The sequence below is a fragment of the Nocardia sp. NPDC020380 genome, assembly GCF_044386975.1.
In the GTDB taxonomy this organism is placed as follows: Bacteria; Actinomycetota; Actinomycetes; order Mycobacteriales; family Mycobacteriaceae; genus Nocardia.
In genome coordinates this window covers 1-230,686 of sequence record NZ_JBIRVQ010000014.1, presented here as the reverse complement: position 1 = coordinate 230,686, position 230,686 = coordinate 1, and the positions used below count along the sequence as shown (strand labels likewise).

The following is a 230,686-nucleotide window of genomic DNA, read 5'->3' as shown; positions in this document are numbered from 1 at the left end:
CGAGGACTACCCGAAATGCCCGACCGATCCACCGGCACGGACCCGAGCTCCGACAACCTGTTCGACCAGTTGCCGGTGCTCCCACCCGACGAGATGACCACCAGCCAGGTGACATTCGTCGACGACTACCCGGGCTCGAGCCACCCGGGGATCGTCTACGGCTTCGCCGCGATCGCGCTGGTGGTGTTCGCGCTCGGCATCGTCTCAGCGCTGTATCTGCGCTGACGCCCTTGTCAATGAACCGGATTGATACAGCTCGACGGCAGATCCTGCAGGGAACAGAGCGCCGGTGCGCGGGTCGGCGCGTAGTTCGCGGGAACGCCACCGCCGGCGATGATGTCGTGATATGCGCCCACCGCGTCGGTCGGACGGCGAGTAAGGCTGGGGTCCGTGGTGACGTCCACCGTGTAGAGCCCGAAACGCGGTGAGTAACTGCCCCATTCGTAGTTGTCGGTGATGCTCCAGTAGTTGTAGCCGATGACATTGATCCCGTCGGCCTTCGCGCGCTGCACCCAGTAGACCGTGTCACGCAGATCGTCCGCGCGGGTGATGCCGTCGGTGGTGGGGGAGCCGTTGTAGGTGGGCATCCCGTTCTCGACGACATAGAGCGGCCGGTTCGGGAACTTCTGCGCGTATCGCCGCAGCACGTAGTAGATCCCGTCCGGTTCCACGATGAGCGGCGACGGCGTGTTGGTCAGCTGCGCGATCAGGTTCGGCGGCTTGGTCAGCGATCCGCCGTAGTAGTAATCGATTCCGATGTAGTCCAGCTTGTCGGCCACCCGGTCCACGAAGGAGGCATCGGCCTGCGCCGCGCCGATGGCGGAGTAGGCGATATTGCTGGTGACCATCGCGCCGGGCTGCTGATTGTGGATGTAGTCGTAGATCGCGCGGTGCGCGGTGACCATCCGGTCGAGCATGGCGGGCCCGTCGACCGTGCCGAGGTCGCCGATCAGCTGTTCTTGTCCCACATAGGCGGTGGGCTCGTTGAAGGTGACCCACATCGGGTTGAAGTGCGCGTAGCGATCGACCACCGCGCGGGCGTCGGTCAGCCAGTCGTCGACCATGCCCGGATTGCGCCAGCCGCCGCGATCGACCTCCCAGCCCGGGAACACCCAGTGATCCAGGGTGATCATCGGGGTGAGTCCGGCGGCGCGGATCCGGCCGATCATGGCGTCATAGAAGGAGAAGTCCCAATTGCCCGGACTCGGCTGCACCCGCGCCCATTCGACGCTGACCCGGTAGACGCCGACGCCGAGGTCGGCGGCGTGCTGGATGTCCTCGCCGTAGCGATGGAGGAAGTCGACCGAATTGCGGTAGTCCTCGGCGCGGCCGGAGCCGGCGTAGCGGCTCCAATTGCTGTCGGGCGCAGAGCCTTCGCTCTGGAACCCGGAGCTGGAGACACCCCACAGGAAATTACCAGCCATCGGCGGTAGGCCCGGGTCCGCACCGGCGCGGCCGGGCGTGATGACCGCGCACCATGCGGCCAGAGCGATACATGCCAGCGTCAACAGTGCGCGTTGCCCCATTGTAACGAGATTACCGGCCGCAGAGCCGGTTCCGGGCCGTACTGATCAGATCGCCCGGCCGTCGTTTTCCTCCTTGATAGCGAGGACGACTGACATGCGGTTGAAACGGTGCTGACATGATCTCGAAATCCACTGTGCTACATGGGATTATGGTGATCATCGGGATGGATTGCCGGTTTCTTCGCTGTAGCGTGAGCTGTCGATTATCGCTGTTGTCGTGCCCTCGGTTACAGGGGCGCTTTAACGATTGACAGGCGAAGTTTGTCCAAACTACTGTTCAGTACGATGAATCCTGCTGTTCGAAAGACCCTCGCGCACATGCCTCGATCTGCTGGCAACGCTACGTAGCGTCGCAATCCTCAGCACTGGTTGCTGATCAATTGCTTTTACCGACCCTGTGGTACAGCAGGGTTCGGTGTGGCCTGGCCTGAACCATCTCCTCGGGCCCGGGGCCGGCTACGAATGACGCCTCCTACACCACCAGTTCATCGCTGAGCCTCGGCGGCGCGTCGAAATCCATTGTGCCGAAGCAAGAATTGTCTGAGTCAGTTATCCGGGGGCGGGTGAGGGCACGACATTCGTGCCAGGTGGAGGGCTTTTCAGAGGTGACCGGATCGGCTTTCTCCGTCGCCATTGTCGGCATGTCCTGCAGAATGCCGGGCGCGGACGATCTCGACGGTTTCTGGCAGTTACTCAGGACGGGACGCGCCGAGATCGGTGACGCTCCCGCCGGACGGACCGGCATCACCGAGCGCGCCGGATTCGTCGGCACCGCAGGGCAGTTCGATGCGGACTTCTTCGGGGTCTCACCCAACGAGGCCCGGGCCATCGATCCGCAGCAGCTGCTCGCGCTGGAACTGAGCTGGGAGGCGCTCGAGGACGCGGGCCTGGCCGCCACCGCGCGCGAGGCCCGGCGCTGCGGGGTGTTCCTCGGTTGCACGGGAAGCGATTTCGCCGAGATCCTGGCCTCCCGGGGCGGCCCGGGCGTCAGCCGGCACTCGCTGTGGGGTGTCGGACGCGGCATCATCGCCAACCGCGTCTCCAACTACTTCGGCTTCAGCGGCCCCAGCATCCTGGTCGACAGCGCCCAGGCCTCCTCACTGGTCGCGGTGCACCTGGCCTGCGAGAGCCTGCGCAGCGGCGAGAGCGATGTGGCCCTCGCGGGCGGCCTGAACCTGATCCTGTCGCCGACGAGCAGCGAGCGGATCGAACAGTTCGGCGCGCGTTCGGCGCTCGGCGGTTGCTACACCTTCGATGCCCGCGCGGACGGCTTCGTGCGCGGCGAGGGCGGCGGCATCGTGGTGCTGAAACCCCTCGACCAGGCCGTTGCCGACGGTGACCGGATCCACGCCGTGATCCGCGGCAGCGCCGTCAACACCGGCAACGAGCGCCGCGTACTCAGCGCCCCCAGCCCAGCCGCACAGGCCGCGGCGATCCGCACCGCACTGACCGCGGCGGGCGTCGAAGCGAACTCCGTCCAATACGTCGAACTACACGGCACCGGAACCCCCGCCGGCGATCCGGTGGAAGCCGCCGCCCTCGGCGAAACCTACGGCCCGCAACGAGATACACCCCTCGCCGTCGGCTCCGTCAAAACCAACATCGGCCACCTGGAAGGCGCCTCCGGCATCGCCGGCCTCATCAAAACCGTCCTCGGCCTCACCCGCCGGGAACTGTTCGCCAGCCTCAACTTCGAAACCCCCAACCCCCGAATCCCACTCGCGGACTTGGGCTTACGGGTAGTAATCGGCACCGAGAACTGGCCCGAGGCCGATGTACGCCGGGCAGGCGTCTCATCCTTCGGCATGGGCGGAACCAACGCCCACGTGATTCTGGAACAGGCGCCAGTCCCGGTGCCCGCCGTGGCCACCGGCGCGCATGGCGTTTTGCCGTGGGTGGTGTCGGCGCGCACTGAGAGTGGCGTGCGGGCGCAGGCGGCTCGGCTGCTGGAGTGGCTGCTCAGTCGCACGGAGCAAGATGCGGCCGATGTGGCGTACTCGCTGCTGGCGACGCGGGCCCAGATGGAGTGGCGCGGCGCGGTTGTGGGGCGGGATCTGGAGGGGTTGCTGGCGGGGCTGGCGGCGCTGGCCGATCCGGCCGGGCCCGCGGTGGCGATCGAGCCGGCGCTGGCGCGGGCCGAGGAGCGGCGGGTCGCGTTCGTTTTCCCGGGGCAGGGTGGCCAGTGGGAGGGGATGGCGCTCGGGCTGCTGGATTCGAATGCGGTGTTCGCGGCGTCGATCGCGGAATGTGAAGCGGCGCTGGCGCCGTATCTGGACTGGTCGTTGACGGCGGTATTGCGCGGTGAGGCGGGCGCGCCGCCGCTGGATCGCGTCGATGTGGTGCAGCCGGTGCTGTTCGCCGTCATGGTGTCGATGGCTCGGCTGTGGCGGGCGCAGGGGGTGGAACCGAGCGTTGTGGTCGGCCATTCGCAGGGCGAGGTGGCCGCCGCCGTGACCATCGGGGCGCTGTCCGTGGCGGATGGCGCCCGCATCATCGCGCTGCGTTCCCGGGCCGGGGCCGAGGTGCTCGCCGACAAGGGCGGTATGGCCGCGGTCGGGTTGTCCGCCGAGGCCGTGCGGGAACGGTTGGCGGCCTTCGGGGATCGATTGTCGCTGGCCGCGATCAACAGTCCGGCACAGACCGTGGTGTCCGGTGAGACGGCCGCCCTGACGGAGTTCGTGGCCGCCTGTGCCGCGGACGGGGTGTGGGCGCGCTCGGTGCCCGCCACCTGGCCGGGGCACTCGAAGGTGACCGAGCTGGTGCGTGATCGGCTGCTGACCGAGCTGGCCCCGGTGCGGCCGCGCTCGGCGCCGATTCCGTTCTTCTCCACCGTCACCGCCGACTTCGTCGACACCGCGACCCTGGACGCTCACTACTGGTACCGCTCCCTGCGCGAGCCCGTCCGCTTCGCCGATGCCGTCGCGGGCCTGATCGAGGACGGCATCACCGGATTCGTCGAGATGGGCCCGCATCCGGTGCTCGCCATGGGCATCGGCGCCACCGCCGAGGCAGCCGGGGCCGCCGAGCATATCGCCGTGGTCGGGTCATTGCGCCGCGGTGATGGCGGCCCGGACCGATTCCTGGCCTCGCTCGCACAAGCGCATTGCGCCGGCATCGAGGTGAATCCGCAAGCACTGGTCCCCGGCGGAGCGCGGATCGATCTGCCGCCCTACGCTTTCCAGCGCCAGAACTTCTGGACCGGTGTCACCTCCGCCGACTTCACCCGTACGGCCGACATCGTCACGGTCACCGAGGAACCGACCCCCGACACTCAGGTCTCGGGCACATGGGACGACAGCCCCCTGGCGCGCAAACTGCAGACCACCCCCGAGTATCAGCGCGACACAGTGGTTCTCGACCTCGTCCGCGAGCACGCCGCCGCGATCCTTGGCCACGACTCGGCCCGCTCGATCCAGCCCGACCTGCCCTTCACCGAGTTCGGCTTCGACTCCGTCAGCGGCGTCGAACTGCAGAACCGGCTGATGCGGGCCACCGGTGTGCCGCTGCCGAAGACGCTCATCTTCGATCATCCGACCGCCGCCGCGATCGCCGCGGTGCTGCGCGCGCAGGTCACCGGGACCGACCGCGGGCAACGCCGGGCCTCGCGCCGTACGTCCTCGGACGAACCGATCGCGATCGTCGGCATGAGCGCCCGATTCCCGGGCGGAGTGCGTTCCGCCGAGGACCTCTGGGACCTGGTGGCCGCCGGCCGCGACGCGATCAGCGAATTCCCCACTGACCGCGGCTGGGATCTGGACAAGCTGTTCGACCCGGACCCCGACAAGCCGGGCAAGGTCTACACCCGCCACGGCGGATTCCTCAGCACCGCGGGCGATTTCGACCCGGGTTTCTTCGGCATCAGCCCGCGCGAAGCCTCGGCCATGGATCCGCAGCAGCGCCTGCTGCTCGAAACCGCCTGGGAAGCACTCGAAGACGCGGGCATCGACCCGATGTCCCTGCGGGGCAGCGATACCGGCGTCTTCGCCGGCGCCTGCACCTCGGGATACTCCGGGCGGGTGACCGGGGAGCTGGAGGGTTTCCGGCTGACCGGCACCTCGCACAGCGTCATCTCGGGCCGCGTCGCGTACGTGTTCGGGCTGGAAGGCCCGGCGGTGACGGTGGATACGGCGTGCTCGTCCTCGCTGGTGGCCTTGCATCTCGCGTGTCAGGCGCTGCGTCAGGGTGACAGCTCGCTGGTCCTGGCCGGCGGTGTGTCCGTCGCGGCGAGTCCGGCACTGTACGTGGACTTCTCCCGCCAGCGCGGCCTGTCCCCGGACGGCCGCAGCAAGGCGTTCTCGGCGGACGCCGACGGTGTGGCGTGGTCGGAGGGCTCGGGTGTCCTGGTGCTCGAGCGACTTTCGGATGCGCAACGCCTCGGCCACAATATCCTGGCCGTGGTGCGCGGCAGCGCGGTCAACCAGGACGGCGCGAGCAACGGCCTGACCGCGCCGAACGGCCCATCGCAGGAACGCGTGATCACGCAGGCACTCGCCAATGCGGGGATCACGGCCGGTGACGTGGATGCCGTCGAAGCGCACGGAACCGGCACCGCCCTCGGCGATCCGATCGAGGCCCAAGCCTTGATCGCCGCTTACGGACAGGGTCGCGGTGAGCGGGAGCCATTGCGGATCGGGTCCCTGAAATCGAATATCGGCCACGCGGTGGCCGCCGCCGGTGTCGCCGGTGTGATCAAGATGGTGCAGGCGCTGCGGCACGAGCGGTTGCCGCGCACACTGCACGCCGAAGTGCTGACGCCGCACGTCGATTGGTCGGCGGGTGCGGTACGCCTGCTGACCGAGCCCGAAGAATGGACCGCGGGCGATCGAGTCCGCCGCGCCGGTGTGTCGTCATTCGGGATCAGCGGCACCAACGCGCACGTGATCCTCGAGGAAGCACCGGCCGCACAGGCCGTGACCACCGAACCGCGCACGGATGCCACCCCGATCACTCCATTGTTGGTGTCGGGCAAAGGCGAAACAGGCCTGCGCGCACAGGCCGCCCGACTGCATGCCTGGCTCTCGGAACGGCCCGAGCTCGACATCGCTGACGCGGCCGCCGCGCTGGCGACCACACGAGCGCAGCTGGATACGCGCGGCGTGATCCTCGGCCGCGATCGAGACGAACTGCTCGAGCGGCTGGCGACCCTCGCCGAATCGGGCACCGGCACAGGCGTCATCACCGGCTCCACCGGAACAGGGACGACGGCCTTCCTCTTCACCGGCCAAGGCGCACAGCGGATCGGCATGGGCGTCGGCCTGTACGAGTCGTTCCCGATATTCGCAGACGCACTGGATGCGGTGTGCGCCCAGCTCGACCCACTGCTGGCATGCTCGCTGAAGCAACTCATGTTCACCGGCGGGGAACCCGATGCCTCGGTGCTGGATCGGACCGAGTTCACCCAACCGGCCTTGTTCGCCTTCGAAGTGGCCCTGTACCGCCTGCTCGAATCGTTCGGCGTCACCCCGGACGTGCTGATCGGCCATTCGATCGGCGAACTCGCCGCCGCCCACCTCGCAGGCCTGTGGTCACTCGAGGACGCCTGCCGTTTGGTGGCGGCACGCGGCCGCCTCATGGGCGCCCTGCCCGCAGGCGGCGCAATGCTCGCCATCGGCGCCTCCGAATCCGACGTGCACGAGGTAGTGACCGGCTATCCCGGCCGGGTCTCGATCGCCGCGGTGAACGCCCCTGAAGCCCTGGTGATTTCGGGCGACGAGGACGCCATCGCCGAGATCGAAGCACTCTTCACCGAGCGCGGCCGGAAGACCTCGCGACTGCGGGTGAGCCACGCCTTCCACTCGCATCGTATGGAGCCGATGCTCGCCGAATTCGAGTCCGTCGCACAGGACTTGACGTACAACCGGCTCGAAATCCCGGTGGTATCGAACGTCTCCGGTGAACTCGCCACCGACGAAATGCTCGAACCCGCCTACTGGGTCCGCCAGGTGCGCTCCGCCGTGCGATTCGCCCCGGGTATCGAATCCCTCACCGCCTCGGGCGTGCGCCGCTTCCTGGAAATCGGCCCGGATGCCGTGCTGGCGGCCATGACTCGCCAGACCCTGCCCGATGACCTCGAATACCCGACCCTCGTAGCCGCAGCCGCCCGCCGCGATCACGATGAACCTCAGCAGTTCCTCACGCTCCTGGCCCAGGCTCATACGGCCGGCGTTCATGTCGACTGGGCGCCACTGCTCCCGCACCCGCCGGCGCGGCGAGTTCCCCTGCCCACGTACGCCTTCCAGCACCAGCGCTTCTGGCTGCCGCCGCGCCCGCAAGCCACCGGCGACGCCCACCCCCTGCTCACCGGCGTGGTCCCGGTCGCCGGTAAGGACGAGTTCGTCTTCACCGGCCGCTTCTCGCTGCCGACCGACCCGTGGGTCGCCGACCACATGACCTACGGCACCGTGGTGCTGCCGAGCGCGACCCTCATCGAATTCCTGCTCGTCGCCGGCGGCCGAATCGGCTGCGGCACAGTCGAGGAACTGACCCTCGAAGCCCCGATCCTGCCGTCCGCCGACGACGAGGTCGAACTCCAGGTATCGGTCCAGGAACCCGACCAGACCGGCCGCCGCCCGTTCAGCTTCTACTTCCGCGAGCAGGCCGGCGCGGGCGCCTGGGTGCGCAATGCCAGCGGCGTCCTGGCCCCCGCCTGGGACGGCAGCGACACCCTGCTGGACCGGCTGCGAGACGAGGAATGGCCCCCGGCCGACGCCGAAACCCTGGACCCCGCCTGGATTCCCGAGCGGATCGCCAAGGGCTCCGGCCTGGAATACGGACCCGCCTTCCTCGGCGTCGACGCCGCCTGGCAGCGCGGCGACACCGTCTTCTCCGAGATCACCTTGGACACGACGGCCGCACCCGCCCCCGAACGCTTCGATCTACACCCCGCCCTGCTCGACCTGGTGATGCACGCCGGACTGGCGGGCCTCGTCTGGCACGAGCAGGACAGTGATACCGGCACCGGCCGACTACTGTTCCGCTGGGGCGGAGCGCGACTACATCAGCCGCTGGTCAAGGCAACCACCCTCCGGGTCATTGCCGTGGCGAGCGGCTCGGAGACGGTCTCCGTTGCGGCCGTGGATGCTTCGGGACGACCCGTGATCTCCGTCGACGCGGTGGTCATGCGGCCCTACGACGTGAAACAGATGCGCGCCACCCTGGCGGGAGACGACGCCGGCCTCTACGAGGTCCAGTGGACGCCGCAGACGATGACACCGGCCCCCGTTCTGGGTCGGATGGCCATCCTCGGTTCGGCGCCGGTCACCGGAATCGACACCTTCGCTCCGACTCCCTCGGAACTCGCGGCAGCAGAAGCGGTCCCGGACGTCGTGATCTGGCGTCAGGACCTCGATGCCGAAACCGATGACCCGGCCGTCGTTCGCACCGGTCTGGAAACCTTCCTGGCGACCATCCAGGCCTGGCTCGCGGAAGACCGGCTGGCCGACACCCGCCTGGTCGTACACACCGCCGACGGCGCCGGATTGCCCGGCGAGGCACCGGATCTCGCCGCAGCAGCTGTGTGGGGCCTGGTGCGCAGCGCCCAATCCGAATACCCGGGCCGCTTCGTTCTCCTCGACGCCCCCCTGACCATCGATCACCCGGCGCTGGTGGGCGCGGCGATCACGGCAGGCGAATCCCAGGTAGCGCTGCGCGACGAGGCCTTGCTCGTACCGAGGCTGGTCAAAGCGCGAATCGAGGATGATGCCGCGCCGGACAAGCCATTCGGCACCGGCACCGTCCTGATCACCGGCGGCACCGGCGGCCTGGGCGCTCTCATGGCCCGCCATCTGGTCGCCGAGCACGGTGTCCGCAGCCTGCTGCTGGCATCCCGGCGCGGCGAAAACGCCGAAGACGCCACAGAACTGGCGTCCGAGCTCTCGCAAGCCGGCGCCGCCGTCCGCGTGGCCGCCTGCGACGTGAGCGATCGAGCCGCCCTGCGCTCCCTGCTGGATTCGATCGACGCCGACCATCCGCTGACCGCCGTGATCCACGCGGCAGGCGTACTCGACGACGGCACCCTCGCCGCGCTGACCCCCGCACAACTGCAACGAGTATTCGACTCCAAGGCCACCGCCGCATGGCACCTGCACGAGCTCACACGCGATCAGGACCTGTCGGCCTTCGTCCTGTTCTCCTCCGTCGCCGCAACACTCGGCACCGCGGGACAAGCCAACTACGCGGCCGCCAACGCCTTCCTCGACGCGCTGGCACACCGCCGCCGCGCCGCCGGGCTGTCCGCGGTATCGCTGGCCTGGGGCCCCTGGAATGCCGCCGCAGGCATGACCGGCGGCTTGGACCGCAGTGCCGTGGCCCGCTGGGAAAGGCTCGGCCTGCACCCACTTGCCGATGACGAGGGCCTCCGCCTCTTCGATACCGCCACCGCCGAGACCGCCCCGCACGTGCTGGCCATGGGATTCGACCCAGCGAACCTGCGCCGCGAAGCACGCGACGGCGCCGTGCCCACTGTGCTCCGCGGCTTCCTGCCCCGCATCACGGAACGCCCAGCGGCCGCATCGAGTTCACTCGGCACCCGGCTGAGCCGAGTACCGGAGGCCGCCCGCGCCGAGCTGGTCCTCGACCTGGTCCGCGAACACGCGGCAGCAGTACTGGGACACGGCTCCGCCGACGACATCGCCCCCGAAGTGCGCTTCGACGCACTGGGTTTCGACTCGCTCGGCGGCGTCGAATTCCGTAACCGCTTGGCGAAGGCCACCGGCGTCCAACTGCCGTCCACCCTGGTCTTCGATCACCCCACCGCCACCGCGGTCGCCACCCTGCTGCGCGCCAAGATCGAAGGCACGAATACCGGCGCCAAACCGGCCCGCCCGTCGCGCCGCGTCCGCGCGGACGAGCCCATCGCGATCGTCGGCATGAGTTGCCGATTCCCCGGCGGTGTCCGCACTCCGGAACAGCTCTGGAATCTGGTCCGCGCGGGCACCGATGCCACCACCGCTTTCCCCGACGATCGCGGCTGGGACCTGGAACGCCTGATCGACCAGGACCCGGACAAGCCCGGGACCGTCTACAGCCGCGGTGGCGGATTCCTCGACGACGCCGCCGATTTCGACGCCGCCTTCTTCGGCATCAGCCCGCGCGAAGCCCTGGCCATGGATCCGCAACAGCGCCTGCTGCTGGAAGCCTCGTGGGAGGCGCTGGAGGAATCCGGCATCGATCCGATCACCTTGCGCGGCAGCGATACCGGCGTATTCGCGGGCGCGTGCGCCTCGGGCTACGTCGATCGTGTCACCGGCGATCTGGAGGGTTTCCGGCTCACCGGCACCACCCACAGCGTCGTCTCCGGCCGCGTCGCCTACGTCTTCGGCCTGGAGGGACCGGCGGTCACGATCGATACCGCCTGCTCGTCCTCACTGGTGGCCATGCACCTCGCATGCCAGGCACTGCGCCAGGGCGAAACCTCGCTGGCCTTGGCCGGTGGCGTCACCGTGGCCGCAACCCCGTATCTCTCCGTCGATTTCGCGCGCCAGCGCGGTCTCTCGCCGGACGGCCGCTGTAAGTCGTTCTCCGCCGAGGCCGATGGTGTCGCCTTCGCCGAGGGCGTGGGCGTCCTGATCCTGGAACGGCTGTCGGATGCGCAGCGACTGGGCCACGACATCCTGGCCGTGGTCCGCGGCAGTGCGGTGAACCAGGACGGTGCGAGCAATGGCCTGACCGCGCCGAACGGACCCTCGCAGGAGCGCGTCATCGCGCAGGCCCTCGCGAGTGCAGGTCTCACACCCGCCGACGTGGATGCGGTGGAAGCGCACGGCACCGGCACGCCGCTCGGCGATCCCATCGAGGCCAATGCGCTGATCGCCGCCTACGGGCAGGATCGCGGGGACCGGGAACCCCTGCGCATCGGATCGATCAAATCGAATATCGGCCACACGGTCGCGGCCGCCGGTGTCGGTGGCGTGATCAAAATGGTGCAGGCCCTGCGGCACGAGACCCTGCCGCCGACCCTGCACGCGGAATCGCCTTCCCCGCACGTGGATTGGTCCGCGGGCGCGGTGCGCCTGCTGACCGAGCCCGAGCCCTGGCAGCCGGGTCGCACGGTGCGCCGGGCCGGTGTGTCCTCGTTCGGCGTCAGCGGCACCAACGCCCATCTGATCCTCGAGGAAGCACCCGCCGCGCAGCCGGTCGTCTCACAGCCGGTCAACGGTCAGCCCCATCCCCTTGCGCCCTGGCTGGTCTCGGCCAAGAGCGAGACCGGTCTCCGCGCCCAGGCGGCCAAGTTGCACGAGTGGCTGGCCGACAATCCCGCAGCCGATCCGATGGACGTGGCGTACTCACTGGCCACGACGCGTACGCAGCACGAGTGGCGGGCAGCGGTACTCGGCACCGATCGCGGCGAACTGCTCGCCCAACTGACCAAGCTGGCCACCGGATCCGCCTCGGCCGGAGTCATTTCCGGCACGACGGGCTCCGGGAAGTCCGCCTTCCTGTTCACCGGCCAAGGCGCGCAGCGCGCGGGCATGGGCGCCGACCTCGCCGCGGCGTTCCCGGTCTTCGCCGCGGCCCTGGACGAGGTGTGCGCAGGATTCGATCCCTTGCTCGAATGTTCCCTGCAACAAGCCATGTTCACGGGGCAGCTCCTGGATCGAACCCGACTGACCCAGCCCGCCTTGTTCGCCTTCGAAGTGGCGCTGTATCGCCTGCTCGAATCGTTCGGACTCACCCCGGACCTGGTCATCGGGCATTCGGTCGGTGAACTGGCGGCGGCGTACGTCGCCGGTGTCTGGTCGCTGGAGGACGCCTGCCGGTTGGTCGCCGCGCGCGGCTTGCTGATGGATGCGCTCCCGGCGGGCGGCGCGATGCTCGCTGTCACCGCATCCGAAGACGAAATCGGTGCTGCGATAGCCGGATTCGGTGATCGGGTATCGCTGGCCGCAGTGAACGCGCCGGCAGCCGTGGTGATCTCCGGTGACGAGGACGTCATCGACGAGATCGATCGGCAGTTCACCGCACAGGGCCGCAAGGCGAATCGCCTGCGCGTCTCGCACGCCTTCCACTCGGCTCGCATGGAACCGATGCTGGCCGAGTTCGAGACCCACGCGGCAACGGTGACCTACAACGTCCCGCGAATTCCCTTGGTATCGAACATCTCCGGCAGAATCGCCGGAGACGAGATCCTGCACCCGGACTACTGGGCAGCGCAGGTACGTGCCGCGGTGCGCTTCGCACCGGGCATCGAAACCCTGGTTGCCTCGGGCGTGCGCAGGTTCCTCGAGGTCGGTCCCGACGCCGTGCTGGCCGCGCTGACTCGGCTCACCTTGCCCGCGGAGATCGAGGCCCGATCGCTGGTCGCCGCGGCGGCCCGCCGGGACCACGACGAGGTCGAGCAGTTCCTCACGCTGCTGGCCCAGGCGCACACCGCTGGGCTGTCGGTCGACTGGAATCCGCTCTTCACTACCCGCCCGCCGGCCCGAATCGCCCTGCCCACCTACGCCTTCGAGCACCGTCGCTACTGGCTGGAACCCAGCATCGAAGAGTCCCGCCACGCGGCCTCGGAGCATCCGATCCTCACCGATGTGGTCCGGGTGGCCGACCGCGACGAGTGGCTGTTCACCGGCCGCCTCTCGCTGCGCACCCACCCCTGGATCGCCGACCACGCCACCTACGGCGTCGTCCTCGTCCCGAGCGCCGCGCTCATGGACATGCTGCTGGTCGCGGGCCGCTGGATCGGTTGCAGCGCAGTGGAAGAACTCATCCTCGAAACACCGATCCTCCCGCCCGTGGACGGCGAGATCGAACTCCAGGTGCTGGTGCACGAACCCGATGCCACGGGCCGCCGCTCGTTCACCTTCCACTACCGCCTGGCAGGTGAGGCCGACGGCGGCTGGACCCGCAATGCCAGTGGCATGCTGAGCGGCCGCCAGCTGATCGACATCGGCCTGGTGGATATGCTCCGCACCGCGCCATGGCCGCCCGTCGATGCCGAACCCGTTGACACCGACTGGATTCCGGCCCAGATCGCCCGCGCCGCCGGGCTGGAATACGGCCCGTCCTTCCTGGGCATCACTGCCGCCTGGCGCAGCGGTGACACGGTCTTCTCCGAGGTCACCTTGAACCCCGACGTCCCGGCCGGACGGTTCCAGTTGCATCCGGGCCTGTTCGACCTGGTGATGCACGCCGGTATCGCCTGCCTGATCTGGCCGGAGCATCAGGGTGATCCCGCCGAGGGCAAGCTCATGTTCCGCTGGGGCGGCACGCAATTCCACACCACCGCCGCGGTCACGACCCTGCGGGTGATGGCCATCCAGCGCAGCCCCGAGTCGATCACCGTCGTGGCCGTCGATCCGGCCGGAACCCCGGTGGTGACCATCGACGAAGCGGTCATGCGCTCCTACGACGTCCAGCAGTTCCGTGCCACTTTGCCCGGTGGCCGGGCCGCACGATACGGAATGCGCTGGGCGACAGTCGAGACACCGGATCGCACGTCCGTCTCGACGGTCCAGGATTTCGAGATCTGGTCCGAAACAGCCGGACTGCCCGACAGTTCGCCGCAGACGGCAATCGATCGAGTACACGCCGCCCTGCAATCGGTGCGAGACCGGTTGGCCGACGAGCGATTCGCGCGCTCGCAGCTGGTCGTGCGGACCAACCGCGCGATCGCTCTGCCCGATGAGACACCCGACCCCGCAGCGGCCGCGATCTGGGGGCTGATCCGCAGCGCTCAGACCGAATACCCCGGCCGGATCATGCTGCTCGACGCAGACGAATCGGCTGGAGCACAGCCGATTGCGCCCGACATGATCCGCGCCGCGATCGCCACCGGAGAGCCACAGGTGGCATTGCGCGGCGACCGCATCCTGGTACCGCGACTGGAGGCGCTGACCTCGGCCGCGGCCGAGCCGGTCTCGTTCGGGACCGGAACCGTGCTCATCACCGGCGGCACCGGGGGACTGGGCGCATTGCTGGCCCGGCACTTGGTCACCCACCACGAGGTGCGGCGACTGCTGCTGGTGTCCCGCCGCGGCGAACAGGCCGCCGGCGCCACCGAACTCGCCGCGGAACTGACCGGAGTCGGCGCCGAGGTCCGCATCGCCGCCTGCGATGTCACCGACCGCGCCGCACTGCGCGAACTGCTGGACACCCTGCCCGCCGAATACCCGCTCACCGGTCTGGTCCACGCCGCGGGCGTGCTCGACGACGCCACCTTCCACGCACTCACCGCCGACCAGGTCGATCGCGTGTTCGCGCCCAAAGCCGAAGCGGCCCGGCACCTGCACGAGCTCACCCTGGACATGAACCTGTCGGCCTTCGTGCTGTTCTCGTCGATCGCCGGCATGATCGGCTCGGCCGGACAGGCGAATTACGCTGCCGCGAACAGCTTCCTGGACGCCCTCGCGCTGCAACGCCGAGCCGAGGGACTGCCCGCGCTGTCCCTGGCCTGGGGCCCGTGGCAGCAGGACATCGGCATGACCGGGGCACTGGATCGCACCGCCCTGGCCCGATTGGACCGGCTGGGTCTCGCCCCGCTGGACCGCGCCGACGGCCTGCGCCTGTTCGACGAAGCGCTGACCACGGCCGAACCGGTGACCGCACTCTTGCAGCTCGACACCGACAAACTGCGCCTCGAAGCCCACACCGGCCCGATCCCCGCGGTCCTGCACGGCTTCGTCCGCACCCGCGGCCGCTCGGCCCCCGCGCCGAGAGAGCAACAGTCCCTCGCGGTCCGGCTGGCGGGAGTGGCCGAGCCGAAACGCCGCGGGGTCGTCCTGGACCTGGTCCGGGAGACCGTGGCGGCGGTGCTGGGCTATGGGTCGACCGACGATATCGGGCCCGATCGCGGTTTCAGCCAGCTCGGTCTCGATTCCCTCGGCGGCGTCGAACTGCGCAACCGGCTGTCCAAGGCGGCCGGGCTGTCACTGCCCTCGACCCTGGTATTCGACTACCCCACCGCGGGCGACGTCGCCGACTACCTGCTGGACCACATCGTGGTGGCCGCACCCGCAACACCGGCGCCCGCCCCGGCGCCGGGTGACATCGCACAGCTCGAGGCCCTGCTCGAGCGCATCATCGCCACTGGCGGAGACAACGACGAGACCGTGGCCGGATTGCGGGGCGTCAATGAGCGCTTGCGCGCCCACCTGGCCGGCAAGTGGCCGGACGGTGCGTACGACGATCTCGAATTCCGTTCCGACAGCGAGCTTTTGGATTTGATCGACGAGGAGTTCGGCCCAGCATGACGAATCCCGGCACCAGCAATGAGGAACGACTGAGCCGGTACCTGCGGAAGCTCACCGGAGACCTGCGCGCCGCCAAGAAGCACATCCAGGACCTGGAAGACCGTGCGGGCGAACCGATCGCGATCGTCGGCATGAGCTGCCGCTTTCCCGGCGGCGTCGAAACCCCGGCACAGCTCTGGGAACTGGTCGCGGCCGACGGCGACGCCGTCGGCCCGCTGCCGGCCGACCGCGGCTGGGACCTCGCGCGTCTGTACGACGCCGACCCGGATACCCCGGGAACCATCTACACCCGCGAGGGCGGATTCCTCGATGCGGCAGGCGACTTCGACGCCGGATTCTTCGGAATCGGCCCGCGCGCGGCACTGGCCATGGATCCACAACAGCGCCTGTTCCTGGAAGCGGCCTGGGAGGCCCTGGAGGACGCGGGCATCGATCCGGTGACGTTGCGCGGCAGCGATACCGGCGTCTACGCCGGCGTGATTCACCAGGAGTACGGCCCCCGACTGGGTTCGCCGGGCCTGACCGCCGAAGCGGAAGGCAATGCCTACCTCGGTGTTTCGGCCAGCATCGTCTCCGGCCGGGTCGCCTACACCTTCGGTTTCAAGGGTCCGACGCTCTCGGTGGACACCGCGTGCTCGTCGTCGCTGGTCGCCCTGCACCTGGCCTGCCAGGCGCTGCGCCGCGGCGAGACATCGCTGGCCCTGGTCGGCGGCGTCACCGTCATGTCCGACCCCACACAGCTGCTGGCCTTCGCCCGCCAGCGCGGGCTGTCTCCGGATGCCCGCTGCAAAGCCTTCGCCGCGGCGGCGAACGGGACAGGTTTCTCCGACGGCCTCGGCATGCTCGCGGTCGAGCGGCTCTCGGATGCACGCCGCCACGGCCACGAGGTGCTCGCGGTCGTCCGCGGCAGCGCGATCAATCAGGACGGCGCCAGCAACCGGCTGACCGCCCCGAACGGTCCCTCGCAGGAGAAGGTGATCGCGCAGGCCCTGACCGATGCCGGTCTGACGCCCGCCGATGTCGACGCGGTCGAGGCGCACGGCACCGGCACCACCCTCGGCGACCCGATCGAGGCGCAGGCCCTGATCGCCGCCTACGGCCGTGAACGCACCGGAGATCCGCTGCGCATCGGTTCGCTGAAATCGAATATCGGCCACACCTCCGCCGCGGCGGGTGTCGGCGGCGTGATCAAGATGGTGCAGGCCATGCGCCACGAAATGCTGCCCGCCACACTGCATATCGATGCACCGACCCCGCACGTGGACTGGTCGGCGGGCACCGTGCGACTGCTCACCGCGGCGGAGCCGTGGCCGGCGGGGGAGCGGGTGCGCCGCGCGGGCGTGTCCTCGTTCGGCGCCAGCGGCACCAATGCCCATGTGATTCTGGAAGAAGCCCCCACACCGGGGGAGGAATCCGCCGAAACGACGGACGAGCCAACGGATCACGTCGCGCAGGCGGTGGCGTCCGGCGTCGCCGCCCCGTGGTTGATCTCGGCGAAAACCGAGGACGGCCTGCGGGCACAAGCGGCCAAACTGCGGCAGTGGGTGATCGAACGCCCGGACCTGAGCGTCGACGACATCGGCTACTCGCTGCTGACCACCCGCGCCCGGTTCGACTGGCGTGGTGCGGTGGTCGCTCCCGATCGCGACGCGCTGATCGCCGGACTTGCAGAACTCGCGGAACCCGGCCCGGCCAGCATCACCGGCGGTGTCCTTGCCGCCCAGGCGATGTCGCGCAAGACCGCCTTCCTGTGCACCGGGCAGGGCGCCCAGCAGGCCGGGATGGGACGTGAACTCTACGAAGCGTTCCCGGTCTTCGCCGCCGCACTGGACGAGGTGTGCCTGCAGTTCGACCCGCTCTTGGACACGCCGCTGAAGCAGGTGATGTTCACCGGCGCCGGTGTGCTGGATCGAACGGAGTTCACCCAGCCCGCCCTGTTCGCCTTCGAGGTCGCGCTGTACCGCCTCCTCGAATCGTTCGGCGTGACACCGGATTTCCTGCTCGGACACTCGATCGGTGAGCTGGCCGCCGCCTACCTCGCCGGGATCTGGTCGCTGCCGGACGCCTGCCGACTGGTCGCCGCACGCGGCCGCCTCATGGGACAGCTCCCCGAAGGCGGCGCCATGCTGGCCATCGCGGCGAGCGAACACGAGGTTCTCGAAGCACTCGCCGACCATGCGCACCGGGCATCCATTGCTGCGGTGAATTCCCCGGCCGCCGTGGTGATTTCCGGTGACGAGGAGGCCGTGGACGCGGTCGGCCGCTGGTTCACCGACCGCGGCCGGAAGACCTCACGCCTGCGCGTATCGCATGCGTTCCATTCCCACCGGATGGAACCCATGCTGGACGAGTTCGCAGCCGTCGCACGGGATATCACCTACCACCGCCCGCAGCTTCCCCTCGTATCGAATCTCAACGGCCGCATCGCCGGTGACGAAATCCTGGAACCCGGCTACTGGGTGCGCCAGGTGCGAGCGGGCGTGCAGTTCGCGCTAGGCGTGGACACCTTGCTGGCCTCGGGCGTGCGCCGATTCCTGGAAATCGGCCCGGATGCGGTGCTGACGGCCATGACCCGCCAATGCCTGTCCGAAAGCCTGGAATCGCAGTCCGCGGTGATCGCCGCCGCCCGGCGCGGGCACGCCGGAGTCGAGCAGTTCGTGCACGGCTTGGCGCACGCGCACACGGTCGGCATCGACGTCGACTGGCAGGTGTACTTCGCCGGTCGCCCGATTACGCGAGTCCCGCTGCCTACCTACGCCTTCCAGCGCCGCCGCTACTGGCTGACCACCTCGGCCGCCGCCGGCGTCGAATCCGTGGGGCTGGGCGCGGTGGACCATCCGCTGCTCGGCGCGGTGGTGTCGGTGCCCGAGTCCGGCGACATGTTGCTGACCGGCCGCCTGTCGCTGGCGACTCATCCCTGGCTGGCCGACCACGCGGTGGCGGGGTCGGTGCTGTTGCCGGGCACCGGGTTCGTGGAACTGGCCCTGCGCGCGGGTGCGGTGGCAGGCTGCCCGGCGATCGAGGAACTGACGCTGCAAGCGCCGCTGCTGCTGCCCGCGTCGGGCGGGGTGCAGATCCAGGTTGTCGTCGGTGGGCCCGGACCCGAGTTCGCATCGCGGCCGATATCGATCTACTCCCGTGACGAAGACGACCGCGACGACGAGTGGGTCCTGAATGCACGTGGCCTGCTGACCGCTCGAATCGCCACCGCCACAGCCGAATCGGAGGCATGGCCACCGGCCGGCACGACCGGGATCGATATCGAGACCGCGTACTCGACCCTGCTCGCGCGGGGTTACGACTACGGCCCGGCCTTCCAGGGCGTGCGGGCGTTGTGGCGCCGAGGCGACGAGGTATTCGCCGAGGTTGCCGCGGGCACGGATACCGGGGTCAGCGGCGAAGGCTTCGGTATTCACCCGGCCCTGCTGGACTCGGCCCTGCAATCGGGACTGCTGGCCACCGTGCTGGGAGACGTTGAAGGACGGCCGGATTCGCCGTTCTCGATGGCGGCCGGACAGGTCGTGTTGCCGTTCTCGTGGGAATCGGTGTCCTTGCACACTGCCGAAGCATCGGTGCTGCGCGTACACCTGACCCCCGCAGGATCGTCGGTGTCGCTCTCGGTGACCGATGAGCAAGGACAGCCCGTCCTGTCGGGGTCGGTGACGAGCCGTCCGATCCCGCAGGCACAACTCGCCGCGATTGCGGGCCGCGCGGCCGATCCCGTCCTCGAATTGGCCTGGTCACCAACGAAATCCGAGCCCGCACCGGCGGACGCGAATACCGCGGTCGTGCTCGAGGCCGGATCCGGCTGGCACGAAACCCCCGGCGACGTGGTGACCACTACCCACGCCGAGGTCGCACGCATTCTCGAAGAGTTGCAGACCTGGCCGTCTCAGGACCGCTTCGCCTCGAGCACTCTGCTGATCGCCACCCGCGGCGCGGTCGCGCTGCCGGGCGAAGACCTCACCGACCTCGCCGGTGCCGCTGTATGGGGCCTGGTGCGCTCCGCGCAGACGGAGGATCCGGGCCGAATCATCCTGGTGGACACCGATACCAGCATCGACGAGCACCTCGCGGCCACCGTGCTTGCCGTGGCCGAACCCCAGGTCATCGTGCGCGACGGTGTAATCCACACCGCTCGACTCACCCGGCCCGCGCCTGCGGCGTCTCCCGGTTCGAGTGACGAGCCCGCCTTCGGCACGGGCACGGTGCTGATCACCGGCGGCACGGGCGGTTTGGGTGCGGTGGTGGCCCGGCATATGGTGACCGCGCACGGCGTGCGATCGCTGCTGCTGGTGAGCCGCCGCGGCCCACAGGCCGACGGCGTCGCGGAACTCCGCGCCGAGCTCGAAGAAGCGGGCGCACACGTCCGGGTGGTGGCCGCCGATGTCGCCGATCCGGAGGCGGTGACCCGGCTACTCACCGAAGTACCTGCGCAATGGCCGTTGTCGGCCGTCATCCACGCCGCGGGCGTGCTGGACGACGGAATCATCGGCTCACTGACCCCGCAACGGATCGACGCGGTCCTGGCGCCGAAGGCCGACGCCGCCTGGTATCTGCACCGCGCGACCAGCGACCTGAATCTGACTGCGTTCGTGACGTTCTCCTCGGTGTCGGGCACCGTCGGCGGCCCCGGACAGGCCAACTACGCGGCCGCGAACACCTTCCTCGACGGGCTCATCGCACACCGGCGAGCCCACGGCCTGGCCGGTCAATCCCTGGCCTGGGGTCCGTGGGCCCGCTCCGGCGGTATGGCCGGACAGCTCGGCGAGGCCGACCTGGCCCGCTTGAGCCGCGGCGGCTTCACCGCCATGCCGGACACGCAGGCCCTCGCCGGCTGGGACGCGGTCCTCGGATCAGGCACGGGCTACGCGGTGATCACCGACGTGGACACCACCGCACTCCGCACCCAAGCCGAAACCGGACTGCTGCCACCGCTGCTCCGCGATTTGGCGCCCACGGTGGCGCGTCGTCCCGCGCCGACCTCGGCCGTGCGGTCGGGCCTTCAGCAACGGCTGGCCGGTCTGGATGCCGACCGGCGACCGCAGGCGGTCCTCGACACCGTGCGCAGCACCATCGCGTCCGTGCTCGGTGACGGCAATGCGGCCGCGATCGATCTCGATCGCACCTTCCAGGACCTGGGCTTCGATTCCCTGAGCGCGGTCGAGCTGCGCAATCGCCTCAAAACCCTGACCGGCCTGTCCCTCTCGGCCGCCGTGGTCTTCGACTACCCGACACCGCAGGCCCTGGCCACCTACCTGGCCGGCGAACTCACCGGCACCGGGCAGGACATCACGGTCACCGCCACCAAAGCCGGTGCGGACGAACCGATTGCGATCGTCGGCATGGCCTGCCGATACCCCGGCGGCGTCGCGTCCCCCGAGGATCTCTGGAATCTGGTCGTGGACGGAACGGACGCGACATCCGAGTTCCCCGTCAATCGCGGATGGGACACCGACCGGCTCTACGACCGCACCGGCGAGAAACCGCACACCACCTACACCCGTGAGGGCGGATTCCTGCACTCGGCAGGCGAATTCGATCCCGCGTTCTTCGGCATCAGCCCCAATGAGGCCGCGTCGATGGACCCGCAGCAGTTCCTGCTGCTGGAAACCTCGTGGGAGGCCCTGGAACGGGCCGGTGTCGATCCGGCGGTGCTGCGCGGCAGCGCGACCGGGGTCTTCACCGGCATGATGTACCACGACTATCCGGTGAACTCGAACGCGGGATCCATTGCCTCCGGCCGTGTTTCGTACGTCTTGGGCCTGGAAGGACCGTCGGTCACCGTGGACACGGCGTGTTCGTCGTCCTTGGTGGCCATGCATCTGGCGGCGCAGTCGCTGCGTTCGGGGGAGTGCGAGCTCGCGCTGGCCGGTGGCGTCGCGGTGATGGCCACCCCGGAGACCTTCGTGGAATTCAGCCGGCAGCGGGGCCTGTCCGCGGACGGCCGCTGTAAGTCCTTCTCCGACACCGCCGATGGCGTCGGCTGGTCCGAAGGCGCCGGAGTCGTCGTGCTGGAGCGGCTGTCCGACGCCCAGCGCAAAGGTCATCGGATTCTCGCGGTGGTGGCCGGTTCGGCGGTGAATCAGGATGGCGCGTCGAACGGTCTGACCGCGCCGAATGGTCCGTCGCAACGGCGGGTGATCCGCCAGGCGCTGGCCAACGCCGGCGTTTCGCCGGTCGAGGTCGACGTGGTCGAAGCCCATGGCACCGGCACAACTCTCGGCGATCCGATCGAGGCGCAAGCCCTGCTCGCCACCTACGGGCAGGACCGCGCCGCGGATCGTCCGCTGTGGCTGGGCTCGTTGAAGTCGAACATCGGCCACTCCCAGGCCGCGGCGGGTGTGGGTGGCGTGATCAAGATGGTCATGGCCATGCGCCACGGTGTGCTGCCGAGGACACTGCACGTGGATCGGCCCAGTACCAAGGTGGATTGGTCCGAGGGCCATGTCCGGTTGCTGACCGAGCCGGTGGCCTGGCCGGAGGCGGATCGTCCGCGGCGCGCGGGTGTGTCCTCGTTCGGTATCAGCGGCACCAACGCCCACCTGATCATCGAGCAGGCCCCCGCAACCGAACCCGCGTCCGAGCCGCTGCCGGTCGAGACCCTCCCCGCCGTGCTGCCGTGGGTGGTCTCGGCGCGGAGTGGCGAGGCTCTGGCGGGTCAGGCTGCTCGTCTGGCATCGCTCGTGAACGAACAGGATCCGATCGATGTCGGCTTCTCGCTGGCATCGACACGCAGTGTGTTCGAGCATCGGGCCGTCCTCGTGGCCGCGGACCGTGAAGCGCTGCTGGCAGGCGTGCACGCGTTGGGTTCGGGCGCATCGAATCCCGCAGTAGTGACCGGTCGTGCGGTTCCGGGTTCGACGGGCGTGGTGTTCTCCGGTCAGGGTGCGCAATGGGCCGGAATGGCCACCGAGCTGCGCGCGACGTATCCGGTGTTCGCCGAGTCCTTCGACGCGATCGTCGCCGAGCTGGAGCCGCTGCTGGGACAACCCGTTTCGCTGAGTGTGGCCCTGGCCGACGACGACCTGATCGATCAGACGGTCTTCGCGCAATCGGGCCTGTTCGCTTTCGAGGTGGCCTTGTACCGGCTGCTCGAATCCAGGGGCGTCCGTGCGGATGTGGTGACCGGTCATTCGATCGGTGAGGTAACCGCCGCGCATGTCGCCGGAGTGCTGTCCCTGCCGGACGCGTGTGTGCTGGTGGCAGCACGCGGCCGGTTGATGCAGGCATTGCCCGCCGGTGGAGCGATGGTGGCCGTCGGCGTCTCCGAAACCGATGTGCTGCCGCTGCTGACCGATGCCGGAGAGGTGTCGATCGCGGCGGTCAACGGCCCATCCTCGGTGGTGCTCTCGGGCATTGAGAGCGATGTGCTGGCCGTAGCCGGCCGTTGTGCCGAACAAGGCTGGCGCACACACCGTTTGCGGGTGTCGCACGCCTTCCACTCGGCACTGATGGAGCCGATGCTGGACGAATTCGCCACGGCCATCAAGAGTGTGACATTCAACCGCCCGAGCATCGCCTTGGTGTCCACCGTGACCGGTACCGAGATCGCCGACGAGATGTCGGATCCGTCGTACTGGGTGGGCCAGGTCCGGGACACGGTGCGATTCGCCGATGCGGTCACCGCCATGGCAGGCCTGGGCGTATCCAGATTCGCCGAGGTCGGACCCGACGCGGTCCTGACGCCGATGGTCGCCCAGACCCTCGACGCCACCACCGCGATCGCCCTGACCAGACGCGACCACACCGATGCCGCGACCGTATCGCGCGCGGTCGCCGCCCTGTTCGTCTCCGGCGCGGAGGTGGACTGGACCGGTCTCTACACCGGCACCGGAGCGCAGCGAATCGACCTGCCCACCTACGCCTTCCAGCACGACCGCTTCTGGCTCGACGCCAGGCAGATGCTCGCGCAGTCATGGCTCGGCGCCGAACTGGGCGGAGTCACCTCCGTCGGCCTCGACGCGGTCGATCACCCGCTACTGGGCGCCGTTGTGCAGCACCCGGATTCGGGCGCTGTGACCTTCACCGGCCGCTGGTCCCTGGATTCCGTCGAATGGCTGGCGGACCACAGCGTGCTCGGCACGGTCCTGCTGCCGGGCACCGGATTCGTCGAGCTCGCCGCCCATGTCGGCGGCCTGCTGGGTTGCGATGTCGTCGATGAACTGGTGCTGCACACCCCGCTGACCTTGTCGGCGGCGGACAGTGTCGCGGTCCAGGTCGTGGTGGCCGCGGCCGACGACGCCGGTCGCCGGCGCGTGAGCGTGCATTCCCGCCAAACAGCCGAGAGCCCATGGGTTCTCCACGCCGAAGGTCTGCTGGCACCGGGCGATACGGTCGCCGACTTCGATCTGACCGCGTGGCCGCCGCCGGATGCGCAGCCCCTGCCCGTCGACGGTGTCTATGACGAGTTGCTCGATATCGGCTACGGGTACGGCCCGTACTTCCAGGGCCTGCAGGCGGCATGGCAGCGCGGCGACGAATTGTTCGCCGAGGTCGCCTTGCCGGATCCTCGAGCAGCCGAGGGTTTCGGAATCCACCCGGCGCTGTTCGACGCCGCACTGCACGCCGGAATAGTCCACGGCCGCAACGGCGATGCCGCTGCCGTGCTGCCCTTCACCTGGAACCGGGTGGTCCTGCACGCGTCCGGTGCGGCCGCGGTGCGGGTGCGCATCGAACGCCGAGACGACCGATTCGCCGTGCAGCTCGCCGATGAACAGGGTCAACCCATGTTGTCGGTGGGGGCCTTGGTTTCTCGGCCGGTCTCGGCCGAGCGCCTCGGCGCCGATCGGGTGCCGGACGCCCTCTTCAGCGTGGAATGGGTTGCGGTCACACCGTCGCCGCAGCCGGACTCGGTCGCTCCGGAGATCGTGGTGTTCGAGTGCCCTCACTCCGACGACGCACCGCCGCAGGCCGCACGGCAGGCCCTGGGCAGCGTCCTCGACGCCGTCAAGGACTGGCTGGCCGGCAGTCGCACCGACGGCTCCCGTCTGGTCGTGGTCACCAGAAACGCAGTGTCCGTTACCGATTCCGAATCGATAGACCTCGGACAGGCTCCGGTATGGGGATTGCTACGCGCCGCACAGGCGGAAAACCCGGGAAGCTTCCAGCTCCTCGATATCGACGAGCACGCTGATCCTTCCACTGTGGCCGCCGTGGCGGCCGCCGCCGGATCGGAGCCGGAAGTCGCGCTGCGCGGCACGAGCGTGCTGGTCCCGCGTCTGACCAGGCACGCACCCGGCACCATCGTCCGACTGTCCGAGCCGGGCACTGTGCTGGTCACCGGCGGCACCGGTGGTCTGGGTGCGGTCTTCGCCCGGCACCTGGTCTCCGAACACGGTGTGCGCCATCTGATTCTGACCTCCCGGCGCGGCCTGGCCGCCCCCGGTGCGGCCGAGCTGCGAGACGAGCTGGTCGAGCTCGGCGCGCAGGTGACCATCGCCGCGTGCGATGTCTCGGATCGATCCGCGCTCGAGGGGCTACTGGCCATCATCCCACCCGAGCAGCCACTGGCCGGTGTGGTGCATGCGGCCGGAACCGCCGATAACGGCCTGACCGAATCGATCACACCGGATCGCATCGATCAGGTGTTGCGGCCCAAAGCCGATGCCGCCTGGCATCTGCACGAGCTCACCCGTGAACTCTCGTTGTCGATGTTCGTGCTGGTCTCATCAGCGGGCGGCCTGGTACTGGCCGCAGGTCAGGCGAACTATGCCGCCGCGAATGTCTTCCTGGATGCGCTCGCGATTCACCGCCGCGGCCTCGGATTGCCCGCGACATCAGTGGATTACGGCCTGTGGCAGCGCTCGAGCGGCCTCGGCACCGAGCTGTCCGAGGACGATTTCGACCGCATGCGCAGACAGGGCTTCCCTCCGCTGTCCGAGCCCGATGGCCTAGCTCTCTTCGACGCCGCCATATCGACCGATACCGCCCAGCTGGTAGCACTGCGAGTCGACAAGGCCGTATTGCGAACTAGGGGAGAGCAACTGCCCGCTCTCGTCCGCGCTCTCGTCCCGGCCCCGATCGCCCGCCGAACCAAGACAGCGGCAGGTCAGGCTTTCCTGCAGACACTGGCCGGCCGCACCGAGGCCGATCGCAAGCAGGCCGTGCTCGACCTCGTCCGATCGACGGCCGCCCAGATCCTCGGACACGCCTCACTGGAAGCCGTCGAACCCCAGCAGGCCTTCCAGCAACTCGGATTCGACTCGCTGAGCGCCGTCGAGTTCCGCAACAAGCTGAACGCCGCGACCGGCCTGCAGCTGCCGGCCACACTCGTCTTCGACTACCCCACCGCGCAGATCGTCGCCGAGTTCATCGACTCCGAACTCACCGGCACCGCCGCCGTCGAAAAGCTGGCGGTCAGCCGGGTCCGAACCGGCGACGAGCCCATCGCGGTGGTGGCCATGAGCTGCCGCTACCCCGGCGGCGTCGCCTCGCCCGAAGACCTGTGGAACCTCGTCACCGCGGGCATCGATACCACCGGCGACATGCCGCTGGATCGTGGCTGGGACATCGAGGGCATCTACGATCCCGAGCCGGGCAAGGCCGGTAAGACCTACACCCGCCAGGGCGGATTCCTCTACTCCGCAGCCGAATTCGACGCCGACTTCTTCGGGATCAGCCCGAACGAGGCCACGGTGATGGATCCGCAGCAGCGCTTGCTGCTGGAGGTGTCGTGGGAGGCCTTGGAACGCGCGGGCGTGCATCCCGCCGTCCTGCGCGGCAGTTCGACCGGCGTCTTCACCGGCGTGATGTATCACGACTACGCGCAGGCGACCGGCACCGGCAATGGCTCGGCGGGCAGCCTGGTCTCCGGCCGCGTGTCCTATGTGTTCGGCCTGGAAGGGCCCGCGGTCACGGTGGATACGGCCTGCTCCTCCTCGCTGGTGGCGCTGCATCTGGCCGCGCAGTCGCTGCGCTCGGGTGAATGCGATCTCGCGCTGGCCGGTGGCGTCGCCGTCATGGCGACCCCGGACATGTTCCTCGAGTTCGGCCGCCAGCGCGGCTTGTCACCGGATGGCCGGTGCCGGTCGTTCGCGGACAGCGCCGATGGTGTCGGCTGGTCCGAAGGCGCGGGCGTGCTTGTGCTGGAACGACTCTCCGACGCTCAGCGCAACGGTCACGAGGTACTTGCGGTGCTTGCCGGTTCGGCGGTGAACCAGGATGGCGCATCGAATGGCCTGACCGCGCCGAATGGTCCGGCGCAGCGGCGAGTGATCCGCCAGGCGCTGGCCAATGCCGGGGTCTCGCCGGTCGAGGTCGATGCCGTGGAGGCTCACGGCACGGGTACCACGCTGGGTGATCCGATCGAAGCCCAAGCGCTGCTTGCCACTTACGGTCAGGACCGGGCTGCGGACCGTCCGTTGTGGCTGGGGTCGTTGAAGTCCAATATCGGTCACGCGCAGGCGGCGGCCGGTGTGGGCGGTGTGATCAAGATGGTGATGGCCATGCGGCACGGCGTCTTGCCGAAGACGCTGCACGTGGATCAGCCCAGCACCAAGGTTGACTGGTCCGAAGGTCACGTGCGGTTGCTGACCGAGCCGGTGGCCTGGCCCGAGGCGGATCGTCCCCGGCGTGCGGGCGTGTCGTCGTTCGGCATCAGCGGCACGAATGCCCACGTCATCGTGGAGCAAGCCCCGGTGACCGCGCCCGTGGCGCAGAAAGCTCCGGCGGATTCGGTGCCGGCCGTCGTGCCGTGGATGCTCTCGGCACGCAGCAGCGAGGCTCTCACCGATCAAGCCGCACGCTTGATATCGCATGTGGGCGAGCAGGATCCGATCGATATCGGCTTTTCGCTGGCATCGACACGGAGCGTGTTCGAGCATCGGGCCGTCGTCGTGGCCGAGGACCGGGATGCGCTGCTTGCAGGCGCGCGGTCCTTGGTCGCCGGTGTGCCAACGCCCGGTGTGGTGACCGGCCGTGTGACGCTGGGTTCGACGGGTGTGGTGTTCTCCGGTCAGGGCGCGCAGTGGGCCGGCATGGCCGCCGAGCTGCGCGGTGCCTATCCGGTGTTCGCGAAGCACTTCGACGGGATCGTCGCCGAGCTGGATACGCTGCTGGAACAACCTGTTTCGCTGGAAGCCGCGCTGGCCTCCGCAGACCTGGTCGACCAGACGGTGTTCGCGCAAGCGGGCCTGTTCGCGTTCGAGGTGGCCTTGTTCCGCTTGCTCGAATCCTGGGGCATGCGTGCGGATGTCGTGGCCGGTCACTCCATCGGCGAGGTCGCTGCCGCGTACATCGCCGGAGTGATGTCACTGTCGGATGCGTGCGTCCTGGTCGCGGCCCGCGGCCGATTGATGCAGGCCCTGCCCGCCGGCGGTGCGATGGTCGCCGTCGGCGTATCGGAAGCCGACGCCCTGCCACTGCTGGCCGATGGGGTCTCGATCGCGGCGGTCAACGGTCCGTCCTCGGTGGTGCTCTCCGGGATCGAAGCCGATGTCGCGGCTGCCGTCGACAGCTGCACCGAACAGGGTTGGCGCACCCGCAGATTGCGGGTATCGCACGCCTTCCACTCGGCATCGATGGATCCGATGCTCGACGAATTCGCCATGGCCATAGCCGATGTGGCCTTCACCCGCCCGAACATCCCACTGGTGTCCACGGTGACCGGCACCCGCATCGGCGACGAGATGTCGGACCCGTCCTATTGGGTGGGTCAGGTCCGTGAGACCGTCCGCTTCGCCGATGCGGTCACCGCCATGGCGGGCCTGGGCGTATCGAGGTTCGCCGAAGTCGGTCCCGATGCGGTGCTGACGCCGATGGTCGCCCAGACCCTCGACGACGCAACGGTTCCGGTGGTGGCGCTGGCCCGTCGAGACCACGCCGATGCGTCGGCCGTGCTGACCGGGGTCGCCGGGTTGTTCGTCTCCGGAGCGGACGTCGACTGGACCGCTACGTACGCCGACACCGGCGCTGACCGAATCGACCTGCCCACCTACGCTTTCCAGCGGCGGCGCTACTGGATGCTCGAAGGATTCGCGGGTGGCGATGCCCGATCGATGGGTCTGGCGACCACCGGACATCCGCTGATCTCGGCAATGGTGTCCCAGCCGGACTCCGGCGCGGTGATCCTGACCGGTCGCCTGTCGGTGCAGACCGACCCGTGGCTGGCCGATCACCGGGTGATGGGCGCCGTGCTCTTCCCCGGTACCGGCCTGGTCGAACTCGCCCTGCATGCCGGGGAACGGGTGGGCTGCTCGAGCCTGGAGGACTTGGTCCTGCAGACTCCGCTGATCCTGCCGGAGTCCGGTGGCAATGCGGTACGTGTGGTGGTCGGGGCCGAAGACGAGGCAGGTCGTCGCGCGGTACGGATCTTCTCCTGCCCGGACGGTGCGGTCGACTCCGCACCGACCTGGACGCTGAATGCCGAAGGCGCACTGACCCCGGACGCGGTGGCGGCCGCTACCAACCTGTTCGCGTGGCCTCCGGCCGGTGCGCAGCCACTGGATATCAACGGTGTCTACGACGAACTGCTCGATGCCGGTTACGGATACGGACCGGTCTTCCAGGGTCTGCAGGCGGCCTGGCAGCGCGGTGCGGAGGTGTTCGCCGAAGTCGCCCTGCCCGATACGCAAGCAGCCGACGGCTTCGGACTGCATCCGGCATTGCTCGATGCCGCACTGCACGCCCTGCGCGTGGCCGGTCACCTGCCCTCGGAGGGAACCGGACTCGCCCTGCCGTTCGAATGGTCCGGCGTCACCGTGCACGCGGCCGGAGCAGGTTCGCTCCGGGTCCGCCTGACCCGCACCGGCGAGCACGCGGTGGCGGTCGACCTCGCCGACTCGACCGGCGCCGCGGTGGCCACCGTGCGCCGTCTGGCATCGCGGCCGATCGATCCCGCACAGCTCACGGCAGCCACCTCCACCGTCGGCAATGCGCTGTTCCAGGTCGATTGGACACCGATCGCGGTATCCGGGCCCGATATCGGCTCGGTCGCCTGGGCGGATCTCGGCCCCGAGGTCCCGCCCGCCGTGGTCCTGGAGTGCCCGGCCGGGAACGTGCCCGCCGCCATCCGCTCCGCGACTCACATTGTGCTGCACGTGCTTCAGACCTGGATCGCCGATCCGCGGTATGCCGAATCGGTGCTCGTGGTCCGGACGAGCGGCGCGGTTTCCATTGCGGGGGAGGACATTACGAATCTGGCCGGTGCCGCGGTGGCGGGACTGGTGCGCTCAGCTCAGGCAGAGAGCCCCGGCCGGATTGTCTTGATTGACACCGATTCCGAGCTCGGCGGCCTGCTCGGCGGCATAGTGGCTTCCGGCGAACCACAAGTGGCCGTGCGCAGTCGGCAAGTGCATGCCGCACGACTGGTCCGCGCGACCCCCACACCGGCTCCGAGTATCGCGTTCGGTCCCGAGGAAACCGTCCTGATCACCGGTGCCAGTGGCTTCCTCGCCGGGCTGTTCGCCCGGCATCTGGCCGACGCCAACGGCGTCCGCCACTTCCTGCTGGCGAGCCGGCGCGGCGAGCAAGCCCCGGGCGCGCCCGAGCTGCGCGCGGAACTGCAGCGGCTCGGGGCCGAAACCGAGTTCGTCGCTTGCGATGTCACCGACCGCGGCGCACTCGCCGAGGTGCTGGCCGCTATCCCGGCGAGCCGCCCACTCACTGGCGTATTCCATACGGCCGGTGTGCTCGACGATGGCGCCATGGCCTCCCTGACCGCGGATCGCATGGACGAGGTACTCCGACCCAAGGTCGATGCCGCCCTGCACCTGCACGAACTGACCGCCGATCTTCCCCTGCGGGCATTCGTGCTGTTCAGCTCGGCGGCAGGCGTTTTCGGCGGTCGCGGTCAGGGCAACTACGCCGCGGCCAATGCCTGCCTGGACGCGCTCGCGGCGCATCGCCGGGCATCCGGGCGCAGTGGGCAGTCGCTGGCGTGGGGGCTGTGGAGCGCCGAGGGCGGCATGGGCGCGGAGCTCAGTGAGGCCGATCGGCAGCGCATGTCGCGTTCGGGCATGCTGCCGCTCTCGGCGGACCAGGGCCTCGCGCTGTTCGCGGCCGCCACTGGAATCGATACGGCGGCTCCCGTTCTCGCCCACCTCGATCTGGTGACCCTCCGCGGCGCGGAGTTCGCCACGGCTCTCGTCTCCGGCCTGGTTCCCGCGCGTCGCGCCACCGCCTCGGGCGCACCCTCGGCGCTGCGTGCCCGGCTGGCGGCCACCCCCGCCGACGACCGCCTCGATGTACTCGTCGACCTGGTCCGCGGCCGGGTCGCGGCCGTGCTCGGCCATCGGAATGCGAATGCGATTGCGGCGCAGAAGGCCTTCAGCGATCTGGGCTTCGATTCGATTACCGCGATCGAATTCCGCAATGCGCTCGGGTCGGCGACGGGTCTGCGTCTGCCCGCGACGCTGGTGTTCGATTACCCGTCACCGCAAGCGCTGGCCGAATACCTGGCCGCCGAATTCGCCGGCGATCACGACCCCGGCCGGTCGACCTCGGACCAGGATATCCGTCTCGCCCTCGAATCGATTCCCGTGGCGCGACTGCGCGATGCGGGCCTGCTCGATGTCCTCCTGAAACTCGCGCACGGGCCGGAAAACCCCGGCGAGCTCGAGCCGGACATACCGCAGGAATCGATCGACGAGCTCGATATCGACGACCTCATCGACCGCGCGTACAACAACTCATCAGAGGACTGACAGCGATAATGACCAAGCCCGACGACAATACCCAGAAACTCGCTCAGGCGCTGCGTGTCTCGCTGAAGGAGACCGACCGGTTGCGTGCGCGCAATCGCAAGCTCGACGCCGCCCTGCGCGAGCCGATTGCGATCGTGGGTATGGCCTGCCGGTATCCGGGCGGCGTCGGTTCTCCCGAAGACCTCTGGCGGCTCGTCTCGGACGGCACCGACGCGACCACCGAATTCCCCGGCAATCGCGGCTGGGATACCGAGCGCCTCTACGACCCCACCGGCGCGGCGCCGAACAGCGTCTACACCCGCGAGGGCGGATTCCTGCACGACGCAGGGGAATTCGATCGCGCGTTCTTCAATATCAGCCCCAAGGAGGCCGCGCTCATGGATCCGCAGCAGTTCTTGCTGCTGGAGACTTCCTGGGAGGCGTTCGAGCGGGCGGGTGTGGACCCGGGTTCGTTGAAGGGCAGCCGGACCGGGGTGTGGGTCGGCATGATGTACCACGACTACCCGCACAACGGGAACGCGGGATCCATTGCCTCCGGGCGGGTTTCGTATGTGCTCGGGCTGGAGGGCCCGTCGATCACCGTGGATACGGCGTGCTCGTCGTCGCTGGTGGCCATGCATTCGGCCGCCGCCTCGCTGCGGTCGGGTGAATGCGATCTGGCGCTGGCCGGTGGTGTCGCGGTGATGGCGAGCCCGGAGACGCTCATCGACTTCAGCCAGCAGCGCGGTCTGGCACCGGACGGGCGGTGTAAGTCGTTCGCCGACAGTGCCGATGGCGTGGGCTGGTCCGAGGGTGTCGGTGTGCTGGTGCTGGAGCGGTTGTCCGATGCCCAGCGCAACGGTCATCGGATTCTCGCGGTGATCACCGGTTCGGCGGTCAATCAGGATGGTGCGTCGAACGGTTTGACCGCGCCGAACGGTCCGTCGCAGCGGCGGGTGATTCGCCAGGCGCTGTCGAATGCCGGGATCACCTCGGCCGATGTCGATGTGGTGGAAGCCCACGGCACCGGCACCACCTTGGGCGATCCTATTGAGGCCCAGGCGATTCTGGCCACCTACGGGCAGGACCGGGCCGCGGATCAGCCCTTGTGGCTGGGATCGCTGAAGTCCAATATCGGGCACTCCCAGGCGGCGGCCGGTGTCGGCGGCGTGATCAAGATGGTCATGGCCATGCAGCACGGGGTCCTGCCACGGACCCTGCATGTCGATCAGCCCAGCACCAAAGTCGATTGGTCCGACGGGCATGTGCGGTTGCTCACCGAGGCGGTGCCGTGGCCGGAGGCCGATCGTCCGCGCCGTGCCGGAGTGTCCTCGTTCGGTATCAGTGGAACGAATGCGCACCTCATCGTGGAACAGGCCCCGGCGAGTGAACCAGTGGCAGAACAGGTTTCGACGCCGGTCGATGGGTTGCTGCCTTGGGTGGTTTCGGCGCGCGGCAGCGAGGCCCTCACAGGTCAGGCGGCCCGGCTGGCCTCCCATGTGGCCCACCATGTTTCGGACCCGGTCGACGTCGGTTTCTCGCTGGCCTCCACCCGTGCTGTCTTCGATCACCGCGCGGTGATCATCGCCGACGAGAAGGACGGGCTCCTCACGGGGGCGCTGGCGTTGGGCCGCGGCGAAACACCCTCGGGCGTCGTGTCCGGTCGTGTGATTCCGGGCTCGACAGGTCTGGTGTTCTCGGGTCAAGGCGCGCAGTGGGCCGGAATGGCCACCGAACTGCGGGCGGCATATCCGGTGTTCGCGGAGGCTTTCGACGCGATCGTCGACGAGCTGGATCCGCGACTGGGGCAGTCAGTTTCGCTGAGTGCGGCGCTGGCTGACGGCCATGTGATCGATCGGACGGTGTTCGCGCAAGCCGGGTTGTTCGCATTCGAGGTGGCGTTGTTCCGTCTGCTCGAGTCCTGGGGTGTGCGAGCGGATATCGTGGCAGGCCATTCGATCGGTGAGGTCGCGGCCGCGCATGTGGCCGGAGTGTTGTCCCTGCCCGATGCGTGCGTTCTGGTCGCCGCGCGTGGCCGTTTGATGCAGGCGCAGCCCGAAGGCGGCGCGATGGTCGCGGTCGGCGCCGCCGAGGCCGATGTGCTGCCGCTGCTGGTCGATGGCGTGTCGATCGCAGCGGTCAACGGCCCGTCCTCGGTGGTGGTCTCCGGTGTCGAAGACGCGGTCGCCGCTGTCGTCGAGAGCTGCGCGGAACGCGGCTGGCGCACTCACAGGTTACGCGTCTCCCACGCTTTCCACTCCGCGCTGATGGAGCCGATGCTGGCCGAGTTCGCCTCGGCAATACAGGGTTTGACCTTCAACCGGCCGCGCATCGCACTGGTGTCCACGGTAACCGGCGCGCGCGTGACCGATGAGATGTCGGGTCCCTCGTACTGGGTGCGCCAGGTCCGCAGCGCAGTGCGCTTCGCCGACGCCGTTGTCACGATGGCGGGTACCGGTGTGTCCCGGTTCGCCGAGGTCGGGCCCGATGCGGCGTTGACTCCCATGGTGGCGCAGACGCTCGATGACGGAGACGTCGCGACCCTCGCGTTGGCGCGTCGAGGCCATGCCAACCCTGCCGCGGTGCTGGGCGGAGTGGCCGGATTGTTCGTCGCGGGCGCCGAAGTGGATTGGACCGGCTTCTACGCCGGCTCCGGTGCGCGCCGAATCGACCTGCCCACCTACGCCTTCCAGCACGAGCGCTTCTGGCTCGATGCCAAGCGGGCGGTGACGGAGTCGTGGCTCGGGGCCGAAATGGGTGTGGTCGGCTCACTCGGCCTGGACGTGGTGGATCATCCGCTGCTGGGCGCCGTTGTGCCGCACCCGGATTCGGGTGGCGTGAGCTTCACCGGCCGCTGGTCGCTGGACTCGGTGGAATGGCTGGCCGACCACAGCGTGCTCGGCACCGTGCTGCTGCCGGGGACCGGCTTCGTCGAACTGGCCGCCTACATCGCCGGACTGCTGGGCTGCGATGTGGTGGACGAACTCGTCCTGCACAGCCCGCTCACGCTGCCCGCCGAAGGCAGCGTCTCGGTACAGGTAGAGGTGGCCGCCGCCGATGACTCGGGCCGCCGGCGCCTGAGCGTCCACTCCCGGCACGCAGGCGAAGGCCCATGGTCGCTGCACGCCGAAGGCGTACTCGCGCCCGGCGACGCGATCGCCGAATTCGACCTCACCGCTTGGCCTCCCGCCGATGCCCAACCGCTGGACCTCGACGGCGTCTACGACGACCTGCTCGATGTCGGCTACGGCTACGGCCCGTTCTTCCAAGGCTTGCAAGCGGCCTGGCACCGCGGCGACGAGCTGTTCGCCGAAGTCGCCCTGCCCGACCCGCAGCAGGCCGAGGGCTTCGGGATCCACCCCGCACTCTTCGATGCGGCCCTGCACGTCGCGATAGTCCACGGCCTGCGCGGCGGCATCGAAGGCTTTCCCGCACTGCCGTTCAGCTGGAACCGGGTGGTGGTGCACGCCGCTGGCGCAGCCGCGGTACGAGTCCGGATCGCACTGCAGAGCGACCGGTTCACCGTGCGGCTGGCCGATGGACTCGGACAACCCGTCCTCTCGGTGGGAGCGCTGGTCTCCCGTCCGATCTCGGCAGAGCGCCTCAATGCGGATCGGGTGTCGGAGGCCCTCTTCGGCGTCGAATGGATCACCGCGCCGCAGGCAGTCACCGCCGAGCCGGGCCAGGTGGCGTGGTTCAGTGAGCTGGCCGCCGACGCAGACGCGACCGTGCCCGAGATCGTCTTGCTGGAATGCCCCCTGCAGGACGGGTCTCCGGCCGAGGCATCACGACAGGTGCTGGCCGGCGTCCTCGACGCCGCCCAGAGCTGGCTCGCCGATCCTCGCTTCGCCGGTTCCCGCTTGGTCGTACTGACCAGAAACGCTGTGGCCGTGGCCGATTCCGAGCAGATTCGCCTGGACCAGGCGCCGGTCTGGGGTCTGCTGCGCGCCGCACAGGCCGAACATCCGGATCGGTTCCAACTGCTCGACCTGGACGAATCTCCTGATGCGAGTACGGCGACCGCCCTCGCGACGGCCGTCGCCGGCGAACCGGAGGCCGCACTGCGCGGGCAGACCGTGCTCGTCCCACGACTTACCCGGCACGCACCCGGCACCATCGCCCGCCTGACCGAACCGGGCACCGTGCTGATCACCGGCGGCACGGGCGGTCTGGGTGCGGTGATCGCCCGGCACCTGGTGACCGAACACGGTGTGCGCCAACTACTTCTGACATCCCGGCGCGGCCTCGACGCTCCCGGCGCAGCCGAATTGCGCGAAGAATTGGCCGGGCTGGGCGCCGAGGCCACCATCGCCGCGTGCGATGTCTCGGACCGCTCCGCGCTGGCAGCATTGCTGGACGGCATCTCCGAAACTCATCCGCTCGTAGGCGTCGTGCATGCCGCGGGCATCGCCGATAACGGTGTGATCGAATCGATGACCCCGGATCGCATCGGGAATGCGTTCGGGCCCAAGGCTGATGCGGCCTGGCACCTGCACGAACTCACCCGTGACCGGTCGCTGTCGCTGTTCGTGCTGCTGTCCTCGGCCGGTGGTCTGGTGCTGGCCGCCGGCCAGGCCAACTACGCCGCCGCGAACGTCTTCCTCGATGCCCTTGCGGCGCACCGGCACAACCTGGGACTGCCCGCGACGTCGGTCGACTACGGCCTGTGGGCCAGATCGACCGGCCTCGGTGCGGACCTGTCCGAGGAAGCCTTCGATTGGATGCGGCGGCAAGGCTTCCCGCCGCTGTCCGAGGCGGACGGCCTGGCACTGTTCGATGCCGCGATCGCCACCGATACCGCACAGCTGGTGGCGCTGCGAATCGACACCGCTGTACTTCGGACCCGAGGCGAGCAGATCCCGGCCCTGCTCCGCGCCATCGCACCGGCCCCCGTGCGCCGCGCCGCCCGATCGGCGGCCGGGCAGGCCTTCCTGCGAAAGCTGGCCGGGCTCTCCGCCTCCGATCGCGCGAGCGCCCTGCTCGGACTCGTGCGGTCCACGGCCGCCGGCCTGCTCGGACACGCCGACGCCGATGCGGTGGAACCCCAGCAGCCCTTCCAGCACCTCGGATTCGATTCGCTGAGCGCCATCGAATTCCGCAACCAGCTCAATGCCGCGACGGGCTTGCATCTGCCCGCCACCCTCGTCTTCGACTACCCGGACCCGAGGGCCGTCGCCGCCTTCATCGATGCCCAGCTCACCGGCGCCACCGCCGATATCGAGGTCACCGCCGCCCGCACCGGCGGCGACGACCAGATCGCCGTGGTGGCCATGAGCTGCCGCTATCCGGGCGGCATCACCTCGCCGCAGGACCTGTGGCAGCTGGTCACCTCCGGCGCGGAAACCATCGGCGAACTGCCGGCCGATCGCGGGTGGGACGTCGAAGCGATCTACGATCCCGAACCTGGCAAGCCGGGCCGGACCTACACCCGACAGGGGTCGTTCCTCTACACGGCAGCCGATTTCGACGCCGACTTCTTCGGGATCAGCCCGAACGAAGCCACGATGATGGATCCGCAGCAGCGCTTGCTGCTGGAGGTGTCGTGGGAGGCCCTCGAACGCGCGGGCGTGGATCCGGCTGCGCTGCGCGGCAGTTCGACCGGTGTCTTCACCGGCGTCATGTACCACGATTACGGCGAGGGCAGCGGCACTGGCAGCAGCACCGCCGGCAGCCTGATCTCCGGCCGCATCGCCTACACCCTCGGTCTGGAAGGCCCGGCGCTGTCGATCGACACGGCGTGCTCGTCGTCCTTGGTGGCTATGCATCTGGCCGCGCAGTCACTGCGGTCGGGGGAGTGCGATCTGGCCTTGGCCGGTGGCGTCGCGGTAATGGCGACACCGGGCATGTTCCTCGAATTCAGCCGCCAACGCGGGCTGTCACCGGACGGCCGATGCAAGTCCTTCGCCGAGTCCGCCGATGGCGTGGGCTGGTCCGAGGGCGTCGGCGTCCTGGTACTGGAACGGTTGTCCGACGCGCGCCGCAACGGCCACGAAGTGCTTGCGGTGCTTGCCGGTTCCGCGGTGAATCAGGATGGCGCATCGAATGGCCTGACCGCGCCGAATGGTCCGGCGCAGCGGCGAGTGATCCGCCAGGCGCTGGCCAATGCCGGGGTTTCTCCGGTCGATGTCGATGTGGTCGAGGCCCACGGCACCGGAACGACGCTGGGCGATCCCATCGAGGCGCAGGCGCTGCTGGCCACCTACGGTCAGGATCGAGCCGCGGATCGGCCCCTGTGGCTGGGATCGCTGAAGTCGAATATCGGGCACTCCCAGGCCGCTGCCGGCGTCGGCGGCGTCATCAAGATGGTCATGGCCATGCGGCACGGCGTGCTGCCACAGACCCTGCATGTGGATCAGCCGTCGACGAAGGTCGATTGGTCCGAGGGCCATATCCGGTTGTTGACCGAGTCGGTGCCGTGGCCGGAGGCAGGTCGCCCGCGGCGCGCGGGTGTGTCCTCGTTCGGTCTGAGTGGCACCAATGCGCACCTCATCGTCGAGCAGGCCCCGATCGCGAATCCGGTTCCCGTTCCGCGGGTCCGGACCGCCCCGGCCGGCGGCGTGCTGCCGTGGGTGCTCTCGGCGCGCACCGGTGACGCTCTCGCCGAACAGGCCAGGCGCCTGGCCGCGTATGCGGACGGCCACGACCCGATGGATATCGGCGTCTCGCTGGTGACGTCGCGAGTGCTGTTCGACCGCAGGGCGGTTGTGGTCGCCGCCGACCGCGACGGCCTGCGGGCCGGTATCCAGGCCTTGGGTCGCGGTGAATCCGTTCCGGGTGTGATCTCCGGTCGCACGATTTCCGGTTCGACCGGTGTGGTGTTCTCAGGGCAGGGTGCGCAGTGGGCGGGTATGGCCACGGAGCTGCGTGCGGCGTATCCGGTCTTCGCCGAGCATTTCGCCGCGATCGTCGCGGAGTTGGATCCGCTGCTGGGACAGCCGGTTTCGCTGGAGACGGCACTGCTCGATGGCGATCTGATCGATCGCACGGTCTACACGCAAGCAGGACTGTTCGCGTTCGAGGTGGCGTTGTTCCGGCTGCTCGAATCCTGGGGTTTCCGTGCGGATGTCGTGGCCGGTCACTCGATCGGTGAGGTCGCGGCCGCGCATGTGGCCGGTGTGCTGTCGCTGTCTGACGCGTGCGTGTTGGTCGCTGCGCGAGGGCGTTTGATGCAGGCACTGCCCGCTGGTGGGGCAATGGTGGCTGTGGGCGCATCCGAGACGGACGTGCTGCCGCTGCTGGTCGACGGTGTGTCGATCGCGGCGGTGAACGGTCCCTCCGCGGTGGTGGTCTCCGGCATCGAAGACGCGGTCACGGCGGTCGTCGATCGGTGCGTCGAACAGGGCTGGCGCACACACAAATTGCGTGTCTCCCACGCCTTCCATTCGGTGCTGATGGAGCCGATGCTGGACGAATTCGCCTCGGTGGTCAAAGGTTTGGCCTTCGCCCGGCCGAATATCCCGCTGGTGTCCACGGTCACCGGCGCCCGGATCGGCGACGAGATGTCCGATGCGTCGTACTGGGTGAATCAGGTCCGCGACACGGTGCGCTTCGCCGAGGCGATCACCGCAATGGCCGAGGCGGGTGTGTCCCGGTTCGCCGAGGTCGGTCCCGATGCGGTGCTGACCCCGATGGTCGCCCAGACCCTCGACGGCAGTTCCGCGGCCTTGGTGGCAATGGCCCGTCGCGACGACCACGCCGATCCGTCGACCCTGCTGACCGCGGTGGCCGGACTGTTCGTCGCCGGCGCCGCGATGCACTGGTCCGATCTCTACACCGACACCGGTGCCCAGCGAATCGACCTGCCCACCTACGCATTCCAGCGCCGCCGCTACTGGATCCCCGAAGGCTCCACCAGCAATGGCGGCGCCCGGGCAATGGGCCTGATGGCCACCGGACACCCCTTGGTCTCGACGGTTGTGTCGCAACCGGATTCGGACGCCATCGCGTTGAGCGGGCGTCTGTCGGTGCAGTCCCATCCGTGGCTGGCCGATCACGCGGTCATGGACACGGTGCTGTTCCCCGGCACCGGCCTGGTCGAACTCGCCCTGCACGCCGGTGAGCGGGTGGGTTGTTCGAGCCTGGACGAGCTGGTGCTGCGGGCTCCGCTGGTGCTGCCGGACTCGGCGGGTATCGCGGTGCGCGTGGTGGTCGGTGCCGCGGACGAGGCGGGTCGTCGCGGGGTGCGGATCTTCTCCCGCCCCGACGAAGACGCCGACTCGGCGCACTCGCCGTGGACCTTGAACGCCGAAGGCGCACTCGTGCCGGAATCCGACAGCGCCCCTGCGGATCTGGTGGCCTGGCCGCCGGCCGGAGCGACCGCGGTCGACCTCGACGGTGTCTACGACGCCCTCGATGACCAGGGCTATCACTACGGCCCGGTGTTCCAGGCGCTGCGCGCGGCCTGGCGCGGATCCGACGGGGTCTACGCCGAAGTCGAACTGCCCGAGCACGCTCGCGCCGACGCGGAGCGCTTCGGTGTGCACCCGGCCCTGCTGGATGCGGCCCTGCACGCCTTGCGTTTCGCCGGCGACAACCCGGCCGAGGCGAACGGGCCGGTGGTCCTGCCGTTCGAATGGTCCGGTGTCACGGTCCATGCGGCCGGGGCAGATGCGTTGCGTGTCCGGCTCACCCGCAGGGGCGAGCACGGTGTCGCGCTGGATATCGCAGACTTCACCGGCGCCCCGGTGGCGACGGTGCAACAGCTGTCCTCCCGGCCCATCGATCCCGCCCAGCTCACCGCCGGTACCCCGATCGCGCGCACTGCCGTGTTCGACATCAACTGGACACCGATCGCGCTGTCCGAGGACGCGGGTACCGCGGTTGCGTGGGCGGACCTCGGTACCGGAAGCGACCCGGTCCCGCCGGTCGTGGTGCTGGACTGCCCTGCGGGTAATGATCCCGCCGCCGTCCGCACCGCGACACACAGTGTGTTGCCGGCACTGCAGGCCTGGATCGCCGATCCGCGATTCGGTGAATCGGTGCTGGTGGTTCGCACCGACGGCGCGGTATCGGTTGCCGGGGAAGACATTACGAACCTCGCCGGTGCAGCAGTGGGTGGCCTCGTGCGTTCCGCGCAGGCAGAGAGCCCCGGGCGAATCGTCTTGCTCGACTACGATTCCCGCACTGCCGGTCCCGAACTCGGCGCGATTGCGGCGACCGGTGAACCGCAGGTCGCCGTGCGTAACGGGCAGACCTACGGTGCCCGGCTCACCCGGGTCGTCTCCACCGCCGAGATCACTCCGGCTGCCCGCGCCTTCGATCCGGACGACACCGTGCTGATCACCGGCGCCAGCGGCTACCTCGGCGGATTGTTCGCGCGGCACCTCGTCGGCGCCCACGGCGTGCGCAGGCTGCTGCTGTTGAGCCGCCGCGGTGAATCCGCTTCCGGCGCCGCCGAATTGCGGGAGGAGTTGCACGCGCTCGGCGCCGAGGTCGAGTTCGCCGCCTGCGATGTGGCCGACCGTGCCGCGCTGGCCGAGGTACTGGCGGGCGTGCCCGCCGCTAACCCGCTCACCGGTGTGTTCCACCTGGCCGGTGTCCTCGACGACGGCGCCATCGCCTCGATGACCCCGGACCGGATCGATTCGGTCCTGGCGCCCAAGGTCGATGCCGCCCTGCACCTGCACGAACTGACCGCCGACCTGCCACTGAAGGCATTCACGCTGTTCAGCTCGATCGCCGGCTCGTTCAACGCTGCGGGACAAGGCAACTACGCCGCGGCCAATGCCTGCCTGGACGCCCTGGCGGCGCACCGGCGGGCAACCGGGCGGAACGGCCAGTCACTGGCCTGGGGACTCTGGAACCCGGACGGCGGTATGGGCGCGGAACTCAACGAGGCCGATCGCCGCCGCATGTCCCGCACGGGCATGCTGCCACTGTCGGAAGAACAGGGCCTCGCGCTCTTCGATGCCGCGACCGGCATGGACACCGCGGCCCTCATCCTGGTCCGCCTGGACCTGGATGCCATGCGCGGCGCGGGATTCGCCGCGCCGCCACTGTTCTCCACCCTGATCCCGCAGCGCCGCAAGGCGGCCTCGGGCGCATCCACCGCGCTGCGCGCGCGGCTGGTGAACACACCCGAGAGCGAACGGCTCGGTGTCCTCGTCGAGATCGTCCGCGGCCAGGTCGCCACCATCCTCGGGCACCAGAACGCGAATGCCGTTGCCGCGGATCGTCCCTTCAGCGAATTGGGCTTCGATTCGCTCACCGCGATCGAGTTCCGCAACACACTCAAAGCCGTGACGGGCCTGCGCCTGCCCGCGACCCTCGTGTTCGACTACCCGTCACCGCAAGCCTTGGCCGAATACCTGGCCGAAGAATTCACCGACCACAATCCCGACCAGGCAACGGATCTGCCGGAGAACGATATTCGCCGGGCCCTCCAAACCATCCCGCTCGCCCGGCTCCGCGACGCGGGCCTGCTGGATGCCCTCATGAAACTCGCGGCCGGGCCGGAAAGCCCCGCCGAGCCCGAGCCGACCATGACGGACGAATCGATCGACGGGCTCGATATCGACGATCTGATCGACCTGGCCTACAACAACTCATCAGAGGACTGACGGCACATTATGACGAAGCCCGACGATAACATCGAGAAACTGGCTCAGGCGCTACGCGTTTCACTCAAGGAGACCGGGCGGCTGCGCGCCCGCAATCGCGAGCTCGACGCGGCTCTTCGCGAACCCATCGCGATCGTGGGCATGGCGTGCCGGTATCCGGGTGGGGTCGGTTCTCCCGAGGACTTGTGGCGGCTGGTTTCCGAGGGGACCGACGCGACCACGGATTTCCCCGCGAATCGGGGCTGGGATACCGAACGCCTCTACGACCCCACCGGTACGGCGCCGGCCTCCACGCTCACCCGCCAGGGCGGATTCCTGCATGACGCAGGCGAATTCGATCCGGCATTCTTCAATATCAGCCCCAATGAGGCAACGGCAATGGATCCGCAGCAGTTTCTGCTGCTGGAGACTTCGTGGGAGGCGTTCGAGCGGGCGGGTGTGGACCCGGGTTCGTTGAAGGGCAGCCGGACCGGTGTCTGGGTCGGCATGATGTACCACGACTATCCGTTCAATACGAATCTGGGATCCTATTCCTCCGGCCGAGTTTCGTATGTATTCGGCCTGGAAGGCCCATCGGTCACGGTCGATACGGCATGCTCGTCGTCCTTGGTGGCAATGCATTCCGCGGCGGCATCCTTGCGCTCGGGCGAATGCGATCTCGCGCTGGCTGGTGGCGTGGCGGTCATGGCCACCCCGGAGACGCTCGTGGAATTCAGCCGCCAGCGCGGACTCTCGCCCGACGGGCGGTGTAAATCGTTCGCCGACAGCGCCGATGGCGTGGGCTGGTCCGAAGGCGTCGGCGTGCTGGTGCTGGAGCGGTTGTCCGATGCACAGCGCAACGGCCATCAGATCCTCGCGGTGATCACCGGTTCGGCGGTCAACCAGGACGGCGCGTCCAACGGTCTGACCGCGCCGAACGGTCCAGCGCAACGGCGAGTGATCCGGCAGGCCTTGACGAATGCCGGGATCTCACCACTCGACGTGGACGTGGTCGAGGCGCACGGCACGGGTACCACGCTGGGCGATCCGATCGAAGCTCAAGCGCTGCTCGCCACCTACGGGCAGGATCGTGCGGACGATCGGCCGTTGTGGCTGGGGTCGTTGAAGTCCAATATCGGGCACGCGCAGGCGGCGGCCGGTGTGGGCGGTGTGATCAAGATGGTCATGGCGATGCAGCAGGGGGTCTTGCCCAAGACGCTGCACGTGGATCAGCCATCCAGGAAGGTGGATTGGTCCGACGGTCATGTGCGCTTGCTGACCGAGGCCGTGCCGTGGCCGGAGACGGATCGTCCGCGGCGTGCCGGTGTGTCCTCGTTCGGTATCAGCGGTACCAATGCGCACATCATCCTGGAACAGGCTCCGGCCACCGAGCCGGTGGCGGAGCAGGCGACGATTCGGTCCGGCGGGTTGCTGCCCTGGGTGGTGTCTGCGCGCAGCGGTGAAGCTCTCGCGGGTCAGGCTGCCCGCCTGGCATCCGCTGTGGCCGAACGTCATTCCGATCCCGCGGACGTCGGCTTCTCGCTGGCCGCCACACGTGCCGTTTTCGAGCACCGCGCGGTCGTCCTCGCCGAGGACGGGGATGGCCTGCTGGCGGGCGTGCGCGCGCTGAGCCGCAGCGAGACAACTCCGGGTGTGGTGACCGGTCGTGTGCTCCCGGGTTCGACAGGTCTGGTGTTCTCCGGACAGGGCGCGCAGTGGGCCGGTATGGCGGCCGAGCTGCGTGCGTCGTGCCCGGTGTTCGCCGAGCATTTCGACGCCATCGTCGCCGAGCTGGATCCGCTGCTGGGGCAATCGGTTTCGCTGACCGTCGCGCTGTCGTCGGACGATCTGATCGATTCGACGGTATTCGCGCAGGCGGGCCTGTTCGCCTTCGAGGTGGCCTTGTTCCGCCGGCTCGAATCCTGGGGCGTCCGTGCCGATGTCGTGGCGGGGCACTCGATCGGTGAGGTGGCCGCCGCCCATGTGGCGGGCGTGCTCTCGCTGACGGATGCGTGCGTACTGGTCGCCGCGCGCGGCCGGTTGATGCAGGCCCTGCCCGAGGGCGGAGCCATGGTCGCCGTCGGCGCCGCCGAGGCCGATGTGCTGCCATTGCTGACCGATGGGGTAGCGATCGCCGCGGTCAACGGCCCGTCGTCGGTGGTGCTCTCCGGTGTCGAAGAGGCCGTGCTGGCCGTGGTCGAAGTGTGCGCCGAGCGCGGCTGGCGCACGCGTCGCTTGCGGGTCTCGCACGCCTTCCATTCGGCGCTCATGGAACCGATGCTGACCGAATTCGCTTCGGCGATACAGGGTCTGACATTCCACCGGCCGAACATGCCGTTGGTATCCACCGTGACCGGTGTGCGGGTGACCGACGAGATGTCGGACCCGTCGTATTGGGTCGGCCAGATTCGGGACACCGTGCGCTTCGCCACCGCGGTCACCGCGATGGTGGATCTGGGTGTGTCCCGGTTCGCCGAGGTCGGACCCGACGCGGCCCTGACCCCGATGATCGCCCAGACACTCGACGACGGGTCCGCCGCGATGGTGGCCCTGGCACGCCGGGACCAGGCCGACCTCTCCACCGCACTGCGCGGGGTGGCCGGGTTGTTCGTCACCGGCGCTGAAGTCGATTGGACCGGTTTCTATGCCGGGCCTGGTGCGCGGCGAATCGACCTGCCCACCTACGCCTTCCAACATCAGCGCTTCTGGCTCGACGCCAAGCAGATGCTGGCCCATTCCTGGCTCGGCGCCGACCTGGGCGGGATCGGCGCTGCCGGACTCGATGTGGTCGATCATCCGCTGCTCGGCGCCCTTGTGCCGCATCCGGATTCGGGCGGGGTCAGCTTCACCGGCCGGTGGTCGCTGGACTCGGTGGAATGGCTGGCCGATCACAGCGTCTTCGGCACCGTACTGCTGCCGGGCACCGGATTCGTCGAACTGGCCGCCTACGTCGGCGGCGTCCTTGGCTGCGATGTCGTGGACGAACTGGTCCTGCACAGCCCGTTGACAATGCCTGCCGCAGGGGGTGTCTCGGTACAGGTCGTCGTGTCGGCCGCCGACGACGCCGGGCGCCGACGCCTGAGCGTGCATTCCCGCCAGACGGTCGAGAGCCCGTGGGTACTGCATGCCGAAGGCGTGCTCACCCCGGGCGAAACCGCGCCCGAATTCGACCTCACCACTTGGCCTCCCGCCGACGCGCAGCCACTGGATATCGAAGGCGCGTACGACGAGCTGCTGAATGTCGGCTATGGCTATGGCCCGTTCTTCCAGGGCTTGCAAGCGGCATGGCACCGCGGCGACGAGCTGTTCGCCGAGGTCGCCCTGCCGGATCCGAAGGAAGCCCACGGTTTCGGCATCCACCCGGCATTGTTCGACGCTGCCATGCATGCCGTGATCCTGCACGGGCTGCGCGGCGGCATCGAAGGTTTCCCGGCGCTGCCGTTCAGCTGGAACCGGGTCGTGGTGCATGCCACCGGTGCGGCGGCCGCGCGGGTCCGGATCATGCTGCAGGACAACCGATTGGCCCTGCACCTCGCCGATGAGCAGGGCCGGCCGGTGCTGTCGGTGGGCGCGCTGGTGTCCCGGCCGGTGTCCGCCGAGCGCCTGAACGCGAATCGCGTGTCGGAGGCCTTCTTCGGCGTGGACTGGGTCGCAGTCACACCGCTGTCGAAGCAGGAATCGGCTCTTCCCGAGATCACGGTGTTCGAGTGCGCCCGCCTCGACGGTCCGCCACCGGAGGCGGCCCGGCAGGTCGTCACCGGTGTCCTCGATACCCTTCACAGTTGGCTGACCGATCCTCAGTCGGACGATTCCCGCCTGGTCGTGCTCACCAGAAACGCTGTGGCCGTCACTGATTCCGAACAGGTGCGCCTGGATCAGGCGCCGGTGTGGGGTCTGCTGCGCGCCGCACAGGCCGAACACCCGGGCCGGATCCAGATCGTCGATCTCGATGAAGACGCTGATCCGTCCACAGTGCCCGCCGCCCTCGCGGCGGTGGCGTCGGAACCCGAACTCGCACTGCGGGGCACGAGCCTCCTGGTACCGCGACTGACCCGGCACGCACCGGGCACCATCACCCCGCTGTCCGAACCGGGCACCGTGCTGGTGACCGGTGGCACCGGTGGCCTGGGTGCGGTGCTCGCCCGCCATCTGGTGACCGAACACGGTGTGCGCCACCTGCTGCTGACCTCCCGGCGCGGACCGGATGCGCCCGGTGCGGCGGAACTGTCCGCGGAGCTGGCCGAACTCGGCGCCGAAATCACCATCGCCGCATGCGATGTCTCGGATCGATCCGCGCTCGAAGCGCTGCTGGCCGCCATCCCAGCCGAGCAACCGCTGATCGGCGTGGTCCATGCGGCCGGAACCGCCGACAACGGCCTGATCGGATCGATGACCGCCGAGCGGATCGACCAGGTCTTCCGGCCCAAGGTCGACGCGGCGTGGCATCTGCACGAACTGACTCGGGACAAGCCACTGTCACTGTTCGTGCTGCTGTCCTCGGCAGGCGGGCTGGTACTGGCCGCGGGCCAGGCCAACTACGCCGCCGCGAACGTCTTCCTCGATGCCCTTGCCGCACACCGGCACCGCGCGGGACTCCCGGCGACCTCCATCGACTACGGTCTGTGGGCGCGTTCGAGCGGACTCGGCGTCGAACTGTCCGAGGAGGCCTTCGACTGGATGCGCCGCCAGGGCTTCCCGCCACTGAACGAAGCCGACGGCCTGGCACTGTTCGATGCGGCCATAGCCACCGGCACCGCCCAGCTGGTCGCCCTGCGCATCGACCCGGCCGTACTGCGCACCCGCGGTGACGACATCCCCGCCCTGATCCGCGCGATCGTGCCGATCCCGGTGCGCCGCAATAATCGAACCCCGGCGAGCCAGGCCTTCGCCAAGAAGCTGGCCGGGCTCTCCGACACCGACCGCCGCACCGCGCTGCTCGACCTCGTCCGATCGGTCGCCGCCGAAATCCTCGGACACGGCTCGATCGATGCCGTCGAACCCCAGCGGGCCTTCCAGGAGCTCGGCTTCGATTCGCTGGGCGCCGTCGAGTTCCGCAACCGGCTCAATGCCGCGACCGGACTGCAATTGCCGGCCACGCTGGTCTTCGATCAACCCAACCCGCAGACCGTGGCGGAGTTCATCGATTCCCAGCTCACCGGCGCCGGGGACGATATAGAGATCACCGCCAGCCGAATCGCCGGCGACGACCCGATCGCCGTGGTGGCCATGAGCTGCCGCTATCCCGGCGGCGTCGCCTCGCCGGAGGATCTGTGGCAGGTCGTCAGCTCGGGCATCGATACCACCGGTGAGCTACCGGGCAATCGAGGCTGGGACGTCGAGGGCATCTACGATCCGGAGCCCGGCAAGGCAGGCCGGACCTACACCCGCCAAGGCTCGTTCCTCTATGCTGCAACGGATTTCGACGCCGACTTCTTCGGGATCAGCCCCAACGAGGCCATCATCATGGATCCCCAGCAGCGGGTGCTGCTGGAAGTATCCTGGGAGGCCCTCGAACGCGCCGGTGTGGATCCGGCTGCGCTGCGCGGTAGTTCGACCGGTGTCTTCACCGGCGTCATGTACCACGATTACGGCGAGGGATCCGGCACCGGCAGCAGCACCGCGGGCAGTCTGATTCCCGGTCGCATCGCCTACACGCTGGGGCTGGAAGGCCCTGCCATGTCGATCGATACGGCGTGCTCATCCTCCTTGGTGGCCATGCACCTCGCCGCGCAGTCGCTGCGGTCGGGGGAGTGCGACCTGGCGCTCGCCGGTGGTGTCGCGGTGATGGCGACACCCGGGATGCTGCTCGAATTCAGCCGGCAGCGCGGGCTCTCGCCCGACGGCCGGTGTAAGTCGTTCGCGGACAGCGCCGATGGTGTCGGCTGGTCCGAGGGTGCCGGAATGCTGGTGCTGGAGAGATTGTCCGATGCCCGGCGCAATGGCCATCAGGTCTTGGCGGTGCTCGCCGGTTCCGCGGTGAATCAGGATGGCGCGTCGAACGGCCTGACCGCGCCCAACGGTCCGTCCCAGCGCCGGGTGATCCGCCAGGCGCTGGCCAATGCCGGAGTGTCTGCGGTCGACGTGGATGCGGTCGAGGCCCACGGCACCGGCACGACGCTCGGCGATCCCATCGAGGCGCAAGCCCTGCTGGCCACCTACGGGCAGGATCGGGAGGCCGATCGCCCGCTGTGGCTGGGGTCCTTGAAGTCCAATATCGGGCACGCGCAGGCCGCGGCCGGTGTGGGCGGCGTGATCAAGATGATCATGGCGCTGCAGCACGGAGTGCTGCCCCGCACGCTGCACATCGATCAGCCGAGCACCAAGGTCGATTGGTCCGAGGGCCATATCCGCCTGCTGACCGAGTCGGTGCCGTGGCCGGAGGTGGACCGGCCCCGACGTGCCGGTGTGTCCTCGTTCGGTCTCAGCGGCACCAATGCCCACGTCATCGTCGAACAGGCTCCCGCAGCGAATGCGGCTCCCGTACCGGCGATCGAGGCCCGCCCGGTCGGTGGCATCCTGCCGTGGGTGCTTTCGGCCCGTACCGATGAGGCTCTCGCCGAGCAGGCCAGGCGCCTCGCCTCGGAGGTGGACGAGCACGAGCCGATCGATATCGGCTTGTCGCTGGTGACTTCGAGGGCGCTGTTCGAGCACCGGGCCGTGGTGTTGTCCGCCGACCGGGATGGCCTGCGGGCCGGAACCCAGGCGGTCGGCCGCGGCGAGGCGGCTGCCGAAGTGGTATCCGGTCGGGCAGTTACGGGTTCGACGGGCCTGGTGTTCTCCGGGCAGGGTGCACAGTGGGCCGGTATGGCAGCCGAGTTGCGGGCGGCGTATCCGGTATTCGCGGAGACATTCGATGCGATCGTCGCCGAGCTGGATCCGCTGCTGGAACAGTCGGTTTCGCTGAGCGCGGCGCTGTCGTCCGAGGAGCTCGTCGATCAAACGGTCTTCGCGCAAGCGGGTCTGTTCGCCTTCGAAGTGGCGCTGTTCCGCGTGCTCGAATCCTTGGGCATGCGTGCGGATGTGGTGGCGGGGCATTCGATCGGTGAGGTCGCTGCCGCACATGTGGCAGGGGTGCTGTCCCTGCCGGACGCGTGCGTACTGGTCGCTGCGCGAGGCCGTTTGATGCAGGCTCTGCCCGCTGGTGGGGCAATGGTTGCCGTCGGTGCGTCCGAGTCCGAGGTGCTGTCCTTGCTGGTCGACGGTGTATCCATCGCGGCGGTGAACGGTCGGTCCTCGGTGGTGGTTTCCGGTGTCGAACAAGCGGTTTCGGCCGTGGTCGATATCTGCGCCGAACGGGGTTGGCGGACACACCGTTTGCGGGTGTCGCATGCCTTCCATTCGGCGTTGATGGAGCCGATGCTGACCGAGTTCGCCTCGGCCATCGAGGGGCTGACGTTCAACCGCCCGAGCATCCGGCTGGTATCCACCGTCACCGGCGCCCGCGTCGACGACGAGATGACCGACCCGTCGTACTGGGTGGGCCAGGTCCGCGACACCGTCCGCTTCGCCGATGCCATTGCCGCAATGGCAAATATGGGCGTGTCACGGTTCGCCGAAGTCGGGCCGGATGCCGCGCTCTTCCCGATGATCGACCAGATCATCGGCGAGCTCGAGGCGGCCACGACTCCGGTGGTGTTCGCGCTCGCGCGTCGCGGCCGGGCGGACGCGTCCGCGCTCGCGGCGGGCGTGGCCGGGTTGTTCGTCTCCGGCGCTCACGTCGATTGGGCCGGCCTGTACGCCGGCACCGGCGCACGGCGAATCGACCTGCCCACCTACGCCTTCCAGCGTCGCCGCTACTGGATGACCGCGCCCACCGGCGGTGACGCCCGCTCCCTGGGCTTCTCGATGACCGGGCACCCCCTGGTCTCGGCGGTGGTGTCGCAACCCGACTCCGACGCCCTCTCGCTGAGCGGTCGCCTCTCGGTGCAGACGCATCCGTGGCTGGCCGACCACGCGGTCATGGACACCGTCTTGTTCCCCGGCACCGGCCTGGTCGAACTCGCCCTGCACGCCGGTGAGCGCGTGGGGTGCTCGACTCTGGACGAGCTGCTCCTGCGGGCTCCGCTGGTGCTGCCGCAGTCGGCGGGCGTCGCGGTGCGCGTGGTGGTCGGTGCCGCGGACGAGACGGGTCGTCGCGGGGTGCGGATCTTCTCCCGCCCCGACGAAGATCTCGATTCCGCGCCATCGTGGACGCTGAACGCCGAAGGCGTGCTCGCGCCCGCAGTCGACAGCGCCGCAGTCGATTCGGCACAGTGGCCACCCGCCGGCGCCACCGCGATCGACCTCGAGGACGCCTACGAATCCCTCGACGCGCAGGGCTATCACTACGGCCCGGTATTCCAGGCGCTGAAGTCGGTCTGGCGCACCGCAGACGGGCTCTACGCCGAGGTCACCCTGCCCGAGTCGGCCCGCGCGGACGCCGAGCGGTTCGGCGTGCACCCGGCGCTGCTGGATGCGGCCCTGCACGCCTTGCGTTTCGCCGCCGATACCACTGCGGACGGAGCCGGACTGCTCTTGCCGTTCGAATGGACTGGCGTCACCGTGCACGCGTCGGGCGCCGACGCGCTGCGCGTCCGGTACACCCCGGTCGGTGAGCGCGGGGTGGCACTGGATCTGATGGACTCGACCGGTGCTCCGGTAATGACCGTGCGGCACTTGGCTTCCCGGCCGATCGATCCCGCCCAGCTGACTGCCGGTACGCCGATCGCTCGCACCGCCATGTTCGAGATCGCCTGGACGCCGATGCCGGTATCCGAGGGCGAACAGGTCCCGGATCCGGTGGTATGGGACAGCCCGAAGGGCAACGATCCCGCCGCCGTTCGCGCCGCGACACACGGGGCGCTGCAAAGGCTGCAGTCCTGGATCGCCGATGAGTCCTCCGGCGAATCGGTGCTCGTGGTCCGAACCACTGGTGCCGCATCCGTTGCCGGGGAGTACATTACGAACCTGGCCGGGGCCGCGGTGGCCGGTCTGGTTCGTTCCGCGCAGGCGGAGAGCCCCGGCCGGATCGTTCTGGTGGATACCGATTCCGAGCTCGAAGCACTGCTCGGCGGCATTCTGGCCGCGAACGAACCACAGGTGGCCGTGCGCGGCGGGCAGGTGTACCGACCACGACTCAACCGGGTCGTCGTTGCTGCCGAAACCGCCCCGGCAACCGGCGTTTTCGATCCCGACGACACGGTGCTGATCACCGGCGCCAGCGGCTACCTCGGCGCGCTGTTCGCCCGGCACCTGGTCGACGCATACGGTGCGCGCCGACTCCTGCTGCTGAGCCGCCGCGGTGAGGGCGCGCCCGGCGCTGCCGAATTCCGTGCGGAATTGCAGGATCTGGGCGCCGAAGCCGAATTCACCGCCTGCGATGTCGCCGATCGTGACGCACTCGCCGCGGTGCTGGCTGGTATCTCTGCCGATCATCCGGTCGCGGGTGTGTACCACCTGGCCGGAGTCCTCGACGACGGCGCCATCGCCTCCCTGACCCCGGACCGTTTGGATACGGTGCTGGGCCCCAAGGTCGATGCCGCCCTCCATCTGCAGGAACTGACCGCAGAACTGCCGCTGAAGGCGTTCGTACTGTTCAGCTCGGTGGCCGGCCCGGTCGGCAACCCCGGTCAGGGCAACTACGCCGCGGCCAACGCCTGCCTGGACGCACTCGCGGTGCACCGCAGGGCATCCGGTCGCCCGGGGCAATCCCTGGCGTGGGGTCTGTGGGACATGGACGGCGGCATGGCCGCGGAACTCAGCGAGGTCGACCGGCAGCGCATGTCCCGTTCGGGCCTGCTGCCACTGTCGGCGGAACAGGGTCTCGCACTGTTCGACGCCGCCGCCGGAATCGAAGCGGCAGCGCCGGTCCTCGCCCGGCTGGATCTGGATGCCATGCGCCGCACGGCATTCGCCGCGCCCGCATTGTTCGCCGGTCTGATTCCCGGTCGCCGCAAGGCGGTCTCGGGTGCGGCCGCCGCGCTGCGCGCACGGCTGCTCGATACGCCGGAGAGCGAGCGATTCGCCGTACTGGTCGAGATCGTCCGCGGTCAGGCCGCCGCGATCCTCGGTCACCAGAACGCCGATTCGATCGCAATGGACAAGGCCTTCAACGAACTCGGCTTCGACTCGATCACCGCCATCGAGTTCCGCAATGCCCTGAAAACCGTCACGGGCCTGCCCTTGTCCGCGACGCTGGTATTCGATTACCCGTCACCGCAAGCGCTGGCGAAGTATCTGGCCGACGAACTCACCGGCACCGGCCGCGAACACGCGGTCACCGCCACCCGGACCGCGGGCAACGAGGCGATCGCTGTCGTCGGCATGGCCTGCCGCTACCCCGGCGGAGTCACCTCTCCCGAAGGACTCTGGGAGCTGGTCCGAACCGGCGCCGACGCGGTATCGACCCTCCCCGTCGACCGCGGCTGGGATCTCAACGGCCTCTACGATCCGGAACCCGGCCGCGTGGGCAAGTCCTACACCCGCGAAGGCGGGTTCCTGCACACCGCCGCCGATTTCGATCCGGACTTCTTCGGCATCAGCCCCATCGAAGCCACCATGATGGATCCCCAGCAGCGGCAACTACTGGAAACCACCTGGGAGGCCCTCGAACGCGCCGGCGTGGATCCGGCCGCACTGCGGGGCAGTTCGACCGGAGTGTTCGCCGGCGTCATGTACCACGACTACGCCCAGGGCACCGGCACCAATGCCGCGGGCAGCCTGGTCTCCGGCCGCGTCGCCTACACGCTCGGGCTGGAAGGCCCGGCCGTATCGGTCGATACCGCGTGCTCGTCGTCGCTGGTGGCCATGCATCTGGCCGCGCAATCGCTGCGGTCGGGCGAATCCGATCTGGCACTGGCCGGTGGCGTGACGGTGATGGCGACACCCGAGACCATGGTGGAATTCAGCCGCCAGCGGGGATTGTCCCCCGACGGGCGCTGTAAATCCTTCGCCGACAGCGCCGATGGCGTCGGCTGGTCCGAAGGCGTCGGCGTGCTGGTGCTGGAGCGGCTGTCCGATGCCCGGCGCAACGGTCATCAGGTGCTGGCCGTGATCGCCGGTTCCGCGGTGAATCAGGATGGCGCGTCCAATGGTTTGACCGCGCCGAATGGCCCGTCGCAGCGGCGGGTGATCCGGCAGGCGCTGGCCAATGCCGGTGTCTCGCCGGTCGATATCGATGTGGTCGAGGCGCACGGCACCGGAACGACACTGGGCGATCCCATCGAGGCCCAGGCACTGCTGGCCACCTACGGGCAGGATCGGGAGGCGGATCGGCCGCTGTGGCTGGGATCGCTGAAGTCCAATATCGGTCACTCCCAGGCCGCCGCGGGCGTGGGCGGCGTGATCAAGATGGTGATGGCCATGCGGCACGGTGAGCTGCCGCGGACCCTGCACGTGGATCAGCCCTCGACCAAGGTCGATTGGTCCGAAGGGCAGGTGCGGCTGCTGACCGAGGCCGTGCCGTGGCCGGAATCGGATCGGCCGCGGCGGGCCGGGGTGTCCTCGTTCGGCATCAGCGGCACCAATGCGCACGTCATCCTCGAGCAGGCGCCGATGGCCGCGACTGTGGATTCGGCGAGCAAGACGGTCCCGGTCGGCGGGGTGTTGCCGTGGGTGATCTCGGCGCGCAATGGCGAAGCCCTAGCTGGTCAGGCCGCGCGCCTGGCCTCCCATGCGGCCGAACATGATTCGGATCCGGTGGATGTCGGCTTCTCGCTGGCTGCCACGCGCGCGGTGTTCGAGCAGCGCGCCGTGGTGCTGGCGGCGGGGCGTGATGATCTGCTCGCGGGCACCCAGGCACTGGGCCGCGGCGAGTCGGTTGCGGGCGTGGTGTCCGGTCGTGTGGTGCCAGGCTCCACGGGCCTGGTGTTCTCCGGTCAGGGTGCGCAGTGGGCCGGGATGGCAGCCGAGTTGCACGCGGCCTATCCGGTGTTCGCTGCGGCGTTCGATGCGATCGTCGCGGAACTGGATCCGCTGCTGGATCAGCCGGTTTCGCTGAGCGCGGCGCTGTCGGGCGGTGACCTGGTCGACCGGACCGTGTTCGCACAGTCGGGGCTGTTCGCATTCGAGGTCGCCTTGTTCCGGCTCCTCGAATCCTGGGGCGTCCGTGCGGATGTCGTGGCAGGCCACTCGATCGGTGAAGTCGCCGCCGCGCATGTGGCCGGGGTGCTCTCCCTGTCCGATGCTTGTGTGCTGGTGGCCGCGCGTGGCCGTCTGATGCAGGCGCTCCCCACCGGTGGTGCGATGGTGGCGGTCGGTGCGTCGGAATCCGATGTGCTGCCGTTGCTGGTCGATGGTGTGTCGATCGCGGCCGTGAACGGTCCGGCGTCGGTGGTTGTTTCCGGTATCGAGAACGATGTCGTGGCCGTCGCCGATCGTTGTGCCGAACAGGGTTGGCGCACACATCGATTGCGGGTATCGCACGCCTTCCACTCGGCACTGATGGACCCGATGCTGGCCGAATTCGCCACGGCGATCGAGGGTTTGACCTTCGCCCGCCCGAGGATCCCGCTGGTGTCGACCGTGACCGGTGCACGCGTCACGGACGAGATGGCATATTCCTCGTATTGGGTGGGCCAGGTTCGGGACACGGTGCGCTTCGCCGATGCCGTGACCGCGATGGCCGGTTCGGGTGTTTCCAGGTTCGCCGAGGTCGGCCCCGACGCCGTGTTGACCCCGATGATCGCCCAAACTCTCGACACCGCAACCGCGATCGCGCTGACCAGACGAGACAACGCCGGCCCCACGACCGTGCTCACCGGCCTCGCCCGACTGCACGTCACGGGCTCGACCGTGGATTGGACTCGCTACTACGCCGGCATCGGCGCCACGCGGGTCGATCTGCCGACCTACGACTTCCAGCACCGGCCCTTCTGGACCATCGGCCCACTGCACACGGGCGAGGCGCACGCGCTCGGCCTGCGGGCCGGGACACACCCCATGCTGGGCGCCGTGGTGGCACAGCCGGAGAGCGGGGGAGTCCGGCTCACCGGCCGCCTGTCCACCGCCACTCATCCCTGGCTGGCCGATCACGACGTGCTCGGCATGGTGCTGCTGCCCGGAACCGGATTCGTCGAACTGGCTCTGCACGCGGGCGATCAGGTCGACTGCCCCGAGCTGACGGAGCTGACATTGTTGGCGCCGCTGGTGTTCCAGGCCAACGGCGGAGTACAGATCCAGGTGATCGTCGGCGACGGCGATGAGAACGAGCGCCGGCGAGTCGACATCTACTCCCGCAAGGACGAGGACGACCCGTCGATCCCATGGACCCACCATGCGACCGGCACCGTGAGCCCCGGCCAGGAGACCGACGACACGGACGACTGGGACGACCTCGTGCAGTGGCCACCCACCGGCGCCACGGAAGTGCCGGTCGACGGCGCCTACGACGTGCTCGCGGGCCACGGCTACAACTACGGGCCCGCTTTCCAAGGCCTGGTGGCCCTCTGGCGGCGCGGCGAAGACCTCTTCGCCGAAGTGGCGCTGCCCGAGCAGACCTCGGCCCAAGGCTATGGCGTGCATCCGGCGTTGCTCGACGCGACCATGCACGCGTTGCCCTTCGGGCTGGCTCAGGACGTCGCCGAACACGGGGAGCGGTCGGCTCTCGTGCCGTTCTCGTGGTCCTCGGTGCGTCTGTACGCCGACGGCGCCCGGCGGGTGCGGGTCCGGTTGCGGCTGGATCAGGGGACGGTCACCATGACGATGGCCGATTCCGTGGGCGCGCCACTGCTTTCCGTGCAGTCCCTCGCGCTGCGCCCGCTGTCGCCGGAGCTGTTCGTGGCCGCCTCGCGGTCGAATGACGCGCGCTACGAGCTCACCTGGCGGTCCGGTCCGCAACTGCGCTCCGCGGCAGGAGTTTCCTGGGCGGAGTGGGGTGCGGCCGAGCCGGAGGCATTCCTGCTCTTCCGGCCTCCGGTCGGCGACGCCGACATGCCGGTCCGGTTGCGCGCGGCCTTGCACGGCACACTCGGCGTCATCCAGCAGTTCCTGAGCGAAGACCGCTACGCCGCAAGCACTCTGGCCGTCGTCACCGACGCCATTACCGATCCGGCCGCGGCCGCGGTGTGGGGTCTGGTGCGTGCGGCGCAGGCGGAGAATCCGGGCCGGATCGTGCTCATCGAGGCAGCCGTGGAGATAACGTCGGATCTGCTGGTGGCCGCGGCGATGTCGGGCGAGCCGGAACTGTCCGTCCACGCGGACGGGACTCGGGTGCCCAGGCTCGTGCGGGCCACGGCGCCCGAAGCGGAGCCGCAGTCGCCGTGGGATCCCGAACGGACCGTGGTGATCACCGGTGGCACCGGCGGAATCGGCAGCCACCTGGCGAAGCATCTGGTGAACGCGCACGGTGTGCGGCACCTGCTGCTGGCAGGACGCCGCGGACCGGCCGCCGCTGCCGACCTCATCGCGGAGCTCGAAGCTCTCGGCGCTGCGGTTCAGGTGGTCGCCTGCGATGTCACGGACCGTGATGCCTTGCGGGACCTGCTCACCGCAGTACCCGCGGAGCATCCGCTGGGTGCGGTCGTCCACGTGGCTGGCGTCGCCCACAACGGCCTGGTCGACACCTTGACCCCGGATCAGATCGACTACTCCCTCGGCGCCAAGGCCGATGCCGCGTGGTGGCTGCACGAACTCACCCGCGACGCCGGACCGGCCGCCTTCGTACTGATCTCCTCGGCGGCGGGTTCGATCCTGCCCGCGGGGCAGGGCGGCTACGCGGCGGCCAATGCATTCCTCGACGCGCTCGCGACCTACCGTCACGCCCAGGGACTTCCGGCGACTTCGCTCGCCTACGGTCTGTGGGATATCGAAACCGGGCTGTCGCAGTGGCTCAGCCAAGCCGACCGGCAGCGCATGCGCCGCCAGGGTCTGCCGCCGCTGACCGCGGACAAAGCGCTCGAATTGTTCGACACCGCAGTCTCTTCGGGCCGTCCGGCACACGTACCGGTAGAGATCGACCTGGCCGCGCTACGGACGCGCGACGCGGTACCCGCGCTGCTTCGCGACCTGGTCAAGCGCGCCGGGCGCCGCCAGAGCGCCGGCGCGCAGGATGCGGGCGCCACGCGCAGGCGCCTGGCCCAACTCTCGGAGTCCGAGCAGGAACAGTGGCTGCGGACGCACATCCTCGAGCACGCCGCCCGGCTGCTCGGGCACGAGAGCGCCGACGCACTCGATCCCGAACGCGATTTCCTCGAATCCGGGTTCGATTCACTGGCCGCTATGGAATTGCGCACCGCGCTGAGCAATTCCACCGGCCTGACGTTGCCGGCCGCCGCGATCTTCGACCACAAGACGCCCGCGGCACTGGCCCGATACCTGCGAAAGGAGCTCAGTACCGGGCCGCGCAGCGCCGAAGAGCCCGGCGCCGTGGACGATTCGCTGTACGGAATGTTCCGCGGCGCGGTGGTGTCCGGCCACGTCGGCAAGGGCTTCACGCTCTTGCGAGCGGTGGCGGAGCTGCGTGAACAGTTCTCGGCGGCAGGCGAATTGGCCGAACTGCCGGCGCCCACGCGACTCGCGGCGGGTCCTGCCCTGCCGCGGATCATCTGCCTGAGCCCGCCGCTGGCCACCGGCGGCGCGCATCTCTACGCCCGGATCACCTCGCACCTGCGCGCCGCCCGCGACGTGCTGGTGTTGCCGCCGATCGGTTTCGCTGCGGGTGAGCCACTGCCGACGACGCCGGCGGCGGCCGCGGAAGCCTTGGCGCGCTGCGTCCTCGAAGCGGCACAGGGAGATCCGTTCGTGCTGCTCGGGCATTCCTCGGGTGGCCTGCTGGCCTACCTGGTCACCGAGTACCTGGAAGCGGCCGCTGGCCCGGCGCCCGCCGGGGTGGTCATGCTCGACACCTACAAGGTGGACGACGATGGCGAGTGGCTGCTGCGCGCCATGGCCGAGCACATGGTGTCGCAGGAAGCGCTGTTCGGTCGCTTCGACCAGGCCCGATTGACCGGCATGGGCCGGTATGTGGAGCTGTTGCAGCAGATCGTGCCCGGCTCGGTGGCCGCGCCGGTGTTGTTCGTGCAGTGCGACCGGTCGTTCCTGCAGGGTGCGGCCGAGCGCGAGAACTGGCAGACCCAGCCGTGGGATGCGACGCACACCCTGGTGCCGGTGCAAGCCGACCACTTCACGATCCTGGAGGACGGCTCGGCGGAGGCCGCCGACGCGATCGAGAACTGGCTCGAGCGCTAGGAACAACGACCGGGCGGGCGATGCGCCCGCCCGGTCGGCACGGCCTAGCGGCTGAACCGCACCACCGAACTCCAAGGCTGCCAAGGCCTTCCGGCCGGCTTGCGGGGATCCGGCTGGGGGAGCAGCATGACCGGCTTCAGGAACCAGGGCAGCCGCCGGTACCGGCGCGCCGCCGTGGTCAGCGGTTCCACCTCGTCGGCCGTCCAGCCCAGATCGGCGAAGAAGGCCAGCGGATCGACCGGCCCGAAGTGCCAGGGGGCGTTGGCCAGGAGTTCGGTGGTGGACTTGTTCATCCGCTTCACCAGCGCCTGGTTATTGACATCCATTGCCCACCAGGCGATCTCGGGACGGGCGAACGCCGCGGCCAGACCGGTGACATCCTCGTCGGTGAGGTAGTAGACCAATCCCTCGGTGAGCACCAGCGCGCGCTGCGATCCCGCGAGGGCGTCGTCCAGGAACTGTTGCCGCGCTTCGGGATCGGCGAGGTCCACCGCCGTGCGGGTGAGCTTGCAGCGCGGCGACTCCCCGGCCAGCAACTGATCCTTCTCCGCGATCAATCCGGGGAGATCGCCCTCCACCCAGGGCAATTCGGCGGGTAGCTCGAGCCGATACGGCCGGGTGTCCATCCCCGCGGCCAGATTGAGCACCAGATCGCAGCCCTGCGCGATGGTCGCCAGGATCAGGTCGTCGATGAGCTTGGTGCGGGTGATCAGGCTCCAGCCATTGTGCATCAGGCGCGGTGTGCGGCCGACAATGCTGCGGCCCCGCTCCCCGGCGACCAGGTCGGCGAGCGGATCGTCGAAAAGGGCGTCGGGGCGGGCGGATTCGATCGCCCGGAAGGCAGCCACCCAGCGGGCGGTGTCGGAAACGTTGGATATGAGTTCAGCGGTCTCGGCCACCGCAACAGTCTCGCACAGCTAGCGCGAGACCGCCTGGCTGCTGTGCTCACGGATCAGTTGCGCAATCGGGCCGCAATTCGCATCGATGAAGAAATGACCCCCCGGAAACGAAGTCGCGAAGAAGCTCCCGGACGTATGTCCGCGCCACCCCTCGATATCCGCGAGACTCGCATCAGGATCACGATCACCGGTCAGCGCGACAACAGGACATTCGATCACCGCACCCGGAGCACACTCATAGGTCTCGATCGCCCGATAATCGTTCCGCACAACCGAAAGAATCGTCGCCCGGAATTCCGGATCCGCAAGCAAAGCCGTTGGCGTACCACCGAATCGCACCAGCTGATCACACAGATCCTGGTCGTTCAGCAGATGCACACCCCCCGCCTGCGGAGCCGAAGGCGCACGCCTACCGGAAGCGAACAACACGCTGGGCATCAGACCCGACTCGCGCTCGAGCCGCCGGCATACCTCGAATGCCACAACAGATCCCATGCTGTGGCCGAACAAGGAAAAGTCCCCAACGGCGCCCAACTCTTCCATCAGTGCCGGCATCAACTCGTCGACCAGCTCCTGAATATTCCCCACCAGCGGTTCGTCCCGCCGATCCTGCCTCCCCGGATACTGCACGGCAAGAATATCGAACCCCGCCCCCACCCGCCGAGCCAACGGCCCGAACGACAGCACAGACCCGCCCGCATGCGGAAAACAGATCAAAGTATGAGAGCCGCTCTCCGGCGCGGAGCTGGACAGGCGACGTAGCCAACTGGAACCCATGGAGCGTCGAGCCTTTCGGAGATCGGCGGAATCAGTCAATTTAGCTCGGCGGCAAGGGGATTCGCAAGGCCCCTCGCTCGGGCGCAAGAGTGCTGGCCCGGGGGTGGGGACTGCGTCAGGGTGGTTCGGATAGCACGCTTCGATGAGGAGGGGCGTAGTGACCCTAGAAGATCGTGTCGATGCAGCGGGAGCGCACCAGTGGCTCGCCCGCGCGGCATCGGTTCCGGTAGAGCATGTTCCTGTCGAGCTGATCTCGCCCGGCTATTCGCCGCGGGCGAGTGCCGGCACCAATGACAATCACGTCCGGCTGCTGGCCGAGGCGCAGGCCCCGCTGCCGGCGATCATCGTGCATCGCCGCACGATGCGGGTCGTCGACGGGGCGCACCGGTTGGCGGCCGCCATGGAACTCGGGCACGAGACCATCGCGGTCAAGTACTTCGACGGCAGCGAGGACGAGGCCTTCGTGCTCGCGGTGCACGCGAATATCGCGCACGGGCTGCCGCTTTCGCTGGCCGAACGCAAGGCGGCGGCGCGGCGGCTGGTGCAGTCGCATCCGCAGTGGTCGGACCGGTTGATCGCCGATATCGCCGGGCTTTCGCACAAGACCGTGGGCGCGGAACGGCGCCGCACGGCCGGCGCGGACACACCGATGGACAGCAGAGTGGGAAAGGACGGCAAGATCCACCGGCGCGAAGTCTCCGAGGGCAGGGGCATCGCCGCGGAGATGATCAAGAACAAACCCGATGCCTCGCTGCGCGAGATCTCGCGGCTGGCCGGCATCTCGGTGGGCACCGCGAAGGATGTGCGCGACCGCCTGCTCCGGGCCGACACCGCCCTGCGATGTCGCCCCGAATTCACTCCCGTCGCGCTGACGAAACCCGGCCCCACCGTGGTGGCCGCGCCGGAGATCCCCGAACGCCCGGCCCGTGCAGGGGCCGCGCACATGGCCTCGGTGCAGGAACTGATCCTGCGCGGCCTGCGCAATGATCCGGCGCTGCGGTTCAACGAGCGGGGCCGGACCCTGCTGCGGCAGTTGGCCGCCTCGATCGTCGACATCCGGGACTGGGCGCGCTTGACCACGGATGTGCCGAATCACTGCTCGGGCACCCTCGCCCGGCTGGCCCGGGCCAATGCCCGCTCCTGGCACGAGCTCGCCGATCAGCTGGAGGGCAATCCCGCGGCCCGCCCGACGGTCGCGGATGCGCGACGGCTGGGCTGATCAAGAAATCGAACAGCGTTTCAGGACAGCGCCTTATCGTTGCTCGGCGGGCGCTGTCCTGGAACGGCCGGAAAGCACCATCAGCTCCAGGAGTTTGGCGCCGGCGGCCAGCACGCGCTTATCGGAGACGTCCTTCTCCAGGCGATTTCGCAACTGCCGGGCGATTTCGCCGGTGTTGGTGCCGAACAAACGATCGTGCTCGAGCAGTACCGGAATCGCGGAGGTAACGAGATAATGGAGGTATGCCTCATTGCGGCTCGCGATATCTTTACTCACCTCGGCTTCGGTATTGTGGAAGCCACCCCCGGTGGGCAATGAAAAGTCTTGTGACCGAGGCGTATCGGCATAATACGAAGTAACCGACCATAATTCGTTGCGCCGCAGCAGCACGTTCTCTTCCAGGCTGCGCGCGTAGGCCACGGAGGTATCGGTATCGCCCTCGCCCAGCAGTACGCCGATGGCGCCGCTGCGATAGGCGAACGCCGAATTCCGTTCGCGCGCACGGGGTGAGATGTCGGCCGGGACGGCTCCGGTGAGCTTCGTCAGCTTGTGCAGCAGGATGCCGTAGCCGACCGTGGTGTGCAGGGAGTTGGAGCCGCCGTCGAGCACGTCGATCAGCTCCAGGCCGCGTTTGACCAGTGGCGTCATATCACTGAGCAGGCCATGGGGTTCGGTCGCGAACAGCGCGTCCAGCGCCAGATCCTGTCGTACGCCCCAGCATCGGGCGAGGTTGGACACCGCGGCGTGCGGGTCGAGTTCCATCATGCTCGAGGCGGTGACGAGGATGGTGGCGACGTGCTGGGCGGTGCGGTCATCGGTCAGCAGCGCGGCCATGCGCTCCTGCGAGATCTCCAGGCCGGCTTCATCGCATTCGCGCAGCGCCTCGGCGAGGCGGGAGCCGTAGCTGCATTTGGTGACATAGTCCGGCAACCCCGGCAGCACCGCGACCAGTCGTTGCAGGGTCGCGCCCGAGACCCGGTCCAGCCATAACTCGTTGCGCCACAGGCGCGACAGCGTGCTCGCCGGCAACTTCGACAGGAAGACCACATCGGCCATGCTGAGCATGGCGGCCTCGGCGAGCGCTCCCAGGGGTAGTGGCGCGAACACCAGCGGCGCGTCGGCCGCGGCCGGAACAGTCATGTCGCATCCCCCCGGTGGGCGGTCAGGGCCGAGGGGCGTGGGTGTTGCTCATCGGCACGAGAAACCTGCCGCCTTGGGTGGTGCGGCAGGCTGTGTCAACGGTATTCAATCAGAAGCAATGCCATTTCCAACCGGAAGTAAAGCAGTGGCCTTTGAAAAAGTCAACGCCACACTTGACGCCGGGAACGTTGAACATGCAGCGGCACTGCACTTGTCGCGGCCGGCGGGGTGGGTCGTGCAGGTGGGGAAAGTACCCACTTGAACACTCCGCGCAGCGGCCTCAATTGCGCATCGAATGCATTCCTTCTTCATTGCGACCGCCGGAAAAGCTCTGCTAGGAATATTGGCGGAGCGGAATTGCCGACTCTGTAAGAGAAGGAAAAAGGAGATCATCATGATCGACGTCACCACCATTGCCGACCTCCACGACATCGACACCACCTCGGATGCCGCGGAGCTGGTCGCCTCCATTTCGTCCAGCGGCTGCTGACGCAGAAATCGGGGCGTCGGTGTTCATGTGTTCCGGCACATGAACACCGGCTTTGCCGCACCGGCAGGCTATGTGTTCTCCGCTCGTAATTCATTTCGATTGATTTGGAAGGCAGGGCTGTCGGCATGCGGCTCATATTGTTTTCGACCGGGACGTTGAACAGCTGCTTTCTGCCGGTCTGGATCAATTGGATGAAGGCCAATCGGGCCGATATCGAACTGCGCGTCGTACTTTCACCGCACGCCACGAATTTCGTCAGCCCGCGCAGTATTCACGCGCTGGCGGGGACGCCGGTGGCGATCGACAGCTGGGACGACCCGGTGCTGTGCGCCGAATCCTTCGCACCGCACACCTGGCTGGCCGGCCACGACGTGGTCCTGGTCTACCCGGCCTCGCTGAACACGTTGTCGCGCATCGCCTCCGTCGACGCGTCGACTCCGATGCTGAACGCATTGCAGTGCACCGCGGCCCGTGTCGTGCTGGCGCCCAACCTGCCGCCCGGCGCCGACCGCACGCCCGCGGTGCTCGCCCTGCTGGACACGCTGCGCGAGCGGCCGGGCACGGTCGTCGTCGACCCGGTGCCGCAGCCCAGCGCGAGCGTCGCGGAGACCGCGCTGGTGGCGCCGCCGATCTGGGACGTGTTCCCCGTCATCGATGCCGCGCCGGCCCGAAGGGCGGCCTGAATCCGCCATGCAGTTCTATCTCGAGACCCTGGCCGACCCGGAATACTTTGCGCCACTGGAACAGTGGCGCCTGGACGCCCGCCGACATCCGCACCTCGCCGCGATCCCGCACGGTGCGATCGACTGCTACGACCTGCCCGCACAGTGGGGCGCCACCGCGCGCGGACCGTGGACGGTCGTCGCGCCCCTCGGCAGCACGCTCGCACCGCAGGGCTGGAAGATCCACCTGGCGCCCGCCCCGGCCGATGTGGCCGAGGTGGTGACGGTGACCGCGGAGCTGTGCTTCGAGCGCGGACTGGCGTTCAAACACCTTGCACGCCACGAATATGCGTGGGCGCTGAACGGAAAGTACGCACCGCGTGCGGCCTCCGGGAAGGTCGTGGTCGTCTACCCCGGCGCGGACACCGATCTGGATGAACTGTTCGGTGAACTCCTGCGGGTCTTCGACGGCCTCCGCGGCCCGCGCGTGCTCGGCGACCACCGGCTCGGCAACTCGATCGTGCACACCCGCTACGGCGCGTTCACCGAACGGTACGGCCGCGACGCCGCGGGCGAACCGGTACTCGCGCTCAACGACGCGGCAGGGGAGCTGGTGCCCGATCGCCGCGGAGTGCGCCCCTATACCCCGCCCTTCGCCGAACTGCCCGCAGCCGTCGGCAATTCGATGAGCACCCCCGAGCAGGAACAGCCGCGCCCGGTGTACACCGTGGACAGCGCCCTGCACTCGTCGAATACCGGCGGCGTCTACCGCGCCCGGAACATCGCGACCGATGAGGCGGTAACGCTCAAGGAAGCACGGCATTTCACCGGCTTCGACGCCGGCATGCGCAGCGCGGTCGACCGGCTGGGCACCCAGCGCGACACCATGCGCGCCCTGTCCGGCGCCGGAGTCACCCCGGAGGTGCTCGACTACTTCACTCAGGGCGACAGCGACTTTCTCGCCTACCGCTTCGTACCGGGCCCGACCCTGCAGGAGTGGTCCGCGGCCCGTAATCCCGCACTGATCCAGGCCCGGCCCGAAGAGCCCGTCCCGATCGAACTCGCGCACGACTTCGCCGCCGCGGTCACCGCGCATATCGCGCAGCTGTCCCGGCTCGCCGCCGCCGCACACGATGCGGGGATCATCCTGGTCGACCTGCACCCGGCGAACGTGATTGTCGAAACCGGCGGCGACCTGCGGCTCATCGATCTCGAAGCCGCCACGCGCAGCGCCGATTCCGGCGCCTTGTTCGTCGGCGCCCAGGGCTTCGGCCGACCCGGGCAGTGCGGCCGCGACGCCGACGAGTTCGCCCTGGCCGCCACCGAGCTCTACCTATATGTGCCGATGGTGCCGATCACCTCGTACATCACCGAGGGAATGGCGACGCTGATCGACTTCGCCGCGCGCACCTTCCACCTCGATGCCGAGTGGCGGACGAATATGCGCCGCAGGCTCGGCGTCACGACCACCGCACCCGCGGCCGCGAGCACACAAGGGCAAGCAGAAGCGTCCGGCGACACCCTCGCCCGCTACCTCGACCGGGTCACCGAAACCCTGCGCGGCTGCTTCGACTTCGGCGATCGATACCCGATTCCCTGCAGCCCGGCCGGATTCGGTGAGTTCACGCGATTCGGCATCGAACACGGTCCGGCGGGTGCGGTGTGGGCCCTCTCGCGCACCGGCGCGGTGCCCGATCACGTGGCGACCGAATACACCACCTGGCTCGAGAAGAACCTCGACCGCTTCGGCGCCCTCGGCAACGGCCTGCTCGATGGCTGGACCGGCAATATCATCGTCAGCGCGGAGCTCGGCGCCGACGAACTCGCCACCCGCCTGCTGGACCGATTCCTCACCACCACCGACCTTTCCGCCTCGCCGTGGCAGATGCGCGGCGGGCTGGCCGGACAGGTCCTGCTCGCTCTGTGGTGGCGGTCGCGCGGTCGCGCCGAAATCGACGACGACTGGCTCGAACACGCCGCCGACGAACTGGAGCGCCGGGTCCGCGCACAGCTCACGGCGAAGAGCCCGGCCACCGGCCTGCTGAACGGCCTCTCGGGCGCCGCACTGACCCTCTTCCGCGCGCATGCGGTGCTGGCCAAGCCGGATTACCTCGCGACCGCACGCGCCGCCATGGACGCCGAACTGGCCACCTACGTACCGCACGGCGCGGACGAACCGCTGCTCTACCACTGGGACGGGCAGATTCGCATGCTCAGCTATCTGGACCGTGGCAATGCGGGACTGCTGATCGCGGCGGCCGAACTCGGTTCCGCCTGGGACGTGGACGCGCCCACCCGCAGCGCATTGCAACGCGCGGCCTGCAGCCGCGTCGGCGTGCAGCCCGGTTTGTACATCGGCCTCGCGGGCGGCCTCGCCGCCAATGCGGTACTGCGCGAACGCACCGACTGGTTCGACGCGGACTACCTCGATCGCTGCAATGCGCAGATCGCGACCAGCATCGTCGCGTTCTCCGGCGCCGGCGCGCACGGATTCCACGTGCCGGGCCGCCAGTCGGCGCGCGCCTCGGCCGATTTCGCGACCGGCGCCGCGGGCGTACTCGCGGCGCTGTCGTACTGGACGGGACGATCCCGATCCTGGCTACCCGCCCTCTACCCGGAGGTGACGCGGTGACCGGCCCCGCGCGGCCCCTCGCGGTGGTGACGGGCGGCTCGCGCGGCATCGGCGCCCGCATCTGTGAACGGCTGGCGACCAGCGGCTTCGACGTGCACTTCTGCTACCGCAACGCGCGCCGCCGGGCCGAGGCCACTGCGGCGCGGGTGCGCATGTCCTGCCCGGACGCCACCGTGCACGGCCACCGCGCCGACATCACCGAACCACGGGCCCTGGCCGATTTCGCGGCATCGGCCGGCGAAACCGGCCGTGCGGTAACCGCACTCGTGCTCAACGCCTCCGGCGGCATGGAACGCGGCGCCCCGGCCGGCTATGCGGACCTGGTGAACGGCGAGGCGCAAGTGGCGGTGCTGGAAGCCTTCGCGCCCCTGCTGCGACCCGGCGCCTCGGTGGTCTACCTGACCAGCCTGCAATCCCACGGCTTCGGCACCATCGAGGAATTCGGCAGCTACTACGCCATCGCGCGCAGCAAATATCGCGGTGAACAGCTGGTCGGCCGATGGTGCCGGGCGAACGGGCGGGTGCTCGCCCTGACCACGGTGGTCAGCGACATGGTCGAGGGAACTCCGGCGGCGCTGCTGATGGATCTGCGCGAGCCGGCCGCCTCCCAGGATCGCCGCCGCGCGGCGCTGCGATCGGGTGCGGCGCTGCCGACCGTGGACGCGGTGGCCCGGCAGGTCGAGCTCGCGGTGACCGCCACCCGCTTCCCGGGCAGCTACGTCGACTATGTGGCCGGCGGCGCGGTGATCGAAACACTCGGTACGACAACCGGATCCGGTAGGTAGGAAGGAGTCCACATGCACGACACCCTCTCTCGTGTCGCGACCCGTGGCATGGTGATCGCGGTGGCCGGCGCCGCACTGGCCGGTTGCGGCGATGTCGGCAAGGTCATCGGCGGAAACACCGATTCATCGGCCGGAGGCCACAATTCGGCGCTCTCGGACCGGGCGCAGGCGGTCGTGCTGCGCGGTCTGGGCGCCGCCTCGTTCGCCGGCGCCTGCGCCGACGTCGACTGGGCCTGCCCGATCGTGGAATTCGATGCCGAATCCGACTACGTGGTCAATGTCCGCTCCACGGTCAGCGATCAGCGCTGGGAACCGGCCGGGCGCGGCGCCCGCAGCGTGCTGCAGTACCTGCGCCAGTCGCCGGACACCTCGACGGTGAGCGCCGTCAAGTACCTCAATGCCAAGGGCGCCGTGCTCGATACGGCCGACCGGCTCACCTACAAGATCGGTGATTGCGCCCTGCCCTGTGGGCGGCCGCGATGACCAGTCTCTCCACACCCCCGCTGCAGACCGCCCGCGACCGGGCCGCCGACCTCGATCGGATCATCGAAAGCGCCTGCGCCACCGCCGCGCTCATCGACTGCCGCCGCGATCGCATCCGCGACGTGCTCACCCCCGTCGCCACCCTGGACAGTATCGACACCGAGATCGCGGACTCGATCGACCTGCTGCGCACCGCTGGACAGGAGTATGCCGCCTACCGCGCCGGGGATCCCGACACTCAGCTGCGGGTCTTCCTGCCCGCGAACAACCTGCTGTACAGCATGTCGCTGTTCGTGGCACTGCCCTCGCTGTTCTACCGAGATGTGCTGGCCCGCCCCGCATCCCGGGTGACCGACGCCTATCTCGAACTCGGTCGGATCCTGTCCGGCGGGCCGCTCGATATCGGCGAGCGGCTGCGCACCTATTCCCAGAGCACCTTCGCCGACATCTCGCAGGGCAGCGTCGTGGTCTTCAACGGCAAGCCCGCCAACGGGCGGCGGGTGGACGAGGAATGCGCCAGCGGGCTGTTCCTCGGTTTCGGCACCGGCATCAATCCGATCGTGATCGGCGGGGATCTGTCGGGGCCCGAGCTCTCGAACGCGGTGGAGGCCACCGTGACCGCGCGGCTCTACAACAACGGGCAGGACTGCCTGTGCCCCGACGCCATTTTCGTCGACGCCGCCGTCGCGGAGGATTTCGTGCCGCAACTGGTGCGGCGGCTCGGTTCGGTGCCGGTCGTCGCGGACGGGGCGGTGCCGGGGCTGATCAGTTCGCCACTGGCGGACATGGCCACTTACGACCGCGCTGTGACGGTCCTGGACGAACTCGGCTCGGCCGTGGTGTGGAGCGGGGAAACCACCGCGGACCAACGCCATTGCCCGATAGCGGTATCGGTCCGGAGGCTGCCGGAGATCGCCGACTCGGTGCCGGAATTGTTCGGCCCCATCTTCAATGTGGTGATCTACGACCGCCTCTACGAGGTGCTGGACTTCCTCGACACCGCCGATACCGAGCCCTACGGCATGTACATCAGCGTCTTCGGCGTCGCCGAGCTGGTCGGCGTCGATCGCGTGGGCAGCGCGCGGAACACGGGGGCCCGCACCGCCTTCGAGTTCGAGAACGGCCACGACCCCTTCGGCGGATTCGGCCGCAATGGCACGGTCTCGGCGGGTGTGGGCCTCGAGCCGGTCAGCCGACCGCTGCTGCTGTCCGCCGAACTCGCCTACTACGCGGCCGGAAGGGGAGGCGCCCGTGCGAACCGATGAGCCGCAGCCCGAACTCGCACGCATCCGCACCGAAACGGTCGGCCCGCTGGATTTCCTGCGCTGGCACACCCAGATCGGCCGGATCCTGGCCGACTATCTCAACGCCCTCGACATGCCGGAGCACGAAAAGTCCTCGGCCAATATCCTTTTCCGCTCCCCGGAGCTCATCGATTGGGCCGCGGCGAAATACGCGGCGGCCGAACGCGAGGAGCGCCCCACACTGCCCACCGAGGTACTCAACGCCGATGGCTGCCGGGTGTTCGGCGCCAGCACCAAACGCGGCTGGCGCGGCGCGGCGCTGGCCGTGTCGTGCGAGCGCCATGTCGCGCTCGATGTGCTCTCGGCCCTGGCCGTGGGGACCGGCGCAACGCTGTGCGTCCTGCTCGAGGCCGAGCTGACCGAGCCGGACAGCTCGGCGGCCGTCACCCTCGGGAGCTTCCGCCATGTCTGACCGTCGCGAACTTCCGGTGATCAACGGGGCGCCGCTGGACGCCCAGGTGCTGGATTCGATACGCCGCGAGCTCGATCCGGTGCTCGTATCCGGCGAGCACGCCCTGCTGGCTCCCGGCCGCATGCGTTCCTATGCCTACGCGTATCTGATCGCCCGCGAATTCGGGGTGCCGTTCGTGCTGGGCGCACCCGAGCAGCAGGCCAAGGCCTTCGACACGTATCGGACCATTGCCGGGCTGACCGTGGTGTCGTGCCCGACGAGCGGGAAAGTGCCCGCCGTCCTCGCCACCACCTCCGGCACCAGCGGAGTCGGCCGCTTCGTCGCCTGGTCGCGCACTGCCCTCGCGTATCAGGCCTGCGCCACCGCCGAACGCCTCGGCACCGGCGAAACCACCAGGTATGCCACGGCTCTCGGCCTGGGCAGCTCCTACGGATTCAGCGTCTTCAATCTCGCCCTGGACTTCGGCGCCGAATTCCGCACCTGCGGGGCGACCGCCTTCAGCGAGCTGCTGGCCATGCTGACCGCACGCCGCTGCGACAGCCTGGACACCCTGCCCGGTGTGTGGCGCTACCTCGCGCAGGCCATGCGCACCGATGCCGAGGTCGCGGCGGCGGTGCGGGCGTTGACCGTGCGCGGCGTCGGCGGCGAGGTGGTCGCGCACGATCTGCTGGACTTCTTCGAGGACGCCGGCGCGCCCCTGCACAACGGCTACGGATTGACCGAGGCCGGACCGAATGTGGCCATCTCCATCGGCGCCTGCTACTCACCGCGGCATGTGGGAATCCCCTTGGCGGGCACCGAGGTACGGATCGTCGACGACGAGATCCAGGTGCACAGCCCGAGCGTCGCCGACCAGGTCTGGGACACCGAGCAGCGGCGCCTGATCCGCAATCCCGATCTCACCGCCGACGGCTGGCTGCACACCAACGACTTCGGCGTGCTCGACCCCGCGGGCCTGCTCGCCGTCCACGGCCGCCTCGACGCGATGCTGATCAGCCAGGGCGTGAAACTGCACTCCAGCGTGCTCGAACAACAGGTGCGCGGCGCCTCGCGCACCGCTCCGGAAGTGGCTGTGCTGCAGGTCGATCCGGCGCGGAACGGGCGCCGGCGGGTGGTGCTGGTCGCCATCACCGACAGCGCGGCCGCGCACGACGCGGAGCTGGCCCGGACCCTCGTGGCCAATGCGCGAGAGTTCCCCGTCCAGTTCAAGGCGCGCGAAATCCTGCTCGTGCGGCAGGCGGACGTACCGCTCACGGCCGCGGGAAAAGTGGATCGGCGCCGGCTCTCGGCCCAGGTATCGGCTCATCTGAACGGATCGACGGAGATGCCATGCACGCAACTGTCGTAGATTACTTCGGCGCGCATCGGGCCCCCGGCTACGGGACCGCCTCTGCCTTCGACCCCGGACCGCACATCGCCGAAACCGGGATCGCACACCGCTCCCGCGCCCAGGTGCTCGCGCACTGCGTGGACATCCTGCTCGCGCGCAATCCCGAAGTGGTGGGCAGCCGGCTGGTCATCGTGGAGGCGGCGCAGACCACCGGCGCGCACTTCCCGTCCAATCTCGAGGAATACCAGCCGACTCCGAGCCGCACCCATCCGCGCCTGGCGTCCTGGCGGCGCGATCGGCTGGTCATCTCGCACGCCTGCGCCTCGGCCGGGCTGGCGCTCGCGGTCGCGGCCGCCCTGATCCAGCGCGGCCGCTGCGATTACGCGCTGGTGCTCGGCGCCACCGCGCCGGGCTTCATCGAACAGGCCGCCTTCGCCAGCGCCGGTGCGCTCACCGGGCTGGAACACTGCCGGCCCTTCGATGCCAGTGCCGACGGGACCGCGCTCGGATTCTTTGTCGGCGCGGTCATTCTGGGCGCGGAGACCGCGGCTCGCGCCGACCGGCCGGTGATCAGCGGTATCGGCGTGCAGACGCTCGGGCTCGGCGCGCAGTCCGATCCGGACAGCCAGCTGGCGTGCATGACGAGCGCGGTCCGGCAGGCCGGGATCACCCCCGGCTTCGTCGCCGCGCACGCCACCGGCACCAAGCACGGCGATCGCGTGGAGCTGGATGCGGTGGCGGCGCTCGGCCGCTCGCTCGACACCGAGCTGTATGTCTCGTCCTGCAAAGGCGAGGTGGGGCATTCGGTGCATTCGGCCGGATTGGCCTCGGCCCTGGTGGCTTTCGAGACGCTGCGGGTCGGCCGGATATTCGGCACCCAGCACTGCCTCGATCCGATCGAGGCGCCGGGCGCCCGGGTGGTGCCGCACGGCCACATCGTCGACCACGCCGCACCGCGCGCGGGAATCGTCAACGCCTTCGGATTCGGCGGGACCTCCTGCTCGATTCTGGTTCAAAAGGGAAGGGAATGACTGTCATGCCTGCCAACGAGAAGGAATTCTTCGACCTCGTCGCCGCCGAGATCGAGCGGATCAACGACCTGGACGAGCTGCCCGAGGTGACGGCCGAATCGTCCATCGCCGACGATCTCGAACTCGATTCGCTCGGCATGCTCGAACTGGTGCTGCGCCTGCAGTCGGAGTTCTCGGTATCGCTGAGCGAGGAGGAAGTCGTCGCCGTCAAGACCGCCGGCGACCTGCTCGACCTGGTGCACGGCAAGGGCGCGGTGCCGCGATGATGAAGTTCGCCGCGCTCGAACCGATCCTGACACAGGAGGATTCGGCGCACGCGGCCCGGTTGATGAGCGCCGATCCAGTCTCGGCGGTCTCCAGCGCCGGACCGCAATGGCTGCGCGATCGCCAGGCCGCGGCCGCCATCGACCGCGCGGCCGTGGCCTTCCTGATCCGCGGGGGAGTGGACGGCATCGGCGTGCTCCGCGCCGAACGCCTGCAGACCCCCGGCGTTTTCGAGATCCTGCTGTACAGCGCCGACGACGCGGCGCTGGAACAGGCCGGCGTGGGCGCCGCGCTCGACGAGTTCGTGCGCTACCTGCTGAGCAGTACCGAGGTGCATCGCCTCGAACTGTGGTTCGGCGTCTACAACCGGCTGCTGCTCGACTACGCCATGGCATCGGAGCACTTCCGCTGCGAGGGGCTGGTGCAGGACCGCTACTTCGCCGAGGGCCGGTACTGGGACGGCCTGGTGTGGTCGATCACCGGATCACGGCTGCGCGGGCTGCAGGCCGCCGATCCCGGCGCGGCCGAGGCCGAACGCGGATATGCCCGCACCGCACGCCGATTGCGCCAGGCCATCCGCGACCACCTCGCCGAAACGGAGTAGCCGCGGTGACCCTGCTGGGTAGGTGGACACGGCTCGAGGAAAGCCACGGCGCCGATCCGTCGCACATGCTGACCCACGTCTTCGAATCCTCGGCACAGCGGCTGTTCGCCGGATCGGCCGTCGCGCCGGTGGATTCGCGGGGCCTGGGCGATATGGCCCAGGCCTCCGATCGCCTGCTCGGCTACATCTATCGCCGCGAGAGCGAACCCGGGCAGCGGCCCATCGGCATCTACGACTGCCGCCTGGCCGATCCCGCCCGGATGCACATCGGCGTGGTGCTGGCCGGGGACGCCGCCTGGGGCAATGGCGTCGGCATGGACGCGATGCTGGCGCTGCTGCGGTACCTGTACCACTTCGACGGCCGCCGCGGCTTCGAAATGACCGCGGCGCTGCACAATCCGAATACCGTCCGGATCTTCGTGCACAATGCGGTGCGGCCGGAAGCGCTGCTGGCCGACTGCATCGCCGACGGTTCGCGGCTCACCGCGCGGGCGGTGGGGACGCTCACCGAACCGGAGTTCGCCGGGGTCGGCTATCAGGTGCCCGGCGCCAGCGAATTCAGCGACGCCCGATGGAAAACGGTGCGGCAGCGAGTGATCGCGGAGATCGGAGCGCAATCGTGAGCACGGTCGATGTCACCTCGGTACTGCTCGATCAGGTCGGCCGCGCGGCGCGGCGATCCCGGTCGATCCAGCTGACCCAGGAACGGGTGACGGCCTTCGGCGCCCTCACCGAGGACATGCAGTGGATCCACACCGATCCGGTACGCGCCGGCGCGGAGCTGGGCGGGACCCTGGTCCACGGAATGCTGATCGCCGCACTGATTCCCGGGCTGGTGCACGAAGTACTCGAGGCCCCCGACTGCGATCGGGTGATCAACCTCGGCTTCGAACGGCTCAGCTTCGCCACACCCGTGCCGGTGGGCGGCGCGATCTGCCTGGACACCAAGGTGCTCGAGGCCACGCCCGGCAAAAGAGGACTGGACGTTCGCTGCGACGTGACGGTGTGGCTCGATATCGAGCGCCCGCGCGTCAGTGCGGCCGGTGTACTGCGCTTGCGATTCATCGCGTGAAAGGGGTTGGGGTGAAAGGGATCTGGGACGATATCGTCCGCATGCTGGAGGCCGCCGGGCCGCGCTTGTATACCGGTGTGCCGGGCGATGATCCGGACATCATCGACGCCGCCCGCGCGGCAGGCGCCCGGTTCGCGGCCGTGCAGGATCAGCGCACGGCGTCCTATGCCGCAGTGGGCTGGTCGCGGCTCAACGACCGGGCCGCCGTGCTCGCGACCGCCACCGGGCCCAGCCTGCTCAATGCGCTGATCGGCATTTCGGAGGCCTACGCCTCGCGCACGCCGTTGCTGGTGCTGACCACGACCAACCGGGATGCGGTGCTCGGCCGCGGCGGCTTCCAGGAGTTTCCGGCGGCGGCACTGGGCGAGGGCCTGTTCACCTGGACCCATCGAGTGGCCGACGGCGCCGAGCTGGCATGGGCTGTTTCCCGCGCCCGCTACCTGGCCGAGCACGGCCGCCGCGGGCCGGTCCACCTGATGATTTCCCCCGAGGTGGCCGATTCGCGCGTGGGTGACCCGGCCGAGGTTTCCGTGCGGGCGCCGATGCCGGCGGGGCAGACCGCCGAGAGTTTGGCGCCGGTGTTCAAGGCGCTGCGCACGGCCCGGCGGCCGGTGCTGTTGTTCGGCGGCGGGACTCGGCAATCGGAGGTGGCCGCGCACGGCGTGCCGCTGGCCGCGGCCGTGAATGCGCTGTGCCTGGTCACCGCGTCCGGGCGGGGTGTGTTCCCGGAGGATCACCCGCGATTCGGTGGCCTGGCCGGGTTGTATCTGCCCAAGGAATCGCGTGCGGCCCTCGCCTCGGCGGATGTGGTTGTGGCGCTCGGCAGTCAGCTCGAGGAGACCGCGCTGATGGGCTGGGACGCCCCGGCGATCGCGGGTCGGGACACCGCGGCGCAGCTGATCCACGTCGATGCCGACCCGTCCGTCCTCGACCGCGCGGTGCCGGCGCATTACCCGGTGACCTGCGATTCCGGCGTATTCCTGCGCCTGGCAGCCGATTCCATGGGGTCGCCGGTCGAAGCGGCGCCCTGGTGGTCGTCGTGGCAGCCGAGGCAGGCCGACGAGGGCGCCGGAATCGGGACCGTCCAGTTCTGGACCACCCTGCGGGAAGCCATGCGCGACCGGCGCATCGAGGTGCTCGCACAGGAGAACGGGCTGGCCGATCTGTGGGGCTACTACGCACCGTGCTTCACCCTCCCGCCCGGCGTGCGGCCGCTGGTGCCGAGCGAGCAGACACCGCTCGGCTTCGGTCTGGGCGCCGCGCTCGGCGCCGCCGCCGACGGCCGCCGGGTCGTCGCCGTGGGCGGGGACGGCGCCTTCCTGACCAACCTGCCGACCCTGCTCGCGGCCGCCCGCGCGAACGCCGATATCTGCTTCATCTGCCTGGACAACGGCGGATTCGGCTGGCCGTCCCTGTCGCGGACCGATACCACCCTCGTCGATTTCGATGCGGGCTCGGCGATTTCCGCGCTGGCCGGCGCGACCGGGTGCAACACCGTCGCGGTCAGGGAAGCACACCTGCTGGCCAAGACCTTGCGCACCGCGCTGGCGGGCAGCGGCCCCCGGCTCGTCGTGGTCCGCCTGACCGATCGACCGCCCTTCCCTCCGGCGGGATGATCCGCCGTGTCCGAATTTGGTCATTAAGGATGACGACTGGCCGGATCGGACAGAGGATCATGGATCGGCGTGGGCTGCGGTCGCGTCCTCGGGGTGGTTTCTGAACGAAAGGGATTGGTGCTGTGAAGATTTCGGAAGATCCTTCGGATTCGGTATTGCGATTGCGCGCGGTCACCAAGACTTTCGGCAAGAAGGACGCCTCGGTGGTCGCGCTGGACGATATCGATCTGGACATCGCGGCCGGGTCGTTCACGGTGGTCATGGGCCCTTCCGGTTCGGGAAAGACCACGCTGGTCTCGTGCCTGAGCGGACTGCTGCCGCCCACCAGCGGCGAGGCGTTCTACGGCGACCGCAATGTGTACGCGCAATCCGATCGCGACCTGTCCCGGATGCGGCTCGAGCACTTCGGCTTCGTCTTCCAGGAGTACGGGCTGCTCGACTCGCTCTCCGCGCGCGGCAATATCCTGCTGCCCGCCCGCGCCGCCGGCAAGAAGGTCGACGACCAGCAGCTGCGCGCACTATGCGCGGATCTGGGGATCGCGCAATACCTGCGCATGCTGCCCGATGAACTCTCCGGCGGCACTCAGCAGCGCGTGGCCTGCGCGCGGGCACTGGTCGCCCAGCCCGATGTCATCTTCGCCGACGAGCCGACCGGCGCGCTGGACTCGCACAATGCCGCGCGCATCCGGGAACTGCTGCGCCGGATCGTCGACGAGCGCGCGATCTCCATCGTCACGGTGACCCACGACCCGCAGTTCGTCGAATTCGCCGACCGGGTACTGCTCATTCGCGACGGGCGCATCGAACACGATCTGGTCGGGGCCACCGTGAAAGAGGTCGTGGCCTACTCGCAGGACCGGGTGGCGGTGTGAATACCCTGCTCGTGCCGCAGAAAATGCTGCCGCAGGCACAGATGATGTTCGGTCTGGCCGTGGGACAGCTGCGCCGATTGCGGCGGCAGACGGTGCTGGTGCTGATCATTTCGATCGCACTGCTGGCGTCGCTGCTGATTCCGGCGGGGTTGTATCTGTCCTACCGGCACAAGATCTCTCAGGCCATTGCGGCGACAGTGCTGCCGGGGGAGTTGATCGTCACCTCGAACAACATGCTGCCGACCGCCGCGGTCGATGAAGCGCTGGCCGCAGCGCCGGGAGCCTGTGCGCTGTCGCAGATTTCCGGCCAGGTGGTTGTGCATACGGGTGCTGTTGCCTCCCAGTCGATTCCGGGATACTTCGTGCGATCCAGCGGTACGTGCGCCGATCCGGGCGCCGCGCTGACGTACGGACCTGCCGACCTCGTGGCCCAGCCTGCGGCAGCCGGACCGGACACCGCCGCGGTCATGGGGATCAGCGGAGCGAGCGGTGCGATCGAAACGAACGCGCCGGTGACCGCGGCCGCCACCTCCGTACGTTTCGGTGACGAAGCGCTCGCACGTGAAATCCTCGGCGCGCCAGAGGGATACAGCCTGGTGGCGCTGAGCGGCCCCGGTGCGCGCACGGCCGCCGACCGGCTCGCCGAGGCGGGCGGCAGCGTACGTTCGCGCGCCGATTACCTCGGTGAGCTGACTTCGCAGCAGATCAGCAATGTCAGCTTCGTCGGCGTCATCGCCATCATCTTCGCCGCGGTCCTGGTCTGCGGATTGACCGCGGCCCTGGTGTTCTCGCTGATCCTGCTGGCCATGAGCCTGCGCCCGCAATTCGACATCCTGCGCCGGATCGGGGTGCCGAACCGGGAGATCCGTACCGTCAAGGCCATCCAGGCCGGTGCGATCCTGCTGGCCGCCACCATCGTCGGCACCGCGCTCGCCTTCGCCGCGGATGCGCTGATACCCGCGAACCAGTTGCTGCTGGGCACCTTCACCGTCGACGGCGTCGCCCTCGACGGGTGGACCTGGGCCGGTGCGGTGCTCGCGATCGCGGTCGCGATCGGCGGCGCCTGGCTGCTCGGCGACTCGATCTCGGGAACCAAGCGCGCGGAAACCGGCGGTGCGGCAGCACGATTCGCGCTCGCGCGCCGAGCGGTCGTGCCCGTCTGCGCGGCGGCGTCGATCGGGCTCGGTATCTGGTCGACGGTCTCCGAACGCTTCGGCTTCACCGGCCTGGTCCTCGGCTACTGCCTGGTGCTGGCCGGGCTGTTCCTGCTCGCCGCGCCCGCGCTGCGGGTGTTCACCCCGTTCACCGAAGTGGGCGGCACGCGCGGGGTACTGCTGCCCTGGTTCGGGCTCGGCAGTGTCGGGCGGGTGCGCACCCAGGCCGCGGTCGCCGTGTCCTGCATCGGTTTCACCGCCACCCTGGTCGCGATCATCTCGGTGTTCGCCACCTCCACCGACACCTCCATCAACCGGCAGATCGATGCGAATGTCGGCGCGCAGATGGTGGTGGAGCCCAAGACCGGCTTCGTCATCTCCAGCGGCGATATCGCCGCCCTGCGCAGCGCGCCGGGCGCGAGCGGCGCGGTGGCCGTCGCCCCGCAGAACGGCGTCGACATCTCCGGCCGGGTGAGCAACGGTGTGGCCGTGGACGGCCCGCTCGACAGCGGTGCGCTGCAGCTCACCATGGTCGGCGGCGCCACCACGGTGAGCCCGGACACCGCCATGGTCTCCGCGTCACAGGCGGCGAAACTCGGTGTCGGCGTGGGAGATTCGATCACGCTGGGCACGGCGTCGATTCGGGTTGCCGGGATCTACCGGGACGCACCGACACTGGGCGATTTCGTGGTGTCCGCGGATCATGCGGCCGGTGCCGGATTCCAGTACGTCTTGATCCGCGACTCGCAGCCGGCGGCCTTCGCGCAGGTCCGCGCGGTGGCGGCCGGGCTGCCGAATCTGGTGCTGCGCTCGATCGATGAATACCGGGTCAAGCAGAAGGCCGATTCGCGCATCATCATCGAGGCGCTGACCCAGCTGTCGGGGGTGGTCGGGGTAGGGCTGCTGCTGGCACTGGGCGTCGTGCTCGGCGTCCTCAGCGGCGGCCGGGTGCGGGAATGGTCGATGTTGCGGCGCATCGGTTTCAGTCGGGGGCTGGTGCTGCGCAGCGTCGGGGTCGAGGCGACGGCGGTGTCCATCGTCGGCGTCGCGGCCGGTCTGGGGGTCGGCTCGGCGTTCGGGTACGCGGTGTGCAAGTACCTGAGCTGGGCCGGCCTCACCGATGTCGTGCTCGACCCGGCCACCTCGGCGGGCGCCGGCGCCGGGCTGGTCGCGATCGGGGTGCTCGTCTATCTGCTCGCGTGCTCGAGCGCGCTGCGACAGGCGCGGTGACGCCATGATGGTGACCATCATCCTGGTGTGCGAGGCCGCGTTCTGGGTGACCGTCGTCTCCGGGCTGCTGCTGCGCTACGTGCTGCGCCTGCGGCAGGTGAGTTCGGTTGTGCTGGCGCTGGTTCCGCTGATCGATGTGGCGCTGGTGGTGGCCGTGGCCATCGATGTGTCCCGGGGCGCGGAGGTCACCGCCGTGCACCGGCTCGCCGGGATCTACCTCGGCTGGACCGTCATGTTCGGCAAGTCGACCATCGCCTGGCTCGACGGCTGGTTCGCCTACCGATTCGCGGACGCGCCACGGCCGCCCAAACCTCCCAAAAAGGGACCCGAGGCCGTACGCCACGAGATGAAATCCTTCATCAAATGGCTGGGCGCCGCCGCCATCGCGCTCGTGGTGTGCTTCGGGCTCTCGGTGACCGTGGCCGATACCCAGCAGGCCACCGCGTTGCGCGATGTCGTACAGCCGCTTTGGATCATCACGATCGTGTGGTTCCTGTTCGGCCCGGCCTGGGCGAAGGGGACCACGGAGGCCAAGCGGTGACGAGCACGCGGCCGCTCGCGATCATTACCGGCGGCGCCCGCGGTATCGGCGCCGCCTGCGCGATACGCCTGGCCACCGACGGCTACGACATCGCGTTCTGCCACCTGAACCCGGGCGCCGCCGCCGAAACCGTTGCCGCCGAATGCATTGCACGCGGCGCGCAGGTGTATCGAGCGGTCTGCGATGTCGGGGACTCCGCGGCCGTGACCGAATTCGTCGCGACCGCACAGGAACGGCTCGGCGACGTCCAAGTGCTGGTTGCCGCGGCGGGAATCACCAGGGACGGGCTGCTTTTCGGGTCCTCGGAGCCGGATTGGGACGAGGTGCTGCGCACCAATCTGTCCGGCGCACGCCACGTCTGCAAGGCCGTCGTCCCGGACATGATGCGCCGGCGATCGGGGTCGATCGTGACGCTCTCGTCGGTGGCGGGGCTCACGGCCGCGCTCGGCCAGACCAACTATGCCGCAACGAAAGCCGGCCTGATCGGCTTCGGCAAGGCGCTCGCGGCCGAGGTCGCGCGCTTCGGCATCCGCGTGAACACCGTCGCGCCCGGCTTCATCGCCACGGATATGACCGGCGCGCTCGAGGCCGGGGCCGCCGCCGCGGCGCGGAAGACCATCCCGCTGCGGCGCTTCGGCGAACCGCGTGAGGTGGCGAACCTGGTCGCCTTCCTCGCCTCGTCCGAGGCCAGCTACATCACCGGCCACACCTTCTGCGTCGACGGTGGTCTCACCGCCTGAGCCGAAGGCTCGGTGTTGCTGAACATTGACCGTTCCGATCGGTCTACCTAGAGTCCAATGACATTGCGGCATATCGCTTTTCGTTGATATGCAAATGTCGAAAGGAATCCGGGTGGCTGTTGTGCGGTCTCGATCCATTGGATACGGCGGGCGTTTGCGTGCGAATGTCGCAGCGATCGGCGACAACGCTCCCCGCATCACCTTGATCCCGTCGGTCGGCGAATACCCGGTTTACGACGACGTCCTCTACTCCGCCATGACCGCGGACGAGATCCGGGTCGACGCCTTCGATCGTGCCGTACGCGCGTGCGCGGGCGGGCGCACCGTGGTGGACATCGGCACCGGCGCCGACGCCAACTGGGCGATCGTGGCGGCGGAGGCCGGCGCGACCCAGGTGTGGGCGATCGAAGCGCTGCCGGAGTCGGCCGAGAAGGCGAGGGCGGCCGTCGCCGAACGCGGCTTCACCGATGTCATCACCGTGCTCACCGGCGACTCCCGGGAGATCGAACTGCCCGAGCGGGCCGATGTGTGCGTCTCCGAAACCGTCGGCGCCATCGCCAGTTCCGAGGGCGTGTGTGAGATATTCGCCGACGCCAAGCGGCGTCTGGTGCATGATTCGGCCATCTTCATCCCGCACCGGGTCGAGACGGTCGCCGTGCCCTTCGATTACTCGGCCGTCCTCGGGGATACGGGCCCGGCCTTTCAGCCGGAGTACGCGACCTATGTCGATCGCGTGTTCCAGGCGGTGGGCCAGCCCTTCGATCTGCGCGTGTGCTGGACCGAGATTCCGCACGAGGGCAGGCTGGCCGCGCCGACCACCGTCGAGACGCTCCAATTCGACAGTGAGGAATACGAATACACGGTGCACAAATCCCGGGTGCGCATAGCGCGGCCCGGCCGGTTCGGCGGCATCGCGCTCGGCATCCGGGTCTGGGCAACACCGGCCGATCGCGAACCCATCGATTCCCTGGAGCAGCAGACCTCCTGGCTGCCGGTGTTCGTGCCCGCCGCGGCGGAACACCCGCGCACCGTCGCGGTCGGCGACGAATTCGAGCTGATCTTCGGGGTCTGCCCGAGCTCGGATCACCGGCATCCCGACTACCGGCTCAAGGCGCGTTTCATCGATCGACGTGAGGCCGAAATGGATTGGGACGGCAGATATATGGGCGGCCCGGCGTTCCGGTCGAGCGCCTTCTACCGCGAGCTCTTCGCGGCCTACCCGGCCTCGTTCCGAGGGGAGTGAACGCCATGACGAAGATGCGGAACGCCTTCCCCATGGTCATGTTCGCCATGGCCACCGCCCTGCTCTGCCTGGCGCCCTCGGTGCGCGCCGAGCAACCCCGCACCGAAATCGGTTACTCGGCAAGCCTTGTCGACGGCGCGGTCGTCTTGCGGACCGACGGCGGCTCACTGACCGCCGACGGCACGAACTTCCGGCTCAATGACGACAATGGCAATGCATTGATCGAATTGCCGCTGTCCTACGTCCGGAACGGATTGCGCTGGCCCATTACCGCGACCATCGACGGCACCACCGCCACCCTGCGCCCGAGCACCGATCCGAGCACCGCGGTACCCGAACCCGGGCCGATCGCGCAGCCACAGGACATCGGGTACGACCCGCAGTCCGAGGATTTCAACAATGCGCTCACCCGCCTCTCCACCCAGGTGAACCTCGGCGTCATGCTCGGCACCATTATCGGAACCGCCATCGGCGCCGGAATCGGCTGCCTCGTGGGCGGTGTCATCGGCGCGGGCGCGGGATTGGTCGCCACGGTCGGCATCCTGGCGATTCCCGGATTCCTCGGCGGTTGCCTGGCAACGGGATTGGTGGGCTCCACGCTCGGCGCCGCCATCGGCACCGTCGTGATCGGCATGCCCACTGCCGTCATCGGCGGCCTGCTGTTCCTCGACGCGCTCAACCGCCCGCCCGCGAAATGAGCGGGAGTGGTTCCGCGGTGCTCGCGGAGGGCCTGCGTAAGCAGTACGGCGCCAAGCGGGCCCTGGACGGCTTCGACCTGATCGTGCCGCAGGGGAGTGTCTGCGGATTGCTCGGCCCGAACGGGGCGGGCAAGTCGACCGCGGTGCGGATTCTCGCGACACTGCTGCGTTTCGACGGCGGCCGCGCCACGGTCGCGGGATACGACGTGGCGCGCCAAGCCGATCAGGTGCGCGGCCGGATCGGGCTGGTCGGCCAGCATCCGGCGCTCGACGAGGTGCTCAGCGGCAGCCAGAACCTGATCATGTTCGGGCGGTTGTTCCATCTGCCGCCGCGGGCCGCCGCGCGACGGTCGGGCGAACTGCTCGAACAGTTCGGGCTCGCCGATACGGGCGATAAACCGGTCACCGCCTTCTCCGGAGGCATGCGCCGGCGGCTCGATCTGGCGGCGAGCATGATCCTGTCACCGGCCGTGTTGTTCCTGGACGAGCCGACCGTGGGCCTCGACCCGCGCAGCCGCAACGAGGTGTGGCAGGCGATCCGCCAGCTCGTGAGCATGGGCACCACCGTGCTGCTGACCACCCAATACCTCGACGAGGCCGACCAATTGGCCGATCGCATCAATGTCATCGACGCGGGGAAGGTCATTGCCGAAGGGACACCCGGCGAGCTCAAATCGCGAATCGGCGGCGACCGTATCGAATTCGTGGTCCACGATCCCGAGCGGATAGCCGCGGCGGCCACAGCGGTGCTGCGGCTCGGCACAGCCGATCCGGTGATCGATCCCGATACCCGGCAGGTGAGCCTGCCGGTCGCGGACAAGGCGAGCGCGCTGTCCGCGGCGGTGCGGGCGCTCGACGATGCGGGCATCCGGTTCGACGATCTCATGCTGCGCCGGCCCACCCTGGACGAAGTCTTCCTCCACCTCACCGGAACCCAGGCCGAATCCATGGTGAAGGCATGAACACGATTGCGCCCGTGGCTATTTCTCCGGTAGGCGCGCGCTGGATCATGCTCGACAGCTGGACGCTCACCCTGCGCGGGCTGGCCCACTGGCGCCGCAATCCCGGCCCGGTCCTATTCGCATTGCTGTTCAACATCCTGGTCGTGCTGATGTTCGTCTACCTGTTCGGCGGCTCCATGCGCGTGACCGGCGGCGGCAACTACCGCGACTACCTGATACCCGGTATGTTCACCATGACAATGCTTTTCGGCATCGGAGCCACGTCGCTGGCGGTCACCACCGACATCGATCGCGGCGTCACCGACCGCTTCCGGTCGATGCCCATCTCGGCCGCCGCCGTCCTGATCGGGCGCGCCGCCGCCGACATGCTGCTGTCCACGCTGACGCTGACCGTGATGATCCTGACCGGACTGGTACTGGGCTGGCGCAATCACGGCTCGGCCGGCAGCCTCGGCACGGCAATCGCGCTGATCCTGTTCCTGCGCTTCGCCCTCACCTGGATAGGCATCTACCTGGGCCTGGCGCTGACCAGCAGTGCGGCGATCATCGGCGTGCAAACCGCCGAATTCCCCATCGGATCCCTGTCGGGAGTCTTCGTGGCGACCACCGCCATGCCCGGCTGGCTGCGCGTGCTGGCGGAATGGAATCCCTTGTCCGCCACCGTGAATGCCACCCGGCGCCTGTTCGGTAACCCAGGCGTCGTCACCGACTCCTGGGTTACCGCGCACTCCACCCTGATGGCCGTCCTGTGGCCGCTGGCGTTGCTGCTGTTGTTCATTCCGTTGTCCATCAACGCATTTCGCAACCTGAGTCGCTGAAGTTACCGTTTCCGGACCGTGTAGGTCAGGTGGGTCGCCCGCGGTGACGACGACTCCGACCGGATCTGCTCGAGGGCCACGCGGCTCGCGTCCACGCCCTCGAACAGGCGGATTCCGGAGCCGAACAACACGGGGGAGAGCGCGATCGAGAACTCGTCGATCAGGCCGGCGTTCAGGTACTCCAGGATCGCCGCGCCACCGCCCGCGATGCGGACATCCCGGTCACCGGCGGCCTGGCGGGCCTGGTCGAGCGCATTCTCGATGCCGTCGTTGATGAAGTGGAAGGTGGTTCCGCCCAACCGCTCCCAGGGATCACGCTTCTCGTGGGTCACGACGAAGACCGGGGTGTGGAACGGTGGATTCTCCGGCCACATCTCCTCACCGGCATCGAACATGCGCTTACCCATGACGCTCGCGCCGGTGCGCTCGAACGTCTCGCGCGCGATGTCATTGTCGCGCCCTTCCTCACCGCCGTCGCCGAGGCCCAGGTTCTCGCGGAAGAATCGCAGTGGGAATACCCACTGCTGCAGCTCCATCCACTGTTTGCCCATCAACTCCGACGCGGATTCGGGTGCGATGAACCCGTCCAATGACATCGACACACTGAAGAAGACTTTCCCTGCCATCAGCCCTGCACTCCTTTTCGTACGATCTCGGTGATGTAGGCGGCCAGTTTGTCCAGCGTCTGCTGACCACCCTCGATGGCGTGATATTTCTCGGCCGCCTCGTCGCGCAATTCCTTGGTGGGGAACACCGTGCGCATCTCGAGCCGGGTGCCCGCGCCCTCGGGCGCGAACGTCAGTACCGACTCGAAAGCCTCCGGGTCATCGCGGAATTCGCCGTGCCGCAGCGCGATCCGCTCCGGCGGTTCGATCTCGGTCCAGGAGATCCACTCCCGGAAGTCCGTTCCGTCGGGCCCGTGCATGACGAATTCCCATGCTCCGCCGACCCGGAACTCGAACGCGCGCGTGGTGGTGGTGAACCCCTCCGGCCCCCACCACCGCGACAGATGCCGGACCTCGGTGAACGCCTCGAACACCAACTCCCTCGGGCCGTTGATGACCCGGGTGATCACGATCTCGCGATCGGCTGCCATCGCTCACTCCTCCTGTCGTTCCCGCTCGAGTTCCTGTACATACGCGTCGAGCCGATCGAAGCTCTCGTTCCAGAACTGCTGGAACCCGCCGGCCCACTCGTGCACCGGCCGCAACCCCCGGGCATCGAGCCCGTAGAGCCGCTGCTTACCGTCCTTGCGGTCCCGCACCAGCCCGACTTCCCGCAGCACCCGCAAATGCTTGGAAGCCCCCGGCTGCGTGATCCCCAACTCCGCGGCCACCTCGGTAACCGCCCGCTCACCGGCCCGCAGCAACACCAGAATCTCGCGCCGCTGCGGCTCGGCGATCGCGTTGAAGACGTCCGACGTCGTCGCTGCCCGTGCCATGCGAGCAATCATATTCCCATATCGGTATGCGTCAAGCCCGGTGAGGTTCTTACCTGTTTTTGCCGTTGGCCTCACGCTGCTTTGCCGATCGTTGCGCAGTATCGGAGGAAATGACCACGGATGAGGAGTCCAGACGATGCGAACTGCCGCCGCGCTCGTGCTTGCGTTGACGCTGCCCCTGGCCGGTACCGCCTGTGCGGCCGGTACCGAACCCGCCGATGCCCCGACGAGTTCGGCAGTGCCGGGACCAGCTGCTCGATTGCCCACTCCCACCGGCAGTTTCGGGGTCGGCCGCAACCTACTGCACCTGGTCGACAACGCACGGCCGGATCCCTGGCTCCCGGCGCAGCCTCGCGAACTGATGGTCAGCATGTACTACCCGGCCCACCACGACAGCGGTCCGCGAACGCCGTACGCGACAGAGGCCGAGATCGGCCTGATGCTCGACGGCACCGGGCTGACCGGAGTTCCCGCGCAGGCACTGAGCCGCGCCGGAACGAACTCCACGGTCGATGCGGACCCGGTCGAGGGCACCTATCCGCTGGTCGTGCTCTCACCCGGTTTCACCGCGCCCCGCTACACGCTGACATCGCTGGCCGAGGAGGTCGCGAGCCGCGGCTACGTGGTGGCCGCCGTCGACCACGCCGGCGAGTCGTTCGGCACCGAATTCCCCGGCGGTCGCATGTCGACCTGCCTCGCCTGCGAGAAGGCCACCACACCGGCCGGATTCGCCCTCGTCGCCGAAACGCGAGCACACGACATCTCCTTCCTCCTCGACCGTCTGACCGGCAAGGAGCCGTCCTGGCCGCATGCCGGTCTGATCGATGCCACCCGAATCGGCATGGCAGGCCACTCGATCGGCGGCGCGAGCGCCGTGGCCGCCATGGCCCTGGACCCGCGGATACACGCCGGAGTGAACATGGACGGCTCCTTCCAGGGCACCGTCCCGGCAACAGGACTGGGGGACAGGCCCTTCCTGCTGCTCGGCGCCGACGACCAGAGCAGCCCGGGCGGCAGCGAACCCTCCTGGGACGAAGCATGGTCTCGCCTCCACGGCTGGAAGCGCTGGCTGACCCTGGCAGGCGCGGACCACGAGTCCTTCATCGACACCGGCGCCCTCGCCGAGCAACTGGGCCTGCCAGGCGAAACCCCGCTGCGCAACAGCCGCGCACTGGACCTCACCCGCACCTACGTGGCCGCCTTCTTCGACCAGCACCTACGCGGAACCGACAGCACCCTGCTGAACAACCCCGACCCCACCTACCCGGAGGTCCGATTCCACAACCCGTGATCGGCTCGCGGGGCAGTCCTCCGGGCGGCTGTTCATTGGTCAGCGTGGGCGGACATGGGTGTATGCCTTGCTCGGGGTCCCGGTCGCGGTGTCGACGGTGTAGGCGTCGAGGGTGACCGCGTCGCGGCGGATCTTCGCGATCATGAAGCCGAGGCTCGAGAAGTCCTGCCAGAACGACTGATTCGTGATGTTCGAGCCGCCGTCGTCGTGTTTGGCGGCGGCGCCACAGACGATCTGCTGGGTACCCCGGGCCGTGCCCGCCGTATCGAGGATCTGCAGGGTGTGGTCGTGCCCGGAGAGGATGTAATCGGCTCTGCCACAGACGACTTCCTCGAAGAGTTCCTTCAGATGTATGCCGCTCATGTAGTCGCCGATGGTCACACCCTCGTAAGCGCCGGCGTTGCCGTGTACGCCATTGTTGCGATAGGGGTGATGGGTCAGCACGATCTTCCAGGTTGCGCCGGACGCGGCCAGCGACCGATCCAGCCACTGCCGTTGGTCGCGCATGTAGGGGCCGTTCCAGGCGTAGCGCGGATCGGTCTGCATCACGGTCGAGGAGACGGGAACAGTGTCCAGCGCGAAGAATTCGACCAGCGGGTTGCCGGCGGCCGGTAACGCGACCTGATAGTAGCGGGACGGCATGTACCAGCGGGCCGAGCGCTGGTGATAGGCGACCTGATGATCGCCCTTGCTCGGGTTCCCGCCGCTACCGGGGAAGATTCCGCTGCAATCGTGATTGCCGAGCACCATCAACCACGGCACGTCGATGCCGGCATTGGGCTGTTCGAACTTGGTGGAGAATTCGTCGTCATCGTCGCTGTCCGCACCGAATTCGTAGATATTGTCGCCGAGCCCGACCGCCAGCCCCACACCTTCGGCCCGACAGATCTGCTTCGCCGCGGCGGCCACCACGCGCTGCCCGGCCTCGCCGGTACCCGCGTCACCGGTGATCAGCACCCTGATGTCGGCGGTGGTAGGCATCGGGAACTTGCCGTCGGCGCGCGCGATACCGGGGAGCAGCAGGCCTCCGGCCAGTACGGCCGCGCCGGCGAGCACTCCGCGCCGAGAAATGATCGGCTGGTTGTCAAGACCGTTCACGTGGCGCTTTTCCCCGTCGTTCACGGGCGGCCCGACGGGTCGAGTACCGCATTGAGCAGTTGTCCCAGCCGCTCCCCGGCCAGGCGCAGCTGACTTTCGGCCACGGGCAGGAATTGCCGGGTGTACTCTTCGCCGATCGTGGTCGAGTCGGGATAGACGCCCGGCGTCTGCACGATCCGGCAGCTGTCCTGCGCCCAGCGAACAGGATCGCTATCCGGTTGTGCCGCAGGAAGATCGGGCACCGGCAGCGCGAGCAGCCGCTGCACCTCCTCGTCGTCACTCACATGGCGCGTGTCGAGCATGCCGCGATCCCACACCGCGTGCATATTGGTGTTCTTACCGAGATACCGCACCTTGACTTCGTTCCCGCCCCGATCGCGGGCGTATCCGGCATGCATCGGCTGATGGATGTCACCGACGAAGTGCATGATGAACTTCAAGGCCTGGCGCCGATCGTCCTCCGACCGAGTTCTGTCGCCCAGCGTCGAACTCTGCGTGCGCAGCGCCTCGATGACATTCTGGCCGTCATTCCCGTTCACCGCCGCGTCGTAGACGCAGTTGTTCTCGGCAATATTTACGTAATGCCAAGGAGCCGAACGCTTCCCGAGGTCGGGATCGTTGGCGCGCACCTCGTCGGCCCAATTGGCCACGCCGGCCAGCGAAGGGTCGGCCTCCCCGGCCAGCAGGCGCCCCACCTCGTTCCGGGCCGCCGCGGTCAACCGCAATTCGGCGATGGCGCCGGTGATGTCGTGTCCCCGCACTCCCCACGCATGGGCGCCGGGCGGAATCGCCAGCACGGTCGCCGCGAATGCGCACGCGCCCACAACCACTGCTCTACGTAGCATCAAGAACAATCCCTTCGAGTGACGTCGCAGCCCGGACGGTGTTGCCGCTGAAGTGAGCTGCGTGCCCGGGGCCGAGTTGTGTTGAATCCCCGGGCGACTCGATTCTCCGCAGGATCTTCCGGATGGAAACAAACAGCAGGCTAAAACCTATCGACGGCAGGTGTCGTATTGCGTGCGCAGCTTCTTCTGCAGGGCGATGGCATCTGCCGTGTAGTACTTCTCGGGTTGTTCGTCCCCGAGCGTCCTGGCACCGTAAGCGCACGCGGCGACATCGACGGAACCCTGAAACCCGCGGGTCGGATCGGGACTGTATCCGCCCCACTGGAGATACAGCGGATGCTGGGCGTTCGGGCCGATCGAGTTGATCACCGTTTCGATATCGCGCTCCGGATCGTTCCCAGCCTTGATCCCCACCGACAGCCGCGAGATGTGCCCGCCCTCGACATCGACCGAACTGACCGACGTCGGCAGTCCGCCCAACAGATTCACCACGCCGGCCTGCTGATCAGCGCTGAACGGAAAGGTAACCGTCCACAACGGGTCCGCAGATCCCGAGCGCCCACTGATCGTCACCTTCACCCCCTGATTGCCCGCCACCCCACGCACCGCGGTCAAGATCTCCTGCGCGTCCCCGCCATCCCGGAACTCCATGGTGTCCGCCGACTTCGACCGAAACCAGCTCATCGTCCCCACACCCGTCCGCAACCCAGCCTTGATCCGCCGCATCCGCCCCGCATCCCCAGCGATCTGCTCCGCATCGAAGTCCGCATTCCGCAGCACCGACACCCCCTCACCCACACCGAATTCCGTCGTCTGCTGATACTTGTCGAAGTCATCCCCCTCGACCTCCTTGATCCGCGAAACCACCGCCGCAATCTCCCCCTCACTAGCCGCCCCCATATCAGCCTCGAGCCGCAATGTCGCCCCATAGGTGATGTCATTGGTAATACTGGCGGAAAACGACCGCACCCCCGCCATCCCCGAAATCGCCCCCTCCAACCGCGCCGCCTCCCCCCGCCGATCCGGCGCCCCCGTACAAGCACAGAGCATGACCGTGACCAGCGCGAACACCACGCCGCCGACCCGCCGTCGCCCTATCATCCGGGCTCCTTCCTGTAACCTGTACCGATGATTGCTAGATATTAGCCCTACTGGAATTCCTCATCGGGAGGACTGCAGTGACCGATACTTCCAAACCGTCTGTGCTCGCCCGTATTTCGCCCAATCAATGGGTGGCGATCATATTGACCGCGCTGGCCATTGTTTTCATTGCCGCGAATCGGCATCGAGTGGATATCGAGTTCCTGCTCATGACGATTCGATCGCCGATGTGGCTGGTGCTGCTGGTGACGTTTGTGATCGGGTGGCTCGCGGGCTTGCTCACGCGGCGCCGGCGGCGGTGATTCGTGCATTTGTGGAGTTACATTCGGGGACGGGAAGAGACGTTGGCCTTCCTGACGTATCAGCATGCGTCCCTGGCGTTTCAGACGGTGCTGGTGGGGACCGTCGTGGCGGTGGTGGTCGCGGTGGGGGTGTACCGGCATCCGCTGGGGGCGGCGTTGACGCTGACTTCCAGCCGGGTGGCGTTGACCATTCCTTCGCTGGCGTTGCTGGCGCTGTTGCTGGTGCCGTTCGGGTTGGGGGTTGTGCCTTCGTTTTTGATGCTGGCCTTCTTCGCGGCGTTGCCGGTGATCGGGAACACGATCGTCGGATTGCGGTCGGTGCCGGCGTCGCTGGTGGAAGCTGCGCAGGGGATCGGGTTTTCGCGGCGGCGGATTCTGCTGACCGTGGAATTGCCGATGGCCTGGCCGGTGATTCTGACCGGGATTCGGGTGTCGACGCAGATGATCGTCGGCGTGGCGGCGATCGTCGCGTATGTGCTGGGGCCGGGGCTGGGATCGCTGATCTTCAATGGGCTTTCGCGGCTCGGGGGCGCGAATGCCCTCGAAATGGCGTTGACCGGGACGCTGCTCATCGTTCTCATCGCGTTGGTGTTCGACGCGTTGCTGGTTCTGCTCGGACGCCTCACCATCTCGAAGGGATTGTCATGACCGCACCACCGGCTGACCGCACCGTCACCGGCGCGTCCATCACACTGGACGCGGTGGTCAAGCGCTACAAAGGGCAGACGCAGCCCGCGGTCGAGCGGCTGGATCTGGAGATCGAGGCCGGGGATATCGTGGCCTTCGTGGGACCGTCGGGGTGTGGGAAGACCACTACCTTGAAGATGATCAACCGGCTGATCGAGCCGACCGAGGGCCGGATCTTCATCGGCGGACGCGATGTGACGCGCGAGGATCCGGACAAGCTGCGGCAGTCGATCGGCTATGTCATCCAGTCCGGCGGCCTGTTCCCGCACTGGACGGTCGCCAAGAACGTCGGCGCCATCCCGCGACTGCTGGGCTGGGACCGCAAACGCATTGCCGAGCGCACCGAATACCTGCTCGACCTGGTGGGATTGGACCCCGCAGTCTTCGCCGACCGACTCCCCAAGGACATGTCGGGCGGCCAGCAGCAGCGAGTCGGCGTGGCCCGCGCGCTCGCCGCGGACCCGCCGGTACTGCTCATGGACGAACCTTTCGGCGCGGTCGACCCAATCACCCGAGTTCGCCTGCAGGACAGCCTGATCGGCATCCAGCACGAGCTCGGCAAGACCATCGTGATCGTCACCCACGACTTCGAGGAAGCCACCAAACTCGGCGACAAGGTGCTGATCCTGTCCGAGGGCGGCCATATCGAGCAGTACGGCAAGCCGGAGGAGATCCTCACCGATCCCGCCACCCCGTTCGTCGAAGAGTTCGTCGGATCCGGCGCAAAGCTGGCGTATCTCACCGTGTCCCGCGTGCGCGATGTCGACTACGACAAGGTCGTGACCGCCCGCGTCGGCGAACCGGCCGGCGCGGTGATCGCCCGCGCCCGCGCCGCCGGGCACAGCTGGATCGTGGTGGTCGACGCCGCGGGCCGCCCGCGCTCGTGGCCCTCCCTGGGGGAAGTGGCGAGCAAGCCCGAGGTATCCGACTTCCTGGATCGCCGACTGCCGGTAGTAGCCCGCTCCTCGACCCTCAACGACGCCCTCGACGCCATGCTCGCCACCAGCCAGGGCGCGACGCTGGTGACCGACGGCCGTGGCGCGGTGGTCGGTTCGCTGAGCATCGGCGCGGTGACCGAGCTGATCCGCGCCAAGCTCGCCGAGGGACACGGCGGCGAGGACGAGCGGCCTTCCTACGAAACCTACGTCGACGGCACCGATCCGGCCCCGACCCCGGTGATCGCCGCCGAGGACGAGCCCGGATCGGCCGAACCGTCATGAGCCGCCTGCGCGGGGTTCCGATCGACGTGTGGTTCGAGCCGATCATCATTCTGGTCATCGGCATCGGCTACGCCCTGTGGTACCGGTCGGCGAAGTTCACCGAGACCGAGCGGGTCGCACTGGAGTGGTCCAACCTGCAGCACACCATTCTCGAACACATCAAGCTGACGGTGGTCGCGACGATCATCGTTGTGGTGGTGGCGATTCCGCTCGGCATCGCGCTGACCCGGCCCGCATTGACGCGATTCGAGCCGATCGCCGTGAACATCGCCAATATCGGGCAGGCCGCGCCTGCGGTCGGCCTGCTGGTGCTCTTCACCTTCTGGCTGGGCACCGGATTCCGCACGGCCGTCGTGGGTCTCGTGGTCTACGCGATCCTGCCGATCCTGCAGAACACGATCATCGGATTGCGGCAGGTCGATCAGCGCACGATCGAAGCCGCCCGCGGCATCGGCTATTCGGCCGCGCGCACGCTGCTGCTGGTCGAGTTGCCGCTGGCAGTGCCGGTGATTCTCAATGGCGTTCGCACCGCCCTGGTCATCCTGGTCGGCACCGCGACGCTGAGCACGTTCATCGGCGCGCCCAGCCTGGGCACGCTGATCACCACCGGTGTCACCTTGTTCCTGCCGAAACTGCTGGTGTCCGGTGCGATTCTGGTCGGTCTGCTGGCGTTGACGATCGACTGGCTGGGAAGGCTCGTCGAATGGGTCGCGACTCCGCGAGGCATCTCATGAGGCGCGCGGGACTGGTCGTCTGGCTCTTGGCGCTAGCGTTGCCGGTGCTGTCCGGCTGCGGCCTGGTGAGCTCGTCCGGCACCTTCCGCCACACCACCCTGCCCGATGGTCAAAAGCCTTTGGCCGGTGCGAAACTCGTCGTCACCTCCAAGAGCTTCACCGAGGGCGTACTGCTCGGCAAGATCACCGCCACCTACCTGGCCGCCGCGGGCGCGAACATCACCGACCTGACCGGCGCCCCCGGATCGGCATCCTCGCGCCAGGCGCAACTCAACGGCGACGCCGACATCCTCTGGGAGTACACCGGCACCGGCTGGGTCAACTACCACAACGAAACCGAGACGATCGCCGACCCACACGAACTCTGGCAGCGCGTCCACGACATCGAGAAAAAGGACTACAACCTCGAATGGCTGCCACCCTCCAACTTCAACGACACCTACGCCTTCGCCGCCTCGACCCCGACCGCCGAACGCCTGAAAGTGAAGTCCCTCTCCGACGTAGCAGCCCTCCCAGTCCGTGACCGCACCTTCTGCGTCGACGACGAATTCTTCAGCCGCGCCGACGGTTTTATCCCCATGCTGGAGAAATACGGCCTCCCCTACAACACCCCGAACGGCGTGCCGTCAGGCAACGTGACCCGCATGGACGCAGGCGTGGTCTACACCGCCACCGCCCGCTCCTCACCCTGCAATTTCGGCATGGTCTACACCACCGACGGCCGCGTACAGAACCTGAAACTGGTTGTGCTGCAAGACGACAAGAACTACTTCCTGCCCTACAGCGGCACTGCCGTCGTACGCGGCGCAATCCTCGACCGCTACCCCCAACTTCGCACCCTCCTCGGCACCATCTCCGAACACCTCACCGACCAACTCATGCGCGAGCTGAACGGCCGCGTCGACATCGATGGCCAAGACCCCGCCGACGTCGCCTACGACTGGCTGAAGTCCGAGAAGTTGGTCGAATAAGGTTGCTGGTATGACGCGGAACCCGTTCTTCGAGCGCAGCACGCTGCCCTACCAGCTCCCGCCCTTCGCCGAGATCGCAGTCGAGCACTATCTGCCGGCATTCGAGCGCGGTATGGCCGAGCAGCTGGCCGAGATCTCCGCCATCACCGCCGGTGAAGCGGAGGCGACCTTCGCCGATACCGTGGTGGCGCTGGAACGTTCGGGGGCGCTGCTGACCCGGGTGTCGAACGTGTTCTTCAATCTCACCAGCTCCGACACCAATGCGGATATCGATGCGATCGAGGCGGAGATCTCGCCACGGCTGGCCGCGCATTGGGACGCAGTTCATCTCGATCGGGAGCTCTTCGCCCGGATCGAATCGTTGTATGAGCGGCGCGCCGAGCTGGATCTGGATGCCGAGGGACTGCGGCTGGTGGAGCAGTACTACACGCGGTTCGTGCGGTCCGGCGCTCGGCTGGATGACGACGGACGGGCTCGGCTACGGGAGCTCAATGGCGAACTTGCCGCTGCCGCAACCGAGTTCAAGCACAATCTGCTCGCCGATACCAATGCTGCGACCGTTGTCGTGGACACGGCCGAGGAGCTGGCCGGGCTCGCGCCCGCGGCAGTGGCCGCCGCAGCCGAGAACGCGCAGTCGCTCGGGCATGCGGGTAAGTGGGCACTCAGCCTCCAAAACGTCTCCAATCAGCCCGTTCTCGCCGAACTGGCGAACCGGGACGTGCGTCAGCGGGTGATGGAAGCCTCGCTGGGGCGCGGACTGGGGGAGAACGGCAACGGCCGCCTCGCCGTGCGGATCGCCGCACTGCGAGCCGAACGAGCAAGGCTCCTCGGATATTCGGACCATGCCGCATACGAGGTGGAGAATCAGACAGCGAAAACCACTGCGGCGGTCGAGGAAATGCTCGGCCGGTTGGTCGCGCCCGCGGTAGCCAATGCGGAGCGGGAAGCGGCCGAACTGACAACGGCCATGCAGTCCGGCACCGGCGGCCGAGACGCCGAACTCCACTCCTGGGACTGGCAGTACTGGTCGGAAAAGGTTCGCGCCGAACAGTTCTCGATAGACCTCGAAGCTCTGCGCCCCTACTTCGAACTCGAGCGAGTCCTGCACGACGGCGTCTTCTTCGCCGCCGAACTGGCCTACGGAATCACCATCCAAGAGCGCACCGACCTGATCGGCTACCACCCCGAAGTCCGAGTCTTCGAGGTCTTCGACGCCGACGGCACCGCCCTCGGTCTCTTCCTCGGCGACTTCTTCGCCCGCCCCTCCAAACGCGGCGGCGCCTGGATGAACGAACTGGTCAGCCAATCCCGGCTACACGGGACCAGCGCAGTCGTAGTCAACAACCTCAATATCGTGAAACCCCCCAAGGGCGAACCCGCCCTCCTCACCTGGGACAACGTCCGAACCCTCTTCCACGAGTTCGGCCACGCCCTGCACGGCCTCTTCTCCGACGTCCAATACCCCTTCTTCTCCGGCACCGACGTCCCCCGCGACTTCGTCGAATTCCCCTCGCAAGTCAACGAAATGTGGATGACCCACCCCGAAGTCCTCTCCCACTACGCCAAACACATCGAAACCGGCGACCCGATGCCCGCCGACCTCCTCGACCGAGTAGCCGCAGCCGACCGATTCGGAACAGGCTTCCGCACCACCGAATACCTCGCCGCAACCCTGCTGGACTGGGCCTGGCACCGCACCCCCGACCCGACCGCCCTGACCGACGTAGATCCCGAAACCTTCGAAGCCGAAGCCCTCCAAAAGGCGGGCATCGCAATACAAGCCATCCCCCCGCGATACCGAACCAGCTACTTCGCCCACATCTTCGCCGGCGGCTACGCCGCAGGCTACTACTCCTACATCTGGAGCGAAGTCCTCGACGCCGACACCGTCGATTGGTTCACCGACAACACCGCACCCCTCCGCGAAAAGGGCGAAACCTTCCGCCGCACCCTCCTCTCCCGAGGCGGCTCGGTAGACCCACTCGAAGCCTTCGCCTCCTTCCGCGGCCGAGCCCCCGAAATCGACCCCCTCCTGATCCGCCGCGGCCTCCACAGCTGATCCCTCGCGCGGCCCGCCCGCAGGATCAGCCCGCCTGCTGGTGGGATTGGCTCTGCGGGTGGTCGATGGTGGTGCGGATGAAGTGGGCGGCTCGGCGGAGGGCTTGTCGCGCTTCGGGAATCAAGGGGGACAGGGCTGGGAAGACGTGTACTTGGCCGGGCCATATCTCGAAGGTGCAGGGGTGGGAGGCGGGGAACGAATTGGCCATTCGCGTTACTTCGTCGCGGAGGGCTTCGGTGCCGCCGACCTGGATGAGGGTGGGTGGCCAGGTGGATTTGTCGGCGGCGAGTACGTCGATTGCCGGGTCGGTCGGGGCGGTGCCGGCCAGGTAGGCGTTGCCGGAGCGTAATGCGTAGGCGGGGGAGAGGAATGGGTCTCGTGAGCGGGCGTCGCGGTCGAACATGCTGCGGCAGGTCCAGTCGATGACCGGGGAGATGAGGTAGGCCGCGGCGGGTTGTGGCAGGCCGGAGTTGGCGAGGGTGGCGAGCAGGGCGGCCGTGAGGTGGCCGCCGGCGGAGTCGCCGGCGATGGCGATATGTGAAGCGGGAGTTGCGGATTCGAGCACTGCGCGGTAGACGGCGAGGGCGTCGTCGAAGGCGGCGGGGTAGGGATGTTCGGGGGCGAGGCGGTATTCCGGTAGGAGGACCGGTAATCCGGTCTGCGCGCCCAGCCGGGCGGCGGCTCCACCGTGTGATCGCGAGGAGCCGAAGACGTATCCGCCGCCGTGGAGGTAGATCAGCATTCCCGCGGACGGGTCGATGCCGCGCGGATCCAGCCGAACCGCGGGAACTCCGCCGATGGTCTGCCGGCGGACGCGAGTGCCCCTGGGGAGCGGGGGAGCCAGGGTGTCGAACGTGCGGCGAACCATCCGGATATCGCGACCGTGCACGTCGGCGCGGTCGGCGACGGGCCGGGCCGTATGCGACAGCAACCACGCCAGCGCGGCACTCGACCGGCTGGGAACGGTGGGGATCATCGTTGAACTCACCTTGCCCATCCGATAACCGTAGCTACCAGTACGTAACCAATCAATAATGCTTGGTTCTGCTGCTCTGAAGGTGGGGCCGATTCGATGCTGTTTGCGGTATCGCCTCCCGGATATCCCACCGTCAGCGACAGTCAAACCAAGCAGATCTGCTTGCTTTCTGCTGTGTCTGGTGTCACAGTGTTGTGCAGCACGCAGGCATACCGGAGGACTTCGAATGACCACAGCGCTCCCAACCTCGGCACACACACTCGGCGACCTGCTCGAGCATTGGGGGCGGGAACGCCCGGACTCCCTCGCGCTCGAGTACGGCGATCTGAAGTGGACGTGGGCGCAGTGGCGTGCTCGGGTACGGCAATTGACCGGAGCCTTGCAGGCGGCCGGGATCGGGCCGGGAGACAGCATCGCCGTGGTCGACAAGAATCATCCGGCCTGCCTCGAAGTCAGTTTCGCCGCCGGGAATCTCGGTGCCGCCAACGCCGTCATCAACTGGCGGCTGGCCGGTGACGAGCTCGACTATGTCCTCAACGACTGCGCGCCAAAGGTATTGGTGGTCGGCACCGAACTGCTGCCCGCAGTCGAGACCATCCGTCATCGTCTCTCCAGCGTCGAACAGATCATCGTAGTCGGCGGCGAATCCGACGGTTACGAGGAATTCCTCAGGGCGGCAAAGGCTCCCGAAGATCTGCCGGAAGTAGACCCCGACACGCTGTGCCTGGTGATGTACAGCTCCGGCACCACGGGACGGCCGAAAGGGGTCATGCTCAGTCATCGAAATGTGCTCGCCCACACCGCGAATGTCGGAACGGTGTTCCCATTCGAAGTCGAGGACGTGAATCTCGTTGCCATGCCGCTGTTCCACGTCGGCGGGACATGTTATGCCCTGTTCGGAATCGCGGCGGGCGTGCGCAGCATCATGACTCGCAACCCGGACGCGGCGTCCTTGGGTGCGGCGCTCGCGGCCGGGGCGACGCACGCCTTCCTGGTCCCCGCGGTGATCGCGGGGATTCTCGAAGCCGGTCAACCCGCGGTCGGGGCGATCGGGCGGCTGAAGTATCTGGGCTACGGCGCGGCGCCGATGCCGCTCCCGCTGCTCCGCCGCGCGGTAGCGGCCTGGCCGGCGATGAACTTCGTGCAGGTCTACGGGCAAACCGAATTGTCCGGCGTGGTAACCACTCTCGGTCCACGTGCGCACCGCGATCTCGAACACCCGGAACGGCTGGGCTCGGCCGGAACGCCGGTTCCCGGTGCGGAACTCCGGGTGGTCGACCCGGTGACCGGTGCGGAGGTCGCACCCGGTGCGGTCGGCGAACTCTGGTTCCGCACCGACCAGCGCATGCTCGGATATCTGCATCGCCCGTCCGAGACCGCCGAGACGATCACCGCCGACGGCTGGTTGCGCACCGGCGATCTCGGGCGCGTCGACGACGGATACCTGTTCATCGAGGATCGGCTGAAGGACATGATCATCACCGGCGGCGAGAACGTCTACTCACCGGAGGTCGAACGAGTCCTGGCCGAACACCCCGCGGTCGCCGAAGTCGTGGTGATCGGCGTCCCGGACGACCGCTGGGGCGAGGCGGTGAAGGCCATCGTGGTGCGCGCACCCGCTAGCCGGGTGTCGGCCGAGGAGCTCACCGCCTATGCCCGGGACCGGCTGGCCGGGTACAAATGCCCGCGCAGCATAGAATTCATCGACGAACTGCCGCGCAATCCGAGTGGCAAGATCCTCAAACGGCAATTGCGCAAACCATATTGGGAGGACCGTGACCGCCAGATCTGACGCCGGCGCGCCCGCGCCCGTCACGCGCCGGCCGCAGCAGGAACGCGGCCGGCTCACCCGGCAGCGGGTGCTGGAGGCCGCGGTCGATTCGCTCGCCGAGCACGGCTGGCGCGGCAGCTCGGTCACCGTCATCGCCAAACGCGCGGGCGTGTCACGCGGTGCGGCCCAGCACTTCTTTCCCACCCGCGAAGCGTTGTTCGCGGCCGCCATCGAGCACGTCACCGACATCCGGCTCGACGAGATCCGCAAGGGCGCGGCCGATCTCCCGCGCGGCCGGGGTCGCACCGCGGCCGTCATCGACATGCTGTCCACCCTGTACACCGGCCCGCTGTTCAAGGCGGCGCTGCAGCTGTGGGCCGCGGGCTCCACCGAACCGGAAATGCGCCCGCACGTGCTGCTGCTCGAGGCCCATCTCGGGCGTCAGGCCCACCGTGCCGCCGTGGATCTGCTCGATATCGACGAGAACATCCCCGGCGCCCGGGAAACCATCCAGGGCCTGCTCGATATGGCCCGCGGCCTCGGCCTGGCCGACGTCATCGCCGACGACACCGCCCGCCGCCGCAGGATCATCCTGCAGTGGGCCGACATCATCGACAACGAACGCGCCCGCCTCAAATCCTGACTCGCGCATCTGTTTACGGCTGGAGACCGGCGGGTACGTGGCCCATTCTCCACCCGGTATCGCCATGGCTGCTTGTAAACTGATTGGGCCACAATGCTTTCCGATCACTCAGCGCCGGTCTTTGACGCGTGTTCGCAGGAGAAGTCATGAGCGTGGACGAAGTCATGTTCTACAAGAGCATCAACTATGCGGGGGATCCGTATCCCTACAAACTCGGTGCGCAGGAGTCGTTGCCGGGTGAGCTCAACGATCGATTCCGGTCGGTTCGGGTGGGGGAGCTGGTGAAGGTGCTCGCCTGGCAGCATTACGGACAGTCGGGCATCTACCGGGAGTGGGAGGTCGATACCCCCGACATCACCGATATCGGTGGGTTGTCCACGTTCCGGGTGGTCGAGAAGACGACGCTGGCCATTGCCGTTCGGCTGCAGGACGATACGGGCGCCGAGGCCGGGCGGTACAGCCTCAAGGTCGTCTCCTATGAAGTCGGCGAAATCACCGCGCGCTCAGGCGATCCCGAGTATTCGCTGGTGGGTTTCATGCCCGCCGGTGGCCCGCCCGTCACCACGGCGATCTACGTCCGCGACGAGCGAACGGGGGAGTACATCGCCATCGGCTCCGTCTACTTCACCTGGAACTCCGGCACCAAGTCCGTGGACATCGCCGACGAAACCAACTTCCCCGAGAACATGACCCATGAACGCGCCGGCAGCAACCGCTTCACCTTCCACCTGACATCCACTCGGTAATTCCTCGGCGGTCCAGGCCGGTTTCGGGTCCATTTCGCGGTATCGCCACCGATGTGGTGCACGGCGATTTCAATGGAAACGAGACCGATGCCTGGCCGAAAGCCGAGGAAGACATGACCGAATGGATGACCGCCGAGCGGGCGCAGGCGCTGCGCGCGATCTGTGACACCATCGTCCCGCCACTGGAACGACCCGAGGACAAGGACGGATTCTGGGGGCGGTCCGCTTCCGAAGTCGGCGCTGATGCGGCGCTCGCCGGGTATCTGGCGGGGATGCCCGAAGATCAGCGCGCCGGGCTGCTCGGGCTCATCGATGCGCTCGGCGCGCAAGGGATCGTCGCGGCCTCGCCGCTTTCGCGTGAGGAGCTGTTGCGGCGCACTGCGCTGCTCGGGCCGCAGACCGCGGCCGGGGTGGGGGTGCTCATCTCGCTGACGTTGTTCCTCACCTACGGGCTGCCGGATCCGGGCACCGGGCGGAATCCGATGTGGCGCACCTTCGGCTTCCCGGGGCCGATCGGCGCGCCGGCGCAGGGCACCAAGACCATCCGGACCACTGTCCCGCAACAGGATTCGACCATCGAGGCCGATGTCGTCGTGATCGGGTCCGGTGCGGGTGGTGGCGTGATCGCCGGCCGGCTGGCTCAGGCCGGATTACGGGTCGTGGTGGTGGAGGCGGGCGGGTACTTCGACGAATCCGACTTCAATCAGCTCGAGCTGTGGGGATTCCAGAATCTGTTCTGGCGCGGCGGGCCCACACCGACCGCCGATTTCAACGTCTCACTCCAAGCCGGGTCGAATCTCGGCGGCGGCACCACCATCAACTGGACCAACTGCCTGCGCACCCGGCCCTGGGTGCGAGAGCAATGGGCGCGCGAATACGGCCTCACCGATGTGGCCGGGCCGGAGTTCGATCGGCATCTGGATGAAGTCTCGCAACGCATCTCGGTCACCGAGGAGTGTTCGGACTTCAACGGACCGACCAAGCGGCTCCAGGAAGGCGCAGAGCGCCTCGGGTGGTCGTTCGCCAGAATCGCGCGCAATACCGATCCGGCGACCTACGAACCCGCCAGCGCGGGCTATCTGGGGTTCGGCGACCAGTCGGGATCCAAACAGGGCACCATGAAGACCTATCTGCGCGATGCCGCCGAGGCGGGCGCACAGATCATCGTGCACAGCCGGGCCGACCGGGTACTGGTCGAAAACGGCCGGGCGGCGGGGGTTTCGGCGACCTACACCGATCCGGCCACCGGCACGGCCGCGCCCTTTACGGTTCGCGCGCCCCGCGTCGTCGTCGCGGGTGGCGCGCTCGAATCACCCGCACTCCTGCTGCGCTCCGGCATCGGCGGCCCCGCGGTCGGCAAGTACCTGCGCCTGCATCCGGTAGCCGCGGTCGCCGGTGTCTACACCGAGGATCAGCAGGCCTGGTGGGGCGCACCGCACACCGGTCTGATCGACGAATTCGCCGACACCGGAGACGGTTACGGCTTCCTCATCGAGACCGCGCAATACACGACCGGTCTCGGCGCCTCCGCCGTGCCCTGGGTATCGGGCACCGCGCACAAGCAGTTCCTGAGCCGCTTCGCCAATGTCTCGACCGGCTTGGCAGTGGTGCGCGACCGCGGAAACGGACAGGTGACAATCGACGACGCCGGCAACTCCGTAGTGTCCTACTCGATCACCGACGAGGTCGACCTGGCCAACCTGCGCCTGGGCGTGGAATCCCTCGCCGCCATGCACGAGGCCGCCGGAGCAGTGCAGATCGTGGCCTTCGCCGAGGGCCTGCCGATCTGGCGTTGGGGCGACGACCTCGCCGAATACATTGCCGGTATCCGCCGAATCCCGTTCCGCGCCGGCGGCTATCGACTCTTCTCCGCCCACCAGATGGGCAGCTGCCGCATGGGCACGGACCCGCAGACCAGCGTCGCGGGCCCGACCGGCGAACTGCACGACACCCCCGGCGTCTGGATCGGCGACGGCAGCGCGTTCCCCACCGCATCGGGCACCAATCCCATGCTGTCGATCATGGCGCTGGCCCACCGCACCGCGGAGGCCATCGCGGCGGACGCGGCCGCCACCAGCCGCACCGGCGCGCCGGTCACCGCGAAGTAGAGACGAGGACGAGATGACAACGACCGAACCCGCCGTCCGACTGCACGACCGCGCCTACATCGGCGGCGAATGGATCACCCTGTCCGGCAGCGAAACCCACGACGTGATCAACCCATCCACCGAACAAGTGATTGCGCGGGTCCGCCTCGGCACACCCGGGGATGTCGACCGCGCGGTGCACGCCGCACAGTCCGGATTCGAAACCTGGTCGCGCAGCACCGTCGCCACCCGCGCCGAAGTACTGGCCGCCATCGCCGCCGGACTCGAAGCACGCGGAGACGAACTGGCAGCGCTGATCTCGCAGGAAGTCGGCACGCCCATCGCGGTCTCCCGGCTGCTGCAGGCGGGCCTGCCCGCCATGTCCTTCTCGGCCGCCGCCCGGTTCGTGAGCGAGCTGCCGTGGGAGGAAGAACTCGGCAATGCGCTCATCGTCCGGGAACCGGTCGGAGTGGTCGGCGCGATCACACCGTGGAACTATCCACTCCACCAGATCGCCGCCAAGGTCGCCGCCTCACTGGCCGCCGGCTGCTCGATCGTGGTGAAACCCAGTGAGGTGGCACCACTCTCGTCATTCGTCCTCGCCGAGATCATCGACGGCATCGGCCTGCCCGCAGGCGTGTTCAACCTGGTCCCCGGCACCGGACCGGTAGTCGGCGAGGCTCTGGCCGCACATCCCGGCGTCGACATGGTCTCGCTGACCGGATCGAAGGGCGCAGGCGCCCGCGTCTCCGAACTCGCCGCACGCACGATCAAGAAGGTCGCACTCGAACTCGGCGGCAAATCCGCCAATGTGATCCTCGACGACGCCGACCTGACCACCGCCGTGGTCGACGGAGTCGGCAAATGCTTCCTCAACTCCGGCCAAACCTGCACCGCCCTGACCCGAATGCTGGTGCCACGCAGCCGATTGGCAGAAGTGGAGGCCATCGCTAAGGCCGCCGTCGAAGCAGCAGTCGTCGGCGATCCCTTCGACCTGGCCACCGCGGTCGGCCCGATGGTCACCGAGGCACACCGCAATCGCGTACTCGGCTACATCCGGCGCGGCATCGACGAGGGCGCCACATTGCTCACCGGCGGCGCCGACCCGGTCGAGGGCCTGGAACACGGCTGGTTCGTCAGACCCACCGTCTTCTCCAACGTCGATCCGGCCATGACGATCGCCCAAGAGGAGATCTTCGGCCCCGTGCTGTCGATCCTGCCCTACGAGGATGAGGACGATGCCATAGCTATCGCCAACGGGACCCAGTACGGCCTCTCCGGTGGCGTGTGGTCCGCCGATCCTGAACGCGCCCAGCGCATCGCCCGCCGCCTGCGCACCGGCCAGGTCGAGATCAACGGCGGCGCCTTCAGCCCCGTCGCCCCCTTCGGCGGATACAAGCAATCCGGAAACGGCCGCGAACTGGGCCCCTACGGCGTACTCGAATTCCTCGAAACGAAAGCCATGTTCCGCTGACCGAAGAATCTGACGATCCGCGGCCGATACGGTGACCGATCTGCGGCCCTAGTGGTGGGAGGTCGGTGGCCGGGTAGGGTTCGGCGCTGTCTTTTTCGGGGGTGGCATCCGATGTTTCGACAAATGGGATGGGTGGGGGAATGCGGGGCGTATTCGGGGTGGCTTCGGTTTGTGCTGCGGCCGTTGTGATGACGGCGGGCGGGGCCGGGGCCGATCCGGGTGATGTGAGCAATGGCGATATGAATCTGGCTGCGCAGCAGCAGGTTCGGCAATTGTCGGTCGGATCGGATATCGCGCCTGATACCTGGACGTTCCAGCCGCCGGGGCAGGGGCTCACCTGCTACTGGGGGTTTGTGCCGTTCCCGGGGCACGATGCGGATGGCAAGGCGTATTCGATGTGGCCCGACACCCTGCACCTGGTTGGCCTGGGTGGGTCGGTCGAGCGGCTGGACTCCGGTGCAGTCATCGAAACCGACTGCTACCTGCACCGAGTCGGGGCCTGAGCAGTCAAGGCCGCGCCACACGCACCGGACGGGTCTCGATCCATTGAATGGTGAGGGTGCGGCGGGCGATCAGCCAGCCGTCGTCGACGTGACGGTAGGTGTCCTGATAACGTAACTGCCACACCAGATCTCGATGCCCTTCGGCGCCCGAGATGAGGTGGTGTGCCGTACCGGCGATGTGTCCGGTGACCATGTCCGGCGTGTCCCCGGCGCGGTACACCTGCCCGCCCAGCACGTGCAGGGTGCGCTCGACGTTGCCGACGGCACTCAGGGCTGTGGCGATGGCGGCGCGGCCTCGGTGTGACTGCGATGGATCCAGGTTGCGTGGTGGATCCGGCAGCAGCAGCTCGGCGTCCATGGTGAACAGCGCGGCCGCGGCGGTGAAGTCGCGGCTGTCCACCGCCAGGGCATAACCGGCGACCAGATCATCCAGAGCACAGCGGATCTCGGTAGTGATCTTCATATGTCGGAATCGTGATGGTCTGGACCGGTTGTTACGATCGGGCATGTTGTTGCTGGGTATCGACGTGGGCACCACTGCGGTCAAGGTCGCCGTATTCACCGTGGACGGGCAGCAGATTGCCGCGCATACGACGCCGTACCCGATCAGCCGTCCACGCCCGGGGTGGGCCGAACAGGATCCGCTGGATTGGTGGCGCGGTTGCGTCGCCGGGATGCAGGCGGTCCTAGCTGACGTCCCGCCGCAATCGGTGCGCGCGATCGGGCTGACCAGCCAGGTCAATACGCACGTCTGCACCGACGAGCAATTGCGCCCGCTCGCACCGGCGATCATCTGGCAAGACCAGCGCTGCGCCGACATCGCGGCCGAGTTCGACGCGCGCTTCAGCGCTGAGGACAAGACCCGCATCTGGGGTCACCCGGTCACCCTCGACGCGTCGTTCGTCGCCGCTCGCGCGGAATGGTTCGCCCGCACGAACCCGTCCGCCTGGGCTGACACGCGATGGGTGATGGGCCCCAAGGACTTCATCGCCGCGAAGCTGACGGGCAGGGTCGCAACGGATCTGCTCTCCGGCGTACGCGTGGCCGGTGCGCAGGGCTACATCCCGGAGGCAGTCGCCCTCGTCGACGGGCTGGCGGCCCGGCTACCCGAGATCGTCGACCCGGCAACGAGTTTGGGCCAATCCGACGGCGCCGAGGTCGTCGTCGGCACCATGGACGCCTACAGCGCTGTGCTCGGCACCCGGACGACCGAGCCCGGTCGCGCGATGATCTCCTGCGGCACATCGCTGGTCGTTGCCGGCGCCTCGCAGCAATCGCATCCGGCCCCCGGAATCGTCACCTTCCCGCCACGCCACGGCCTCTACGTACACGCCGGACCGACCCAAGCCGGCGGCGACGCCGTCCGCTGGTGGAGCCAGGTCTCCGGCCTGAGCATCGAAGACGTCTTCACCTCCGCGGCCACCGGCCGCCCGGGCATCATCTTCACCCCCTACCTCTCGGGTGAGCGCGCCCCACTATGGGACCCCGACGTCCGCGCAACCTTCCTCGGCCTGAGCACGACAACCACTACGGCGGACATGTCCCTCGCCGTCCTCCAGGGCGTCGCCATGTCGGCCCGCCACGTACTCGAAGGCGTCGAAACCGCAAGCGGCAACCTCATTCCCGCCGTGACCTTTTCCGGCGGCGGCGCCCGCAGCCCACTCTGGGCACAACTCCACGCCGACATCCTGAACCGCCCGATCGAAACCCTGCAGGTGCGAGACAGCGCAGTCCTCGGCGCGGCCCTCCTCGCCGCCGTAGGAGCCAAGATCTACCCAGATATCGAATCCGCCGCCACCGCAACAGTCCGCCTCGACCGCAGATTCACCCCGTCGGACGATGCCGCCCGATTTCACCCGCTATACGAGATCTATCGCTCGACCTACACTGCGCTGGCCGGTCTCCACACAGACCTCACCGCCTGGCGCGGGTCCAACAGATAGTGCAATCACCGCATATGTCCCCGTCGATCGGTGGCGGCTAACGGGGAATTCGGTGTGGGCTTGTTAGCCTGACGTTCTGATCTTGGTCTCGTCGGTTCGCTTCCGGGTTTCTTCCGTGCGCGTTGGATTGCGAGGTTCCGTTGAAGGTCGTCCCCGTCGCCCTGACCACGGCATTTGCCGCGGTGACCGCAGTTGTCACCGCCGTGTCCGCGCATGCGACGCCGCTGGTCCCCGCGGATACGCCGTCCGACGCCTCGCAATCGGCCGACCCGGGCTCCGATCAGCCGCTGCTGACCTGCCCGCCGGTGCCCGACGCCGACGACCCGATGGCCGCCATCCCGCCCCGCGACCCCCTGTGCGGTGAGAACGATATGGAGCTCGCGGGCGATATCTACCTGCGCAGCAATGCCTATCGACGGTTGTCCACCATCTACGGGCCCGACGTCGCGGTCAGCATCATCGGCAACAACCACTACCAATTGCGCGACCACAACGGGAACCTCATCCTCGGCGAGGACCGCAGCACCCTGCACCACATCCCGTTCGGCCGCGAGATCCCGCCGCCCCTACCTGGCAACACCGCTGACCTGACACCGCACGAACAGGCCGTCCGCGAGGGCATCTCGCGAGTGACCGTCGGCGTCATGCAAGGCGTCGTCTACACCGGCGACCTCACCGACATGTCCGCCTACCTCACCACGCCCATCGGCTCCCTCATCGTGCAGGCACCCGGCACGGGTCCCGACCCGCTCCAGCCGGGCCCCGGCGGCGAACGACAGCTGCAGCTGCTCAACAACTTCCAGGCGCTCGACGCGCAGGGCCGATACGTCATGGGAAACACCCTGACCCTCGGCTCACCGATGGCCTTGTGGCCCAACGCCGCCGTCCCGTGCCCGCTGGGCACCGTCCCGATCTCGCAACTGCCCTCCCGCACGGAAGCCGACAATCAGCCGCGCACCGCCGCCGATCTCCCGGATCCGGTCTGCAAAGCACCTGCCAGCGTGCCGATCACAGACTTCGTCGACGACCCCGCCCAGCCCGCCCCCGCACCCGGACCCACCCAGCAGACCGATCCGGTCCAGCGGCAGAAGGACATCAACGACGCCTACAGCGCCGTCGGAACCCAATTCGGCCTGGCAGTCGCCCTCGGCGCGGTACTCGGTGGCGCGACCGGCCTCGCCATCGGCTGCCTGGCCGGCGGTATCGGCGCCGGCACCGCAGGCACCTTCTCCGCAGCACTGGCGGGCACGGCCACCGGATTCGCGGGCGGCTGCCTCACCGGCGCAGCCATTCTCGGCAGCATGGGCGGCACCATCGGCAGCCTGGTCCTCGGCGTACCGGTCGGCATCGTCTCAGGCATCAACGCCTACAACACCTTGCGCCTCCAGGGCGACGTGGCACGAAAGCCTCTCACCCCCGGCGATTCCCAGCCCAGGCCGACCACGGACCCGCAGCCCGCAACAACCGAAGCCGCGGCACCGACAGCCACCACACCTCTGCTCCCGCAACTCGACGCCGTCCTGCCGCCTGAACTGGCGGGCGCCGTGCAGCGGCTGGTCGACGCCGCAAGCCCGATGCTGGCGGCCATTCTGCCGCCCCGCTGACCTGAGGGGGCCGGCCACACATCTGGACATGTGATCACCGGGCATCTATCGCGGCATTTACCGAGTAACCACCGCGATGAGCGCCCGGTGATCGCATGTCCAAGTAGTCGCCGCCGGAGGACGGCGTTGTGTAAGCGCGGATACATACCGAGTGTCGCTGCGGTGGCAGAACTTCTCTGCCGGTAGGGCCAATATTGGTGTCATACCGAAGCAAGCCACCAGGCAAGCAACGAAAACACTTGGAGCAGAACATGATTAACGTAATCCGCCGGACTGCCACCGCTGTCGCCGCGCTCGCCCTGATCGGCGGGGCCGGTGTCGGAGTCGCCTCCGCCGCCACTCCGGACGCAGGTCCCGCGCACACCCAGGTCACCAGCGGCGTGCGGGACTGGTTCGACTCCTTCTGCCAGTGGGGCGACGGGTTCGACTGGCACTACTACAGCTACTGCGACAGCAACTACTGGCACGGCAGCCACTTCGGCGACTTTCAGTCGTGGGACCGCAACCACCGCGGCTTCGACTACGGCTGGCACCGCTGAACCTACTTGTAGTGCGGTGGCGCCCCGGCCGATCCGGCTGGGGCTCGGCCGCTGCGAGTGCGACCTTTTGACGGCCGCGCCGACCGGGCACATGTGACGGTTGCCTGTGAACATCTCACAGGGATGCTCCGGTCGGTAGGGTTCAATAGTGTCGAAACTGAGCGTCCTTACCTGGGCGGCGGCGATTTCTCTTCCCGTAGCCGGGCTTTGGCTGCTGTTGTCGCATCCGAAGCTGGACGCTCACTATGAGCATCATCCGCAACACTTCTGGTTGGTTCTGTCTGCGGCGACCCTGGCGATGATGCTGGGGGTCGTCCTTTTTCGTGCCGCGCGTAGTCGCCATGACGTGCGACTCATCTTGGTGTCGTTGATGTTCCAGTTCGCGGCGGGGTTTCTGGGCCTGCACGCGATCGCAACACCGGGTGTGATCATCAAGATGCCCAATGCCGGGTTCGTGTACGCGGTACCGATCGGGTTGACGCTGGGTGGGTTCGCCGCGCTGGCGTCGGCGATCGAATACGGGCCGGTCGCGACGGCCTGGTTGAACAAGCGAATGTGGTTGCTGTCGGCACTGCCGGCGCTGGCGTCGGTGGTGTGGGCGCTGTTCTCGCTCACCGGGTTACCGCCGTTCGGCGGCATGCCCAGTGCCACCGAGACATCGCGGCCCTTGGTGATACTCGCGTATGTAGGGTCGCTGTCCTATCTGGGTGCGGCGGTGGTGTACGCCCGCCAGTTCTATCGCCGTCGCGGGTTGCTGCTGCTCAGCGTGCTGACCGGGTTCGTGCTGCTGATCGAGGCGTTGCTGGCCGTCGGCTACGGGCGCAGCTGGCAGGCGTCGTGGTGGGAATGGCATGTGCTCATGGTGGCGGCCTTCCTGCTGATCGCACTGAGCGCGCACGCCCAATTCCGCAGGGAGGGTTCGGCGCTCGGCCTGTTCGACAGTGTCACGCTGAACCAGACCATGGAGGCGCTGGAGCGCGACTACACGCGCGCGCTGACCGAAATGGTGGCAGTGCTGGGCCAGCGCGCCGCCGCCGGTGTGCCCGTGGATCAGCCGCTCGGCTCGGTCGGGGTCGAGTTGTCGAAACGGTTCAGCCTCACCGAACGTCAGTTCGCTGTGCTCGAGCAGAACGCGCGGCTGTACCGGCAGCTGGATCAGCTGTTCCGCTCGTATATGTCCCCGCAGGTCGCGACCGCATTGCTCGCCAATCCCGCGGAGGCCGATCTGGGCGGCCGCATTGCCGAAGTCAGTGTGCTGATGGCCGATCTGGCCGGGTTCACGCCGTTCTCCGAACGCACCGATCCGGCGCTGGTCGTGCAGATGCTGAACACCTATTACGGTGCGATCGTGCCCGTCATTCTGGCCGAGGGCGGCGTGGTGGTGCAGTTCGTCGGCGACGCGGTCATGGCCGTATTCAACGCTCCCGCACCGCAACCCGACCACGCCTTGCGCGCGGCCCGCGCCGGGCTGCGGCTGCAGCAATCCGTCGCACAGATCGCATCCGACCGACCGGATTGGCCGCGCTTCCGAGTCGGCGTCAATACCGGCCCCGCCCTGGTCGGCAATATCGGTGCGGCCCAAATGCGTAACTACACCGCGATCGGCGACACCACCAACACCGCCGCCCGCCTGCAAGGCGTCGCTCAACCCGGCGATGTGGTGATCGGCCCACTCACCCAGGCTCAGTTGGGTTCCCGCGCCCTGGTCCAACCACTACACGCGATCACCGTGAAGGGCCGCCGCGAACCGGTCACCTGCTTCGTCCTCCGGGGCGTGCAGTGACCACCGAATTCGCCCTCCTGCGCAGCCTGAACCCCGACGAACGCCGCCAGGTCCTCGCCTCCTGCACCCCCCGCCGCTTCAAACGCCGCGAAGTCCTCTGCCACGAAGGCGATCCCGGCGACTGTCTGCACCTGATCAAATCCGGCCTGCTCCTGATCCGAGTAGCAACCCCCCTCGGCTACACCGCCACCCTGAACATGATCGGCCCCGGCGACTCCTTCGGCGAACTGGCCGTCCTCAGCCCCGACGCCCGCCGCACCGCCACGGTAGAAGCAGCCGAAAACGCCGAAACCCTAACCCTCAGCCGCACCCAACTGGACGTCCTCCGCGCCGCCAACCCCGGCATAGACCGCATGCTCACCGCCAGCCTCGTAGCCCAAATCCGCCGCCTCTCCGCCACCGTCCTCGAAGCTCTCTACCTCCCCGTGGAAACCCGAGTAATCCGCCGCCTGGCCAACCTCGCCAACATCTACGCCGGCCCCGCCCCCATAGCCGAAATCCGCCTGACCCAAGACGACCTCGCGTCCATGGCCGGCACCACCCGAGTAACCGCCAACCGAGTCCTCCGAGACCTCGAAGACCGAGGCATCCTCACCCTCCGCCGCGGCCGAATAATCGTCACCGACCGCCCCAAACTCGCCGCCGCAGCCGCCACCCCCTGAGCAGCCGCGGAGTCTCGCATCGTCGAACGGATTGTCGGCGTGGATGTTCGGTGGCTACTTGTCTGCGAGCAGGGTGCGGAGTTGGTCGTGGGGGAGGGCGGGGGAGAAGTGGGTGTCGCGGCCGGTCATGTCGGTGTTGACGAGGAGGGCGTTGAGGACGGATTCTTCTACTGCTTCTACTACTGCGGTGTAGAGGGAATCCATTCGGTTCCAGGGCATTCGGACTGTTTGGACTAGTTCTGCTGTGGTGGGGGCGCCGTGGGGGAAGGCGGTGTCGGAGGGGTGGTCGGGGGCGGTGGAGAAGGTTAGGAAGAGGTCGCCGGAGAAGAGGCTGCCGGTGGTGCCGGTGCGGGCCAGGCCCAAGGGGACTCGGCGGGACACGGCGGTGCATTGGAGGGGGTCCAGGGGGGCGTCGGTGGCGATGATGACGATTACCGAGCCGGAGCCGCCGGGGGCGGCGGGGGTTTGGTTCGGGGAGGTGCCCCAGTCGGTGGTTTCCATGGGGTTGGGGGTCTGGAGTTGTTCGCCGACGCGTCGACCGCGGATGGTGAGTTCGTGGCGGGAACCGAAGTTCGCTTGGAGGAAGACGCCGACTGTGTAGGTGGCTTCGCCGAATTGGATCAGGCGGGAGGCGGTGCCGTTGCCGCCTTTGAAGCCGTAGCAGTTCATGCCGGTGCCGCCGCCGAGGGAGCCCTCTTGGAGCGGGCCGGATTGGGCGGAATAGAGTGCGGTGCAGACGATTTCCGGGGTGACGTGGCCGCCGTTGATGTCGTTGAGGTAGCCGTCCCAGGTTTCGGCGCAGACGGGGAGCAGCCATTCATTGGCGAGGTCGGGGCGGGTGGTGTTGATCCATTGGATGGTTCCGGTGTGGCTGGCGCCGATGGCGTGGGTGTTGGAGATGGTGACGGGGCCGGAGAGCTGGCCGACCTCGTCTATCCATGCGCTGCCGGTCATTTCGCCATTGCCGTTGAGGGAGTAGCGGCCCGCGGTGCAGGGGCGGCCGAGGCCGGCTCGGCCGCGGGGGAGGATGGCGGTCACGCCGGTGCGCACCGGTCCGGTGCCGACGCGCAGTGGCCCGTCGCCTGCGATGAGGGTCTGGTAGCCGACCGCCACGCCGGGGACGTCGGTGATGGCGTTCCACGGTCCCGGTTGTCCTTGCAGGTCGATGCCCAGGGCTCGCGCGCGGGGGCGTCCGTCGGGGGAGAACGATTGGTGCGAGGTCATTGTGCGTCCTTCGGGGGCGTGGTGATGGCGAGGCATCCGGTGGCCGTGCGGGCGTAGGAGCAGATCAGCTCGGCGGCGCGGAGTTTGGTCATGGAGCGGTTGCGGGTGATGATGTGCAACCCGTAAGCATCCTCGAGCGCGACGAGATTCGCGGCGACATCGAGCAGCGGTGCGTCGATCGTGAAGTGTCCCTGGGCGATTCCGACTTCCAGCGCGCTCAGGTACACCGCGACCTGCTTGTCGAACAGGACGGTGATCAGATCGCCGTGCTCGTCCGCGACGCTGCGGTAGGCGGCGAGGTGATACAGCGCGACGACCAGCTCATCGCCGTCGGAATCGGGCAATCCCGCCCAGATGAGTGCGCCGATCTTGTTGCGCGCGTCGGGGATCGAGGCGACCAGTTCGAGCCGGGCGCCGAAGAATCGATCGCTCGCGTCCCGGTGTACTTCGCGCAGCAGGTTTTCGAGGTCTTCGAAGTAGTAGTGCACGGTGCCGGGCGAGACGCCCGCGAACTCGGCCACGTCCCGGATCTTGAGCCGGCCCACGCCGCGATCGGATACCGCGGTGAGCGCCGCGTCCAGGATCGCGCGCCGGGCCCGCTCCTGATCCTTCCGCCGTGCCATCATGACCTCCTGTTTCGTCCCATTGACGACGAGTTAAAGGGTTGTTACGACCAAAATCCAGTATTGCCAGGCTATTCAGTTCATTCTTTGATTGTAGATCAAAGAAAGGATCGGCCATGGCAACGCAGTCGACCACCGGCCAGACCGCTGACGACGACCCCCAATCCCGATACCGGCAACAGCTCTCCCGCGCACTCGGCATGGGGGAGAACATCCTGATCACGCTGTCCGCGGTGACACCGGCCTCCAGCGTGTTCATCATCATTCCTTCGATACTGCTCGCGGTGGGCGGCGCTTCGGTGCTGACACTGGGGATCGCCGCGGTCGTCTCGGTGTTCGTCGGGCTCTGCTACGCCGAGCTGGCGACCAAGTATCCGATCGCCGGCGGCGAATACACCTGGGCGGCACGGCTGCTGGGCCGGCCGATCGGATTCGCGATGTTCGTGCTCACGCTGGTCAACGGGGTGCTGATCATCTCGGTGATCGCGCTGGGGACCGGGGACTATCTCGGCGTCGCTTTCCGTCAGCTCGGCGGCAAGTGGGTCGGCATCGCGGTGATCGTGGTGACCACCGGGGTCGCGGTGCTCAACATCAAGGCCAATGCCTGGGTGACCGGGGTGTTCCTGTGTATCGAGATCGCTGCGATCGCGGTACTTGTGTTCCTCGGATTCCTGCATGTGCAACGCGGTCCGGCGGAGTGGTTCCATCCGCTCACCGCGAGCGGGACCGGCACCGGTACCGCGAGCGTCGCGGTCAGCGCGCTGGTGCCGCTGATCCCCGTCGCCCTGTTCGCCTACAACGGCTATGGCGCCGCGGTCTACTACTCCGAGGAAACCAAGAACGCTTCGCGCACCATCGGCCGCGTGATCATGGTCTGCCTGGCCGCGACGGTGCTGATCGAGATGTTGCCGCTGGCCGCGGTCGTGCTGGGCGCGCCGTCGATGAACGATCTGCTGCACAGCGACGCACCGCTGAACTACTTCCTCACCGCACGCGGCGGCTCGGCAGTGAATACCGTTGTGAGCGTGGGCATTGCGATCGCCATCGTCAACGCGGTGATCGCGATCATCCTGCAGATCTCCCGGCTGCTGTTCGCCTCCGCCCGCGACCGCAGCTGGCCCGAGCCGATCGACCGCGTCCTGGGCAGCGTGCATCCTCGCCTGCACACGCCGATCGCCGCCACGGTTGTGGTCGGCGCCATGGCCGCCATCGCGGCTGCGGCCCTGCCCTTGTCGTGGCTGATCACCGCGACCGGCGCGGGACTCGTGCTGGTCTATCTGTTCGTCGCGCTGGCCGCGCTGCGAGTACGCCGGGAGCCGCAGACCGCGGGCTATCGCATGCCGCTGTGGCCGCTGCCGCCGCTCATCGTCATCGCCGCCATGGGATACGCGGGCTACAGCCTGGTGACGACCACCTGGCAGCAGGTCGTGGTGGCGGTCGTCGCGATGGCCGTCGGGGTCGTCTACTTCCTGATCTACCTGCGGCCGCGCCTCGGTGAGCGCTGGGAGCTGCCCGATCCCATTCATGAGTCGTAAGCCATTCCGGGAACGAAAGGATCGAAGTTGTCCACCTTCACTTCCGAGCGTGTCGATCATCCGCTCGCCATGGCAACCGCCGCCGAGATCGCCGAGGTACGTGCGATAGTCCTTGCCGCTGGGCTGGTTTCGGCGGCGACGCGTTTCGTCTATGTCGGCTTGGACGAGCCGGACAAGTACGCCGTCTACGACCCGAACGTCCCGATCGATCGGTGCTTCCGGGTGCTGCTGCACGATGTCGATAAGCCGAATGCCCGCGATCTGGTGGTCTCGCTCGGGCGGCGGGCCGTGGCGTCGCAGCGGACGCTCGATGCCGTGCTGGACGGCCAGATGCCCGTGCTCGACGAGGAATTCGGGCTGGTCGAGCACATTCTGTCGACCGATCCACACTGGCTCGAAGCGCTGGCCGCACGCGGTCTAGATCCCGCGAATGTGCGGGTCGCGCCGCTGTCGGCGGGCGTTTTCGACTACGACGGGGAGCAGGGCCGCCGGATTCTGCGCGGGCTGGCCTTCCATCAGGAGCACTCGAAGGACCATGCGTGGGCGCATCCCATCGATGGTCTGGTCGCCTTCGTCGACGTCATGACCCGAGAGGTGTTGCGGGTCATCGACACCGGACCGGTCCCGGTGCCCGCCGAATCCGGCAACTTCGACGATCCGGCCTTCACCGGCCCCGCGCGTTCCACCCAGCGGCCCATCGAGATCACCCAGCCGCAGGGGCCGAGTTACATCGTCGACGGTAACCTCGTCGAGTGGGAGAAATGGTCCCTGCGCATCGGTTTCGACGCCCGTGAGGGACTGGTCCTCTACCAGATAGGTTTCCGCGACGGCGAAACGCTGCGCCCGATCATCCACCGCGCCTCGATCGCGGAAATGGTTGTCCCGTACGCGGACCCGTCCCCGATCCGCTCCTGGCAGAACTACTTCGACACCGGCGAATACCTGGTCGGCCGCTGGGCCAACTCCCTCGAACTCGGCTGCGACTGCGTCGGCGACATTACCTACTTCGACGCGGTGCTCGCGAGCGAAGACGGCAATCCGCGCACCATCCGCAATGCGGTGTGCATGCACGAGGAGGACTTCGGCGTGCTGTGGAAGCACACCGACCTCTGGACCGGATCGCGCGAGGTACGCCGCCAACGACGACTGGTGATCTCGTTCTTCACCACCGTCGGCAACTACGACTACGGGTTCTTCTGGTACCTATACCTCGACGGGACAATCGAATTCGAAGCCAAGGCAACCGGAGTGGTGTTCACCTCGGCATATCCGGGACCGGGCCATCCCTACGCCTCCGAGCTCGCGCCGGGCCTGGGCGCGCCGTATCACCAGCATCTGTTCAACGCCCGGCTCGACATGATGATCGACGGCCACCGCAACCGAGTGGAAGAGGTCGAATCCCAGCGCGTGCCGATCGGCCCGGACAACCCACACGGCAACGCCTTCACCCTGCACCGCACCGTGCTGGAACGAGAGTCGCAGGCACAACGCTCCGCGGACAACAGAATCGGCCGCACCTGGCACATCACCAACCCCGACGTCACCAACAGACTCGGCAACCCCGTCGGTTACGCCCTGCACCCGGAAGGCCGCGAAGCCCTGCTCGCCGCCGACGAATCCTCGATCGCCCGCCGCGCCGGCTTCGCCACCAAACACCTATGGGTCACCCGATACGACCCCGCCGAACGCTATGCCGCAGGCGATTTCGTCAACCAGCACCCCGGCGGTGCCGGCCTCCCCGCCTACGTCGCCGCAGACCGGGACTTGGACGGCGCAGACGTGGTGATCTGGCATACCTTCGGATTGACGCACTTCCCCCGACCGGAGGACTGGCCCATCATGCCCGTCGATTACACCGGATTCGTCCTGAAGCCCGTGGGCTTCTTCGACCGCAACCCCACCCTCGACGTGCCACCCACCACCTCCACCCACTGCCCGCCGGCCTGCGGCGGGTAACGCGGTAGCTGATTCTCCGAGAGAGGTCCTCGTTGTCCGCCGAGATCCGCTTCGCCTCTGCCCCTGAGCTTTCCGCTCGGATCAGAAAGCGGGAGCTGTCCGCGCGTGAGGTCGTGCAAGCACACCTCGACCAGATCGCCCGAACCAATCCGCAGGTCAATGCGATCGTCACATTGACCGCCGAGCAAGCACTACGGCAGGCGCAGGCTGCCGACGAGGCCTTGGCATCCGGCGCGGAAGTCGGTCCGCTGCACGGCCTACCCATCGCGCACAAGGACCTGCACGATGTCGCCGGCGTGCGGACCACCTATGGGTCCCGCGCATTGGCAGCCAATGTGCCAGAACGCGATTCGCTCGTCGTCGAGCGCATCCACCGAGCCGGTGGCATCACCGTCGGCATGACCAACGTCCCGGAATTCGGCGCCGGATCCCACACCTTCAACGACCTGTTCGGCGCCACCCGAAACCCCTACGACCCAACCAAATCGGCCGGCGCCAGCAGCGGCGGCGCTGCCGCCGCGTTGGCGTGCGGCATGCACCCGCTCGCCGACGGCAGCGATATGGGCGGATCCCTGCGCAATCCAGCGGCATTCTGCAATGTCGTCGGATTCCGCCCATCCCCCGGCCGCGTCCCATCCTGGCCCGCGGCCGCGGCGTGGCAGACGATGGCAGTCGCCGGACCGATGGCCCGCAGCGTCGCCGACGCCGCTTTGCTGCTTTCGGTCCTAGCGGGTCCCGATGCGCGCGACCCGATCTCGCTCGAAACACCGGGTTCCGCCTTCGCAATCGACCTCGCTCGCGACTTTGCCGGCCTGCGCGTGGCGTGGTCACCCGACCTCGGCGGGTCTGTCCCTATCGACCCCGAGGTGACCGCGGTACTCGAACCAGCCATTGCAGTACTCGCCGATCTCGGCGTAACCATCGTTGAGGACTGCCCCGACCTGTCCGGCGCCGAACAGGTCTTCCGCACCCTCCGATCCTGGCAGTTCGAACTCTCACTGGGCCCACTGCTGGATCAGCACCCAGACCTCTTCAAACCCTCTCTCGCCGCGAATATCACTGCGGGACGGGCACTTCGCGGCATCGACCTCGCCGCCGCAGAGGCGTTGCATACTGCGCTGTTCCATCGCACCCGGGAGTTCTTCGAACGCTACGACGCCCTCCTCCTCCCGGTAACCCAAGTCGTCCCCTTCGATATCGACCTCGAATACCCGACCGAGATCGCCGGCATCCCGATGTCGCACTACCTGGACTGGATGCGCTCGGCCTACTTCATCTCCGCAACCGGCTGCCCCGCCCTCTCGGTCCCAGCCGGCTTCGCCCCCACCGGATTACCGGTCGGCCTCCAAATCGTCGGCCCACACCGAGCCGACCTCTCGGTCCTGCAGCTCGGCCACGCCTTCGAACAGGTCACCGGCCACTCCGCCACCAGACCGCCCCTCGCCATGTGATCCGGTACCGCATCGCTGTGCTGCCGTGCTTGCCAAGCGGGTCGGCAGCGCCGTATCTTTTTGAATTGAAAATAGATTAATGAATCGGTCGGAGGTTCGCGTTCATGGATCTGGGACTGGCCGGGGCGCGGGTGCTCGTGACCGGGGGAGCGTCCAATATCGGGCGGGGGATCGTGCACGGTTTTGCCCGTGAAGGGGCGCGAATCGTGCTCGCCGACATCGACAAAGCACAGACGGAGCGGGTGCGGGCGGAGACGCTGGCGCTCGGAGCGTGCGAGGTCGAGTCCGCGGTCGGTGATCTAACCGTGGAGTCGGTCGCCGAGGCCGCGGTCGCGCGTGCAGTGGACTCATGGGGCGGATTGGACGTGCTGGTCAACAATGCCGGCTGGAGTGTGCCGAACTTCCTTGCCGAGGACACCGATCGGACGCGCTGGCAGCGGCTCGTCGAAGTGAATCTCTACACCGCCATCGCATGCACCCAAGCAGCCATCGGGCCGATGCGCGCGGCCGGGGTCGGGTCGATCGTGTTCATTGCCAGCGATGCCGCGTTCGGGCAGATCCGGCAAGGCGTCTACGGTGCGACCAAGGCCGCGATGCTGGCACTGGCTCGCACCACGGCGCGGGAACACGGCCGGCACGGCATTCGCTCGAATGTGGTGTGCCCCGGCCTCGTCATGCCCGACGGCCCGGAAGCCATTGGCGAGGACAGTCTCTGGGCGGGCGGTCAGGACTCGGTCTTCAACGAGAAACAGATCGAATTCCTGCGCAGGGACATTCCGCTGCGCCGCCTCACCACCGCCGAGGACATCGCCAACGCGGTGCTGTGGCTGTCCTCGGAGTCTGCGGCACGACAGGTGACCGGGCAGGTGTTCTCGGTCAGCGGCGGATACACGATGCCGTGATGGACACCTCGAAACCCGAGCAAGGCAACGGAACTCGCGACCGCATCCTCGCCGCCGCGGCCACCGTGCTTGCGCGCGAGGGGTACGCCGGCACCCGGCTCACCGATATCGCGCAGCACGCGGAATTGCGCGCTCCCGCCGTCTATTACTACTTCTCCTCCCGCGAGGAGCTGATCGGCGAGGTAATGGTGGTCGGCCAGCGCTGGGTGCGCACGCATGTGTCCGAGGCCTTGGCGGCTTTGCCGTCGGAAGCCACCTCGCTCGATCGCATCGAGACCGCGGTGGAAGCGCACCTGCGAGTGGAGCTGGAACTATCGGACTTCGCCCGCGCGGTCACCCGCAACAGCGGTCAGCTACCCCCCGACCTGCGTGCACCCGTCGCCGCGGAAAGCGCCCTCTACCACTCCATATGGCGCGAATTGCTGGAAGCGGGCCACGCCGACGGCTCGATCCGCGCCGACCTCGACCTGCGCACCGCCCGCATGCTGGTGATCGGCGCGCTGAACTGGGCGGCGGAGTGGTGGAACGGCGAACGAGGCACCGTCGGCGAAGTGATCGGCACCGCCCAGGCACTGGTCCGTCACGGCCTCGCCGCGCCACCACGCCCGGCTTGAGCCGGCAAGACCTGCGTTCGCCAGCACGGCAGCCGAGTCAGCGGGACCGCCTTCGTCGGTGCGGCGGCCGAGTCAGCGGGAACCACCTTCGTCGGCACGGCGCCGAGCCAGCACGGCCCGCCCACACCAGTGCGGCAGCTGGCAGCAGTGTTTCGAATCCTGATTAAACGAATAGCTCAATAGTCCTGGAGGTCAAAGATGCCCGAGGCATACATCGTCGACGCGGTCCGCACCCCGGTCGGTCGGCGAAAGGGCGGCTTCACCCACACCCATCCCGCCGATCTCGGCGCTCATCCGATCCGACGGCTCGTCGAACGCGGCGATTTCGATCCCGCCGCCATCGACGACGTGATCTTCGGCTGTCTGGATGCCATCGGCTCACAGGCCGGCGACATCGCGCGCACGGCAGCGCTGTCGGCCGGGTTGCCCGAGACGGTGCCCGGGGTGACGATCGACCGGCAGTGCGGATCCTCCCAGCAGGCAGTGCATTTCGCGGCGCAAGCGATACTGAGCGGCACCTCCGACCTCGTCGTCGCGGGCGGCGTACAGAACATGACGCAGTACCCGATCCTCAGCTCGGTGACCGCGGGCGAACCATACGGCGGCACCGACCCGTGGGGCGGCAAAGGCTGGCGCGCACGCTACGGGGATCAGGAGATCTCGCAGTTCCGCGGCGCCGAAATGATCGCCGAGCGTTGGGGTTTCAGCCGCGAGGACATGGAGGCCTTCGCCCTGGAAAGCCACGCACGCGCAGTGCGAGCACAGCAGGAAGGCCGATTCGACCGCGAGATCCAGCCCCTCGACGGTGTCACTCACGATGAGGGCCCGCGCCCGGACACCAGCATGGAGAAGATGGCCGCGCTCCCGGCCCTCATCCCCGGCGGCCGGCTCACCGCGGCCGTGTCGAGCCAGATCTCCGACGGCGCGGCAGCCCTGCTCATCGCCTCCGAAAAAGCCGTCACCGACCACGGTTTCACCCCACGCGCCCGCATCCGCCACCTCTCGGTCCTGGGCGACGACCCCGTACTCATGCTGACCGCACCCATCCCCGCCACCCTGCGCGCCCTGAAGAAAACCGGCCTGACCATCGACGAGATCGACGCCGTCGAGATCAACGAGGCCTTCGCCAGCGTGGTGCTGGCCTGGCTCCGCGACACCGCCGCCGACCCCGCGAAGGTCAATATCAACGGCGGCGCCATCGCCCTCGGCCACCCACTCGGCGCAACCGGCGCCCGCCTGATGACCACCCTGCTCCACGAACTCGAACGCACCGGCGGCCGCTACGGCCTGCAAACCATGTGCGAGGGCGGCGGCCAGGCCAACGTCACCATCATCGAAAGGCTCTGAGGTACAACCAAACCTCTACACCGAAGACCACGACCACTACCGCGAAACCGTCCGCGAATTCCTTTCCCGCGAGGTAGCACCGCACATACAGCGCTGCGAGGACCAGCGCCTGATCGACCGCGCGACCCTACGCGCGGCAGCGAAGTGCGGCCTCTACGCACTGGCCGTCCCCGAGGAGTTCGGCGGCTCCGGCGAGCCCGACTACCGCTATCGCATGGTCGTGAAGGAGGAATCCGCCAGCATCCACGCCAACTCCTTCACTGTCACCCTCGGCCTCCAAGACGACATCGTCCTGCACTACCTCCTGAACCTCTGCACCGAAGACCAACGCCACCGCTGGCTCCCCGGCTTCGCCACCGGCGACCTCATCGGCGCCATCGCCATGACCGAACCGGACGCGGGATCCGACCTCCAAGGCATCCGCACCACCGCCGTCCGCGATGGCGACAACTGGATCCTCAACGGCCAGAAGACCTTCATCTCCAGCGGCACCAGCGCCGACCTCGCCATAGTCGCAGCCAGAACCGACCCCACCGCCGGCTCCCACGGCTTCACCCTGTTCGTCATAGAACGCGGCACAGAAGGCTTCACCCACGGCCCCCCACTACACAAACTTGGCTTACACGCCCAAGACACCGCCGAACTCTTCTTCGACAATGTCGTTATCCCGCAATCCAACCTACTGGGCACCGAAGGCCAAGGCCTCCAACACCTCTTCACAAACCTGGTCCCCGAACGCCTGGGCGTAATCGCAGAATCCTACGCCCGATCCCGAGTCATCTTCGAAGAAACCCTCCGCTACACCAAGCATCGCAAGGCATTCGGCCACCCCATAGCCGACTTCCAGCACACCCGCTTCGAACTAGCCGAAATGGCAACAGAACTCGACATAGCCGAAGCCTACGTAGACAAATCCATCCTCTCCCACAACACCGGTCACCTAACCCCCGTAGACGCCGCCAAAGGCAAATGGTACCTATCCGAACTCCAAAAACGCCTGATAGACCGCTGCCTCCAACTACACGGCGGCACCGGCTTCATCCTCGACACCCCCATAGCCCGCGCCTACGCCGACACCCGAATCCAAACCATCTACGCCGGCACCACCGAAATCATGAAAGAACTAATAGGCCGAGACCTCACCCAAAACCGATAACCCACCACTATTCCCCGTCGAGGAGTTCCTTGACCGTGGAAACCCCGAACGATCGATCCTGCCAAGCCTGCAGCTGTTCCAGGTCGGTGCATGACGCTATGCGTGAGCGTGATTGATCCGAGACGGGGATGCCGCGCTGCGTCAGGATGAAGAGAATGGTGTTGGCGAGCGTCTTCGCGCTCCCCTCGGCGCGGCCTTCCTCGCGCCCTTCCTCGCGCCCCTCTTCGCGCCCTTCTTCGCGGAGGCGTTGGGCGGTTTCCGAGCGGAAGAATGACAGCTCCACGGTCATCAACTTCCTCCAGTGGTCGGCAGCCGGGGTGCTGCCCAGGCTGAGTTCGGTGTATTCGGCGAAGACCCAGCGTGCGTCTTCTTTTTCAAGGGTTCTCAGGGCGGCGGACAGCGCCTTCAGTATGTCACCGATCTGGGGGTCGGTGGCGTGTGTCGCGGCCGAGAGGGCGGCCAGGGGGATGTCGGCGGCTGCGGTTTCGGGGTCGGTGACGGCTGGGACGTTGTGGGGGCCGAGGACCATGGGGCGGGTTGTGAGGCTGCGCCGGAAAGGGAGGCCTACATCGGGGATCGCTCCTGCCCAGGCTGCTGTTGCGCGGTCGTGGCAGACGATGAGGAGGATTGTCGGGAGGCCGTATTTGGCGTGTAGGTGGGCGAGGTAGTAGGTCCATGCGGATGATTTGTCCGAATCGATCTTGCTTTGTGCCTCGACTATGAGAAGGAAGGTTCCCTGTTCGGTCGCGATCCGTAAGAGGGTGTCGACGCGGCGTTCGAGGGGTTGGATTTCGGTCAGGTCAGTGGGTAGTACTGCGACGTCCACCGGATCCGGGAAAGGCAGATCCAGGGCGCGGAACGCGCGCGCGAACATGGCGGGGTCGTGTTGGAAGATGCGGTGCATCACCTCGTGCCGAGAACTCACCATGGACGAGGACGTTATCGGTGGAGTCGAACTCCCGTTCGAACTTCACGGATGTTGTCCGGATGGCCCGAAAACTATTGGCGGACACGCGAAGTGGCGCCTCAAGGTGCGGCGCGGCGGCGGCGTTTCGGCTTCGGGGTGTCGGCTTCGGCTTCGGAGGCGGCGGGGGAGAGACCGTTGCGGATCATGGATTGGGCTGTGCGGACAACGGTTTCGAGGGAGCCCCGGCGGGGATTCCACCACTCGGCGGCCCAGTTCAGGGCGCCTAGGACGAGCATGCGGGCTACTCGGGGGTCGAGCTCTGGGCGGAGGAGGCCCTCGTTCTGGGCGTCGGTGATGAGTTTGCGCCAGAGGTCGCCGTATTCGTTTTCTTCGGCTACCTGGCGGGCGCGGATGCGTTCGGGGACCTGGCCGGCATTGCGGATGGCGGCGGTGGTGTAGTCGGAGATTTCGAGTTCGTGGCGGAGGTGGGCCTCGGCGGCGGCGTCGATGCGGTCCAGGGGCGGGGTGCCCGGCGGGAGGGAATCCAGGACCGCGGTGAGGTGTTCGCGCATGCTGGCGATGCCGGCCCACATGACCTCTTCGATGAGGTCCTCGCGGGAGGGGAAATGGTAGTAGATCGCCGGCGCCTGCAGCCCCGCCTGTTCGGCCACATCGGAGAGGCGGGTACCGCCGTAGCCCTTGCGGCTCAGCACGAATGCGGCCGCGTCGAGGATGCGGGTCCTGGTGCGGGCGGCCTTCGATTCGGAGCCGGACTGCTGCTGGCCGTCCGGTTCGGCGATTGCGGCGGATTTTCTAACCACGTGTCGACTATACGGCGGTGCGGTCTAGCTGCGGTGCAGGGCGTATTCCGGCTCGGCGTGGCGGCCCGGCGCAGGCCGGTTGCGGTGTCGTGCGGGCTGATCCGAGGCCGCGCGATGGCGTGATACGGCACCGCTTACCGATTGACCTGGGTCACAATCTGAATCTATATTAAATTCAAAACCACGAGGGAGATGGTTGTGCAGGTCTTCAGCAGTCTCGACGAAATCGCCGGTGCCTGATGAGCGGGCTGGTGGCCGGGAAGTCGGCGGTCGTCACCGGGGCGGCGCAGGGGATCGGCCTGGAGATTGCGCGAGTGCTGGCGGCGCACGGTGCGAATGTCATTGTGGCCGATTTGGATTCGCGGCGGGTTCAAGATGCTGTGGGGCAGTTGTCGGAGGTGGGCCGAGTGATCGGAGTGACCGGCAATGTCACCGACGAGCAGGACGTGCAAAGTTTCGTCGATACCGCGGTACGCGAATTCGGCGGGCTGGACGTCTATGTCAACAATGCCGGGATCACCCGGGATGCCTCGCTGCGGAACATGCGGCCGGAGGACTTCGATGCGGTGATCACCGTGCATCTCAAGGGCGCCTGGCTCGGGGTGCGCGCCGCCGCAGCGGTCATGCGGGAGGCGGGGAGCGGCTCGATCGTGAACATGTCTTCGTTGTCGGGGAAGTCGGGCAATCCGGGGCAGACCAACTACAGCGCCGCTAAGGCAGGCATTGTCGGGCTCACGAAGTCGTCGGCGAAGGAACTGGCGCACAAGGGTGTTCGGGTCAATGCCATTCAGCCCGGGCTCATCCGCACACCCATGACCGAAGCCATGAAGCCGGGGGTCTTCGCCGCCCGCGAGGCGGACATCCCGATGAAACGGGCAGGGGAGGCGGTGGAGGTTGCCAATGTGGCGCTGTTTCTGGCCTCGGACCTGTCCAGCTATATGACCGGCGCCGTACTGGAAGTCGGCGGAGGACGATTGATGTGACCGAACCGATCCTGCTGTCTCTCGACGGCAACATCGCCACCATTACCCTCAATCGGCCCGAGCAACTCAATGCCATCACTGTCGAGCTGGGCCGCGCGCTGGAAGGCGCCTTGGTCGACGCCGCCCGCGACGCGCGAGTGATCGTGATTCGCGGTAGCGGCGGAAACTTCTGTGCCGGTGGAGATTTCCATGAGCTGGAACGACTGCGTGCCGAGGGCCGTGCGGCGCTGTCGAAGCTGTTCACGAACTTCGCCGCTGCCTGCGCGGTCATCGAAACCTTGCCCGTCCCGGTGATCTGCGCGGTCGAGGGTTACGCCATGGCCGGCGGCTTCGAACTGGCTCAGGCCGCCGATATCGTGCTGCTGCACGAGAATGCGATTCTCGCCGACACTCACACCAAGTTCGGTCAGATCCCGGGTGGCGGCGGCAGTCAACGCCTGCCCCGCCTGGTCGGCCGGCAGCGAGCGCTGGCCCACATTCTCACCTCCGACCGCCTCACCGCCGCCGAAGCGCTGTCCTGGGGACTGGCCTACCGGGTCTACCCCGCAGATGAATTCGACTCGGCAGTAACCGATTTCGCTCGCCGACTCGCCCAACGCGACAGCGAAGCCCTATCCAAGGCCAAAGCCCTGGTCTACGCGGGCCTGCGATTGCCTTTGGCCGGCGGCCTGGACCTCGAACTGCGAACAGTCCTGGATCACCTCGGCGAAGACGAGGCAGGCCGAGGAATTGCCGCTTTCACAGGAAAGGAGGGCGGCGACCGATGAGTGAACAGACCGCCCATGATCGGACCCCGGTCCTGCTGCAGATCGCCACCGGCGGGGTGGCGCGGATCCGGCTGAACCGTCCAGAAGCCTCCAACGGCATGGACGTGCCCTTCCTCCAAGCTCTGCACGCCACGATCATGGCCTGCCACGGTGATCCATCGGTGCGCGCTGTCCTGATCACTGGTGAGGGCAAACACTTCTGCGCGGGCGGGGACGTACGGACTTTCGCCTCGAAGGGGGAGGCGCTGCCGGACTATCTGCGTGAGGCGACCGCGTGGTTGCAGATCGCGGTGTCCGCGCTGCTCGAACTACAGGCCCCGGTCATCTCCGCAGTACACGGATTCGCCGCGGGTGGAGGCGGTTTCGGCCTGGTCTGCGCCTCGGACTTCGTGATCGCAGCCGAATCAGCCAAGTTCATGTCCGGCGCGGTCCGAGTCGGTATGGCTCCCGACGCGGGAGTATCGGTGACCCTCACCCAGCTGGTAGGACTGCGTAAAGCCTTGGAAATCCTGCTCACGAATCCCACACTGTCGGCGGCCGAGGCGCTCGACATCGGATTGCTCACCCGCGTGGTCCCCGATGAAGCGCTGGAATCGGAAGCGCTGGATTTCGCCCGCCAGCTCGTGACTATGGCCCCGAAAGCCGTTGCGGCCGTGAAGCATCTGGTGTGGGGCGGCGTCGGCGCAGGCGTCCCGGAGCGGCTCGCGGAGGAAGCACGTACGGTCGCCGAATTGTCCGGCACCCAGGATTCCTTGGAAGGCTTGGCCGCGGTGCTGGAACGTCGCGCACCTCGCTTCGTCGGAAAGTGATGCGGCGGAACGCGATGGGGCAGAGCAGGAAACGGCGGACATCAAGATGAGCGAAGTCGTCCTCACCGAGGATCGCGGCCCGACCCGAATCATCACCCTCAACCGGCCCGAACGCCGCAATGCCATCGACATCCCACTGCGCATCGCGCTGGCCGAACGACTCGAAACGGCCATGGCCGATCCCGATGTGCGAGTAATCGTGCTGACCGGAGCAGGAAAGGGCTTCTGCGCCGGCGGCGACATCTCCACAATGGAACGAATGCCCGAGTCGGTCAGCCGCCCCAGAGCCCAAGCGGCACAACGGGTCATCCGCGCGATCTGGTCCGGCCCCAAGCCGGTTCTGGCCGCCGTGGAGGGAGCGGCCTTCGGTGCGGGCGTCGCCTTGGCCATCGCCTGCGACCGCCTGATCACCGCCGAGAACGCGATCTTCTCCACCGCCTTCACCGGCGTCGGACTAGCCGGTGACATGGGCATCTTCGCCTCACTACCCGCCCGCGTAGGCCCGGCCCGCGCCCGCCAGCTCATGCTGCTGCCCCAGCGACTGAACGGCCGCGAAGCCTTCGATCTGGGCCTCGCCGATGTGGTCGTACCACCCGGCACCACACTCGACTCCGCCCTCGACGATGCCGATCGCATCGCCACCGGAGCGCCCCTCGCGCTACGTGAACTGAAGGCATCCCTGGCCCGCTGGCCCAGCGATCCGATGACCATGCTCGATCACGAGGTTGACGCACAGGTCCGTCTCTTCGACACCGAGGACTTCGCCGAAGGTGTCGCGGCGTTCCACGAACGCCGAACCCCGAAATTCCACGGTCGATAGGTACGTGCATGGCCACCGAACCCCAATTGCGCGATATCCGCTCCAGGCGAGATGAACTGCTGAAAGCGTTCCCGCACTGGACAACCCGATCACTCGGCGATTGGCTGGACGACCGTGCGGCCCGATACGGCGAACGGCCGCTCGTCATCACCGATGAGGTCACTCTCAGCTACGCCGAAACCGCGGCGCTGGCGGTTCGTTTCGCGGACGGGCTGGTGACGTTGGGCATCCGCCCCGGCGATCACGTAGCGCTGCTGATGGCCAACTATCCGGAGTTCGTGCCGCTCAAGTTCGCGATTGCGAAGGCCGGGGCGGTCGCGGTGCCGTTGAACTATCTCTACCGCGCCGATGAACTCGCGTATGTGCTCGGGCAATCCGAGTGCCGGGCTTTGATCACGATGACCGGGTTCGCAGGCCTGGACTACCTCGGCATGCTAGACGAGATCGCGCCCGGCTGGGAGCAGCTCGATCGCGATTACGCGCGACTTCCTCAGCTGCACACAGTCATTCAGCTCTCGACCGACGGTAGGGAGCGTGACGGCGTCATCACGGTCGAGGATCTGGGCACTCTCGGCGACCGGTACTCCGGCGCGGCTGCCGGGGTCATCGTCGAGCCGGGTGGGGTCGGCGACATCCTCTACACCTCCGGCACCACCGGATCACCCAAAGGCGTGATGGTCACCCACGATGCGGTGCTGCGCACCGGATTCGGATCCGCGCTCACCCGCGCCTTCGAGGACGCCCGCCGGATCCTGTTCTCCCTACCCTGCTACCACATGTTCGGATATGTGGAAGGCATCATCGCCGCCACTATGGTTGGCGGCGCGGTTATCCCGCAGCCGTCGTTCAGCCCCGAAGGCTACCTATCGGGCATCGAGCAGCATCGGGCCACGGACATCCTCTGCGTACCCACCATGACCATTGCGCTGCTGGAGCATCCGAAACGCCACGACTACAACCTGTCCTCGCTGACGGCGGTGCTCTCCGGCGCCGCACCCGCACCGGTCTGGCTGTGGGAGCGCGTGCGCGACGAACTGGGCGCGAGCGAGATAGTCACCGGCTACGGCATGACCGAGACCGGCGGCGCCATGACCCTGACCCGCCCCGAGGATCCCTACGAACTCACCTCCTCTACGGTCGGCGCTCCGAAATCGGCCGGCCCGGCAGGGCTTCCGGACGGCGCGCTGGTGGAGTACCGCACCGCCGATCCGGCGACCGGGGAGTTCCTGCCCGAGGGCACGGAAGGCGAACTGATCTCCCGCGGCCCGACCGCCATGCTCGGCTTCTGGGCCAAACCCGAGGAGACCGCCCGCGGCCTGCGCGACGGCTGGGTGTACTCCGGCGATCTCGGCCGGGTCCGCCCCGACGGATACCTGGAGGTCACCGGCCGCTCCAAGGAGCTCTACAAGAGCGGCGGAGAACTCGTCATGCCCAAGGAAATCGAGGAATTGCTCACCGCGCGCCCGGAGATCAGCCAGGCCTACCTGATCGGATTGGCCGATCTCCGCTGGGGCGAGGCGGGTTGCGCGTGCATCGTGCGCGCCCCCGATTCGGTCATCACGGCTGATCAGGTCATCGAGATCTGCAAGGCCGAGCTTGCCCGGTTCAAGGTTCCCAAGCACGTCGTATTCCTCGACGCGGACGACCTGCCCACCACCCCGACCGGCAAGGTACAGAAGTTCCGCCTCGTGGAGTACGCGACCGCACGATTGGAGCAGCAGACATGACGGCGACGATCCCGCCGCAGGCGAAACAGACTCCCCGTGGGGACTATTCGCGACTCATCCACCCCGAGCGCGTGCACGGCTCGCTCTATACCGACCCGGCCGTATTCGCCGACGAGCTGGGACGCATCTGGTACGGCGGCTGGGTGTTCGTCGGTCACGAGTCGGAGGTGCCGCAGCCGAACGACTACGTGCGCAAACGGATCGGCCCGCAGGACGTCATCATGGTCCGTGACCGCGGCGGTGAACTGCGCATCGTCACCAACCGCTGCGCGCACCGCGGCAATCTGGTGTGCGACGAACCGAACGGCAATGCCGGCTCCTTCCGCTGCCCCTATCACGGCTGGACCTACCGCAATACCGGTGAGCTGCTCGGCTATCCGTTCAACAAGGGGTACGGCGGCCGGAAACTAGAACTCGGGCTGGGCGTGCTGCCGCGCGTCGAGAGCTACCACGGGTTCGTCTTCGCCAGCTTCAAAGCCGATGTGCCGCCGCTGCTCGAGCACCTCGGCGCGGCGGCCGGTGAGATCGACCGGCTGGCCCGGTTGTCGCCGACCGGCAAGGTGCGCCTCGACACCGGCTGGCTCAAACATCGCACCCGCGCGAACTGGAAACTGCTGGCGGAGAACGAGACAGACGGCTACCACCCGCAGTTCGTGCACAGCTCCATCTTCACGGTGACCGGCTCCACCATCGGCCCGCTCTACAGCGACGCCTCCACCGCCGTCACCCGCGCGCTCGGCAACGGCCACAGCGAGAACGATCTCCGTCCGGAGTTCCGCAAGTTCGCCGAGCCCATGCGCTGGTTCGGCACCACCGAAGATCGGGTGCCGGAGTATGTGGCCGCGATGCGGGCGGTGCACGGCGAGGCGGCCGAGCAGATCCTCATCGAGGGCGCGCCGCACGTCATGATCTTCCCGAACCTGTTCATCGCGGAAATCCAGGTCTTCAATATCCAGCCGCTGTCGGCCCACGAGTGCATCCAGTACTCCACCTCGGTGCAACTGGATGGCGCGAACGAACTGAACCGGCGGATGCTCTCGCAGTCCATCGGCTCGGTCGGCCCGGCGGGCATGCTGCTCGCCGATGACACCGAAATGTATGAGCGCAATCAGGCGGGCGTGGCGCAACTGCTCCCCGAATGGCTGGATATCCGGCGCGGTATTGACCGAGAATCATTGGACGAGAACGGATTCCGCATCGGCGGCGCGACCGATGAGACCGCCATGCGGGCGTTCTGGCAGCACTACAAGAACCTGATGGAGCAGTGATGACCGCCGCGACCGGAATCGACCTGCGCGAGATCGAACAGTTCATCTACCGCGAGGCCCGCTTCGCCGACGAACACGATTACGACGCATGGGAAGCCTTGTGGACCGAGGACGCCCTGTACTGGGTGCCGGTCGACGGCGGCGGCTACGACCCGGAACGCCAGGTGTCGATCATGTACGACAACCGCCGCCGCATCGCCACCCGGCTCCAACAACTACGCACCGGCAAGCGCTACGCGCAATCCCCGCCGTCGAACCTGCGCCGCACCACCTCGAACGTCGAATTGCTCGAGGCAGTAGGTGACGAGGTGACAGTCGGCGCGAATTTCGTGCTGTACGAATCGAAGCCACGCGGCATCGAGACGTGGGCGGGTCGCGTCACCTACGTGCTGCGGCGCGTGGACGGCGAGCTGAAGATGGCGCGCAAGACCGTGCTGCTCGTCAACAGTGCCGAAGCCGTCCCCACCATGGGCTTTCTGATCTGAGGCGGGTCGATGGCATCGGAAAACCCGGATCCCCCCGTCGAGTTCCATGGCCGCGGGCCCGCATCCAGCGCGACTGGTCTCACAGCTGACGAATTCGGCCTGGTGCACAACGAATTCGCGCAGGTCGCCGTGGCCGTCGACGCCACAGCGAACGGGCCGCGCCTGCGCCTGCGGGACTTGAAGACCGGCCGCATACGCTTCCTCGACGCGCTCGAGCTCGAGACCCTCGTATGGCTGCCCGCCGAGCGCATGGAATTGCTGCTCGACCCCTCGGCCGACCGCTGGCGCGACGCATGACACCGCAACACATACCCGTCGAGAACCTCGATCTCGGTCCCTACCTACGGACCGGGGATACCGTCGTCTGGGGTCAGGCCTGCGCCGAACCACTGACCCTGGTCGAGGCGCTCGTGCGGCAGCGAGCCCGGTTCGGCACGCTGCGTTGCTTTCTCGGCATCCAGTTCGCGGGCACCATCGTCCCCGAACATGCCGACCACCTGCGTCTGGTCTCCTACTGCGGTACGGGCGCGAATCGGGCATTGGCGAAAGCGGGCGTACTGGATATCTATCCGGGCCACTACTCGACGCTGCCCTGGCTGGTGTCGTGTGGCCCGCTGCGTGCGGACGTCGTATTCGTGCAATGCGCCGCGCTCGGTGGTGGCCGCTACAGCCTCGGCCTGGCCGACGACTACCTGACCGCCGCCATCGCTGCGGCCCGTGTGGTCATCGCCGAGGTCAGCGATCAGGTGCCGGCCACCCCCGGCGCGCGCTACCTCACGCACGCCGACATCGACGTCATTGTCGAAACCTCGCGGCCCCCGATCGAATCGGCCACTCCCTCCGGGGACGAGGTCACGGCGCGGATCGCGGAGAACGTCGCCGGCCTCATCGACGACGGCGCGACCCTGCAATTCGGGATCGGCGCGCTACCGGAACTGATCCTGCGGCAGTTGAAGGACCGCCGTCACCTCGGCATCCACTCCGGCCTGATGAACGACGCGGCCGTGGACCTGGTCGAATGCGGGGCGGTCACGGGGGAGCGGAAGACCACCGACGTCGGAAAGTCGGTCTGCGCCATGCTGATCGGTACTCGACGACTGTTCCGAGCCGCGCATCGAAGCCAGGCCGTCGAACTGCATCCCGCCACGCACACCCACAACCCCGGTGTACTGGCCGTGCAAAACCGTTTCACCGCAATCAATTCCGCCATCGAGGTGGATCTCACCGGACAGGTCAACGCCGAGATCGCCGGGGGAACCTACGTCGGCGCAGTGGGCGGCGCCGCGGATTTCCTGCGTGCGGCCGCACATTCCCTCGGCGGCCTGCCTATTGTCGCGCTGCCGTCCACAGCGGGCACGCGCAGCCGCATCGTCGCCGAACTCTCGGGCCCGGTCAGCACCGCCCGCGCCGACGCCGGAATCTTCGTTACCGAGCACGGCATCGCCGATCTCCGCGGACTGCCCCTATCCGAGCGCCGACGCCGCATGATCGAGCTCGCGCACCCGGATCACCGGGCGCTCCTGGCAGCAGGAGTGCTGTGACCATCACGGAGGAATCATTATGAGACGGGCCGCGATTGTCAGCCCTCTGCGCACACCGGTCGGCACGTTCGGCGGCGCATTGCGTCCTGTTCCGGCCGAGCAACTGGCGGCGGCAATATTGAAGGCTGTCGTCGAACGCTCGGGCATCGACCCCGTGCGTATCGACGACGTATGTATGGCCCAGTCCTACGCCAATTCCGAGGCCCCCTGCATCGGGCGCTGGGCGGCCTTGGAAGCAGGGCTCCCGGTGGAACTGCCGGGCCTGCAGATCGACCGCCGCTGCGGCGGCGGACTCCAGTCGGTGATCACCGCCGCCATGATGGTGCAGACCGGCGCGGCCGATGTCGTGCTCGCCGGCGGCGTGGAGTCGATGAGCAATATCGAGTACTACACCCAGGACATGCGCTGGGGATCGCGCGCCGGGAACACCACCTTCTACGACCGCCTGGATCGCGGCCGCGAACGCTCGCAACCGGAACGGCGCTTCGGCCGCATCAGCGGCATGATCGAAACCGCCGAGAACCTGGCCGCCGCGTACGGCATAACCCGCGCCTCCGCCGACGAATTCGCCGCCCGCAGCCACCAGCGAGCGCACGCCGCATGGGAATCCGGCCGGTTCGACGTCGAAGTGATTCCCGTCGAGGTCCCCCAGCGAAAAGGGGACCCAGTGCTGTTCATCCGCGACGAGGGCATCCGCCCGGACTCCACCCCCGAATCGCTCGCCACCCTGCGCGTGATCCAGCCCAACGGCACTGTCACCGCGGGCAATTCGAGCCAGCAGAACGATGCCGCCGCGGCCTGCCTGGTCGTCGCCGAAGACGCCCTCGACGAACTCGGCCTCACTCCACTCGGCTTCCTGCACAGCTGGGCCGCCGCCGGCTGCGAACCCTCTCTGATGGGGATCGGACCGGTCCCCGCCGTCGCGAAACTCTTCGCCCGCACCGGCCTGACCTTCGACGACATGGACCTGGTGGAACTCAACGAGGCCTTCGCCGTCCAAGTCCTCGCCGTCCTGAAAGGCTGGGGCTTCGACGATCACGACCGCCTCAATGTCAACGGCTCCGGCATCTCCCTGGGCCACCCCATCGGCGCAACGGGCACCCGCATCCTCACCACGATGCTGCACGAACTAGACCGCTGCGGCGGCCGCTACGCTCTCGAATCCATGTGCATCGGCGGCGGCCAGGGCCTGGCGGCAGTATTCGAGGCAGCATGAACACCGGCATCCTCGCCTACGGCACCTACCTCCCCGCCCACCGCATCCAGCTGTCCGATCTCGGTGCGACGCTGAACATCAAGGCGGGCAAGGGTTCCCGCGTGGTCGCGAGCTACGACGAGGACAGCACAACTCTTGCAGTCGCGGCGGCGCAGGTGGCCCTGAACCAGCTACAGGGCGTCACGGCTGCGCGGACGGAGCACGCCAGGGTCGAAGAAGCGGCGGGTGGTCCGCATTCGGCCACGCGACGGCCGAGCAGTGAGGCAGCTCCAATCACTGCTCTGTATTTCGCAACTACCACACCCGCGTACGCGGACAAGACCAATGCGACGGCCATTCATGCGGCGCTCGGTTTGCCGGCCGGGGTCTTCGCCGCCGACGTGGCCGGGTCGGCACGCAGCGGTGTGGCTGCCTGGCGGGCCGCTGCATCCGGGCACGGACTGGCGGTATCGGCTGATATTCGAGTCGGGCGGCCGGGGTCGGCCGATGAGCGTGGCGGGGGAGATGGGGCGGCTGCCTTTGTTTTCGGAGCGGTAGACGATGCCTTGGCCGAGATCGTGGCCGAGGCGAGTGTGACCGCCGAATTCCTGGATCGCTGGCGCGAACCCGGTGCAGTGGCGGGCAATCAGTGGGAGGAGCGGTTCGGGCTCGAACAGTATGTGCCGCTTATCGAGCATGCTCGGGCCGAGGTGCTCGAACAGTCCGATGTGTTGGAACCGGACCATGTCGTGGTTGTCTCGCCCAACTCCGGGGTGCTGAAGCTGGCGGGAAGACGTTGGCCTGGAAGGAAATCCACCTCCGGATCGCCCATCGGGCACAGTGGCGCGGCCGACCTCGGGCTGGCGCTGGCAGCCGTGCTCGACAATGCCGGGCCCGACGAAACGATCCTGCTGCTGTCCGCCGCGGACGGGTGCGATGCCATCCTGCTGCGCACGACCGATCGACTGGCGGAACGCCGTCAACCCACGTCGGCGGCCGAGCAATTAGCGCGGGGTTCGGATGTCCCGTACGCGACGTATCTCACCTGGCGTGGGCTGCTGGATCGGGAACCGCCACGGCGGCCCGAACCCGACCGCCCGGCCGCACCGCCTGCCGCGCGCGCGGTGGCGTGGAAGTTCGCCCTCACTGGAAGCCGCTGCACCGCCTGCGGTTTCACTCACCTCCCGCCAGCGCGTGTCTGCAAATCCTGCGGCGCGATCGATGCCATGACCAGGGCTCCCAAGGCAGCCGAGGACGGGACGGTCGCCACCTTCACCGTCGACCGGCTCGCGTACTCACCCGCGCCACCCGTGGTAGCAGCCGTGATCGACTTCGACGGTGGCGGACGCTGCACGCTCGAAGTGGCCGACGGTGGCGCCGATCGGCTGGCAGTCGGCAGCCGGGTGCGGCCCGTGTTCCGGCGGCTGTACACGGCAGGCGGGGTGCACAACTACTTCTGGAAGGCCGTAGTGCTATGAGCAGCAAGGGCATTCGCGACAAGGTCGCTGTGGTCGCCATGGGCTGTACCCGGTTCGGGGAACGCTGGGATCGCTCGGCGGAGGTTCTGCTGCTGGACGCCGTGAACGAATGCTTCAACGGCAATCCGCGACTCGAGCGCAATGCCGTGGATGCCTACTGGCTCGGCACGCTGTCCAGCGCGCAGAGCGGACTGATCCTCAGCAAGACACTGGGATTGGACTACACGCCCGTCACCCGGGTCGAGAATTACTGTGCCAGCGGGACCGAATCCCTCCGCAATGCCTGCTATGCCGTGGCCGCCGGCGCCTACGACATGGTGGTCGCCGCCGGCGTCGAGAAACTCAAGGACTCCGGATACTCCGGGCTGCTGCGCGGTGATCCACCCAATGACGGCACCGCCGCCGAACTCACCGTCACCGCGCCCGCGGCGTTCTCCATGCTCGATCCCGCGTACTGCGCGTGCCACGGTGTCGACCCGGCCGCCATGCGCGCCGCCATGACGCACGTGGCATGGAAGAACCACGCCAACGGCGCACGGAATCCCAAGGCACAGTTCCGATCCGAGGTGTCGAAGGACAAGATCGCGGGCGCGCCGCTGGTCGCCGGCCGACTCGGCGTCTTCGACTGCTCCGGCGTGTCCGACGGCGCGGCCTGCGCGGTCATCGTGGCCGCAGACCGGGCCCTCGAATACACCGACAATCCGATATACGTGAAAGGCGTCTCGGCAGTGGGCAGTCCGGGAAGGGGAGCGGTCGATCCCGCCTACGATTTCACCTCCTTCCCCGAAGTGGACCGCAATGCCCGCGACGCCGGGCTTCTTGACCGGCCGCCAATATTTAATCTACATTAAATTCAAGGGGAGCTGAGGAAGGTGACCGTGCAGGGACTCGTCCAAGACACCGAAGACCGCAAGCTGTTGCGCGACAGCGTCGCCAAGATCGCCGAGAAGTACGGCGCGAACTACTTCCTGGAACGGTCGCGGTCGGGCGGGAAGCTCGAGGAGCTGTGGGCGGAACTGGGCGCCTCGGGCATGCTCGGCGTACATCTGCCCGAGGAATACGGCGGCGGGGGAGCGGGGCTCTCCGAGCTGGCGGTGGTGATCGAAGAGCTCGCCGCGCACGGCATTCCGCTGCTGCTGACCGTGATCTCCCCGGCCATCTGCGGATCGATCCTCGCCGCACACGGATCGCCGGAGATGAAGCGAGAATGGCTACCCCGCATCGCGGATGGCACCGCCAAGATGGCGTTCTGCCTCACCGAACCCGAATCCGGTTCCAACAGCCACGCGGTCAAGACCACCGCGCGCTGCGACGGCGAGGACTGGCTCATCTCGGGCGGCAAGTACTTCATCTCCGCCGCCGACGAAGCCGACGCGCTGCTGGTCATCACCCGCACGGCAGACCTCGCGGGCGGCAAGCGCAATCCGCTGTCGATGTTCGTGGTGCCCGTCGACGTGCCCGGTGTGGTGCGACAGCCGCTCGACACCGCGGTCGTCTCACCGGATCACCAGTTCACGGTCTTCTTCGACGAGGTGCGGGTGGGTCCTGCCGCGTTGATCGGTGAGGCCGGCAACGGTCTGCGGCAGGTCTTCGCCGGACTCAACCCCGAGCGGATCCTGGCCGCGGCGATCAGCTCGGGCATCGGCCGCTACGCCATCGACAAGGCCGTGCGCTACGCCAAGGAACGCCAGGTGTGGTCGGTGCCGATCGGTGCACACCAAGGGATTTCGCATCCGCTGGCGGACTGCCACATCGCCGTCGAACTCGCCCGCATGTCCGTCTATCAAGCCGCGCAACTCTTCGACAACGGCGGAAACGCCGCCGCGGCAGCCAATATCGCCAAATACGCGGCCGCCGAGGCCTCGCTGAAGGCCCTCGACCAAGCCATCCAGACCCATGGCGGCAATGGCCTGTCCAAGGAATACGGGCTGGCCGAAATGTGGTTCGTGGCCCGGCTCATGCGCACCGCGCCGGTGAGCCGCGAGATGGTCCTCAACTTCGTCGCGCAGACCGTCCTCGGCCTGCCCGCGTCCTACTGAACTGTTCACCGGAGCAAGGAGAATCATGCCTGGAGTAACCGATCGGGTCGACGCACTGGTGATCGGCGCCGGCGCGGGGGGACTGTGCGCCGCGGCCCGGCTGTCGCACCTCGGCTATCGGACTCTCGTCGTCGAACGACTCGACAAGGTCGGTGGCCGCGCCTCTACGGACGAGGTCGATGGCTTCAAGGTCAACAACGGTGCCATCGTCATCGAACTTGGTGGCATCACCGAGGAGACCTTCGACGAGGTCGGTGCGAAATTCGATGTGCGCAAGGCGGAACCGCCGATCCTGTACCGCATCGGCGGCAAGGATGTGGACGTGACCGGCGGTGGGTGGGGGTTCCTGTTGTCCAAGCTGTCGCGGCAGGGCGCGAAGCTGGTGCAAGGATTGGGCGCCGCCCGCAACGACAGCGGGCTGCCCGAAAATGAACTGTCCCTGGCGGACTGGGTGACCAAGTACACCAAGAACGAATCGGTGCACGGCATCTTCCGCAATATGGCGGGATCGGTGTTCGCGGTCGGTTCCGAGGAGCTGCCCGCGCGGGTGTTCCTGACCTACTTCACCCGCAAGAGCGCGTTCAAGAAGTTCGGCTTCTGCCCCGACGGCACCATCGGTGTGTGGAAGGCGCTCGCCGATGTGGTCGTGCAGAACGGCGGCGAGGTGTGGCTCGACAGCGAGGTCACCGCGCTGCACCTCGCCGACGGCCGGATCACCGGCGCCATCGTGCGGCGCGGTACCGAAACCGTCGATGTGACAGCCCGTTTCACGATCAGCGATATCGGCACCTACGACACCGCCGGGCTCGTGGGCCGCGATAACCTGCCCATCGACTACCTCGCCCAGGTCGATGCCGCCAACCGCCCGTGCGCCATGATCTCGGTCAACTTCGCCAGTCAGCAGCCACTCGTGAACGCCCCCGGCCTGACCAGCTTCGCCAAGACCCGCCGGCTCTGCTACATCGCCAACTTCACCGCGACCTGCCCCGAAATGGCGCCCGACGGCTGGTACCTCTACCAGGGCACCGCCGTCCCCAAACCCTCCGTCGGCGACTTCGACGAGGACGCCGAAACCCAACTCCTGCTCCAGGATCTGCGCGACGAGGTCCCCGGATTCGACGCCGCGCGCATCCTGTCGATCAACATCATGCGTGACGGCTGGCCGCCGCAGCGCGCTGTGGCCGGTTTCGATCTGCCGCAGCAGACTCCGATTCCGAATCTGTGGAATGTAGGGGACTCGGTGAAGGAATACGCCAACGGCGGGACCACCGCCTGCGCGGAGAATGCCAAGCTCGTCGTGGATCGGATTCGCGACGAATTCCCGGTGGCGGCGCAATGAGAGCGGTCGAGCATGTCTCGTGAGATTGCCGAGCGGTGGTATCGCGCACTCGCCGACGGTGACCGGGAGACCCTCGGCAAGGTGCTGCACCCGGATCTGGAAGTGCACGTCACGCCCGGAATGCCGTTGGGGCTGGGCGGCGTACATCGCGGTGCCCGCGCGGCTCTGCGTGACTTCTGGGGCGTCATTGCGCGCCACTATCGCGCCCGGGCCGTACCCGCCACGTTCGATGCCCTCTCCGATGGACGGCTGTTGGTCACGGGCCGCTACACCGGAAAGGCTCTCGGATCCGGCAAGCCGCTCGACGCCGAATTCACCCACCTGCTGACCTTCACTGATGGCCGGATCATCCGCATCGATCAGCTCACCGACAGTCGGCGCTGGCTCGACGCCCTCGCCGAGGACGGTCCTCTCGACACCATCGACTACACGGGCGACAACGGCGTCGCCACCCTCACTCTCAACCGCCCGACAGTACGCAACGCGATCAATCTGCAACTCGCCGAAGAGTTCCTGATCGCCGCCCGCCGCTGCGCCGCAGACGACTCGATACGCGCGCTCCTGATTAAAGGCAACGGCCCCGCCTTCACCGTCGGCGGCGACATCTCCTACTTCAACGACTGGCACGGCCCCTACGGAGACCTGTTCCGCCGCATGACCGGCCCCTTCCACGAAGCCTTCCGCATCCTCAGCCGCATCGACGCCCCAATCATCACCGCCGTACACGGTTCGATCGCCGGCGGCGGCCTCGGCTTCGCCTACATCGCGGACTTCGTACTCGCCGCCGAGGGAACCAAATTCGCCACCGGATTCGCCGCCATCGGACTCTCCGGCGACGGCGGCGGCACCTGGTTCCTGCCACGACTCGTAGGTCCGCGCCGAGCAGCGCAGATGTACCTCCGCAACCGCGTCCTGAACGCACAGGAAGCAGTCGACTGGGGAATCGCCACCGAAGTAGTCCCACCCGAAGAACTGGACACGCGCGCAATATCCCTGGCCCGTGAACTCGCCGCAGGGCCGACCGCAGCCTTCGGGCGGATGCGAGCGCTACTGCGCGATTCCTGGGGCAACAGCCTGTCCGAACAACTGCTCGCCGAGACCGAAGCACTTGCCGAAACCGGTGATTCGGCCGACGCGGCCAAGGCGATCGAGAGTTTCGCGGCCAAGCGCTCCCCGGACTTCGACGGCCGCTGAGCATCCGAATCGCGGGTCGCAATGCGACCCGCGATTCCTGGCATCCTCGCTCAGTACGTCAGCCCGCCACGTGCAATGAGCTGGCTCGCGATCACATTGCGCTGAATCTCGTTGGTGCCCTCACCGACGATCATGAGCGGGGCATCACGGAAATAGCGCTCGACATCGTATTCGGTGGAGTAGCCATTGCCGCCGTGAATGCGAACGGCATTGAGCGCGATCTCCATCGCCGCCTCGGAAGCAAAGAGCTTGGCCATGCCGGCCTCCATATCGCAGCGCTCGCCGGTGTCGAAGCGGTCCGCGGCGTGCAGGACCAGGGCGCGGGCCGCCGAGAGTTTGGTGGCCATATCGGCGAGGTAGTGGCCGATGGCCTGATGTTTCCAGATCGGCTGGCCGAAGCTCTCGCGGTCCCGGGCGTAGCGCAGGGCGTCGTCGAATGCCGCCTGCGCGACACCGAGTGCGCGGGAAGCGACTTGGATGCGGCCGGTCTCGAGGCCCTTCATCATCTGGGCGAACCCACGGCCCTCGACACCGCCGAGTACCGCGTCGAGCGGCGCGCGGTAGTCGTCGAAGGCGAGTTCGCAGCTTTCGACACCTTTGTATCCGAGCTTCGGCAGGTCTCGGGAGGCGGTCAGGCCCTGGCCGTGCTCCACCAACAGGATGCTGATGCCCTGGTGTCGCGGCTGGGACTTCGGATCCGTCTTACACAGCAGCGCAATCAGTTTCGAGTGCCGAGCGTTGCTGATCCACATCTTGGCGCCATTGATCGTGTACCCGTCGCCGGTCCGCTCGGCCACAGTGGTCATGGCCTGCAAGTCCGAGCCCCCACCCGGTTCGGTAAGCGCCATCGTGGCCCGCATCTCCCCGGTAGCCATCCGCGGCAGATACCTCTGCTTCTGCTCCTCGGTCCCAAAGGTGAGGATGAGCTTCGAGACGACGGTATGCCCGCCCATGGCCCCCGCCAAGCTCATCCACCCCCGCGCCAACTCCTCGGTCACCCCCACATAACAAGGCATCGAAACCTCGGTACCGCCATAGGTTTCCGGAATCGCCAACCCGAACACCCCCAGCTTCTTCATCTGATCGATGAGCGTCTCAGGATAGGTATTCGCATGCTCCAACTCCCGAACAACCGGCCGCACCTCCCGATCGACGAAGTCTCGAACAGTCCGGACAACGAACTTCTCTTCCTCCGGCAGCTGGCTCACGGCACTCCCTCGTTCGAGCGGAGGAGCGAACCAATCCGCCCCCACTTCCTTAGTTTAATGTAGATTAAAATCCGTGGTTGCTGAAGACACCGCCGGCCCCTACTTCGAAGACCTGCACCCGAACATGCGCTTCGACACCGCCCCCGCCGTCACCCTGACCGAGGGCCACGCCGCCGTCCACCAATCAATAGTTGGCGACCGCCTCCGCCTCCCCCTGGACACCACCCTCTCCACCCGAGTAACCGGCCGCTCCCCATTGGCCCACCCAGCCCTCGTCTGGAACCTGGCCATCGGCCAATCAACCCTCGCCACCCGCCAGGTAAAGGCCAACCTCTTCTACAGAGGCCTAGCCTTCCACCGCGCCCCCACCATCGGCGACACCCTCCACACCACAACCACAGTCGTTGCCCTACACCAAAATTCCCCCAAACCCAACCGCCCCGCCACCGGCCTAGCCGCCCTCCACATCATCACCGTCGACCAACAATCCCGCCCCATCCTCGACTTCCACCGCTGCGCCATGCTCCCCCTCCGCAATCAGAACGCCGAAACCGGCCACACAGACGACCTCTCAACCATCGGCACCGAAACCAACCTCGCCACCGCGAAGGCATCCTTCGCAGACTGGAACCTCGCCGCGTACCCCGACTCCACTCCAAGCGCCTCGGATCTGCACCCAGGCATGTCCTGGCAGATATCAGGCGGCGATACCGTCTCCAGCGCCCCCGAACTCGCCCGCCTGACCCTCAATATCGCAGCAGTACACCACGATTCAACAGCAGCCGGCGGCCGCCGCCTCGTCTACGGCGGCCACACAATCGCCCTCGCACTCGCCCAAATCACCCGAGACCTCCCCGGCCTCGTGACAGTCCCGGCCTGGCACAGCTGCGACCACACCGCTCCCGTCTACGAGGGCGACACCCTGCGCACCCACATCACGATCGATAGCCTGACGCCGCTCGGCGACCACGCAGCCCTACTCGACCTACACGCGGTCGTCACCGCAGACCGCGATGACGGCCGCGTACCAGTACTGGATTGGCGGTTCCTAGCGCTACATCGATGAAATCGGTTCACCGATGATGGCGAGACGCTGGACTCGATAGCGGCAAGACACGCACAGACGCTGCGGCAGGACGTGCATTCTGCAACTAAAAACACTGGTCAACGGCCTGCATTGGCACTTCGAACGCTATCGTCGTGCTGTGGCTCAGACGACGAGTTCCCCCGGCGATGAAGACGTTGCGCCGGAGCCTCTGATCGACGACGAGGACACCTTCGACATGGGCGGGCCGATCAGCAGGGGCGATATCCGCGCGGCGATGAGTCGTCGGGCCTGTGAGCGCTGAAGGCATCGCATTTCCTGAGCGAGGCTGCTATCGGCGTTTGTCCAGGGCGGTCTTGATGAGGGTTCGGGCTTCCTCACCGGTTACGGACTGGCCTGCCAGGATGTCGAATGTGCGGTGGTAGAGGCCGATCTCCTGGGGTTGGGTGATGTTGAGTTCGGCCGCGATCCCCTCGACGAGCACCATCTTGGTGTCGAACATGAGGAACTGTACGGCAACAGCATGGTGATCAGCCCCTTCGGCAAGGTCGTCGCCCGCGCGGGTAAAACCGACGAAATCCTGATCACCGACATCGACCTCGATCAGATCAAGGCCGCCAACGTAATCAGTGGATTCAAGAAGGATCGTGAAGTTGCCGAAAGCTACGCCGGCAAGATCTGACACGCCGCCCGGGGTGGCCATGGCGGACGCGTCATGGCCGCCTTTACCTTAGTTTCTCGTGTGCACGAACCATCCGAGCGCTTCGATCGAAGGGGATCAGATGTGTAGCGGTAAGCCGAAGGCGTCACCTCGCAGGTTCGAGGCACCGTTGTCGATCGAGGTGCGCGGCGCGCGGGTGCACAATCTGAAGGACATCGACGTCACCGTCCCGTTGGGCAAATTGGTTGCGGTGGCCGGTGTTTCGGGGTCGGGTAAGTCCTCGCTGGCGATGGGAGTGCTGTACTCCGAGGGGTCGCGGCGATACATCGAAGCCCTGTCGACATATACCCGGCGGCGGATGTCGCATGCGCCGCGCGCGGCCGTGGACAGCGTCGAGCATGTGCCGGCCGCGCTGGCGTTGCGGCAGCGGCCCGGGGTGCCTGGTGTGCGCAGTACCTTCGGCACCTCCACCGAGCTGCTCAACTATCTGCGACTGCTGTTCTCGCGCCTGGGCGCGCACCGCTGCCCCAACGGCCACTATCATGAGCCGACGATCGCTGTGGCCCAGGGCCTTTCGCTGACCTGCCCGGTGTGCGGGGTCGTCTTCACCCCGCCGGGAGCCGAATCGCTGGCCTTCAATTCCGACGGCGCGTGCCCGCGCTGCACCGGTACAGGGGTCGTCAACGAGATCGACGAGGCCGCACTGATCCCAGATCCTTCGCGCACGATAGCGGAGGGCGCCGTTGCGCCCTGGTCGATGTTCGGGCTGACGCTCATGCCTCAGATCGTGGCCGAGTTCGGTGTGCGCACCGACGTTCCGTACCGGAAGCTGACGGCCAAGGAGCGCCGCACCGTCCTGCACGGCCCGGCCGAAAAGCGGCACATCGCAGTCGCTTCCAAGAACGGCAAAGTCTTCGAGATGAACTTCACCTACATCAACGCCTACAGCGCGGTGGAGGACGCCGTGGCGAAGGCCACCGACGAGCGGGGCCTGACCCGGGTCAACAAGTTCATCACCCGCCAGGTGTGCCCGGACTGCCGTGGCACCCGCCTGAGCGAGGAGGCGCGGGCGCCGCTGGTCGACGGCATCAACCTCGCGGAGGCGACTGCGAAGACCCTCGATGAGGTGGTGGCATGGGTCCCGACCCTGGAGTCGACGCTGCCTCCGGAGATGGTGCAGATGGCCCGCAACATCATCGACAAGCTGCTCGAAACCGCCCGCCGACTGCTGGAATTGGGCCTCGGCTACCTCGGGCTGGACCGGGCCGGCGCGACGCTGTCGACCGGTGAACGTCAGCGCGTCCAGCTCGCCCGCGCGGTCCGCAATCAGACCACCGGCGTGCTCTACGTCCTCGACGAACCCTCGATCGGCCTGCATCCCTCCAATGTCGACGGCTTGCTCGGCGTCATGCGTGATCTGCTGCGCGACGGCAACTCCGTCGTCCTCGTCGATCATGATGTCCAGGTGCTGCGCGAGGCGGACTGGCTGATCGAGATGGGTCCCAGCTCCGGCACCGAAGGTGGACGGGTACTGGCCACCGGCGATCCCGTCGTGCTCGGCGCGAATCCGGCCTCGCTGCTCGGCGGGTTCCTGACCGGCCGCGAACCGGTGGTGGTGCGCGCTCGCGCCACCGCCGCGGAGATGTTCGACCGTGGACATATCCGCTTGTCCACCAAGCCGATTCATACCGTGCACGCCCTGGAACTGGACCTGCCGCAGGGGCGAGTGACCGCGGTGACCGGCGTCTCCGGATCGGGCAAGACCACCGCGATCCTGGAAAGCCTGGTCCCCGCCCTCGGCGCGGGAGCCACACTGCCGGAACATGTCACGGCCGTCGAGGCCGCCGCGATCACGCGGGTCGAGATGGTCGACGCCACGCCCATCGGCATCAATGTGCGTTCCACCGTCGCCACCTACAGCGGCGTCCTCGACGACCTGCGCCGCGCCTACGCCGCCACACCCGATGCCGAGGAACGCGGTCTCACCGCCGCCGACTTCTCGTACAACACCGGATCCCTGCGCTGCCCGCGCTGCGAAGGCACCGGCCAGATTTCGCTGGATGTCCAATTCCTGCCCGACGTCGACATCGACTGCCCGGAATGCGAAGGCAGCCGCTATTCCCCGGCCGCATACGAAATCCTGCGCGCTACACCGGATTCGGCGATCACCCTGCCGGATCTGCTCTGCCGCACCATCACTCAGGCCATCGACCTCGTCGGCGACATCCGCCGCGTCCGCACCCGGCTGCAAACCCTCAGCGACCTCGGCCTGGGCTATCTCACCCTGCACGAGGCGACGCCCGCCCTCTCCGGCGGCGAAGCGCAGCGCCTCAAACTTGCTACCGAACTGGGCCGCAACCAGACCGATACGCTGTTCGTCCTCGATGAGCCCAGCGTCGGCCTGCACCCCCTCGATATCCGCACCCTGCTGACGGTCATCGAACGCCTCAACGAACACGGCGCCACCGTCATCCTCATCGAACACGACCTCGACATGATCGCCAACGCCGACTACATCATCGATATGGGCCCGGGCGGCGGCACCGCGGGCGGCCGGATAGTCGCCACCGGCACACCCGACGACATCGCCCGCGACCCCCACAGCAGTACGGGCCGATACCTCGCCGAGCACCTGGCAACACACCCGTAGGGCGGCGAAGTGCGCACTACCTGAGTTTGCGTGAAATTAACTAGATGAGGTGATTGGTCGTGTTTATATTGACGCCGGACCCCATCTGGAGAGGATTCGATGATCAAGAAGGCAAAGCTGATTGTCGTAGCTGTCATATTGCCAGCGCTGATCGTGGTCGGCTGCTCCAGCAAGGGCACCAAGGACACGGTCCAACCCTCCACGACGACCGCGACGTCCACCGCCGTCCCTCCGGCCACGACTGCCCCGCCGGCCACCCGCACTCCCTCGCCCGCCAAAACCGTTCCGCCGACCAAGACCGTCGCGCCGACCACGGCCCCTGCCGGATGTATCGACGCGGACGGCCACGGTCCTGACGGCGCCACCACTCCCTGCCCGGCGCCTCCCACCACGCCCCCGGCGCCGGGCGGATGCATCGACGCCGACGGTCACGGTCCTGACGGCGCCACGACCCCTTGTCCCGCGCCCCCGCCGACCCCCTGCGTAGACGCGGACGGTCACGGTCCCGACGGTGCAACGGAGATCTGCCCGACCGCATGGGTTCCCGGCCATGCGGCCGGCCGAGACCTGTTGGCTGCCTAGCTCATTCCCGGCACGGGCGATGACCTATGCGACCCCGCCGAGATGGCGTGCGAAGAAACGGGACTGGGCGTCGGGATCGACGCCCAGCATCCGGTTGTGCCTGCCCGGATAGACGTGCAATGACTTCTCCGGTGAGGCGCAGGCGTCGAACAGTGCGAGTCCTGGTTCGCGGGGGATGCCCTCGTCGTCCCAGGCGATGGTGAACTCGACCGGGATGGTGATCTGTTTCGCGGCATCGATCAGGGCTTCGTAGGTGAAGACCGGACCGTAGGAGGCCGCTCTGATGCGGGGTTCTACCGCGGTCAGCATCAGCCCGATCGCGACGCCCAAGGTCATGCCGCCGTAACCGATCGGGGCATCGGGGCCGATCTCCGGAAGTGCCTGCAGCGCATCGATAGTCGCCTGCCACTCCGGTACGGCACGTTGCGCGAGCGAGGTGTTGTATTCCGTGATGAGCGGGCCCATCGGGTCGCCGTTTTCGTGAGCGCGCGCGAATCCCGCACGCGCGGCCTCGTCCTCGGCATCACGTGGCCGGTCGCCGTGTCCCGGCGCATCGATGGCGGCGACGGTATATCCGTTGCCGGTCACCAGACGATGCGCATTGGCCACGAGGCCCGGCGCCTTCTTGTGGATGCCGCCGGTATGACCACTCAGAATCAGGGGTGCGCCGGCAGAACTGGAGGCGGATGACCAGAGCACGCCGGTGATGTCGCCCAGGGTGAAATTGCGTTCGATGACACCGTTCGACGATGTCTCGGAAATGAAATGCATGATGGTGTCCTTTTCGGGATTGCCTTGTGGCTCAGGCGCTCCCGGCGACACCTACGTCGATCGCCCGGCCGTGACGACGGGGGGAGCACCCACAATGGATACAGCGTTCATGGGTCTCACCTCCTCGCGGTGTTTCACGGTCGATCGGCACAGTATCAGTTCACCTGGGCCTCTGCAGGATTCCGCGCAGTAGGCGCACGTAGCGTCCCCAGCGCGCGGGGTGGGCCACCGTGCCGGTGCAGGCCAGCTCGGCGCGGTCCAGGCTGTCTTCGAGGCATGCGTCGTGGAGCCGGCCGATGGCCAGTGGCCAGGTGAGTCGCGCCGCGCCGTGGGTCTTCATCGCGACGGTGTGCCGGAGCAGAGTGTGGTCCTCGTCGACGTCCAGGACGGCGTATTCGTGGAAGCCGTCGAAGCCGCGCGGCCCGGTGAACGTGAAGCGCACCCAGGTTCCGGGGACGTACGCGGTTATGGTGTAGCGGATCGGGCCGTGCCCGCCGATCGCCCCGACCTCGAGGGGGCGGTCGAACTCCATGGGTGGCCAATCGGTTCGCGGCCACAGCAAGTCGTTGCTGCTCGACAGGGTGTCGATCAGCGCTCCCACCTCGCTCTGCTTGGCGGCCAGTAGTCGTTCGTGCACGTTGTAAACGGCCATTACTCCTCCTGGGATCACGTTGTAGAATGATCACTCTACATCGTTCGAAGGGCAGTGTCTGTGATGAAGCTCCCCAATGCCGCGCACACCGAGCGCCCCTGGCGAATCCACGAAATCGCCGGTGACTTCCGGCTCGCGGACGTGTGGGCCTTGGATACGCCCGGCGGCCCCGACGACTTCCCTCGACTTGTACGCCAGCTGGCTGAGGGCAATGACGCACACAGATCGGCGATCGTCCGCGCGCTCTTCGCAATTCGCTGGAAGCTCGGCGAGTTGTTCGGCTGGGACGGGCCCGACGCCGGCGTCGGCTCCCGGGTGCCCACGCTGCGCGACCGACTGCCAGCCGACCTCCGCGACCTACCTGCCGGTCCGGACCTGCACGGAGTTCCGTTCACCTCGGTGTATTTGACGCATGACGAGTGGGCATTGGAGGCCGCCAACGGGACGGTGCACGCAGTGCTGCACGTCGGCTGGGTACCCGACGAGGCGACCGGTCGCTACCGCGGTCAGATGGCTGTGCTGGTGAAGCCCAACGGCCTGTTCGGAACCGCGTACATGGCGGCGATCGAACCCTTCCGGCGCCTGATCGTGTGGCCGTCCATGATCCGCACGATCGGACGCGATTGGCAGAAGTGAGCTGACAGCGGGCTTCACCCCGTTCCGAATGGACTGTCCTTGCACGGAATTGGCCAGGTCCAATTGTTGTCGCGGTGGAGCCCGAGGAGTTGGCGACGAGCATTGCATGAGGCGGGCGAGGGAATGGGGGAGTCGCCTTCGATGCAATTGCGGTGGCGCCACAGCAGGTGTTTCACCATGATCGGGCTGAGTTGGACTGTGGCAGGAATTCGGTAGTGGGACAACGCGGAGTACATGCCGTCACCGGGCTCGATGTCGTCCATGGCGGCGGTGAGTGTTGTGGGCGGGGATACGGAAGAGGGGGCGGTCGCCCGCGACGAGGAGTGGGGCGGCCGGCGCGGGCGGTACTTCGGAGCGGTCGGCAGTGAGCCCCCAAACTGCCGCGACGGCGGCGAGGGAGACGGCGGCTACGGCGGCGAGCAATTGAAGTGCGGCGAACAGCATGGGAATCCCCCTGAGCCGTAAGGAATTTCGGATCACTGAGTGCCGTGGCGACGGCTCGGCCGATGTCGACGCCTGTGCTGGTTCAAGTAGACACCCGAAGCGATGTTCGTAATACGTCCGCAGGCGACAGTCCTCGAAAATACAATGGATGTCCGTGGCGGACGTGGTTCGCCACGGACACCTCATTCGCGGACACCGTTGGATGGCGAGGTTGACGATATGGCCGGATTGGCTTCCTCCCGAAGGCTTTTCGGAGGCTATCTTCGCGATCTGCGCAAAGCGGGCGGCAAGACACATCTTTCGGCGAGTCTGTGCCTAGAGGTATCTCGGCAGGTGATCATGCGGCTCGAGGGTGGGCAGCCGACGGCGTATCTGTCCGAAGCGGTTCTGTGACATGAAGCGGGAGATCGTTCCGTCATGGCAGATCAGCTGCGCTGGCTACTGGAATTGGGCGAACGTGACAACGTCACCATCCGGGTGATTCCGTTCAGCGTCGGCCCACACCGAGGACTGACCATCCAGAGCTTCACGCTGCTTGGCTTTCCCGGTGCCGCTGATGGTTCGAGTGAGCCACCCCTGATCTACCTCGAGGGCGCGATGGGTGCGCTGTACCTGAATCGTGGGGACGTACTCGACCAATATCGAGCGGCGATCTCTGTCCTGGAAGCAGTAGCGTTGAGCGAAGGCGACACGCGAGTTCTGCTGTCGCACAGCGCGAAGGAGTACACGGCGTGACCACGAAACCGCCTGCACACACGTGGTACAAGTCCACTCGAAGCGAAACCTCGAAGCAGTGCGTCGAGGTCTACCACGATGGTGATCGGGTTGGGGTTCGCGATTCCAAGGACCATGCGCCCGAGTTGTGGTTCCGCGGTGAGCAGTGGGATGTCTTCCTCGCCAGCGGCATCTGGGATGGCGACGGATCGTAATTCCCGGCGGCAAAGGCTGGCCGTCATCTGAGAGCAGCTGCGCATTCCCGCCCGGCGGGAATGCGCAGCATCGAAGTAGGACTATGCGGTGGTCACGGACTTTCCGGTCTTTCGAATCGCGTCGAGAACGACGTGTTCGGGCAGTTCGGTTGTCACCGTCGCCTGTATCGGCGAAACGTCGACGGTGGGGTGTCGGGTGGGGTTGTCGCGGACGCGGGTTCGAGGACGAAGACGGGGATCACGCGGTCGGTTTTCTGCTGGTATTCGGCGTAAGGCGGATACGCGGCGACCGCGCGCTCCCACCACTGTGTCTTCTCGTGCCCGGTGATTTCGCGGGCTGTCATGTCCTGGCGTGTGGATCCGTCCTGGAGCTGCACGTGCGGGTCGGACTTGATGTTGAAGTACCAGAGTGGGTGGCGCGGGAAGCCGGCCTTCGAGGCTACGGCCGCGTACCGCCCGTCGTGCTCGACGCGCATGAGCGGGATCTTGCGGAGCTTGCCGCTCAGCGCGCCGCGCGTCGTGAGAATGACGACGGGCAGGCCAGTGTCCCAGAGCGTCGTCCCTTGTCTGCCACTCGAACTCTCGTACAGCTCGACCTGGTCGCGCACCCACTGCGCCGGGCTCGGCTCGTACTCACCTTCGAGAGGCATCGTGGTCACCCTGTCGGATCAGCGCGGGCACCGCACGTGGCAGTGAGTGAGGCCCTGCTGGCCTTGCCCGATGTGCGGGTTCACTCCCCAGGAGCGGTTCGGATCGCCGGGGCCCTCGTCGGGTGCTTGCGGGTCGGATCCACCTATGCAGTTGTCGGTGTCGCACCAAGTGGTGGGAGCTATCTTGATCGCGGGCGTGGCCGCGGTGGCTGTGCCGACCATGCCGGTCAGCAGCATTCCTGACAACATCAGCGTCATGGCGGCGTTTCTCAGGATTCGGTTTGCAGGTACGCGCTTCGGGATCGCACAGTGAACGGTCATTTCTCTGCCTCTCTCAACGAGTGGGGAGTCTCCCCGGGCACCAACCTGATCGACTGTGCGCGTGCCACCTTTCAAACGGATTTCAACAACCGCGCCGCCCGAAAGGCTCGAATTCCTTTCTGGTTCGTTCGACCAGTTCGGCGACGGTGAGCACGTCGTGGACGCCGCCGGTGGAATGGCCTGCGCTGTAGAGGTCGCGCCAGGCATTGGTGATGTGGGCTTGTGAGAGGAGGTTTCCGATGGCAGGGTCGTTGTCCTGCAGTGCTTTCGGGTCTATTCCGAGGGCCTGGATCGATGGGGTGAGCATGCTGGTCGGCAGGCCGGTGAAGGCGGGGGTGAGGGTGATGTCGTCGAGGGTTGCGGCGGTGACCATTTGTTTGTGGCCGTCGGGGGCGAGGCTTTCGGTGGTCGCGAGGAATTTGGTGCCCATGTAGGCCAGGTCGGCGCCGAGGGTGAGGGCGGCGCGGAGGGCGATGCCGTCGCTGATGCCGCCGGCCAGAACCACTGGCCCGTCATAGAATTCGCGCACCGAGCGGACGAACGCAAATGGGTTGGCCCAGCCCGTCTGCCCGCCTGCGCCGGCGCTCAGCAGGATCAGGCCGTCCACTCCGGCGTCGATCGCGCGGTGGGCGTGGCGCACCGAGGCGATATCGGCGAAGACCAGCGATCCGGCTCGATGCAGCGGCTCGACGACCTGGGCGGGCGAACCGACCGACGTAATCACCATCTCGGTGGGCTGCTCGAGCAACACCGCGAGATCCTCGCCTAGACGCGCATTGCCCGGATGCACGATCAGATTGGGTGCCACTGCGCCGGAGTCGGCGGGGCGCTCGGCGTGGATGCGGGTCAGCCAGGTCGCAAGTTCGGCGCTGGTGCGGGCGTTGGCAGTGGGGAACGCGCCGATCACACCGGCCCGGCAGGACGCCAGTACGAGGTCCGGTCCCGAGACCAGGAACATCGGGGCGGCGATCAGTGGCAGGGTGAGCCGCTGCCGGATTTCTTCGAAAGGTGCCATCGTCATGTCGGACTGTCCTCCACGATTGTTGTGCTATCCGGCATTCTGTCGGGTGCGCGCCTCGATCGCATCGACAAAGACTTCGACGCGGTCGAGTGCGGCGCGGGCCTCGGGCAGTGTGTGGTACCCGAGTTGGAAGACGTGGAACATGCCCGGCCAGATCTGGACTTCGCAGCTGCCGCCCGCGGCGCGCAGTGCTCGGCCGTAGTACGCGGAGTCGGCGCTGAGCAGCTCATTCGCTCCGGCCTGCAACAGGATCGGCGGCAGGTCGGGGCCGACGGCGGTCGCGACCGCGAAGCGGGGGTCGGTGGGGTCGGCGGTGCCCATGTAGAGGCCGACCAGTTTTCGCAGCGTCTCCAGGGTCACGACCGGGTCGCTGGCGACCGGATGCTGTTCGATCGCTTGCCATGTGGGATCCACCAGCGCGGAGAATCCGATGATCGCGCGGGGCTGGGCGATACCGAGTTCTCGTAGCTGGGCGCATAGCCCGAGTGCCAGGTGTCCGCCCGCGGAATCACCGGCGACGATGATGTTGCTGGACAGGTGGCCTTGGTTCAGTAGCCACAGGAATGCGTTGAGTGCGTCGTCCTGCGCGGCCGGGAATCGGTACTCGGGTGCGCGGCGGTAGGTCATCGAGAACGCCGGACGTTCCAAGCGCCGCGACAATTCCGACACCAGAGCGCGATGTGTGCCCGGGCTGCATCCGACGTAGCCACTGCCGTGGATGTAGAGCAGCAGCGGCTCGCCCGGCACCGGCGTGTGACCCAGCCACTCGCCGTGAACTCGCCGGCGCGGTCCTTGTTCATCGATGACCTTGCGAGGCAGCCTTTTCGCCCCCACTTGCCCGAGTCGACATACCGCTCCCATCGCCGCCCGTGCCAGCAGGGCACCGCTGCGGTTCGCGGGCGCGATCGTTCCGCCCGCGCGCAGTGTGCAGGTCAACAATGTGCTGTACAGACGTCCCGCTCGGGACGGCGCCGAAGGCCACAGGTCGGCGCTGACCGTGTCACCCATCAAGGCTGGACTCCGAATCTCTCGCTGGGGCTGGATGTTTCGACTCTCAGGAATTCACGAGCCGCTGATCCGGCGTGGTCGGAATTCCTTCGTAGAGCTCGTCGATATGGCGTGCGTATTTGGCGGCGATCGGTTTGCGTTTGAGCTTCATGGTCGGCGTCAGCTCGTCTCCGCCGGGCAGCCACTCCTCGCCGAGGATCGTGAACCGCTTGATCTGCTCGACGCGGGCGAGCCGGGTATTGGCGGCCTCGACCCCGGTGGCGATGGCGGCGCGAATCAGCTCGTTGTCCGCCAGTGCCGACAGCGCTGAGTCGGCGATGCCGTGCGTGCTCGCGAAGGCCGCCGCGGCAACGGGGTCGAGCACGATCAGCGCCACGTTGTACGGTCGTGCGTCGCCGATCGCGACGGCCTGCCCGATGAGCGGATGTGCGCTGGTCAGGGCCGCTTCGATATTGGCGGGCGACATGTTCTTGCCTGCCGCGTTGATGATCAGTTCCTTCTTGCGGTCGACAATGCGGACGTAGCCGTCGGCGTCGATCTCGGCGATATCGCCGGTGTGCAGCCAACCCTCGGCATCGATGGCTTCTGCGGTCTTGTCCGGTTCGTTGCGATATCCGCGCATTAGTAACGGGCCGCTGACGAGCAGTTCACCGTCGTCGGCGCAGCGCAGTTCCACGCCGGGCAAAGCGGTCCCGACCGTGCCGATCTTGGCTCGCCCGCGCGGATTGAGGGTGGTGAGACCCGAAGTCTCGGTCATGCCCAGCGCCTCGACGAGGCCGATTCCCAGAGCGGTGAAGAATTCGAGGACCGCCACCGGTGTCGGCGCCGCGCCGATGAGGATGTATTGGCAGCGGTCCAAGCCCAACGTCGCCCGCAACTTCGCGAACAACATTCGATCTGCCAACTGCTGCAACAGAATCAGCGCCGGGTTGAGGTCTTCACCGCGCTGCTGGGCGCGGACACGGTCGATCGACAATGCGAGCGCGCGTTCGAACAGCACCCGCCGCACTGGGGAGGCGGTGGCGGCCTTCGCCTCGATGGCGGCCTTCGCCTTCTCCCAGACTCGCGGAACACCACCCCAGTAAGTGGGCCGGACCTGCGGCAGCACGCTCATGACCGTGCTCATATCGGCCACGCTCGTGATCGTGGCGCCGGCCAGCATCGGCCAGTAGTGGAAGCCGAAACGCTCGGCCAGGTGCGCGGCCGGCAAGAACGAGATCGAACTCTCTTCCGAACCCGGATAGTCCGCGGCGAACTCCTCCAGTCCACACAGCATTGCCAGCTGCGAATCATGGGTGATCTCAACACCTTTCGGAGCACCCGTGGTGCCCGAGGTGTAGACGAGAGTGAGCAGGTCGGCGCCGGTCACCGCCTGCCACGTGGCCTCGAAATCGAACCCCGGATCGGCGGCGGCCGAAACCTCCGCCACCGTGATGGCATCCTCGGCCGAGCCCTCGACGAGCACGATCCGCTCGATCGCCGTACCCGCCCGAGCGGCCCGCAACTGTGCCAGGAACCGCGGCTCGGTCACCACGATTCGCGCTCCCGCGTTCGCACAGACACCGCTGATCTGCTCCGCGGTGAAACTGTTGTAGATCGAGAACGGCACGGCGCCCAGATGCATTGCGGCAGTGTCGAACAAGTGGAACTCGGGCCGATTGGTGAGCATCAACGCCACGGTGTCGCCGCGCCCGACGCCCAGCGCGGCCAAACCCGCCGCCAGCGTGCGGACCTGTTCGGCATAGCCGCCCCAGGTGAGTTCGGTCGAACCGTCCACCGTGCGCAGCGCGATGCGGTCACGATGCGTGACGACGGTGCGTTGGAAGGCTTCACACAGGGTCGTCACGTGCGTCAGCGGCGTTGCCGGCCTCACTTGTTTCCTCCCGCAGAACAGAGATGTTGTCGATGTGTCCAAGCGGATCCGCCGGCCACAGTGCCGATACCCAAGGATCGTCGAGTAAAAGCGGTACCGCTATGGAGCGGCCATCGAAGTTTCCACGTCGGACTTTGTCTCTGAGTCCAAAGAGTGGTTACGCTTCGAAGCTATGAGCAGCGATTCGTCCGGCCGCAGCAAGCTGGTCGCCGCGGTGTGGGGAGACCCCGAGGCGCTCTTGGCCCGGGCCTTCGATCGCATGCGCGCCGAACTCCCCAGCTATGCCCGCCTGGAGCTGACCGAACTGGTGCCCTACGGGCAGCGCACCCTCGCTCCGCTGATGGAAGCCATCACCGAGGCCCGCGCGTTCACCGACGCCGAAGTCGCCATCCTCGTCGCACACGGACACGCCCGTGGCCGGCAAGGCATTCCGGTGACCGACATGTTCCAGGGCTGGCGCCTGACCATCCGGGGAATCGCGGAAGACACAGTGACGCGGGGACGTTCGGCCGGATTCAGCGACAGCGAACTGCTCGAGCTCAACAACGATCTGGTCGAGATCACCGACGCGGCCATCCTCGCCATGGCCCGCGGCCATCACGCCGCCGAACTCGAACTGACCCGCCACGACCAGCAACACCGCGCGGACGTGGTGCGCGGCGTACTCTTCGGCACCCTCACCCCGGCCGAAACCCGTATCGAGGTAGAACGTTTCGGCCTCGACGCCGACCGCGAGTACCGCGCCCTGCGTGCCCGCCCCAATGCGGAGTTCCCCGCCGACCGCCTCATCCTGCGGCTCGAACAAGCACCCGACGGCACCCGCCCCCGCAGCCTCCTCGCCATCATCGACGGCGATATCGCGGGCTTCGCCGACACCGCACCCCCCGGCGACATCGCCGCCGCCATCGGCATCGGCCCCGCAGCCCGCCCGGACCGCATGGAACCCTCCTTCCGCTCGGCCACCCGCGCCATGACCACCGCGGACGCCTTCGGCCGCACCGGCGTCCACGACATGTCCAGCCTCGGCCTACTCCCCGCCGTACTCGCCGACAGCGAAGTCGGCACCGAAATCCTCCGCCGCTACGTCACCCCCCTCGGCGACAACGACAGCGCCGCCGCCATGCTCGACACCCTCCGCCACTACATGCGCAACGGCCTCCGCATCGACCACACCGCCGAAGCCATGCACCTGCACACCAACACCATCCGCTACCGCCTCCGCCGCTACCAGGACCTCCTCGGCATCGACCTCACCGACCCACCCCAACTCCTGGAAGCCTGGTGGGCAGTACAACGACTGACCGTGCAGCACCCCGAATGAGCGCTCGATTGCCGCGTCGCTGGCTGGGTTCGGAGTTCGCGCAGGGGACCGTGTTGCTGACCGCGACGGTGGCGGCGCTGGTGTGGATGAACTGCGCCGGGCACTCGTATGCGGCGGTGTGGGGAACCGAGTTCGGTTGGGAGCGGGCCGGTCTGCGGTTGAGCGCGCGCGGATGGGTCACCGACGGGTTGATGACGGTGTTCTTCTTCGCTATCGGCTTGGAACTCAAACATGAGCTGACGCACGGGCGGCTGGCGCATCCACGGCAGGCGCTGGTCCCGGTGCTGGCGGCGATCGGTGGCGCGGTGGTGCCCGCGCTGGTGTTCGTGGCGATGACGCGGGGGACCGATGCGGTGGCGGGGTGGGGTGTGCCGATGGCGACCGATCCGGCCTTCGCAGTCGGGGTGCTGGCACTGCTGGCGCGTTCGTGCTCCCGCTGGGCTGCGCGCATTACTGCTGGCGATCGCGACCGTCGACGATGTCCTCGCCGTGGTGGTGATCGCGGTCGGGTATGCGGGGAAACTCCGATGGGGGTGGCTGGCTCTGGCTGTGGCCGGATGCGGGCTCGTAGTGGTGCTACGCCGCCTAGGGGTACTCGCGTTCTGGCCTTACCTGCTGGTCGGCGCACTGGTGTGGTGGGCGACGCTGCACAGCGGCGTGCACGCCACCATCGCCGGCGTCGCCCTGGCACTACTGACCCCCGCCGCACCGATGGCTGGCCGCCCGGTCCTGCCCGACCTGCTGTGTGTCGTGGCACCGTTGAGTGCGTTCGTCGCAGTCCCGCTATTCGTACTAGCCAATGCTGCTGTCCCACTTGGACTCTCGGCACTGAGCGACGCGGCGCACGCCCGAGTGACCTGGGCCGTCGTGATCGCCCTGGTGCTGGGCAAGTTCATCGGTGTCGTGGCCACGATCGGCCTGACGGTCGCCGCCGGGGCGGGACGTCTCCCGCCCGGCATAGGCCCACGTCAGGTAACCGGTCTCGGCTGGATCGCCGGCCTCGGCTTCACCGTCGCCTTGTTCGTCACCGAACTCGCCTACACACGACCGCAATTGGTTGAGCACGCCAAGATCGGTGTTCTGGTTGCTTCCGTCCTGGCCGCTACTGCCGCAGCAATCACCCTGGCAGCCACGGACCGCCCTACTGACGTGGTGGTATCCCGTCGCGGAGCATGTCTTCGACCGTGGCGAAGGTGTGGGCGGTGAGCCAGAGTCGGAGCAAGTGGCGGCGCTGAGCGGGGTCGTCGTGATCGGCGTATGCCTCGCGGCAGTGCAGGATTTTGGCGTTGTTGAGGATTTGCACGTCGCCGGGGGCGAATTCCATCGGCAGGTAGAAGCGCGGGTCGTTGGCGGTGTCCTCGAGGGTTTGCATGGCTTCGAGTTGCTGGTCGGTCAGGGGTGGGACGTCGGGGTGGCGTTGGGCGTCGCGGATGTACCAGCCGATGTAGAAGATGCGTGGTGTGCCGTTGATGTCGTGGATCGTGGGCAGTGTGAAATACGGTGTCTCGCCCGGTGATTGCTCGTCGTTGCGGTCCCAGTGGAACGGCCGGCGGAGGACCTCGATGAGGTCGGGTCGGTGCGCGAGGATGTGGTTGTAGACGGCCAGGGAGCTGGCGATGCGGCTCTGGCCACCGGTTTTCGCGGTCTGTAGGCAGAGCAGTCCGACCAGGTCGGAGCCGTCGGTGTGGAAATCCTGGCGTTGATTGGTGGTGTAGAGACGTACGGCGGGGCTGGCGCGCGGGATGTGCTCGTCGCGAACATGTCCGAGCAGGTCGCCGGCCGCGTTCTGGCTCACCGGCGTGCCCAGGTGCAGACCGAGGCCAACATAGGCGAGTTCGGTTTCCGCGGGTGTCAGCAGGTCGTGGGGGAACCGGCGGATCAGCACGAAAGCGCGGCCGTGAGCGAGAGTCATGGTCCATTCGTGCAGCAGCGCGGCAAGTCCGGGAAGCGGGAAGCCGCCACGATGCAGAGTCGTGGTGGTCGAACCTGCGGCCGCCGCGGCCGGGCGGCCGCGGCGATCTCCTCGCGATGGGCTTCCGTGAGTACGGTCGTCCACTGGGCTGGGTCGGTGACCAGGTCACGGCCGAGCCACACGGCCGGCGACTGCACTGGCTGGTACGGGGTAGCGGCAGTCATCGGGAACTCCTGGTCGAGATGTGCTGTGGGGGCGGCTGGCTGGTTCAGGACGATACGGATGTGTGCGCGTCGCCGGTGGTGAGCAGTTCGCTGATGAGTTGTTCTACCCGCTTTCGGATTTCGTCGCGGATGGGCCGGACAGCAGCGACGCCTTTGCCTGCGGGGTCGTCGAGTTTCCAGTCGCGGTAATCGACACCGGGGAAGTACGGGCAGGTGTCCCCGCAGCCCATGGTGATGACGACGGTGGAGGTCTGCACTGTATCGGGCGTGAGGATCTTCGGGGTCTGCGTGGTGATGTCGATACCGAGTTCGGCCATGGCTTCGACCGCTGCCGGGTTGATGGCCTCGGCGGGTTCGGTTCCGGCGGAGCGGACTTCGATGGCGTCGCCGGCGAGGTGGGTGAGGAGGCCTTGCGCCATTTGGGAGCGTCCGGCGTTGTGGACGCAGACGAACAGCACGCTCGGGGTGGAGGTCATTGTAGGGGTGCGCCTTTCAGCGGGGCAGGGATGTCGAGCTCGGCGAGCAGGGTGCGGACGCGAGTTTCGATCTGATCGCGGATCTCACGCACGACCGGCAGCGCTTGCCCGTCGGGGTCGGGCAGGTCCCAGTTCTCGTAGCGCCGCCCGGGATAGATGGGGCAGGCATCCCCGCAGCCCATGGTGACGATGACGTCGGCGGCGCGCAGGATTTCCTCGGTCCAGGGTTTGGGGAATTCGCGGGCGATGTCGATGCCGATCTCGGACATGGCTTCGATCGCAACAGGATTGATCTGCTCGCCCGGCTCGGAGCCGCCCGACCAGGCGAGTGCCGCGTCCCCGGCAAGGCGGGTGAAGTGGCCCAGTGCCATCTGGGAGCGTCCGGCGTTGTGGGTGCACAGGAACAGCACGGTGGGTTTGCCGGTGAGTGCTTTGCCTTCGACCTTGGCCAGGGCTTGCAGGCGTTGGCGGGCGAAGCGCTCGGCCAGCAGCGGAAGGAAGTTGAGAACCGTTGCGCGGGCGGCGAACTGGTCGGAGGAGGAGTGCAGGAACTTCTCGATGGTTTCCACGCCGAATATGTCGGCGAACTCGTCCTGCAGTCGCGCGGCAGCGGTTTTGAGGGCGAGTTGCTGATCGACGGTGAGGTTGGCGTTGACCTGGCCGGGCAGGGCGGCGGGGTGGTCGGTCATGGGGTGCTCCGGGGATCGGTGAGCGGGTTTTCGGGTTGCAGGTGGGGTGCGACGATGTTCTGCGCGGGGACCGGGTCGGGGTAGATGAGCCCGATCACGATGAGTCCTATTGCTGCGCCGACGATTTGGGCGGCGATGAACGCGGGCACGGAGGCGGGTGCGATGCCGGCGAAGGTGTCGGAGAAGATCCGCCCGATCGTGACGGCCGGGTTGGCGAAGCTGGTGGAGCTGGTGAACCAATAGGCCGCACCGATGTAGGCGGCGACGGCTGCGGCCGAGAGGGCAGCGCGGCCGGTGCGGGCGAGGGCGAAGATGACCGCGATCAGCCCGGCCGTGGCGACGACCTCGCCGACGAGGTGTCCGGTGGTGACGCGGTGGTGGGTGGAGATCTGGGCGGCGCGCTGGTCGAACATGATGTTGGCCAGCACGGCCCCGGCGATGCCACCGAGGATCTGTGCGCCGATATAGGAGCCCAGGTCGGCGAGGGAGAGGCCGGTGCCGCGGCGGCGGCCGGCCAGCCAATCCGCGGCCGAGACCACGGGGTTGAAGTGCGCGCCGGAGACCGGGCCGAACATCAGGATCAGAATGCCGAGCCCGAACACGGTCGCGGTCGAGTTCTCCAGCAACTGCACCCCGACATCGCCGGGAGATAGTTGCTGGGCCGCGATACCGGAGCCGACCACGACACACACCAGCAAGCCGGTACCCAGGAACTCCGCGAGCAGACGCCGCGTCAACGCCGTCATCGCAACACCCCGTCAGGGGAGGTGATGTCGAGCAGTGTCGAGAGTTGTTGCAGCGCTGCGGGTTCGACGCGGTAATACACCCAGGACCCGCGGCGTTGACTCGACAGCAGTCCGGCTTCACGCAGCACCTTGAGGTGATGGGAGATGGTGGGCTGGCCGACGTCGAATCCGTCGGAGATGTCGCAGACGCAGGCTTCCTGGCCGGTGTGGCTGGCCACCAGTGACAGCAGGCGCAGCCGCACCGGGTCCGACAACGCCTTGAACACCGCTGCCAGCTCGGTGGCGGCCTGCGGGGTCAAGGGTTGCCGGGCCAGGGGCGTGACCTCACACAAGGGTGAGGTCACGTCGGTCAGCGGAAGCTCTTGATTCGACACTCATCGATATTGATGGTCATCGAATCCAAGGGCAAGCAAACAGCAGATGAACGAGGCCAGGTTCGCCGTGCTCGGCGCGGCTACCGGGGTTTGGTCGCCTTGACGATCGCCGAGTGCATGCCCGCGGCCACCTCGTGGGTCGCGGTGATCTCGATGGCGGTGAACCCCGCAGCGGTCAAACCCGCACGGTATTCGGCGGAGGTCAGCGCCCCGGCAATGCACCCGACGTGACTCCCGCGTTCGCGCCGATCCTCGGGTGTCAGGTGGTCCTCGGCCACGACGTCGGTGACTCCGAACCGCCCGCCGGACCGCAAGACTCGGAAGGCCTGCGCGAACACCGCCGGCTTGTCGACCGAGAGATTGATCACGCAGTTGGAAATCACCACATCCACCGCGCCCGCCGGCAACGGGATGTCCTCAATGGTGCCCTTCAGGAATTCGACATTGCCGGCGCCAGCCTTGCGTGCGTTGGCCTGGGCGAGAGCGAGCATCTCATCGGTCATGTCGAGGCCGTATGCCTTGCCTGTCGGGCCGACGCGGCGTGCGGACAGCAATACGTCCAGGCCCGCACCCGAACCCAAATCCAGCACGACATCACCGAGCGACAGCTCCGCCACGGCAAGCGGATTGCCGCACCCGAGGCTCGCGGCGATTGCATCGTCAGGGATCTCTTGCCGGTCGGCCACCGAATAGAGGTGCCGGCCGAACCCGGCCTCATCGAACCGTACTGTGCCGCTACCGCAGTCCGCAGGACCGCAACATCCATCGTCCGAGATCTGTGCTGTCTCGGTGAATTGTGTTGCCGCGCTGGCATACCGCGCTCGCACGGCCTCCTGCAAACGGTCCTGATCGTTATCCATGGCGGCGGCTTCCTACGCGGTGCCGCAGCACGGCGCTTGCTCGCCGTTCGGCATGGAACCGGTATCGGCGAGGGCGACTTCCGGTGTCACGCCGAAGGTTTCGCTATCCGCCAGCACTGTGTATACCTCCCAGCGCTCTGCGTCGGGCGCGGTGACCCACACCTTGTCCTGGGTGACGAAGCAACACGTGGTGGCGATCTGCTCCTCGGTGAACAGCCCCGCTTCCGAGAGTCGGGCGATCTCGCCGTGCACATGCTCGGAGGTTTCGACCTCCACGCCGAGATGATTGATACTGCCGCCCTGGCCCGGATTCTCGAGCAGTACCAGCTTCAGCGGCGGCTCGGCCACGGCAAAGTTCGCATAGCCGGGCTTGCGCTTGGCGGGCCCGGTTCCGAAGAGGGTCGAATAGAACGCCACGGCCCGATCGAGGTCATCGACATTGAGGGCGAGCTGAATACGGGACATGAGAACCTCCACTTGTGAGACATATGTCGAAGAACTTGCAGGATCAGTCTCGGCCACTACTTCGACATATGTCAAGAAGGTGGGTAATGTCGATCCCATGCCCAAAGCGCTACCCGTCATCGACATGTCCGCCCCGGTTTGCTGCTCACCCGTAGCCGCCGGGCCGATCGACGATGACGCCGCCCTGGAAGTGGCGCTGCGGCTCAAGGCGATCGCTGACCCGGTGCGGGTCAAACTGATGTCCCTACTGCTCACCACGTCACTCGGTGAGGAGAACACCGGTGTCCTCGCGACGACAGTTGGACTGGCCGAATCGACCGTCAGCCATCATCTCGGTCAACTGAAGAAGGCCGGCCTGATCGAGTCCGAACGCCGCGGCATGAACATGTATCACCGCGCCCGCCGCGACGCGCTATCGGCGTTGTGCCTGGTCCTGGACCCCAATTGCTGCACCTGATCACAGTTCGTGAACGCCGGTGACTGTCAGCTGTTTTCGGTGATGGTCGTAATGCTGCCCGGGATAGCGGTAGATATCGGCGAGGGTCATGTAGTTGTGGAAATACGGGTCCCAGCGATCCGGATATGGCATTCCCCGCCCGAAGTCCGCCTCGGAGTCGCGTCGCAGTGATCGCTGCAACGAGGCGATCGCGCGGTCGAGCTTCGCGCCCATCCTCCGGCGGTTGTAAATCCGCGCGGCGACTCGTGATCCATAGAAGTTGATGACATCGAACGGTGTCGTCGCGGTGTTGAGGAAGCGAACGTAGCTGCGGCCGACCCCGGTCGGCAGTCTGCCGAAAATGCGCAGGAGTGGAAGCAGCTTCTGGGCGATCATGTACCCGAATACCATGTGGAACAACAGCTCCTCATTCGTCCAGCGGGTTCCATTCGTAGGCGCATTCCACTCACCGTCGGCCGTGGTGTCCAGTAGCTGGTGAAAGTCGATTCGCGCCCGCTCCAGATCCGCCACCAGTTGCTCGCGGTCGATCTTCGGCTGCGACATCACTTCACCTCGATCCGAGTGCAGGATCCGCTCCATGTACCGGTAAGCATGCGCTCGCTCCAGCGGTGCGGGGCTGATTCCGGCACCCGCCCCATCGCTACTTTGTGGTTAAGATCGCGGTGAGTCGGGCGATCCCTGCATGGAGGTGACACCATCAGCAATGTCTTCGCTGTTCTCGTGACTGTCCTGGTCGTTATCGCCGTGCTGGCGTTGTGCTGGCTGATCCTACGGTCTGTGCGCGCGGGAGCGGTCCATATCGATGTCGAGCCCAAGCCTCCCGCGCCCACACAGGATTCCGCGAACGAAACCAAGTGATCCTCGTTCGATCGGCGGTGGACGCTACTTACCTGCGATGCGGTGGGTGAAGGTGCCGTGGAATCCCCACGGGATGTGATGATCGAGCCATGCGGTGGCCAGGGGGCCGTGTTCGAGGTCTCGGGCGTCGAGAATGATGAGCTGGGAACGGTTTTCGGCGAGGTTGTGGTTGAGGGTGAGTAGCCAGCCGTCGTCTTCGGCGGCGTCGGGGGTGCGGGGGATGAACAACGGCTCGCCGACCGAACTGGCGCCCAGGTCACAACCGGTGACTTTGCCGGTGTGGTGGTCGACCTTGACCACGGCGTTGAAGAGGCCGGCGGGGCCGCCGGCGCCGGCGAGGTAGCTGTAGTGGTGTTCGCGGGTGCCGCGGCGCCAGTCGTATTGGGGGAATTCGCCGGAGCGGTCGGTCAGTTCGCGTTCGATTACGGTGCCGGACTGGGTGATTCGGTATTGCATCAGGCGGGAGGTGGGGAATTGGGGGGTGCCGAGGTCGGTGCGGTTGACCATGCCGGTCATGCGGCGGACTTCGTCCCATTCGGTGTCCAGGCGGACCAGTTCGACGACCACGTCGTTGCCGTCGTCGTAGGCGTTGGTGAGGTGCAGGTGGAGGAGTGCTTCGTGTTCGACGATGCGGGGGCGGCCGCCGTGTTTGGGGACCAGGAGGAAGCGGGTTCCCTTGGCGCGCTTGAATTCCAGGGAGTCGATGAACGAGTCGGTGGCCAGGGCCAGTTTGAGGATGTTGGGGAGGATCGGGTCGAGGACGAAGACCAGGTAGCGGGCGGTGAGTGCGAAATCGTGGTTCCACGGCACGTCCAGCATCGGGATCGATGCGACGTTGTGTGCGCGGCCCGCGCGGTCGAGGCGGTAGGTGCGGATTCTCGGGGTGGGGAGCACGTCCAGGCCGAAGTTGTACATGTCACCGGTGACCGGATCCCACTTCGGGTGTGCGGAGAATGCGCCCAGGAATCCTAGTTTGCCGTCGAAATCGGTGGGGCCCACGGTGTCCAGGGTGTCGGGGTCGATGCGGTACGGGTTGCCCATTTCCCATAGTGCGAGTAGTCCGCCGTCGTAGTTGACGATGTTGGTGTTGGCCACGTTCGCAGGGAGGCGGCCGATATTGGCGAGCAGTCCGCCCGGAATCTGGTCTCCCACACCGCGATAGCGGATCCGGTCCGAACGCTGTCCGTGCTGGAAGTGGCGGGTGCGCACGTAGCGGTTGCGGAATCGCACCGAGGTTCCGTCCAGGGCGAACTGGGAGATCATGCCGTCGCCGTCGAACACGTTGTGCAGCAATGACTGGCCGACCTGGTGTTTGCCCGGGCCGATCCGGTACAGGGTGCCGCGGAGGTCCTTCGGGAGCCGGCCGTCGATCTGTTCGATGCGGTAGTCGAGCTCGTCGAGCAGGGGAGCAGTGACCTGGTTGTAGGCGGTCGTGGTGGTGCGAGTGCTGGTCATCGCGGATTCTCCCTTGAATCGCTAATCTGATGACGACTGTCATCTGATGACGTATGTCCGCAAATGTAGAAGGGTGCCTAGAGTGTTGTCAATGACGACTCCGGCCATCCGCACCTATCGCGGCGTGAGCGCCACCGACCGCCGCGCCGAACGCCGCACGCGGCTGCTCGCTGCCGCGCGCACGACCTGGGGTGAATCCGGGATCGGCGCGGTCACCGTGCGCGGGGTGTGTAAAACGGCCGGGCTGACCGACCGCTACTTCTACGAACACTTCGCCAACCGTGAAGAGTTGCTGGTCGCGGTTGCCGACGAGGTTCGCGATCAACTACTCGCAACCCTCGTTCAGGCAGGTGTGTCGACCGAGGGTCCGGCTGAGGAGAAGCTGCGCGCCGCGCTGCAGGCGTTCCTGGAAACCGTTGCCGGCGACCGGCATATCCATCGGATCGTGTCGAGCGACCCCGGTGACATCCCGGCATTGATCCAACGGCGACACGATGTGCTCACCATGATCGCCGACCTGGTCGTCGAACATGCCCCCGCTGTTCTTGGTGTCAGCACCGACCCAGCCGGGCTACGCCGCGCGGCGATGTTCGTGACCGGCGGCGTCAACCAACTCATCGAAGGCTGGCTGGGCGACACCATCGACCTGACCGCCGCGGAACTCGCCGCCGAATGCGCTCGCATGTGCATCAGTGTCATCGGCACCGCCCACGCCTGACCTGTCTCGGCGCGCATCTTGTTGTAAACCGATCGGTGTACTACGGTTCGGTTCAGCTACATCGTGGTCGCTGCGGCCGGTTAAGGAGCGAACGTGCGTCGAATACTGTGCACAATCCAGCAGGGCAGCCTGGCCCAATCCCAGTACCGTGCCGCCGAACAGGCCCTGGCCGACTCGTACCGGCAGTCACTTGGTAGCGATGACCGCATTGTCGTTGTGTGGTGCGAGATTCCGCCAGGCCAGTCCTACACCGAGAACCGCCCCTCATCGATGTCATGGGTCCTGACCGAAACCAGCGACGGCCTCGACGCCACCCGCCGCGAAGCAGCCATGCGCGCAATGAGCAACGCCTGGAACGCCATTACCGGCGCCGGACCCAACGACCTCATGCTCGCCCTCGTCGACAGCTCACTGTTCGACCGCTACCTGTCCCTCAACCAGGCCCGCATCCGCCCCGCGGCCCGCCCGCTCTTCCTACTGCGAACCGTCTCCCACCTCGTCGCATCCCGGCTGACGCGCGGACGACTCGCCATCGCCGCAAATCAGAACTGGAGCTGAAATGCCGCTCTACAACGTCGCCTGCCGCACCCAGCTGAAACCCGCCACCCGCGAGGCCGTCGTCGAAGCTATCACCGCAACCCACTGCGAGATCACCGGCGCCCCACCGGAATTCGTCAGCGTAGTTTTCCTGCACGGACAACCCCTCCGTGCAGGTATCGAGCTGTCGGTGATCGCAGGCGTCCGCGGCGGCGGAAACCGGAACGCCGACATGTTCGCCCGTCTCGAACACTCCCTGCAGACCGCCATCGCCGAAGCCGCACAACACCGCTCATCGGCAATCGAAGTCGCCCTGATCGAATTCGCCGCCAGCTGGATCATGGAAGGCGGCGCGATCCTCCCCGAACCCGGAGAAGAACAGAACTGGCGCTCCCACTGAGGAGCGCTCCAGCTCATTGCCGGATCGGGCGGGCCTCCAGGATGTTGTCGGGGGCCGCGGTTTCCACTCGGCGGACGAGTTCGAAGCCGTTGGCGGACAGGAGGGTTCGGAAGTCCTGTTCGGTGCGTTCGCGGCCGCCGACCACGGCCAGCATTTCGAGGTCGATGAGTTTGCCGAACTGGCGGCGGTTGTCGGAGGGGAGCACCATCTCGATCAGCAAGAGGGTCGCCGTATCCGGCATGGCCGCGCGGACGGTGCGCAGGATGCGACCCGCGTCGGCGTCGTACCAGTCGTGCAGGACGTGTTTGAGGATGTAGGCGTCGCCGCCGGTGGGGGCCGACTCGAAGAACGAGCCGCCCTCGACGGTGCAGCGATCGGCCAGGCCGAGAGCGGTCAGATGGGCCGGGACCTCGGCGACCACCTCCGGCATGTCGAACAGGATGCCGCGCGAGCGCGGCGCGCGGGTCAGGAGTTCGATGAGCAGCCTGCCGTGGCCGCCGGCGATATCGACGATGGTGCCGTACTGCGCGAAGTCGTAGGCGGCCAAGGTCGGACGCAGCGTCAGTTGCGAGGCGCTGGTCTGCGCGCCGTCGAACATCTCGCCGAACTGGCGGTTCTTGCGGGTGAGGTCGAACAGTGGCAGGCCCAGCACCTGCTCGGTGACCGGGTCGCCCGTGCGGACCGCCTCCGCGAGGCGCGACCAGATCGCGCGATGGTCGGACGAGCCGTAGAACTGCAGGATGCCGCGGATCGAGACAGGGGCATCTGCGCGCAGCGGCTCGGCCAGGGAGGTCAGCCGGTAGCGGTCACTGTCGCGGGCGAAGATGCCCTCCGCCAGCAGGGGCCGCAGCAGCCGGGCCAGCGCGTCGGGCTGGGCGCCGACGCGAGTGGCGAGCGCGTCGAGTCGGAGCGGACCGTCGGCGAGGGCATCGGCGACGCCGAGTTCGGCTGCCGCGCAGAGCGTCTGCATGAGGAAGCCGCCCTGGACTATGTCCAGCAACGCCACCGGCGCGGGCGCGGTGCGGCGCAACGCGGCGGTCAGGAAACTTCGGAATCGATCCACGGCGCGCAGCAGTGGCAGTGGTGGAATCTTGGGCAGTGGTGAGGTCTCGGGCTGTTCTGTGACCATTTCGGTCCCCCTGAAGCGATGAGCATGATCATCGGCAATCACGCGTCGTCGAGATAATACACATTAACTTACATTTCTCTATTCGGTGCGAATCGGCACTGATAGCTGTGAATCTCGGGTTGTGACGGGCTTCACATAAGCTATCGGTTGTACATATCTATTGACAGGTAATGGACTCGAGTCGAACGATCAATACGCTGTTCTTCAATGGAATTTGTGATAGCTGTCAGCTATTGATGCATTCGAGCGTCTTGCCTGATCAGCGTGATAATCGGGCCTGCCGTGGATGGTCCGGCGCTATCGCTGAAGGCCTGGATGGCTGCACTTACCTGGGGGTATGCTGAACATTTTTCGGTCTATGCGCATCTCGCCTTCTGTGCAATAATCCATTGCGCACGATGCATCTCGTTCCGATCATCACGCCAAGGATGTGACCATGGACACACCCCGGCCGTCGAACCGGCCGATCGTCGAAATCGTGTTTGAACCGTCGGGCAACGTCGCCTAATTCTCCTGACTATGGCAGGAGTCTTTACTCTCTCGTTAATTGTCGTGCGGTCGAATTATCGTGCGGCATTGTCGTGAAGATGCTCATGGTCGGGCCAGGGGGGCTTTTGAATACCGTGCTCCCCGGGATTTCTCTCTATCTCAGGGATAAAAGTGATCAATCAGTGTGAGAGCGCCGCCGATCCGATCGCGATCGTCGGCATGGGTTGCCGGTATCCGGGCGGAGTCTCGACACCCGATGAACTCTGGGACCTGGTCGCCGCCGGGCGATGCGCGATCACCGAACTGCCGGCAGATCGTGGCTGGGACCTGGATCAGCTGAGCGGCACACCCGGCGAACAGGCCGGGGCGATCGTCACCCGATTCGGCGGATTCGTCGACGGCGGTGCGGATTTCGACCCCGAATTCTTCGGAGTCTCCCCGCGTGAGGCGGCGGCGATCCATCCGGCTCAGCGGCTGATCATGATGACCGCCTGGGAGGCGATCGAACGCGCCGGCATCGTCCCCGCCTCGCTGCGCGAACAAGAAGTCGGAGTGTTCGTCGGCATCACCGGACCGGACTACGGGCCGCGCTGGCATCGGACGCCGGAGGACATCCGCGGCCGGGTGCTGACCGGCACCGCGCCGAGCATGGTGTCCGGGCGGCTGTCCTATTTTCTGGGCGTGACCGGGCCATCGGTGTCCGTCGATACCGCGTGCTCGTCCTCCTCGGTGGCCATCCACCTCGCCTGCCAGTCGCTGCGCAGCGGCGATGCCGTGCTCGCACTGGCCGGCGGCGCCACCTTCCACGGCACCCCGGGCGTGTTCACCGAATTCAGCCGCCAGGGCGCGATGTCACCGGACGGACTCTGTAAATCGTTCGCGGACACCGCCGATGGCACCGGCTGGGGTGAGGGCGCCGGAATGCTGTTGCTGGCCAAGCTGTCCGACGCACGCCGGCTCGGCTACCCGGTGCAGGCCCTGATCGCCGGCAGCGCGGTGAACCAGGACGGCCCCAGCACCCGGCTCACCGCACCGAATCCGGCTGCGCAGGAACGGGTCATCCGTAAGGCGCTCGACTCTGCGGGCCTGACCGCCGCCGACGTAGACGCCGTGGAGGCGCACGGGACCGGCACCCGGCTCGGCGACCCCATCGAAGCGAACGCGGTGATCGCCACCTACGGTCAGGGCCGTGCCGCTGACCGCCCGCTATGGCTGGGCTCGCTGAAATCGAACATCGGGCACACGGTCGGCGCTGCGGGTATCGGCGGCATCATCAAGATGGTTCTCGCGCTGCGGCGCGGGCTGCTGCCCCGCACTCTGCATGTGGACAATCCCAACCCGTTGATCGACTGGTCGGCGGGAGACGTGCGATTGCTCACCGAGGCCGTCGACTGGTCCGGTACGGGGACGCCGCGCCGGGCCGGCATCTCCTCGTTCGGTGTCAGCGGGACGAACGCGCACATCATCGTCGAAGAACCACCGGCACTCGACGAGCAGGCAACCGTCACAACGGGATCCGAGCACCATTTGCCGACGCCGTGGGTGATCTCCGCACGCACCGGGCCGGCACTGCGCGAACAGGCCCGCAGGCTCGCACGGCAGGTACGGGAGCGCCAGGACGACGATGTCGCAGCCATGGCGCCCGCATTGTGGTCCGGCCGCTCACGGTTCGAGCACCGTGCGATCGTGACGGGCACGAATCGGATCGATCTGCTGAACGGCCTCGACGCCCTGGCCGCCGGCGAGCACGCCGACACAGTGCACACCGGTGTCGCCCGCACCCCGAACACGGCGGCGGTATTCGTCTTCCCCGGACAAGGTGCGCAATGGGCGGGCATGGCCGCCGAACTACTCGATCAATCGCCAGTGTTCGCCACCGAACTCACGGCATGCGCCGACGCGCTCGCACCGCACTGCGATTGGGCATTGCTGGATGTGCTGCGCCAGGAGCCCGGCGCCGCGAGCCTGGACCGGGTCGATGTCGTGCAGCCCGCACTCTTCGCGGTCATGGTGGCGCTGGCGAGACTCTGGCAGTCTCGCGGCGTGCAGCCCGGCGCGGTGATCGGGCATTCTCAGGGCGAGATCGCGGCCGCGCACATCGCGGGTGCCCTGACACTGCCGGATGCCGCCGCCATTGTGGCATTGCGCAGCCGGGCCTTGCGCACACTGTCCGAATCCGAGTACGGAATGGCCTGGGTCGCACTGGATTCCAGCCGCACCGCCGAGTATCTGGCAAGTAGCCCGGTCCCGCTCAGCATCTCCGCGCTCAACAGCCCCACAGCCACCGTGTTTTCAGGCCCGGCCACCGAGCTCGGTGAGATGGTCGACGCGATGGAGGCAGCCGGGCACCACGCGGTCGTGCTCCCGGTCGATTACGCCAGTCACTCCCCGCAGGTGGAGTCGGTGCGCGCCGAATTGCTGGAGACCTTGGCCGATATCACGCCCACCACCTCGACCGTGCCGTTCTACTCGACCGTCACAGGCGGCCTCCTCGACACCCGCGAACTCGACGCCGGGTACTGGTACCGAAATCTGCGCCAGCCAGTGCAATTCGTCGACGCGGTACGCGCCGCCCTGGCCGACGACCACCACGTATTCCTCGAAGCCAGCCCGCACCCGATGCTGCTGAAATCAGTAGAGGACATCGCCCACGACGCCGACACCGAGGCAGCAACCGTCGCCTCGCTCACCCGAGAAGACGGCGGCGCAACACGATTCGCCGCCAGCCTGGCCCAAGCACACGTTCGAGGCATCGACCTGAACCCGGCCGCACTCTTCGGCAAAACCACCCCGCCCCATATCGAACTGCCCACCTACGCCTTCGCGAACCGCCCCTTCTGGCACAACGAAGACACCACCAGCGAATCAGCCGTCGCGGGAATGCAGAGCACCGGCCACCTACTGGTCTCCAGCGCGCTCGAACTACCGGACACCGCAGGCCTCCTGCTCACCGGCAGCGTGTCACTCCGCACCCAGCCCTGGCTGGCCGACCACGCGGTACAGGGCCGCGCGGTCCTCCCCGGCGCCGCAGTCGCCGAACTGGCGGTTCGGGCCGGCGACGAAGTGGGCTGCAGCCGAGTCGTGGAACTGACCCTGCACCGCCCAGTCGTGCTACCGGAAACCGGTGCGCTGCAACTCCAGGTCGCGGTCGGCGCACCGGACGACGACGGCCGCCGCAGCGTTCGGATGTACTCCAGAGCCGCCGACCGATCGGCCGGCGAATGGACCCGCCACGCCGACGGCCTGCTCGGACGCGAGGACAGCGCACCCGCCCGCGGCGCGTATCCGGAGCTCGCCCGCAGCGCGAATGCGGAGTCAGCCCGTGGCGCGAACCCGGAGCCCGCCCGCAGCGTGGACCCGTGGCCGCAGGCGGGCGCGGATTCATGGCCGCCGGTCGATGCCGATCCGATCGAACCGGACGACGTCTACGCTGCGTTCACCGATACCGATATCGCCTATGGACCGGCGTTCCGGACGGTGTCTGCCTGTTGGCAGCGCGGTGACGAATACTTTGCCGAGGTGCGACTGGCTCCGGATCGTGAGCCTGAGGCCGCCCGATTCGGCTTGCACCCAATTCTTTTCGACGGGGCACTGCATCTCGCGGCGTTGGCGGGCGTGGCCCGCGACGGCGTGACGCGGCTGCCGTTCTCGTGGTCCGGCGTCAGCCTGCACGCCACCGGTGCGACCGGCCTGCGCGTGCGGCTCGCACCCGCGGCGTCCTGCTCGTACACGGTGACGGCCACCGACGCGCAGGGGCAACTGGTGCTCACCGTTGATTCGATCGAGACCCTGCCGATCGCCGACGATGCGGTGAATGCCGGCGTCCGGCTCAACTCGCTGTACGTTCCTCGTTGGGCCGCAGCGACGCTCGACGCGCAGCCCCCGACCGGCCGGTGGGCGATGATTGGTGGTGCGACGCCCGCGATCGACTGGGGCACAGCGTCGATCACCGAGTATCAGGACGTGTCCGCCCTGCGCGAAGCGCTGGTCAGCGGTGAACCCGCACCCGATGTCGCCGTGCTGCCGCTTGCCGCGCGCGGCGCCGCACCGGTGGAGGAGGTGCTCGGCGACCTGCAAAGTTGGCTGGCCGAGCCGCATTTGGCCGGGACTCGCCTCGTCGTCCTGACCGAGCATGGTGTGGCCACTGTGGACGGTGAGGACACCGACCCAGGAATGGCGGCCGTTTGGGGTCTTGTCCGTTCCGCGCAGACTGAGCACCCCGGCCGGATCGTGCTGCTGGATACCGACGCTCACCCGGACTCGCTGACCGCCCTGCCTGGCGTGCGATCCACCGGCGAACCTCAGCTCGCACTGCGCAGCGGCGCCGCGACGGCGTTCCGCCTCGCCCGCGAGCGGGAGTTGCCACCGCGTGGGAATCGCGAACTCGACCCCACCGGCACCGTGCTGATCACTGGCGGCACCGGCACACTCGGGGGTCTGTTCGCCCGCCACCTCGTAGCTACCCACGGCGTGCGGCATCTGATGCTGGCCGGTCGGCGCGGTGCCGACGCGCCCGGCGCCGGCGAACTGCTCAATGGCCTGAGGGATCTCGGCGCCGAGGTCACCGTCGTGCAATGCGATACCGGTGACAGGGATTCGGTGGCCGAGATGCTGAACGCCGTGTCCGCCGAGCATCCACTCACCGCGATCCTGCACGCTGCCGGCACGCTCGACGACGCGCTCGTCGAATCACTGACTGCCGCACAAGTGGCCGCGGTGATGACACCCAAAGCGACCGGCGCACTGCATCTCGACGAGTTGACCCGTGACCACGATCTGGCCGCGTTCGTGCTGTTCTCCTCCTGTGCAGCCACATTCGGTAATGCCGGGCAGGCGAACTACGCCGCCGCCAACGCGCTATTGGACGGTCTCGCCCAGCGGAGACGGGCGAGAGGCCAGGCAGCGACGACTCTCGCATGGGGCCTGTGGGACGAGCGCAGCGCAATGACCGCGCACCTCGACGGGAGTAACCGGGTGCCGATCGCTCCCGGAGTTCAGGTCGAAGCTCTGGGCACCTCGGAGGGGTTGGCACTCTTCGACGCCTGTTGGCTGTCGGAAACCACAGCGGCCGTGCCGGTTCGGCTGATATTCGATGAGAACTGTTCCGCCGCGACGATTCCGCCGCTGTTGCAGGCGCTGGCTCCGCGCATCCGGCGGCGCGTGGCGGTCGATCCCGCACCGTCGCTTGAACAGTCCGCGGCGCAGCTCGTGGCGCGGCTGGAGCGGATGCCGGAAGCCGAACAGCGGCGCCTCCTGGTGGATCTGGTTCGCGAGCATGCCGCGGCGGTGCTCGGTCAGGAATCGCCGCACGCGCTGGCGCCGGACCAGTCGTTCCGCAGTTTCGGGATGGAATCGCTCGGTGCCGTCGAATTGCGCAACCGGCTGAGCGCGGCGACCGGGGCGTGGCTCACCGTGGCGGTCATCTTCGACCATTCCTCGCCCGCCAAGCTCGGTGCGCACCTGCATCGGCTGATCGCGGCCGCACCGGCAGTCACGGCTGCACCGGCCGGCCCGGTCGGCGCCTCGCCCGGCCGGGATGTGGCCTCGCCCAGCCGAACTCCGGACCGGCAGCAGGCAACCGCGCCGGTCGAAGATGACGAGATCGACGAGATGGACATCGATGCAATGGATGTGGACGCTCTGATGAGTCTGGTGAACGGTGACGGCGCGGATTCCGGAACGGTCGCGTGATGGGTGCCGCCGAGGACAAAGTCGTCGCCGCACTGCGTAAGGCAGTCAAGGAAAACCAGCGATTGGCCAAGGAGAACCGGCTACTGCAGCGGCAGCTCGGTGAACCCGTCGCGATCGTGTCGATGGCCTGCCGGCTGCCGGGTGGGGTCCGCAGTCCCGAGGACATGTGGCGGGTGCTGATCGACGGCACCGACACCGTCGGCTCCTTTCCCGCCGATCGCGGCTGGAACACCGAGACCTTCTTCGACCCCGAGCCGGGCCGGCCCGGCAAGTGTTACACCCGGCATGGTGGATTCCTTTCCGCCGCAGATGAATTCGACCCCGGCTTCTTCGGCATCTCACCGCACGAGGCGGTGGCCATGGATCCCCAGCAGCGGCTGCTGCTGACCACGACATGGGAGTTGTTCGAGCGGGCCGGTATCAAGCCGGATTCCTTGCGCGACAGCCGAACCGGAGTATTCACCGGACTGCTCGGCGCGGATTACTACCCCGGAATGGACCGCACGCCGGCGGACTACGCGGGATACGCCATGACGGGCAGCGGCGCAAGTGTGGCCTCGGGCCGGGTGTCGTACCTGCTCGGGCTGACCGGTCCGGCCCTCACGGTGGACACGGCCTGTTCGTCGTCGCTTGTCGCTATTCATCTGGCGATGCGGTCGCTGCGCGCGGGTGAATGCGAGCTCGCGGTCGCCGGTGGCGCGACGGTGATGGCCACCCCCGAAGTGCTTGTCGAGTTCAGCATGCAACGCGGGCTCGCGCCGGACGGCCGGTGTAAACCGTTCTCCGCGAACGCCGATGGCACCGTGCTCGGGGAGGGCGCGGCGGTGGTGCTGCTGGCCCGGCAGTCGGTGGCCGAGCGGCTCGGCTATCCCATCCTGGCCTTGATCACCGGTTCGGCGGTCAACCAGGACGGTGCCAGCAATGGCATGACCGCGCCGAACGGCACCGCGCAACGAGCGCTGATCAGCGCGGCACTGGCGGACGCCGGGTTGAGCGCCGCGGACATCGATGCCGTGGAGGCGCACGGCACCGGAACCCGGCTCGGTGACCCGATCGAGGCAGAGGCGCTGCTGGACGTCTACGGCTCGGGACACAGCGCGGACCGGCCGCTGCTACTCGGCTCGCTGAAATCCAATTTCGGGCATCCGCAGGCCGCGGCCGGTGTCGCCGGGGTGATCAAACAGGTGCTCGCGATCAGGGCCGGTGCGCTGCCCGCGACCTTGCACCTCGACCGGCCCACCTCACAGGTCGACTTCTCCGGCGGCAATATCGAACTGCTCGACACGCAGCGTCCCTGGCCCGAGGTGGATCGGCCGCGTCGCGCCGGGGTTTCGTCGTTCGGGATCAGCGGCACCAACGCGCACCTGATCCTCGAGCAGGCGCCCGAACCCGTTCGCGCGGAGACTCCGCGCACCGAACATGCTGTCCCACTGTGGTTTCCGGTGACGGCGCGCGACGGTGCGGCGCTCGCCGCGCAGGCTGGACGCCTACACGACCATCTGCGCACCCATCCGGACCTCGAGCTCGCCGATGTGGCCTGCTCACTGGCAACCACCCGTACCGCGTTCGAGCATCGGGCGGTCGTGCTGGCCGATTCCCGCACGCACTTGTTCGAGGCGCTGGACGCGTTGTCGCAGGGGATACCGCATCCGCTGGTGTCCACCGGCCGGGCGCGGCAGGGCAGGGTGGCACTCCTGTTCACTGGCGGGGCCGTGCCGCAGCCCGGCGTAGCTGCCGGGCTCTATGCCGGGAACCCGGTGTTCGCCAGCGTGTTCGACGACATCACCGCGGAGTTCGCGCGCCATCTCGATCAGCCACTCCGTGACCTGATCTCCAGCACGACCCCGTCCGGCACAACCTTGTCGGAGTACGCCGCACCCGCGCTGTTCGCATTCCAGGCCGCGCTGGCCGCGCAGCTGCGCGAGTGGGGCGTGCGGCCGGATTACCTTGGCGGACAGGGACTCGGTGAGCTGACGGCCGGCTACGTCGCCGGTGTCTGGAGCTTGGCGGACGCCTGCGCGCTGGTCATGGCGTACGGCGAGCTGTCGGCCGCGATGTCCGCCGGTACGGTGCCCGCCGAGCCGACGCTGGGCCGATTCCGTTCGGTCGCGGCGGGTTTGACCTATCAGCGGCCGGAACTGCCGATCCTCTCCGCGGTGACCGGCGAGCTGGACGATGGCGAGCGGGTCATGTCCCCGGCCCATTGGATCCGGCATGCCACGATGCCGGCGCGCTTGCCCGCCGCTATCGGTGCACTGCGTGCCGCCGGCGTGTCGGCGTTGCTGAGCGTCGGGTCGGACGACACCCTCGCGGCCGTGGCCGACGAGTACCGTGACGAGATGGCGGGTATCGACTCCCTCTCCGTATTGCCCAGCGGTCCTGGCGAATACGAGGAAGATCTCATCGCGCGGGCCCTCGCCGCCGCGTACTGCGTTGGTGTGGAGGTCGATTGGGATCGGGCCTTCGCGGCTGCCGGATCGCGCCGGGTCATGCTCCCGACGTACCCGTTCGCTGCGGAGCATTACTGGTGGGACCTTCCCGCGCACAACGACATTCGGACGCCGAGGTCCGGCGCGGCGGTCGCGGTCGAGGGTGGGCCCGCGTCGAACGACATCGGCGACCAGGATGGTGGCGCCGGTGAGGTCGACGGCGCTGGGCACGGGCGGCAGCATGGCCGGCGGGTCGCGCCGCGCGGCGAGCGGCTGACGGCCGTGGTGCGCGAGCTGATCGCCGCTGTCGCCGGACACACCGACGTTGACCTTGTCGGCGACCGATCGTTCCGCGATCTCGGACTCACCTCGGTCGGCATGCTCACCCTGCATCGGAAGCTGGAATCGGCTACCGGTCTGCGCCTGCCCAAGACGGTCGGCTTCGACCATCCCACCGTGCCCGCGCTGCTGACCTATCTCGACGAGCAGTTGGCTCAGCGCGACGCAGCGCCGCTGACTCAGAGCGCAGACGCCACACCCGTACGCACAACCGCACCTGCGCATACGACCGCACCCGAGGACAGGGAAGGGCCCGCTGGTCCGAGCGCTGATGCCCATGCCGAGTTCGACCCCGGCGCAACCGAAGACCCCGACGCGATTGCCATCATCGGCATGGCCTGCCGCTATCCCGGTGGGGTGCACGGACCGGAGGCGCTGTGGCGCTTGGTGATGGGAAAGACCGATGCGGTCGGGGAATTCCCGGACGACCGCGGCTGGCCGAGCCACCTCTACCACCCTGACCCGGACAACCCGGGCACCAGCTACACCCGGTACGGCGGTTTCCTCAGCGGCGTCGCCGATTTCGACGCCGCGTTCTTCGGCATCTCGGCCCGTGAGGCCGGTGCGATGGATCCGCAGCACCGGCTGCTGCTGGAGACGTCCTGGGAAGTGCTGGAGCGCGCGGGAATCGACCCGGCCGCCGTGCGGGGCACGCCGACCGGTGTGTTCTTCGGTATCGCCCTGCAGGACTATCGGCCGGGTACCGCCGATGCCACCGACACGCTCGGTGGCTACCGGGTCACCGGGCTCGCGCCGAGTGTCGCGTCCGGGCGCATCGCGTATGTGCTGGGCACCGAGGGGCCCGCGGTGACGGTGGATACCGCGTGCTCCTCATCCCTGGTCGCCCTGCACCTGGCCGCGCAATCGCTGCGGAGTGGCGAAAGCACGCTCGCGCTGGCCGGTGGCGCCACGGTGATGGCCGGTCCGGACGCGTTCGTGGAGTTCAGCCGGCAGCGCGGATTATCGGCGGACGGCCGCTGTAAAGCGTTCTCCGCCACTGCCGATGGCACCGGCTGGGCTGAAGGCGCCGGTGTGCTTTTGCTGGAACGGCTGGGCGACGCGCGCCGCAACGGGCATTCGGTGCTGGCGTTGATCCGGGGCACCGCAATGAATTCCGACGGCACGAGCAACGGTCTCACCGCACCGAACGGCACTGCGCAGCAGCGGGTCATTCGTGCCGCGCTGGCCAATGCTGATCTCACCCCTGCCGAAATCGATCTGGTCGAAGCACACGGCACCGGAACGGTGCTCGGTGACCCGATCGAGGCCAACGCGCTGGCGCAGACCTACGGTGCGGCCCATTCCGGCGAGCGGCCGGTGTGGCTGGGTTCGCTCAAGTCGAATATCGGTCATTCGATGGCCGCGGCCGGAGTCGGCGGCGTGATCAAGACGGTGCAAGCGATGTCACATGCCACCATGCCGCCGACTTTGCATGCGGCGCAGCCGTCTTCGCATGTGGACTGGGATTCCAGCGGACTGCGACTGCTCACCGAGGCCAGACCGTGGCCCTCCGCGACGCCGCGTCGCGCGGCAGTCTCGGCGTTCGGGATGAGCGGTACCAACGCACACGTGATCCTCGAGCAGGCCCCACCCCTGGCCGATGCGGAGAGCGGACCGGCGGAGGCCACCGGCCCTGTGCTGGTGCCGATCTCGGGCCGCTCGGCCGCCGCGCTGCGCGCGCAGGCACAACGACTGCTCGACCATCTCGACGCTCATCCCGAGTCGGCGTACACCGATATCGCCTGGTCACTGGCGACGGGACGGACTCCGATGCGTCATCGCGCGGCACTGGTGGTGAGCAATCGGGCCGAACTGCTCGCCGGTCTGCGTGTCATCGCAGCGGATGAGTGGGCAGACACCGACAGCGTCTGGATCGGCACAGCCGGCCGGACCGCGCCGCCGCTCGGCCCGCACCGTGATGTCCCGGAGTTCCTGTGCGCGCTGGCCGCGGCCTACGTACACGGCTACGTGCCTGCCTGGCCGGAGGCGTTCGCGCATGTCGTGGTCGGCCGAGTCGACCTGCCCACCTACGTATTTCAGCGCGCGCGGTACTGGACGATGCGATCGGCCGATACGGCGTCCACCACCGTCCCGCGACCGATACCGGTCGCCGCACCCACGCCACCGACCGGCTGGATACTCGCCGCCGCGGATGACAGCCTCCGCCACGAACTGCTGATGGAACGCATCACCGCGCATACCGCGGCCCTGCTCGGTCTGAGCGTGATGGAAATCGACCCCGATGACGGCTTCTTCCAGCTCGGCATGGATTCGATGATGGCGGTCGACCTGCGCAGATTGCTGGAACGGGATCTGGGCACGGAACTGCCCGGCACCGTGCTCTTCGAACAGCCCAATGTCCGTGAGCTGACCGGCTTCCTGATCCAGCACAGCGAGACCACCGGCATCGAGCCCGTTGTCCGGTCCCGGCCCGATGCCCGCCGCCAGATTGCCACGGTCGAGACCGACGCCGGATGGCAGGAGCAGCCTGCCACCGCGGATCTCTCGGACGACCTCTCCGGCGATGATCTGCTGGCGCTGCTCGAGGCGGAGATCGACAAGGCAGCACAGCTACGTGAAGGACGGAACCTCCGCCGATGAGCAATGACAACCGTGACACCGTCCTACGCCGCGCCCTCATCGAGATTCGCGAGTTGCGCGCGACCCTGGAAACCGCTGGGCGCGAACACAATGAACCCGTCGCCATCATCGGCATGGGCTGCCGGATCCCGGGCGCGGACGGGCCCGCCGCCTTCTGGGAGCTGCTGCGCTCGGGAATCGACGCGGTCACCGAGGTGCCCGCGTCGCGCTGGGACGTCGATGCCTTCCATGGTGGCGACGACAGGACGAAGGGCAAGGCCTACACCAGAAGCGCGGCGCTGCTGGACGACGTCGATGCCTTCGACGCACAGTTCTTCGGCATCTCCCCACGCGAGGCCACCTACATGGACCCACAGCAGCGGCTGTTCCTCGAAGTCGGCTGGGAGGCACTGGAAAACGCGGGGCAGGCCGCGGATGCGCTGAAGGGGTCGAAGACCGGCGTCTTCGTCGGCGTCACCGGGGCCGACTATCTGCAGAGCATCATCCAGCGATCCTCCCCGGACGACCTGGACGCCTACGCCATGACCGGGAACGCCTCCACGTTCGCGGCCGGGCGGCTGTCGTACTGGCTGGGGCTGAACGGTCCCAGCCTGTCGGTCGACACCGCGTGCTCGTCCTCGCTGGTGTCGGTACATCTGGCTGTCCAGAGCCTGCGTGCCGGTGAGTGTTCGATGGCGCTCGCAGGTGGCGTGAACGCACTGCTCGCGCCAGAGGCGTTCGTGCTGCTGTCCAACGCGAACATGCTGTCGCCCGCCGGGCGGTGCAAGACCTTCGACAAGAGCGCCGACGGGTATGTGCGCGGCGAGGGTTGCGGTGTGGTGGTGTTGAAACGCCTGGCCGACGCCGTTGCCGACGGGGACCATATCCACGCGGTCATCCGCGGTTCCGCGGTGAATTCCGATGGCCGCAGCAGCGGCATCACCGTGCCCAACGGCGGCGCCCAGCAGGCAGTGATCCGCGCCGCGCTCGCGGACGCCGCGGTGTCCGGCGCGCGGATCGGTTACGTCGAGGCGCACGGGACGGGCACCGCGCTGGGCGATCCGATCGAATTGCGTGCCCTCAGTGCCGTGCTCGGGCCGGACCGCGACGCCGAGTCGCCGGTGATCGTGGGTTCGGCCAAGACGAATATCGGTCATCTGGAAGCCGCCGCCGGTGTCGCCGGGCTGATCAAAACTGTTCTCGCGCTGCGCAATGAACAGATTCCCGCGCTGCTGCACCTGCAGGAGGTCAATCCCGAGATCGGCCTGGATCGCCTGCCGGTGACGCTGCCGACGGAGTTGACGCCGTGGCCGCGGACCGCCGCGCCACGACTCGCGGGTGTGAGTTCTTTCGGCGCGAGTGGAACCAATGCCCACGTCGTGCTGGAGGAGGCCCCCGCGGCGGCTCCTGCTGTCGAAACTTCCGACCGCACAGAACAATTGGTGATGCTCAGCGCCCGTTCCGAGAGCGCGCTGCGGACGATGGCCCGCCGTTACGTCGAGGGTCTCGGCGACGCCGGGTCGTTGAGCGACATCGCGTTCACCGCCAATACCGGTCGCGCGAAGTTCGCGCACCGGCTGGCAGCCCGCGTGAATTCGGTTGCCGAGCTTCGTGATCGGCTCGGCGAATTCGCCGACGGGGGCAGCCCAGCCGGACTGCATCGAGGGCGGGCCGAGCGCGCACGGCCCAAAGTAGGCTTCCTGTTCACAGGTCAGGGCGCGCAGTACGCGGGCATGGGCCGGGAGCTGTATCGCACCGATCCCGGCTTCCGCGCCGACCTCGACCGCTGCGCGCAGATCCTCGACGGACTGCTCGACCGCCCGCTGCTGCCGGTGCTTTTCGGCGGCGACGCGGACCTGATCGATCGGACCCGCTACACGCAGCCGGCGATGTTCGTCCTGCAGTACGCGCTGGCCCGGATGTGGATGCGCTGGGGGGTGCGGCCGAGCGCGATGGTCGGGCACAGCGTCGGCGAACTGGCCGCCGCGTGCGTGGCGGGCGTGTTCGGCCTCGAGGACGGGCTGCGCCTGGTGGCCGAGCGCGCCCGGCTGATGGAGGAACTGCCCGAGGGCGGCGCGATGGCGGTGGTCTTCGCCGGCGAGCCGCAGGTCCTGGACGCGATCGCCGCGTATCCGGGGGAACTGGCTATCGCGGCGATCAATGGACCGGCGAATGTCGTGGTGTCCGGTGCGGCCGAGCAGGTGGACGCCGTGCTCGCCGCATTGGCCGAGCGCGGTGTGAAGTCGCGCCGGCTGACCGTGTCGCACGCGTTCCATTCGCCACTGCTCGATCCGATGCTGGACCAGTTGCACCGGTTCGCAGCCGACATCGAGTTCGGCTCGCCCCGAATCCCGTTGGTATCCAACCTGACCGGCGACTTCCTGGGTAGCGCCACCCTCGACGCCGGCTACATCCGGGACCACGCTCGTTCCCCCGTCCGGTTCGCCGACGGGCTGGCGCGGCTGGTCGAGCACGGGTGTTCGGTGTTCGTGGAGATCGGCCCGGCGCCGCATCTGAGCAGTATCGCCAAGAACAACCTGCCGCACGGCGCACACCACTGGCTGGTCTCGCTGCGTCGCGGCAAGGGCGAGTGGACGACCCTGCTGGACAGCGCTGGTGAGCTGTTCACCCTCGGCGGTGTCCTCGACTGGGCGGGCGTCGACCAGGGTCACCGCCGCCGTCGCGTCGAGCTGCCGACCTATCCGTTCGAACATGAACGCCACTGGTTCAATGAGTCTCGGCGATCGGCACCCGAGGTGCCGTCTCCCACCGCGCCGCCGCCGGACAGCCCGACCCTGCTGGGCAGCCGGATCAGTTCCCCGCTGGACCTCGTCCAATACCAGGCCGAGCCGAGCGTGACGACGCACCCGAGCCTGGCCGACTGCGTGTCCGGGTCCACCACGGTCGTCAACGCCGGGTTCCATCTCGAGACGGTCATCGAGGCCGCGCGGAAGATCTGGACATCCGGGCAGACCGGAGTGCGCGCCACGGGCATTGTCATGCAGCAAGCTTTGATTCTGCCCGAGAATGGCAGACTCACAACGCAATTGGTCGTACACCGCGACGGCGACTCACACCGGTTCGGCTACTACAGTCAGGGCACGGACGGCGCGCAGTGGCCGCTGCACGCACAGGGCACGCTGGTCCCGGCCACCGGAACACGCGGGACTCTCGCCGCGGACCAGGTCGCGGATATCGAGACCCGTTGTCGCACCGAGATCACCGGATCGAACTTCTACCGGGAGCTCTGGCAGCGGCGCATCCATCTCGGTCCCTCCGCCCAGTGGCTGGCCACGATCCACCGGACCGACGGCGAAGCGCTGGCCCGTATCCGGCCGGCGGAAGCCGTGGAACTGGCGCAGGGATACGAATTGCATCCAGGAATCGTGGATTCCGCACTGCAGCTGCTGACCGCGTGCCTCCCGCTGAGCGAGTCTGGCTCGCTCGGTGAGACCGTAGTCATGGCAATGGAGATCGAGGAGTTCGACTTCTTCGGTCACGACGGCGGCGAGATGTACTGCCACGCCAAGATGCGTTCCGGCGCAAGCGGTTCCGATCTGATCACCGCAGACATCGTGCTGGCCACAATGGACGGCCGGCAGGTGGCCCGGATGACCGGCGTGCATCTCAAGGCGACCACACAGGCGGCATTGCTGGCCGCCATCCGTTCGGTGCCACAGCGAGCGGCCCGTGGGCCGGCCGCCTGGATGCAGGGCTCCGCGGCGGGCTCGTCACGGCTCGGCGCCGAGATCACCGAGTCGCTCGCGGCCGGAGATCGGGATATCGCGCGAGATCGGCTGCGGGACTTGCTGACCGGTACCGCCGCAGCGGTTCTGGAGTGCGCGCCCGGAGACATCGGACCCGACGATCCGCTCGGCGAACTCGGCATGGACTCGCTGCTGGCCGTCGAGGTCCAGCAGCAAGTCGGTGCGGCACTGGCGATCTCGCCACCCGCGGCCTGGTTCCTCGACCTGCCCAGCATCGCCGGACTGGCGGACAAGCTGCTCGACAGCATGGCCGTGACCGGCACCCCCGCTGCGACCGGTATTGCGGGACAGAGCAGCCGCTACACCGGTCCCGGTGGAATGCGCATGGTCGATCACGGCAGCGGCGAACCGATCCTGTTCGTGCACGGCGGCGCGTTCGGTGGGCCGGAATCATGGCAGACACAGCTGTCACTGGCCGACCGGTGGCGGTTACGCATCGTCTCCCGGCTGGGCTACGACGACAGCGCCCCAGCCGAATTCGAGGACTATCTGACCGACGGCCGACTGCTGGCCCAGGCGCTCGGCGATGGCGCGCATGTGGTCGCCCAGTCCTACGGCACCCTCGGCGCCATGATCGCCGCCACCGCCCGCCCCGAAGCCGTCCGCTCACTCACGCTGATCGAGAGCGCGGCCAGCTTCGTGGCCCGCGGCAAACCGGCCGTGGACGCCTACGAACACGCGATGACGCAGCTCTTCGCCGAGCCCGCCTCGGACCCGATCGCGTTGTTCCGCCGGTTCTTCGGCATCATCGAACCCACCGCGACCTTCCCCGAAACGCTCCCGGACGGGTTACGCGAGTTCGCGACGCGGGTAGCTGCGGGCGGGCGCCTGCCGTGGGAAGCGGAGATCCCACTCGAACCCTTACGCGCCGCCGGCATCCCGATCCTGGTGGTCAGCGGCGGGCAACGACCGGTATTCGAGGAGATCAGCGACGCGCTCGCCGAGCGCCTGGGCGCCCAGCGCCTGGTGGTGCCCGGCGGTCACGGCACCCAGAACACCGGCGCACCCTTCAACGAAGCACTCGAACAGTTCCTGCGCCGCGCGAGCGAGTCCACCACTGCCACAGGAGAATCCGCATGAGCACACCACCCGACAGCACCGCCGTACTGATCGCCGGTGGCGGACCGGTGGGCCTGGCGGCGGCCATGGAACTCGGCACCCGCGGCGTGGAATGCGTGGTGCTCGAACCGCGCGCCGAGGTGTCGTTCCTGCGGCCGCGCGCCAAGACCACCAGCATCCGGACGATGGAACACTTCCGCCGCTGGGGACTGGCCGACGAGATCCGTAAGGCCGCACCGCTCCCGGTGTCGTGGTCGCAGGACGCGGTATTCGGCACGAATCTGCTGGGACACGAGATCACCCGATTCACCGACTGTTTCGGGCTCACGCCACACCCCGCGCAGCACTTCGCGGAGTCCGGCCAACAGGTTCCGCAACCGATCGTGGAGACCGTGCTGCGCGAAGCGGTGGCGCAATTGCCGAATGTCACCTTCGCCACCGGCTGGGCGTTGAGTGGATTGCGCGAGTCCGACACCGAGGTCACGGTCGACGCGGTACACACCGACGGCACCCGGCACACCGTGTCCGCGCGATACGTGCTGGGGTGCGACGGATCCGACAGCAGGACCAGGACGTGTCTCGGTGCCCGGCTGGAGGGAACTCAGGATGCGCTGAGCAACCTGAACATCGTCTTCCGCGCACCCGGACTCGCCGAACGAGTGCCGTACGGACCGGCCGTGCACTACTGGGTTTTCAATCCCCGCGTGACCGGCGTGATGGGTCGCTTCGATCTGGCCGACACCTGGTGGGCCGGGGCCAGCGCGCGCGGCGCCGACACCGATATCGCGGGTCTGCTCGCGGATCTGGTGGGCGCCGAAATCGAAGCGGAGATCCTGTCCACCGACGAGTGGAGCGCCCGCATGCAGATCGCCGATCGATTCGGCAGCGAACGGGTATTCCTGGTCGGCGAAGCCGCGCACCTCAATCCGCCATGGGGCGGGCACGGATTCAACACCGGCATCGGGGACGCGGTGAACATCGGCTGGAAGCTGGCGGCCACCCTCGCCGGTTGGGGCGGGGCGGGGCTGCCGGCGAGTTACGAGCCGGAGCGGCGTGCGATCGCGGTGCGGACGGTCGCCGAAACGGTGGCGAACATGCAGGCGGTGCTGCGGATCAAGGATGCGGAACCGAGTGGGGTGGCCGAGGCGATCCAGCGCGGGATGGCGGCCGAATTCCACAGTCTCGGACTGGTTCTCGGCTATCGGTACGAGGATTCGCCGGTGATCGTGGCCGATGGGGCTGATGAGCCGGGAGCGGATTCGGGCGACGGACCGTTGACCTACACGCCGAGCACTCGGCCTGGTTCGCGGCTGCCGCATGACTGGCTCGCCGACGGCCGGTCGCTCTACGACGCGCTCGGTCCGCAGCTGACCTTGATCGACCTCAGCGGGAACGGCTCCACCACAGCAGCTTTCGTGGAGGCGGCTCGGGTGGTCGGAGTCGATCTGGTCGTCTTCGACCACACCCAGGCCCAGGAAACCGTGTACCGCGACGGGACCGCATCGGCCTTACTGGTGCGCCCGGATCAGCACATCGCGTACCGGCAGACAGGCGATGTTTCAGTGGCAGAAGCCGAATCGGTGCTGCGCACCGTACTCGGGTACTAGCGCGGGTTGCCGCGATAGTCCACGCGAAATGGCGGCCAGGGGAACCTGGCCGCCATTTCTGGGGATCGGGTCGAGCACCGTAGGTCAGGCGGCTTCGAGGATCTCGATGTCGAGTGCGGCGAGTTCCTCGGGGTCGGCGTGCAGGTCGATGGCGGTGACCTGTTCGTCGACGACGGTGAAGGTGAAGACCACCTTCGGGGTGCCGGCGATGGCCCAGACCGCGCCGACCATGCCGTCGATGAGGGCGAGGCGGGTGGCCTTGGCTCGGCCGGCGAAGGTGGTGGCGACGCCGTCGCGGCCGGAAACCAGTGCCTCCGAACCCATTCGGATTCCGGCGGCGTCGGCGCGGAAGACCGCGTCGGGGGCGAGTAGAGACAGCAGGGCCTGGAAGTCGCCGGTGCGGGAGGCGGTCAGGAACGCGTTGACCACCTCGCGCTGACGGCTGGTGTCGGCCTCGGGCGGGGTCGAGACCTGGACCCGTCGCCGGGCGCGGCTGGCCAATTGGCGGGCCGCGGCGGGTGTTTTGTTGAGGATCGGGCCGATCTCGTCGAACGGGATCGCGAACAGGTCGTGCAGCACGAAGGCCAGGCGTTCGGCCGGGGTCAGGGTATCGAGCACGATGAGCAGTGCGAGGCCGATCGAATCTGCCTGCAATGCTTCGTGTTCAGGGCCCGGGCCGGTCGGGGAGACGGAACGAAATCCGTTCCGACGGAAAGGAAGAACTCATGTTGCTCTTGCTCGGAATGGCGGCACTCGCGGCACTCGGCGTAGCCGGGGGAGCGGCCGGCAGCAGCGCGCTGCAGGGAATGGCGACGGGCCAGGGCCCGCACTGAGGGTCTGAGGTGACGGCAGCCAAGAAAGCACACGAAAGATCGACGGCCCGAATCGATTTCAGGCCGTCGCTCTTCGTAATCCCTGCTACCCCGAGGTGTGGCCGTGCACGTGGACGGCGTGGCCGTAGAAGCCTTCCGGTCGCTGAGCCAGCAGCGCGGGGACTTCGCTGGATGCCGCGACAACCGCCTCGGAACGAGTGGTCGCGTCGTGCGCATCCTTGTCGACCCACAGCTGGGTCAGCCAGATCGTATCGGGATCGTCGAAGGCGTTATTGATGCTGAAGCCGACCAACCCGCCTTCCGTGCCGCCTGCCCGTAATCCCCTGAGCAGCACCGCGATCAGCTCATCCCGCCGACCCGGAATTGCGGTCATCTTCCCAAAAACACTGAACATATTCTCGCTGGACACGTTCGCCCTTTCGCGTGATCGATCTGCGTCCGAGCTTACGTGTGCCGCTCGGTCTTCGAAGGCCGTGCGGGGGTCTTATCGGTGACTGCGGTGGGCGGTCTCCGGGCCGATGGCACGCAGGATCTCGAGAGCTTCGATGCTGTTGGATCCGGGCGGCGGTGTGAAGATGCGGAGGCGCTGGTCGGCTGCTTCGGTGTGCAGGATTTCGAAGTCGAATTCGACGGGGCCGACAGTGGGGTGCACGACGCGCACATGGTGGCTGCGGCGGATGGCGACTTCGTGCTCGTTCCACAGCGTGGCGAACTCTTCGCTGGCTGCCTCGAGCCGTGCGATCAGGTCGGTCGCGGGCTGATCGTAGCCGCGGTGGGTCGCGGCGGCGCGCAGGTCTGCGACGCGGACGCGGCTGAGGTGGTCATGGTCCTCGGTGGGATAAGCCTCGCGCACTTGAGGATTGGTGAACCAGCGCCAGGTGATATTGCGATCCTGCTCCTCGAGGGTGCACACGCAGCCGAAAAGTGCTTCGGCCAAGGCATTTTGCGCGAGCAGGTCACCGAGGTCGGTGATGAGCTGGGCCGGGGTGTCGCCGAGCCGGTCGAGTAGACAGAGCAGCGCGGGGCGGACGTAATTTCCGGCGCGCGGTCCTTCGGGCGGGCGGTGGCCTGCCAGCAGGTAGAGGTGATCGCGTTCGTCCTCGGTCAAGCGCAGCGCTCGGGCGAGCGCGCCCAGCAGCTGGGTCGACGGCTGGGAGCTGCGCGCCTGCTCGAGCCGCATCACGTAGTCGGCCGAAACACCGGCCAGCTGGGCCAGTTCCTCGCGGCGCAGGCCGGGCGTGCGACGCCGCGGGCCCGCGTCCAGGCCGACCTCCTGGGGCCGGAGCCGCTCGCGGGAACGGCGGAGGAAGTCCGCCAGTTTGGCCCTGTCCATTGTCATGTCTTCCATCTTCGGCGGTCGGGTCGGCGCGTGCCGCGTCGGCTAGGAGAGCCGATCCTAGGGAATCCGCTCCGCTCCTCATTGCCACCGAGTGCTGGCAACGTCTTTGGGGCAAGCAGTTCTACGAAAGGGGAGTTGGTCATGCGGGAGATTTCAGTGGGCGCAGCGGTGGTGCCGTACCGGGTGCTGGGTGCGGGCCGGCCGCTGGTCATGGTCCACGGTGGCAGCCGAGGTTCGCAGGTCTGGGACCACATCGCCGAGACATTCGTGGATACCAGAACTGTTGTGCTGCCGGATCTTTCGGGCAGCGATGCGGCGCGTGACGACGGCGGTGCGCTGAGTGTCGAGTTGCTCGCCGAGCAGGTCGCCGCCGTGATCTCCGATCTCGGGCAGGGGCCCGCCGATGTGGTCGGACATTCCATGGGTGGCGCGGTGGTCGCCCGGCTTGCCGCGGTCCGGCCCGGTCTGGTCCGCCGCCTCGTGCTGGTCTCGGGATGGACCGGACAGGGGTTGCAACACCAGACCCAGGCATTGTCGCTGTGGCGCGACCTTGCCGATCACGCCGACGCTTTCGCCCGATACACGATGCTGGTGGCCTTCAGCCCCGCGTACCTGCAATCCCTCGACCCGGCGGCCGTGGCCGAACTCGCGACGTCCTACCGACCCGCGACCGGAAGACTCCGGCAGATCGGTCTCGCCAACAGGCTCGACGTCCGCGATCTGCTGCCGCAGATCCAGGCGCCGGCGCTGGTGATCGGTTGCGCCGCCGATGTATTGGTCCCCGCGGCATACTCGCGCGAGGTGAGCGCCGATATCCCGGATGCCACCTACGCCGAGATCGACGCCGGACACATCGTGATGGCCGAGCAGCCGGCCGAACTCGCGAAGCTCGTCCGCGATTTCATCGGCTGAATCCGGTCGCGCTATCCGATGCGGACCGTGCGCAGTACTCCCGTCAGCATCGGGAGCACGAATTCGCCGCTGTTGGTCTCCGGCCTGCTCGCGAGGTAGGCGCGGATGCGGGCGAGCGTCGCCTGTCGTTCGTGCTCTGACATGACCAACATCCCTGCGCGCGTTGCGATTGTCGCGACGAGGGATTCCGCGGTGCGCGGTTGCCGGTGTGGGAACTCGGCTTGCTCGGGTGAACCGAACCGGGCCGCCACATCTGCTTCGGGGAGATATAAGCCCGCCGTGGCGGCACGCCAGCTGCTGAACGTGTCGCGGGGACCGATGGCCGCGCTTCCACTGACCCGTTCGAGTCCGGCGACCCAGTCGACGCGGTCGTCCATGACATTCCACAACCCCGCCAGGATCCCGCCGGGCGCGAGGACCCTTGCTATCTCGGGTCCTGCGATCGCCATATCGAACCAGTGCAGGGCGTTTCCGGCGAGCACGGCGTCGATGGACGCATCCGGCTCGGCACTACCCGCCATGGCACGAACCGCGGGTAGTACGCGGCGTAGCTCGCTCAGCATCGCCGGATCGGGCTCGACCGTGAGGACATCGGCGCCCAGCGCCACCAGTGTGCCGGTGAGCTTTCCGGTTCCGGCCCCGAGATCCAGCACTCGCGGGCCGGGCGCGGAGTCCAATGCCCACCGCACCGCGGCCGGCGCGTAGTCCGGGCGGTGCTCGGCGTACGCGCCCGCTGCCGCGCCGAACGACAGGGCATGACGTTGCCGCACATCCTGTTTCATGTGTTCAGACTATGGGTGATGCGAGCCAGCAGCTGGCGAACCAAGATGCGATGTGCGCCGGAGGTGATCACTGCCGTGCGATACAGGCGGCCGTGGAGGCCGGGGAACTCGGCGTAGGAGCGGGCGCTGAGGACGGTGCCGCCGGATTCGGCGCGCACGCTGAAGATCAATGCATAGCGCGAGAAGCGGTGGCGGCCGGTCAAAGTGAGGTGGTCGTCCGGCACCGATTCGGTGATGGCGAATCCGGGAAGCGTGGCACCCACCTCCGGGATGGTGCCCGACGCACGGCGCGGTTCGGTGCCGACGAGATCGGCGAAGAGGTCGGTCACGCCGAGATTGGCGCCGGCGATCCAGTCGGTCAGCGCCGCCCAGACGGCGGCGGGTGGTGCGGCGACCAGCCGGCGATGTTCATCGATGAAAGGCAGTTCGGTGTAGTCGATTTCGCTCATGCCCATAAGACACAGCACACCACCGCGGGCATGACATGCAATGACCGACATCACCGTGTGCGGCTTCAGACTTCGGCGGCCGAAACTTGTCGGTGGTCGCCGATACGGTGGCTGGATGCGCGAATCGACTGAAGAGCTCACCGAACTGCAGGCCCTGCTCGACGCATCTCTCACCCGATCCACCGCACACCTGCGCTCGATCATCGACTCCGAGCGGAGTCTGACCGCGGAACAGCTCACACGGGTTCTCACCGGCATGTGCACCCTCGCCCTGTCCACGGTGACAGCGACCGGCGAGCCGCGGATCAGCGGCGCCGACGGTCATTTCCTGCACGGCGCATGGCATTTCGGCACCGCGCGCACCGCCGCGAAGGCCAAGCATCTCGCGGCTCGTCCCGTGGCCAGTGTCGCGCATATGCGCGGGGAGGAGCTGGGCGTGTTCACCCACGGCCGGGTCGAGGTCTTGAACCCCGCACACGGTGATCCCGACCCGGCGTGGCCCGAACTGCTCGCCTACTTCAAGGACTTCTACGGCGACGACGCGTTCGATTGGGACAACGACATCGTCTACTACCGGCTACGGCCGCATTGGATGACCGCGTACGCACCCGATCCCGCGAAGATCGCGGCCGCGAGCTGAGGGTGGGTCGCGTCGCCCCGGCGGGACTTCCGCCCGGGGCGATGCGGCCGCCGGCCGGCCGCCATCCGCGCCGGATGCTCGCATTTCGATGGTTCATTCAATCCCCTTTACGGTCGATGACCGATTCACCGACCTATTTGTACCCCTGGTCGTTCACCCCGGTGCACGTTAATCTCGATGATTTTTTACCTATTCATGACGGTGAAATAACCGATCGCGAGGTAATCGCCATGAGTGTGCTACATCGAGTCCCTCGGGACGCCTGTTTTGGTGGCTTGTTAATCGTGGCGCAAGCCACTCCGGGCGGTTCGGATTCGCGTTGCCGATCGGTCTCGCATGCTGAGAGCTGCCCGCTGACCGGCGCATCCTGCGCCTTCTCGCTGTATCCATTTTCGATAGCAGCGCAATTAACCGGCGGGTCACATCACAGTCATCTTGAATTTACAGCCAACGGCTATCGACGCTTTCGGCATTGCATTTGCGGAGCCACCTGATACAACCTATCGTTTCACATCGAGCAATCCGAGCAGGACCGCAGAGCGCTTGCGCTCAACAAGTTCGCTGCCGGGGAGGAATCGGTTCACCAGCGAACAGATACGACGCCACCAGCACATGGATGGCGTCGAGCGTGTCTGTCGGGAAGTTTTGGGGGCAGTTCATGACCGCGGTCATTGCGATTCGCACTGAGCCGGAAAAAACAACGGAGACCCATCCCGAGTTCGCTCTACGCGGAGTCGCGCTCATCGCGGCGCTCGCCACGGTAGTGCTCACGGTGACAGCGGCCCGCTACGACTACTTCGGCGACGAGCTCTACTTCCTCTCCGCCGGCCGCCGGCTCGACTACACCTTCGCCGACCAGGGCGTGGTGGTACCGCTGTTCGCGCACATCGCGGACGTCCTCGCGCCGGGATCGCTGACGGCACTGCGCTTCCCGGCCGTCTTGATGGCCGCGGGCGCGGTCGTGGTGGCCGGGCTGATCGCCTACGAACTCCGCGGCAGCCGCCGCGCACAGCTGCTCGCCGCCGCCACCTACGCCACCTCCAGCCTGATCGCGACCCAGGTTCAGCTGAGCACCTTCGCCTTCGACGCCACCCTCACCGCCGTGATCACCTGGCTGTTCACCCGCTGGGTGCGCACCCGGCAGGACTGGTTGCTCATCGTCGCGGGACTCGTTGCGGCCCTGGACATGCAGGTGAAGTGGATGATCCCGCTGGTCTGGGGTTGCCTCGGGCTGGCCATGATCCTGTGCGGCCCACGGGAGATCCTGCGCCGCCCGGCCCTGTGGGTGTCGACCGGCATCCTGGCCCTGTCCCTGGTCCCGATCCTCTACTGGCAGTCACAGCACAACTGGCCGCAGCTGGCCATGGGCTCGATCATCGGCGCCGAGCAGGACGCCACCGGCTTCGGCCCAGCCGGATTCATTCCGCAGTGGTTGGGCCTGGCCAGCTTCCTGGGCGGGCTGATGATCCTGATCGCGTTCTGGGCCGCGTTCAAACTGGAAGCCTTGCGCCCGTACCGTTTCCTGCCGGCCGCACTGGTGATCATGACCGTGTTCGTCATCTTCACGCACGGCCGGCCCTACTACCCGACCGGCTTCTTCCCCGCCATGTTCGCCTTCGGTGCCGTCGCCTTCTGGCAGCACTACCGCAGAACGTGGCTGAACGTGCTGACGATGCTGGCCGCCGCGGGTTCGGCCCTGGTATTCATCGCCGGACTCACCGTCCTGCCACTGCCCGACAGCTGGCGCAGCCCGACCCACGACGCCCTCGATCTCGGCCTGCAGTCCGCGGTCTTCGGCACCACCAACTGGTCACACCTGGTCTCCGCCGTGGACGCGGGCTACAACACGCTGAGCCCGGAGGAGAAGGCGCACTCCGCCATCGTCGCCCAGGGCTACTGGCAGGCGGGCGCCGTCGAACAGTTCGGCGGTCGATACCACCTGCCCGCCACCTACAGCCCCAGCCGCGGCTTCGGATTCTTCGGCCCGCCACCGAATTCCGCGACCACGATCATCTACGTCGGCCTCGACACCGCCGAGCCCGAGCTGCGCACCCATTTCGACGAGGTCGAACGCGTCGCCCAGCTCGACGACCCCAAGGGCACCCCCGGCATCGACCGCATGGTCGCCGTCTGGAAATGCCAAGGGCCGAAACAACCGTGGTCCACCATGTGGGACTCCATGACCACCCTGTACTTCGACCTGGGCCTATGGCACGACCCCCGGGCGACCACCCGGCCCACTCACTGAGTGGACCATTGCGTACTGAACGCGCGGGCCGGGTTCGTGATGAACACGGCGGTGGCTGTGTCGGAACCGAATTCGCGTTCGATGCGGGGGCGCAGAGTGTCCAGTAGGTAAGGCATCCCGGGGCCGTCGGCAGTGGATCGCGCCGAGACGGTGACGGTGTCACCGCCGAGCAGGATCCGATCGGTGTGTCCGCTGTCGACGAGGGCTGCGATGTTGTCGATCAGGCGCCAGTCGGTGGCGTGGTGGGCTCGTGAAGGGCCTTCGAAACCGACGAAGGCTCCCGTTGCGGCGACCTGACGGTGGATTGCACTGTCGGGGAACCGATGTAGATGACCGAGTATCACTCGCTCGGGCGGCACGCCGTGGGTTGTGGTGAGCTCGTCGAGTACGGCCAGGGCCGCGGTACCGCCCTCGAGATGGACGCCGAGGGGGGCTCCGGTGGCGTGGTGGGCGGCGGCCGCGGCGGCCAGGACGTGGCGGGTGTGCGCATCGAGGTGATGAAAAGCGCCGGCTACCTTGATGAATCCCGCGCGTACCGGGGTTGCGGTGAGCTGGTGGATGAACAGGTCGGCCAGATCGTCGTAGACGTTCGCCAATTGGGCCGGTACGTAATGCTTGGCCTGATGCAGTCCGGTGGCGGCGATCAGATGCACGCCGGATTGCCGGGACAGCTCGGGGAGATCCTCGAGCCGTTGTCCCAATCCCCATGGTGTCCACTGCGCTACCGCCTGTCCGCCCAGGGCCGCGAACGAATTCAGTTCGTGCAGTGCGGCGTCCGCATCGTCGAGCTCCTGGCCCCGTAGCTGCGGGGAGCGGATGAACAGATGGTCGTGGGCGTTGCAGACGCCGAGGCTCTCCGGTGCGATATCGCCGAGCACGGTCCGGATCGTGGCGCTCACTGGGCCGGCTGTTCGGCCTCGGCGAGCGCGGTCGCGGCCACGCGCAGTCCGGCCAGCGCCTTCGGTACCCCGATGTAGGGGGCGAGGTGGGCGAAGACTTCGAGGATTTCCTCGCGGGTGAGGCCCACTCGCAGTGACGTTTTCACGTGTCCGTTCAGCTGCGGGTCGACGCCGCCGAGAGCGGTCAGGGCGGCCATGTTGACCAGTTGGCGATCCCTCAGCGAGAGGTTTCCGCGCAGGTAGGTGCCGCCGAACAATGCGGTGACCACCCAGTCCGCGAGGCCGGGGACCAGCTGTTCGAGTCCGGGCAGGGTGGCGAGTTGAGTGGATTCCTCCTGCAGCTGATCCAGCATCCGGTAGCCCTCCTCGCGGTCGAACCGTGCGGGGGTGAGCTGCTCGGACAGGGGAGAAGTGTTCGTCATGATCGGTACCTCTAACAGTTGTAACGGGTGAACCGTTACGAACGTAGCATCTGTAACGGGCGAAGCGTTACACTTTTTTCATGGCAGCAGAGGACAAGTACGCGTTTCGCTTCGACTGCGGCGCCACCTGGCTGAATCTGCTCGCCACCAAAGGCCGTAGCTTCAGCGCGAACCCGGTGGAGCGCATGGACACACCCGCACGGTTCACCGAATGGCTCGACCGCAGCGAACTCCTGCCGCAGCGACCGCCCACCGCTGCCGAGCTCGCCCAGGCCATCCGGCTGCGAGAGACACTGCGCGACTTGGCCTTGGCCACCCTCGAGGAGCGGACACCACCGGGTGACGCGGTCGCGGAACTGAGTGCATTCCTCACCGAACACGATGACCCGGTGCACCTCACCGTCGACGATCGCCTGCAGCGCGAACGGCCGACAACCGCGGGTGACGCCCTCGCCCGGATTGCGCGCCAAGCCGTCGACCACCTGACCGGCGCCGATCGTGCCGGACTGAAGTCGTGCCCCGAACACGACTGCCGGGGCATATTCACCGACCCGCTCGGGCGTCGGCGCTGGTGTCCCTCTCCGGCATGTGCAAGCCGCGGGCGTGTCCGAGCAATGCGCGCGCGTCGCGCCGATGAGGCGTCGGATGCGGCAGGATCCTGAAGCGAGGCAGCGCGAGCAGCTCGGTCGCGGATAGGCCGAATCGTCATATGGGAGAAGCCAGCTCATGAGTACGCCACCATCGCCCACTGGAGTTGAGCAGGCTCGCGAATCGTCCGTCCGGATCGGTGCGCTCGTCCCGCTGACCCGTCCGGGCTGGGTCGAGGCCGGGCAACACCTGCTCGCTGGACTCGAGCTGGGCGTTCGCGAAATCAATGAGGCCGGAGGGATTCTCGGGGCACCGCTCGAGCTGGTAGTTCGAGATACTGCGGCCGATCCGTCCAGGGCCGCGGCGGCCGTCGATGAATTGGCCCGGCTGGGCGTGGCTGCGCTGGCGGGGGAGTATCACAGCGTCGTCGCTCGCGCCGCTGCGGCTCGGGCCGACGCACTGGGCTTGCCGTTCCTCTGCTCATCGGCGGTCCTCGACACACTGACCGAAGAGCCGACGGAATGGGTTGCGCGCCTTGCCCCCGCGCAGTCTCGCAGCTGGCAGGTCTATGCGGACTTCCTTCTCAGCGCAGGCCACACGCGAATCGCCGTGGCAGCGCAGTCGAGTGTCTACTGGGCATCCGGCGTCAGCATTCTGCGGGACTACCTCGGTCCGCGCGGCGGTTCCGTCGTCGAACTCGAGATGAGCGTGCTCACGCCTGCGGCCGTATGCGACGAACTTGTCGTGAATCGCGCGACAGCCCTTCTACTTCTGGTCGGCTACCCCGAGCCGGCCGTGTCGATCGTCAAGGCAGTTCGCGGCGACGACCGCCTCACTGAAATCCTGATCGGCGCACCGGCAGGGCAACCGGAATTCGCCGGGTGGGCGACATCGCTGGGCGGCGACGGCGCGGCGGTTCCGTTCCTGCGCTACCTACCCGAGCGGCTGGGCGCACTCGGTGAACGAGTCGAGAAGGCGCTGCGCGAACAGCTGGATGCAGCGCCGTCCTTCGTTGCTTTCGAGGGCTATGACACGATTGCCGTCCTTGCCGATCTGCTGCGCTCCCAAGGCGCAGACCGGGCGAGCATTGCCGAATCCTGGCCGCACGTCGTGGTAGAAGGCACGCGCGGACAGATCCGGTTCTCCCGCACACCAGGCGTCAGCGTCTGGCAATGGGCGTGGCCGCCGATCCAAGTCGTCGATCGGGATCCAGTGGAAATCAATCGCTTTCGGATCCTTCACGCCGGTTGACGGTTAGTTCACCTCCGCGGGTGACGCCGTGGCCCGGTGCGTGTTCGTGGCGCCGGTGAGGAAGATCGGCCAGCCGATCTCCGTGCACCATTGCGTGGCATCCGGGGTATCGCGCTGACTGACCAAGTAGTACTCGCGAATCGGTCCGGGAACTCCCAGCGCATGACGAGTGACGTGCGCGGCGAGGGTCCCGTACGTGCGGTCGACATCCGCGAGCGACCCGGAATGAGTGATCACAGCGAGTTCGGCTGCGGGAACGTCGATCCCGCGCACCCGCCCCACGGACCGGACGGGGCCGGCGCACGGGACGAAGATCGTCGACTCGCCGCGATGGTCGGTGAACACCTCATCGGAGTAGATCCCGCCGGCCGGACCCGTCGGCGTGAGCTGCTGAGCGGTCAAGGTGGCGTACAGCTCGCCGAGCGCGCCCAGCATCCAGGCCGCGCCGTCGGCGGCGTCGACGACATCGGTGATCGCAGCCGCCGAAGTGGCAGGCACAGCCCGCAATTCAACGGCCGACTCGGCCGGCCCGCTATGAGTCAGCAGATCCCGCAGCTGGTCGACGGCATTCTGCGTGCGCCCGAGCTGCTCCTGCAACCGATCCAGATGCGCCACGATCCGCGCATTGCGCGCGGTGGGATCCGCGGTGGCCAGCACGGCCTGAATCTCCTCGAGCGGCATATCGAGATCGCGGAACCGCCGCACCACCTGCGCGACACCCAGCTGATCGGTGGTGTATCTGCGGTAGCCGGTGTGCGGATCGATATCGGCCGGGGCGAGCAGTCCGATCTGGTGATAGTGCCGCAAGGTCTTCACGGTCAGATGGGTGGCACGGGAGAAGTCACCGATGGACATGTACGCGGTCATGGCATCCATTGTGGAGTCTCCCACTAGGGGAGAGTTTGCCCGAGGATTCGGCTTGACCGTCCCGCCGTGGCACCACCGATCGTAATTCCAGCGGCCCACCAGGGGCCCACGGAAGGACATCACCGCCATGACGAACACCGCCGCATCCCTCGACCTCATCCTCGTCGACCGCTACACCGCGCTCTGGAACGAGCCGGACGTCGAACTGCGCCGCCGGGCCATCGCCGAGCTGTGGACCGCCCACGGCGTCGAGTACGTCGAGGGCGCACGATTCAGCGGTCGTGATGCGCTCGACACCCGAGTTGCCGAGGCGTACAACGCATTCGTCGCGACCGGCCTCTACCGCGCCGCCAATGCCGCCGACGCCCACCGCCACGACGACCTCGTCACCTTCACCATCCAGCTGATCGGTGCAGAGACGGGCGAAATCGCCTGGGCAGCACGCATATTCCTGCTCCTCGACGCCGACAGCAAGATCCGCGAGGACTACCAGCTCACCGTCCAGCCACTCGCCGCCCAGTAACCACAAGCCTTCCCATAATCAGGAATCCCCAATGTCGTACTTCTCCGTGCCCGACGGAACCGAACTCTTCTACCGCGACTACGGCACCGGCACCCCCGTCGTGTTCGTGCACAGCATGCTGATGTCCAGCGATATGTGGCAACACCAGATGCTGCACCTGACCGAACACGGCCACCGCGCCATCGGCTACGACCGCCGCGGCCACGGCCGATCCGACGACCCCGGCACCGGCTACGAATTCGACACCCTCGCAGACGATCTCGCCGCACTCCTGACCCACCTCGACCTGACCGACGTGACCTTGATCGGCCACTCGATGGGTGGCGGCGAAGTAATCCGCTACCTCACCCGCCACGGCAGCGACCGCATCAGTCGCATAGCCCTCGTCGGCGCCACTGCCCCACACCTCAACGCCGCCCCCGAGATCGTGACCGGCCTCCTGAGCCAATTCCGCACCGACTACGCCCAATGGGTCACCGACAACGCCGCCCTCTCCTTCGGCGATCGCGCCATCCCCCAACTCGAGAAAGACGCAACCATCCGCGACTGGATGCGCGTATCCCTCCACGCCGCAATCGAATGCAGCCGAATCAACCTCGCAGCCGACTTCCGCACCGAGGCAACCCGAATCACCGTCCCGACCCTGATCCTCCACGGCGACCACGACGCCTTCGCCCCTCTCCAAACCTGCGGACAACACTCCGCCAACCTGATCCCCGACAGCAAACTCATCGTCTACAAAAACGCCTCCCACATGCTCCACCTCTCCCACCGCACCCAACTCAACCGGGACCTCCAAGAGTTCGCGCAGTCCTAGCGCGCAACTTCCTCGATTCCCCACTGTCCGCCCGCCGAGACGGAACAATCCCCCTATGAGTGTCGAGGATGTGCCGAACCGGGTAGCCGATAAGGCAGCCGAGCCCCCCGCGCGACCCCTGGACCGACGTGATCATCCCCCTGACCGCCATCGCAACGGCCCTCACCGCACCACGCCTACTACGCGCAACCCGCCGCCGCTACCGCAAACGACACCATTGACCGAAGTCATTCCTCGCAGGGAATCGCCGCCTCGAATCTCGGACGTCAAAGTTGGAACCATGATCGAGCCAAACATCCTGCACTACACCAGAATCGAGACAGTGCCCGGCGGCGGTTCGAAGTTCGCCGACGACAGCACCTCCCTCACGGTCCGCCCCGTAGCAGTCGGCACGGCCCCCATGGCAACCGGCGAATTACCTTCCGCCCAAGCAGTATTCGTACGCAGCGGCGAATTCGACAGCACGCCCCACCCGGCCCCGGCCCGCCAGTGGGTAGTGATGATCCGTGGAACGATCGAAGTAACCACCACAGCAGGAGAAAAACGAGTCTTCGCCCCAGGAGACCTACTGCTGGTCTCCGACACCGAAGGCCTCGGCCACAGCACCCTCGCCTTGGGCTCGCCACCCTTCGAAGCCCTCTTCCTCCCGGCCCCCGACCACGCCTGAACTCAGTTGCCGGCTATCGGATATCGGGAAGCGATCCTGAGCGAAACCGAATTGGGCTCGACCGAGCAATCAGGATATTCGATGCTTCGATTCACATCGAAGGCGTCATCACCCTTGGGGTGAACGTTGTCTGCGGCGAAGCATCGTCCTCCTTCGCCCTGGCTCAGCGCCCCGAACTTTCCTCCGAACTGAATTTCGGAAACGAATTCCTGCAAGCTTCCCGATCGAAGATCCACGGTCGCATCGAATTCATATACCCGGTCGCAGGATATCTGATACTTGCTGATCTTTGCCGTGGCCGGCAACGTGATTCGGGCCAGCTTCATCGCACCGTCCGGGTCATCGGGTTGGCATTTCGATGTCCGGCCAGGCGCAAGGAGATCGACAGCGACGTACACGACCGGGATAGCAATAGCAACCACCGCGACCGTTGCGACTATCACGAGAATGATCGGAGAGACCGACTTACGCAACAAACACCCCCTGATAGGTGGGAAGAGCCGAACTGCCCCGAACATCGAACTCGCGAGCCAATCCAGCGGTCTGCAACCCTTGCATCCGGTCGTCCGAGATTGTCAGGGGCCCGATCTCGGTGGACTTGCCCCCGTCCCAGTTGTACCTGTCGCGATATCGACCTGCGACTCTATCCGCACCGTCGGTGGCCCACCAGGCTCGGCTGCGGGGTAGACAGTCACAATGCCTCCCACGGAGTAGTCGAAGCCGCCGATCGCACGGAACCAATCGGGGTACTTCTGGGAGTTCGGGTAGAATCCGATCCATCCGGTGCGGAATGGGATCGGTCGTCCATAATCCCCAAATGTCAACGCGCGCACAACAATCGCGGCAACCTCGCGTTGGACCGTCGAATCGACGGCATTCTTGAATTCGGGGATCTCGGACATGAGTTGCTTCGGGTCGATATTCACCGGATCCCCGGTGTCGCCGAGGTAGTGCCGGAGCATGCGCGCAGCCTGTGGCCACTTCACTGATATCGCAGGCAGCGCTTCGAGAATCGCTGCCTTGAAGGCCAGGTCGTCGCCACGGGACCAAATCGGCTGCGATCCCCAGGCCGGGGAGCCTTTGTCATGCGGCTGCCACGAAGGAGCGGCCGGTATTCCCCTGCCGTCGCCTATGTTTCCCGGAGGCGGTGGCGCCGTATCGTCGGGCAGCGGGTCGACCGGTCTATCTACGAGCCGTAGCGAACCTCTGAATGAGGGACTCGCGGCGACGAACGCGCCTGCGGCGATCAGGAGAAGCGGGATGCGCTCATCGAAATCATTACCGCCTGTCTGTCCGGCTCTATCGACCGCCGGCGATGCGGGTGGTTCGCCGGACGGGGGAGATACAGCATCAGGACTCTGGGTATGCGGTTGCTGGGAATCAGGCCTAGTGGCACCAGGATTGGGAGAGTCCGAGTCGGCGGGCACGTCGCCGTCTGTCGGCGGAGGGACTGCCTGAGGCAATGAGGGCTGTGATGAAGGCGGCTGATTGCCTGGCAGAGTAGGTGATTCGGCACCGGGGACCGGCACGATCGGCGTTCCGTTGCCGGGTGGGATCGTCGGCGGGATGAGCGCGCCCGCACCGATTCCGCCGCCACCACCGGGCTGGGAGGGCACGCCTGGTGTTTGCGAGGGCAGTGGTGGCGGGGTGGATACTGTCGGCGGACCGCTCGGCGGCACCGGTGGCGGGGTAGGGACGTCGATGCAAGGCCAGCCCGGGTGCATGGCCTGCCACTGCTCACAGGGCACGTAGCCTTGCGCGGCCGCGGTCGGTGAACCCGACAGAACAATGGCGCCCACGCCCAGGCCGACGGCACCCAAGGTGAGAGTGAGTGCGGCGCAACGTGCGACGCGCGCTCTCATCGCCGGCGCTGGCGGGTCTTGGCCTGTTCACGCAAGGTATCGATGCCCCACCAGGTGAGTCGTCCGGCGATGGACATGTAGAGGAAGAACGCGAGATAGACCAGGATGGCGCCGTAATCGTCGGCCCAGCCCGGCATCCGGTTCAGGTTCGCGAACGCCACGATCAGCAGGACCGAACCGAGTGCGAGCCCCCCGATTGCTACGACGGTCGGGTTCACCGGTTCGGTGGCGGAGTCGCCACGGTGTGAGGCTGCGGTCTCGATAGAAGGGGCGGTGTCGGTCATCGGTTTTCACCTTCCAGGGGTACAGCGCTAGCGAAAGTCGAAGTGGTTGGGGTGTCGGATGTTTCAGAGCCAGATGGGGTCGCCGTAGACGGAGAGGTTGTTGTCGGCGCCCGGGCTGGAGATGGCGGCGGTGGCGAAGGAGCGGATGGTGACCGGGCCTGCGCAGGCGTCGACTTTGATCTCGACTTGTTCGGCGGTGATCGAGGCGCGGGCTCCGGCAAGGGGTTTGGATCCGAAGGCGACGGTGGCGATGCGGCCGGGTTGCAGGGTGGTGGAGATGTTCGGGTTGACCGAGGCCTGTCCGCCGATGGTCACGCCGGGGAATTGGGAGATGGTGACCGAGGCGTTGGGTCCGATCGAGAATCCCATTCCGAGGGTGAGGCCGCTGGAAACGTCGACCGCGCAGCCGATCTGGTAGCCGAGGGTGATGGTGCCGCCGGTGATCGGTTGCGTGCCTTTGCCGGTGATCTCGGCGATCGCCTTGAGTGAGACGAAGCCTTCGCGGCTGACGGGGGAACTGGCCAGATTCGGCCAGCGGTCGAGGTTCTCGGCGGTCTTGGTGACCGCGAGGGTCCAGCCGTCATCGGTGACTGTCTCGCGGTACTTTTCGGCCACCGGGTCCGCCCCGGCCGACCCGGCACTCCACACGAGGGCCGCAACAGTGGTGGAGAACGTGGCGCATGCACCGGCGATGCTGATCTTTCGAATGCCCATCGGCAGTTTCCTCCCACATAATCCTGCCGAGCAAACTCTCAGCAAACTCACCGAGAGGCTTGCATGGTGCCGCGACTTATAGAAGGGCAAAGTGAGAGCAATCACCTTTGTTGTCAGCTGAGGTTCAGATCACTCGCCCCGTTAGGCGTTCCGGACCAGAGTGGTTAGGCGCTCCGCGGTTTCGGGGTCGGCGGCGGTGCGGACGAGGAAGTGGAGGCTGGGGTCGTCGGCGGCGATGAGTTTGGATTGTTCGAGGGTCAGGGGGCCTGCTGTCGGGTGGTGCAGGATGCGCAGGGTGGGGGTGAAGCCGGCTATGTCGTGGCGGTCCCACCAGGTGCCGAAGGGGTCGATGGGGCGTAGGGCGTCGACGATTTCGGTGAAACGGGGGTCGCCGGGGTGGCGGTCGGCTTCGGCACGGAATTCGGCGAGGATGCGGCGGGCGTGGGTTTCCCAGTCCTGCAGCATGGTTCGGATGGGTTGCCAGGCGAAATAGAGTTCGAGGGTGTTGGCGTGGGCGTCGCCGATGTCGAAGAGGGCGCGTTCGGCGCGGTTGCGGGCGAGGATGTCGCCGTGGCAATCGCGCAGGCTCGCGGGGGAGGGGTCGAACGCGTCTAGTACCGCCCGCAGGCGTGCGCTCACCACCGGAGGATCGGAGACTGGGGTTTCGCTCGGGGAACCTGCGAGGCGGAATAGATGCTGGTGCTCGAGCTGGTTCAGTTGCAGGGTGCGGGCCAGCGCTTCGAGCACTTGCCGCGAGACGTTGATGTCGCGGCCCTGCTCGAGCCAGGTGTACCAGGACAGGCTGACTCCGGACAGTTGCGCGACTTCTTCCCGGCGCAGGCCCGGCGTGCGCCGGCGAGGTGAGCCCGGCAGCAGGAAGGATGCCGGATCGAGCCGCTCGCGGCGGGATCGTACAAAGGCGCCCAGGGTGCGGCGCCGGTCGTGCTCGAGAGTCATGGCCGACCAACCGTAGCAGGGCATTCGATGTCAACCGTCGTGCCTGGTGGTGGATTTACCAGGATGATCGGTGGCCTGGCTGGGCCTCCGCCTGGGACCGAGAGTGGGACGGTGACGATCACCCGAACACCTCAGGCCACCACGTCGCCGCCGCGGGCGCTGCTCGCAGCCTCCTATTTCGCGAATGTCGACCGCTTCGCGGTGGCACCGCTACTGGTGGTGATAGCGGCTGCGATGCACGCGCCGCTATCGGACGTCGCATTGGCGGCGAGCGGCTACGCCTTCGCCTATGGCGGATCCCAAGTGGTGTGGGGGCTGCTGTCCGATCGTCTGGGTCGATTGCCGGTGCTGCGCATCGCATTGGTGGGTGCGGGGCTGAGCGGGCTGGCATCAACGATGGCCCCGACCTTGACGGTATTGATCGCACTGCGCATCCTCACCGGTGCCTTCGTCGGAGCGATCGTGCCGGCCTCGATCGACTCCGTCGCGCCGCGAGAGCGCCAGCAAGCGTTGTCGGATCTGATGGCCGCCACCGGCTCCGCAACAGCGACAGCCACCCTGATCGCAGGTGTAGTCGCCCAATTCTCCAGTTGGCGTGTAGTTTTCGCGATCCCGGCAATCGCCTTGGGCCTACTCGTGTTCACCCTGCGCGGCCTGCCCGAACCGGCGCGAGAATCCGGCGGCACCCACTACCGCGACCTACTGCACAGTCGATGGCTGCTGCTCGTACTGCTGCTGGGCTTCGTAGAGGGTGGCCTCCTGCTCGGCGGCGTGACCTACCTGGCGCCCGCGCTGCAACACGACGGCATGGGACTCACCGCGGCCGGCGCGCTGGCGGCGACCTACGGCATCGGCGTCCTGAGCGGCACGCGGATCGTGAAGCCACTCTCGGTACGCCTACCCGCATGGCTGCTGCTGGCCATCGGCGGCTCACTGCTGATCGGCGGATTCACGGTAATGGCGGTGTGGCAGAGCGCAATTGCGTTGACCCTGTCGGCCGTAATCCTCGGCAGCGCCTACTCTTTCATGCATTCCACCCTGCAGACCTGGTCGACATCGGTGCTGCCGCGAGCACGCGGAACCGTAGTCGCGCTCTTCACCGCAGCCCTGTTCGGCGGCAGCGCGGTTTCAACGGCGGTGGTCGCGCCGCTGGCGGGTGACGGCCGCTTCGGAACGATTTTCGCGCTGGCGGCAGTGCTCGGCGTACCGCTCACGCTGGCGGCCGTATTCGGGCGCGCGCGATGGACGGAGTGACAGCGACTACGCCAGTGAGGTTCTCGCCGTTCGGTATGGATGGGGAGAGCGACGCCGAGTGGTACTTCAGCGCGAATTCCTCTCGGCGTTCGTCAAGCTCAGGTGCCACTCGGCCGTCGACCACGCGATGGATACGCCAAGTAGGCAGCCGGTATTAGCGAAACCTCTGCCCGTTGGTCATCGGACGAGTTGCGTAGCCGTTTCGAACCACGAGAGAAGCGGCTGATTCGGGGTATCACCGGCGGGCTCGCCAGGCGGGTTATGGGGAGGAGCCACTGGGCCCACGCTGGTCGAACCGCCGCCGTGTGCGCCGCCTTCGTCGTCCGGTGGGAGCTCGGCTTCGGTGCCGCCACCGCCAGTCCCCCCGCTTTCGCCTCCGCCGGTTCCTCCGCTGCCGCTGTCGCCGCCTGTCCCTCCATCACTGCTTTCGCCGCCACTTGTCCCCCCGCTGCTGCTTTCGCCACCGCCTGCTGTGCCGCCGCCACTTTCGCCGCCACCTGGTGTGCCGCCGCCGGAATCGCCGCTGCCGCCCTCACCGTCGTCGCCGTCGTCCCCGCCGGATGGGCCATCGCTTCCGCCGCTGCTGCCTTCGCCGCCGGTGGTGCCACCGCTCGCTGCTCCGCCGCCGGATGGGCCGCCCGAATCCGCGCTGCCGCTGGAACCGGTTGGGCCGCTGCCGGATTCGCCACCGGTGGTGCCGCTGCCGGGTGCGCCGCCGCCGGAATCGTCTCCGCCCGTGTCGCCGTCGCCGGCTCCTACGCTGTCGCTTACGCCCGGGTGTGGGCTCGGTTCGGTGGAGACGCTGAAGTCTGTCGCCAGCAATACGCCGTTGTCGGTCTCTACGAGTATGCCGTCGCTGACGGCGATCGGGGGATGTCGACTTCGGTTGAGGAGCGGATGTCGTCAATGCATCGGCCCGCGTCGATGCCGAATTCGATGGAGAGGCCGGCGAGTATCAGTAGCGTGCCTGCGAGACTGGTTACGGGGGTGAATTCGAGGGCTACGCCCCACGCGATGAGCACGCTGCCGACGGCGGCACCGCAGTGTGCGACGGCGTCCTTCTTCTGGGGGTCGGTCTGCGATGTGCCGGCCGAAAGGCCTGTCGCCAGGATGCGTGCCGGTTGCGGTGGTGTGGTTTCCCCGAACGGCTGCGCGATGTGAGCAGAGGCCAACTGCTGCAGCACCTCATCGCACGTGCTGGTTGTGAGACTTGCGAATTCCGGCCCGCCCGGGCGAATCCTGTCCACTGCTTCCGCGGTCAACAGCAGTAGCTGATCGTGTTGCACGTCGTAGCACAGGACAGGATCCGGATCGCTGCCCGGCGCCTTCGCTCCGGCGCGACCCCAATCTCGCCATAACGCTGAATATCGGTCGAAAGTCGCTGTGTCACCGGAGGTTGCGGCGGAGTGCAGCAGGGTGAGGAGAATCGGCTCGAGGCCGACCGATGACTTCTCCTGCTGGCAGACGTTCGACAGTGGTGTGAGGAGAGCTGCCCGGACCTGCGGAAATCTCGCAATCTGCCCCAGTATGCACAGTGCCGCATTGCGATACGCCAGCATGAACCCTGTCAGCTCCGGCAGACTCTGCGCACCTTGCGCCAGATACAGCCGAGGCAATCGCCCCAGCGCATCCTCCGGATTGAACGTGCATACCCGCGCTTTGCGCCCATAGATGACTGGCGCCATGGTCTTCTCCTCGAGCTGCGAACGTGTCTGCCCGGTACTCCGCCGAACCCACACCACGTCCGCAGCCATTCTCCCGCACGGGACCTCTTTCCCAGTCCGAATCGGCTCCCGCTATAGGCGCAATCGATCCAATGCCGACCGGCGGGCATCGTCTGCGGGGCGGTAGATCACCAGCTGCTGGTCCGGATCCTGCAGTGGCATCAGTACTTCGAAATGCACGGCGATTCCGTATCTCTGCACCGAGCTCATGGATGGCCGAAATGCTCAGGTGGAGAAGGGTGTTCGTCCTCGACGATGACGCTCGGATCTCTGGCAGGTAGCAGAGATCCGAGCGTCATCAACCTGACTACGGGTTGTAGATCTCCACGAAGGCGTTGGTGGCGATGGCGACGACGCCGGGACCCATCCCGGTGCACGCCGCCGTCGTCCGCTGACCCGAGGGTGTGAACGGGTAGCTCAGGACCTTGTACTGCCCGATGGAGTAGAGCGGGAACGGCCCGCTGGCGTAGAGCCCGACGCAGTCGAGATGCAGGACATAGTTGCTGCCACCGTCGGGTTGGCAGACGGCCGAGGCGTCGAACAGCCCCTTGCTGACGGCACAGTCCTGCGGTGCGGCTTGCGCGGTCCCCGTTCCGGCAATGGCCGCGAGGCCGAAGCCGGAAATGGCTACGGCGGCAATCTGTGCGGTGACGCTCAACGACCTTCTCATTCGAACCCCTTCATCGCGAGTGGTGTATTCGGTCGAAACGCTCATTTAGGACAAAACGGTAGTTATGTCGACCTAACCCTAGAAACTGAAGCACACCGAAGGCTATCGATCGGCTGCCCCTTGTTGCTGTGGGTTGACACCCGTCGTGTCGAATGGCAAACGTCCGGCTCGATCCCGGCAACCAGCCCGCGTGATCAGCCGAGGAACTGCTCGAGCTCACCGGTCACGAACTGGGGATTCTCCTCGACGAGCCAGTGCCCGGCGTGCGGGACGTCCACGGCACGAACGATATTGGTCAGTCGCGGAGAGACCGTCGCCCGAATCGCATCGAGTTGACCTTGGGCGGTCATGAGCAGGGTCGGAACGGTTGTCGGCGGATCCGCAACGATGTCGCGAACATCCTGGTCCAGCGCGCGATAGAGCTCGAAGCCGCCCGACAGCGCCGCGGGCCGACGGTAAGTACGGGCGAATTCGTCGATTTCGGCATCGCTGAACGGGGATCGCTGCGAGGTGCCGCCGAATGCCGTGCCGCCGAAGGAGACCTGCGGATAGAACATGGCCAGGTACTCGCGAACATGGTCGCCGACAAGCGCTTCGGGAACCCGCGGCTGGGAGTGGAAGGCGATGTGCCAGCTCAGCGTCCGGTAGGTGCGCGCATCGATCGCGGGCCCGGGAAGCGGCAGATCGAGATAGCCGAGACGGGCGGTGTCGGCGGGGAACTGATCGGCGTACTCGAACGCGACAGCGGCGCCGAAGTCGTGGCCGACGACCCGGGTGTTCCGTAAGCCGAGCCGGTCGGCGATCAGAGTGTGCACATACCGGGCCAGGGTGGCCTTGTCGTAGCCGCTCGGCACGCCGGTGCTGTCGCCCAATCCGGGCAGGTCGATGGCATAAACGGTGTGATGTTCGGCGAGCGCGGGCATGATCGGCCACCACCCGTACCAGGTCTGCGGCCAGCCGTGAATCAGCACCACCGGCGTGCCGTGGCCGCCGGTCACATAGTGCATGCGGACACCGTCGACATCGGCGAACTTGTGCTGAAAAGTGTTCTCGAACGTGGGATCCCCGTGCGTGACGGTGGCATAGGCGGGGATGGCGGGTGTGGTCGTAGTGCAGGCTGCGGTTCCCGGCACGAGCAGGATCGCGAGTGCGATCATGGCGACCGCGCGCGTCGAGCGGAGCAAGCCGAGCGGCCGGATTGCGGTGGTCATCGAGACTCCTACTGTCGGAATGGCTTCAGCCTCATCCGGCACGCCACGATCTGGCACGCGATCTTGCTGTTCCGGCAAGATGGGCGAATGGACCCCGAAACCGATGACGTCCTCGACGCGATGGGTCCGCGGCTGCGTGCACTACGGCGCGAACGTGGCATCACCCTCGCCGGGCTCGCCGCGACCACCGGCATCTCCGAGAGCACCCTGTCCCGGCTGGAGAGCGGACAACGCCGGGCGACCCTCGAATTGCTGCTACCGCTCGCACGCACCTACGACGTGCCCTTGGACGACCTCGTCGGCGCGCCCCGCACCGGCGATCCCCGCATCCATCTGAAGCCGATCCGGCGCTTCGGGATGGTCTTCGTGCCCCTGTCGCGTCGGCCGGGCGGGGTGCACGCGTTCAAGATGATCATTCCCGCGCGCCCGGAGCCGCTCGAGCCGACCTTGCAGACACACGACGGCTTCGAGTGGCTGTACGTGCTCAACGGCCGGCTCCGCTTGATAGTCGGCGAACGCGACCTGACCCTGCCGCCGGGCGAGGCCGCGGAATTCGACACCTCGCTGCCACACTGGCTGGGCAGCGCCGACGGCGGCGCGGTCGAGTTGCTCATTCTGTTCGGCCTGCAGGGCCTGCGATCCCATGTGCACGCTGACCGATGAATTCGGCCGGCCGTAAGGCGCCGTTCACCGATCCGGACGGGAACTCGGTGTTCGTCATCGAGATCGCGGAGTGAGGTTCGCCGCAATCGCCTACACCTCGGGCAGCGGGTCGAGTCGGCGCCGGAGCAGGCAGAATTCGTTGCCTTCCGGGTCGGCCAGCACATGCCACGACGCGTCATCGGGCTGTCCGACATCGACCTTCCGCGCGCCGGCGGCGAGCAGCCGTTCCAGCTCCGCGTCCTGATCGCGATCGTCGGCGTTCACATCGAAATGCAGTGGCAGCGGCCCGCGCTTCGGATCGGTGCTGGGGCTGAACACCAGCGTGGGCTGCGGACCGCCGAACCCGACCTTGGGCGGGCCGATCTCTAAAGCGCCATGCTCCCACCCGAGTTCGACGTAGCCGAGGACTTCACACCAGAAGTCGGACAGCCGCTGCGGGTCGGCACAGTTGATGACCAGTTCAGAGATCCGGCAAGACATGCATGCGACACTACGCATTGGAAGGCCCTATCGCACAGCGATATTCGCTCTCACGAATGAGATTCGGCGTAGGCCTTCAGCGCTCGCAGAGTCTGCGGGATGCCATTGAGCGCGTGATTGTCCCGCGGCCTGCCGAGCGGCCCGGACCAGCGCAGCAAGCGGTGAAAACCGGACGTATACGGCCATTCCCGGTATTCGGTGACCAGCGTGCCGAGCGGATCCGGTTCGAGACGATAACCCCACCGCGGACCGACGATATGCACCTGGAACTCGAAATGCTCGAGCGGCTCGACGGCGGTGACCTCACACGGCGTCACCCACATGACCGGCCCGATCCGATTGAATCCGAGAAACCATGCGCCCGTTCGTGGCGTCTGTCCGTTATCGAGCCATCGGCCGCGCCGGTTTTCCGGGCTCCACCTGCCCATGCCGGTGATATCGGTGACCAGGTCCCACAGTAGTTGTGGCGGTGCGTCGATCACGATCGACATCTGATCGATCATGCCGTTCTCGGAATGTGTGCGGACCACGTCGGCGGGTGGCCGGATGAACCGATCGAGAGTCATTGCGCGCCACCATCACCGGTAATACTGTCTGGGACAATCTAACGGTACAAGGCAATCGGCGAGTCCCGCAATCCCGAATTACCACCCTGACAGGCCGGGGGATTCGTTTCGTGATTCTCACTTTTCGGAAAAACAGCTGATCAGCGCAACATCGGTCGGCAATCAGGACTACGGTTGGCGGCTATGGCAACCAGGGACATTGTGGTCACTGTCGACGAGTACGAGTGGCTCGTCCTCGAGGACGCGGCCGAGTGTGCGGGGATGAGTGTGCAGGCTTATGCCTCATGGGTGGTACGGCTGGCGGCGATGCAGTCCAGATCGGGAGTATCGCGACGGCGGGCGACTCTTGCCTCGAAGTCGGCGCGCCGCGCAATCGACACCGCTGAGCAGTCGGAATCGGTTGCCTGGGCGGAGACCTTCAGTGAACGACTATCGCATCGAGTCGAGCGCTTCCGCGAAGACTGACGCATCGCTGTATTTCATTGCCGCACGGGCCGATCGGGCCTGAAGGTGCGGCGCGATATGTAGATGACGGCACTGAATGCGATCACCATTGTGCCGGTGAGCACGGATGCCCGCGGCAGGGTGAATGCCAGTGTCAGACAGCCGATCAACCCGATAATGGGGATGGCTCGGGGTGGCCCGTGCTCGGCGGGGGTGAGAGTCCATGCGGCGGCGTTGGCGATCGCGTAGTAGAGCAGGACTCCGAAAGAAGAGAAGCCGATCGCGGCGCGCAGATCCGTTGTGGCGGCTGCGATTGCCACCAGCACGCCTACTGCGATCTCGGCGCGATGCGGGACTTCGAATCGTGGATGCACCGCCGCGAGTACCGCAGGCAGGTGCCGATCTCGTGCCATGGCGAGCGTGGTGCGTGAGACGCCGAGGATCAGGGCCAGCAGCGATCCCAATGCCGCTACCGCCGCGCCGATTCGAACGATCGGTGCCAGCCATTCGTGGCCGGAGGCCCGGACCAGCTCCGATAACGGAGCGGCAGCTGCACCGAGGCGTTGTGGTCCCAGCACCAGCAGGGCGGCCACCGCGACCATCGCGTAGACGGCCAGTGTGATGCCCAGCGCCAACGGGATCGCGCGGGGGATCGTGCGCGCAGGATCTCTGACTTCTTCTCCGAGGGTCGCGATCCGTGCATACCCGGCAAATGCGAAGAACAGCAATCCCGCTGCCTGCAGCACGCCGGTGACGGTGATGTCGCCACCGATCTCGAGCCGTGCCGAATCGACCCGTCCACTGGTGAACGCTGCCGTGACCACTGCCGCCAGCACCGCCAGGACGACCACCACGATCACCCGGGTCCCTCCAACTCGCCCGAGGCCTATGGCCGCGCGATCGCCGGGGCCATAGGCCTCCTCACCGGCCACGCGCGCCCGGCCTGAACCTGCGCTCCCGAACACGAAACCTTCTCTCCCGCCGCTATTTAGGAGTGATATGCCCGAGAACGAAACGGCAGACTTGGTATCTGGCAATGGACAGTACATTGCGGCTGTCGAACCAACGACCGGCGACACCGCCATGACCATCAACCGCGACCCCGGGCCGATAACCAAGGGCCCGACGACAAGTTCGCAGGCGACGTCTGGCTCTGGCCGCCGAGGTACTCGATGAGGGCGAGCTCGTCATCGGCCAGGACGTCCGGCGGATACGCGGCACGATCATGTGATTTCGCACTGTCCCCATGCCCGCGGAAGTCCGGCAGCACCACCCGTCGTCCCTGTTCGGCGAACAGGTGAGCCCAGTCGACGAGCCCATGCGTGCCCGAACCCATGAAGCTGTGCAACAGGATCAGCGGCCGACCGGCCCCGATCTCACGGAACACCAACTCCGCACCGTCTAGACCCGCGAATCGATTGATCTCCATATCGCCTCCGACCCTAGGCCAAAGGGCTTGTCGAAGCAGCGTCCACGCCCGGCGCGAGAAGCTGAGTTGCGACGTTCGTCGCGTGCCGGACGAAGGCATCGCGGTCGGTGCCGAGATTACCCTCGGTCCATTCCACGAACAGCGAGATCATGGCGCCGAACAGCGCGGAGAAACGCATACGGACCTGCGGATCGTCCGGCGATCCGGCGACCAGGTCACCCAGTGCCGCAACGGCTATGACGGGGATGGTCTCACGCACGTGCCGGCGCAACCGCATATCGGCGACGGGCTCGACCAGCAGGATGCGGCACAGTCGCGGATCGGCTTCCATCAGCCGGGCGGCGGCATCGAATATCGCGGGCAGATCCCGCGCGGCCGCGGCCGGCGCAACCTCCTGCTCCAGTTCGGATAACGCCGCCGCGTAAACCGCGTGCAGCAGCTCGTCGATGCCGGTGAAACTCTCGTAGAAGAACTTCTGACTCAATCCGGCCTCGCGACACAGTGCGCGCATCCCCAGTGCGGCAACACCTTCCGATCCCACGATGGCCATCCCGGCCGCGATCAGCTGCGCGCGCCGTTCAGCGACCCGGTCGGTGGCGCTGCGCCCGCCGTAACTCCTTGACACCCAGCGAACCTATCAGGAACCATCTGCTTCAGAAAGCAGTTGGTTCCAGATGGAGATGCGATGTTCACCGACGAACAGTTCCAGCAGGCCCTCGCGCAATCGCGTCTGACACAACCGATTCCGGCAGTCCTGACCAACCGTGCCGTCCCGGTACCGGTCCTCGATGAGGACACGCTGACCGCGATGACCACCACCTGGTTCGCCGAATACGAGCAGAAGATCGCCTGGTACGCCGCCCACGGTTTCGACATCGCCTGGACCCTCGACTGGGCCAGGAAATACTGGTGGAGTTGGCAAGCGCGCGACATGAGCTACAACCACGAGCTCTACACCCCCGACCTGCGCTACAAGGATGTCACGACCCTCGGCGCCACCATGGTCGGTCTCGACGAGTTCGTGGCCTACAACTTCGCCTTCTTCGAAGCGATCCCGGACTGGCGCTACGACCCGATCCCCGGCCAGTCCTACCTCGACATCACCCCGACCGGCGAAATCCGCATGGTCGTCCGCTATTACGGCAGCGGCCACCTCGTCGGCCCCTTGAAACTCCACCCCTACGGCGATGACGCAGTGGCCCTCCCCGGCAACGGCGCCTTCGTCCAATGCACCGCAGTCGACCGCTACCACTTCAACCAGGACCACCTGATGTACGAGGGCGAAACCCTCTACGACCTCATCGACGCCGTACAACTGGCCGGCCTACTCCCTGGCCCGGCAACCAGATCCTTCAAATGGCTGATGCGCGGCGCAGGCATCGCCACCCGGGCCTCGACCATGCTCAGGACCGGGCGGCGGGGGTGAGTGTGCTCTAGATTGACCGGGTGAAAGATCCTGTGCACGAGCCTGGCCAAGCGAAAATGCCGATGTCGGGGAGTGAATTCGGCAGGGGCGCATCAGGCATCGGTCGGTGGATCGCGGCGGGTTTCGCAATAGCGTTTCTCGGAGTGGTGCTCGGCGGTTGCCTGGAAGCGTTCTTCGCGTACAGGTTCGCGGATTCCCTGGGCGTGACTCCGATAGCGGGTGCCATCCTTGCGTACCGGATCTACGACCTGCCAATCCCCTTGACTGCCGGCCTGACCGGAGCCCTGATCGTCGGAGTTCCGGCAATCATCCTGTTGAGTGCACGCCGGGCATCGGCGATCAAAGTGTCAGTTATCGGTTTCTTTCTCCTGATTGCCGGAACGGCCGTGTGCTGGTTCGCCGTTGCGTTTGCAACCACGATCGTGGCGACGGTATCCCTGCGCTTGTTCTGTGGGAACGGTTCGGAAGGCACCATCAATCACTACTTCTACGAATTCCTGGACCCGCAAGTGATCTTCCGGTCGTTCATCGCGGCGATCGTCTTCGCCGTCGCCTTGTTTGCGATCCACGTTACTCTGGTGCGCCGCAACGCTTCTGGCGAACGGATAAAACTGCGCCCGGTTGTCCTGTCGGCAGTGGTCGCAACGCTGGTCGCGGGTGGTGTCCTCGCGATGATGAGCCACGACCTGTACGAAAAGCTCGGAATGTCTGTGTCCATAGGGGGTTGACCCTGCGGAAGAACCGATCGCAGACTGGATTGGCTAGTCGAAACCCGAAGCGGTTCTTAGTATTTGGGGATTGTGGTCGCCTCCTGCCCCGGCGCTGAACCGCGTGACAGAGAAGGAGCTTCGCCATGTCAGCTGTTCCGATCAAACCGGGTATCTACAAAATCCACGCCCACATCATCGGCCCGTCCGCCTTGGCCACCGCCACGGAATACGCGGTCAAGAATGGCGCTCCCGTCATCACCGACCGCCTGAATCCGATGCCCATCGAACAGGAATGGGCCATCATGCCAGTCGAGCCGATCCCGGGCGCACTATACGTCATCACCCTGGCCCACCAGGAGAACGCGGGCCTTCAGGTCAGCGACGACAAGTTGTGGGTCAACAATGCCCCGCGACCCGATCTCGCGAAGTTCATGTTCGAGCCGATAATCGGCGGCCTGAAGATTCTCTCCGAGAAGGGCCTGGCCCTGCGCGCCGGCCACCGCGGCCAGCAGATCGAATTGGTTCCGCCGAAACAGGATTTCCAGGAAACCTGGACCCTGGAATTCGTGCGCCCGCTCGACGAAGAATAGCCACTAGGTCCTACCGCCTCTTCCCCCTGAAGACCAACGGCCCGAGATTACTTCTCGGTCCGTTGGTCTTCGGCGTGCAATCCTCGGCCGTGGTAGATCTGGTCGTAGTAGTGGATCACCAAGGGGCGGGTCATCATCGCTTCGAACGTTGCGGTGAAGCCGTTCGCCGTGCGCCAGGCCAGGTAGTCGGTGTAGTTGTGCGCCTGGGTCCATTGGGTGAGGCCGGTGACGTGGTCGGCGTCGGCCTGGTCGCGCAGGATTCGGATGTCCTCGCAGCCTTCATGTTTGAGGCTCTCGCCTAGGATATCGAGCAGCAGCTGGGCGACGTCGTCGCCGCGGCCGGGCTGGGCGAAGAGCTCGGCGATTACCAAGGCGCTCATGGCTGGTTGTGCACGATGATCAGCGACGTGATCTTGCCGTCGGCGGTGGTGAAGTAATTGGTGAGGATCAGCTCGTCGGGCAGGTTCGTCTTGTCGTACTCGCCGTCGTAGCGGGCCCGCAGAATCGTCAGGGTCGGGTGGGGGACAACCTCGGTCACGGTCATGGTGACCTTGTCATCGACCAGGTCGCGGCGGGCCCAGGCGCGGATCGATGCGATGCCGGTGAATTCGCGATGTGCATCGTTGACCATGGCGTCGGCGGCAAAGGTAGCCATGATCGCATCGAGGTCGTAGGCATTGACCGCCGCGATGTAAGCCGCGACCTCGGGCAGTGTGTCGGTGAGAGCGGTGCTGTTCATTAGGGGCTCCTTCGATTCGGTACAGGTGCGTACTGAAAACGTTGGCCGCTACCCCAGCCGGAGGGTCAAGCGATGATCTCGCGGTGGACCCTCCGGCAAGGGGAGAGTTGATACTGACTCCATGACAGGGCTGACAGTCGGCGAGTTCTCCCGTGTGTCGCATCTGAGCATCAAAACCTTGCGGCACTACCACGAGGTGGGCCTACTCGCGCCCGCCGAAATCGCACCGGACACCGGCTACCGCTACTACTCCCTCGACCAGGTCCCCACAGCCCAGGTCATCCGCCGCCTACGCAACCTCGAAATGCCCGTAGCAGACGTCAAGGCCGTCCTGTCCGCCGAAGACGTAACCACCCGCAACGAACTGATCAGCGCCCACCTGGCCCGCCTGGAAACCCGCCTCGCCCAAGCCCAAACCGCCATCGAATCCCTACGAGAACTGCGCCGCGGCTATGTGCTGCGCCGTCTGATCCGTCGTGTGCTGACCACGCTGTGGCGCGACGATCCGACCCGCACGCTGTCCGATCTGCCGATGGAGCTGATCGAACACACCCTCGGGCACTTCCGGCAACTGCGAGATCCATACGAAGTGCGCACCGTCCTGCTCGACGAGGAGCGCAAGTTCGGCGTGTTGCTGCAACGCGGACGGCAGGTGTTGTCCCGCTCGCGATTTACCGGGACCCTGAGCGACGAAGACTATCGCTACCTGCACGACACCCACGGCCTGCCTCGCGACCTCGTGGTGTACCTGAACACGGAGCAGTCATGACCTTCCTGTCGCCGATCGCTGTCGCTCCGCATCGATTGCCCTTGCTCGGCCATGTGGTCTCGCTGCTGCGTGACCCGCTTCGTTTTCTGAGTTCGCTGCCCGCGCATGGGGACTTGGTCCGGATCGGGCTCGGGCCGGTCACGGCGGTGGCGGTCTGCGATCCGGACCTGACCCAGGAACTTCTGCGGCACGACCGGGTCTTCGACAAGGGAGGACCCCTGCTCGACCGTGTCAGGGAGTTGCTCGGCGATGGGTTGGTCACGTGCCCGCATGGCATGCATCGCCGGCATCGGCGGTTGGTGCAGCCGGCGTTCCATCCCGCGCGCACTGCCGATTACGCGTCGGTGATGAGCCGGCAGATCACCGAGATCGCCGAATCCTGGCATGACGGTGAGGTGATCGATGTGAAGGCGCAGATGCATGCACTCACCTCCACGGTGACCGCCGCGACGTTGTTCGCCCATTCGGTGCCGCAGCCGGAGTTGTCGAGGATGCTGCTCGATGTCGATCATGTTGTGCGCGCGCTGATGACGCGTACGGTGCTGCCCGCTCCGCTGCTGCGGTTGCCGACGCCGGGCAATCGCGCCTACGAGCGTGCGATCACCGATCTGCGCGCCGCGCTGGCCGAGATCATTACCGCCAGGCGCTCCGAAGGAGTCGACCATGGAGATCTTCTCTCGGCATTGGTCGCCGCCCAGGACGAGGACGGGGGAGGGCTCAGCGATCTCGAAATCAGCGATCACGTCATCACGTTCTTCGTGGCCGGCACCGAAACCACCGGCACGGCGTTGGCGTGGGCCTTCAGCCTGCTCGACGAGCATCCGGCCGTCGCGGATCAGCTTCACGCCGAGGTCGATTCGGTGCTTGCGGGACGGGCCGCCCGCTACGAGGACCTTCCCCGGCTGCCCCTGACCCGGCGGATCATGACGGAGACCTTGCGGCTGCGGCCACCGGTCTGGTTCGTCACCCGCACGGTCAGCGAGCAGACCGAACTCGGCGGCCATTCGCTCGCCGCCGGCACCACGGTGATGTACAGCGCCTTCACGATTCATCACCGCGCCGATCTCTATCCCGAACCGGAACGCTTCGATTCCGACCGATGGCTGTCGGACGTCGCGAAAGCATCTGCGCGCGGCAGCTTTCTGGCCTTCGCGGGCGGCGCTCGCAAATGCATCGGCGAGGACTTCGCCATGACCGAGTTGACGCTGACCTTGGCGACTATCGCCGCGCGCTGGCGACTGCACGCGGTCTCCGGCAATGACAGCCGACCGGCTCGGTCCGCGACTCTTCAGCCGAGACAGCTGAACATGCGTGTCACCGCACGAGCATCGGCTATTCCCCCAACCGCCGGATAGGACCCGGCAGGCAGCCGAGAATACCGACCAGACTTCATGATCCATTCGATGTGCCCGACGACCCAATCGCAGACCCCGCGGATAGGTGAAGGACCCCAACGCACCCGGAGCACCCGACCGGAACGCCTCGACCCGATCCGCCGACATCACCCCTTGCCCGTCGAGCCACAGCATGCTGTCCGCTTCGATGGACTCCAGCATCGGATGCACCGAGCCCCGCAACGGACACCACAGTTCCTGATCGCCGGTAGCCGTCATAGCAGATCTCCGCAGGCTCGATAGGCGTAGCAGCATCAATGATCCACGATCGGTGCGAGGCGATTATTTACATGCTTGTTATGTGCGGATTCTGTTGTCAGAAGTCGCTGAACGCGTGGTTACTTCGGCATTAGCGGGCAATCTGCGACGAAATCCGTTGCCCGGGATGGTTGCGGTGAGGTGCCTGTGTGGGCTTTCATCAGTGCTCTCGATCTTGTTCCGCAAGTTGTTCTCGCACATCACCATTGAAGGAGGCGCATGCCTCGCACACCGATGTTCCGAATGGCGCAGCGCACGACGGCCGACTACGCCGGAGCCGCTCGAACCCGGATGCCGCTGGCCGACTACCGCGCCGCGCGCACCGATCACTTCGCCCAGGCAGCCGACCGGACGCCTATCCTGAACCGCCGCAGCCTCTTCCGGGCCGGCGCCGTACTCGCCGGCGCGGCACTGATCGCGCGCGCAGGCGGACCGCGACCGGCAGCGGCGGCCCCCGGGGATGTGCCGCGAGTGGTGATCGTGGGTGCGGGCATCGCCGGACTCAATGCCGCACTGACCCTGGCCGACAAGGGCATCCCCGCCACCGTCTACGAGGCCTCCGATCGGGTCGGCGGCCGGATGTACTCCGAGTCCCGCTACTGGGAGGGCGGCCAGGTCAGCGAATACGGCGGCGAGGCAATCGATTCCGACCACACCGCGATCCTGGATCTCTGCAAGCGCATGGGCCTGCCGCTGGTCGACGCAGCCGCAGCCGCCCCGCCCGGCAGCTCGGACGTACTGTATTTCGAGGGCGGCTACGTCTCCGAGGAAAAGTACGCCACGGACTTCCGGCCGGTATTCGCCGCACTGCAAGCCGATCTGGCGGCGGTCCCGCAATCCCCCACCTGGAACGACTCCAACCCTGCCGGCGTCGCACTGAGCAATATGACGCTGACCGAATGGATCGCCACCAGAGTCCCCGGCGGCTATTCGAACTGGATCGCCCGCTTCCTCGACGACGCGTATGTTGTCGAATACGGCCTACCGACCGAGATGCAAACCGCCCTGAACATCGTGGAACTGATGGGCGCACAAGAGACCCCCGCCCAGCCCAGCGTGTGGGGCGCCTCCGACGAGCGGTACCAGATCGAAGGCGGCAATCAACGCCTGCCGCAAGCGATCGCCGCCAAACTGCCGCCCGGCGCCCTACAGCACAACTACCGGCTCGAAGCGATCACCCGCAATTCCGACGGCACCCAGACCCTCACCTTCGACGAATCCGGCACCCGCCGCACCCTCCAAGCCGACCACACCATCCTCACCCTCCCAGTCGGCGTCCTCAAGCGAATCGACTACAGCGCAGCAGGTTTCGACGACCGCATGCGAGGCGCGATCGAAGCCCTCCCCATGGGTTCCTGCACCAAACTCAACATGCAATTCACCGCCCGCCCCTGGGTAGGCCGCGGCCCCTGGCCCGGCGAGTCCACCGGAATGAGCTTCACCGACATCGGCTACCAGCAAATCTGGGACGCCACCGCAGGCCAGCCCGGAACCCAAGGCATCGCCCTCCAATACGGTGGCGGCCTGGGCGCCTGGCGCTTCCAACCCCCCGCCCCCTTCCTAACTGCCGACGACCCCTCGGTCCGCGCCTACGTCGATTCCGTCATGCCCCAATTCGAACGAGTAGTCCCCGGCGTAGCCCCCTTATGGAACGGCCGAGCCACCCTCTCGGCCTGGCACCTCAACCCCTTCGTCAACGGCGCCTACAGCGCCTACCCAATCGGCTACTGCCACCGCTTCGCCGGCTACGAAGGAACCCGCCAAGGCAACATCCACCTAGCCGGCGAACACACCTCCCTCGACTCGGCCGGCTACATGAACGGCGGCGCAGAATCCGGCGCCCGAGCCGCCACCGAAATCCTCTCCGACTTAGGCCTCTGACCTGGTTCAGCGAATCTTGTCATTGACAAGTTATATCCCATTGTGGAACATGATGAGGAGAGTTGGCGGCGTGGCGTCGCCCTCCTGATCGAAAGAGCGGCTCATGCCTACGCTTCCTTGGATGACTGTCGGTGCGCCTAGTGGGGCGGAGGCTCAGTGCATGGCCTCGCGTCTCGAGGTGAAGTCGGTGCGTGATGCGCCGGGATTCCTCATTGCTTCGCTGGCGTTGTGGCGGCAGGCTCGGCGGTCGCCGGGGGCGGTGGGGGTGGCATTGAAGGCGGAGATGTTGAAGGGGACGTTTTGGACTTACTCGGCTTGGGAGGACAAGGCGGCGATTTATGCCTATGCGGCGGCCGAGCCACACAAGTCGACCGTGGCGCGGAAGCGGAAGGTGATGCGGGAAGCGACGTTCGTGTTCTTCAGTGCGCCGGTGGCGGAGTTGCCGCTGTCGTGGGATGAGATTCGGCGGCGGATCGCTGAAGAACGCGAGTCTGCGAAGTAGCGGAGTTGCGTTGGGGGTCAGGCGGTTCCGAGGGTGGCGGCGGTGAGGCGCCAGAGGTGCTCGGTGGCTTGGTCGGGGGTGGGGGAGGGGGTGGTGCGGAGTTGCTGGGCGATGCCGTGGCGCAGGCCGCCGATGACGTAGGCGCCGGCGCTGTCGGGGTCGAGGTCGGCGGGGAGTTGGCCGAGGGTTTGGCCGTGGCGGATGTTGTCGGCGGCGTTGTCGCTCATGTTCTGGATGTAGACGGCTTCCAGTTCGGTGAGCTGGGGGTCGGGGGCGGTGCGGTTGAGCAGGATCGGCGCGAGCGGGTCGGCGAAGTGGTAGGTGACGAAGAGGCGGGTGCGTTCGTGTTCGCGGACGCCCCAGTCGGCGCCGGCAGGTAGGTGGGTGTCGGCGATGGCGTGGGCCAGTCCGTCGTAGAAGGCGTCGTAGATCGCCACCAGCAGACCGCTTTTGGAGCCGAAGTGGTGGTAGAGGGCGCCGGTGCTCAAGCCGGCGCGGCGGGTCAGCGCGGCGAGCTCCATGACGCCATTGCCGCGGACGAGTTCGTCGCGGGCCGCATCGAGGAGTTGTTGACGTCCGATCGGGGCGCGTGCCATAGTCGGAATCATAACAGAACTCAGTTATGTTATTGATCTCGAGGAGTCCCCCGCATGGGCACTGAAGCATCGTCTCTGGTGAATTTGGCCGGCGATCTGGCCGGAACCTATCGCTGGACCGCCAGCAGCGGCGAGGCCGTCGACCCGGCCGTCGCCGACGCGGATCTGGCCGCAGTGCTGCGCAACGGGTACGTGATCCTGCCCGATCTGCTCACCCCCGAACAGCTCGACGACATCAGGAAAGCCGTTGCGCCCCTGCTGGATCGCCACGGCCGCAACGGATTCGAGGGACACACCACCCAGCGCGTGTACAGCGTGCTGAACAAGACCCGCACCTGCGACCGCATCGCCGACCACCCGCGGGTTCTGGCATTGCTGGATCGGCTGTTCATGCCGAACTACCTGCTCTCCATGTTGCAGGTGATCAACATCCTGCCCGGCGAACAAGCGCAGATGTTCCACACCGACGACGGCTTCTACCCCTTGCCGCGCCCCCGAAAAGCCTTGGGAGCAGCCACCATCTGGGCAATCGACGACTTCACCGCCGACAACGGCGCCACCGACATCGTCCCCGGCAGTCACGAGTGGGGCCACCGCATGCCCCAGGAATCCGAACGCGAACCGGTGGTCATGAAAGCCGGCTCCTGCGTGTTCTTCCTCGGCACCCTCTGGCACGGCGGCGGCGCCAACCACTCCCCGAACCCACGCCTGGCCGTCACCGCCCAATACTGCGAACCATGGCTGCGCCCCCAGGAAGCCTTCACCCTCTCGACCACCCGCGACACCGTGCGCGCGGTCTCCGAGGACATCCGCCGCATGCTCGGCTACAGCATCCACCCACCGTTCATCGGCCAGGTCGACGGCATGCACCCCAAACGACTCCTCGAACCCGACGCGCAGCCGCTCTGACCTGGCGCTTCATGTATATGTAACTGTCAGTGTCACATAATTTCTTCGCGCGGGTTATCGTCTCGGGGTATGCGACCGAACCTGCTCTGGCGAACCGCGAAGCCGGCGATATTTCGCATCCTTCCTTGGTTCTCGGGTCTCGCGATCCGGGCGACCGGGCAGCCGTTCACGCGACCCGGCATGCTGAAACCGCATGTCGGCGGGCATCGGTACGGGTGGACGCACTACGGGGTGATGATCCCGAATCTGCCTGAGCCACACTGGTATTTCAGCACCATGGTGATCGCCGGGCTGCCAGGCGCGACCGCTCTCGACAACGACGATGCGGTCACCACCAGCCCGCGGGACACCGTCACGGTGTCGGTGTCCACGGCCGCGCCCGGTGCGGCGTTCTACCGGGCGTACTCGATGACCGAACAGTGCCGGTTGGCAGCGGACGGCTCACTGCTGGACTTCGGTGGTGATGTCGTCATCGAGGGCACCTATCCCGAATTCCGAGTTCGCGCCTGCCTGTGCCCGGTTCGGGTCGGGTGATGTGGACTTCGCTGCCGTCGTCGCCATTGATGTAGCCGTAGCCGCGGGCTTGGTTGAACTGTCCGGAATCAGTGCAGGTTCGGCCGCCGCCTGATGGGCGACTGTCGGGGCGTAGACGATGTTGTGCCAAACCACTATCGGTCCGGCACATTCTCGAGATAAAGGTCAGCTATCCAGGAGTTAGTAGCCGTGTTCACTCATTTCGAGTACTGGTCCTGGGGAAGTGCTGATGCGCACTCTATTTCGTTGTGTCGTCGTGGCTGTGCTGGTCATGGCTGCTGCTCTGCTCCAAGTTCCGGGGGAGGCCGGTACTACGCCGGACAGAAGCAGCAGCGTGCTCGGGGAGGATTTTCTCTGGGGTGTGGCGGCTTCCGGGTTCCAATCCGAAGGTCAGTCACCTGATAGCAATTGGACTCGCTATATCCAAGCCAATCCTGGCTGGGATCGGCTTGGTGATTCTGTCGATTTTCGGGCGCGGTACCGGTCGGATATTGCCTTGGCGCAGGGGCTGGGCGTCAAGGTGTTTCGGATCGGGGTGGAGTGGGCGCGGCTGGAACCGCGACCGGGAGTGTGGGATCCGGCCGCTTTCGCGTTCTATGACGATGTGATCGGCGCCATCGTGGCGGCGGGGATGCGGCCTATGCTGACGCTGGATCACTGGGTGTATCCGGGGTGGGAGGCTGATCGGGGTGGGTGGCGTAATCCGGAGATGGTGGGGGACTGGCTCGCCAATATGCGGAAGGTTGTCGATCGATATGCGGGGCGCAATCCGATCTGGGTGACCATCAATGAGCCGGTTGCTTACATCATGCACGAGGTGAATTTGAATCAGACCGATGCCGGTCAGATGCTGGGGGAGGTGGCGCTGGCGCACAACAGCATCTATGACTACATCCATCAGGTGCAGCCCAATGCGTTGGTGACCAGCAATGTCGGGTACGTTGCCGGGGCGGAGTCGCAGGTCAACGGGCCGCTGATGACGCTCATCGGCGGCAAGCTCGATTTCATCGGGATCGACTACTACTTCAGGTACGAATCGCCGGAAGCCGCTGCGAACACCGCTGGCGATTCGGCGTCCGCAAACGCGGGCATGTGGGATCTGCCTGTCTATCCGGAGGGTATTTACTATGCGCTCCAACATTATTCGAAGCTCTTTCCCGGCAAGCCGTTGTGGATCGTGGAGAACGGGATCCCGACCGAGAACGGGCAGCCTCGCGCGGACGGGTACACCCGTTCCGAGCATCTTCGAGACACCGTCTACTGGCTGGAACGCGCGAAGGCCGATGGTATGGACGTTATCGGCTACAACTATTGGAGTCTCACGGACAACTATGAATGGGGCTCCTATACACCGAGATTCGGCCTCTTCACTGTCAATGTCCTGACGGATCCGACCCTGAAGCGCATTCCCAACGATGCGGTCGATACCTACCGCGACATCATCGCTCACAACGGCGTACCGGCCGACTACCAACCAGTCCGCCCGCCCACCGACTGCCGGCTGGTCGATCCGCCTGCCAGCTGCGACACCCCGGTCACCGCACCCTGAGGTTGACGGCCAATGGTCGTTCAGTTTCGACCCGAGGTGATGTAGTAGTACATGGGGTCGATCATGTCGATGAGTTGTTCGATTTCATTGTCGGAGAATCTGTTTCGACGACTGATGGTGATCAGGACAAGGTCGTTGATCGCTTTGGCGATGGTGTCGAACTCGCTGATCGCTGGCGTGGTTGCGGTGCTGTTTGCGGCTCGCGACGGGTTCGAATGCTTCAGTTCGGCGCTGGCGTGGGCAGCCATGGTGCGAAGAATTCCGACGGCGCCGCGTGGGCTGGCAGTGGCAGTGTGGTCGTAGAACTGGATGGCGGCCTGGATCATTGCCGCTGGGTGGGGATGCACAAGAGAGCCGCCGGCTGGGTCGGCGTCTGTACGCTCGGCAGGCTGGTTCGGGTTTGTGTCGAGGTGGGCAAGGGATTGCGCTTTCGCGGTCAGGTAGCGCGCGACCAGGATGTCGCGGATGGTGCCGTATTCGGCAGTTCGGAGCAGGTCGATCGCTGCTTGCTCGTAGTTTCCGGCGGTCGAGTTGCGCTCGCGGGTGAAATCATCGAGGCGCAGTAGCGCGCGGATATTGTCTTCGTGGCGCCGACGTTCTCTGATGGTTTCAGGGAAGCAGGACAACAACTTTCGCGTCCCGTCATCCACGTGGTCACCGAAGATCGTGGCGTACAGCTGCTGGTGTTCGGGATGGGTTACGTAGGCCATATGCATTCGGCGCAGCCCGAGGATGACATCGGCGAGTTCTTTTGCCCGCAGGGTGTCCTGTGGTTCCCGGACGATAGTCGGGGCCGGTCCGCACAGCTCGATCAGCGTGGTGACGATCGCGTGATGTGATCGCATTTCGCGTTCGGGATCTTCTTCGCTGAGGGCGCGGGCATGTTCGGCGTGGAATCGCGCCAGTTCGTGGTGTAACTGCCAGCCGAGGGCATCGGCGAAGGTCATCTCGGTTTCCTTGATGGACCGGATCCGGCTCAGCCCGGTGGGCTCGTAATCGGGCTTCCTGGACAGGGTCATCTCGGCGGCGGCTGCTGTGCGGGTGCAGCGTATTCCCATCATGCAATCCAGGCGTGCTGCCGGATCGACCAGGGCGATCCCGCGGCGCGCCCAGTCACGGGCCGCGACCACGTGTTGCCGATCTCCGCGGCGCCGCTGCTGCAGGTGGCGTTCGGCCAGTTCGGCCGCCCAGAACAGCATGTCGGAGCGGTCATTACGGGTCGAGGCGTGGTCGAACTGTTCTTCCAGGCGAGGGATGTCGTAATGGCGGGCGGAGAACCGTGCCTCCAGCCGTTGCGCATCGACTCCGTCGCGTGGAGTGCCGGTGTGCTCGCCTCGTGCGGCGAGCGCTGCGATCTGATCTGGGACCGGACGATTCTCGGCTGTCATATTCTCGATGACCGTGGCGGCAAGGGCGTCGAAAGTCTTGAAGTGTTTCCACATGGTGGCCTTCGGGATCGGGCCCTCGGTGCCGTCGCGACGAATGTATCCGCGGGCATTGCCGCACACATCGGCGAGCGTGAGACGTTCGATCGAGCTGCCCGGACGCGGTGTGGTGATGCTGTCCGTCATCACCTGCTCAGCAGCGGCGACGATCATTGCTTTGGTGTGTTCTTCGACTGCGCGGCCGGCTCGTGCCTGGTAACTCGTTGCGTTGCTGTGCATTGCTGTAGACGACACGACCTGCAGTTTATTGCAGTGCACATAGTTGTGTACTCGTCTATTCCAGCTAGGGTCTGCGCTTGAAGATGAAACCGGTAGTCCGGTTCGAGGGAGGACTCATTCGTGGAGACGACTGGCGCGAAACGTGCTCTGCTGCAAGAGAAGTTGGAAGCGGCACGCGAGCCGATGGGGGCAGTGGCCATTGCCAAACGCGCCGCGAAGAACATCCCTAGCCCGCGTCAGCGCATCGAAATGCTCTTGGATCCAGGCAGTTTCATCGAAGTCGGTGCGCTCGTTCGGGAGCCTGGGCGGGCCGATGCGCTCTATGGTGACGGCGTGGTCACCGGCCGGGGCACGGTCGACGGTCGTACGGTGGTGGTGATTTCGCACGATCAGACGGTGTACGGCGGGTCGATCGGGGAGATGTTCGGTCGGAAGGTGGCCGCGGCCATGGACCTGGCGGCTGATGTCGGATGCCCGTTCGTCGCGATCAACGACTCCGGTGGCGCGCGGGTGCAGGACGCGGTGACCTCACTGTCCTGGTACGCGGCCCTGAGCCGACGGCAGCTGCGCATGTCCGGGGCGGTGCCGCAGGTGTCGTTGATGTTGGGCAAATGCGCCGCGGGCGCGGTCTATTCACCGATCAACACCGATGTGCTGATCGCGACGGAATTCGCGTACATGTTCGTGACCGGGCCGGACGTCATCCGGGAAACCACCGGTGAAGAGGTCACCCTCGAGGAGCTCGGCGGTGCGTTCAACCAGGCCCACAACGGCAATATCCACCACATCGCCGTCGATGAGCGAGCGGCCTTCGATTGGGCGCGCAAGTATCTGAGCTATATGCCGTCCAACTGCTTCGATCAACCGCCGGTGGTGAATCCGGGACTCGAACCAGGCCTCACCGACAGCGATCGGGAATTGAATACCCTGATCCCCGACCGCGATCGAGCCGGGTACGACATGTACGAGATCCTCCTGCGGATCTTCGACGACGGCGACTTCCACGAGGTTGGTGATGCCGCCGCTCGCAATATCATCACCGGCTTCGCTCGGGTGGACGGTCGCAGCGTCGGCGTGGTCGCCAATCAGCCGCTCATGGCCAGCGGATCGATCGATGCCCGCGGCTCCGACAAGGCAGCGCATTTCATCCGGCTCTGCGACGCGTTCGGGCTCCCGCTGATATTCGTCGTCGATACCCCGGGTGTGCTGCCCGGCGTGGAAGAGGAGAAGATCGGCGTCATCAAACGCGGCGGCCGGTTCTTCTTTGCCGTAGTCGAAGCCACTGTCCCGATCGTCACCGTGATCGTGCGCAAGGCCTATGGTGGCGGTTATGCCGTCATGGGATCCAAACAACTCGGCGGCGACATCAACCTTGCCTGGCCGACCGCGCGCATTGCCGTCATCGGCGCCGAAGCCGCTGTCGGCCTGACCCAACGCCGCCAGCTCGCAACCGTTTCCGAGAGCGAGCGTCCGGCCCTGCGTCAGCAACTGGTCGACTTCTACAACGCCACCGTGGCCACGCCGTGGACGGCCGCCGAGCGCGGCTACATCGACGCCGTGATCGAACCGGCCCATACCCGGCTGGAAATCCGCAAAGCGCTACGCCTGCTGCGCGACAAGACCATTGACCACGGCCCGCGCAAGCATCACCTCATGCCGTTGTAGACCGGACCGGTCGGCGTCGTTACTTACCGTCGGGGTGCCCGACGACCGCAAGGGCCGTGGTCCAGTCGGTCGCAATGGCGACCTGCGCATCACCGAGCGGTACCTTCCCGGAGCAGACCAGGCTGTGGAGTTTGCTTTCGACGCCGTCCTTCGGATTGTTCACTCCGTCACCGGGTTTGTGGCCCGGTGAGGGCGGCTCCACCCACAGGTTGCGCGGATCGTTCGGGTCGCCACCGAGTTCGAGCGATACGAGATGGTCGTACTCGGCGTCGGCAGGGTTGCCGGTGTAGTCGTACGACTTGATGTTCGCCTTCTTCTCCGGTCCCGTGATGGCCTCGGTGGGCCGAATCGACAGGGTATAACCGGACTTACAGATCGTGGTCGCCAGATCGGCGGTTGTCACCTTGGGGTTGGTCGCGCCCGGAGTGCACGCCGGGTCGGGCAGCGGCTGTCCGTCCGAGGTCTTGCGGTAGTGGCAACTGCCCGCAGCGGGTTGCGCCTGCACGGTGTACTGCACCGGTCCCGGCCCGACGGGAACGCCGGACTGCTGCTTGGCGGGCACCGGTGAAACCTGCTGTGCCACAGTGTTTGCCGGATGCTTCGAACACCCTGCCAGCAGTCCGATAGCCAGCACGGCAACCGCAAGACCCACGTGCGCCTTCATGCCAATCCCCACTCGAGTCCGACGGAACCTCAATTGTGCGCTATCGCTTGGCGATCGGCCAGACTTCGCTCCGTGTCCATTCCTACCGGTCGGTCTGAACATCGTGTGGCGCAACGGTTACGGATGTTCGATCTGCTCGCGCAGGATGTCGCCGTGGCCGGCATGGCGCGCGAAGTCCTCGATCAGGAACAGGTAGATGAATCGCAGACTCACCTCGCCGAGGCGGGGATGGGTCCGGAGTTCGTCGAGGTCGAAGCCGGCGGCGATCACTCGGGAACGTTCGCTGCCGTGGTCGAATTCGGCGATCACATCGGAAACGGTTTCGTTTTCGCCGACGACGAAACTGGCATCGCCCGGCGTCGTGCCGCCGTCGCATTCGCTCTCGGGCAGCCCCGCAAGCACCTGCTGAAACCAGATCCGCTGGGCCACTGCAGCATGCTTGACCAGTCCGATCGGCGTGGTCATCGACGCGACGAGGCGCCGGCGGGCATCCTTCTCGGACATGCCGCGCAGCGTGTTGACCAGCTCGGCGCGGTTGCGGTCGAGCATGTCTTCGAGCATCCGGCGTTCATCGCCGATGGTGATTCGTGGTCGCGACCAGGTCATTGTCGATTCGATCCTTCGCGCGGATTGGATCTGTGCAGCCCTGCGGGCGAAGGATATGGCGACACCGAATTCATCCGCAACTCGTCGACTTCCATTGGGTAGCAACGGGTATTAGTGAGGGGGCGAATCGAGTAGATTCCCTCATTCGCAGCGGACGGGCGCCGCTGACACTCGGTCCATGACGATTTCGGCACGACACACTCGACGACGTGTCTGGATATGGCTACTCGCCACCGCTTTCACGGTTCTCTGGGTCCGCTACGTGGGCGCGGTCGTGCTGTTCATCGGTGCCGTCGCGGTCTCCGACCCCCGATGTGGAAGTGACGCCTACGCGCATCCGCACCTGAATCCGAGCGGAATTCCATGGCTGATCGGCGCCGCACTGTTGTGGACCACCCCGTTCATCGGCGTCGCCATGGCGCGTCGCTCTATACCGACGATCACGCTGGCCGGAGCCGCAGGGATCACTGCCGCGTTCGCCGTTTCGTACGTGCTCACACACCCAGGTCCGGTGTTCTGTATGTGATTTCGTCCCGTACGGGAGTGAATACCGGACCGGCCGGTGGCGGAGACGCCAAGATGGCGGGCAACACGAACACGCGGACATACCGTCGCACGGCATCGGGATCGTCGGCCTGGGGGACCGCTTTCATCAGCAGCGCTAGCGCCATGCTGAGCACATAGCGGGCGACATCGCCGGGCTCGAGCCCTGGGCGCATGTGCTCGCCGAGTAGATGGAACACAGTTTCGTACATTGCGGTGATGCGGCCCAGTAGCTCGGGGGAGTTCGACAGCAGGCCCGCCACTCCGATACCGGACTCGGCGGATTCGCCGAGCAGGTTCAATACCGGGTCCTTGCCGACCACCGTCGAGACGAAAACCAGTGACTCCGTGATCAATTCGCCGACATCGGAAACGGGGGCCAACTCGCCGACCAATGTGCTCACGTAGCGATCCATCACCTCCCCGGCCACTCCCACGATCAACTCGTCACGACCGCTGAAATGCCGGTACAGCAGGGGGCGGCTCACGCCGGCCTCGCGGGCCACCTGGTCCATCTTGACGTTCATCCCGTGTGTGAGGAAGCAGCGCTCCGCGGCGGCGAGTAACTGCTTGCGTGCCATCTCAGGGGTGTTCCCGCCGCCTCGTGGGCGTCCGTGCGTTCGCCGCGGCGACGAGTCGGCCATCGATCACTCCTCCAGTAAGTTGACACTGAGCCTACTTTGTCTACTATTGAAACGTGTTGCACTGTCTCTGGAAGTAGGCAACCCATGGCCATCGCCACTGAATCCCCTTCGCGCATCGATGGTCCCGAACGCATCCAATGGTTACGTGGATTCCGGTCCTTGTCCGGGCTGTTCGAGGTGAAGTTCCGCCACGATCGCGTGTTCGAGATGTTCATGTACTTCGCCGGGCCCGCACTGCGGCGCGCGTTCGAGCAGGTGTGCTCCGACCCGGACGGGCAGCGACTACTTCAGCAGAAGCCGAATCTGCTTGCGCTGCTGGACGATGACGAATATCTGGCCTCGCTGCCCCCGGATTCGCTGGGCGCGGCCTATCGGGATTTCCTCAACCAGCACCGCCTCGACGCGGGAGTCTTCCCCTCCGGCACCGTCATTCAGCCGATCATCGACCAGGCCGGATGGAGCGAAGACTTCGGGTACATGGTGCAACGCGGCACCGCACTGCACGATATGTTCCACACCCTCGGTGGCTATGGGCCCGACGGGGGAGGGGAACTCGGCAATCTCGGCTTCCACCACGGCCAACTCGACGGCAGTTGGTTCACCGGCGCGCTCAGTGCACTGATCATCGCGGCCATGCCCGGCGGAACCCCCTGGCGGAAATACCGCTACTGGCGCGAAGCCGTCCGGCGCGGGCGCCGAGCCGGCAACCTGATGGCCGCGCCTTACGAAGAGCTACTGACCCTGCCATTGGACGAAGTCCGCCGGCGCCTGAATGTTGCACCGACCCCCGTTGCCCACCCGGCCGGGCACTTCTTCAGCGCTGCGCAAATACCGTTCGTCAAACGGTCCGGAAAACCATTCGAGCCGTGGATCTTTCAACCTGTCCGGACCTGCAGCCAAGAGTGAGTCGGGTGAAGGGCCGGATCATCCGGGCATGATCCGGCCCTTGGCATTGGGTGGATTGTGGGCCTAGGCCCAGGCTCCGACGCCGCCGATCTTCTCGATCGTGATGTGGGTCAGGTATCCCCCCGGCGAGCCGGGCGGGGGGAAACCGGTGCCGGGGCCCAGGAGGGATGTGGCGATTTCGTCCAGTAGTTCGGGTGCACCACCCTCCTCGATGCGTGCCGTGCCCTTGATCGACAGGTAGGCCGGCTGGAGCGTGGTGCGGTCGGGCAATACAAAGGTCACGGCGACCCGGCCGTCACGCCGGATATTGCGGACCTTCTGGTGTTCTGCCAGGTGCGCGGTCACCAGCTCATCGTCCCCGTCGGCATTGCGCTGCACCGCCATCCAGACCAGGCTCACCTGCGGGCTGCCGTCGCGATTGAGCGTGACCAGCGTAGCGGGCGTCGTCGCGATCAGTTGGCGTGCGGCGTCATCGAGTTTCATGTTGTCCTTCTTCGCAATGGATGTGATGCGAGGTGCGGATGCCCTCGCCAATATCGACACAGCAGGTCTTCGAAACTCATCGCTGACAATAGTGTACTCAAGTGAGACGGGGTGTCATCCCGGCTGTTGATCATGCTCGGAGTAGATTTCTGCTGGTGACGAGGCCGTGGCTGTATCGGATCACGCGAATCGTCGGCGAGGTGAGCTGGTGGGTTTTCGTCGTCGCCGTCTTACTCGGCGAGGCCACCGCAGCCGGACCGATGACATCGTCGCTCGTCGATCGCCAGGGCTGCGTCCCCGGCGATTCGGTTCAGCGGCTGTGTCTCTCGACTGCGAACTCACCGGATACCCTCGCATCGCACGCTATGGATCCCTACGTGACGGCGGCGCTTGCCCTGGTGGTCTTGGCCGCACTCATCGAGGCAGTAGTGGCGGGACGACTCGTCCCGGGACTGGTCACCGTGGCGGCACCCATCCTCGCGGCCGTGATGATCATCGACACCCTGCACCGAAACTGGTGGTGGCAGGGCGGATTCGCCGCCGCCAAGACCCTGGCAATCATCGTGGCCGCGATTGCGATTCGTGAAGTGTGGGCACATGTTCTGGCGCCTGGCGTCACGGCTCGAGATACCGATACGTCCACCTCGCCGGAAGCCTGATCGACACCTCCGACTCCATGTACTCGCGAATCTTGTCGGTCCTATGCGGCAGCATCTTCCCTGCACCCGCGACGGCGCGTTCGCGGGTGCAGATAGAGGGGCGGGATATGACAATCCATCGATTCACCAAATACGCACACCGCGCAGCGCTCGTCGGCGCGATCCAATTGGCTCTCATCGCAGGGCCTTGTGTCGTCACCGGGCATGCGGCGGCCGATCCGCTGACCACTTGGTGCGGTCTGTATCTCGGGCAGGGCAAGGCGGAAGTCATGGCAACCATGGGAACTCCGAACGGTCACCAGGCCGATTCGCTGATCACCGCGGTGCAGTGGATGCATGACGGGGCGACGACTGCCGAATGGGATACCGCAGGAGCAATCTTCTTCGCGGCATTCGATAAGGGCAACACCACGATCAAGTTGCTGTCGTACGACGCGACATCCGGGGTCGACGGCTCCGTACCACCCGCGGGTATTGCCTGCGAGCCGTGGCGCGCATCCTGACGACCCCGTAGTAGCGTCCCGGCAGATCAGTGCGTACGTCCGGCTGAGATGAGCTCGCCTCGTTGAACTTTCGGTCGTACCGCATGGCCGCTTCGAACAGGGGTCACGGCAACGGGCTGGGCCTCAACTTGTTGCCGCCACAGCACCCTCCACACCTTCCGGGAACGCGAGCGGGCGGGCGGAGCCGTGTACTCGATTCGTCGGCGCGCTTCGTGGGTACTGATCCGCAGAAGGTCGGTCAATAGCTCCACGGTGTCGCGATAGCCGGTGTCCGCGGCCAGGCCACGGCGCTCGGCTTCGGCGACCGCCGCGCGCATGGCGGCATCCAGTCGCCTCCGGCGGCGTTCGGTTTCGACGAGGGTGCGGAGCAAATCGACATCGGCGAGTTCCGGCCATCCCGGTGCTGGTGCATCCGGCGCCAGCGCGGTCGAATGTATGTTCACGCGAGGCAGCCTACCTCACGATAGAACATATGTTCGACAATTCATGTTGTCGGGCGTGCCTGAGCCGCCGTCGCTGGTCGGTCGCCTGTCATCGTGCCGTGTGACATTGCCGGATATGTTGAGTGGCAGCATGTTTCGTTGGCCAACTGCTCGGTATGCGGTAGGGGTTCGCTCGGAACTCGGGCGATGGGTTTCAGTCGAGGCGGGAGATCGTTCAGTTCTTCGGTGGTGAGGAACGCCGTCGCGCTTTGCGGGATGTGGTGTGCCGTCCCGACTCGGTGAACCAGATCCATGCACCAAAGATCGCGTCGATCAGCATTTCTGCCGGTGCGAACAGGAACGGCCCGATCACCTGGAGCAACCCCGACATGGTGTTGTTCTGCCACCGCGGTGGTGGGACGGGCAGGACGCCTCGTGCACGCCGAGTCGCACGTATCCATGACGTCACCTTGTAGAGCGCGATGCCCGCCACGATCATGGCGATCACGGCAATCGATCTGAGCACTACACCCAGGTTCAACCAGAACACGGCGTCCATCAGCACCAAAAACAGTCCCGTCAACACGCCGGCCGAAATGGGTGCCCACCTGGGTAGCGAAGCGGCTTCCTGCGCTTGGCGAGTCGCAGCGGCGGCGATGTCCAGCGCCTGCTGTGGATTCTGTGCGTCGTGCATCAGCCGACCGTACGTGAGTAGGTTTCCAATCGGCAACCAGTTTCCAGGTTTTGGGGGCATCTCAACTTAAGGCGCACACCGGCAGTGCAACCCGTTCGGCAGTCCGTTCACCGCTGCCGCTGCGACAGGGTGTCGGTAGCCATCCACGGATGATCCAGCAGCGCGTGCCATGCGGTTTCCCACGGGAACAGGCGGCGGTCGCTACCGCCTGAGCTTGGTGCGGGTTGCTTGAACACGTCGTCACCGACGAGAACGCTGACGCCCCAATCGGATAGGTTCCGCATCGCGTTCTGGATGGCTGGAAAGCTGATCTGTGCAGAGTTCGACGCAGGCACTGCAACTACGGGTAGCCGCTTCCCGACCGCCTCGACGACCAGCCCGAGCGGGAGCGTGTCCGAAATCCCTGCGGCCCACTTGGCGAGCGAATTGCAGGTGGCTGGGGCAACGATCATTCCATCGGCCGGCGGCAGGACATCCGGCGTACCCGGTTCCTTGTACTGGCTGCGCACCGGATAGCCGGTCAGATCAGCCAGCGCGTCGGCGTCGATGAACCGGCGGCCGTCCGGTGATGCGATGACGCATACATCCCAGCCGTCAGCCTGCGCGACCTTGATCAGCCTGCCGACCTCCGCGGCGAGGGGTGAGCCGGTCACGATGGCGTACAGGACGGGAGCCCCTTGATCGTTCATGGCTCCATCGTCGGTCAGAGCGTGGTCCCGAGCCAGCCTGCGAACCCGGCGAGCGGGTCTGTTGGGGCGCGGCGGCGCGTGCCTTGTTCAGGGCCGCGAGCGCGCGTTCGGGTTTGCCGGACATCAGACAGCCGCGCGTCGGATCGGCAAGGCCCGTTGATCTTCGGTCGTCATTCAGGAGGGTCCCGCACAGGGTCGGGAGCCCGGCGTGAAGCCGCCGTGCTCGTTGTATTCCGGGGGTTTGCCAGTTGTGACGACTTGCTTTCCATCCCAATGGAATTGGACACAGTAATAGGTAGCGCCCTTGGAGCAGGATTGCATTCTCCTGGGATCTTGTAGCGCAGTACCACGGTGTCGGGGGTGGTGTCGGCGTGGTCGACGGCGATGAAGGGCCTTGACCCCGGGTAGTGGACACGCTTGATCTTGGTCTCAGACCAGGGAAAGCGAGAAGATCTACCCGATGTCCAAGAACTACAACGAAGA

At 67.0% G+C, this 230,686-nt stretch carries 177 protein-coding genes and 6 pseudogenes; 115 read left to right on the top strand and 68 right to left on the bottom strand.

Features of this window, described 5'->3' with window-relative positions; genetic code table 11:
- Positions 1-15 precede the first annotated feature (15 nt).
- Positions 16-225, top strand: a complete 210-nt coding sequence (locus ACH438_RS34615; protein ID WP_397013078.1) for a hypothetical protein — start codon at positions 16-18, stop codon at positions 223-225.
- An 8-nt stretch (positions 226-233) separates the two neighbouring features.
- On the opposite strand, the gene ACH438_RS34610 is transcribed toward ACH438_RS34615, so the two are convergent.
- Positions 234-1,526, bottom strand: coding sequence for a family 1 glycosylhydrolase (locus ACH438_RS34610; protein ID WP_397013076.1), 1,293 nt, complete (start codon positions 1,524-1,526; stop codon positions 234-236).
- Between the two features lie 605 nt (positions 1,527-2,131).
- Between ACH438_RS34610 and ACH438_RS34605 the strand changes: the two genes are divergently transcribed.
- The 4 genes and pseudogenes from ACH438_RS34605 (at position 2,132) to ACH438_RS34590 (ending at position 58,037) form a co-directional block, all read left to right on the top strand.
- On the top strand, positions 2,132-15,712 hold the full coding sequence (locus ACH438_RS34605) for a type I polyketide synthase (RefSeq protein WP_397013074.1): 13,581 nt from the start codon (positions 2,132-2,134) through the stop codon (positions 15,710-15,712).
- Positions 15,709-31,356, top strand: a complete 15,648-nt coding sequence (locus tag ACH438_RS34600) for an SDR family NAD(P)-dependent oxidoreductase (RefSeq protein WP_397013072.1) — start codon at positions 15,709-15,711, stop codon at positions 31,354-31,356. The genes ACH438_RS34605 and ACH438_RS34600 overlap by 4 nt, the downstream gene beginning before the upstream one ends.
- 17 nt (positions 31,357-31,373) lie before the next feature.
- A pseudogene (locus ACH438_RS34595) lies at positions 31,374-41,894 on the top strand (type I polyketide synthase); the annotation flags it as partial.
- Between the two features lie 9 nt (positions 41,895-41,903).
- Positions 41,904-58,037, top strand: a complete 16,134-nt coding sequence (locus ACH438_RS34590; RefSeq protein WP_397013070.1) for an SDR family NAD(P)-dependent oxidoreductase — start codon at positions 41,904-41,906, stop codon at positions 58,035-58,037.
- A 44-nt stretch (positions 58,038-58,081) separates the two neighbouring features.
- Here the strand turns inward: ACH438_RS34590 and ACH438_RS34585 are convergent, their stop codons facing one another.
- Together ACH438_RS34585 and ACH438_RS34580 are read right to left on the bottom strand one after the other, a co-directional pair.
- The gene (locus ACH438_RS34585; protein ID WP_397013068.1) at positions 58,082-58,936 is read right to left on the bottom strand and encodes a class I SAM-dependent methyltransferase; all 855 of its coding nucleotides are present in this window, start codon (positions 58,934-58,936) and stop codon (positions 58,082-58,084) included.
- Between the two features lie 18 nt (positions 58,937-58,954).
- The gene (locus ACH438_RS34580) at positions 58,955-59,713 is read right to left on the bottom strand and encodes a thioesterase II family protein (protein ID WP_397013066.1); all 759 of its coding nucleotides are present in this window, start codon (positions 59,711-59,713) and stop codon (positions 58,955-58,957) included.
- Between the two features lie 157 nt (positions 59,714-59,870).
- Between ACH438_RS34580 and ACH438_RS34575 the strand changes: the two genes are divergently transcribed.
- Positions 59,871-60,932, top strand: coding sequence for a transcriptional regulator (locus ACH438_RS34575; protein WP_397013064.1), 1,062 nt, complete (start codon positions 59,871-59,873; stop codon positions 60,930-60,932).
- A 33-nt stretch (positions 60,933-60,965) separates the two neighbouring features.
- Here the strand turns inward: ACH438_RS34575 and ACH438_RS34570 are convergent, their stop codons facing one another.
- Positions 60,966-62,072 carry a hypothetical protein gene (locus ACH438_RS34570; protein WP_397013062.1) on the bottom strand — a complete coding sequence of 369 codons (1,107 nt, stop codon included), beginning with the start codon at positions 62,070-62,072 and terminating at the stop codon, positions 60,966-60,968.
- A 615-nt stretch (positions 62,073-62,687) separates the two neighbouring features.
- Between ACH438_RS34570 and ACH438_RS34565 the strand changes: the two genes are divergently transcribed.
- The 21 genes from ACH438_RS34565 (at position 62,688) to ACH438_RS34465 (ending at position 83,015) form a co-directional block, all read left to right on the top strand.
- Positions 62,688-63,245 carry a flavoprotein gene (locus tag ACH438_RS34565; RefSeq protein ID WP_397013060.1) on the top strand — a complete coding sequence of 186 codons (558 nt, stop codon included), beginning with the start codon at positions 62,688-62,690 and terminating at the stop codon, positions 63,243-63,245.
- A gap of 7 nt (positions 63,246-63,252) precedes the next feature.
- Positions 63,253-65,856 carry a hypothetical protein gene (locus ACH438_RS34560; RefSeq protein WP_397013058.1) on the top strand — a complete coding sequence of 868 codons (2,604 nt, stop codon included), beginning with the start codon at positions 63,253-63,255 and terminating at the stop codon, positions 65,854-65,856.
- Entirely contained in the window at positions 65,853-66,641 is a 789-nt protein-coding gene (locus ACH438_RS34555) for an SDR family NAD(P)-dependent oxidoreductase (RefSeq protein WP_397013056.1), read from the top strand. Before ACH438_RS34560 ends, ACH438_RS34555 begins: the two co-directional genes overlap by 4 nt.
- Before the next feature lie 12 nt (positions 66,642-66,653).
- On the top strand, positions 66,654-67,124 hold the full coding sequence (locus tag ACH438_RS34550; RefSeq protein WP_397013054.1) for a hypothetical protein: 471 nt from the start codon (positions 66,654-66,656) through the stop codon (positions 67,122-67,124).
- Positions 67,121-68,389, top strand: a complete 1,269-nt coding sequence (locus tag ACH438_RS34545; RefSeq protein ID WP_397013052.1) for an aldehyde dehydrogenase family protein — start codon at positions 67,121-67,123, stop codon at positions 68,387-68,389. The genes ACH438_RS34550 and ACH438_RS34545 overlap by 4 nt, the downstream gene beginning before the upstream one ends.
- Complete coding sequence (locus ACH438_RS34540; RefSeq protein WP_397013050.1) at positions 68,376-68,840, top strand: hypothetical protein; 465 nt, start codon at positions 68,376-68,378, stop codon at positions 68,838-68,840. Before ACH438_RS34545 ends, ACH438_RS34540 begins: the two co-directional genes overlap by 14 nt.
- Positions 68,833-70,188, top strand: a complete 1,356-nt coding sequence (locus ACH438_RS34535) for a class I adenylate-forming enzyme family protein (protein ID WP_397013048.1) — start codon at positions 68,833-68,835, stop codon at positions 70,186-70,188. Before ACH438_RS34540 ends, ACH438_RS34535 begins: the two co-directional genes overlap by 8 nt.
- On the top strand, positions 70,170-71,201 hold the full coding sequence (locus ACH438_RS34530) for a beta-ketoacyl synthase N-terminal-like domain-containing protein (RefSeq protein WP_397013046.1): 1,032 nt from the start codon (positions 70,170-70,172) through the stop codon (positions 71,199-71,201). Before ACH438_RS34535 ends, ACH438_RS34530 begins: the two co-directional genes overlap by 19 nt.
- Positions 71,202-71,206: 5 nt before the next feature.
- Complete coding sequence (locus ACH438_RS34525) at positions 71,207-71,467, top strand: acyl carrier protein (RefSeq protein ID WP_397013044.1); 261 nt, start codon at positions 71,207-71,209, stop codon at positions 71,465-71,467.
- Positions 71,464-72,069 (top strand): hypothetical protein, encoded by a 606-nt coding sequence (locus ACH438_RS34520; protein ID WP_397013042.1) that lies wholly within the window; start codon positions 71,464-71,466, stop codon positions 72,067-72,069. Before ACH438_RS34525 ends, ACH438_RS34520 begins: the two co-directional genes overlap by 4 nt.
- Before the next feature lie 5 nt (positions 72,070-72,074).
- Positions 72,075-72,692 carry a GNAT family N-acetyltransferase gene (locus ACH438_RS34515; RefSeq protein ID WP_397013040.1) on the top strand — a complete coding sequence of 206 codons (618 nt, stop codon included), beginning with the start codon at positions 72,075-72,077 and terminating at the stop codon, positions 72,690-72,692.
- Entirely contained in the window at positions 72,689-73,141 is a 453-nt protein-coding gene (locus ACH438_RS34510) for a MaoC/PaaZ C-terminal domain-containing protein (protein ID WP_397013038.1), read from the top strand. The genes ACH438_RS34515 and ACH438_RS34510 overlap by 4 nt, the downstream gene beginning before the upstream one ends.
- Positions 73,142-73,152: 11 nt before the next feature.
- Entirely contained in the window at positions 73,153-74,757 is a 1,605-nt protein-coding gene (locus tag ACH438_RS34505; protein WP_397013036.1) for a thiamine pyrophosphate-binding protein, read from the top strand.
- A 122-nt stretch (positions 74,758-74,879) separates the two neighbouring features.
- A complete protein-coding gene (locus tag ACH438_RS34500; RefSeq protein ID WP_397013034.1) occupies positions 74,880-75,629 on the top strand; it encodes an ABC transporter ATP-binding protein in 750 nt (249 codons plus the stop codon).
- On the top strand, positions 75,626-78,013 hold the full coding sequence (locus ACH438_RS34495; RefSeq protein WP_397013032.1) for an FtsX-like permease family protein: 2,388 nt from the start codon (positions 75,626-75,628) through the stop codon (positions 78,011-78,013). The genes ACH438_RS34500 and ACH438_RS34495 overlap by 4 nt, the downstream gene beginning before the upstream one ends.
- A 4-nt stretch (positions 78,014-78,017) precedes the next feature.
- The gene (locus tag ACH438_RS34490; RefSeq protein ID WP_397013030.1) at positions 78,018-78,554 is read left to right on the top strand and encodes a hypothetical protein; all 537 of its coding nucleotides are present in this window, start codon (positions 78,018-78,020) and stop codon (positions 78,552-78,554) included.
- Complete coding sequence (gene fabG, locus ACH438_RS34485; protein WP_397013028.1) at positions 78,551-79,294, top strand: 3-oxoacyl-ACP reductase FabG; 744 nt, start codon at positions 78,551-78,553, stop codon at positions 79,292-79,294. Before ACH438_RS34490 ends, fabG (ACH438_RS34485) begins: the two co-directional genes overlap by 4 nt.
- 154 nt (positions 79,295-79,448) lie before the next feature.
- The gene (locus ACH438_RS34480; RefSeq protein WP_397013026.1) at positions 79,449-80,537 is read left to right on the top strand and encodes a hypothetical protein; all 1,089 of its coding nucleotides are present in this window, start codon (positions 79,449-79,451) and stop codon (positions 80,535-80,537) included.
- A gap of 5 nt (positions 80,538-80,542) precedes the next feature.
- The gene (locus ACH438_RS34475; protein WP_397013024.1) at positions 80,543-81,235 is read left to right on the top strand and encodes a hypothetical protein; all 693 of its coding nucleotides are present in this window, start codon (positions 80,543-80,545) and stop codon (positions 81,233-81,235) included.
- On the top strand, positions 81,232-82,197 hold the full coding sequence (locus tag ACH438_RS34470) for an ATP-binding cassette domain-containing protein (protein ID WP_397013022.1): 966 nt from the start codon (positions 81,232-81,234) through the stop codon (positions 82,195-82,197). The genes ACH438_RS34475 and ACH438_RS34470 overlap by 4 nt, the downstream gene beginning before the upstream one ends.
- Before the next feature lie 14 nt (positions 82,198-82,211).
- Positions 82,212-83,015, top strand: coding sequence for an ABC transporter permease (locus ACH438_RS34465; protein WP_397013020.1), 804 nt, complete (start codon positions 82,212-82,214; stop codon positions 83,013-83,015).
- Positions 83,016-83,017: 2 nt separating this feature from the next.
- Here the strand turns inward: ACH438_RS34465 and ACH438_RS34460 are convergent, their stop codons facing one another.
- From ACH438_RS34460 to ACH438_RS34450, 3 genes are read right to left on the bottom strand one after another with little or no spacing between them, the layout of a single operon-like run.
- On the bottom strand, positions 83,018-83,641 hold the full coding sequence (locus ACH438_RS34460) for a dihydrofolate reductase family protein (RefSeq protein WP_397013018.1): 624 nt from the start codon (positions 83,639-83,641) through the stop codon (positions 83,018-83,020).
- On the bottom strand, positions 83,641-84,111 hold the full coding sequence (locus tag ACH438_RS34455; protein WP_397013016.1) for an SRPBCC family protein: 471 nt from the start codon (positions 84,109-84,111) through the stop codon (positions 83,641-83,643). Before ACH438_RS34455 ends, ACH438_RS34460 begins: the two co-directional genes overlap by 1 nt.
- A 3-nt stretch (positions 84,112-84,114) precedes the next feature.
- Positions 84,115-84,456: an ArsR/SmtB family transcription factor gene (locus tag ACH438_RS34450; protein ID WP_397013014.1), complete on the bottom strand. Its 342-nt coding sequence runs from the start codon at positions 84,454-84,456 to the stop codon at positions 84,115-84,117.
- Between the two features lie 136 nt (positions 84,457-84,592).
- On the opposite strand from ACH438_RS34450, the gene ACH438_RS34445 reads away from it, so the two are divergent.
- Positions 84,593-85,747 carry an alpha/beta hydrolase family protein gene (locus ACH438_RS34445; RefSeq protein ID WP_397013011.1) on the top strand — a complete coding sequence of 385 codons (1,155 nt, stop codon included), beginning with the start codon at positions 84,593-84,595 and terminating at the stop codon, positions 85,745-85,747.
- A 39-nt stretch (positions 85,748-85,786) separates the two neighbouring features.
- Here ACH438_RS34445 and ACH438_RS34440 read toward each other — a convergent pair whose 3' ends face one another.
- The 3 genes from ACH438_RS34440 to ACH438_RS34430 all read right to left on the bottom strand — a co-directional run bounded on the left by ACH438_RS34440 (position 85,787) and on the right by ACH438_RS34430 (position 88,764).
- Positions 85,787-86,845 carry a metallophosphoesterase gene (locus ACH438_RS34440; protein WP_397013008.1) on the bottom strand — a complete coding sequence of 353 codons (1,059 nt, stop codon included), beginning with the start codon at positions 86,843-86,845 and terminating at the stop codon, positions 85,787-85,789.
- Between the two features lie 20 nt (positions 86,846-86,865).
- Complete coding sequence (locus ACH438_RS34435) at positions 86,866-87,690, bottom strand: S1/P1 nuclease (protein ID WP_397013004.1); 825 nt, start codon at positions 87,688-87,690, stop codon at positions 86,866-86,868.
- Between the two features lie 147 nt (positions 87,691-87,837).
- On the bottom strand, positions 87,838-88,764 hold the full coding sequence (locus ACH438_RS34430) for a hypothetical protein (RefSeq protein ID WP_397013000.1): 927 nt from the start codon (positions 88,762-88,764) through the stop codon (positions 87,838-87,840).
- 128 nt (positions 88,765-88,892) lie between these two features.
- Here ACH438_RS34430 and ACH438_RS34425 point away from each other — a divergent pair, with 128 nt between their 5' ends.
- The 6 genes from ACH438_RS34425 to ACH438_RS34400 are packed head-to-tail and all read left to right on the top strand — an operon-like array spanning position 88,893 to position 94,764.
- Complete coding sequence (locus ACH438_RS34425; protein WP_397012996.1) at positions 88,893-89,093, top strand: hypothetical protein; 201 nt, start codon at positions 88,893-88,895, stop codon at positions 89,091-89,093.
- Between the two features lie 3 nt (positions 89,094-89,096).
- Positions 89,097-89,741: an ABC transporter permease gene (locus ACH438_RS34420; protein ID WP_397012993.1), complete on the top strand. Its 645-nt coding sequence runs from the start codon at positions 89,097-89,099 to the stop codon at positions 89,739-89,741.
- The gene (locus ACH438_RS34415) at positions 89,738-91,000 is read left to right on the top strand and encodes an ATP-binding cassette domain-containing protein (protein ID WP_397012990.1); all 1,263 of its coding nucleotides are present in this window, start codon (positions 89,738-89,740) and stop codon (positions 90,998-91,000) included. Before ACH438_RS34420 ends, ACH438_RS34415 begins: the two co-directional genes overlap by 4 nt.
- Positions 90,997-91,734 carry an ABC transporter permease gene (locus ACH438_RS34410; RefSeq protein ID WP_397012988.1) on the top strand — a complete coding sequence of 246 codons (738 nt, stop codon included), beginning with the start codon at positions 90,997-90,999 and terminating at the stop codon, positions 91,732-91,734. The genes ACH438_RS34415 and ACH438_RS34410 overlap by 4 nt, the downstream gene beginning before the upstream one ends.
- Positions 91,731-92,705 carry a glycine betaine ABC transporter substrate-binding protein gene (locus ACH438_RS34405; RefSeq protein ID WP_397012986.1) on the top strand — a complete coding sequence of 325 codons (975 nt, stop codon included), beginning with the start codon at positions 91,731-91,733 and terminating at the stop codon, positions 92,703-92,705. Before ACH438_RS34410 ends, ACH438_RS34405 begins: the two co-directional genes overlap by 4 nt.
- Positions 92,706-92,715: 10 nt before the next feature.
- Positions 92,716-94,764 (top strand): M3 family metallopeptidase, encoded by a 2,049-nt coding sequence (locus ACH438_RS34400; protein ID WP_397012984.1) that lies wholly within the window; start codon positions 92,716-92,718, stop codon positions 94,762-94,764.
- 25 nt (positions 94,765-94,789) lie between these two features.
- Here the strand turns inward: ACH438_RS34400 and ACH438_RS34395 are convergent, their stop codons facing one another.
- Entirely contained in the window at positions 94,790-95,740 is a 951-nt protein-coding gene (locus tag ACH438_RS34395; RefSeq protein WP_397012981.1) for an alpha/beta hydrolase, read from the bottom strand.
- A 226-nt stretch (positions 95,741-95,966) separates the two neighbouring features.
- On the opposite strand from ACH438_RS34395, the gene ACH438_RS34390 reads away from it, so the two are divergent.
- From ACH438_RS34390 to ACH438_RS34365, 6 genes are all read left to right on the top strand, one after another.
- Complete coding sequence (locus tag ACH438_RS34390; RefSeq protein ID WP_397012979.1) at positions 95,967-97,532, top strand: long-chain-fatty-acid--CoA ligase; 1,566 nt, start codon at positions 95,967-95,969, stop codon at positions 97,530-97,532.
- Positions 97,516-98,154: a TetR/AcrR family transcriptional regulator gene (locus ACH438_RS34385; protein WP_397012977.1), complete on the top strand. Its 639-nt coding sequence runs from the start codon at positions 97,516-97,518 to the stop codon at positions 98,152-98,154. Before ACH438_RS34390 ends, ACH438_RS34385 begins: the two co-directional genes overlap by 17 nt.
- Before the next feature lie 146 nt (positions 98,155-98,300).
- A complete protein-coding gene (locus ACH438_RS34380; RefSeq protein WP_397012975.1) occupies positions 98,301-98,900 on the top strand; it encodes a beta/gamma crystallin domain-containing protein in 600 nt (199 codons plus the stop codon).
- Between the two features lie 53 nt (positions 98,901-98,953).
- Complete coding sequence (locus tag ACH438_RS34375) at positions 98,954-101,008, top strand: FAD-dependent oxidoreductase (RefSeq protein WP_397012973.1); 2,055 nt, start codon at positions 98,954-98,956, stop codon at positions 101,006-101,008.
- Positions 101,009-101,021: 13 nt separating this feature from the next.
- Positions 101,022-102,461, top strand: a complete 1,440-nt coding sequence (locus ACH438_RS34370; RefSeq protein ID WP_397012971.1) for an aldehyde dehydrogenase family protein — start codon at positions 101,022-101,024, stop codon at positions 102,459-102,461.
- A 140-nt stretch (positions 102,462-102,601) separates the two neighbouring features.
- Positions 102,602-102,964, top strand: a complete 363-nt coding sequence (locus ACH438_RS34365) for a hypothetical protein (RefSeq protein ID WP_397012969.1) — start codon at positions 102,602-102,604, stop codon at positions 102,962-102,964.
- A gap of 4 nt (positions 102,965-102,968) precedes the next feature.
- Here ACH438_RS34365 and ACH438_RS34360 read toward each other — a convergent pair whose 3' ends face one another.
- The gene (locus ACH438_RS34360) at positions 102,969-103,427 is read right to left on the bottom strand and encodes a nuclear transport factor 2 family protein (RefSeq protein WP_397012967.1); all 459 of its coding nucleotides are present in this window, start codon (positions 103,425-103,427) and stop codon (positions 102,969-102,971) included.
- 43 nt (positions 103,428-103,470) lie between these two features.
- Between ACH438_RS34360 and ACH438_RS34355 the strand changes: the two genes are divergently transcribed.
- The 5 genes from ACH438_RS34355 (at position 103,471) to ACH438_RS34335 (ending at position 109,495) form a co-directional block, all read left to right on the top strand.
- Complete coding sequence (locus ACH438_RS34355) at positions 103,471-104,907, top strand: FGGY-family carbohydrate kinase (protein WP_397012965.1); 1,437 nt, start codon at positions 103,471-103,473, stop codon at positions 104,905-104,907.
- A gap of 140 nt (positions 104,908-105,047) precedes the next feature.
- Positions 105,048-106,511: a hypothetical protein gene (locus ACH438_RS34350; RefSeq protein WP_397012963.1), complete on the top strand. Its 1,464-nt coding sequence runs from the start codon at positions 105,048-105,050 to the stop codon at positions 106,509-106,511.
- Positions 106,512-106,762: 251 nt separating this feature from the next.
- Positions 106,763-107,050 (top strand): hypothetical protein, encoded by a 288-nt coding sequence (locus tag ACH438_RS34345; RefSeq protein ID WP_397012961.1) that lies wholly within the window; start codon positions 106,763-106,765, stop codon positions 107,048-107,050.
- 346 nt (positions 107,051-107,396) lie between these two features.
- The gene (locus tag ACH438_RS34340; RefSeq protein WP_397012959.1) at positions 107,397-108,833 is read left to right on the top strand and encodes an adenylate/guanylate cyclase domain-containing protein; all 1,437 of its coding nucleotides are present in this window, start codon (positions 107,397-107,399) and stop codon (positions 108,831-108,833) included.
- On the top strand, positions 108,830-109,495 hold the full coding sequence (locus ACH438_RS34335; protein WP_397012957.1) for a Crp/Fnr family transcriptional regulator: 666 nt from the start codon (positions 108,830-108,832) through the stop codon (positions 109,493-109,495). Before ACH438_RS34340 ends, ACH438_RS34335 begins: the two co-directional genes overlap by 4 nt.
- Before the next feature lie 54 nt (positions 109,496-109,549).
- On the opposite strand, the gene ACH438_RS34330 is transcribed toward ACH438_RS34335, so the two are convergent.
- Positions 109,550-110,719 (bottom strand): P1 family peptidase, encoded by a 1,170-nt coding sequence (locus ACH438_RS34330; RefSeq protein ID WP_397012955.1) that lies wholly within the window; start codon positions 110,717-110,719, stop codon positions 109,550-109,552.
- Positions 110,716-111,342, bottom strand: a complete 627-nt coding sequence (locus ACH438_RS34325) for a TetR/AcrR family transcriptional regulator (RefSeq protein WP_397012953.1) — start codon at positions 111,340-111,342, stop codon at positions 110,716-110,718. The genes ACH438_RS34330 and ACH438_RS34325 overlap by 4 nt, the downstream gene beginning before the upstream one ends.
- 116 nt (positions 111,343-111,458) lie before the next feature.
- Between ACH438_RS34325 and ACH438_RS34320 the strand changes: the two genes are divergently transcribed.
- The 7 genes and pseudogenes from ACH438_RS34320 to ACH438_RS34290 all read left to right on the top strand — a co-directional run.
- On the top strand, positions 111,459-112,877 hold the full coding sequence (locus tag ACH438_RS34320; RefSeq protein ID WP_397012951.1) for an APC family permease: 1,419 nt from the start codon (positions 111,459-111,461) through the stop codon (positions 112,875-112,877).
- Between the two features lie 27 nt (positions 112,878-112,904).
- Entirely contained in the window at positions 112,905-114,833 is a 1,929-nt protein-coding gene (locus ACH438_RS34315; RefSeq protein ID WP_397012949.1) for a primary-amine oxidase, read from the top strand.
- Positions 114,834-114,865: 32 nt separating this feature from the next.
- Positions 114,866-116,284 (top strand): amidase, encoded by a 1,419-nt coding sequence (locus tag ACH438_RS34310; protein ID WP_397012947.1) that lies wholly within the window; start codon positions 114,866-114,868, stop codon positions 116,282-116,284.
- Between the two features lie 104 nt (positions 116,285-116,388).
- Positions 116,389-117,186 (top strand): SDR family NAD(P)-dependent oxidoreductase, encoded by a 798-nt coding sequence (locus ACH438_RS34305; protein WP_397012945.1) that lies wholly within the window; start codon positions 116,389-116,391, stop codon positions 117,184-117,186.
- Positions 117,186-117,800, top strand: a complete 615-nt coding sequence (locus ACH438_RS34300) for a TetR/AcrR family transcriptional regulator (RefSeq protein ID WP_397012943.1) — start codon at positions 117,186-117,188, stop codon at positions 117,798-117,800. Before ACH438_RS34305 ends, ACH438_RS34300 begins: the two co-directional genes overlap by 1 nt.
- A gap of 198 nt (positions 117,801-117,998) precedes the next feature.
- Positions 117,999-119,147 (top strand): acetyl-CoA C-acetyltransferase, encoded by a 1,149-nt coding sequence (locus tag ACH438_RS34295; protein WP_397012941.1) that lies wholly within the window; start codon positions 117,999-118,001, stop codon positions 119,145-119,147.
- A gap of 10 nt (positions 119,148-119,157) precedes the next feature.
- Positions 119,158-120,303, top strand: a pseudogene (locus tag ACH438_RS34290) (acyl-CoA dehydrogenase family protein); the annotation flags it as partial.
- Positions 120,304-120,310: 7 nt separating this feature from the next.
- Here the strand turns inward: ACH438_RS34290 and ACH438_RS34285 are convergent.
- Positions 120,311-121,207 carry a hypothetical protein gene (locus ACH438_RS34285; RefSeq protein WP_397012939.1) on the bottom strand — a complete coding sequence of 299 codons (897 nt, stop codon included), beginning with the start codon at positions 121,205-121,207 and terminating at the stop codon, positions 120,311-120,313.
- 122 nt (positions 121,208-121,329) lie between these two features.
- Entirely contained in the window at positions 121,330-122,031 is a 702-nt protein-coding gene (locus ACH438_RS34280) for a TetR/AcrR family transcriptional regulator (protein WP_397012937.1), read from the bottom strand.
- A gap of 236 nt (positions 122,032-122,267) precedes the next feature.
- Here ACH438_RS34280 and fabG (ACH438_RS34275) point away from each other — a divergent pair, with 236 nt between their 5' ends.
- The 15 genes and pseudogenes from fabG (ACH438_RS34275) to ACH438_RS34205 all read left to right on the top strand — a co-directional run bounded on the left by fabG (ACH438_RS34275) (position 122,268) and on the right by ACH438_RS34205 (position 137,676).
- Positions 122,268-123,014, top strand: a complete 747-nt coding sequence (gene fabG / locus ACH438_RS34275; protein ID WP_397013253.1) for a 3-oxoacyl-ACP reductase FabG — start codon at positions 122,268-122,270, stop codon at positions 123,012-123,014.
- Entirely contained in the window at positions 123,011-123,781 is a 771-nt protein-coding gene (locus tag ACH438_RS34270) for an enoyl-CoA hydratase/isomerase family protein (protein ID WP_397012935.1), read from the top strand. The genes fabG (ACH438_RS34275) and ACH438_RS34270 overlap by 4 nt, the downstream gene beginning before the upstream one ends.
- Entirely contained in the window at positions 123,778-124,590 is an 813-nt protein-coding gene (locus ACH438_RS34265; protein WP_397012933.1) for an enoyl-CoA hydratase/isomerase family protein, read from the top strand. Before ACH438_RS34270 ends, ACH438_RS34265 begins: the two co-directional genes overlap by 4 nt.
- 46 nt (positions 124,591-124,636) lie before the next feature.
- Entirely contained in the window at positions 124,637-125,410 is a 774-nt protein-coding gene (locus ACH438_RS34260; RefSeq protein ID WP_397012931.1) for an enoyl-CoA hydratase/isomerase family protein, read from the top strand.
- 8 nt (positions 125,411-125,418) lie between these two features.
- Positions 125,419-127,137, top strand: a complete 1,719-nt coding sequence (locus tag ACH438_RS34255; protein ID WP_397012929.1) for a class I adenylate-forming enzyme family protein — start codon at positions 125,419-125,421, stop codon at positions 127,135-127,137.
- A complete protein-coding gene (locus ACH438_RS34250) occupies positions 127,134-128,405 on the top strand; it encodes a Rieske 2Fe-2S domain-containing protein (protein ID WP_397012927.1) in 1,272 nt (423 codons plus the stop codon). The genes ACH438_RS34255 and ACH438_RS34250 overlap by 4 nt, the downstream gene beginning before the upstream one ends.
- Complete coding sequence (locus ACH438_RS34245; RefSeq protein WP_397012925.1) at positions 128,405-128,890, top strand: aromatic-ring-hydroxylating dioxygenase subunit beta; 486 nt, start codon at positions 128,405-128,407, stop codon at positions 128,888-128,890. The genes ACH438_RS34250 and ACH438_RS34245 overlap by 1 nt, the downstream gene beginning before the upstream one ends.
- Before the next feature lie 99 nt (positions 128,891-128,989).
- The gene (locus ACH438_RS34240; protein ID WP_397013249.1) at positions 128,990-129,187 is read left to right on the top strand and encodes a hypothetical protein; all 198 of its coding nucleotides are present in this window, start codon (positions 128,990-128,992) and stop codon (positions 129,185-129,187) included.
- Positions 129,184-130,431, top strand: coding sequence for an acetyl-CoA hydrolase/transferase family protein (locus ACH438_RS34235; RefSeq protein ID WP_397012923.1), 1,248 nt, complete (start codon positions 129,184-129,186; stop codon positions 130,429-130,431). Before ACH438_RS34240 ends, ACH438_RS34235 begins: the two co-directional genes overlap by 4 nt.
- A gap of 19 nt (positions 130,432-130,450) precedes the next feature.
- Positions 130,451-131,647 (top strand): acetyl-CoA C-acetyltransferase, encoded by a 1,197-nt coding sequence (locus ACH438_RS34230; RefSeq protein WP_397012921.1) that lies wholly within the window; start codon positions 130,451-130,453, stop codon positions 131,645-131,647.
- Entirely contained in the window at positions 131,644-133,104 is a 1,461-nt protein-coding gene (locus ACH438_RS34225) for an OB-fold domain-containing protein (RefSeq protein ID WP_397012918.1), read from the top strand. Before ACH438_RS34230 ends, ACH438_RS34225 begins: the two co-directional genes overlap by 4 nt.
- Positions 133,101-133,934 (top strand): annotated as a pseudogene (locus ACH438_RS34220) (acetyl-CoA acetyltransferase); the annotation flags it as partial. The gene ACH438_RS34225 and the pseudogene ACH438_RS34220, both read left to right, overlap by 4 nt.
- A 48-nt stretch (positions 133,935-133,982) precedes the next feature.
- On the top strand, positions 133,983-135,143 hold the full coding sequence (locus ACH438_RS34215; RefSeq protein WP_397013247.1) for an acyl-CoA dehydrogenase family protein: 1,161 nt from the start codon (positions 133,983-133,985) through the stop codon (positions 135,141-135,143).
- Positions 135,144-135,168: 25 nt separating this feature from the next.
- Positions 135,169-136,482, top strand: a complete 1,314-nt coding sequence (locus ACH438_RS34210) for a phytoene desaturase family protein (RefSeq protein WP_397012915.1) — start codon at positions 135,169-135,171, stop codon at positions 136,480-136,482.
- Positions 136,483-136,494: 12 nt separating this feature from the next.
- Positions 136,495-137,676: an enoyl-CoA hydratase-related protein gene (locus ACH438_RS34205; RefSeq protein WP_397012912.1), complete on the top strand. Its 1,182-nt coding sequence runs from the start codon at positions 136,495-136,497 to the stop codon at positions 137,674-137,676.
- 50 nt (positions 137,677-137,726) lie between these two features.
- On the opposite strand, the gene ACH438_RS34200 is transcribed toward ACH438_RS34205, so the two are convergent.
- Positions 137,727-138,884, bottom strand: a complete 1,158-nt coding sequence (locus tag ACH438_RS34200; RefSeq protein ID WP_397012909.1) for an acyl-CoA dehydrogenase family protein — start codon at positions 138,882-138,884, stop codon at positions 137,727-137,729.
- 124 nt (positions 138,885-139,008) lie between these two features.
- Between ACH438_RS34200 and ACH438_RS34195 the strand changes: the two genes are divergently transcribed.
- Both ACH438_RS34195 and ACH438_RS34190 read left to right on the top strand, forming a co-directional pair.
- Positions 139,009-139,950, top strand: a complete 942-nt coding sequence (locus ACH438_RS34195) for an acyl dehydratase (RefSeq protein WP_397013244.1) — start codon at positions 139,009-139,011, stop codon at positions 139,948-139,950.
- 139 nt (positions 139,951-140,089) lie between these two features.
- Positions 140,090-140,233: a hypothetical protein gene (locus ACH438_RS34190; RefSeq protein WP_397012907.1), complete on the top strand. Its 144-nt coding sequence runs from the start codon at positions 140,090-140,092 to the stop codon at positions 140,231-140,233.
- Between the two features lie 27 nt (positions 140,234-140,260).
- On the opposite strand, the gene ACH438_RS34185 is transcribed toward ACH438_RS34190, so the two are convergent.
- Positions 140,261-140,431, bottom strand: coding sequence for a hypothetical protein (locus tag ACH438_RS34185; RefSeq protein ID WP_397013270.1), 171 nt, complete (start codon positions 140,429-140,431; stop codon positions 140,261-140,263).
- On the opposite strand from ACH438_RS34185, the gene ACH438_RS34180 reads away from it, so the two are divergent.
- From ACH438_RS34180 to ACH438_RS34170, 3 genes are all read left to right on the top strand, one after another.
- Positions 140,372-140,611, top strand: a complete 240-nt coding sequence (locus ACH438_RS34180; RefSeq protein WP_397013242.1) for a nitrilase-related carbon-nitrogen hydrolase — start codon at positions 140,372-140,374, stop codon at positions 140,609-140,611. The two genes, ACH438_RS34185 and ACH438_RS34180, sit on opposite strands and share 60 nt — an antisense overlap.
- Before the next feature lie 100 nt (positions 140,612-140,711).
- Complete coding sequence (locus ACH438_RS34175) at positions 140,712-143,240, top strand: excinuclease ABC subunit UvrA (RefSeq protein ID WP_397012904.1); 2,529 nt, start codon at positions 140,712-140,714, stop codon at positions 143,238-143,240.
- A gap of 99 nt (positions 143,241-143,339) precedes the next feature.
- Positions 143,340-143,822, top strand: coding sequence for a hypothetical protein (locus ACH438_RS34170; protein ID WP_397012902.1), 483 nt, complete (start codon positions 143,340-143,342; stop codon positions 143,820-143,822).
- 24 nt (positions 143,823-143,846) lie between these two features.
- Here the strand turns inward: ACH438_RS34170 and ACH438_RS34165 are convergent, their stop codons facing one another.
- Both ACH438_RS34165 and ACH438_RS34160 read right to left on the bottom strand, forming a co-directional pair.
- Positions 143,847-144,593: a dienelactone hydrolase family protein gene (locus ACH438_RS34165; protein ID WP_397012900.1), complete on the bottom strand. Its 747-nt coding sequence runs from the start codon at positions 144,591-144,593 to the stop codon at positions 143,847-143,849.
- Between the two features lie 160 nt (positions 144,594-144,753).
- Positions 144,754-145,245 carry an SRPBCC family protein gene (locus tag ACH438_RS34160; RefSeq protein ID WP_397012898.1) on the bottom strand — a complete coding sequence of 164 codons (492 nt, stop codon included), beginning with the start codon at positions 145,243-145,245 and terminating at the stop codon, positions 144,754-144,756.
- Positions 145,246-145,308: 63 nt separating this feature from the next.
- On the opposite strand from ACH438_RS34160, the gene ACH438_RS34155 reads away from it, so the two are divergent.
- The 3 genes and pseudogenes from ACH438_RS34155 (at position 145,309) to ACH438_RS34145 (ending at position 147,254) form a co-directional block, all read left to right on the top strand.
- Positions 145,309-145,881, top strand: a complete 573-nt coding sequence (locus ACH438_RS34155) for a DUF2867 domain-containing protein (protein ID WP_397012897.1) — start codon at positions 145,309-145,311, stop codon at positions 145,879-145,881.
- An 852-nt stretch (positions 145,882-146,733) separates the two neighbouring features.
- A pseudogene (locus ACH438_RS34150) lies at positions 146,734-147,060 on the top strand (DUF5753 domain-containing protein); the annotation flags it as partial.
- Positions 147,057-147,254 carry a DUF397 domain-containing protein gene (locus ACH438_RS34145; protein WP_397012893.1) on the top strand — a complete coding sequence of 66 codons (198 nt, stop codon included), beginning with the start codon at positions 147,057-147,059 and terminating at the stop codon, positions 147,252-147,254. The pseudogene ACH438_RS34150 and the gene ACH438_RS34145, both read left to right, overlap by 4 nt.
- 152 nt (positions 147,255-147,406) lie before the next feature.
- Here ACH438_RS34145 and ACH438_RS34140 read toward each other — a convergent pair whose 3' ends face one another.
- A complete protein-coding gene (locus ACH438_RS34140) occupies positions 147,407-147,904 on the bottom strand; it encodes a nitroreductase family deazaflavin-dependent oxidoreductase (protein ID WP_397012891.1) in 498 nt (165 codons plus the stop codon).
- Between the two features lie 145 nt (positions 147,905-148,049).
- Here ACH438_RS34140 and ACH438_RS34135 point away from each other — a divergent pair, with 145 nt between their 5' ends.
- Positions 148,050-148,217, top strand: coding sequence for a hypothetical protein (locus ACH438_RS34135; protein ID WP_397012889.1), 168 nt, complete (start codon positions 148,050-148,052; stop codon positions 148,215-148,217).
- A 90-nt stretch (positions 148,218-148,307) separates the two neighbouring features.
- On the opposite strand, the gene ACH438_RS34130 is transcribed toward ACH438_RS34135, so the two are convergent.
- The 3 genes from ACH438_RS34130 to ACH438_RS34120 form a co-directional block, all read right to left on the bottom strand.
- The gene (locus tag ACH438_RS34130) at positions 148,308-149,246 is read right to left on the bottom strand and encodes an NAD(P)H-dependent flavin oxidoreductase (RefSeq protein WP_397012887.1); all 939 of its coding nucleotides are present in this window, start codon (positions 149,244-149,246) and stop codon (positions 148,308-148,310) included.
- Positions 149,247-149,273: 27 nt separating this feature from the next.
- The gene (locus tag ACH438_RS34125; RefSeq protein WP_397012885.1) at positions 149,274-150,080 is read right to left on the bottom strand and encodes an alpha/beta hydrolase; all 807 of its coding nucleotides are present in this window, start codon (positions 150,078-150,080) and stop codon (positions 149,274-149,276) included.
- Between the two features lie 220 nt (positions 150,081-150,300).
- Positions 150,301-152,127, bottom strand: a complete 1,827-nt coding sequence (locus ACH438_RS34120) for an AMP-dependent synthetase/ligase (protein WP_397012883.1) — start codon at positions 152,125-152,127, stop codon at positions 150,301-150,303.
- Positions 152,128-152,299: 172 nt separating this feature from the next.
- Between ACH438_RS34120 and ACH438_RS34115 the strand changes: the two genes are divergently transcribed.
- The 3 genes and pseudogenes from ACH438_RS34115 (at position 152,300) to ACH438_RS34105 (ending at position 154,654) form a co-directional block, all read left to right on the top strand.
- Positions 152,300-153,448, top strand: coding sequence for a PucR family transcriptional regulator (locus ACH438_RS34115; protein ID WP_397012881.1), 1,149 nt, complete (start codon positions 152,300-152,302; stop codon positions 153,446-153,448).
- Positions 153,445-153,822: pseudogene (locus ACH438_RS34110) on the top strand (Na+/H+ antiporter NhaA); the annotation flags it as partial. The gene ACH438_RS34115 and the pseudogene ACH438_RS34110, both read left to right, overlap by 4 nt.
- Positions 153,797-154,654: a Na+/H+ antiporter NhaA gene (locus ACH438_RS34105; protein ID WP_397012879.1), complete on the top strand. Its 858-nt coding sequence runs from the start codon at positions 153,797-153,799 to the stop codon at positions 154,652-154,654. The pseudogene ACH438_RS34110 and the gene ACH438_RS34105, both read left to right, overlap by 26 nt.
- On the opposite strand, the gene ACH438_RS34100 is transcribed toward ACH438_RS34105, so the two are convergent.
- From ACH438_RS34100 to ACH438_RS34065, 8 genes are all read right to left on the bottom strand, one after another.
- Positions 154,590-155,360 (bottom strand): TauD/TfdA family dioxygenase, encoded by a 771-nt coding sequence (locus tag ACH438_RS34100; protein WP_397012877.1) that lies wholly within the window; start codon positions 155,358-155,360, stop codon positions 154,590-154,592. The genes ACH438_RS34105 and ACH438_RS34100 overlap by 65 nt on opposite strands.
- A complete protein-coding gene (locus tag ACH438_RS34095; RefSeq protein ID WP_397012875.1) occupies positions 155,357-155,584 on the bottom strand; it encodes a hypothetical protein in 228 nt (75 codons plus the stop codon). The genes ACH438_RS34100 and ACH438_RS34095 overlap by 4 nt, the downstream gene beginning before the upstream one ends.
- A gap of 44 nt (positions 155,585-155,628) precedes the next feature.
- Entirely contained in the window at positions 155,629-156,060 is a 432-nt protein-coding gene (locus tag ACH438_RS34090; protein WP_397012873.1) for an arsenate reductase ArsC, read from the bottom strand.
- The gene (locus ACH438_RS34085) at positions 156,057-156,749 is read right to left on the bottom strand and encodes an arsenate reductase ArsC (RefSeq protein WP_397012871.1); all 693 of its coding nucleotides are present in this window, start codon (positions 156,747-156,749) and stop codon (positions 156,057-156,059) included. The genes ACH438_RS34090 and ACH438_RS34085 overlap by 4 nt, the downstream gene beginning before the upstream one ends.
- A complete protein-coding gene (locus tag ACH438_RS34080; RefSeq protein ID WP_397012869.1) occupies positions 156,746-157,495 on the bottom strand; it encodes an aquaporin in 750 nt (249 codons plus the stop codon). Before ACH438_RS34080 ends, ACH438_RS34085 begins: the two co-directional genes overlap by 4 nt.
- Entirely contained in the window at positions 157,492-157,869 is a 378-nt protein-coding gene (locus ACH438_RS34075; protein WP_397012867.1) for an ArsR/SmtB family transcription factor, read from the bottom strand. Before ACH438_RS34075 ends, ACH438_RS34080 begins: the two co-directional genes overlap by 4 nt.
- 80 nt (positions 157,870-157,949) lie before the next feature.
- Positions 157,950-158,729 carry an arsenite methyltransferase gene (gene arsM / locus ACH438_RS34070; RefSeq protein ID WP_397012865.1) on the bottom strand — a complete coding sequence of 260 codons (780 nt, stop codon included), beginning with the start codon at positions 158,727-158,729 and terminating at the stop codon, positions 157,950-157,952.
- A gap of 12 nt (positions 158,730-158,741) precedes the next feature.
- Positions 158,742-159,194, bottom strand: a complete 453-nt coding sequence (locus ACH438_RS34065) for an ArsI/CadI family heavy metal resistance metalloenzyme (RefSeq protein ID WP_397012863.1) — start codon at positions 159,192-159,194, stop codon at positions 158,742-158,744.
- A 97-nt stretch (positions 159,195-159,291) separates the two neighbouring features.
- Here ACH438_RS34065 and ACH438_RS34060 point away from each other — a divergent pair, with 97 nt between their 5' ends.
- Positions 159,292-159,651, top strand: a complete 360-nt coding sequence (locus ACH438_RS34060) for an Rv2640c family ArsR-like transcriptional regulator (RefSeq protein WP_397012861.1) — start codon at positions 159,292-159,294, stop codon at positions 159,649-159,651.
- Here ACH438_RS34060 and ACH438_RS34055 read toward each other — a convergent pair whose 3' ends face one another.
- Together ACH438_RS34055 and ACH438_RS34050 are read right to left on the bottom strand one after the other, a co-directional pair.
- Positions 159,652-160,194 (bottom strand): DinB family protein, encoded by a 543-nt coding sequence (locus ACH438_RS34055; protein WP_397012859.1) that lies wholly within the window; start codon positions 160,192-160,194, stop codon positions 159,652-159,654.
- Between the two features lie 339 nt (positions 160,195-160,533).
- Entirely contained in the window at positions 160,534-161,964 is a 1,431-nt protein-coding gene (locus ACH438_RS34050) for a carotenoid oxygenase family protein (RefSeq protein ID WP_397012857.1), read from the bottom strand.
- A gap of 91 nt (positions 161,965-162,055) precedes the next feature.
- Between ACH438_RS34050 and ACH438_RS34045 the strand changes: the two genes are divergently transcribed.
- The 3 genes from ACH438_RS34045 to ACH438_RS34035 all read left to right on the top strand — a co-directional run bounded on the left by ACH438_RS34045 (position 162,056) and on the right by ACH438_RS34035 (position 163,619).
- Positions 162,056-162,682, top strand: coding sequence for a TetR/AcrR family transcriptional regulator (locus tag ACH438_RS34045; protein ID WP_397012855.1), 627 nt, complete (start codon positions 162,056-162,058; stop codon positions 162,680-162,682).
- A gap of 93 nt (positions 162,683-162,775) precedes the next feature.
- Entirely contained in the window at positions 162,776-163,240 is a 465-nt protein-coding gene (locus tag ACH438_RS34040) for a hypothetical protein (RefSeq protein WP_397012853.1), read from the top strand.
- Between the two features lies 1 nt (position 163,241).
- Positions 163,242-163,619: a 4-oxalocrotonate tautomerase family protein gene (locus tag ACH438_RS34035; protein ID WP_397012851.1), complete on the top strand. Its 378-nt coding sequence runs from the start codon at positions 163,242-163,244 to the stop codon at positions 163,617-163,619.
- 13 nt (positions 163,620-163,632) lie between these two features.
- Here the strand turns inward: ACH438_RS34035 and ACH438_RS34030 are convergent, their stop codons facing one another.
- Positions 163,633-164,748, bottom strand: coding sequence for a methyltransferase (locus ACH438_RS34030; RefSeq protein ID WP_397012849.1), 1,116 nt, complete (start codon positions 164,746-164,748; stop codon positions 163,633-163,635).
- A 660-nt stretch (positions 164,749-165,408) separates the two neighbouring features.
- Here ACH438_RS34030 and ACH438_RS34025 point away from each other — a divergent pair.
- The 4 genes from ACH438_RS34025 to ACH438_RS34010 are packed head-to-tail and all read left to right on the top strand — an operon-like array spanning position 165,409 to position 182,709.
- Positions 165,409-170,928: a type I polyketide synthase gene (locus ACH438_RS34025; RefSeq protein ID WP_397012847.1), complete on the top strand. Its 5,520-nt coding sequence runs from the start codon at positions 165,409-165,411 to the stop codon at positions 170,926-170,928.
- The gene (locus tag ACH438_RS34020; RefSeq protein ID WP_397012845.1) at positions 170,928-176,297 is read left to right on the top strand and encodes a beta-ketoacyl synthase N-terminal-like domain-containing protein; all 5,370 of its coding nucleotides are present in this window, start codon (positions 170,928-170,930) and stop codon (positions 176,295-176,297) included. Before ACH438_RS34025 ends, ACH438_RS34020 begins: the two co-directional genes overlap by 1 nt.
- Positions 176,294-181,123: an alpha/beta fold hydrolase gene (locus ACH438_RS34015; RefSeq protein ID WP_397012843.1), complete on the top strand. Its 4,830-nt coding sequence runs from the start codon at positions 176,294-176,296 to the stop codon at positions 181,121-181,123. The genes ACH438_RS34020 and ACH438_RS34015 overlap by 4 nt, the downstream gene beginning before the upstream one ends.
- Positions 181,120-182,709: an FAD-dependent monooxygenase gene (locus ACH438_RS34010; protein ID WP_397012841.1), complete on the top strand. Its 1,590-nt coding sequence runs from the start codon at positions 181,120-181,122 to the stop codon at positions 182,707-182,709. The genes ACH438_RS34015 and ACH438_RS34010 overlap by 4 nt, the downstream gene beginning before the upstream one ends.
- A gap of 84 nt (positions 182,710-182,793) precedes the next feature.
- Here the strand turns inward: ACH438_RS34010 and ACH438_RS34005 are convergent, their stop codons facing one another.
- The 3 genes from ACH438_RS34005 to ACH438_RS33995 all read right to left on the bottom strand — a co-directional run bounded on the left by ACH438_RS34005 (position 182,794) and on the right by ACH438_RS33995 (position 184,875).
- Entirely contained in the window at positions 182,794-183,363 is a 570-nt protein-coding gene (locus tag ACH438_RS34005) for a sigma factor-like helix-turn-helix DNA-binding protein (protein WP_397012838.1), read from the bottom strand.
- A 264-nt stretch (positions 183,364-183,627) separates the two neighbouring features.
- Positions 183,628-183,936: a putative quinol monooxygenase gene (locus ACH438_RS34000; protein ID WP_397013240.1), complete on the bottom strand. Its 309-nt coding sequence runs from the start codon at positions 183,934-183,936 to the stop codon at positions 183,628-183,630.
- 90 nt (positions 183,937-184,026) lie between these two features.
- Positions 184,027-184,875 carry a helix-turn-helix transcriptional regulator gene (locus ACH438_RS33995; protein WP_397013238.1) on the bottom strand — a complete coding sequence of 283 codons (849 nt, stop codon included), beginning with the start codon at positions 184,873-184,875 and terminating at the stop codon, positions 184,027-184,029.
- A gap of 147 nt (positions 184,876-185,022) precedes the next feature.
- Here ACH438_RS33995 and ACH438_RS33990 point away from each other — a divergent pair, with 147 nt between their 5' ends.
- Positions 185,023-185,793 (top strand): alpha/beta fold hydrolase, encoded by a 771-nt coding sequence (locus tag ACH438_RS33990; RefSeq protein WP_397012836.1) that lies wholly within the window; start codon positions 185,023-185,025, stop codon positions 185,791-185,793.
- Between the two features lie 11 nt (positions 185,794-185,804).
- Here the strand turns inward: ACH438_RS33990 and ACH438_RS33985 are convergent, their stop codons facing one another.
- Together ACH438_RS33985 and ACH438_RS33980 are read right to left on the bottom strand one after the other, a co-directional pair.
- The gene (locus ACH438_RS33985) at positions 185,805-186,575 is read right to left on the bottom strand and encodes a class I SAM-dependent methyltransferase (protein WP_397012833.1); all 771 of its coding nucleotides are present in this window, start codon (positions 186,573-186,575) and stop codon (positions 185,805-185,807) included.
- Entirely contained in the window at positions 186,572-187,024 is a 453-nt protein-coding gene (locus tag ACH438_RS33980) for a hypothetical protein (RefSeq protein ID WP_397012831.1), read from the bottom strand. The genes ACH438_RS33985 and ACH438_RS33980 overlap by 4 nt, the downstream gene beginning before the upstream one ends.
- A gap of 115 nt (positions 187,025-187,139) precedes the next feature.
- Here ACH438_RS33980 and ACH438_RS33975 point away from each other — a divergent pair, with 115 nt between their 5' ends.
- The 3 genes from ACH438_RS33975 (at position 187,140) to ACH438_RS33965 (ending at position 189,912) form a co-directional block, all read left to right on the top strand.
- Positions 187,140-187,664 carry a pyridoxamine 5'-phosphate oxidase family protein gene (locus tag ACH438_RS33975; RefSeq protein WP_397012829.1) on the top strand — a complete coding sequence of 175 codons (525 nt, stop codon included), beginning with the start codon at positions 187,140-187,142 and terminating at the stop codon, positions 187,662-187,664.
- 116 nt (positions 187,665-187,780) lie between these two features.
- The gene (locus ACH438_RS33970; protein WP_397012827.1) at positions 187,781-188,158 is read left to right on the top strand and encodes a hypothetical protein; all 378 of its coding nucleotides are present in this window, start codon (positions 187,781-187,783) and stop codon (positions 188,156-188,158) included.
- A gap of 164 nt (positions 188,159-188,322) precedes the next feature.
- Positions 188,323-189,912: an ArnT family glycosyltransferase gene (locus ACH438_RS33965; protein WP_397012825.1), complete on the top strand. Its 1,590-nt coding sequence runs from the start codon at positions 188,323-188,325 to the stop codon at positions 189,910-189,912.
- On the opposite strand, the gene ACH438_RS33960 is transcribed toward ACH438_RS33965, so the two are convergent.
- Together ACH438_RS33960 and ACH438_RS33955 are read right to left on the bottom strand one after the other, a co-directional pair.
- Positions 189,906-190,811 carry a phosphotriesterase gene (locus ACH438_RS33960; protein ID WP_397012822.1) on the bottom strand — a complete coding sequence of 302 codons (906 nt, stop codon included), beginning with the start codon at positions 190,809-190,811 and terminating at the stop codon, positions 189,906-189,908. The genes ACH438_RS33965 and ACH438_RS33960 overlap by 7 nt on opposite strands.
- Entirely contained in the window at positions 190,808-191,233 is a 426-nt protein-coding gene (locus ACH438_RS33955; RefSeq protein ID WP_397012820.1) for a carboxymuconolactone decarboxylase family protein, read from the bottom strand. The genes ACH438_RS33960 and ACH438_RS33955 overlap by 4 nt, the downstream gene beginning before the upstream one ends.
- 80 nt (positions 191,234-191,313) lie before the next feature.
- Between ACH438_RS33955 and ACH438_RS33950 the strand changes: the two genes are divergently transcribed.
- Together ACH438_RS33950 and ACH438_RS33945 are read left to right on the top strand one after the other, a co-directional pair.
- Positions 191,314-191,895 (top strand): CGNR zinc finger domain-containing protein, encoded by a 582-nt coding sequence (locus ACH438_RS33950; RefSeq protein WP_397012818.1) that lies wholly within the window; start codon positions 191,314-191,316, stop codon positions 191,893-191,895.
- A 64-nt stretch (positions 191,896-191,959) separates the two neighbouring features.
- Positions 191,960-193,072 (top strand): ABC transporter substrate-binding protein, encoded by a 1,113-nt coding sequence (locus ACH438_RS33945; RefSeq protein WP_397012816.1) that lies wholly within the window; start codon positions 191,960-191,962, stop codon positions 193,070-193,072.
- Between the two features lie 3 nt (positions 193,073-193,075).
- On the opposite strand, the gene ACH438_RS33940 is transcribed toward ACH438_RS33945, so the two are convergent.
- Complete coding sequence (locus tag ACH438_RS33940) at positions 193,076-193,939, bottom strand: MerR family transcriptional regulator (RefSeq protein WP_397012814.1); 864 nt, start codon at positions 193,937-193,939, stop codon at positions 193,076-193,078.
- A gap of 127 nt (positions 193,940-194,066) precedes the next feature.
- Here ACH438_RS33940 and ACH438_RS33935 point away from each other — a divergent pair, with 127 nt between their 5' ends.
- The 3 genes from ACH438_RS33935 (at position 194,067) to ACH438_RS33925 (ending at position 195,946) form a co-directional block, all read left to right on the top strand.
- Positions 194,067-194,462 (top strand): hypothetical protein, encoded by a 396-nt coding sequence (locus ACH438_RS33935; RefSeq protein WP_397012812.1) that lies wholly within the window; start codon positions 194,067-194,069, stop codon positions 194,460-194,462.
- A 31-nt stretch (positions 194,463-194,493) separates the two neighbouring features.
- Positions 194,494-195,279 carry an alpha/beta fold hydrolase gene (locus tag ACH438_RS33930; RefSeq protein ID WP_397012810.1) on the top strand — a complete coding sequence of 262 codons (786 nt, stop codon included), beginning with the start codon at positions 194,494-194,496 and terminating at the stop codon, positions 195,277-195,279.
- Between the two features lie 280 nt (positions 195,280-195,559).
- On the top strand, positions 195,560-195,946 hold the full coding sequence (locus ACH438_RS33925; protein WP_397012808.1) for a hypothetical protein: 387 nt from the start codon (positions 195,560-195,562) through the stop codon (positions 195,944-195,946).
- A gap of 2 nt (positions 195,947-195,948) precedes the next feature.
- On the opposite strand, the gene ACH438_RS33920 is transcribed toward ACH438_RS33925, so the two are convergent.
- From ACH438_RS33920 to ACH438_RS33900, 5 genes are all read right to left on the bottom strand, one after another.
- Positions 195,949-196,389: a hypothetical protein gene (locus ACH438_RS33920; RefSeq protein ID WP_397012806.1), complete on the bottom strand. Its 441-nt coding sequence runs from the start codon at positions 196,387-196,389 to the stop codon at positions 195,949-195,951.
- Between the two features lie 132 nt (positions 196,390-196,521).
- Complete coding sequence (locus tag ACH438_RS33915; RefSeq protein WP_397012804.1) at positions 196,522-196,908, bottom strand: hypothetical protein; 387 nt, start codon at positions 196,906-196,908, stop codon at positions 196,522-196,524.
- 896 nt (positions 196,909-197,804) lie between these two features.
- Positions 197,805-198,092 carry a hypothetical protein gene (locus ACH438_RS33910; protein WP_397012802.1) on the bottom strand — a complete coding sequence of 96 codons (288 nt, stop codon included), beginning with the start codon at positions 198,090-198,092 and terminating at the stop codon, positions 197,805-197,807.
- A gap of 63 nt (positions 198,093-198,155) precedes the next feature.
- A complete protein-coding gene (locus ACH438_RS33905; RefSeq protein ID WP_397012800.1) occupies positions 198,156-198,806 on the bottom strand; it encodes an MspA family porin in 651 nt (216 codons plus the stop codon).
- A 141-nt stretch (positions 198,807-198,947) separates the two neighbouring features.
- On the bottom strand, positions 198,948-199,763 hold the full coding sequence (locus ACH438_RS33900) for a helix-turn-helix transcriptional regulator (protein WP_397012798.1): 816 nt from the start codon (positions 199,761-199,763) through the stop codon (positions 198,948-198,950).
- A gap of 111 nt (positions 199,764-199,874) precedes the next feature.
- On the opposite strand from ACH438_RS33900, the gene ACH438_RS33895 reads away from it, so the two are divergent.
- Positions 199,875-201,017, top strand: a complete 1,143-nt coding sequence (locus tag ACH438_RS33895; RefSeq protein ID WP_397012796.1) for an MFS transporter — start codon at positions 199,875-199,877, stop codon at positions 201,015-201,017.
- Positions 201,018-201,856: 839 nt separating this feature from the next.
- On the opposite strand, the gene ACH438_RS33890 is transcribed toward ACH438_RS33895, so the two are convergent.
- The 4 genes from ACH438_RS33890 to ACH438_RS33875 all read right to left on the bottom strand — a co-directional run bounded on the left by ACH438_RS33890 (position 201,857) and on the right by ACH438_RS33875 (position 204,622).
- Positions 201,857-202,702, bottom strand: coding sequence for a hypothetical protein (locus tag ACH438_RS33890; protein WP_397012794.1), 846 nt, complete (start codon positions 202,700-202,702; stop codon positions 201,857-201,859).
- 111 nt (positions 202,703-202,813) lie between these two features.
- Positions 202,814-202,951, bottom strand: a complete 138-nt coding sequence (locus ACH438_RS33885; RefSeq protein WP_397012792.1) for a hypothetical protein — start codon at positions 202,949-202,951, stop codon at positions 202,814-202,816.
- A 97-nt stretch (positions 202,952-203,048) separates the two neighbouring features.
- The gene (locus tag ACH438_RS33880) at positions 203,049-203,411 is read right to left on the bottom strand and encodes a hypothetical protein (RefSeq protein ID WP_397012790.1); all 363 of its coding nucleotides are present in this window, start codon (positions 203,409-203,411) and stop codon (positions 203,049-203,051) included.
- A 194-nt stretch (positions 203,412-203,605) separates the two neighbouring features.
- Entirely contained in the window at positions 203,606-204,622 is a 1,017-nt protein-coding gene (locus ACH438_RS33875; RefSeq protein ID WP_397012788.1) for an alpha/beta fold hydrolase, read from the bottom strand.
- An 87-nt stretch (positions 204,623-204,709) separates the two neighbouring features.
- Here ACH438_RS33875 and ACH438_RS33870 point away from each other — a divergent pair, with 87 nt between their 5' ends.
- Positions 204,710-205,285 (top strand): helix-turn-helix domain-containing protein, encoded by a 576-nt coding sequence (locus ACH438_RS33870; RefSeq protein WP_397012786.1) that lies wholly within the window; start codon positions 204,710-204,712, stop codon positions 205,283-205,285.
- A 90-nt stretch (positions 205,286-205,375) separates the two neighbouring features.
- Here the strand turns inward: ACH438_RS33870 and ACH438_RS33865 are convergent, their stop codons facing one another.
- Positions 205,376-205,765 (bottom strand): VOC family protein, encoded by a 390-nt coding sequence (locus ACH438_RS33865; RefSeq protein ID WP_397012784.1) that lies wholly within the window; start codon positions 205,763-205,765, stop codon positions 205,376-205,378.
- Positions 205,766-205,815: 50 nt separating this feature from the next.
- The gene (locus ACH438_RS33860) at positions 205,816-206,331 is read right to left on the bottom strand and encodes an SRPBCC family protein (protein ID WP_397012782.1); all 516 of its coding nucleotides are present in this window, start codon (positions 206,329-206,331) and stop codon (positions 205,816-205,818) included.
- 183 nt (positions 206,332-206,514) lie between these two features.
- On the opposite strand from ACH438_RS33860, the gene ACH438_RS33855 reads away from it, so the two are divergent.
- Positions 206,515-206,796, top strand: coding sequence for a hypothetical protein (locus tag ACH438_RS33855; RefSeq protein ID WP_397012780.1), 282 nt, complete (start codon positions 206,515-206,517; stop codon positions 206,794-206,796).
- A 14-nt stretch (positions 206,797-206,810) separates the two neighbouring features.
- Here ACH438_RS33855 and ACH438_RS33850 read toward each other — a convergent pair.
- From ACH438_RS33850 to ACH438_RS33840, 3 genes and pseudogenes are all read right to left on the bottom strand, one after another.
- Positions 206,811-207,641: pseudogene (locus ACH438_RS33850) on the bottom strand (APC family permease); the annotation flags it as partial.
- A 224-nt stretch (positions 207,642-207,865) separates the two neighbouring features.
- The gene (locus ACH438_RS33845) at positions 207,866-208,204 is read right to left on the bottom strand and encodes an alpha/beta fold hydrolase (protein WP_397012778.1); all 339 of its coding nucleotides are present in this window, start codon (positions 208,202-208,204) and stop codon (positions 207,866-207,868) included.
- Positions 208,205-208,217: 13 nt separating this feature from the next.
- Positions 208,218-208,829 (bottom strand): TetR/AcrR family transcriptional regulator, encoded by a 612-nt coding sequence (locus ACH438_RS33840; RefSeq protein ID WP_397012776.1) that lies wholly within the window; start codon positions 208,827-208,829, stop codon positions 208,218-208,220.
- Between the two features lie 60 nt (positions 208,830-208,889).
- On the opposite strand from ACH438_RS33840, the gene ACH438_RS33835 reads away from it, so the two are divergent.
- The 3 genes from ACH438_RS33835 to ACH438_RS33825 all read left to right on the top strand — a co-directional run bounded on the left by ACH438_RS33835 (position 208,890) and on the right by ACH438_RS33825 (position 210,930).
- Positions 208,890-209,630 carry a nuclear transport factor 2 family protein gene (locus ACH438_RS33835; protein ID WP_397012774.1) on the top strand — a complete coding sequence of 247 codons (741 nt, stop codon included), beginning with the start codon at positions 208,890-208,892 and terminating at the stop codon, positions 209,628-209,630.
- Positions 209,631-209,650: 20 nt separating this feature from the next.
- Entirely contained in the window at positions 209,651-210,358 is a 708-nt protein-coding gene (locus tag ACH438_RS33830; RefSeq protein ID WP_397012772.1) for a hypothetical protein, read from the top strand.
- 125 nt (positions 210,359-210,483) lie between these two features.
- Complete coding sequence (locus ACH438_RS33825; RefSeq protein ID WP_397012770.1) at positions 210,484-210,930, top strand: hypothetical protein; 447 nt, start codon at positions 210,484-210,486, stop codon at positions 210,928-210,930.
- 47 nt (positions 210,931-210,977) lie between these two features.
- Here ACH438_RS33825 and ACH438_RS33820 read toward each other — a convergent pair whose 3' ends face one another.
- Both ACH438_RS33820 and ACH438_RS33815 read right to left on the bottom strand, forming a co-directional pair.
- A complete protein-coding gene (locus tag ACH438_RS33820) occupies positions 210,978-211,310 on the bottom strand; it encodes a putative quinol monooxygenase (RefSeq protein WP_397012768.1) in 333 nt (110 codons plus the stop codon).
- Positions 211,307-211,669: a nuclear transport factor 2 family protein gene (locus tag ACH438_RS33815; protein ID WP_397012766.1), complete on the bottom strand. Its 363-nt coding sequence runs from the start codon at positions 211,667-211,669 to the stop codon at positions 211,307-211,309. Before ACH438_RS33815 ends, ACH438_RS33820 begins: the two co-directional genes overlap by 4 nt.
- 121 nt (positions 211,670-211,790) lie before the next feature.
- Here ACH438_RS33815 and ACH438_RS33810 point away from each other — a divergent pair, with 121 nt between their 5' ends.
- The 4 genes from ACH438_RS33810 (at position 211,791) to ACH438_RS33795 (ending at position 216,473) form a co-directional block, all read left to right on the top strand.
- The gene (locus ACH438_RS33810; protein WP_397012764.1) at positions 211,791-212,438 is read left to right on the top strand and encodes a MerR family transcriptional regulator; all 648 of its coding nucleotides are present in this window, start codon (positions 211,791-211,793) and stop codon (positions 212,436-212,438) included.
- On the top strand, positions 212,435-213,793 hold the full coding sequence (locus ACH438_RS33805) for a cytochrome P450 (protein WP_397012762.1): 1,359 nt from the start codon (positions 212,435-212,437) through the stop codon (positions 213,791-213,793). Before ACH438_RS33810 ends, ACH438_RS33805 begins: the two co-directional genes overlap by 4 nt.
- A gap of 516 nt (positions 213,794-214,309) precedes the next feature.
- Positions 214,310-215,971 (top strand): flavin monoamine oxidase family protein, encoded by a 1,662-nt coding sequence (locus tag ACH438_RS33800; protein WP_397012760.1) that lies wholly within the window; start codon positions 214,310-214,312, stop codon positions 215,969-215,971.
- A 160-nt stretch (positions 215,972-216,131) separates the two neighbouring features.
- Complete coding sequence (locus ACH438_RS33795) at positions 216,132-216,473, top strand: hypothetical protein (RefSeq protein ID WP_397012758.1); 342 nt, start codon at positions 216,132-216,134, stop codon at positions 216,471-216,473.
- A 17-nt stretch (positions 216,474-216,490) separates the two neighbouring features.
- On the opposite strand, the gene ACH438_RS33790 is transcribed toward ACH438_RS33795, so the two are convergent.
- Entirely contained in the window at positions 216,491-217,069 is a 579-nt protein-coding gene (locus ACH438_RS33790; RefSeq protein WP_397012756.1) for a TetR/AcrR family transcriptional regulator, read from the bottom strand.
- A gap of 54 nt (positions 217,070-217,123) precedes the next feature.
- Between ACH438_RS33790 and ACH438_RS33785 the strand changes: the two genes are divergently transcribed.
- The 3 genes from ACH438_RS33785 (at position 217,124) to ACH438_RS33775 (ending at position 220,061) form a co-directional block, all read left to right on the top strand.
- Complete coding sequence (locus tag ACH438_RS33785; RefSeq protein ID WP_397012754.1) at positions 217,124-217,978, top strand: phytanoyl-CoA dioxygenase family protein; 855 nt, start codon at positions 217,124-217,126, stop codon at positions 217,976-217,978.
- A 69-nt stretch (positions 217,979-218,047) separates the two neighbouring features.
- On the top strand, positions 218,048-218,512 hold the full coding sequence (locus ACH438_RS33780) for a DUF6670 family protein (protein ID WP_397012752.1): 465 nt from the start codon (positions 218,048-218,050) through the stop codon (positions 218,510-218,512).
- A 229-nt stretch (positions 218,513-218,741) separates the two neighbouring features.
- The gene (locus ACH438_RS33775) at positions 218,742-220,061 is read left to right on the top strand and encodes a family 1 glycosylhydrolase (protein WP_397012749.1); all 1,320 of its coding nucleotides are present in this window, start codon (positions 218,742-218,744) and stop codon (positions 220,059-220,061) included.
- Positions 220,062-220,081: 20 nt separating this feature from the next.
- On the opposite strand, the gene ACH438_RS33770 is transcribed toward ACH438_RS33775, so the two are convergent.
- The gene (locus tag ACH438_RS33770) at positions 220,082-221,260 is read right to left on the bottom strand and encodes a hypothetical protein (protein ID WP_397012747.1); all 1,179 of its coding nucleotides are present in this window, start codon (positions 221,258-221,260) and stop codon (positions 220,082-220,084) included.
- A gap of 27 nt (positions 221,261-221,287) precedes the next feature.
- Here ACH438_RS33770 and ACH438_RS33765 point away from each other — a divergent pair, with 27 nt between their 5' ends.
- On the top strand, positions 221,288-221,806 hold the full coding sequence (locus tag ACH438_RS33765; RefSeq protein WP_397012745.1) for a hypothetical protein: 519 nt from the start codon (positions 221,288-221,290) through the stop codon (positions 221,804-221,806).
- A 39-nt stretch (positions 221,807-221,845) separates the two neighbouring features.
- Positions 221,846-223,390, top strand: coding sequence for an acyl-CoA carboxylase subunit beta (locus ACH438_RS33760; protein ID WP_397012743.1), 1,545 nt, complete (start codon positions 221,846-221,848; stop codon positions 223,388-223,390).
- A gap of 19 nt (positions 223,391-223,409) precedes the next feature.
- On the opposite strand, the gene ACH438_RS33755 is transcribed toward ACH438_RS33760, so the two are convergent.
- Together ACH438_RS33755 and ACH438_RS33750 are read right to left on the bottom strand one after the other, a co-directional pair.
- Entirely contained in the window at positions 223,410-224,054 is a 645-nt protein-coding gene (locus ACH438_RS33755) for a hypothetical protein (protein ID WP_397012740.1), read from the bottom strand.
- 117 nt (positions 224,055-224,171) lie between these two features.
- The gene (locus ACH438_RS33750; protein WP_397012738.1) at positions 224,172-224,660 is read right to left on the bottom strand and encodes a DinB family protein; all 489 of its coding nucleotides are present in this window, start codon (positions 224,658-224,660) and stop codon (positions 224,172-224,174) included.
- A gap of 178 nt (positions 224,661-224,838) precedes the next feature.
- Here ACH438_RS33750 and ACH438_RS33745 point away from each other — a divergent pair, with 178 nt between their 5' ends.
- Positions 224,839-225,186 carry a hypothetical protein gene (locus tag ACH438_RS33745; protein WP_397012736.1) on the top strand — a complete coding sequence of 116 codons (348 nt, stop codon included), beginning with the start codon at positions 224,839-224,841 and terminating at the stop codon, positions 225,184-225,186.
- Here ACH438_RS33745 and ACH438_RS33740 read toward each other — a convergent pair.
- Positions 225,155-225,784, bottom strand: a complete 630-nt coding sequence (locus ACH438_RS33740; protein ID WP_397012734.1) for a TetR/AcrR family transcriptional regulator — start codon at positions 225,782-225,784, stop codon at positions 225,155-225,157. The genes ACH438_RS33745 and ACH438_RS33740 overlap by 32 nt on opposite strands.
- 147 nt (positions 225,785-225,931) lie before the next feature.
- Between ACH438_RS33740 and ACH438_RS33735 the strand changes: the two genes are divergently transcribed.
- Complete coding sequence (locus ACH438_RS33735) at positions 225,932-226,753, top strand: Coq4 family protein (RefSeq protein ID WP_397012732.1); 822 nt, start codon at positions 225,932-225,934, stop codon at positions 226,751-226,753.
- 63 nt (positions 226,754-226,816) lie between these two features.
- Here the strand turns inward: ACH438_RS33735 and ACH438_RS33730 are convergent, their stop codons facing one another.
- Positions 226,817-227,236, bottom strand: coding sequence for a TIGR03618 family F420-dependent PPOX class oxidoreductase (locus tag ACH438_RS33730; protein WP_397012730.1), 420 nt, complete (start codon positions 227,234-227,236; stop codon positions 226,817-226,819).
- Between the two features lie 155 nt (positions 227,237-227,391).
- Between ACH438_RS33730 and ACH438_RS33725 the strand changes: the two genes are divergently transcribed.
- A complete protein-coding gene (locus ACH438_RS33725; RefSeq protein ID WP_397012728.1) occupies positions 227,392-227,895 on the top strand; it encodes a hypothetical protein in 504 nt (167 codons plus the stop codon).
- Positions 227,896-228,002: 107 nt separating this feature from the next.
- Positions 228,003-228,398, top strand: coding sequence for a hypothetical protein (locus ACH438_RS33720; RefSeq protein ID WP_397012726.1), 396 nt, complete (start codon positions 228,003-228,005; stop codon positions 228,396-228,398).
- Positions 228,399-228,424: 26 nt separating this feature from the next.
- Here the strand turns inward: ACH438_RS33720 and ACH438_RS33715 are convergent, their stop codons facing one another.
- The 3 genes from ACH438_RS33715 to ACH438_RS33705 all read right to left on the bottom strand — a co-directional run bounded on the left by ACH438_RS33715 (position 228,425) and on the right by ACH438_RS33705 (position 230,167).
- Positions 228,425-228,841 (bottom strand): DUF222 domain-containing protein, encoded by a 417-nt coding sequence (locus ACH438_RS33715; protein ID WP_397012724.1) that lies wholly within the window; start codon positions 228,839-228,841, stop codon positions 228,425-228,427.
- Positions 228,842-229,055: 214 nt separating this feature from the next.
- Positions 229,056-229,514 carry a hypothetical protein gene (locus ACH438_RS33710; protein ID WP_397012722.1) on the bottom strand — a complete coding sequence of 153 codons (459 nt, stop codon included), beginning with the start codon at positions 229,512-229,514 and terminating at the stop codon, positions 229,056-229,058.
- Between the two features lie 107 nt (positions 229,515-229,621).
- The gene (locus ACH438_RS33705; RefSeq protein ID WP_397012720.1) at positions 229,622-230,167 is read right to left on the bottom strand and encodes a flavoprotein; all 546 of its coding nucleotides are present in this window, start codon (positions 230,165-230,167) and stop codon (positions 229,622-229,624) included.
- Positions 230,168-230,686 lie beyond the last annotated feature (519 nt).

Bases quoted from the DNA above. Each gene is read 5' to 3' on its own strand.
- ACH438_RS34615 (WP_397013078.1), top strand. From the start codon at position 16: ATGCCCGACCGATCCACCGGCACGGACCCGAGCTCCGACAACCTGTTC.
- ACH438_RS34610 (WP_397013076.1), bottom strand. From the start codon at position 1,526: ATGGGGCAACGCGCACTGTTGACGCTGGCATGTATCGCTCTGGCCGCA.
- ACH438_RS34600 (WP_397013072.1), top strand. From the start codon at position 15,709: ATGACGAATCCCGGCACCAGCAATGAGGAACGACTGAGCCGGTACCTG.
- ACH438_RS34590 (WP_397013070.1), top strand. From the start codon at position 41,904: ATGACGAAGCCCGACGATAACATCGAGAAACTGGCTCAGGCGCTACGC.
- ACH438_RS34580 (WP_397013066.1), bottom strand. From the start codon at position 59,713: ATGGGTTCCAGTTGGCTACGTCGCCTGTCCAGCTCCGCGCCGGAGAGC.
- ACH438_RS34570 (WP_397013062.1), bottom strand. From the start codon at position 62,072: ATGACTGTTCCGGCCGCGGCCGACGCGCCGCTGGTGTTCGCGCCACTA.
- ACH438_RS34565 (WP_397013060.1), top strand. From the start codon at position 62,688: ATGCGGCTCATATTGTTTTCGACCGGGACGTTGAACAGCTGCTTTCTG.
- ACH438_RS34560 (WP_397013058.1), top strand. From the start codon at position 63,253: ATGCAGTTCTATCTCGAGACCCTGGCCGACCCGGAATACTTTGCGCCA.
- ACH438_RS34550 (WP_397013054.1), top strand. From the start codon at position 66,654: ATGCACGACACCCTCTCTCGTGTCGCGACCCGTGGCATGGTGATCGCG.
- ACH438_RS34545 (WP_397013052.1), top strand. From the start codon at position 67,121: ATGACCAGTCTCTCCACACCCCCGCTGCAGACCGCCCGCGACCGGGCC.
- ACH438_RS34535 (WP_397013048.1), top strand. From the start codon at position 68,833: ATGTCTGACCGTCGCGAACTTCCGGTGATCAACGGGGCGCCGCTGGAC.
- ACH438_RS34530 (WP_397013046.1), top strand. From the start codon at position 70,170: ATGCACGCAACTGTCGTAGATTACTTCGGCGCGCATCGGGCCCCCGGC.
- ACH438_RS34525 (WP_397013044.1), top strand. From the start codon at position 71,207: ATGCCTGCCAACGAGAAGGAATTCTTCGACCTCGTCGCCGCCGAGATC.
- ACH438_RS34520 (WP_397013042.1), top strand. From the start codon at position 71,464: ATGATGAAGTTCGCCGCGCTCGAACCGATCCTGACACAGGAGGATTCG.
- ACH438_RS34490 (WP_397013030.1), top strand. From the start codon at position 78,018: ATGATGGTGACCATCATCCTGGTGTGCGAGGCCGCGTTCTGGGTGACC.
- ACH438_RS34475 (WP_397013024.1), top strand. From the start codon at position 80,543: ATGACGAAGATGCGGAACGCCTTCCCCATGGTCATGTTCGCCATGGCC.
- ACH438_RS34470 (WP_397013022.1), top strand. From the start codon at position 81,232: ATGAGCGGGAGTGGTTCCGCGGTGCTCGCGGAGGGCCTGCGTAAGCAG.
- ACH438_RS34460 (WP_397013018.1), bottom strand. From the start codon at position 83,641: ATGGCAGGGAAAGTCTTCTTCAGTGTGTCGATGTCATTGGACGGGTTC.
- ACH438_RS34455 (WP_397013016.1), bottom strand. From the start codon at position 84,111: ATGGCAGCCGATCGCGAGATCGTGATCACCCGGGTCATCAACGGCCCG.
- ACH438_RS34450 (WP_397013014.1), bottom strand. From the start codon at position 84,456: ATGGCACGGGCAGCGACGACGTCGGACGTCTTCAACGCGATCGCCGAG.
- ACH438_RS34445 (WP_397013011.1), top strand. From the start codon at position 84,593: ATGCGAACTGCCGCCGCGCTCGTGCTTGCGTTGACGCTGCCCCTGGCC.
- ACH438_RS34435 (WP_397013004.1), bottom strand. From the start codon at position 87,690: ATGCTACGTAGAGCAGTGGTTGTGGGCGCGTGCGCATTCGCGGCGACC.
- ACH438_RS34415 (WP_397012990.1), top strand. From the start codon at position 89,738: ATGACCGCACCACCGGCTGACCGCACCGTCACCGGCGCGTCCATCACA.
- ACH438_RS34410 (WP_397012988.1), top strand. From the start codon at position 90,997: ATGAGCCGCCTGCGCGGGGTTCCGATCGACGTGTGGTTCGAGCCGATC.
- ACH438_RS34405 (WP_397012986.1), top strand. From the start codon at position 91,731: ATGAGGCGCGCGGGACTGGTCGTCTGGCTCTTGGCGCTAGCGTTGCCG.
- ACH438_RS34400 (WP_397012984.1), top strand. From the start codon at position 92,716: ATGACGCGGAACCCGTTCTTCGAGCGCAGCACGCTGCCCTACCAGCTC.
- ACH438_RS34395 (WP_397012981.1), bottom strand. From the start codon at position 95,740: ATGATCCCCACCGTTCCCAGCCGGTCGAGTGCCGCGCTGGCGTGGTTG.
- ACH438_RS34390 (WP_397012979.1), top strand. From the start codon at position 95,967: ATGACCACAGCGCTCCCAACCTCGGCACACACACTCGGCGACCTGCTC.
- ACH438_RS34380 (WP_397012975.1), top strand. From the start codon at position 98,301: ATGAGCGTGGACGAAGTCATGTTCTACAAGAGCATCAACTATGCGGGG.
- ACH438_RS34370 (WP_397012971.1), top strand. From the start codon at position 101,022: ATGACAACGACCGAACCCGCCGTCCGACTGCACGACCGCGCCTACATC.
- ACH438_RS34365 (WP_397012969.1), top strand. From the start codon at position 102,602: ATGCGGGGCGTATTCGGGGTGGCTTCGGTTTGTGCTGCGGCCGTTGTG.
- ACH438_RS34360 (WP_397012967.1), bottom strand. From the start codon at position 103,427: ATGAAGATCACTACCGAGATCCGCTGTGCTCTGGATGATCTGGTCGCC.
- ACH438_RS34355 (WP_397012965.1), top strand. From the start codon at position 103,471: ATGTTGTTGCTGGGTATCGACGTGGGCACCACTGCGGTCAAGGTCGCC.
- ACH438_RS34345 (WP_397012961.1), top strand. From the start codon at position 106,763: ATGATTAACGTAATCCGCCGGACTGCCACCGCTGTCGCCGCGCTCGCC.
- ACH438_RS34330 (WP_397012955.1), bottom strand. From the start codon at position 110,719: ATGACCTCGCACCAATCGTTCTCCCCCGACGGACGCCCCCGCGCGCGA.
- ACH438_RS34325 (WP_397012953.1), bottom strand. From the start codon at position 111,342: ATGGCACGGCGGAAGGATCAGGAGCGGGCCCGGCGCGCGATCCTGGAC.
- ACH438_RS34320 (WP_397012951.1), top strand. From the start codon at position 111,459: ATGGCAACGCAGTCGACCACCGGCCAGACCGCTGACGACGACCCCCAA.
- ACH438_RS34305 (WP_397012945.1), top strand. From the start codon at position 116,389: ATGGATCTGGGACTGGCCGGGGCGCGGGTGCTCGTGACCGGGGGAGCG.
- ACH438_RS34300 (WP_397012943.1), top strand. From the start codon at position 117,186: ATGGACACCTCGAAACCCGAGCAAGGCAACGGAACTCGCGACCGCATC.
- ACH438_RS34295 (WP_397012941.1), top strand. From the start codon at position 117,999: ATGCCCGAGGCATACATCGTCGACGCGGTCCGCACCCCGGTCGGTCGG.
- ACH438_RS34285 (WP_397012939.1), bottom strand. From the start codon at position 121,207: ATGCACCGCATCTTCCAACACGACCCCGCCATGTTCGCGCGCGCGTTC.
- ACH438_RS34265 (WP_397012933.1), top strand. From the start codon at position 123,778: ATGAGTGAACAGACCGCCCATGATCGGACCCCGGTCCTGCTGCAGATC.
- ACH438_RS34260 (WP_397012931.1), top strand. From the start codon at position 124,637: ATGAGCGAAGTCGTCCTCACCGAGGATCGCGGCCCGACCCGAATCATC.
- ACH438_RS34255 (WP_397012929.1), top strand. From the start codon at position 125,419: ATGGCCACCGAACCCCAATTGCGCGATATCCGCTCCAGGCGAGATGAA.
- ACH438_RS34250 (WP_397012927.1), top strand. From the start codon at position 127,134: ATGACGGCGACGATCCCGCCGCAGGCGAAACAGACTCCCCGTGGGGAC.
- ACH438_RS34245 (WP_397012925.1), top strand. From the start codon at position 128,405: ATGACCGCCGCGACCGGAATCGACCTGCGCGAGATCGAACAGTTCATC.
- ACH438_RS34235 (WP_397012923.1), top strand. From the start codon at position 129,184: ATGACACCGCAACACATACCCGTCGAGAACCTCGATCTCGGTCCCTAC.
- ACH438_RS34230 (WP_397012921.1), top strand. From the start codon at position 130,451: ATGAGACGGGCCGCGATTGTCAGCCCTCTGCGCACACCGGTCGGCACG.
- ACH438_RS34225 (WP_397012918.1), top strand. From the start codon at position 131,644: ATGAACACCGGCATCCTCGCCTACGGCACCTACCTCCCCGCCCACCGC.
- ACH438_RS34210 (WP_397012915.1), top strand. From the start codon at position 135,169: ATGCCTGGAGTAACCGATCGGGTCGACGCACTGGTGATCGGCGCCGGC.
- ACH438_RS34205 (WP_397012912.1), top strand. From the start codon at position 136,495: ATGTCTCGTGAGATTGCCGAGCGGTGGTATCGCGCACTCGCCGACGGT.
- ACH438_RS34195 (WP_397013244.1), top strand. From the start codon at position 139,009: ATGCGCTTCGACACCGCCCCCGCCGTCACCCTGACCGAGGGCCACGCC.
- ACH438_RS34185 (WP_397013270.1), bottom strand. From the start codon at position 140,431: ATGTTCGACACCAAGATGGTGCTCGTCGAGGGGATCGCGGCCGAACTC.
- ACH438_RS34175 (WP_397012904.1), top strand. From the start codon at position 140,712: ATGTGTAGCGGTAAGCCGAAGGCGTCACCTCGCAGGTTCGAGGCACCG.
- ACH438_RS34170 (WP_397012902.1), top strand. From the start codon at position 143,340: ATGATCAAGAAGGCAAAGCTGATTGTCGTAGCTGTCATATTGCCAGCG.
- ACH438_RS34165 (WP_397012900.1), bottom strand. From the start codon at position 144,593: ATGCATTTCATTTCCGAGACATCGTCGAACGGTGTCATCGAACGCAAT.
- ACH438_RS34160 (WP_397012898.1), bottom strand. From the start codon at position 145,245: ATGGCCGTTTACAACGTGCACGAACGACTACTGGCCGCCAAGCAGAGC.
- ACH438_RS34155 (WP_397012897.1), top strand. From the start codon at position 145,309: ATGAAGCTCCCCAATGCCGCGCACACCGAGCGCCCCTGGCGAATCCAC.
- ACH438_RS34140 (WP_397012891.1), bottom strand. From the start codon at position 147,904: ATGCCTCTCGAAGGTGAGTACGAGCCGAGCCCGGCGCAGTGGGTGCGC.
- ACH438_RS34135 (WP_397012889.1), top strand. From the start codon at position 148,050: ATGCAGTTGTCGGTGTCGCACCAAGTGGTGGGAGCTATCTTGATCGCG.
- ACH438_RS34130 (WP_397012887.1), bottom strand. From the start codon at position 149,246: ATGACGATGGCACCTTTCGAAGAAATCCGGCAGCGGCTCACCCTGCCA.
- ACH438_RS34115 (WP_397012881.1), top strand. From the start codon at position 152,300: ATGAGCAGCGATTCGTCCGGCCGCAGCAAGCTGGTCGCCGCGGTGTGG.
- ACH438_RS34105 (WP_397012879.1), top strand. From the start codon at position 153,797: ATGCGGTGGCGGGGTGGGGTGTGCCGATGGCGACCGATCCGGCCTTCG.
- ACH438_RS34100 (WP_397012877.1), bottom strand. From the start codon at position 155,360: ATGACTCTCGCTCACGGCCGCGCTTTCGTGCTGATCCGCCGGTTCCCC.
- ACH438_RS34095 (WP_397012875.1), bottom strand. From the start codon at position 155,584: ATGACTGCCGCTACCCCGTACCAGCCAGTGCAGTCGCCGGCCGTGTGG.
- ACH438_RS34090 (WP_397012873.1), bottom strand. From the start codon at position 156,060: ATGACCTCCACCCCGAGCGTGCTGTTCGTCTGCGTCCACAACGCCGGA.
- ACH438_RS34085 (WP_397012871.1), bottom strand. From the start codon at position 156,749: ATGACCGACCACCCCGCCGCCCTGCCCGGCCAGGTCAACGCCAACCTC.
- ACH438_RS34080 (WP_397012869.1), bottom strand. From the start codon at position 157,495: ATGACGGCGTTGACGCGGCGTCTGCTCGCGGAGTTCCTGGGTACCGGC.
- arsM (WP_397012865.1), bottom strand. From the start codon at position 158,729: ATGGATAACGATCAGGACCGTTTGCAGGAGGCCGTGCGAGCGCGGTAT.
- ACH438_RS34065 (WP_397012863.1), bottom strand. From the start codon at position 159,194: ATGTCCCGTATTCAGCTCGCCCTCAATGTCGATGACCTCGATCGGGCC.
- ACH438_RS34060 (WP_397012861.1), top strand. From the start codon at position 159,292: ATGCCCAAAGCGCTACCCGTCATCGACATGTCCGCCCCGGTTTGCTGC.
- ACH438_RS34055 (WP_397012859.1), bottom strand. From the start codon at position 160,194: ATGTCGCAGCCGAAGATCGACCGCGAGCAACTGGTGGCGGATCTGGAG.
- ACH438_RS34050 (WP_397012857.1), bottom strand. From the start codon at position 161,964: ATGACCAGCACTCGCACCACCACGACCGCCTACAACCAGGTCACTGCT.
- ACH438_RS34045 (WP_397012855.1), top strand. From the start codon at position 162,056: ATGACGACTCCGGCCATCCGCACCTATCGCGGCGTGAGCGCCACCGAC.
- ACH438_RS34035 (WP_397012851.1), top strand. From the start codon at position 163,242: ATGCCGCTCTACAACGTCGCCTGCCGCACCCAGCTGAAACCCGCCACC.
- ACH438_RS34030 (WP_397012849.1), bottom strand. From the start codon at position 164,748: ATGGTCACAGAACAGCCCGAGACCTCACCACTGCCCAAGATTCCACCA.
- ACH438_RS34020 (WP_397012845.1), top strand. From the start codon at position 170,928: ATGGGTGCCGCCGAGGACAAAGTCGTCGCCGCACTGCGTAAGGCAGTC.
- ACH438_RS34015 (WP_397012843.1), top strand. From the start codon at position 176,294: ATGAGCAATGACAACCGTGACACCGTCCTACGCCGCGCCCTCATCGAG.
- ACH438_RS34010 (WP_397012841.1), top strand. From the start codon at position 181,120: ATGAGCACACCACCCGACAGCACCGCCGTACTGATCGCCGGTGGCGGA.
- ACH438_RS34000 (WP_397013240.1), bottom strand. From the start codon at position 183,936: ATGTTCAGTGTTTTTGGGAAGATGACCGCAATTCCGGGTCGGCGGGAT.
- ACH438_RS33995 (WP_397013238.1), bottom strand. From the start codon at position 184,875: ATGGACAGGGCCAAACTGGCGGACTTCCTCCGCCGTTCCCGCGAGCGG.
- ACH438_RS33990 (WP_397012836.1), top strand. From the start codon at position 185,023: ATGCGGGAGATTTCAGTGGGCGCAGCGGTGGTGCCGTACCGGGTGCTG.
- ACH438_RS33985 (WP_397012833.1), bottom strand. From the start codon at position 186,575: ATGAAACAGGATGTGCGGCAACGTCATGCCCTGTCGTTCGGCGCGGCA.
- ACH438_RS33980 (WP_397012831.1), bottom strand. From the start codon at position 187,024: ATGAGCGAAATCGACTACACCGAACTGCCTTTCATCGATGAACATCGC.
- ACH438_RS33975 (WP_397012829.1), top strand. From the start codon at position 187,140: ATGCGCGAATCGACTGAAGAGCTCACCGAACTGCAGGCCCTGCTCGAC.
- ACH438_RS33970 (WP_397012827.1), top strand. From the start codon at position 187,781: ATGACCGATTCACCGACCTATTTGTACCCCTGGTCGTTCACCCCGGTG.
- ACH438_RS33965 (WP_397012825.1), top strand. From the start codon at position 188,323: ATGACCGCGGTCATTGCGATTCGCACTGAGCCGGAAAAAACAACGGAG.
- ACH438_RS33955 (WP_397012820.1), bottom strand. From the start codon at position 191,233: ATGACGAACACTTCTCCCCTGTCCGAGCAGCTCACCCCCGCACGGTTC.
- ACH438_RS33950 (WP_397012818.1), top strand. From the start codon at position 191,314: ATGGCAGCAGAGGACAAGTACGCGTTTCGCTTCGACTGCGGCGCCACC.
- ACH438_RS33945 (WP_397012816.1), top strand. From the start codon at position 191,960: ATGAGTACGCCACCATCGCCCACTGGAGTTGAGCAGGCTCGCGAATCG.
- ACH438_RS33940 (WP_397012814.1), bottom strand. From the start codon at position 193,939: ATGACCGCGTACATGTCCATCGGTGACTTCTCCCGTGCCACCCATCTG.
- ACH438_RS33935 (WP_397012812.1), top strand. From the start codon at position 194,067: ATGACGAACACCGCCGCATCCCTCGACCTCATCCTCGTCGACCGCTAC.
- ACH438_RS33930 (WP_397012810.1), top strand. From the start codon at position 194,494: ATGTCGTACTTCTCCGTGCCCGACGGAACCGAACTCTTCTACCGCGAC.
- ACH438_RS33925 (WP_397012808.1), top strand. From the start codon at position 195,560: ATGATCGAGCCAAACATCCTGCACTACACCAGAATCGAGACAGTGCCC.
- ACH438_RS33915 (WP_397012804.1), bottom strand. From the start codon at position 196,908: ATGCTCCGGCACTACCTCGGCGACACCGGGGATCCGGTGAATATCGAC.
- ACH438_RS33910 (WP_397012802.1), bottom strand. From the start codon at position 198,092: ATGACCGACACCGCCCCTTCTATCGAGACCGCAGCCTCACACCGTGGC.
- ACH438_RS33905 (WP_397012800.1), bottom strand. From the start codon at position 198,806: ATGGGCATTCGAAAGATCAGCATCGCCGGTGCATGCGCCACGTTCTCC.
- ACH438_RS33900 (WP_397012798.1), bottom strand. From the start codon at position 199,763: ATGACTCTCGAGCACGACCGGCGCCGCACCCTGGGCGCCTTTGTACGA.
- ACH438_RS33890 (WP_397012794.1), bottom strand. From the start codon at position 202,702: ATGGCGCCAGTCATCTATGGGCGCAAAGCGCGGGTATGCACGTTCAAT.
- ACH438_RS33885 (WP_397012792.1), bottom strand. From the start codon at position 202,951: ATGAGCTCGGTGCAGAGATACGGAATCGCCGTGCATTTCGAAGTACTG.
- ACH438_RS33880 (WP_397012790.1), bottom strand. From the start codon at position 203,411: ATGAGAAGGTCGTTGAGCGTCACCGCACAGATTGCCGCCGTAGCCATT.
- ACH438_RS33875 (WP_397012788.1), bottom strand. From the start codon at position 204,622: ATGACCACCGCAATCCGGCCGCTCGGCTTGCTCCGCTCGACGCGCGCG.
- ACH438_RS33870 (WP_397012786.1), top strand. From the start codon at position 204,710: ATGGACCCCGAAACCGATGACGTCCTCGACGCGATGGGTCCGCGGCTG.
- ACH438_RS33865 (WP_397012784.1), bottom strand. From the start codon at position 205,765: ATGTCTTGCCGGATCTCTGAACTGGTCATCAACTGTGCCGACCCGCAG.
- ACH438_RS33860 (WP_397012782.1), bottom strand. From the start codon at position 206,331: ATGACTCTCGATCGGTTCATCCGGCCACCCGCCGACGTGGTCCGCACA.
- ACH438_RS33855 (WP_397012780.1), top strand. From the start codon at position 206,515: ATGGCAACCAGGGACATTGTGGTCACTGTCGACGAGTACGAGTGGCTC.
- ACH438_RS33845 (WP_397012778.1), bottom strand. From the start codon at position 208,204: ATGGAGATCAATCGATTCGCGGGTCTAGACGGTGCGGAGTTGGTGTTC.
- ACH438_RS33835 (WP_397012774.1), top strand. From the start codon at position 208,890: ATGTTCACCGACGAACAGTTCCAGCAGGCCCTCGCGCAATCGCGTCTG.
- ACH438_RS33825 (WP_397012770.1), top strand. From the start codon at position 210,484: ATGTCAGCTGTTCCGATCAAACCGGGTATCTACAAAATCCACGCCCAC.
- ACH438_RS33820 (WP_397012768.1), bottom strand. From the start codon at position 211,310: ATGAGCGCCTTGGTAATCGCCGAGCTCTTCGCCCAGCCCGGCCGCGGC.
- ACH438_RS33815 (WP_397012766.1), bottom strand. From the start codon at position 211,669: ATGAACAGCACCGCTCTCACCGACACACTGCCCGAGGTCGCGGCTTAC.
- ACH438_RS33810 (WP_397012764.1), top strand. From the start codon at position 211,791: ATGACAGGGCTGACAGTCGGCGAGTTCTCCCGTGTGTCGCATCTGAGC.
- ACH438_RS33805 (WP_397012762.1), top strand. From the start codon at position 212,435: ATGACCTTCCTGTCGCCGATCGCTGTCGCTCCGCATCGATTGCCCTTG.
- ACH438_RS33800 (WP_397012760.1), top strand. From the start codon at position 214,310: ATGCCTCGCACACCGATGTTCCGAATGGCGCAGCGCACGACGGCCGAC.
- ACH438_RS33795 (WP_397012758.1), top strand. From the start codon at position 216,132: ATGGCCTCGCGTCTCGAGGTGAAGTCGGTGCGTGATGCGCCGGGATTC.
- ACH438_RS33790 (WP_397012756.1), bottom strand. From the start codon at position 217,069: ATGGCACGCGCCCCGATCGGACGTCAACAACTCCTCGATGCGGCCCGC.
- ACH438_RS33785 (WP_397012754.1), top strand. From the start codon at position 217,124: ATGGGCACTGAAGCATCGTCTCTGGTGAATTTGGCCGGCGATCTGGCC.
- ACH438_RS33780 (WP_397012752.1), top strand. From the start codon at position 218,048: ATGCGACCGAACCTGCTCTGGCGAACCGCGAAGCCGGCGATATTTCGC.
- ACH438_RS33775 (WP_397012749.1), top strand. From the start codon at position 218,742: ATGCGCACTCTATTTCGTTGTGTCGTCGTGGCTGTGCTGGTCATGGCT.
- ACH438_RS33770 (WP_397012747.1), bottom strand. From the start codon at position 221,260: ATGCTGTTCTGGGCGGCCGAACTGGCCGAACGCCACCTGCAGCAGCGG.
- ACH438_RS33755 (WP_397012740.1), bottom strand. From the start codon at position 224,054: ATGAAGGCGCACGTGGGTCTTGCGGTTGCCGTGCTGGCTATCGGACTG.
- ACH438_RS33750 (WP_397012738.1), bottom strand. From the start codon at position 224,660: ATGACCTGGTCGCGACCACGAATCACCATCGGCGATGAACGCCGGATG.
- ACH438_RS33745 (WP_397012736.1), top strand. From the start codon at position 224,839: ATGACGATTTCGGCACGACACACTCGACGACGTGTCTGGATATGGCTA.
- ACH438_RS33740 (WP_397012734.1), bottom strand. From the start codon at position 225,784: ATGGCACGCAAGCAGTTACTCGCCGCCGCGGAGCGCTGCTTCCTCACA.
- ACH438_RS33735 (WP_397012732.1), top strand. From the start codon at position 225,932: ATGGCCATCGCCACTGAATCCCCTTCGCGCATCGATGGTCCCGAACGC.
- ACH438_RS33730 (WP_397012730.1), bottom strand. From the start codon at position 227,236: ATGAAACTCGATGACGCCGCACGCCAACTGATCGCGACGACGCCCGCT.
- ACH438_RS33720 (WP_397012726.1), top strand. From the start codon at position 228,003: ATGACAATCCATCGATTCACCAAATACGCACACCGCGCAGCGCTCGTC.
- ACH438_RS33710 (WP_397012722.1), bottom strand. From the start codon at position 229,514: ATGCACGACGCACAGAATCCACAGCAGGCGCTGGACATCGCCGCCGCT.